The organism is Sulfitobacter sediminivivens (assembly GCF_042611115.2).
Taxonomy (GTDB): Bacteria; Pseudomonadota; Alphaproteobacteria; order Rhodobacterales; family Rhodobacteraceae; genus Sulfitobacter; species Sulfitobacter sediminivivens.
In genome coordinates this window covers 1-224,192 of the sequence record NZ_JBHGAR020000005.1, presented here as the reverse complement: position 1 = coordinate 224,192, position 224,192 = coordinate 1, and the positions used below count along the sequence as shown (strand labels likewise).

Annotated in this window: 227 protein-coding genes, 4 tRNA genes, 1 other RNA gene and 2 pseudogenes (1 of these 234 running past the window's edge); 112 read left to right on the top strand and 122 right to left on the bottom strand. The window is 56.2% G+C overall.

Annotation, left to right across the window (positions count from 1 at the left end):
- Positions 1-1,543, bottom strand: partial view of a DNA gyrase subunit A gene (gene gyrA, locus ACEWL3_RS08215; protein WP_386178796.1) — the 5' portion only. The gene continues 1,214 nt to the left of window position 1, outside the view; the window shows 1,543 of its 2,757 coding nt (coding positions 1-1,543); its start codon is at positions 1,541-1,543; its stop codon lies beyond the left edge, outside the window.
- Positions 1,544-1,734: 191 nt separating this feature from the next.
- Here gyrA and ACEWL3_RS08210 point away from each other — a divergent pair, with 191 nt between their 5' ends.
- A complete protein-coding gene (locus ACEWL3_RS08210) occupies positions 1,735-2,004 on the top strand; it encodes an usg protein (RefSeq protein WP_386178799.1) in 270 nt (89 codons plus the stop codon).
- A gap of 7 nt (positions 2,005-2,011) precedes the next feature.
- Here the strand turns inward: ACEWL3_RS08210 and ACEWL3_RS08205 are convergent, their stop codons facing one another.
- A complete protein-coding gene (locus tag ACEWL3_RS08205) occupies positions 2,012-2,971 on the bottom strand; it encodes a radical SAM protein (protein ID WP_386178801.1) in 960 nt (319 codons plus the stop codon).
- Between the two features lie 163 nt (positions 2,972-3,134).
- Here ACEWL3_RS08205 and zwf point away from each other — a divergent pair, with 163 nt between their 5' ends.
- The 3 genes from zwf to pgi are packed head-to-tail and all read left to right on the top strand — an operon-like array spanning position 3,135 to position 6,867.
- Positions 3,135-4,598 carry a glucose-6-phosphate dehydrogenase gene (gene zwf, locus ACEWL3_RS08200; protein ID WP_386178804.1) on the top strand — a complete coding sequence of 488 codons (1,464 nt, stop codon included), beginning with the start codon at positions 3,135-3,137 and terminating at the stop codon, positions 4,596-4,598.
- A gap of 2 nt (positions 4,599-4,600) precedes the next feature.
- Positions 4,601-5,272, top strand: a complete 672-nt coding sequence (pgl, locus tag ACEWL3_RS08195) for a 6-phosphogluconolactonase (protein ID WP_386179450.1) — start codon at positions 4,601-4,603, stop codon at positions 5,270-5,272.
- 5 nt (positions 5,273-5,277) lie between these two features.
- Positions 5,278-6,867, top strand: a complete 1,590-nt coding sequence (gene pgi / locus ACEWL3_RS08190; protein WP_386178807.1) for a glucose-6-phosphate isomerase — start codon at positions 5,278-5,280, stop codon at positions 6,865-6,867.
- A 27-nt stretch (positions 6,868-6,894) separates the two neighbouring features.
- Here pgi and ACEWL3_RS08185 read toward each other — a convergent pair whose 3' ends face one another.
- From ACEWL3_RS08185 to ACEWL3_RS08175, 3 genes are all read right to left on the bottom strand, one after another.
- The gene (locus tag ACEWL3_RS08185; protein WP_386178811.1) at positions 6,895-8,151 is read right to left on the bottom strand and encodes a cation:proton antiporter; all 1,257 of its coding nucleotides are present in this window, start codon (positions 8,149-8,151) and stop codon (positions 6,895-6,897) included.
- Positions 8,152-8,230: 79 nt separating this feature from the next.
- On the bottom strand, positions 8,231-8,677 hold the full coding sequence (locus ACEWL3_RS08180) for a GNAT family N-acetyltransferase (RefSeq protein ID WP_386178814.1): 447 nt from the start codon (positions 8,675-8,677) through the stop codon (positions 8,231-8,233).
- 18 nt (positions 8,678-8,695) lie between these two features.
- The gene (locus ACEWL3_RS08175; protein ID WP_386178817.1) at positions 8,696-9,175 is read right to left on the bottom strand and encodes an acyl-CoA thioesterase; all 480 of its coding nucleotides are present in this window, start codon (positions 9,173-9,175) and stop codon (positions 8,696-8,698) included.
- An 87-nt stretch (positions 9,176-9,262) separates the two neighbouring features.
- On the opposite strand from ACEWL3_RS08175, the gene ACEWL3_RS08170 reads away from it, so the two are divergent.
- The gene (locus ACEWL3_RS08170; RefSeq protein ID WP_386178820.1) at positions 9,263-10,882 is read left to right on the top strand and encodes a long-chain-fatty-acid--CoA ligase; all 1,620 of its coding nucleotides are present in this window, start codon (positions 9,263-9,265) and stop codon (positions 10,880-10,882) included.
- On the opposite strand, the gene ACEWL3_RS08165 is transcribed toward ACEWL3_RS08170, so the two are convergent.
- A complete protein-coding gene (locus tag ACEWL3_RS08165) occupies positions 10,883-11,137 on the bottom strand; it encodes a zinc ribbon domain-containing protein (RefSeq protein ID WP_386178823.1) in 255 nt (84 codons plus the stop codon).
- A 74-nt stretch (positions 11,138-11,211) separates the two neighbouring features.
- Here ACEWL3_RS08165 and ACEWL3_RS08160 point away from each other — a divergent pair, with 74 nt between their 5' ends.
- Positions 11,212-11,628, top strand: a complete 417-nt coding sequence (locus ACEWL3_RS08160) for a MerR family transcriptional regulator (protein ID WP_386178826.1) — start codon at positions 11,212-11,214, stop codon at positions 11,626-11,628.
- Here the strand turns inward: ACEWL3_RS08160 and ACEWL3_RS08155 are convergent.
- From ACEWL3_RS08155 to ACEWL3_RS08145, 3 genes are all read right to left on the bottom strand, one after another.
- Positions 11,595-11,668 (bottom strand) — tRNA-Gly (locus ACEWL3_RS08155). The genes ACEWL3_RS08160 and ACEWL3_RS08155 overlap by 34 nt on opposite strands.
- A 53-nt stretch (positions 11,669-11,721) precedes the next feature.
- Positions 11,722-12,567: a class I SAM-dependent methyltransferase gene (locus ACEWL3_RS08150; protein WP_386178829.1), complete on the bottom strand. Its 846-nt coding sequence runs from the start codon at positions 12,565-12,567 to the stop codon at positions 11,722-11,724.
- Entirely contained in the window at positions 12,564-14,594 is a 2,031-nt protein-coding gene (locus ACEWL3_RS08145) for an ASKHA domain-containing protein (RefSeq protein WP_386178832.1), read from the bottom strand. The genes ACEWL3_RS08150 and ACEWL3_RS08145 overlap by 4 nt, the downstream gene beginning before the upstream one ends.
- 259 nt (positions 14,595-14,853) lie before the next feature.
- Here ACEWL3_RS08145 and guaB point away from each other — a divergent pair, with 259 nt between their 5' ends.
- The 3 genes from guaB (at position 14,854) to ACEWL3_RS08130 (ending at position 19,926) form a co-directional block, all read left to right on the top strand.
- A complete protein-coding gene (gene guaB, locus ACEWL3_RS08140) occupies positions 14,854-16,302 on the top strand; it encodes an IMP dehydrogenase (RefSeq protein WP_386179453.1) in 1,449 nt (482 codons plus the stop codon).
- 50 nt (positions 16,303-16,352) lie between these two features.
- Positions 16,353-17,513, top strand: coding sequence for an RsmB/NOP family class I SAM-dependent RNA methyltransferase (locus ACEWL3_RS08135; RefSeq protein ID WP_386178835.1), 1,161 nt, complete (start codon positions 16,353-16,355; stop codon positions 17,511-17,513).
- Positions 17,514-17,661: 148 nt separating this feature from the next.
- Positions 17,662-19,926 (top strand): ATP-binding protein, encoded by a 2,265-nt coding sequence (locus tag ACEWL3_RS08130; protein WP_435000715.1) that lies wholly within the window; start codon positions 17,662-17,664, stop codon positions 19,924-19,926.
- 17 nt (positions 19,927-19,943) lie between these two features.
- Here the strand turns inward: ACEWL3_RS08130 and ACEWL3_RS08125 are convergent, their stop codons facing one another.
- Complete coding sequence (locus ACEWL3_RS08125) at positions 19,944-20,537, bottom strand: gamma-glutamyl kinase (RefSeq protein ID WP_386178840.1); 594 nt, start codon at positions 20,535-20,537, stop codon at positions 19,944-19,946.
- A 203-nt stretch (positions 20,538-20,740) separates the two neighbouring features.
- Between ACEWL3_RS08125 and recA the strand changes: the two genes are divergently transcribed.
- The 3 genes from recA (at position 20,741) to ACEWL3_RS08110 (ending at position 24,921) form a co-directional block, all read left to right on the top strand.
- Positions 20,741-21,811, top strand: coding sequence for a recombinase RecA (recA, locus tag ACEWL3_RS08120; RefSeq protein ID WP_386178843.1), 1,071 nt, complete (start codon positions 20,741-20,743; stop codon positions 21,809-21,811).
- A gap of 160 nt (positions 21,812-21,971) precedes the next feature.
- Positions 21,972-24,629, top strand: a complete 2,658-nt coding sequence (gene alaS, locus ACEWL3_RS08115) for an alanine--tRNA ligase (RefSeq protein ID WP_386179456.1) — start codon at positions 21,972-21,974, stop codon at positions 24,627-24,629.
- Between the two features lie 4 nt (positions 24,630-24,633).
- Entirely contained in the window at positions 24,634-24,921 is a 288-nt protein-coding gene (locus tag ACEWL3_RS08110; RefSeq protein WP_386178846.1) for a DUF1330 domain-containing protein, read from the top strand.
- A gap of 76 nt (positions 24,922-24,997) precedes the next feature.
- Here ACEWL3_RS08110 and typA read toward each other — a convergent pair whose 3' ends face one another.
- The 4 genes from typA to ACEWL3_RS08090 form a co-directional block, all read right to left on the bottom strand.
- Positions 24,998-26,815: a translational GTPase TypA gene (gene typA, locus ACEWL3_RS08105; RefSeq protein ID WP_386178849.1), complete on the bottom strand. Its 1,818-nt coding sequence runs from the start codon at positions 26,813-26,815 to the stop codon at positions 24,998-25,000.
- Between the two features lie 69 nt (positions 26,816-26,884).
- Entirely contained in the window at positions 26,885-27,808 is a 924-nt protein-coding gene (locus ACEWL3_RS08100) for a mechanosensitive ion channel family protein (RefSeq protein ID WP_386178852.1), read from the bottom strand.
- A 36-nt stretch (positions 27,809-27,844) separates the two neighbouring features.
- Entirely contained in the window at positions 27,845-28,177 is a 333-nt protein-coding gene (locus ACEWL3_RS08095) for an SMR family transporter (RefSeq protein ID WP_386178856.1), read from the bottom strand.
- A gap of 10 nt (positions 28,178-28,187) precedes the next feature.
- On the bottom strand, positions 28,188-28,646 hold the full coding sequence (locus ACEWL3_RS08090; protein ID WP_386178859.1) for an Lrp/AsnC family transcriptional regulator: 459 nt from the start codon (positions 28,644-28,646) through the stop codon (positions 28,188-28,190).
- A 127-nt stretch (positions 28,647-28,773) separates the two neighbouring features.
- On the opposite strand from ACEWL3_RS08090, the gene ACEWL3_RS08085 reads away from it, so the two are divergent.
- Both ACEWL3_RS08085 and ACEWL3_RS08080 read left to right on the top strand, forming a co-directional pair.
- Positions 28,774-28,980 (top strand): DUF6356 family protein, encoded by a 207-nt coding sequence (locus tag ACEWL3_RS08085; protein ID WP_386178862.1) that lies wholly within the window; start codon positions 28,774-28,776, stop codon positions 28,978-28,980.
- A gap of 2 nt (positions 28,981-28,982) precedes the next feature.
- Complete coding sequence (locus ACEWL3_RS08080) at positions 28,983-29,777, top strand: class II glutamine amidotransferase (protein ID WP_386178865.1); 795 nt, start codon at positions 28,983-28,985, stop codon at positions 29,775-29,777.
- A 56-nt stretch (positions 29,778-29,833) separates the two neighbouring features.
- Here the strand turns inward: ACEWL3_RS08080 and ACEWL3_RS08075 are convergent, their stop codons facing one another.
- The 4 genes from ACEWL3_RS08075 to ACEWL3_RS08060 form a co-directional block, all read right to left on the bottom strand.
- Entirely contained in the window at positions 29,834-31,048 is a 1,215-nt protein-coding gene (locus ACEWL3_RS08075; RefSeq protein WP_386178868.1) for an NADP-dependent isocitrate dehydrogenase, read from the bottom strand.
- Between the two features lie 179 nt (positions 31,049-31,227).
- Positions 31,228-31,809, bottom strand: a complete 582-nt coding sequence (locus ACEWL3_RS08070; RefSeq protein WP_386178871.1) for an HD domain-containing protein — start codon at positions 31,807-31,809, stop codon at positions 31,228-31,230.
- On the bottom strand, positions 31,806-32,048 hold the full coding sequence (locus tag ACEWL3_RS08065; protein WP_386178874.1) for a hypothetical protein: 243 nt from the start codon (positions 32,046-32,048) through the stop codon (positions 31,806-31,808). Before ACEWL3_RS08065 ends, ACEWL3_RS08070 begins: the two co-directional genes overlap by 4 nt.
- On the bottom strand, positions 32,048-32,701 hold the full coding sequence (locus ACEWL3_RS08060; RefSeq protein WP_386178877.1) for an alpha/beta hydrolase: 654 nt from the start codon (positions 32,699-32,701) through the stop codon (positions 32,048-32,050). Before ACEWL3_RS08060 ends, ACEWL3_RS08065 begins: the two co-directional genes overlap by 1 nt.
- Before the next feature lie 173 nt (positions 32,702-32,874).
- On the opposite strand from ACEWL3_RS08060, the gene iscR reads away from it, so the two are divergent.
- From iscR to ACEWL3_RS08010, 10 genes are all read left to right on the top strand, one after another.
- Positions 32,875-33,333 (top strand): Fe-S cluster assembly transcriptional regulator IscR, encoded by a 459-nt coding sequence (gene iscR / locus ACEWL3_RS08055; protein WP_386178882.1) that lies wholly within the window; start codon positions 32,875-32,877, stop codon positions 33,331-33,333.
- Entirely contained in the window at positions 33,330-34,373 is a 1,044-nt protein-coding gene (locus ACEWL3_RS08050; protein ID WP_386178885.1) for a cysteine desulfurase family protein, read from the top strand. The genes iscR and ACEWL3_RS08050 overlap by 4 nt, the downstream gene beginning before the upstream one ends.
- Positions 34,374-34,412: 39 nt before the next feature.
- A complete protein-coding gene (gene sufB, locus ACEWL3_RS08045) occupies positions 34,413-35,936 on the top strand; it encodes a Fe-S cluster assembly protein SufB (RefSeq protein ID WP_386179459.1) in 1,524 nt (507 codons plus the stop codon).
- On the top strand, positions 35,936-36,697 hold the full coding sequence (locus tag ACEWL3_RS08040) for an FkbM family methyltransferase (protein WP_386178888.1): 762 nt from the start codon (positions 35,936-35,938) through the stop codon (positions 36,695-36,697). The genes sufB and ACEWL3_RS08040 overlap by 1 nt, the downstream gene beginning before the upstream one ends.
- Positions 36,698-36,751: 54 nt before the next feature.
- Positions 36,752-37,507, top strand: coding sequence for a Fe-S cluster assembly ATPase SufC (sufC, locus tag ACEWL3_RS08035; protein ID WP_386178891.1), 756 nt, complete (start codon positions 36,752-36,754; stop codon positions 37,505-37,507).
- Positions 37,507-38,787, top strand: a complete 1,281-nt coding sequence (locus ACEWL3_RS08030; protein WP_386178894.1) for a SufB/SufD family protein — start codon at positions 37,507-37,509, stop codon at positions 38,785-38,787. The genes sufC and ACEWL3_RS08030 overlap by 1 nt, the downstream gene beginning before the upstream one ends.
- A complete protein-coding gene (locus ACEWL3_RS08025; RefSeq protein ID WP_386178897.1) occupies positions 38,787-39,275 on the top strand; it encodes a YIP1 family protein in 489 nt (162 codons plus the stop codon). Before ACEWL3_RS08030 ends, ACEWL3_RS08025 begins: the two co-directional genes overlap by 1 nt.
- Positions 39,272-39,862 carry a Yip1 family protein gene (locus tag ACEWL3_RS08020; protein ID WP_386178900.1) on the top strand — a complete coding sequence of 197 codons (591 nt, stop codon included), beginning with the start codon at positions 39,272-39,274 and terminating at the stop codon, positions 39,860-39,862. Before ACEWL3_RS08025 ends, ACEWL3_RS08020 begins: the two co-directional genes overlap by 4 nt.
- On the top strand, positions 39,855-41,075 hold the full coding sequence (locus ACEWL3_RS08015; protein ID WP_386178903.1) for a cysteine desulfurase: 1,221 nt from the start codon (positions 39,855-39,857) through the stop codon (positions 41,073-41,075). The genes ACEWL3_RS08020 and ACEWL3_RS08015 overlap by 8 nt, the downstream gene beginning before the upstream one ends.
- A 63-nt stretch (positions 41,076-41,138) precedes the next feature.
- A tRNA-Arg gene (locus tag ACEWL3_RS08010) sits at positions 41,139-41,215 on the top strand.
- A gap of 137 nt (positions 41,216-41,352) precedes the next feature.
- On the opposite strand, the gene ACEWL3_RS08005 is transcribed toward ACEWL3_RS08010, so the two are convergent.
- Together ACEWL3_RS08005 and ACEWL3_RS08000 are read right to left on the bottom strand one after the other, a co-directional pair.
- A complete protein-coding gene (locus ACEWL3_RS08005) occupies positions 41,353-41,961 on the bottom strand; it encodes a DJ-1/PfpI family protein (RefSeq protein WP_386178906.1) in 609 nt (202 codons plus the stop codon).
- A gap of 22 nt (positions 41,962-41,983) precedes the next feature.
- Positions 41,984-42,232, bottom strand: a complete 249-nt coding sequence (locus ACEWL3_RS08000) for a DUF1272 domain-containing protein (RefSeq protein WP_386178910.1) — start codon at positions 42,230-42,232, stop codon at positions 41,984-41,986.
- Between the two features lie 67 nt (positions 42,233-42,299).
- Here ACEWL3_RS08000 and ACEWL3_RS07995 point away from each other — a divergent pair, with 67 nt between their 5' ends.
- Positions 42,300-43,310: a GlxA family transcriptional regulator gene (locus tag ACEWL3_RS07995; RefSeq protein WP_386178913.1), complete on the top strand. Its 1,011-nt coding sequence runs from the start codon at positions 42,300-42,302 to the stop codon at positions 43,308-43,310.
- Positions 43,311-43,541: 231 nt separating this feature from the next.
- Here the strand turns inward: ACEWL3_RS07995 and mepK are convergent, their stop codons facing one another.
- Entirely contained in the window at positions 43,542-44,087 is a 546-nt protein-coding gene (mepK, locus tag ACEWL3_RS07990) for a peptidoglycan L,D-endopeptidase MepK (protein WP_386179462.1), read from the bottom strand.
- Positions 44,088-44,362: 275 nt separating this feature from the next.
- Here mepK and ACEWL3_RS07985 point away from each other — a divergent pair, with 275 nt between their 5' ends.
- The 4 genes from ACEWL3_RS07985 to ACEWL3_RS07970 are packed head-to-tail and all read left to right on the top strand — an operon-like array spanning position 44,363 to position 48,694.
- On the top strand, positions 44,363-46,045 hold the full coding sequence (locus ACEWL3_RS07985; RefSeq protein WP_435000706.1) for a L,D-transpeptidase family protein: 1,683 nt from the start codon (positions 44,363-44,365) through the stop codon (positions 46,043-46,045).
- Between the two features lie 30 nt (positions 46,046-46,075).
- Positions 46,076-47,167 carry a UDP-3-O-(3-hydroxymyristoyl)glucosamine N-acyltransferase gene (gene lpxD / locus ACEWL3_RS07980; protein WP_386178919.1) on the top strand — a complete coding sequence of 364 codons (1,092 nt, stop codon included), beginning with the start codon at positions 46,076-46,078 and terminating at the stop codon, positions 47,165-47,167.
- A 53-nt stretch (positions 47,168-47,220) separates the two neighbouring features.
- A complete protein-coding gene (locus ACEWL3_RS07975) occupies positions 47,221-47,478 on the top strand; it encodes an acyl carrier protein (RefSeq protein WP_386178922.1) in 258 nt (85 codons plus the stop codon).
- Between the two features lie 4 nt (positions 47,479-47,482).
- Entirely contained in the window at positions 47,483-48,694 is a 1,212-nt protein-coding gene (locus ACEWL3_RS07970; protein ID WP_386178925.1) for a beta-ketoacyl-[acyl-carrier-protein] synthase family protein, read from the top strand.
- A gap of 78 nt (positions 48,695-48,772) precedes the next feature.
- Here the strand turns inward: ACEWL3_RS07970 and ACEWL3_RS07965 are convergent, their stop codons facing one another.
- On the bottom strand, positions 48,773-49,429 hold the full coding sequence (locus ACEWL3_RS07965; RefSeq protein ID WP_386178928.1) for an invasion associated locus B family protein: 657 nt from the start codon (positions 49,427-49,429) through the stop codon (positions 48,773-48,775).
- Positions 49,430-49,883: 454 nt separating this feature from the next.
- Between ACEWL3_RS07965 and ACEWL3_RS07960 the strand changes: the two genes are divergently transcribed.
- Positions 49,884-51,437, top strand: a complete 1,554-nt coding sequence (locus ACEWL3_RS07960) for a helicase HerA-like domain-containing protein (RefSeq protein ID WP_386178931.1) — start codon at positions 49,884-49,886, stop codon at positions 51,435-51,437.
- A 72-nt stretch (positions 51,438-51,509) separates the two neighbouring features.
- On the opposite strand, the gene ACEWL3_RS07955 is transcribed toward ACEWL3_RS07960, so the two are convergent.
- The 6 genes from ACEWL3_RS07955 to ACEWL3_RS07930 all read right to left on the bottom strand — a co-directional run bounded on the left by ACEWL3_RS07955 (position 51,510) and on the right by ACEWL3_RS07930 (position 57,320).
- Complete coding sequence (locus ACEWL3_RS07955; RefSeq protein ID WP_386178934.1) at positions 51,510-52,814, bottom strand: ABC transporter permease subunit; 1,305 nt, start codon at positions 52,812-52,814, stop codon at positions 51,510-51,512.
- Positions 52,811-53,821 carry a branched-chain amino acid ABC transporter permease gene (locus tag ACEWL3_RS07950; protein ID WP_386178937.1) on the bottom strand — a complete coding sequence of 337 codons (1,011 nt, stop codon included), beginning with the start codon at positions 53,819-53,821 and terminating at the stop codon, positions 52,811-52,813. The genes ACEWL3_RS07955 and ACEWL3_RS07950 overlap by 4 nt, the downstream gene beginning before the upstream one ends.
- A gap of 3 nt (positions 53,822-53,824) precedes the next feature.
- Positions 53,825-54,643 (bottom strand): ABC transporter ATP-binding protein, encoded by an 819-nt coding sequence (locus ACEWL3_RS07945; RefSeq protein WP_386178940.1) that lies wholly within the window; start codon positions 54,641-54,643, stop codon positions 53,825-53,827.
- 1 nt (position 54,644) lies between these two features.
- Positions 54,645-55,220, bottom strand: coding sequence for a hypothetical protein (locus tag ACEWL3_RS07940; RefSeq protein WP_386178943.1), 576 nt, complete (start codon positions 55,218-55,220; stop codon positions 54,645-54,647).
- Positions 55,217-55,999 carry an ABC transporter ATP-binding protein gene (locus ACEWL3_RS07935; RefSeq protein ID WP_386179465.1) on the bottom strand — a complete coding sequence of 261 codons (783 nt, stop codon included), beginning with the start codon at positions 55,997-55,999 and terminating at the stop codon, positions 55,217-55,219. The genes ACEWL3_RS07940 and ACEWL3_RS07935 overlap by 4 nt, the downstream gene beginning before the upstream one ends.
- 130 nt (positions 56,000-56,129) lie before the next feature.
- Positions 56,130-57,320: an ABC transporter substrate-binding protein gene (locus ACEWL3_RS07930; RefSeq protein WP_386178946.1), complete on the bottom strand. Its 1,191-nt coding sequence runs from the start codon at positions 57,318-57,320 to the stop codon at positions 56,130-56,132.
- Positions 57,321-57,555: 235 nt separating this feature from the next.
- Here ACEWL3_RS07930 and ACEWL3_RS07925 point away from each other — a divergent pair, with 235 nt between their 5' ends.
- Positions 57,556-58,605 (top strand): PQQ-dependent sugar dehydrogenase, encoded by a 1,050-nt coding sequence (locus tag ACEWL3_RS07925; protein ID WP_386179468.1) that lies wholly within the window; start codon positions 57,556-57,558, stop codon positions 58,603-58,605.
- Positions 58,606-58,615: 10 nt separating this feature from the next.
- Here ACEWL3_RS07925 and ACEWL3_RS07920 read toward each other — a convergent pair whose 3' ends face one another.
- Positions 58,616-59,620, bottom strand: a complete 1,005-nt coding sequence (locus ACEWL3_RS07920) for a GlxA family transcriptional regulator (protein ID WP_386178949.1) — start codon at positions 59,618-59,620, stop codon at positions 58,616-58,618.
- A gap of 192 nt (positions 59,621-59,812) precedes the next feature.
- Here ACEWL3_RS07920 and ACEWL3_RS07915 point away from each other — a divergent pair, with 192 nt between their 5' ends.
- Positions 59,813-61,183 (top strand): class II 3-deoxy-7-phosphoheptulonate synthase, encoded by a 1,371-nt coding sequence (locus ACEWL3_RS07915; RefSeq protein WP_386178952.1) that lies wholly within the window; start codon positions 59,813-59,815, stop codon positions 61,181-61,183.
- Positions 61,184-61,287: 104 nt separating this feature from the next.
- Here the strand turns inward: ACEWL3_RS07915 and ACEWL3_RS07910 are convergent, their stop codons facing one another.
- A complete protein-coding gene (locus ACEWL3_RS07910) occupies positions 61,288-61,992 on the bottom strand; it encodes a PAS domain-containing protein (RefSeq protein ID WP_386178955.1) in 705 nt (234 codons plus the stop codon).
- Between the two features lie 257 nt (positions 61,993-62,249).
- Between ACEWL3_RS07910 and ACEWL3_RS07905 the strand changes: the two genes are divergently transcribed.
- From ACEWL3_RS07905 to ACEWL3_RS07850, 12 genes are all read left to right on the top strand, one after another.
- Entirely contained in the window at positions 62,250-63,140 is an 891-nt protein-coding gene (locus tag ACEWL3_RS07905) for a YicC/YloC family endoribonuclease (RefSeq protein WP_386178958.1), read from the top strand.
- 3 nt (positions 63,141-63,143) lie between these two features.
- Complete coding sequence (gmk, locus tag ACEWL3_RS07900; protein ID WP_386178961.1) at positions 63,144-63,785, top strand: guanylate kinase; 642 nt, start codon at positions 63,144-63,146, stop codon at positions 63,783-63,785.
- Positions 63,782-64,303, top strand: coding sequence for a gamma carbonic anhydrase family protein (locus ACEWL3_RS07895; protein ID WP_386178964.1), 522 nt, complete (start codon positions 63,782-63,784; stop codon positions 64,301-64,303). The genes gmk and ACEWL3_RS07895 overlap by 4 nt, the downstream gene beginning before the upstream one ends.
- 3 nt (positions 64,304-64,306) lie before the next feature.
- Complete coding sequence (locus tag ACEWL3_RS07890) at positions 64,307-65,356, top strand: ATP-binding protein (RefSeq protein WP_386178967.1); 1,050 nt, start codon at positions 64,307-64,309, stop codon at positions 65,354-65,356.
- Positions 65,357-65,509: 153 nt separating this feature from the next.
- Entirely contained in the window at positions 65,510-66,550 is a 1,041-nt protein-coding gene (locus ACEWL3_RS07885) for a substrate-binding domain-containing protein (RefSeq protein ID WP_386178969.1), read from the top strand.
- A 110-nt stretch (positions 66,551-66,660) separates the two neighbouring features.
- Positions 66,661-68,163 carry a phosphate ABC transporter permease subunit PstC gene (gene pstC, locus ACEWL3_RS07880; protein ID WP_386178972.1) on the top strand — a complete coding sequence of 501 codons (1,503 nt, stop codon included), beginning with the start codon at positions 66,661-66,663 and terminating at the stop codon, positions 68,161-68,163.
- Positions 68,160-69,491 carry a phosphate ABC transporter permease PstA gene (gene pstA / locus ACEWL3_RS07875; protein ID WP_386178975.1) on the top strand — a complete coding sequence of 444 codons (1,332 nt, stop codon included), beginning with the start codon at positions 68,160-68,162 and terminating at the stop codon, positions 69,489-69,491. The genes pstC and pstA overlap by 4 nt, the downstream gene beginning before the upstream one ends.
- 9 nt (positions 69,492-69,500) lie before the next feature.
- Positions 69,501-70,298 carry a phosphate ABC transporter ATP-binding protein PstB gene (gene pstB, locus ACEWL3_RS07870; protein WP_386178978.1) on the top strand — a complete coding sequence of 266 codons (798 nt, stop codon included), beginning with the start codon at positions 69,501-69,503 and terminating at the stop codon, positions 70,296-70,298.
- A gap of 4 nt (positions 70,299-70,302) precedes the next feature.
- Positions 70,303-71,010 carry a phosphate signaling complex protein PhoU gene (phoU, locus tag ACEWL3_RS07865; RefSeq protein ID WP_114878675.1) on the top strand — a complete coding sequence of 236 codons (708 nt, stop codon included), beginning with the start codon at positions 70,303-70,305 and terminating at the stop codon, positions 71,008-71,010.
- A gap of 5 nt (positions 71,011-71,015) precedes the next feature.
- A complete protein-coding gene (phoB, locus tag ACEWL3_RS07860; RefSeq protein WP_386178983.1) occupies positions 71,016-71,705 on the top strand; it encodes a phosphate regulon transcriptional regulator PhoB in 690 nt (229 codons plus the stop codon).
- 200 nt (positions 71,706-71,905) lie between these two features.
- The gene (gene aroQ, locus ACEWL3_RS07855) at positions 71,906-72,346 is read left to right on the top strand and encodes a type II 3-dehydroquinate dehydratase (protein ID WP_386178986.1); all 441 of its coding nucleotides are present in this window, start codon (positions 71,906-71,908) and stop codon (positions 72,344-72,346) included.
- The gene (locus tag ACEWL3_RS07850; RefSeq protein ID WP_386178989.1) at positions 72,343-73,098 is read left to right on the top strand and encodes a LuxR family transcriptional regulator; all 756 of its coding nucleotides are present in this window, start codon (positions 72,343-72,345) and stop codon (positions 73,096-73,098) included. Before aroQ ends, ACEWL3_RS07850 begins: the two co-directional genes overlap by 4 nt.
- 279 nt (positions 73,099-73,377) lie before the next feature.
- On the opposite strand, the pseudogene ACEWL3_RS07845 reads toward ACEWL3_RS07850, so the two are convergent.
- The 3 genes and pseudogenes from ACEWL3_RS07845 to rpsB all read right to left on the bottom strand — a co-directional run.
- Positions 73,378-74,169: pseudogene (locus tag ACEWL3_RS07845) on the bottom strand (sulfotransferase domain-containing protein); the annotation flags it as partial.
- A 210-nt stretch (positions 74,170-74,379) separates the two neighbouring features.
- A complete protein-coding gene (gene tsf, locus ACEWL3_RS07840) occupies positions 74,380-75,255 on the bottom strand; it encodes a translation elongation factor Ts (RefSeq protein ID WP_386178992.1) in 876 nt (291 codons plus the stop codon).
- 96 nt (positions 75,256-75,351) lie between these two features.
- Positions 75,352-76,239: a 30S ribosomal protein S2 gene (rpsB, locus tag ACEWL3_RS07835; protein WP_386178995.1), complete on the bottom strand. Its 888-nt coding sequence runs from the start codon at positions 76,237-76,239 to the stop codon at positions 75,352-75,354.
- Positions 76,240-76,514: 275 nt separating this feature from the next.
- On the opposite strand from rpsB, the gene ACEWL3_RS07830 reads away from it, so the two are divergent.
- Positions 76,515-77,081: a PA14 domain-containing protein gene (locus tag ACEWL3_RS07830; protein ID WP_386178998.1), complete on the top strand. Its 567-nt coding sequence runs from the start codon at positions 76,515-76,517 to the stop codon at positions 77,079-77,081.
- A 10-nt stretch (positions 77,082-77,091) separates the two neighbouring features.
- On the opposite strand, the gene olsA is transcribed toward ACEWL3_RS07830, so the two are convergent.
- From olsA to ACEWL3_RS07815, 3 genes are all read right to left on the bottom strand, one after another.
- Positions 77,092-77,925: a lyso-ornithine lipid O-acyltransferase gene (olsA, locus tag ACEWL3_RS07825; RefSeq protein WP_386179001.1), complete on the bottom strand. Its 834-nt coding sequence runs from the start codon at positions 77,923-77,925 to the stop codon at positions 77,092-77,094.
- On the bottom strand, positions 77,922-78,686 hold the full coding sequence (olsB, locus tag ACEWL3_RS07820; RefSeq protein WP_386179004.1) for an L-ornithine N(alpha)-acyltransferase: 765 nt from the start codon (positions 78,684-78,686) through the stop codon (positions 77,922-77,924). The genes olsA and olsB overlap by 4 nt, the downstream gene beginning before the upstream one ends.
- Positions 78,687-78,844: 158 nt before the next feature.
- Positions 78,845-79,033 (bottom strand): DUF3553 domain-containing protein, encoded by a 189-nt coding sequence (locus tag ACEWL3_RS07815; RefSeq protein ID WP_114878685.1) that lies wholly within the window; start codon positions 79,031-79,033, stop codon positions 78,845-78,847.
- 30 nt (positions 79,034-79,063) lie between these two features.
- Between ACEWL3_RS07815 and ACEWL3_RS07810 the strand changes: the two genes are divergently transcribed.
- Complete coding sequence (locus ACEWL3_RS07810) at positions 79,064-79,663, top strand: histidine phosphotransferase family protein (protein WP_386179471.1); 600 nt, start codon at positions 79,064-79,066, stop codon at positions 79,661-79,663.
- A 2-nt stretch (positions 79,664-79,665) separates the two neighbouring features.
- On the opposite strand, the gene ACEWL3_RS07805 is transcribed toward ACEWL3_RS07810, so the two are convergent.
- The 10 genes from ACEWL3_RS07805 to ACEWL3_RS07760 form a co-directional block, all read right to left on the bottom strand.
- Entirely contained in the window at positions 79,666-80,931 is a 1,266-nt protein-coding gene (locus tag ACEWL3_RS07805; protein ID WP_386179008.1) for a glutamate-5-semialdehyde dehydrogenase, read from the bottom strand.
- Positions 80,932-80,948: 17 nt separating this feature from the next.
- Positions 80,949-82,055 carry a glutamate 5-kinase gene (proB, locus tag ACEWL3_RS07800; RefSeq protein WP_386179011.1) on the bottom strand — a complete coding sequence of 369 codons (1,107 nt, stop codon included), beginning with the start codon at positions 82,053-82,055 and terminating at the stop codon, positions 80,949-80,951.
- A complete protein-coding gene (obgE, locus tag ACEWL3_RS07795; RefSeq protein WP_386179014.1) occupies positions 82,043-83,077 on the bottom strand; it encodes a GTPase ObgE in 1,035 nt (344 codons plus the stop codon). Before obgE ends, proB begins: the two co-directional genes overlap by 13 nt.
- A 25-nt stretch (positions 83,078-83,102) precedes the next feature.
- Positions 83,103-83,639 (bottom strand): GNAT family N-acetyltransferase, encoded by a 537-nt coding sequence (locus ACEWL3_RS07790; RefSeq protein WP_386179017.1) that lies wholly within the window; start codon positions 83,637-83,639, stop codon positions 83,103-83,105.
- Between the two features lie 2 nt (positions 83,640-83,641).
- On the bottom strand, positions 83,642-84,244 hold the full coding sequence (locus ACEWL3_RS07785; RefSeq protein WP_386179020.1) for a LysE family translocator: 603 nt from the start codon (positions 84,242-84,244) through the stop codon (positions 83,642-83,644).
- Positions 84,244-84,804 (bottom strand): GNAT family N-acetyltransferase, encoded by a 561-nt coding sequence (locus ACEWL3_RS07780; RefSeq protein ID WP_386179023.1) that lies wholly within the window; start codon positions 84,802-84,804, stop codon positions 84,244-84,246. Before ACEWL3_RS07780 ends, ACEWL3_RS07785 begins: the two co-directional genes overlap by 1 nt.
- Positions 84,805-84,898: 94 nt before the next feature.
- Positions 84,899-85,168, bottom strand: coding sequence for a 50S ribosomal protein L27 (gene rpmA, locus ACEWL3_RS07775; RefSeq protein WP_114878692.1), 270 nt, complete (start codon positions 85,166-85,168; stop codon positions 84,899-84,901).
- 11 nt (positions 85,169-85,179) lie between these two features.
- Positions 85,180-85,959, bottom strand: a complete 780-nt coding sequence (locus ACEWL3_RS07770) for a 50S ribosomal protein L21 (protein ID WP_386179028.1) — start codon at positions 85,957-85,959, stop codon at positions 85,180-85,182.
- 243 nt (positions 85,960-86,202) lie between these two features.
- On the bottom strand, positions 86,203-87,054 hold the full coding sequence (locus ACEWL3_RS07765) for a DUF2059 domain-containing protein (protein WP_386179030.1): 852 nt from the start codon (positions 87,052-87,054) through the stop codon (positions 86,203-86,205).
- Positions 87,055-87,056: 2 nt separating this feature from the next.
- Entirely contained in the window at positions 87,057-87,902 is an 846-nt protein-coding gene (locus ACEWL3_RS07760; RefSeq protein WP_386179032.1) for a DUF2059 domain-containing protein, read from the bottom strand.
- A 146-nt stretch (positions 87,903-88,048) separates the two neighbouring features.
- Between ACEWL3_RS07760 and ACEWL3_RS07755 the strand changes: the two genes are divergently transcribed.
- A tRNA-Ser gene (locus ACEWL3_RS07755) sits at positions 88,049-88,138 on the top strand.
- 22 nt (positions 88,139-88,160) lie between these two features.
- On the opposite strand, the gene ACEWL3_RS07750 is transcribed toward ACEWL3_RS07755, so the two are convergent.
- From ACEWL3_RS07750 to ACEWL3_RS07740, 3 genes are read right to left on the bottom strand one after another with little or no spacing between them, the layout of a single operon-like run.
- Entirely contained in the window at positions 88,161-89,900 is a 1,740-nt protein-coding gene (locus ACEWL3_RS07750; protein WP_386179035.1) for a Mur ligase family protein, read from the bottom strand.
- Positions 89,901-89,927: 27 nt separating this feature from the next.
- Complete coding sequence (cphA, locus tag ACEWL3_RS07745; protein WP_386179038.1) at positions 89,928-92,726, bottom strand: cyanophycin synthetase; 2,799 nt, start codon at positions 92,724-92,726, stop codon at positions 89,928-89,930.
- Between the two features lie 31 nt (positions 92,727-92,757).
- Entirely contained in the window at positions 92,758-93,618 is an 861-nt protein-coding gene (locus ACEWL3_RS07740; RefSeq protein ID WP_435000692.1) for a cyanophycinase, read from the bottom strand.
- Between the two features lie 182 nt (positions 93,619-93,800).
- Between ACEWL3_RS07740 and ACEWL3_RS07735 the strand changes: the two genes are divergently transcribed.
- Positions 93,801-94,970, top strand: coding sequence for a M24 family metallopeptidase (locus ACEWL3_RS07735; protein WP_386179045.1), 1,170 nt, complete (start codon positions 93,801-93,803; stop codon positions 94,968-94,970).
- Positions 94,971-94,980: 10 nt separating this feature from the next.
- A complete protein-coding gene (locus ACEWL3_RS07730) occupies positions 94,981-95,697 on the top strand; it encodes a maleate cis-trans isomerase family protein (protein ID WP_492012007.1) in 717 nt (238 codons plus the stop codon).
- Here ACEWL3_RS07730 and argE read toward each other — a convergent pair.
- On the bottom strand, positions 95,689-96,846 hold the full coding sequence (gene argE, locus ACEWL3_RS07725) for an acetylornithine deacetylase (RefSeq protein WP_386179051.1): 1,158 nt from the start codon (positions 96,844-96,846) through the stop codon (positions 95,689-95,691). The genes ACEWL3_RS07730 and argE overlap by 9 nt on opposite strands.
- Positions 96,847-96,851: 5 nt before the next feature.
- Entirely contained in the window at positions 96,852-98,039 is a 1,188-nt protein-coding gene (locus ACEWL3_RS07720) for a M24 family metallopeptidase (protein WP_386179054.1), read from the bottom strand.
- Positions 98,040-98,275: 236 nt separating this feature from the next.
- On the opposite strand from ACEWL3_RS07720, the gene ACEWL3_RS07715 reads away from it, so the two are divergent.
- The 6 genes from ACEWL3_RS07715 to ACEWL3_RS07690 all read left to right on the top strand — a co-directional run bounded on the left by ACEWL3_RS07715 (position 98,276) and on the right by ACEWL3_RS07690 (position 106,275).
- On the top strand, positions 98,276-99,508 hold the full coding sequence (locus ACEWL3_RS07715) for an aminopeptidase P family protein (RefSeq protein ID WP_386179057.1): 1,233 nt from the start codon (positions 98,276-98,278) through the stop codon (positions 99,506-99,508).
- A gap of 14 nt (positions 99,509-99,522) precedes the next feature.
- Positions 99,523-100,899, top strand: a complete 1,377-nt coding sequence (locus tag ACEWL3_RS07710) for an aminotransferase (protein ID WP_386179060.1) — start codon at positions 99,523-99,525, stop codon at positions 100,897-100,899.
- Positions 100,900-101,029: 130 nt separating this feature from the next.
- A complete protein-coding gene (locus ACEWL3_RS07705) occupies positions 101,030-102,130 on the top strand; it encodes an ABC transporter ATP-binding protein (protein ID WP_386179063.1) in 1,101 nt (366 codons plus the stop codon).
- A 112-nt stretch (positions 102,131-102,242) separates the two neighbouring features.
- Positions 102,243-103,358: an extracellular solute-binding protein gene (locus ACEWL3_RS07700; RefSeq protein WP_386179066.1), complete on the top strand. Its 1,116-nt coding sequence runs from the start codon at positions 102,243-102,245 to the stop codon at positions 103,356-103,358.
- 90 nt (positions 103,359-103,448) lie between these two features.
- On the top strand, positions 103,449-105,092 hold the full coding sequence (locus ACEWL3_RS07695) for an ABC transporter permease (protein WP_386179069.1): 1,644 nt from the start codon (positions 103,449-103,451) through the stop codon (positions 105,090-105,092).
- A 4-nt stretch (positions 105,093-105,096) separates the two neighbouring features.
- A complete protein-coding gene (locus tag ACEWL3_RS07690) occupies positions 105,097-106,275 on the top strand; it encodes an ABC transporter permease (protein ID WP_386179072.1) in 1,179 nt (392 codons plus the stop codon).
- Between the two features lie 494 nt (positions 106,276-106,769).
- Here ACEWL3_RS07690 and ACEWL3_RS07685 read toward each other — a convergent pair whose 3' ends face one another.
- Together ACEWL3_RS07685 and ACEWL3_RS07680 are read right to left on the bottom strand one after the other, a co-directional pair.
- Positions 106,770-107,492 (bottom strand): RlmE family RNA methyltransferase, encoded by a 723-nt coding sequence (locus ACEWL3_RS07685; RefSeq protein ID WP_386179075.1) that lies wholly within the window; start codon positions 107,490-107,492, stop codon positions 106,770-106,772.
- On the bottom strand, positions 107,492-108,613 hold the full coding sequence (locus ACEWL3_RS07680) for a Ppx/GppA phosphatase family protein (RefSeq protein ID WP_114878706.1): 1,122 nt from the start codon (positions 108,611-108,613) through the stop codon (positions 107,492-107,494). Before ACEWL3_RS07680 ends, ACEWL3_RS07685 begins: the two co-directional genes overlap by 1 nt.
- A gap of 271 nt (positions 108,614-108,884) precedes the next feature.
- Between ACEWL3_RS07680 and ACEWL3_RS07675 the strand changes: the two genes are divergently transcribed.
- The 10 genes from ACEWL3_RS07675 (at position 108,885) to ACEWL3_RS07630 (ending at position 116,404) form a co-directional block, all read left to right on the top strand.
- Positions 108,885-109,184, top strand: a complete 300-nt coding sequence (locus tag ACEWL3_RS07675) for a virulence factor (RefSeq protein ID WP_114878707.1) — start codon at positions 108,885-108,887, stop codon at positions 109,182-109,184.
- A gap of 24 nt (positions 109,185-109,208) precedes the next feature.
- A complete protein-coding gene (locus ACEWL3_RS07670; protein ID WP_386179079.1) occupies positions 109,209-110,138 on the top strand; it encodes a methylenetetrahydrofolate reductase in 930 nt (309 codons plus the stop codon).
- Positions 110,139-110,152: 14 nt separating this feature from the next.
- Entirely contained in the window at positions 110,153-111,232 is a 1,080-nt protein-coding gene (locus ACEWL3_RS07665) for a methyltetrahydrofolate cobalamin methyltransferase (protein ID WP_386179082.1), read from the top strand.
- 208 nt (positions 111,233-111,440) lie between these two features.
- The gene (locus ACEWL3_RS07660; protein ID WP_386179085.1) at positions 111,441-111,716 is read left to right on the top strand and encodes an STAS domain-containing protein; all 276 of its coding nucleotides are present in this window, start codon (positions 111,441-111,443) and stop codon (positions 111,714-111,716) included.
- Positions 111,713-112,078: a response regulator gene (locus tag ACEWL3_RS07655; protein WP_386179088.1), complete on the top strand. Its 366-nt coding sequence runs from the start codon at positions 111,713-111,715 to the stop codon at positions 112,076-112,078. The genes ACEWL3_RS07660 and ACEWL3_RS07655 overlap by 4 nt, the downstream gene beginning before the upstream one ends.
- An 11-nt stretch (positions 112,079-112,089) precedes the next feature.
- Positions 112,090-114,297, top strand: coding sequence for a chemotaxis protein CheA (locus ACEWL3_RS07650; RefSeq protein ID WP_386179091.1), 2,208 nt, complete (start codon positions 112,090-112,092; stop codon positions 114,295-114,297).
- Positions 114,294-114,752: a chemotaxis protein CheW gene (locus tag ACEWL3_RS07645; RefSeq protein ID WP_386179094.1), complete on the top strand. Its 459-nt coding sequence runs from the start codon at positions 114,294-114,296 to the stop codon at positions 114,750-114,752. Before ACEWL3_RS07650 ends, ACEWL3_RS07645 begins: the two co-directional genes overlap by 4 nt.
- The gene (locus ACEWL3_RS07640; RefSeq protein ID WP_386179097.1) at positions 114,749-115,591 is read left to right on the top strand and encodes a CheR family methyltransferase; all 843 of its coding nucleotides are present in this window, start codon (positions 114,749-114,751) and stop codon (positions 115,589-115,591) included. The genes ACEWL3_RS07645 and ACEWL3_RS07640 overlap by 4 nt, the downstream gene beginning before the upstream one ends.
- A gap of 40 nt (positions 115,592-115,631) precedes the next feature.
- Entirely contained in the window at positions 115,632-116,018 is a 387-nt protein-coding gene (locus ACEWL3_RS07635; protein WP_386179100.1) for a response regulator, read from the top strand.
- A complete protein-coding gene (locus ACEWL3_RS07630) occupies positions 116,015-116,404 on the top strand; it encodes a DUF8776 family protein (RefSeq protein ID WP_386179103.1) in 390 nt (129 codons plus the stop codon). The genes ACEWL3_RS07635 and ACEWL3_RS07630 overlap by 4 nt, the downstream gene beginning before the upstream one ends.
- A 146-nt stretch (positions 116,405-116,550) precedes the next feature.
- Here ACEWL3_RS07630 and ACEWL3_RS07625 read toward each other — a convergent pair whose 3' ends face one another.
- From ACEWL3_RS07625 to ACEWL3_RS07615, 3 genes are all read right to left on the bottom strand, one after another.
- Entirely contained in the window at positions 116,551-117,030 is a 480-nt protein-coding gene (locus ACEWL3_RS07625) for a chemotaxis protein CheD (RefSeq protein ID WP_386179106.1), read from the bottom strand.
- Positions 117,027-118,079, bottom strand: coding sequence for a chemotaxis-specific protein-glutamate methyltransferase CheB (cheB, locus tag ACEWL3_RS07620; protein ID WP_386179109.1), 1,053 nt, complete (start codon positions 118,077-118,079; stop codon positions 117,027-117,029). The genes ACEWL3_RS07625 and cheB overlap by 4 nt, the downstream gene beginning before the upstream one ends.
- Positions 118,080-118,430: 351 nt before the next feature.
- Positions 118,431-119,189 carry a DeoR/GlpR family DNA-binding transcription regulator gene (locus ACEWL3_RS07615; RefSeq protein ID WP_386179112.1) on the bottom strand — a complete coding sequence of 253 codons (759 nt, stop codon included), beginning with the start codon at positions 119,187-119,189 and terminating at the stop codon, positions 118,431-118,433.
- Positions 119,190-119,474: 285 nt separating this feature from the next.
- Between ACEWL3_RS07615 and glpD the strand changes: the two genes are divergently transcribed.
- The 9 genes from glpD (at position 119,475) to ACEWL3_RS07570 (ending at position 130,066) form a co-directional block, all read left to right on the top strand.
- A complete protein-coding gene (gene glpD / locus ACEWL3_RS07610) occupies positions 119,475-121,076 on the top strand; it encodes a glycerol-3-phosphate dehydrogenase (RefSeq protein ID WP_386179115.1) in 1,602 nt (533 codons plus the stop codon).
- 20 nt (positions 121,077-121,096) lie between these two features.
- Positions 121,097-122,185, top strand: a complete 1,089-nt coding sequence (locus ACEWL3_RS07605) for an ABC transporter ATP-binding protein (protein ID WP_386179118.1) — start codon at positions 121,097-121,099, stop codon at positions 122,183-122,185.
- Between the two features lie 11 nt (positions 122,186-122,196).
- Positions 122,197-123,276, top strand: a complete 1,080-nt coding sequence (locus ACEWL3_RS07600) for an ABC transporter ATP-binding protein (RefSeq protein ID WP_386179121.1) — start codon at positions 122,197-122,199, stop codon at positions 123,274-123,276.
- Positions 123,277-123,329: 53 nt separating this feature from the next.
- Entirely contained in the window at positions 123,330-124,202 is an 873-nt protein-coding gene (locus ACEWL3_RS07595) for a carbohydrate ABC transporter permease (protein WP_386179124.1), read from the top strand.
- Positions 124,202-125,053, top strand: coding sequence for a carbohydrate ABC transporter permease (locus ACEWL3_RS07590; protein ID WP_386179127.1), 852 nt, complete (start codon positions 124,202-124,204; stop codon positions 125,051-125,053). Before ACEWL3_RS07595 ends, ACEWL3_RS07590 begins: the two co-directional genes overlap by 1 nt.
- A 22-nt stretch (positions 125,054-125,075) precedes the next feature.
- On the top strand, positions 125,076-125,348 hold the full coding sequence (locus ACEWL3_RS07585) for a DUF2160 domain-containing protein (RefSeq protein WP_114878724.1): 273 nt from the start codon (positions 125,076-125,078) through the stop codon (positions 125,346-125,348).
- A 67-nt stretch (positions 125,349-125,415) separates the two neighbouring features.
- The gene (locus ACEWL3_RS07580; protein WP_386179132.1) at positions 125,416-127,137 is read left to right on the top strand and encodes an ABC transporter substrate-binding protein; all 1,722 of its coding nucleotides are present in this window, start codon (positions 125,416-125,418) and stop codon (positions 127,135-127,137) included.
- Positions 127,138-127,285: 148 nt separating this feature from the next.
- Complete coding sequence (gene glpK, locus ACEWL3_RS07575; protein ID WP_386179136.1) at positions 127,286-128,773, top strand: glycerol kinase GlpK; 1,488 nt, start codon at positions 127,286-127,288, stop codon at positions 128,771-128,773.
- Positions 128,774-128,923: 150 nt separating this feature from the next.
- The gene (locus ACEWL3_RS07570; RefSeq protein WP_386179139.1) at positions 128,924-130,066 is read left to right on the top strand and encodes an iron-containing alcohol dehydrogenase; all 1,143 of its coding nucleotides are present in this window, start codon (positions 128,924-128,926) and stop codon (positions 130,064-130,066) included.
- A gap of 92 nt (positions 130,067-130,158) precedes the next feature.
- On the opposite strand, the gene ACEWL3_RS07565 is transcribed toward ACEWL3_RS07570, so the two are convergent.
- The 9 genes from ACEWL3_RS07565 to ACEWL3_RS07525 all read right to left on the bottom strand — a co-directional run bounded on the left by ACEWL3_RS07565 (position 130,159) and on the right by ACEWL3_RS07525 (position 139,658).
- A complete protein-coding gene (locus ACEWL3_RS07565; RefSeq protein WP_386179142.1) occupies positions 130,159-131,205 on the bottom strand; it encodes a UDP-glucose--hexose-1-phosphate uridylyltransferase in 1,047 nt (348 codons plus the stop codon).
- Positions 131,206-131,268: 63 nt separating this feature from the next.
- Positions 131,269-132,927, bottom strand: a complete 1,659-nt coding sequence (locus ACEWL3_RS07560; RefSeq protein ID WP_386179145.1) for a Na/Pi cotransporter family protein — start codon at positions 132,925-132,927, stop codon at positions 131,269-131,271.
- Between the two features lie 109 nt (positions 132,928-133,036).
- Positions 133,037-133,867, bottom strand: coding sequence for an inositol monophosphatase family protein (locus ACEWL3_RS07555; protein ID WP_386179147.1), 831 nt, complete (start codon positions 133,865-133,867; stop codon positions 133,037-133,039).
- On the bottom strand, positions 133,864-134,664 hold the full coding sequence (locus ACEWL3_RS07550) for a metallophosphoesterase family protein (RefSeq protein ID WP_386179150.1): 801 nt from the start codon (positions 134,662-134,664) through the stop codon (positions 133,864-133,866). Before ACEWL3_RS07550 ends, ACEWL3_RS07555 begins: the two co-directional genes overlap by 4 nt.
- Positions 134,665-134,710: 46 nt before the next feature.
- Entirely contained in the window at positions 134,711-135,523 is an 813-nt protein-coding gene (locus ACEWL3_RS07545; RefSeq protein WP_386179153.1) for a carbohydrate ABC transporter permease, read from the bottom strand.
- Complete coding sequence (locus tag ACEWL3_RS07540; RefSeq protein WP_114878733.1) at positions 135,520-136,395, bottom strand: carbohydrate ABC transporter permease; 876 nt, start codon at positions 136,393-136,395, stop codon at positions 135,520-135,522. The genes ACEWL3_RS07545 and ACEWL3_RS07540 overlap by 4 nt, the downstream gene beginning before the upstream one ends.
- An 86-nt stretch (positions 136,396-136,481) precedes the next feature.
- Positions 136,482-137,768: an ABC transporter substrate-binding protein gene (locus ACEWL3_RS07535; protein WP_386179156.1), complete on the bottom strand. Its 1,287-nt coding sequence runs from the start codon at positions 137,766-137,768 to the stop codon at positions 136,482-136,484.
- A 49-nt stretch (positions 137,769-137,817) separates the two neighbouring features.
- A complete protein-coding gene (locus ACEWL3_RS07530; RefSeq protein WP_386179159.1) occupies positions 137,818-138,882 on the bottom strand; it encodes an ABC transporter ATP-binding protein in 1,065 nt (354 codons plus the stop codon).
- Positions 138,879-139,658, bottom strand: coding sequence for a DeoR/GlpR family DNA-binding transcription regulator (locus ACEWL3_RS07525; protein ID WP_386179162.1), 780 nt, complete (start codon positions 139,656-139,658; stop codon positions 138,879-138,881). The genes ACEWL3_RS07530 and ACEWL3_RS07525 overlap by 4 nt, the downstream gene beginning before the upstream one ends.
- 714 nt (positions 139,659-140,372) lie before the next feature.
- Here ACEWL3_RS07525 and ACEWL3_RS07520 point away from each other — a divergent pair.
- Both ACEWL3_RS07520 and ACEWL3_RS07515 read left to right on the top strand, forming a co-directional pair.
- Positions 140,373-140,840, top strand: coding sequence for an AAC(3)-I family aminoglycoside N-acetyltransferase (locus ACEWL3_RS07520; RefSeq protein ID WP_386179474.1), 468 nt, complete (start codon positions 140,373-140,375; stop codon positions 140,838-140,840).
- A gap of 357 nt (positions 140,841-141,197) precedes the next feature.
- Positions 141,198-141,668 (top strand): Arm DNA-binding domain-containing protein, encoded by a 471-nt coding sequence (locus tag ACEWL3_RS07515; RefSeq protein ID WP_435000722.1) that lies wholly within the window; start codon positions 141,198-141,200, stop codon positions 141,666-141,668.
- 306 nt (positions 141,669-141,974) lie between these two features.
- Here ACEWL3_RS07515 and ACEWL3_RS07510 read toward each other — a convergent pair whose 3' ends face one another.
- Together ACEWL3_RS07510 and ACEWL3_RS07505 are read right to left on the bottom strand one after the other, a co-directional pair.
- Positions 141,975-142,514: a TlpA family protein disulfide reductase gene (locus ACEWL3_RS07510; protein ID WP_386179164.1), complete on the bottom strand. Its 540-nt coding sequence runs from the start codon at positions 142,512-142,514 to the stop codon at positions 141,975-141,977.
- On the bottom strand, positions 142,514-143,785 hold the full coding sequence (locus ACEWL3_RS07505; RefSeq protein ID WP_386179167.1) for a sialidase family protein: 1,272 nt from the start codon (positions 143,783-143,785) through the stop codon (positions 142,514-142,516). The genes ACEWL3_RS07510 and ACEWL3_RS07505 overlap by 1 nt, the downstream gene beginning before the upstream one ends.
- Positions 143,786-143,962: 177 nt before the next feature.
- Between ACEWL3_RS07505 and ACEWL3_RS07500 the strand changes: the two genes are divergently transcribed.
- Positions 143,963-144,145, top strand: coding sequence for a heavy-metal-associated domain-containing protein (locus ACEWL3_RS07500; protein ID WP_386179170.1), 183 nt, complete (start codon positions 143,963-143,965; stop codon positions 144,143-144,145).
- 72 nt (positions 144,146-144,217) lie between these two features.
- Positions 144,218-144,775, top strand: coding sequence for a ubiquinol-cytochrome c reductase iron-sulfur subunit (petA, locus tag ACEWL3_RS07495; protein WP_386179173.1), 558 nt, complete (start codon positions 144,218-144,220; stop codon positions 144,773-144,775).
- 56 nt (positions 144,776-144,831) lie between these two features.
- Here petA and ACEWL3_RS07490 read toward each other — a convergent pair whose 3' ends face one another.
- Positions 144,832-145,473, bottom strand: a complete 642-nt coding sequence (locus tag ACEWL3_RS07490) for an RNA polymerase sigma factor (protein WP_386179176.1) — start codon at positions 145,471-145,473, stop codon at positions 144,832-144,834.
- A 682-nt stretch (positions 145,474-146,155) separates the two neighbouring features.
- Here ACEWL3_RS07490 and ACEWL3_RS07485 point away from each other — a divergent pair.
- The 11 genes from ACEWL3_RS07485 to ACEWL3_RS07435 all read left to right on the top strand — a co-directional run bounded on the left by ACEWL3_RS07485 (position 146,156) and on the right by ACEWL3_RS07435 (position 154,028).
- Positions 146,156-146,425: a DUF5676 family membrane protein gene (locus ACEWL3_RS07485; protein ID WP_386179179.1), complete on the top strand. Its 270-nt coding sequence runs from the start codon at positions 146,156-146,158 to the stop codon at positions 146,423-146,425.
- Positions 146,422-148,176: a DUF3141 domain-containing protein gene (locus ACEWL3_RS07480; protein WP_386179181.1), complete on the top strand. Its 1,755-nt coding sequence runs from the start codon at positions 146,422-146,424 to the stop codon at positions 148,174-148,176. The genes ACEWL3_RS07485 and ACEWL3_RS07480 overlap by 4 nt, the downstream gene beginning before the upstream one ends.
- An 18-nt stretch (positions 148,177-148,194) precedes the next feature.
- Positions 148,195-148,380, top strand: a complete 186-nt coding sequence (locus ACEWL3_RS07475) for a hypothetical protein (RefSeq protein ID WP_386179184.1) — start codon at positions 148,195-148,197, stop codon at positions 148,378-148,380.
- Positions 148,373-149,011 (top strand): hypothetical protein, encoded by a 639-nt coding sequence (locus tag ACEWL3_RS07470; protein ID WP_386179187.1) that lies wholly within the window; start codon positions 148,373-148,375, stop codon positions 149,009-149,011. The genes ACEWL3_RS07475 and ACEWL3_RS07470 overlap by 8 nt, the downstream gene beginning before the upstream one ends.
- A gap of 190 nt (positions 149,012-149,201) precedes the next feature.
- The gene (locus tag ACEWL3_RS07465) at positions 149,202-149,504 is read left to right on the top strand and encodes an SDR family oxidoreductase (RefSeq protein WP_435000664.1); all 303 of its coding nucleotides are present in this window, start codon (positions 149,202-149,204) and stop codon (positions 149,502-149,504) included.
- A 1-nt stretch (position 149,505) separates the two neighbouring features.
- Positions 149,506-151,704: a copper-transporting P-type ATPase gene (locus ACEWL3_RS07460; protein ID WP_386179190.1), complete on the top strand. Its 2,199-nt coding sequence runs from the start codon at positions 149,506-149,508 to the stop codon at positions 151,702-151,704.
- Positions 151,705-151,719: 15 nt separating this feature from the next.
- Positions 151,720-152,376 carry a hypothetical protein gene (locus tag ACEWL3_RS07455; RefSeq protein WP_386179193.1) on the top strand — a complete coding sequence of 219 codons (657 nt, stop codon included), beginning with the start codon at positions 151,720-151,722 and terminating at the stop codon, positions 152,374-152,376.
- A 7-nt stretch (positions 152,377-152,383) separates the two neighbouring features.
- On the top strand, positions 152,384-152,647 hold the full coding sequence (locus ACEWL3_RS07450; RefSeq protein ID WP_386179196.1) for a DUF2933 domain-containing protein: 264 nt from the start codon (positions 152,384-152,386) through the stop codon (positions 152,645-152,647).
- Positions 152,648-152,872: 225 nt separating this feature from the next.
- Entirely contained in the window at positions 152,873-153,106 is a 234-nt protein-coding gene (locus ACEWL3_RS07445) for a DUF6629 family protein (protein WP_386179199.1), read from the top strand.
- Positions 153,107-153,222: 116 nt separating this feature from the next.
- Entirely contained in the window at positions 153,223-153,405 is a 183-nt protein-coding gene (locus ACEWL3_RS07440; RefSeq protein ID WP_386179201.1) for a hypothetical protein, read from the top strand.
- 11 nt (positions 153,406-153,416) lie between these two features.
- Positions 153,417-154,028 carry an ion channel gene (locus ACEWL3_RS07435; RefSeq protein ID WP_386179204.1) on the top strand — a complete coding sequence of 204 codons (612 nt, stop codon included), beginning with the start codon at positions 153,417-153,419 and terminating at the stop codon, positions 154,026-154,028.
- A 44-nt stretch (positions 154,029-154,072) separates the two neighbouring features.
- Here ACEWL3_RS07435 and ACEWL3_RS07430 read toward each other — a convergent pair.
- From ACEWL3_RS07430 to ACEWL3_RS07355, 16 genes and pseudogenes are all read right to left on the bottom strand, one after another.
- A pseudogene (locus ACEWL3_RS07430) lies at positions 154,073-155,397 on the bottom strand (APC family permease).
- 237 nt (positions 155,398-155,634) lie between these two features.
- A complete protein-coding gene (locus tag ACEWL3_RS07425; RefSeq protein ID WP_386179207.1) occupies positions 155,635-156,075 on the bottom strand; it encodes a c-type cytochrome in 441 nt (146 codons plus the stop codon).
- A gap of 75 nt (positions 156,076-156,150) precedes the next feature.
- Positions 156,151-157,395, bottom strand: a complete 1,245-nt coding sequence (locus tag ACEWL3_RS07420; RefSeq protein ID WP_386179210.1) for an ABC transporter ATP-binding protein — start codon at positions 157,393-157,395, stop codon at positions 156,151-156,153.
- Positions 157,396-157,400: 5 nt separating this feature from the next.
- The gene (locus tag ACEWL3_RS07415) at positions 157,401-157,928 is read right to left on the bottom strand and encodes a cupredoxin domain-containing protein (RefSeq protein WP_386179213.1); all 528 of its coding nucleotides are present in this window, start codon (positions 157,926-157,928) and stop codon (positions 157,401-157,403) included.
- Positions 157,929-158,071: 143 nt separating this feature from the next.
- On the bottom strand, positions 158,072-158,812 hold the full coding sequence (locus ACEWL3_RS07410; protein ID WP_386179215.1) for a copper-binding protein: 741 nt from the start codon (positions 158,810-158,812) through the stop codon (positions 158,072-158,074).
- Between the two features lie 46 nt (positions 158,813-158,858).
- Entirely contained in the window at positions 158,859-160,217 is a 1,359-nt protein-coding gene (locus tag ACEWL3_RS07405; protein WP_386179218.1) for a multicopper oxidase family protein, read from the bottom strand.
- A gap of 12 nt (positions 160,218-160,229) precedes the next feature.
- Positions 160,230-161,693, bottom strand: coding sequence for a TolC family protein (locus ACEWL3_RS07400; protein ID WP_386179221.1), 1,464 nt, complete (start codon positions 161,691-161,693; stop codon positions 160,230-160,232).
- Positions 161,693-161,911 (bottom strand): hypothetical protein, encoded by a 219-nt coding sequence (locus ACEWL3_RS07395; RefSeq protein WP_386179224.1) that lies wholly within the window; start codon positions 161,909-161,911, stop codon positions 161,693-161,695. Before ACEWL3_RS07395 ends, ACEWL3_RS07400 begins: the two co-directional genes overlap by 1 nt.
- Before the next feature lie 85 nt (positions 161,912-161,996).
- Positions 161,997-162,383 (bottom strand): hypothetical protein, encoded by a 387-nt coding sequence (locus tag ACEWL3_RS07390; RefSeq protein WP_386179226.1) that lies wholly within the window; start codon positions 162,381-162,383, stop codon positions 161,997-161,999.
- 348 nt (positions 162,384-162,731) lie between these two features.
- Positions 162,732-163,655 carry a prolipoprotein diacylglyceryl transferase gene (lgt, locus tag ACEWL3_RS07385; RefSeq protein WP_386179229.1) on the bottom strand — a complete coding sequence of 308 codons (924 nt, stop codon included), beginning with the start codon at positions 163,653-163,655 and terminating at the stop codon, positions 162,732-162,734.
- Positions 163,656-163,787: 132 nt separating this feature from the next.
- A complete protein-coding gene (locus ACEWL3_RS07380) occupies positions 163,788-164,252 on the bottom strand; it encodes a hypothetical protein (RefSeq protein ID WP_386179232.1) in 465 nt (154 codons plus the stop codon).
- Positions 164,249-164,440, bottom strand: a complete 192-nt coding sequence (locus ACEWL3_RS07375) for a hypothetical protein (protein ID WP_386179234.1) — start codon at positions 164,438-164,440, stop codon at positions 164,249-164,251. Before ACEWL3_RS07375 ends, ACEWL3_RS07380 begins: the two co-directional genes overlap by 4 nt.
- Positions 164,441-164,569: 129 nt before the next feature.
- Positions 164,570-165,118 (bottom strand): TVP38/TMEM64 family protein, encoded by a 549-nt coding sequence (locus ACEWL3_RS07370; RefSeq protein ID WP_435000657.1) that lies wholly within the window; start codon positions 165,116-165,118, stop codon positions 164,570-164,572.
- Positions 165,119-165,252: 134 nt separating this feature from the next.
- Positions 165,253-165,618, bottom strand: coding sequence for a hypothetical protein (locus ACEWL3_RS07365; protein WP_386179240.1), 366 nt, complete (start codon positions 165,616-165,618; stop codon positions 165,253-165,255).
- Positions 165,619-165,739: 121 nt separating this feature from the next.
- Entirely contained in the window at positions 165,740-166,126 is a 387-nt protein-coding gene (locus ACEWL3_RS07360) for a DUF302 domain-containing protein (protein WP_386179243.1), read from the bottom strand.
- A gap of 192 nt (positions 166,127-166,318) precedes the next feature.
- Positions 166,319-166,876, bottom strand: a complete 558-nt coding sequence (locus tag ACEWL3_RS07355) for an EF-hand domain-containing protein (RefSeq protein WP_386179246.1) — start codon at positions 166,874-166,876, stop codon at positions 166,319-166,321.
- A gap of 169 nt (positions 166,877-167,045) precedes the next feature.
- Between ACEWL3_RS07355 and ACEWL3_RS07350 the strand changes: the two genes are divergently transcribed.
- Genes ACEWL3_RS07350 through ACEWL3_RS07340 form a run of 3 tightly spaced genes read left to right on the top strand, consistent with a single transcriptional unit; the run spans position 167,046 to position 169,479 of the window.
- Positions 167,046-167,768: a response regulator gene (locus tag ACEWL3_RS07350; protein WP_386179249.1), complete on the top strand. Its 723-nt coding sequence runs from the start codon at positions 167,046-167,048 to the stop codon at positions 167,766-167,768.
- Positions 167,768-169,177 (top strand): ATP-binding protein, encoded by a 1,410-nt coding sequence (locus tag ACEWL3_RS07345; protein ID WP_386179252.1) that lies wholly within the window; start codon positions 167,768-167,770, stop codon positions 169,175-169,177. Before ACEWL3_RS07350 ends, ACEWL3_RS07345 begins: the two co-directional genes overlap by 1 nt.
- Entirely contained in the window at positions 169,174-169,479 is a 306-nt protein-coding gene (locus ACEWL3_RS07340; RefSeq protein WP_386179254.1) for an SHOCT domain-containing protein, read from the top strand. The genes ACEWL3_RS07345 and ACEWL3_RS07340 overlap by 4 nt, the downstream gene beginning before the upstream one ends.
- A gap of 1,310 nt (positions 169,480-170,789) precedes the next feature.
- Here the strand turns inward: ACEWL3_RS07340 and ACEWL3_RS07335 are convergent.
- The 12 genes from ACEWL3_RS07335 to ACEWL3_RS07280 all read right to left on the bottom strand — a co-directional run bounded on the left by ACEWL3_RS07335 (position 170,790) and on the right by ACEWL3_RS07280 (position 182,217).
- Positions 170,790-170,960, bottom strand: a complete 171-nt coding sequence (locus tag ACEWL3_RS07335) for a hypothetical protein (protein ID WP_386179257.1) — start codon at positions 170,958-170,960, stop codon at positions 170,790-170,792.
- 418 nt (positions 170,961-171,378) lie between these two features.
- Positions 171,379-171,747 (bottom strand): hypothetical protein, encoded by a 369-nt coding sequence (locus ACEWL3_RS07330; protein ID WP_386179260.1) that lies wholly within the window; start codon positions 171,745-171,747, stop codon positions 171,379-171,381.
- The gene (locus tag ACEWL3_RS07325) at positions 171,714-172,082 is read right to left on the bottom strand and encodes an Arm DNA-binding domain-containing protein (protein ID WP_435000653.1); all 369 of its coding nucleotides are present in this window, start codon (positions 172,080-172,082) and stop codon (positions 171,714-171,716) included. The genes ACEWL3_RS07330 and ACEWL3_RS07325 overlap by 34 nt, the downstream gene beginning before the upstream one ends.
- A 226-nt stretch (positions 172,083-172,308) precedes the next feature.
- A tRNA-Ser gene (locus ACEWL3_RS07320) sits at positions 172,309-172,398 on the bottom strand.
- Positions 172,399-172,471: 73 nt separating this feature from the next.
- Entirely contained in the window at positions 172,472-173,191 is a 720-nt protein-coding gene (locus ACEWL3_RS07315) for an alanyl-tRNA editing protein (RefSeq protein WP_386179265.1), read from the bottom strand.
- On the bottom strand, positions 173,188-175,551 hold the full coding sequence (locus tag ACEWL3_RS07310; protein ID WP_386179268.1) for a DUF3772 domain-containing protein: 2,364 nt from the start codon (positions 175,549-175,551) through the stop codon (positions 173,188-173,190). The genes ACEWL3_RS07315 and ACEWL3_RS07310 overlap by 4 nt, the downstream gene beginning before the upstream one ends.
- Positions 175,548-176,582 (bottom strand): cysteine synthase A, encoded by a 1,035-nt coding sequence (locus tag ACEWL3_RS07305; protein ID WP_386179270.1) that lies wholly within the window; start codon positions 176,580-176,582, stop codon positions 175,548-175,550. The genes ACEWL3_RS07310 and ACEWL3_RS07305 overlap by 4 nt, the downstream gene beginning before the upstream one ends.
- A 51-nt stretch (positions 176,583-176,633) precedes the next feature.
- Positions 176,634-177,743, bottom strand: a complete 1,110-nt coding sequence (locus tag ACEWL3_RS07300; protein ID WP_386179273.1) for an NUDIX domain-containing protein — start codon at positions 177,741-177,743, stop codon at positions 176,634-176,636.
- Between the two features lie 4 nt (positions 177,744-177,747).
- Complete coding sequence (locus ACEWL3_RS07295; RefSeq protein WP_386179276.1) at positions 177,748-178,188, bottom strand: TrgA family protein; 441 nt, start codon at positions 178,186-178,188, stop codon at positions 177,748-177,750.
- Positions 178,189-178,217: 29 nt separating this feature from the next.
- A complete protein-coding gene (locus ACEWL3_RS07290; protein WP_386179279.1) occupies positions 178,218-179,429 on the bottom strand; it encodes a class I SAM-dependent methyltransferase in 1,212 nt (403 codons plus the stop codon).
- A 73-nt stretch (positions 179,430-179,502) separates the two neighbouring features.
- Positions 179,503-180,927, bottom strand: a complete 1,425-nt coding sequence (locus ACEWL3_RS07285; protein ID WP_386179282.1) for a cryptochrome/photolyase family protein — start codon at positions 180,925-180,927, stop codon at positions 179,503-179,505.
- Positions 180,928-180,993: 66 nt separating this feature from the next.
- Positions 180,994-182,217, bottom strand: a complete 1,224-nt coding sequence (locus ACEWL3_RS07280; RefSeq protein WP_386179285.1) for an aminotransferase class V-fold PLP-dependent enzyme — start codon at positions 182,215-182,217, stop codon at positions 180,994-180,996.
- Between the two features lie 559 nt (positions 182,218-182,776).
- Here ACEWL3_RS07280 and ACEWL3_RS07275 point away from each other — a divergent pair.
- Positions 182,777-184,624: a BCCT family transporter gene (locus ACEWL3_RS07275; protein ID WP_386179288.1), complete on the top strand. Its 1,848-nt coding sequence runs from the start codon at positions 182,777-182,779 to the stop codon at positions 184,622-184,624.
- Between the two features lie 115 nt (positions 184,625-184,739).
- On the opposite strand, the gene ACEWL3_RS07270 is transcribed toward ACEWL3_RS07275, so the two are convergent.
- The 9 genes from ACEWL3_RS07270 to ACEWL3_RS07230 all read right to left on the bottom strand — a co-directional run bounded on the left by ACEWL3_RS07270 (position 184,740) and on the right by ACEWL3_RS07230 (position 193,623).
- Positions 184,740-186,401 carry a hypothetical protein gene (locus ACEWL3_RS07270; protein WP_386179291.1) on the bottom strand — a complete coding sequence of 554 codons (1,662 nt, stop codon included), beginning with the start codon at positions 186,399-186,401 and terminating at the stop codon, positions 184,740-184,742.
- Positions 186,402-186,552: 151 nt separating this feature from the next.
- Positions 186,553-188,343, bottom strand: coding sequence for an SLC13 family permease (locus ACEWL3_RS07265; protein WP_386179294.1), 1,791 nt, complete (start codon positions 188,341-188,343; stop codon positions 186,553-186,555).
- A 169-nt stretch (positions 188,344-188,512) separates the two neighbouring features.
- Positions 188,513-188,932, bottom strand: a complete 420-nt coding sequence (locus tag ACEWL3_RS07260; RefSeq protein ID WP_386179296.1) for an HIT family protein — start codon at positions 188,930-188,932, stop codon at positions 188,513-188,515.
- 47 nt (positions 188,933-188,979) lie between these two features.
- Complete coding sequence (locus ACEWL3_RS07255; protein ID WP_386179299.1) at positions 188,980-189,468, bottom strand: hypothetical protein; 489 nt, start codon at positions 189,466-189,468, stop codon at positions 188,980-188,982.
- On the bottom strand, positions 189,461-190,444 hold the full coding sequence (gene acuI, locus ACEWL3_RS07250; RefSeq protein ID WP_386179302.1) for an acryloyl-CoA reductase: 984 nt from the start codon (positions 190,442-190,444) through the stop codon (positions 189,461-189,463). Before acuI ends, ACEWL3_RS07255 begins: the two co-directional genes overlap by 8 nt.
- Before the next feature lie 72 nt (positions 190,445-190,516).
- Positions 190,517-191,620 (bottom strand): dimethylsulfoniopropionate demethylase, encoded by a 1,104-nt coding sequence (locus ACEWL3_RS07245; RefSeq protein WP_386179305.1) that lies wholly within the window; start codon positions 191,618-191,620, stop codon positions 190,517-190,519.
- Positions 191,620-192,129 (bottom strand): DinB family protein, encoded by a 510-nt coding sequence (locus ACEWL3_RS07240; protein WP_386179308.1) that lies wholly within the window; start codon positions 192,127-192,129, stop codon positions 191,620-191,622. The genes ACEWL3_RS07245 and ACEWL3_RS07240 overlap by 1 nt, the downstream gene beginning before the upstream one ends.
- On the bottom strand, positions 192,126-192,833 hold the full coding sequence (locus ACEWL3_RS07235; protein WP_386179310.1) for a DUF1326 domain-containing protein: 708 nt from the start codon (positions 192,831-192,833) through the stop codon (positions 192,126-192,128). The genes ACEWL3_RS07240 and ACEWL3_RS07235 overlap by 4 nt, the downstream gene beginning before the upstream one ends.
- A gap of 1 nt (position 192,834) precedes the next feature.
- Entirely contained in the window at positions 192,835-193,623 is a 789-nt protein-coding gene (locus ACEWL3_RS07230; protein ID WP_386179314.1) for a DUF2182 domain-containing protein, read from the bottom strand.
- A 77-nt stretch (positions 193,624-193,700) separates the two neighbouring features.
- On the opposite strand from ACEWL3_RS07230, the gene ACEWL3_RS07225 reads away from it, so the two are divergent.
- The 9 genes from ACEWL3_RS07225 (at position 193,701) to ACEWL3_RS07185 (ending at position 200,017) form a co-directional block, all read left to right on the top strand.
- Positions 193,701-194,453 (top strand): FadR/GntR family transcriptional regulator, encoded by a 753-nt coding sequence (locus ACEWL3_RS07225; protein WP_386179316.1) that lies wholly within the window; start codon positions 193,701-193,703, stop codon positions 194,451-194,453.
- A gap of 13 nt (positions 194,454-194,466) precedes the next feature.
- Positions 194,467-194,813, top strand: a transfer-messenger RNA (tmRNA) gene (gene ssrA, locus ACEWL3_RS07220).
- A 51-nt stretch (positions 194,814-194,864) separates the two neighbouring features.
- Positions 194,865-195,404, top strand: a complete 540-nt coding sequence (locus ACEWL3_RS07215; protein WP_386179319.1) for a CIA30 family protein — start codon at positions 194,865-194,867, stop codon at positions 195,402-195,404.
- 114 nt (positions 195,405-195,518) lie between these two features.
- Complete coding sequence (locus ACEWL3_RS07210; RefSeq protein WP_386179322.1) at positions 195,519-196,334, top strand: chromate resistance protein ChrB domain-containing protein; 816 nt, start codon at positions 195,519-195,521, stop codon at positions 196,332-196,334.
- Positions 196,331-197,581: a chromate efflux transporter gene (gene chrA, locus ACEWL3_RS07205; protein WP_386179325.1), complete on the top strand. Its 1,251-nt coding sequence runs from the start codon at positions 196,331-196,333 to the stop codon at positions 197,579-197,581. Before ACEWL3_RS07210 ends, chrA begins: the two co-directional genes overlap by 4 nt.
- A gap of 66 nt (positions 197,582-197,647) precedes the next feature.
- Positions 197,648-198,139, top strand: a complete 492-nt coding sequence (locus ACEWL3_RS07200) for an SspB family protein (RefSeq protein ID WP_386179483.1) — start codon at positions 197,648-197,650, stop codon at positions 198,137-198,139.
- 92 nt (positions 198,140-198,231) lie between these two features.
- The gene (gene fumC, locus ACEWL3_RS07195) at positions 198,232-199,623 is read left to right on the top strand and encodes a class II fumarate hydratase (protein ID WP_386179328.1); all 1,392 of its coding nucleotides are present in this window, start codon (positions 198,232-198,234) and stop codon (positions 199,621-199,623) included.
- Entirely contained in the window at positions 199,620-199,796 is a 177-nt protein-coding gene (locus ACEWL3_RS07190; protein ID WP_386179331.1) for a DUF4169 family protein, read from the top strand. The genes fumC and ACEWL3_RS07190 overlap by 4 nt, the downstream gene beginning before the upstream one ends.
- Positions 199,793-200,017 (top strand): ribbon-helix-helix domain-containing protein, encoded by a 225-nt coding sequence (locus ACEWL3_RS07185; protein ID WP_386179333.1) that lies wholly within the window; start codon positions 199,793-199,795, stop codon positions 200,015-200,017. The genes ACEWL3_RS07190 and ACEWL3_RS07185 overlap by 4 nt, the downstream gene beginning before the upstream one ends.
- 283 nt (positions 200,018-200,300) lie before the next feature.
- Here the strand turns inward: ACEWL3_RS07185 and ACEWL3_RS07180 are convergent, their stop codons facing one another.
- The 4 genes from ACEWL3_RS07180 to ACEWL3_RS07165 form a co-directional block, all read right to left on the bottom strand.
- Complete coding sequence (locus ACEWL3_RS07180; RefSeq protein WP_386179336.1) at positions 200,301-201,194, bottom strand: fructose bisphosphate aldolase; 894 nt, start codon at positions 201,192-201,194, stop codon at positions 200,301-200,303.
- A 71-nt stretch (positions 201,195-201,265) separates the two neighbouring features.
- Positions 201,266-202,618, bottom strand: a complete 1,353-nt coding sequence (locus tag ACEWL3_RS07175) for a cytochrome P450 (RefSeq protein ID WP_386179339.1) — start codon at positions 202,616-202,618, stop codon at positions 201,266-201,268.
- On the bottom strand, positions 202,615-203,850 hold the full coding sequence (locus tag ACEWL3_RS07170; protein ID WP_386179342.1) for a hypothetical protein: 1,236 nt from the start codon (positions 203,848-203,850) through the stop codon (positions 202,615-202,617). Before ACEWL3_RS07170 ends, ACEWL3_RS07175 begins: the two co-directional genes overlap by 4 nt.
- 53 nt (positions 203,851-203,903) lie before the next feature.
- A complete protein-coding gene (locus ACEWL3_RS07165) occupies positions 203,904-204,656 on the bottom strand; it encodes a cytochrome c biogenesis CcdA family protein (protein WP_386179345.1) in 753 nt (250 codons plus the stop codon).
- 104 nt (positions 204,657-204,760) lie between these two features.
- Here ACEWL3_RS07165 and ACEWL3_RS07160 point away from each other — a divergent pair, with 104 nt between their 5' ends.
- On the top strand, positions 204,761-204,988 hold the full coding sequence (locus ACEWL3_RS07160; RefSeq protein WP_386179348.1) for a sulfurtransferase TusA family protein: 228 nt from the start codon (positions 204,761-204,763) through the stop codon (positions 204,986-204,988).
- 52 nt (positions 204,989-205,040) lie between these two features.
- On the opposite strand, the gene ACEWL3_RS07155 is transcribed toward ACEWL3_RS07160, so the two are convergent.
- Positions 205,041-207,767, bottom strand: a complete 2,727-nt coding sequence (locus ACEWL3_RS07155; protein ID WP_386179351.1) for an Rne/Rng family ribonuclease — start codon at positions 207,765-207,767, stop codon at positions 205,041-205,043.
- Between the two features lie 565 nt (positions 207,768-208,332).
- On the opposite strand from ACEWL3_RS07155, the gene ACEWL3_RS07150 reads away from it, so the two are divergent.
- Positions 208,333-208,623, top strand: a complete 291-nt coding sequence (locus ACEWL3_RS07150) for a hypothetical protein (protein WP_386179354.1) — start codon at positions 208,333-208,335, stop codon at positions 208,621-208,623.
- 28 nt (positions 208,624-208,651) lie between these two features.
- Here the strand turns inward: ACEWL3_RS07150 and ACEWL3_RS07145 are convergent, their stop codons facing one another.
- The 5 genes from ACEWL3_RS07145 to purC are packed head-to-tail and all read right to left on the bottom strand — an operon-like array spanning position 208,652 to position 213,497.
- Complete coding sequence (locus tag ACEWL3_RS07145) at positions 208,652-209,986, bottom strand: sigma-54-dependent transcriptional regulator (RefSeq protein WP_386179357.1); 1,335 nt, start codon at positions 209,984-209,986, stop codon at positions 208,652-208,654.
- Between the two features lie 4 nt (positions 209,987-209,990).
- Positions 209,991-211,748 (bottom strand): sensor histidine kinase, encoded by a 1,758-nt coding sequence (locus ACEWL3_RS07140; protein WP_386179360.1) that lies wholly within the window; start codon positions 211,746-211,748, stop codon positions 209,991-209,993.
- A 36-nt stretch (positions 211,749-211,784) separates the two neighbouring features.
- On the bottom strand, positions 211,785-212,453 hold the full coding sequence (gene purQ, locus ACEWL3_RS07135; protein WP_386179363.1) for a phosphoribosylformylglycinamidine synthase subunit PurQ: 669 nt from the start codon (positions 212,451-212,453) through the stop codon (positions 211,785-211,787).
- Positions 212,453-212,683 (bottom strand): phosphoribosylformylglycinamidine synthase subunit PurS, encoded by a 231-nt coding sequence (purS, locus tag ACEWL3_RS07130; RefSeq protein WP_386179366.1) that lies wholly within the window; start codon positions 212,681-212,683, stop codon positions 212,453-212,455. The genes purQ and purS overlap by 1 nt, the downstream gene beginning before the upstream one ends.
- Before the next feature lie 52 nt (positions 212,684-212,735).
- Positions 212,736-213,497 (bottom strand): phosphoribosylaminoimidazolesuccinocarboxamide synthase, encoded by a 762-nt coding sequence (gene purC / locus ACEWL3_RS07125; protein WP_114878770.1) that lies wholly within the window; start codon positions 213,495-213,497, stop codon positions 212,736-212,738.
- A gap of 172 nt (positions 213,498-213,669) precedes the next feature.
- Here purC and ACEWL3_RS07120 point away from each other — a divergent pair, with 172 nt between their 5' ends.
- Positions 213,670-213,987: a DUF1476 domain-containing protein gene (locus ACEWL3_RS07120; protein WP_114878771.1), complete on the top strand. Its 318-nt coding sequence runs from the start codon at positions 213,670-213,672 to the stop codon at positions 213,985-213,987.
- Positions 213,988-214,178: 191 nt separating this feature from the next.
- Complete coding sequence (gene bmt, locus ACEWL3_RS07115; protein ID WP_386179370.1) at positions 214,179-215,192, top strand: betaine--homocysteine S-methyltransferase; 1,014 nt, start codon at positions 214,179-214,181, stop codon at positions 215,190-215,192.
- 156 nt (positions 215,193-215,348) lie between these two features.
- On the opposite strand, the gene ACEWL3_RS07110 is transcribed toward bmt, so the two are convergent.
- On the bottom strand, positions 215,349-216,182 hold the full coding sequence (locus ACEWL3_RS07110; protein ID WP_386179373.1) for a class I SAM-dependent methyltransferase: 834 nt from the start codon (positions 216,180-216,182) through the stop codon (positions 215,349-215,351).
- Positions 216,183-216,489: 307 nt separating this feature from the next.
- Between ACEWL3_RS07110 and ACEWL3_RS07105 the strand changes: the two genes are divergently transcribed.
- The gene (locus ACEWL3_RS07105; protein ID WP_386179376.1) at positions 216,490-216,897 is read left to right on the top strand and encodes a GFA family protein; all 408 of its coding nucleotides are present in this window, start codon (positions 216,490-216,492) and stop codon (positions 216,895-216,897) included.
- 25 nt (positions 216,898-216,922) lie between these two features.
- Here the strand turns inward: ACEWL3_RS07105 and ACEWL3_RS07100 are convergent, their stop codons facing one another.
- Entirely contained in the window at positions 216,923-217,999 is a 1,077-nt protein-coding gene (locus tag ACEWL3_RS07100) for a PA0069 family radical SAM protein (RefSeq protein WP_386179378.1), read from the bottom strand.
- A 205-nt stretch (positions 218,000-218,204) separates the two neighbouring features.
- Here ACEWL3_RS07100 and ACEWL3_RS07095 point away from each other — a divergent pair, with 205 nt between their 5' ends.
- The 4 genes from ACEWL3_RS07095 to ACEWL3_RS07080 all read left to right on the top strand — a co-directional run bounded on the left by ACEWL3_RS07095 (position 218,205) and on the right by ACEWL3_RS07080 (position 220,151).
- Positions 218,205-218,906, top strand: coding sequence for a corrinoid protein (locus ACEWL3_RS07095; RefSeq protein WP_114878776.1), 702 nt, complete (start codon positions 218,205-218,207; stop codon positions 218,904-218,906).
- A 93-nt stretch (positions 218,907-218,999) separates the two neighbouring features.
- Positions 219,000-219,215 carry a hypothetical protein gene (locus ACEWL3_RS07090; RefSeq protein WP_386179382.1) on the top strand — a complete coding sequence of 72 codons (216 nt, stop codon included), beginning with the start codon at positions 219,000-219,002 and terminating at the stop codon, positions 219,213-219,215.
- Positions 219,196-219,531, top strand: a complete 336-nt coding sequence (locus tag ACEWL3_RS07085; RefSeq protein WP_386179385.1) for a YbjQ family protein — start codon at positions 219,196-219,198, stop codon at positions 219,529-219,531. Before ACEWL3_RS07090 ends, ACEWL3_RS07085 begins: the two co-directional genes overlap by 20 nt.
- Positions 219,528-220,151, top strand: a complete 624-nt coding sequence (locus ACEWL3_RS07080) for a DUF1638 domain-containing protein (protein ID WP_386179388.1) — start codon at positions 219,528-219,530, stop codon at positions 220,149-220,151. The genes ACEWL3_RS07085 and ACEWL3_RS07080 overlap by 4 nt, the downstream gene beginning before the upstream one ends.
- Before the next feature lie 31 nt (positions 220,152-220,182).
- Here ACEWL3_RS07080 and ACEWL3_RS07075 read toward each other — a convergent pair whose 3' ends face one another.
- Positions 220,183-220,593: a SufE family protein gene (locus ACEWL3_RS07075; RefSeq protein ID WP_386179391.1), complete on the bottom strand. Its 411-nt coding sequence runs from the start codon at positions 220,591-220,593 to the stop codon at positions 220,183-220,185.
- Between the two features lie 131 nt (positions 220,594-220,724).
- Here ACEWL3_RS07075 and ACEWL3_RS07070 point away from each other — a divergent pair, with 131 nt between their 5' ends.
- The gene (locus tag ACEWL3_RS07070; RefSeq protein ID WP_386179394.1) at positions 220,725-221,246 is read left to right on the top strand and encodes a hypothetical protein; all 522 of its coding nucleotides are present in this window, start codon (positions 220,725-220,727) and stop codon (positions 221,244-221,246) included.
- An 18-nt stretch (positions 221,247-221,264) separates the two neighbouring features.
- On the opposite strand, the gene ACEWL3_RS07065 is transcribed toward ACEWL3_RS07070, so the two are convergent.
- From ACEWL3_RS07065 to purM, 4 genes are all read right to left on the bottom strand, one after another.
- Complete coding sequence (locus ACEWL3_RS07065; RefSeq protein ID WP_386179397.1) at positions 221,265-221,615, bottom strand: RidA family protein; 351 nt, start codon at positions 221,613-221,615, stop codon at positions 221,265-221,267.
- Positions 221,616-221,650: 35 nt separating this feature from the next.
- A complete protein-coding gene (rnd, locus tag ACEWL3_RS07060; RefSeq protein WP_386179400.1) occupies positions 221,651-222,808 on the bottom strand; it encodes a ribonuclease D in 1,158 nt (385 codons plus the stop codon).
- 77 nt (positions 222,809-222,885) lie between these two features.
- Entirely contained in the window at positions 222,886-223,482 is a 597-nt protein-coding gene (purN, locus tag ACEWL3_RS07055) for a phosphoribosylglycinamide formyltransferase (protein WP_386179403.1), read from the bottom strand.
- A partial coding sequence (gene purM, locus ACEWL3_RS07050) for a phosphoribosylformylglycinamidine cyclo-ligase (protein WP_435000635.1) occupies positions 223,479-224,192 on the bottom strand: 714 nt, incomplete at its 5' end. The genes purM and purN, both read right to left, overlap by 4 nt.

The following is a 224,192-nucleotide window of genomic DNA, read 5'->3' as shown; positions in this document are numbered from 1 at the left end:
CCTCTTTCAGCTCATCCGCGATGATGCTCATGATCCGTTCACGGCTGCCCAAAATCTCAAGATATTCCTTGATCTTAGAGGCAAGTTCTTCCAGTTCATCGGTAACTTCCTTGACACCGATCTGGGTCAGGCGCTGCAACCGCAGTTCCAAAATGGCGCGGGCCTGGGCTTCGGACAGGTTATAGGTGCCATCGTCATTCGCCGTGTGGGTCGGATCGTCAATCAGCGCGATGTAGGGCAGGATATCGCGCGCAGGCCAGCGCCGGGTCATCAGCTTTTCACGGGCCTCCGCGGCATCCGCAGATGACCGGATGCTGGCGACCACCTCGTCAATGTTGGTCACTGCCACGGCCAGACCACACAAGATATGGCTGCGCTCACGTGCCTTGCGCAGCAGGAACGCGGTGCGGCGCGCCACCACGTCTTCGCGGAAATCAATGAACGCGGTCAGGAACTTGCGCAGCGTCAATGTTTCGGGCCGACCGCCGTTGAGCGCCAGCATATTACAGCCAAAATAGGTCTGCATCTGGGTGAAGCGGAACAATTGGTTCATCACCACTTCGGCCGTTGCATCGCGTTTGAGTTCAATCACCACGCGCACGCCGTTGCGGTCACTTTCGTCCTGAACATGGGCAATGCCGTCGATTTTCTTTTCACGCACCTGTTCAGCGATCTTTTCGATCATCGCGGATTTGTTGACCTGATAGGGTATCTCGTCGATGACGATGGCCCAGCGGTCCTTGCGGATTTCCTCAACCCGCGTTTTGGCACGAATGATCACGCTGCCGCGCCCTTCAAGATAGGCTTTGCGCGCACCGGACCGGCCCAACATGATACCACCCGTCGGAAAGTCGGGGCCTGGGACATATTCGATCAACTGTTCCGTGGTCAAATCTGGGTCTTCGATCAACGCCTGACAGGCATCGATAACTTCACCTAGATTGTGCGGTGGAATGTTGGTGGCCATACCAACCGCAATCCCGCCAGCACCATTCACCAGCATGTTCGGGAAACGCGACGGCAGCACCGATGGTTCGCGCTCCTTGCCATCGTAGTTGTCCATGAAATCGACAGTGTCTTTGTCCAGATCACTGGTCATGTACGACGCGACCTTGTCCAGCCGCGACTCAGTATACCGCATCGCCGCAGCAGAATCGCCGTCCATGGACCCAAAGTTGCCCTGACCATCAATCAGCGGCACCGACATCGAGAAATCCTGCGCCATCCGCACAAGCGCATCGTAAATCGCTGAATCACCGTGCGGGTGATACGAACCCATTACATCGCCAACCGATTTTGCCGATTTACGATATGTTTTGTCGTGGGTAATGCCCTTTTCGTACATCGAATAAATGATCCGACGATGGACCGGCTTCAGACCATCGCGCAGGTCTGGAATGGCACGGCTGACGATGACCGACATGGCATAATCCAGATAGGAAGTGCGCATTTCGTGTTCGATGCTGACCGATGGCCCATCAAAGATGGGGCGTTCAGGCATATTTTCTTCATCGTTTTCAGGGGTATCCGGCGTATCGTTCACGTCATTGGCCTAGCTTTATCACTGCTCTATATCTTGGGGTTTTCTATAGCAGAATGGGCATATGAGGTGCAATGCCTGTGGCCAAAACACACCGAAGTCAGTAACATCACAGTGACAACATATTGTTTTCATTGAAAAGTAAATATTTGCTGGCATTCTGAATGGGGGGATCACAGCTAAGGAGGTTTATTATGCCCCGATCAGAAACCGAATTGATGCTCAAAGGCTATGGGCTTACCACCGCGGAATTCTTCTATCATATGCCTGATTTTACCCATGTGCTGAACAGTTTCGTCTGGCAGGAATACGACATCGCCCCGGATCATCCTGAACTCTTCAAATTTGTCGAATTTTGGCAGTCCGAAATTGAGGGCTCCCTGCATTCGGTGCGGTTCAGCCATCGCAAACTGCTATCCTCTGGGGAATGGCACAATCAGGTTGGCGAATTCACGCTGCACTAGCGACGGATCAGGCCGAACAACTGGCCCCGCCAAGCACACAAAACTTGGCGCAATGCGGGTGGTTCAATGACACGTCACGCTCGGCCTGCTCAAGCGTTTCGCCAAGTTCAAATTCAGGCGAATAGGGCAGCAACGTACACGCCAGCACGACAGGTTTTGCGGCACCCTTGCGTTTGACCACCATACGCGACGATGCACACATGATCGTGCTGGGGGATTTATTCAAGATGTCCCAACAGCCGGTGGTGATTTCCGGCACTTCCACCGTTTCATCCATTTCAGGAAACAACACCGTCATACCAGAGTTTTGCGCGTCAATATCAAACCCATGTTCGGAAAAAAATGCAGAATACCCTTCACGGCTTGATGCATCGCTGTCCCCAAAAACGGACCGGCCGGCTACCGCCATCCGGAACCCATGATCGCGCAACCATTTCATACCGGTCAGGGTCCTTTGAAACGCACCATCCCCCCGTTCGGCATCGTGCAAATCAGCGCGGAAATGATCGACTGATATCCGCAGGGTCATCTTTCCCGGATAGGTCTTTTCAAGCCGCACCAGCCCGTTTTGCATATTTTTCCGCATCATCGGACGCATGGCGTTTGTGAGGATCAAAACCTCGTATCCGCGCGCCAAGGCGGCCTCTGTCATGTCGATCATTTGAGGGTTCATGAACGGTTCACCCCCGGTGAAAGCGATCTCCTTTACCGGCCATTTGCGGTTTTCAATCTGATCCAGATACGCGGCGACCTCGTCGGCGGTGATATAGACCAGTGCATCATTGGTGGGGCTGCTTTCGATATAGCAGTTCACACATTCAATGTTGCACAGCGTCCCGGTGTTAAACCAAAGCGTTTGCGGGTCTTTCAGCGATACGGTCGCGCGGGCCTCGCCTTTGGCGGTCACGTCGGGGTCCTGAAATTTGCCGAAATTTGCTGCTGTATCTGACGCCTGCAAATCTTTCATGGTTGGTCCTTGCCCCGTACCTTATGCTATCGTTGAGTGTGCTACGCTAGAAGTGGTGCGAATAAAAGTGCCGCAAAGGGATGTGCACAGACTTGTGAAGCGCAGAAAATAGGGTATGTTTGCGCTAACAGCGGCCCAATTGGGCGTAACAAGGGTTCTCCACATGGTCTCTCGCGTTATTCCAGTCGATCCATTTGATCTGGTCATTTTTGGCGGCACTGGGGATCTGGCCCGCCGCAAAATCCTGCCGGGATTGTTTCGTCGTTTCTGTGCCGGGCAAATGCCGGCCGATGCAAGAATCGTGGGAGCCGCGCGCACAGACATGGACACTGCAGCGTACCGCGCGATGGTTTCTGACGCGATCAGTGAATTTGGCGGAGAGTTCGCCTGTGAGGGGACAACCCTCGAAAAATTCCTGCAGCAAATTGATTATATATCCATTGACGCACGCGGCGAAAAAGGCTGGGCGGAGCTTCAGGAAAAGATGTCCGGAACGGACAGGGTAGAAGCCTATTATTTCTCAGTTTCGCCTTCGCTATTCGGGGATCTGGCCGAGCGTCTGCAACACTGGGGCATGGCCGATCACGAAAGCCGGATCGTGGTCGAAAAACCCTTTGGTCGCGATCTTGAAACGGCGCGCGCCCTCAACAAGACTTTGGCCACCTATTTTGCAGAAAGCCAGATTTATCGCATTGACCACTATCTTGGCAAAGAGACCGTGCAAAACCTGATGGCAGTGCGGTTCGGCAACATGCTGTTTGAGCCATTATGGAACGCACAATACGTCGATCACATCCAGATCACGGTTGCCGAAACGGTTGGCGTGGGGGGCAGGGGCGAATATTACGACAAGTCAGGCGCGATGCGCGATATGGTTCAGAACCACCTGATGCAACTTTTGTGCCTGATCGCGATGGAACCACCCGCGCGCTTTGATCCTGATGCGGTGCGCGATGAAAAACTCAAGGTCATTCGCGCACTTGATCCCGTTGAACCGCACCATATAGCGCGCGGACAATATCTGGCGGAAGTTGGAAACGAGACTGAAAACCCCGATTATCGCACTGCCGTCAATGACCCGCGCAGCCACACTGAAAGCTTTGTGGCGCTCAAAGCGAAAATCAGCAACTGGCGGTGGGCCGGGACACCTTTCTATCTGCGCACCGGCAAACGGATGTCAGCGCGCAGTTCAGAAATAACCGTGGTGTTCAAGGAAACCCCACACTCGATCTTTGCGGAAGACGCCGGAAGGCACCGCAATGTGTTGTCGATCCGGTTGCAGCCCAACGAGGGCATCACACTGGGCGTGACCATCAAGGAACCGGGCCCCGGTGGCATGCGCCTGATTGACGTGCCGCTTGATATGACCTTTGCGGACGCGTTGGGCGATCAGGACGCAGATCATGTAGATGCCTATGAACGTCTGATCATGGATGTGATCCGTGGCAATCAGACTTTGTTCATGCGCGGCGACGAGGTTGAGGCGGCCTGGGCATGGACCGATCCCTTGATCCAGGGCTGGGAGGCGCGCAATGATGTGCCCAAACCCTATGACAGCGGTTCTGACGGGCCGACGGTGTCAACGGAATTGATGCGGCGGGATGGCCGTGAATGGCGAAAGGTTTAGTCGTGAAAATCATCGAATACGCAGACAGAGAGATGTTGGCGATGAACGTCGCTGATATGTTGGCCAGTGAATTGAAAAATTGCCTGTTGGTCCATGAATTTGCGTCCTTCGCGGTGCCGGGCGGAACAACACCCGGCCCGATCTTTGATTTGCTGTGTGGCACTGACATCGAGTGGGACCGTGTCCATGTCATGTTGACCGATGAACGCTGGGTGCCGCAGGATCACGCCCAATCCAATGCGGGGCTGATCCGGGAGCGTTTGCTGGTGAACGATGCAGCGGCGGCGACATTTGTGCCGTTCTATCAACCGGGGCTGGACCCATCCGAGGGCAGCGCGCAGGTCGCCAAAAGTCTGAAGGACGAGTTGCCCATTTCCGTATTGATGCTTGGCATGGGCGCGGACATGCACACCGCATCGCTGTTTCCGGGGGCCGAAGGTCTGGATGCGGCCCTTGCAGCGAATGCGCCACTGCTCTGCCCGATCATGCCAAAGGGCCATGATATTGCCCGCGTCACACTGCCCGGCCATGTGCTGCAAGGGGCGATGGCCAAACATCTGGTCATATTTGGCACCGACAAGCGCGATGCTTTGGAGAAGGCGCGATCCTTGCCACCAGAACAGGCCCCGATTGCCACAGTTCTGCATGACACAGAGATACATTGGGCGGAGTGAACAACATGGACATCTGGAAAAGTCTGAAAAGCCGCCAGAATGCTGTGGCAGACCGGCCGTTGCTGGCGCTTTTCGAGGAAGACGACCGTGCCTCGGATTTCGTGGTTGAGACAGCGAATATGCGGTTTGACTATGCCAAGACCAATATTGACCGAGACACCCGCGCCGACCTGGTCAAACTGGCGGAACATGCGGGTGTTGCGGCCAAGCGCGACGCGATGTTTGCCGGTGCCGAAATCAACGAGACCGAAGGCCGCGCGGTTCTGCACACCGCCTTGCGCAATCTTGATGGCGGCCCGGTGATGGTGGACGGCCAAGACGTGATGCCCGGTGTCCTTGATACGCTGGCGGCAATGCGCGCCTTTGCCAATAAGATACGCGCAAGCGACACAACAGATGTGGTGAACATCGGGATTGGCGGCTCTGACCTTGGGCCTGCGATGGCCACAGCCGCGCTCAGCCCCTATCACGACGGTCCGCGCTGCCATTTCGTGTCAAACGTCGATGGCGCGCAGATCGCCGATACATTGCGGGGGCTTGATGCAAAAACCACGCTTGTGATCGTCGCTTCCAAAACCTTTACCACCATCGAAACCATGACCAACGCCCGCACCGCCAAAGCATGGATGATCGACCACGGCGGCGATCCCAAGGTCCAGTTTGCAGCGCTCAGCACAGCTGAGGAAAAGACCGCTGATTTTGGTATTGATCCCGATCAGGTCTTTGGTTTCGAAGATTGGGTTGGCGGGCGTTATTCCGTCTGGGGGCCCATTGGCCTGTCGGTGATGATTGCCATTGGTCCCAAAGGCTTTGACGCATTCTTGCGCGGGGCGCAGGCAATGGACACGCATTTCCGCGTCGCCGATCCGCTTGAGAATATGCCAATGATGCTGGCCCTTGTAGGCATCTGGCACAACCAGATCTGCGATTATGCCACCCGCGCCGTGCTGCCCTATGATCAGCGGCTGGCCTATCTGCCCGCGTATCTGCAGCAGCTTGAGATGGAATCAAACGGCAAATCCGTGCAGATCGATGGCACCCCCGTGGATCATCACACCGGTCCTGTCGTCTGGGGTGTTGTTGGCACCAACGGGCAGCACGCGTTTTATCAACTGATCCATCAGGGCACGCGTATCATTCCCTGCGAATTTCTGGTGGCCGCAAATGGGCATGAGCCTGAACTGACCCACCATCATAAACTGCTTGTGGCAAATTGCCTTGCCCAGTCTGAGGCGCTGATGCGGGGCCGGTCCTTTGGCGAGGCCAGCAAGATGATGGCCGCCAAAGGTCTGACCGGGGCCGAGCAGGAGCGTCAGGCCCAACACCGCGTTTTCCCTGGCAATCGCCCGTCAACCACCTTGGTATATCCGCTGCTGGATCCTTACACTTTGGGTCAGATCGTTGCCCTTTATGAACATCGCGTTTTCGTCGAAGGGGTTATTCTTGGCATCAATTCCTATGACCAGTGGGGGGTGGAACTGGGCAAGGAACTGGCCACATCGCTCGGCCCTGTTGTCGAGGGTGTCGAACCGACGACCGGCAAAGACGGCTCTACCGCCAGTCTGGTGGACTATGTTCTCAAACACAGCGGCTGAACGGCTTCGCGCGCAGGTTTTGGTCCTTCACACCAGATCAGGCGCGCGGCCCACGCGGTTGGCCAATGGGGCCACCGTCAGACCCTGAACGATGATCGAAAACACCACCACGATATAGGTGCAGGTCAGGATTACCGGCTTCCATTCGCTTTCGGGCAGGGACAAGGCCAGGGCAACCGAAATACCGCCCTTTAGTCCGCCCCAAGTCATGATCGGCGTTACGCCCTGACTGAACGTGCGAAACGGGCGCAGCAAACTGATCGGAACGGCAACAGCCACCAGACGGGCCAGCAGGGCGATAAAGATCGTCGCGATCCCGGTCAGGATCACATCACCTGAAAACGCGACCGCAAAGACTTCGAACCCGATGAGCAAGAATAAAACGGCATTCAAAATCTCGTCGATTAACTTCCAAAAGCCTTCCACATACTGTCGCGTGATTTCAGACATGCCCTTGGCTGTGCCCACATCACCAATCAGCAAACCCGCACAGACTGCCATAATGGGTGCCGAAACATGCAGCCAGACGGCCAATTCGTACCCCCCAAAGGCCAGCCCCAGCGTCAGCAACACTTCAAGCGAATAATCATCAATCCGCCGCATCACACGGAAGGTGAGCCACCCCAAGACAAGGCCAAGGACCGCGCCGCCAAGCGCCTCTTGGACAAAAAGCAATGCAGCCCCCGCAAGCGGGCTGCTGGTATCAGCACCATGCGCATCGCCCGGGAAAGCCAGACCAACCAGCACCAGAAACACGACATAGCCCACGCCGTCGTTGAACAGGCTTTCGCCCGCGATCTTGGTCTCTAACGTTTTGGGCAGATCGGCCTCGCGCAACACGCCCAGAACGGCAACAGGATCGGTGGGAGAAATCAGTGCGCCAAACACCAGCGCCAGCAACAACGGCATGCCCGTAAGCCATGAAAACCCAAAGCCTACGATTATTGTGGACAGCGCAATACCCAGCGTGGCCATCAAAAACACCGTGATCCATTCCGCACGCAGATCGCTAAGTTTGACGTGCAAAGCCCCGGCAAAAAGCAACAGACCCAACATGCCCTCAAGCAGGGCTTCGGAAAAATCGATGCCCGTCACAATGCCGCGCACGGTGTCCGCGATGTTGAGCGCGGGCCAAACCAGATCCAGCGCCAAAAGCCCGAATGAGGCCAGCAGGGACACCACCAGAATACCAATGGCAGAGGGCAATTTGAGAAACAGATAATTGATCGCCCCAAATCCGCCCGCGAGGACAATCAACAACGAGGTGATTTGCAGAAAATTCATGCTCTGGCTTTCTTGAGGCGGAAGATGGCGAGGCCACCTGAACTGATCTTAGGTAAATCGCGGACGTGCGGCACCAGTGTCACGGCTTCATATCATAGGTGATCCACATGGTGCGGGTCGCCAGTGTGTCATAGACACCGCGCCCCCGGTAGTTGTCATCCGCCGTGATCCATCGCACAACGGCCCATCCTTTTGTCCGCGCAACCTCGGCCACACCATTGATCAACGCCTGCGCCGCGCCGCTGCCACGGGCGTCAGGGTCCACAAAAAGATCATCAAGAAAGCAACTTGTGGCCGCGCGCAGGGGGCTTGCAAAGGGGCGATAATGCGTCAGCCCAATCAATTTACCCTGCGCATCCTGCGCCACCAAACCACTGGTTTCATGGGACGCATCCATCAGCCAGCCAAACACACGGTCGCGCATATCTGCTGTCTGATCAACTTTGTAGAACGTAGCATAGCCTTGATAAAGGATATCCCAAGCGCTGCGATCCTGCGCCGCAACCGGCCTGACTGTCACACTCATTCTGGTCTCCCTTGAAATTCATACGTCGCGCACGGCACCATCAATCGCTTCAAACCGGCTTTGCACTGCAGGGGGTATCGCATAGCGGCCCGACCCATCCGGTTCTAACAGCACCAGCACACAATTAAAGGACGCCCGCAATGTGCCCCCGGACCACAGTTGCTGAAGCAGTGAAAATGAGGTGCTGCGGTAGGCGGTGCAGCCGCAGGTGGTCACGTAATTCTCATCCATCCGCATTTCCTGACGGTAGTGGATGGTCCCGGACCGGATCACAATGCGCGGGTCGCTGGCATCGTCATACTTGGACAATCCCCAATCCTGCACATAACGTATGCGTAACCGTTCAAACCATTCCATATAGACCGCGTTGTTGACGTGGTTCAGCACATCAAGCTCAGAAAACCGCACCTGATCGGCCATCGCCAGCGGCTGCGAAGTGGTAATGCCAAGTGCGCGTTGCTGTTCTGGATCAAGGGGGGTGTGATAGAGCAATGTCATGTCAAATGAGTAGGCCGCGCACGCCACGCTTGCAAGAGCGTCTGGCTTTGGCCAATCTGAGCCATGCACCCCAACGGAGGATCCGCGATGCTTGGCCAGATGATGACGCAACCGCTGCTGATTTCGAGCCTGATGGCCCACGCCGAACGCTATCATGCGGGTGGCGGAATTGTATCGGTAAACACAAGTGGCGATGTGGAAAATACTACATGGGGGCAGGTGGGATCGAATGCCCGCCGGTTGGCCAGCGCTCTGGGCAAACTGGGGCTGAGCGCCCATGCCCGCTGCGGAACCATTGCGTGGAACAATCGCCGACATCTTGAGATCTATTTTGGCGCTCCGGGCGGTGGATTTGTCTGTCATACTATAAACCCGCGGCTTTTTCCCGAACAGCTGGTTTATATTCTGAACCATGCCGAAGATAAGGTGCTGTTCATCGACAAAACCTTTGTGCCGCTTGTGGCTGCTATCCGCGACAAGCTGGCGCATCTGGACCATATTGTGCTGATGGAGGACGAGGCGGGCGATGCCGCCGATGCCTTGCCGGGCATCATTGCCTATGATGATCTGCTGGCAACGGGTGACGTTGATTATCGCTGGCCCGATCTGGATGAAAACTGCGCCTCAAGCCTTTGTTATACATCGGGAACCACCGGCAATCCAAAGGGTGTTCTTTATTCTCATCGCTCAACTGTGCTGCATAGTTTTGGCTCAAACCTTGCTGACAGCATTGGTTTTTCCGCAATGGACGTTGCGTTGATGGTGGTGCCCATGTTCCATGTGAACGCTTGGGGCTCGCCCTATGCCTGCGCGATGGTCGGGGCGCGGCTGGTGTTGCCGGGACCGGGGCTGGATGGTGCGTCGCTTGTTGGGCTGATTGACGACCACAAAGTAACGGTGGCGCTCGGCGTGCCGACGATCTGGCTGGGCCTTTTGGGTGCTGCAAAAGCCGCCAAGAGCAGCCTTGCCAGCCTCAACCGTACAGTTGTGGGCGGATCAGCCTGTCCACCGTCCATGATTGCAGCATTCCGCGACACCTATGATGTCGAAGTGATCCATGCCTGGGGGATGACCGAAATGTCGCCCTTGGGCACCGTGAACCAACCTTTGGCCAAACACCGGGATTTGCCGACCGAGGACAAGCACAAGCTGCGCGAAAATCAGGGCAGGGCGGTCTATGGCGTAGAGCTTGAGATATGGGATAAAGACGGAAAGCCGCTGCCGCAGGATGGCAAGGCGCAAGGCGATCTGATGACCCGGGGGCATTGGATCCTAGACGCGTATTTTCGTTCGACCTCTGAGGAAACGCTGACAAAAGGCTGGTTTGATACCGGCGATGTCGCGACGATGGATGCCGATGGATATATCACCATCAAAGACCGCTCCAAGGATATCATCAAATCCGGGGGCGAATGGATCAGTTCTGTGGAACTCGAAAACATTGCCATCGCCCACCCGGATTTGACCGATGCCGCTGTAATCGGGGCAAAGCACCCCAAATGGGATGAACGCCCGGTGCTGGTGGCGGTCAAGGCCGAGGGTGCGCAGCCCACTGAAGCAGAGGTTTTGGCCATCTTCGAAGGCAAGATCGCCAAATGGCAGTTGCCGGACAAAGTTGTTTTTACTGACGTTTTGCCCCGTAATGCCACGGGTAAAGTTCTCAAACGCAATCTGCGCGATCAGTTCGGCGATGTCTTGATGGGCTGATCAGCCGCGCCAGCGATCCAGCTTGGGGATGCCGCGCGTGAACATCCACGCCATGAATTTGGGCATGCCCGATCTCTGCAATGCCGCAACGCATTCGGCCTGAAATTCATCAACGCTAACGCCGGTATGGCGAAATGCGCCCTGATCATAGCAAAGCGAACAATAGGTCGTGCTGTGGCTGCCATCGGCCTCCGTACCACCGGCCTGCGGATCCTTGGACAGGGGCATTCCGCAGCTTTGACAATTTTTGGCCATTCCAATGCTCCCCTTGTACACATCAATGATATCTTGTATAAACAATGGACCATTGTCAATGCTTTGAGGGTCATATGCGCATCGGAGAACTGTCAAAACGCGCGCAGGTCAGCCGCGACACCATCCGATTCTATGAACGCCACGGATTGATCCAATCCGCAGTCGACCCGGATGCGGCAAACAGCTATCGCATATATCCCGAGGACGTATTGTTGACGCTGGATATCATTCGCGACGCTCAGGCAGCAGGGTTGAGCATCGCCGACATCACTGTTTTCCTAGGGCAATTCATGGCCCAGGACCCCGATGCGATAGACGGACAGGCGTTTCTTGACGCAAAAATCGCCGAAGTCAGGGCCAGATTGGCCTCCGGCACACAGTTTCTCGACATGTTGTTGCAAACCAAGACCGCATTGGCGCGGGCACCCGATGACGAAGCGGCTGATCTTGAGCGAATTGGAGCGGGTAACGAGAATCGAACTCGTAACTAAAGCTTGGGAAGCTGCCGTGATACCTTTTCACCATACCCGCTCTAAGCTCAGCAGATATTGATTTGGCCTGCGAGCGTCAAGACCAACTCAGGTTCAGGGGGCCTTGGCCTGAAAGAAAACGATCTCTGCCGGAACGCGCAGCCCATCTGGTGTTTCAAAGGGCGCATAGCTGTCGAAAAGCCGAGCGCTGATGGCATCCCGATCCGCGTCCGTTCCGTTAAAATGCAAAATGGTGCGCCCGGCAGGGCCCACATTGACAGCAAGTTCTGCAACGTCGCGCCGGGTGCCCTGTGGCGTCAGGTCCAAGGGGCAAACAGCGACCCTGATGTCTTCAAACCCAGCCTGTTCCAGAACGGCGCGTACCCGCTCAGGATCGCGCATTGAAAACGGGCCGGGCGCATCGGGATCAACAGCCGGAGGCGCGCCAAGCACGGCCTTTGCGGCGACGGCGCTGTAGGTAAACCACGGGTTGTTCGCAATCGCGCCCCAACTGGCGCATGACATCCCGGCACCGGGCCGCATTGCCTTGCGCATGTTGAAAAATGCACCAACCGCGTCGGCAAAAAACATCGTGCCAAACCGCGATATCATCTGATCATAAAGGGCCGGTTCAAAGTCGAATTCGGCCGCATCCGCCTCAATGAATGCGACGTTATCCATATCTTGGGCGCGATCCCGTGCACGCGCCAGCATGGTCGGGGATATATCAAGTCCATGAACCCGTCCGGTTGCGCCAACCATTTCGGCGGCCTGCAAGGTGCTGGCACCTGTGCCGCATCCAATATCGAGCACGACCTGACCTTTCATCAGGTTCGCGCGCGCCAGAACACCATCCAAAACCGGTTGCATGAGCCGATCCAGCGCCGCCTGCCACGCCACCCATTTATCCCCGGCATCAGAGCGCCAGAATTCGGCCTGATCTGCGTTTGAACCGCTCATGCTGGCCGCCGCCTGCGTCTGCTGTCGCCGCCACCAGTGTTGAATGTCGCAGTTGGCAGCGTCACGATGCTGTTCAATATCGGAAACGGTTCAACCGCGTTCGGAATGGCAGATGCGTTCACAAAATGCTCCTGAAAGCGTGGCTCAATTGCGGTTTCAACCTTGTGGATCGCGCGCACGGTTTCTTCAATTTCGGCGCGTGCCAGAGTATTCAACAAGGCAATCCGCGCGCCGGTGCCAGCGGCATTGCCCGCCGAGGTGACCTTGTCGAGCGGCGCATCCGGGATCATGCCAAGGATCATCGCGTGTTTGGGCGAAATATGCGCGCCAAAAGCACCGGCCAGCACCACACGGTCCACCTTGTCCACGCCGAATTTGTCCATCAACAGCCGGGCACCCGAATAAAGCGCTGCCTTGGCCATCTGGATTTCGCGAATGTCGCGGTTGGTCACGGTGATTCTGGGGCCACCCGCATCTGTTCCGTCATAGACCAGATAAGAATTGGTGCGCCCGTCTTCGAAAACGTTCGGCGATCCGGTCTGTTCGGACGTGCCGATCAACCCCGGCGCATCGACAATCCCGTGCAGGCGCATTTCGGCCACCATTTCGATGATGCCAGACCCGCAAATACCGGTGACACCGGTGGTGGCAATCGCATCTTGAAAACGATCCTCATCCGACCACAGGTCTGAACCGATGACTTTGAAGCGTGCAATCTTGGTCACGGGGTCAATCTCGACCCGCTCAATGGCACCCGGTGCGGCACGTTGCCCCGACGATATCTGAGCGCCCTCGAATGCAGGGCCGGTGGGCGACGAACACGCCAGCACCTTGTCCTTGTTGCCGAGCAAAATCTCGGCGTTGGTGCCCACATCGACAACCAAAACCAAATCTTCGGATTTGTCTGGTGCTTCGCTCAGCGCGACTGCGGCGGCATCGGCACCTACATGTCCCGCGATGCAGGGCAAGAAATAGACCCGTGCCGAGGGGTGGATGTTGAGCTCCAGATCATCGGCACGCAGGCGCATGGCATTGGATGTCGCCAGCGCAAAAGGGGCCTGTCCCAATTCAAAAGGATCAATGCCCAGAAACAAGTGGTGCATGACCGGATTGCAGACAAAAACCGCGTCCACGATCAGGTCTTTGTCGACACCCGCCTCAGTCGCAATCTGCGAGAAAAGCCCATTCATGCCCTCCCGCACCGCGCGGGTCATTTCATTGGCACCCGACGGGTTCATCATGGAATAGCTGACCCGGCTCATCAGGTCTTCGCCAAAGCGGATCTGCGGGTTCATCACCCCGGACGAGGCGACGACTTCGCCTGTTTGCAGGTCACACAGATGCGCCGCAATGGTGGTAGAGCCCAAATCGACCGCGACGCCGTAAACTGTCCCTTCGTAATAGCCCGGCCAGATGTGCATGATCCGTGGCGGGTTCTCTGCATCGCCCAGATGCAGGGCGACGGTGACCTTCCAATTGCCCTTGCGCAATACCGGTTGCATCACCTGCAGAATGTTAAGATCGGCGTTGACCTTCTCCAGATCCCATTGATCGCGCAGGGCATCGCGCAGCCGTTCCAGATCACCGGAAGGGTCGTGCATGTCCGGCTCTGCCACCTCAACATAAAAGAGCTTGGTTGACGGGTTCAGCACGATCTCACGCGCTTCCGCCCGCTTGCGCACCACCTGCTTGTGCACCTGACTTTCAGGTGGCACGTCGATCACCACATCGCCCTGAACCGTCGCCTGACAGCCTAGACGGCGGCCCTCAATCAGTCCGCGTTTGTCCTTGTAACGTTGTTCAACCGAATTCCATGCCGACAGGGCATCGTCACGCACGGTCACCTTGTGCTTGGAAAACTCACCATAGCTTGGGGTGATCTGACATTTGGAGCAGATCCCGCGACCACCACACACCGAATCCAAATCAACGCCCAGTTGTCGCGCGGCCGTTAGGATCGGGGTCCCGACTGCGAAATGCCCGCGCTTGCCCGATGGGGTGAAAATCACCAGTGGATCGCTGCTCATAGATCTCTGTCCTCAAACACTTTTCGTCACCATAGCGTCAAGCACGGCAGGCGAAAGGCAATGAGCGGCAAATAATGCGTCTGCCGCGCCATCTTTGGTGCTTCTTGTGGACCAACGCCGACTGCCAACTGTTCGCACACGGCTCCGCCACCCGTGACAACGCTGAATTCCCGGCAACAGCCCTTGGCATCCCGTCGCATCCGTGAAATAGCAAACCGCCAAATGAACCCAAATAAAAACCATTACCCAGAGGTGTATGATGGAGATTCGTGAGGCACTGACCTTTGATGATGTATTGCTGGTTCCGGGTGCGTCCTCGGTGCTGCCGTCAACGGCGGATACCCGTACATTTGTCACCCAATCAATTGCGTTGAACATCCCGCTGCTGAGCTCGGCCATGGACACCGTGACCGAAGGACCCATGGCCATTGCCATGGCGCAGGCCGGCGGAATGGGCGTGATACATCGTAATCTGTCAATCGACGAACAAGCCCGCGAGGTGCGCCGGGTCAAGCGATTTGAAAGCGGGATTGTCTATAACCCCATTACTCTGACAGCCGATCAAACGCTGGCCGACGCCAAGGCTTTGCAAGAACGTTACAGCGTCACCGGGTTTCCCGTGGTGGATGGATCTGGCCGTGTTGTAGGCATCGTCACGAACCGCGACATGCGGTTTGCCTCTGATGACCGCACACCCGTTAAGGCGATGATGTCCACAGATAATCTGGCCATTCTGCACGAACCTGCGGACCGGGAAGAGGCTATAAGCCTCATGAAGGCGCGCCGGATTGAAAAACTGTTGATCACCGACAAATCCGGCAAATTGACCGGGTTGTTGACGCTCAAAGACACCGAACAGGCGGTTTTGAACCCCACGGCGTGCAAAGATGCGTTGGGCCGTTTGCGGGTTGCCGCCGCGACAACGGTGGGTGACGCAGGTTTTGAACGCTCTCAGGCGCTGGTCGAAGCGGGCGTGGATATGATTGTGATTGATACCGCGCACGGCCATTCCGAAGGGGTTGCGCGCGCCGTTGAACGCGCCAAAACGCTCAGCAACGAAGTACAGGTCGTCGCAGGCAACGTGGCCACAGGGGCCGCCACGCGTGCGTTGATTGATGCAGGGGCGGATGCCATCAAGGTCGGCATCGGACCCGGTTCCATCTGCACCACGCGGATGGTGGCCGGTGTGGGTGTGCCGCAGTTGACCGCGATCATGGACTGCGCCGAGGCCGCGGGCGATATCCCGGTCATTGCAGATGGCGGCATCAAATTCTCCGGTGACTTCGCCAAAGCAATCGCGGCGGGCGCGTCCTGCGCGATGGTCGGCTCGATGATTGCGGGCACCGACGAATCGCCGGGCGATGTGATTCTGTATCAGGGCCGCAGCTTTAAGAGCTTTCGCGGCATGGGCAGTCTTGGTGCGATGGCCAGCGGATCGGCAGATCGGTATTTTCAAAGTGATGCCGCCAGCGACAAGCTGGTCCCCGAAGGCATCGAAGGGCAGGTCGCCTATAAAGGGAGTGCCGCCGCCGTGGTGCACCAGATGGTCGGCGGGCTGCGGGCGGCGATGGGCTATACCGGTTGTGCCACTGTCGCAGAGATGCGCAAAAACTGCTCCTTTGTGAAAATCACCGGTGCTGGCCTGAAAGAAAGCCACGTGCATGATGTGCAGATCACCCGCGAATCTCCAAACTATCGGGCCGGATAAATGTTTATATTCAGCCACATGCAAGTCATTATTCAAGTGATGCATAAACAATGACACCTGGCGCGCGTGTGGCCGCAGCCATCGAAGTGTTGGACGACATGGCAGGCGGGTTGGCAGCGGAGCAGGCGCTGACACGGTGGGCGCGTCGCAGCCGCTTTGCAGGGTCCAAAGACCGCGCCGCGATCCGGGATCACGTGTTCGATGTTTTGCGCACCCGTAAAACAGCGGCGTATTACGGCGGATCTGATAATGCACGCGCCTTGATGATCGGGCTTCTGCACCACCAGGGTGCTGATATTGCGTCCCTGTTTGATGCGCTAGGTCATGCGCCGAGCCCCTTGAGTGAAGCCGAAGCCGACTTTCCGGACCCACCAACCGATCCGCAAATTCTGTGGAACCTGCCGGATTGGATGATCCCGCTCTTTCAGACCTCACTGGGCAACGATGCCGCCGCCGCAGCCCTTGCATTGCAAAGCCGCGCGCCGATCACGTTGCGGGTCAATCTTGCGAAAACCACCCGTGCAAAGGCTCAGGAAATGCTGCGCGAACAGGGGATTGAAACTACTGATAATCCATTGGCAAACTCGGCCCTGACGGTGACCCAAGGCGCGCGCAAGATACGAAATTCTGCAGCCTATTCAGATGGTTACGTCGAGTTGCAGGATGCCGCCAGCCAAGCTGTCGTGGCGGCGCTAACAAGGGGCGGCAAAGTGCTTGATTATTGCACCGGCGGCGGTGGCAAGGCGCTGGCCCTGGCGATGGATAAAAGCCGACAGGTTTTTGCCCATGATATCGATACCAGCCGCATGGCTGACCTGCCGACCCGGACGGCACGGGCCGCCGCCGGCGTGATTCAGGTTGAGACTGACGATCTGAGCACGCATGCCCCCTATGACGTGGTGCTCTGTGATGCGCCCTGTTCAGGGTCGGGCGCATGGCGCCGTGCAGCCGAAGGGAAATGGACCCTGACGCCGGATCGATTGCAATCTCTTACCCAAATACAAGATGACATTCTGGACAAGGCAGCCACTTTGACAGCCCTATACGGAATTCTGGCCTATGCCACCTGTTCAGTCTTCAAGTCAGAAAACGAAGACCGCGTTGATGCCTTTCTTGCCCGGAACCCGGGATGGCAGACCGTGTTTTCACACCGCTATGCGGTTGATGATCACGGCGATGGCTTTTTCACAGCACACTTGACCCGAGCGTAACGCTGCGCATACTCAACCAAAGCGTGTAAAGTGTGCCTTGGTTAAAGGCTGATTAACCCTTAGTGCGCGTAACTGTTGGTAAGATTCGCGTAGATCGGGGACGGCTTTGCATAAAGAAACCAACCAGGACAATCAGCCGCCGCGCGTCGTGTCCCGATCCTATGGCCGGGTCAGAATCTTAATATTGTTGGCTTTCGTCGTTGGAATATTTGCGATTGTTGCCCCTTACAACGCGGCCACACTGGGTCTCACTGCAAGCGCTGTGGCCTTGTTCACAGCAGCGGTGATCACGCAATTCTTGTCTGGCCTCCGAAACCGCAAGCAAAGCAATGTATTTGATGTGGTCGCGGATTTCATCGAGAAAGACACCGCACCCGGTATTGTGGCAACCGGCGACGGGCGGGTCATTTCGCAAAATGCAGCTGCAAAAGCCCAGTTTAAAGCGGCTAACAGGCAGACACTTGCCAGTGTTCTGGACACCCAGTTTGCCAATCCCGGTGGTATCTTGTTCCGTCTTCAGGCGCGCGCGACGGCAAACGGTGCCGCCCGCGAAGACATCCTCACCCGCAGCGGTCACATACGGTTGTCCGTCCATGAAATGGGGCCAGACGGCTATGTCTGGCGAATCGAACAGATTGCCGAGCGTCAGGCACCGCGCATTTCCGGCGACGGTGTGCAATTGCCGATGCTGATGGCGGGGCGCGGGGACGTTATTTTGTTCATGAATGATGCAGCGCGCCTGCTGATGGGCACGCGGGTCAAATCACTCGACCGGGTCTTTACCGGGCTGCCTGTTGTGCCCGGAGTCCCGATAGAAATTACCACTGCTGAAGGCCCAAAAATGGCGCTTGTTGCTGAGGTTCCGGCGGGGGCTGGGCGCAGGGCGCTTTATCTGCTGCCCGCCCCCGATGGTCAGGACGTCGGAAAGGGCTGGCAGGTTTTTCAAGAATTGCCGGTCCCGATGATCAAGGTGGCCCCCGATGGGGCGGTTTTGTCGTTTAATCGGATGGCTGCCAAGCTGATCGGTGTATCGCTGAGCACCGATGTCCATCTCTCGCAGTTGATGGAGGGTCTGGGCAGGTCCATATCAGATTGGCTGAGCGATACATTGGCAGGCAGGTCCGTTCAGAAGTCCGAATTTTTGCGCCTGTCGCGCACCGATCGCGAAGTTTTTGTGCAGGTCACGCTGAACAGCATTACGGAGGAGGGCAAACAGTCCCTGATCGCCGTCCTGCATGACGCGACCGAATTGAAATCCCTTGAAGCGCAATTTGTGCAGAGCCAGAAGATGCAGGCCATTGGCCAGTTGGCAGGGGGCGTTGCACATGATTTCAATAACCTTCTGACGGCAATTTCGGGCCATTGCGATCTTTTGCTGCTGCGACACGATCAGGGCGATCCGGACTATGGCGATCTTGTCCAGATCAACCAGAACGCCAACCGCGCGGCGGCGCTGGTCGGTCAGTTGCTGGCGTTCTCGCGCAAACAGACATTGCGGCCGGAAACGCTTGATATGCGCGACACGCTTGCGGATCTCACACATCTGCTCAACCGGCTGGTCGGAGAAAAAGTGACCCTGACGCTCAGCCATGACCCGGTCCTCAAACCGATCCGGGCCGACAAGCGGCAGTTGGAACAGGTCTTGATGAACCTCGTCGTCAATGCGCGCGATGCGATGCCTGCGGGTGGCGAGATCAGGATCATCACCGAATGCACCACCCTGACAGAACCATTGGTGCGCGACCGGGTAACTGTCCCTGCGGGGCAATATGTGACTGTTCAGGTCAACGATGATGGTGTCGGTATCCCGCCTGACAAACTGCAAAAAGTGTTTGAGCCGTTTTTTACGACCAAACGCACGGGCGAGGGGACAGGTCTGGGCCTATCAACCGCATATGGGATCGTGAAACAAACTGGCGGTTTCATTTTCGCGGATTCCACACTGGGGATTGGCACCTCCTTTACGCTTTATTTTCAGGTGCTTGACGTGCAGCCACCCGAGGAGAAACCCGTGGTGGTAAAAACACCGCGCAGCGCCCCGAAACATGCTGATGGCGTCATACTGCTTGTCGAAGACGAGGCCCCGGTGCGCGCCTTTGCCAGCCGTGCCTTGCGCCTGCGTGGCTACACTGTTCTGGAGGCCGACTCAGCAGAGGCGGCCTTGAAAACCCTCGAAGATGAAAGCCTGAACATCGACGTCTTTGTCACGGATGTTGTGATGCCGGGCATGGATGGCCCCAGTTGGGTCCGCGAGGCGCTCAAAGACCGACCGGATGTCAGAGTGGTGTTTGTATCGGGTTATGCCGAGGATAGTTTTGGCGAAGAACAGACCAAAATCCCAAATTCAGTGTTCCTGCCCAAACCGTTTTCGTTAAATGATCTTACCGATACGGTTCATCAACAACTTCACTAAGGTTCTGACTTTGGACATCAACCGATGCTGTCATAGAGCGCAAATTCATCCGCGCACTTACGTTTGAACCGCATTTCCACATCGGCTGACAAGTTCAGGTCCATCTGCGGCGAGACATTTTCCTGGGTCAGGGAGAATTTAACGTCCAGCCGCTCTTTCAAAAACGCCTGCAAGCGTGGCTGATCTTCATATCGAAAATAATGGGTAATCCCGGTGCCGTTGGGCTGGCTTTTCATGAAGTTAAGCTGGCTGCCAACATCTGCAAATCCCGGTTTGTCACCCTTCATATAGGCCAGTACAAATTCATCAAAGCTGATCCCAAAGGTGTTGTTTGGCTTGTCTTTCATGAAGGGCCGTTGTCGATAGCGATACCAACTGCCTAACCATGACACCGGTTCGCGCATCACCGCCATCAGCTCAAGCTCAGCATCGCACACTTTGAGAAACATCGGACGAATGAATCGATTATAGCGATACACCGGCGCGTGTTTCAGCATCGGTGGTTCAGAGATCACCATATCGGCACGTGGGGCCAATGCCGTCTCATAGGCAGTCGTCCCGGTTTTTGGCACCGACAAAAAGGCCAGACGTTCTTTAAAAAAAACCAGCACTTAGCGAACACTCCTGCATCAAACGACATCACGTGAGTTTGTAAACTACTTCTTAACCTTGATGGGAAAAAGATAAGGAATGAATTAATTTGGTTGAAATGTTCTCCTTTTGATCTCATAAGGAACATTAGAAGAACAAAAATCGAGTGGCCCATCGGCGATTGTAGCAGGCGGTGCACTGTGACACTAAGGGAATAGGCAAAATGGCAACGGCAGATCTTTTGACAATGGACAGCAAAAAAACCGCGGAAAAGCAAAAGGCGCTTGATAGCGCACTGGCACAGATTGAACGTCAGTTCGGCAAAGGCTCCATCATGAAGCTGGGGGCTGAGGGCGCGATTCAGGATATCACCTCAAGCTCAACCGGATCGCTGGGCCTTGATATCGCGCTTGGCATTGGCGGTCTGCCGATGGGGCGGATCATCGAGATTTACGGACCTGAATCATCAGGTAAAACCACGCTGACCCTGCATTGTATCGCAGAACAGCAAAAGGCCGGTGGCGTCTGCGCATTTGTGGACGCGGAACATGCGCTTGACCCGCAATACGCGAAGAAACTTGGCATCGACATTGACGAGTTGCTGATTTCGCAACCCGACACCGGCGAACAGGCGCTCGAAATCACCGACACGCTGGTGCGGTCTGGTGCCGTCAACATGGTAGTCGTCGATTCCGTGGCGGCCCTGACACCCAAGTCAGAGTTGGAAGGCGACATGGGCGACAGCAGCGTTGGTGTTCAGGCCCGCCTGATGAGTCAGGCCATGCGCAAGCTGACCGGTTCGATCAGCAGGTCCAACTGCATGGTCATCTTCATCAACCAGATCCGTATGAAAATCGGCGTTATGTTCGGTTCTCCCGAGACGACAAGTGGCGGCAATGCGTTGAAATTCTATTCCTCTGTCCGCCTTGATATTCGCCGGATCGGCGCACTCAAGGACCGCGATGAGGTCGTCGGCAATGCAACCCGCGTCAAGGTTGTGAAGAACAAGGTCGCAGCACCCTTCAAGCAGGTTGAGTTTGACATCATGTATGGCGAAGGCATCTCAAAGATGGGCGAATTGCTTGATCTGGGTGTCAAAGTGGGTGTGGTCGATAAATCGGGATCCTGGTTCAGCTATGGCGACGAACGCATCGGGCAGGGCCGTGAAAACGCCAAACAGTTCCTGAAGGACAACGAGGCGATGGCGATGGAGATCGAAGACAAGATCCGTGCCGCGCATGGCCTTGATTTCAACGGCTCCGAGAAAGAAGATATCGACATTCTTGAGGCATAAATCCACTTTGACCGGCTTCAAATTCACCCCGGGGCCAGTTTTGATCAGTACCATTAAAGGGCGTCCCACAAGGGGGCGCCTTTTTCGTGCGGTCAGGCTGTGGACAGCGCGGGGTGCCAAGGGTATTTGAATGCCGATACTTGCCCCGGAAGGCCCAGACATGAAGACCCTTAACGACATCCGATCCACCTTTTTGACCTACTTCGAAAAGCAGGGCCATTCCGTCCAGCCCTCTGGCCCGCTTGTGCCGCGCAATGACCCGACCCTGATGTTTGCCAATTCGGGGATGGTGCAGTTCAAAAACCTGTTCACCGGGCTTGAAACCCGTGACTACAATCGCGCGACGACCGCCCAGAAATGTGTCCGTGCCGGCGGCAAGCACAACGATCTGGACAATGTCGGATACACAGCGCGCCATCACACGTTTTTTGAGATGCTGGGCAACTTCAGTTTTGGCGACTATTTCAAAGCTGAAGCAATTGCTTTTGCCTGGGAGCTGCTGATTGAAGACTTCGGGATCGACCCCACGCGGCTCTTAGTGACGGTGTACCACACGGACGATGAAGCTGCCGACATCTGGAAGAAAGTCGCAAACCTGCCCGATGAGCGGATCATCCGCATTGCCACGGATGACAATTTCTGGCGGATGGGCCCAACCGGCCCCTGCGGACCATGCACTGAAATTTTCTATGACCATGGCGATCATATTCCGGGTGGCCCTCCGGGCAGCCCGGACGAGGACGGGGACCGATTCATCGAGATCTGGAACATCGTTTTCATGCAGAATGAACAATTCGCCGACGGCACGATGCGCCCGCTCGACATGCAATCCATCGACACAGGGATGGGACTGGAACGGATTGGTGCGCTGCTTCAGGGCAAGCATGATAACTACGACACCGACCTGTTCCGCAGCCTGATCGAAGCAAGCGGCCATGCTTTGGGCGTTGATCCGTTTGAAACCGGCAATGTGCATCACCGGGTGATCGCGGATCATCTGCGCTCCACCTCGTTTCTGATTGCGGATGGGGTGATGCCTGCAAATGACGGGCGGGGATATGTGCTGCGCCGGATCATGCGCCGCGCCATGCGGCACGCGCATTTGTTAGGGGCCAAAGATCCGCTGATGTACAAATTGGTGCCTGCACTTGTGCAACAGATGGGGTCCGCCTATCCGGAGCTTGGCAGGGCACAGGCCTTGATCACCGAGACGCTTGAGCTGGAAGAAACACGGTTCAAGACGACGCTGGAACGGGGCCTTAAGCTACTTGAAGACGAGGTCAGCGCCCTGCCTGACGGCGCGGCTCTGCCCGGCGATGCCGCCTTCAAGCTATACGACACATTCGGTTTCCCGCTGGACCTGACGCAGGACGCACTGCGCGAGCAGGGGCGCGGCGTGGACACGGCAGGGTTCGACACCGCCATGGCCGCCCAAAAGGCCAAGGCCCGCGCGGCATGGTCAGGATCGGGTGAGGCGGCGGATGCAACCGTGTGGTTTGATGTCGCCGACAAACACGGCACCACCGATTTTCTGGGGTATGACACCGAAACGGCGGAAGGTCAGATTGCAGCGATCATCCTGGATGGGGCAATCGCCGACAAAGCGTCGAAGGGCGACAGTGTGCAGATTGCCCTGAACCAGTCGCCATTTTATGCCGAATCCGGCGGGCAGGTGGGCGATACCGGCGTGATCAAGACCGAAACCGGAACGGTTAACGTCACAGATACGCGCAAGACCGCAGGCGTCTTTGCCCATATCGGTCAGGTGATTGAGGGCGAGGTTGAACCCGGTCAGGATGCCGTTCTGACCGTTGATCACGCGCGGCGGACCGCCATTCGTGCCAACCACTCGGCGACGCATTTGCTCCACGAGGCCCTGCGCGGCGCATTGGGTGAGCATGTGGCACAGCGCGGATCCCTGAACGCTGCAGACCGCTTGCGCTTTGATTTCAGCCATACAAAGGCGATGCGTGCGGATGAATTGACCAAGGTTGAGCGCGAAGTGAACGCGTATATCCGTCAGAACGCGCCGGTTGAAACCCGCATCATGACCCCGGACGATGCACGTGCGCTGGGGGCGCAGGCGCTCTTTGGTGAAAAATACGGTGATGAAGTACGCGTGGTGTCGATGGGTCAGCAGGCCGGTTCTGGCAAGGGTGCAGACAAAGCCACCTATTCACTGGAATTGTGCGGCGGGACACATGTGCGCCAGACCGGCGATATCGGGGCGTTTGTCCTGCTCGGTGATAGTGCCATCAGCAATGGTGTGCGCCGGATCGAAGCGCTGACCGGTGCCGACGCGATGATCTGGCTGCGCGATCAGCAAGAAGCATTGCAGCGCGTTTCCGAGGCGCTCAAGACATCCGTAACGGACGTGCCGGATCGGGTGCGTGCGTTGATTGAGGAACGCAAATCGCTCAGCAACGAACTTGCGCAACTGCGCCGTGAACTGGCGATGTCTGGTGGCGGTGCCGCGCCGGTTGAGGCGCGCGACATCGGCGGGATCAAATTCATCGCTCAGGTTCTGACGGGCGTGACGGGCAAGGATTTGCCGGCGCTGGTGGATGAACATAAGGCGAAACTGGGCTCAGGCGTGGTGCTGTTGATTGCGGATGCAGGCGGCAAGGCTGCCGTGGCATCCGGTGTTACAGACGATCTGACGGACCGCTTTTCCGCTGTTGATGTTCTCAAGGCGGCGGTGGCTGAACTGGGCGGCAAGGGCGGTGGTGGCCGACCTGACATGGCGCAGGGCGGTGGTCCAAGCGCTGAAAACGCAGAAGCGGCTATTGTCGCTGCTGAAACCATTCTGAAAGGATAGACCAATGGGCGCACTCTGGATTGCACATGTGACCGTCACCGACGAAGAGGCATACAAGAAATACGCCGCCGGGGCGACCGTTGCGATTGCCGATCACGGCGGCGAATTTATCGCCCGTGGCGGTCGGTTTGTTCAGCTTGAAGGCAAGGCACGTCCGCGTAATGTAGTGGCGCGTTTTCCCGATGTCGAAACAGCCGAGAAATGTTATCATTCAGATGCTTATCAGGCGGCTTTAAGCCACGCCCGTGGCGCATCGGAACGTGAATTGATGATCATCGAGACCAACGAGTAGACATTTTTCCCGGTCATCTGGGAAACCAGCCCTTGTAGCAATTGAGGGGGCAAAAGCCCCCTCAACCCAGAATACATCAGCTCGCTTTAGACATCCGCTTGCGCTCGTGCGGATCCAGATAGCGCTTGCGCAACCGGATTGCATTGGGCGTGACTTCGACCAGTTCATCATCATCGACATAGGCAATGGCCTGTTCCAGCGACAAGGTAACGGGTGTGGTCAAACGGACGGCTTCGTCCGTACCAGAGGCCCGCACGTTGGTCAGTTGCTTGCCCTTCAGCGGGTTCACTTCCAGATCATTCTCACGGCTGTGTTCGCCAATGATCATGCCTTGATAGACGTCCGTCTGCGCACCGATGAAGAATTTGCCACGCTCTTCTAGCTTCCAGAGCGCGTAAGATACCGCTGTGCCATTTTCCATTGAGATCAGAACGCCGGCACGGCGGCCCGGAATCGGACCCTTGTGCGGTGCCCAGGTGTGGAAGACCCGGTTCAGAACGCCCGTGCCACGGGTGTCCGTCAGGAATTCGCCGTGATAACCGATCAGCCCACGCGAGGGCACATGGGCGACGATGCGGGTCTTGCCAGCACCGGCTGGCTTCATCTCGACCAACTCACCTTTGCGGGGGCCGGTGATCTTCTCAATCACGGCACCTGAGTATTCGTCATCCACGTCAATTGTGGCTTCTTCGATGGGCTCATGACGCACGCCGTCAATATCACGAAACAGTACCTGCGGGCGCGAGACCGACAGCTCAAACCCTTCGCGGCGCATGTTTTCGATCAACACGCCCATCTGCAATTCGCCGCGGCCAGCAACTTCGAACGCTTCGCCGCCGGGGGTGTCGCTGATCTTGATCGCGACGTTTGATTCCGCTTCTTTCATCAGCCGTTCGCGGATGACCCGCGATTGTACTTTCTTGCCGTCACGGCCTGCCAATGGGCTGTCGTTGATGCCAAAGGTCACTGTGATGGTTGGTGGGTCGATCGGTTGCGCGGGCAGGGCGTCTGTCACCGATTGCGCAACGATACTGTCGGCAACCGTGGCTTTGGACATGCCCGCGATCGACACGATATCGCCCGCTTCGGCCACATCAATGGCCTGCTGGCTGAGACCGCGAAACGCCATGATCTTGGTCACTCGGAAGTTTTCTATCAATTCGCCGTCGCGCGACAGGGCTTTGACCTGCTCACCCGCCTTGAGGCGGCCCGTCTCTACCCGGCCCGTCAGCATCCGACCGATAAACGGATCGGCACCCAATGTGGTGGCCAGCATCGTGAACGGCTTATCAATATCGGCCAGCTGCTTGGGCGCTTTGACATGCTCCACAATCAGGTCGAACAATGCAGACAGATCCTTGCGCGGCCCGTCCAGCTCCATATCGGCCCAGCCATTGCGGCCAGAGGCGTACATGGACGGGAAATCAAGCTGATCATCATCCGCACCCAGGTTCGCAAAGAGGTCAAAACACTCGTCCAGCGCGCGGTCGGGTTCTGCATCTGCCTTGTCGACCTTGTTCAGCACCACGATCGGGCGCAGGCCCAGTGCAAGCGCCTTGGAGGTTACAAATTTGGTCTGTGGCATCGGCCCTTCGGCGGCGTCCACCAGCAGCACAACACCATCGACCATCGACAGGATGCGTTCCACTTCGCCACCGAAATCGGCGTGGCCGGGAGTATCGACGATGTTGATGCGCACGCCCTTCCATTCCACTGAAGTGGGCTTGGCAAAGATGGTAATGCCGCGTTCACGCTCAAGGTCATTACTGTCCATGGCGCGCTCGGTGGTCGCTTGATTGTCCCGGTAGGTACCGGATTGTTTCAGCAGTTCGTCGACCAGCGTTGTCTTGCCGTGGTCAACGTGTGCGATGATTGCGATGTTGCGCATGTCCATGGGATCGGCCTTTTAAAGGGAGTTGCCGCGCCCATACCGTGCGGGTGCAGCAAAGGCCAGTAAAAAAACTTATTCCGCCGCGTCCGCGTCCGGATCCTTGCTTTCTGTGCCGCCACGGGTCAGCGGCAGCGGCTCTTTGAAGGTCAACGTGCGATAGGGGAAGGGGATTTCGATGCCCGCGTCGTCCAGCGCGCGTTTGACGGCGGCCACTACCTTGTCCCGGCTCGACCTGATATCGATGGGCCGCGATCCGGTCCACCATGTGACCTCGAAATTGATCGCGCTGTCGGCAAATTCCTGTGCAAAAATCTCGACATCGCGCACATCGTCGCGCACCGCATCGACGCTGCGCACGGCATTTGCGATAACCTCGCGGGCGGCATCGACATCTTCACTATAAGCGACGCCACAAATGATCGTTGTCCGGCGCACGTCGCGCGCGGTGCGGATCGTGACGGGATTCTTGAAAAACATCGCATTGGGCGCGACTACCAGTTGGCCATCGGTCTGACGCACATGGGTGTCGCGGATGGTGATCTCTTCGACCTGGCCTTCGATGTCCTCGCAATCAATATAATCGTCGATCGAAAAAGGTTCGCGCAGCAACAGCAGAACACCCGCGAGAAAATTCTCGAACACGTCCTTGAACGCAAAACCGATGGCAACACCACCAACACCAAGCGCGGTCAGCGCTTTGCCCGGCGTGATGGTTGGAAAGGCGATAGTGACCGCAATCAACACGCCAAAAAGCCAGATGCCGACCGTGATCAACATCATGATCACATCAACAAGCGCACGCCGCATGCGCGCACGTCTGAGCGACCGGGGCAAAATCCATTTCAGAACCTTAATCAGAGCCCAGATGAAGATGATAAACAGAAGTGCCAGAATCAATTGAGGCAGCAGCGCCCAAAACCCTGTGGCATATCCTTCAAGTTGATTGCGAAGCGGGTCGGGCAGGGACGCCCAAAGTGGTCCAAATATCTCTGACATGGGAAGGCAACGCGCCACGCACAGCACGGTTCCCCCTCAATGCGGTGTGGCGTCAGAAAACAGATGGATCACAGCAATCCCGCAAATGATCAGCGCCAGACCCAGCAACGCAGGCAGATCAAGGCGTTGTCCAAAAACCGCAAATCCGATGATGGCAATCAGAATGATCCCCAGGCCGGACCAAAGCGCATAAACGACACCCACAGGCATCACCTTGAGCGTCATGGACAGCAGATAGAAAGACACCGCATAAGCCAGGACAACCAGAATGGACGGCAAAAGACGGGTAAATTGCTGCGAGGCCTGCAACGCGGTCGTGCCGATGGTTTCTGCCAGAACGGCGAGCGCAAGGATCAGATAAGCGGGCATATGGCCTCTTTCATATTGGCAATTGCGTGGTTTCTTTGATCTCTTCCATGACAAAGCTGGCCGAGACATCTGACAACGGCACCTTGCGGATCAGCGATTGATAAAGTTGGTCATACCCGGCCATGTCCGCAACCCGCGCCCGGATCAGATAGTCCAGATCGCCACTCATCCGAAAGACGCTTAATATCTCCGGCATGTCCTGCGTGGCTTTTTTGAAAGTGTTAAGCCAATCTGGCGCATGGGCGTTTGTACGTATCTGCATGAACACGGTCAGTCCAAGACCCAATTTCGCCGCATCCAGCAAGGTCACGCGCCCCTTGATCACGCCAGATGCCTCAAGCGCACGGATACGCCGCCAACAGGCATTGCGCGACAGATGCACAGCCTCGCCCAGTGTATCAAGCGATTGGCCTGCATCGCGTTGCAGTTCTTTCAGAATACGGCGGTCAATATCATCAATATTCAACATGAAGCGGATTATTGTGGGAAAATATCTCGGAAGCAAGCGATATGCCCGTATCTTTGGGAAATATTCACGGCCACCTTGGCATAGTTTGCCCTCAGCAAGCCAAAACACCCTATGAGGAGAGCAAACCATGATCGCACGTGTATTTCTGGACCACCCCGCAAAAGTCGATGAAACATTTTTTCAGCATATGGCCTTTGCGTTGAAATTCTCCGGTTTGTTGTTCACTGCTGCCGGTGCGGCATTGGTGCATGCTTTCATTCCATGCCTGTGTGAAAAAACCGCCAGTGGCATCATCGCAAAACTTTATGCACGTACGCACAACCGGGGCCAGTAATCATGTGCCGTTGGGCGGCGTGGCAGGGTCGGCCGCTTTACCTGAGTGAAATTCTGACCGCGCCCGACCATTCATTGATCCACCAATCGCGCGAGGCATCAAAGTGCAAAACCGCAATCAATGCGGATGGTTTTGGGCTGGCCTGGTATGGGGACCGCCCGAACCCCGGCCAATACCGCGATGTCTATCCTGCGTGGTCTGACCCAAATTTGAAATCACTGGCAGAACAGGTTCAGGCCCGTCTGTTTCTGGCGCATGTGCGCGCGTCAACCGGCACGGCGACCAGCCGCAACAATTGCCATCCGTTTGTGCAGGGCAATTGGTCGTTCATGCACAACGGTCAGGTTGGCGGGTTCGACGGCTTTCGCCGCCATGCCGAAGCGCTGATTCTGGATGATCTTTATCCCCACCGCAGAGGGGCCACAGACAGCGAGGCCCTGTTTTTGGTGGCCCATGGTTTGGGACTGGATGCGGATCCAAAGGCCGCGTTGGAAAATGCCGTGGCCCAGTTTGAGGCGCTCTCGCGTAAATCCGGACAGGGTCCGCACATCCGGATGACCGCGGCACTGTCTGACGGTGAAACGCTGTTCGCGGTCCGCTATGCGTCGGACCATCTGGCACCGTCGCTATTTTACCAATGGAACGCGGACTGGCAGGGATGGGCCGTGGTGTCAGAACCCTATGACACAGCATTTGGCGATTGGATCGAGGTGCCAAAGGGCAGCTTTTGCCTTTTTACCCCGACGGCATGCGAGGTTTTGCCGTTTCAGCCATCAGTAATGAGTAACGCCGCCTGAACCGGCAGCATCCTTAAAGATGTGACTGGGGCCGCAAATCGCGGCCCCTTATTTTTCTAACCTTTGAGCGCCTTGTTCAGGTTCTCATCCACCTTTTCCAAAAAGCCCATCGTGGTCATCCATTTCTGATCAGGTCCGACCAGCAATGCGAGATCCTTGGTCATATCGCCGCTTTCAACCGTGTCGACGACCACCTTTTCCAGCGTCTCGGCAAAATTGATCAGCGCGGTATTGCCGTCAAGCTTGCCCCGATGCTTCAGGCCACCCGTCCAGGCATAGATCGACGCGATTGAGTTGGTGGAGGTTTCTTCGCCCTTTTGATGCTGACGATAATGACGCGTCACAGTGCCGTGCGCCGCCTCGGCCTCAACCGTTTTCCCATCAGGGGTCATCAGAATGGAGGTCATCAGGCCCAGCGAGCCAAAACCCTGCGCCACTGTGTCAGACTGCACATCGCCATCATAGTTCTTGCAGGCCCATACATAGCCGCCATTCCATTTCATCGCACAGGCGACCATATCGTCGATCAGGCGGTGTTCGTACGTGATGCCCGCCGCCTTGAACTTGTCGGCAAACTCCGCATTAAAGATTTGCTGAAACAGCTCCAGAAAACGACCGTCATATTGCTTGAGGATCGTGTTTTTCGTCGACAGATAAAGCGGCCACTTGAGGTTCAGCGCATAATTCATCGATGCGCGGGCAAAATCGATGATGGACTTATCCAGATTATACATTGCCATGACGACACCGGAATCCGGCGCGTCAAACACCTCATGTTCGATCTCGGTACCGTCTTCGCCGACGAATTTGATAGTCAGCTTGCCCGCACCGGGAAATTTGAAGTCGGTCGCACGGTATTGATCTCCAAAGGCGTGGCGGCCCACAACAATCGGTTTGGTCCAGCCGGGGACAAGACGCGGCACGTTCTTGCAGATGATGGGCTGGCGGAAAATCACACCGCCGAGGATGTTGCGAATGGTGCCGTTGGGCGAACGCCACATCTTCTTGAGGCCAAATTCCTCGACCCGCGCCTCGTCCGGTGTGATGGTCGCACATTTGACACCAACGCCGTATTTTTTGATCGCTTCGGCAGAATCCACGGTGATCTGGTCGTCTGTGTCATCACGCGCCTGAATGCCGAGGTCGTAATATTTCAGATCAACGTCCAGATAGGGCAGGATCAGCTTTTTCTTGATGAAATCCCAGATGATCCGGGTCATTTCATCACCGTCAAGCTCGACAATGGGGTTCTCTACCTTGATCTTGGACATATGTCTCTCCTTGGCTGGCGTGTTGGTCTGGCACTAGCCCAGAATCGCGCGAAGCGAAAGTAGGTATACCAAGGTATACCGTGCGCAGACCTCTTTTGGGTGGACCTAAACCGCCAAAAAGACTGTGACATTGGCCGTTTTTCCTGGACAGATCTGTGCGAACAATCCCTGCCGCTGCTTTACCGACGTTTGTCGAACCACGCCCGGACCCGTCGGCGGGCATAGTCGAAAAGACCCGGCGCCCCGATTTCGATCTTGCGCCCCACCTTGGCCTCGAACTGGTCATAGGTGACGTCATATGTGACCCAAGACCCCCCGCCCGAGGCCAGATTCTGCATCGGGGGCTGGAACCTGTCCAGGGATTTGGCAAATCGGGCTGCCGGGGTTTCAGCGGCCTCGAATTCCTCCCAGATCATGCGAAGGTCGTCGCGCAGATCATCGGGCAAAAGACCGAACAGTCGGTCTGCCGCCTCCTGTTCCTGATTGTATGTCGTGACAGGGTCATGGGTGCCAAAGATCGGATTGTCGCCTGCATCAATCTCGACCAGATCGTGCAGGATCAGCATGCGAATGACCCGGTTGATATCCACTTCCGGTCCGGCCTGATCGGCCAGCACCAGCGCATAGAGCGTTAGATGCCAGGAATGTTCGGCGGAATTTTCATAGCGCGACGTATCGCAAAGCGTTGTGCCCCGCACGATGGACTTGAGCTTGTCTGCCTCGTTCAGAAAGGCAATCTGCTGCTCAAGCCGTGCGGTCATTCCGGTTTCGGCTTTTTGGCCTCGTGATCCAACAGCGTCTTTTTCAAGAACGCACGGCCCTGCAATTCCGCCATTCGGGTGCGGATCGCTGTCAGAAATGCTTCTTCAAGTGTTTGCGACGACGCCCCCAGAACTTCCCCGACCTTCATGAACAAACGATCGTCGCCAATCTTGGCCTGCACAGACAGGCAATCCTCGGCCAGTTTATTGGCCATTTCGATAACTACGGGGTCTGACATTAGCGCGAGGTCTCTGTCAGGCGCCGTTTCACATAGTCCGTCGTGGAGTTGATCAAAGTGTCCATATGAGGCTCTTCAAAGAAATGCCCGGCACCTTCGACTTCCTGATGGGTAATCGTGATGCCTTTTTGCTCGTGTAGTTTGTTAACCAGGTTCACCGTGTCCGCGGGCGGTGCCACGCGGTCAGCGGTGCCATTGATCACAAGACCGGAGGCCGGGCAGGGGGCGAGGAAGCTGAAATCATACATATTCGCGGGTGGCGCCACGGAAATGAACCCGGTGATTTCCGGACGGCGCATTAAAAGCTGCATCCCGATCCATGCACCAAAGCTGAAACCCGCCACCCAGCAGTGTTTCGAATTGTTGTTCATGGACTGTAGATAATCCAGCGCGCTGGCCGCATCTGAAAGCTCGCCAATGCCCTGATCGTATTCACCTTGACTGCGACCAACACCACGGAAGTTAAACCGCAACACGGTGAAGCCCATGTTATAAAAGGCATAATGCAGGTTATAGACAACCTTGTGGTTCATCGTCCCGCCAAACTGCGGATGCGGATGCAACACGATGGCAATCGGCGCATCGCGTTCTTTTTGTGGATGATAGCGGCCTTCGAGGCGGCCTTCGGGTCCGGGAAAAATTACCTCGGGCATGTGCGTCCCTGTTTGGGGGCTCTTATGGTACTGCCGAATAGTTGACTAATTCGCTAAGGCACCTTAGAACGGTTCTAATCTTGGGTCCGCAGAATTTGCGGGGCTTGACCAAGCACTTAGGCATTTCGCGCGCCCGCGTCAATCAACGCAGGCGCAAATGGGGGTAACGAGCGATGAAGCTGTCAACCAAAGGACGTTATGCCATGGTCGCACTGGCCGATATCGCCTTGCAGCCGGGCGATGCGCTGGTGTCTTTGGGTGACATTGCAGAGCGGCAGTCGATTTCATTGCCCTATCTTGAACAGCTTTTTGTGAAACTGCGGCGCGCCGATCTTGTGACATCCGTGCGCGGGCCGGGTGGCGGGTACCGTTTGGGGCGTCCGGCCTCGGAAATCCGCGTCGTTGACGTGTTGGCGGCGGTGGATGAGACATTGGATGCGATGCACAAAGGGGCAGGTGCCTCTGGCGGGTCATCGGGCAGCCGCGCCCAATCCATGACCAACCGTCTCTGGGAGGGGCTGAGCGCGCATGTCTATGTGTTTTTGCACCAGACCCGGTTGTCAGATGTGATCTCGAACGGGCTTGTGCCATGTCCCGCTGTGCCAAATCTATTTGCGGTGGTAGATGAATGACCCGGGTATATCTTGATCACAACGCCACCACGCCATTGCGGGCCGAGGCACGCAGCGCGATGGGGGCGACAATGGATGTGGTGGGCAATCCGTCATCGGTGCATGCCGAAGGACGCGCGGCAAAAGCGCTGATTGAAAAGGCCCGTGCGCAAGTGGCGGCGGCATTGGGGGCCGATGGGGCAGACATCGTTTTCACATCCGGTGCAACCGAAGCAGCAGGCTTGGCATTATCGGGCCGCAGGTTGCACGGTGCCGCGATTGAACATGACGCAGTGCGTGCGTGGACGGTTGAGGATTTGGCTGTAAGCGCCCAGGGACGGGTCGATGTTGATGATCCTGCTACTGCGACCTTGCAATGGGCCAACTCAGAAACCGGCGTGCTGCAAGACCTGCCAACCGGCTTGGCGGTCAGTGACATGACCCAGGGTTTTGGCAAGCTGGCGGTTGATTTTATGGGCTCCGGTGTGCGCATGGCGCTGGTGTCTGCCCACAAGCTAGGGGGGCCCAAAGGAATCGGCGCATTGGTCTTGCGGCGCGGTCAGGACGTGCCTGTGCAGATCAAGGGCGGCGGACAGGAAATGGGCCGCCGCTCTGGCACCGAAAACCTCATCGGGATCGCAGGTTTTGGTGCAGCAGCCGGGGCCGCAGCGCGTGATGTGGTGTCTGGCCGCTGGCAAGAGGTTGCTGTTTTGCGCGATTTGTTGGAAGAGGCCCTTGAGGCTTCGACAAAGGCGACTATTTTTGTAGGGAAAGGTGCGGACCGTCTGCCCAATACCTCCTGCATCCTCACGCCGGGGTGGAAAGGCGAAACGCAGGTGATGCAAATGGATTTGTCTGGCTTTGCCATTTCGGCGGGGTCCGCCTGTTCATCGGGCAAGGTGCGCGCGAGCGCGGTCTTGCGCGCGATGGGATATGATGAAACGGAGGCAGCAAGCGCGATCCGCGTGTCTTTGGGCCTCGATACGAAACGCGATGATGTGCTGCGGTTTGCCGATACCTGGACCGCAAAGTTAAAGAAACACGAGCAGCGAGCCGCGTAAATGCGGCTGGCGGGATAAGGAAACGAGACCTTGGATACTGTGATCACAGACCAGCATGATGACGTCAAAGAAGGCGTGGATCAGGACACCGTAGATGCCGTGCGTGAAGTGGGCGGCAAGTACAAATACGGCTGGGCCACCGACATCGAAATGGAATATGCGCCCAAGGGTCTGTCCCCCGATATCGTCAAACTGATCTCGGAGAAAAATGAAGAACCTGAATGGATGCTGGAATGGCGTCTGGCCGCCTATGATCGTTGGTTGACCAAGAAAGAACCAACTTGGGCGATGGTTGATTATCCTGAGATCAATTTCCAGGATCAGTATTACTATGCGCGCCCTGTCAGCATGATTGATAAACCCAAATCGCTGGACGACGTGGACCCCAAACTTCTCGAAACCTATAAAAAACTGGGTATCCCGTTGAAGGAACAGATGATCTTGGCCGGGGTCGAAGGGGCAGAAGACGCACCAGCAGAAGGCCGCAAGGTCGCTGTGGACGCGGTATTTGATTCTGTATCGGTTGGGACGACGTTTCAGGAAGAGCTGAAGAAAGCCGGGGTCATCTTCTGTTCAATCTCTGAGGCGATCCGCGAGCACCCAGAGTTGGTGCGCAAATATCTGGGGTCTGTTGTCCCGGTGTCAGACAATTTTTATGCAACGCTGAACTCTGCCGTGTTCTCAGACGGATCGTTTGTCTATGTGCCGCCGGGCGTGCGTTGCCCGATGGAACTGAGCACCTATTTCCGCATCAACGCCGAGAACACCGGACAGTTTGAACGCACGCTGATCATCGCCGACAAGGGATCTTACGTCAGCTACCTTGAGGGCTGTACGGCACCCCAGCGCGATGAATCACAACTCCACGCCGCCGTGGTCGAGATTATCATCGAAGAAGATGCCGAAGTGAAATACTCGACTGTTCAGAACTGGTATCCCGGTGATGAAAACGGCAAGGGCGGCATCTATAATTTCGTTACCAAACGCGCCGATTGCCGGGGCGACCGCGCCAAGGTGATGTGGACACAGGTTGAAACCGGGTCTGCGGTGACGTGGAAATACCCAAGCTGCATTCTGCGCGGCGATGACGCGCAGGGCGAGTTCTATTCCATTGCCATCGCCAACAACATGCAGCAGGCCGATACCGGCACCAAGATGATCCATCTGGGCAAGCGCACCAAGTCGCGCATCGTCTCAAAGGGGATTTCGGCGGGCAAGGCGCAAAACACCTATAGGGGGCTGGTCAGCATGCACCCCAAAGCGCGCGAATCGCGCAACTATACCCAATGCGACAGCCTGTTGATCGGCGACAAATGTGGGGCGCACACGGTGCCTTACATCGAGGTCAAGAACAATTCCAGCCGGGTTGAGCACGAGGCGACCACATCCAAAGTCGACGACGATCAGCTGTTCTATTGCCGGTCGCGTGGCATGGACGAGGAAGAAGCCGTGGCACTGGTGGTCAATGGCTTCTGCAAGGACGTGTTGCAGGCGCTGCCGATGGAATTTGCGATGGAAGCACAGGCCCTTGTTGCGATCTCTTTGGAAGGGTCCGTCGGTTAATGAACCGGGTACGCGAAACCGTTGATCTGAATGCGATCCGTTGGGCGATCCGAAAGGGCAAGCCTGTGGTCATTCCCGACATTGATGTCGCGGTATGTCAAATTGATGGGCATACGTTCCGCTTTGCATCGGATCGCATTGCCGATCCGATCCAGCGCAGCAATCGCGGGGGGGCTTTTTACGAAGAACCAGAACTGGCGATGATCAAGGCGCATTTTCCGCAAGGCGGCACTTTTGTCGATATCGGGTCCAACATCGGCAACCACAGCCTTTTTGTCGCAGCGTTCCTGCAGCCTAAGAAAATCATCCCGTTCGAGCCCAATCCACTGGCGTACAAACTGCTGCTGGCGAATGTTGTGTTGAACGAATTCAGCGGAGTTTTCGATCTGCGGCACATTGGTTTTGGCGTGTCGGACGAGAAAGCGGATGGTTTTGGGATGACCAAACGAAAGCGCAATCTTGGCGCTGCGCGGATGCAGGCTGGAGAGGGCGATATCGAAACCATCACAGGCGACGAAGCAATGGCAGATGACACGCCTGATTTCGTAAAGATCGATGTCGAAGGTATGGAAATGCTGGCCCTGCGTGGCTTGCAGGAAACCATCACCCGCTGCGCACCGATGATCCTGATCGAAGTGGATCAAGAGAATTACGCCGCCTTTGATGATTGGGTCGAAAAACACGGCTATGACGTGATCGACACGTTCAAGCGCTATACCACCAACAAAAACTTTCTGTTGCGCAAGCAACAACAGGGCTGATCGGCCCCTACCTCATTAGAACTTTGGCGCAGCGCGCCACCAAGGAGACGAGACATGCTGAGCATCAAGAACCTGAACGTGAAACTGGAAGAAGAAGACAAGCAAATCCTCAAAGGACTTGATCTGGAGGTCGAGGCCGGAAAAGTGCACGCGATCATGGGTCCAAACGGGTCGGGCAAGTCCACGCTCAGCTATGTGTTGGCCGGCAAGGGCGGCTATGAAGTCACCTCGGGAACTGCAACTTTGGAAGGGCACGATCTGCTGGAAATGGAACCCGAAGAACGCGCAGCAGCGGGACTGTTCCTTGCATTCCAGTACCCTGTTGAAATTCCCGGTGTCGGCAACATGACCTTCCTGCGCACAGCCGTGAATGCACAGCGCAAGGCGCGCGGCGAGGATGAAATGTCAGCAGCAGAATTCCTCAAGGTGATCCGTGCCAAGGCCAAGGAGCTCAAGATCGACGCGGATATGCTCAAGCGGCCCGTCAACATGGGGTTTTCGGGCGGCGAGAAAAAACGCAATGAAATTCTGCAGATGGCGATGTTGGAACCCAAGATGTGCATTCTGGACGAAACTGATTCCGGCCTTGACGTTGATGCGATGAAACTGGTGGCGGATGGTGTGAACGCGCTGCGGTCCACCGGTCGCGGCTTTCTGGTGATCACCCACTATCAGCGTCTGCTCGATCACATCAAACCGGATGTGGTTCACATCATGGCAGATGGCCGTATCGTGAAAACCGGCGGGCCGGAATTGGCGATTGAGGTCGAAAATAACGGCTACGCTGATATCCTGGCCGAGGTGGCGTAATGACTGCTGCTGTTGAAAAAACAATACCCCTCGGGGCCGTGATCGACGGGTTGAATATGCCCGCCAAGGGCTGGTCGCGGTCCGCCCGCGAAGATGCGCTGGCGCGTTTGCACACCATGGGCCTGCCGACGCGGCGGGATGAATATTGGAAATACACCCGGCCTGACACCTTGACCCAGGCCACCGCAAACCAGGCAGCTGTGTTTCTCCATGACGAATTGCCCCTTTTTGACGACATCGACCGATTGAAGGTTGTGTTTGTTGATGGCGTATTCGACGCGAATGCCTCGGACGATCTGGCGCTTGAAGGCCTGACAATTGAACGGCTGGCGAAAGCAGACAGTGACCTTCATTGGGCGCGTGATCTCTACGGAACGCTTGAGGCACGCGGGCAATCACCCGTGGCGCGCCCATTGGCCGCGCTCAACACCGCCTTTGCAACCGACGGGGTGTTGATCCACGTGACCGGAAAGCCCAGCAAACCTGTGAGTTTGATTTACGTGCACGGCTCTGAAACCTCGGATGTGATCCTACACCATCTGATCAAGCTGGATGCAGGCACCGAACTGACTCTGCTTGAAAATGGGCCCGCAGCGGCGCGGTTCAACAAGGTGATGGAAGTCGAGATTGCCGACACGGCAAAGTTTCACCACATCCGCGCCCAAGGCCGTGACCATGAACGCCGCGCCGCCACCCATATTTTTGCCCGTTTGGGTGCAGAATCCCTGTTCAAATCCTTCACACTCACGGCAAACGGCGTTCTGACGCGCAATGAATGTGTGATCGAAATGGCTGGTAATGACGCATCGGCGACCGTGGCCGGGGCCTGCGTTGGCGACGGTGATTTCCACCATGACGACACCGTTTTTGTCACCCACGACGCGGTTAATTGCGAAAGCCGTCAGGTGTTCAAAAAGGTGCTGCGCAACGGCGCAACCGGCGTTTTTCAGGGCAAGATCCTTGTCAAAGCCGGGGCGCAGAAGACCGATGGCTATCAGATCAGCCAGGCGCTGCTGCTGGACGGCGACAGCCAATTTCTCGCCAAGCCCGAGCTGGAAATTTATGCCGATGATGTGGCCTGTTCGCACGGCTCAACATCAGGTGCGCTTGACGAGGAAGCGCTGTTTTATTTGCGCGCACGTGGCATCACCAAAGCAGAGGCAACAAATCTGCTGACGCTGTCATTTCTTGCCGAGGCGGTCGAAGAGATTGAGGCGGAATCCCTGCGCGATGAGATCAATGGGCGGCTAGCCTCTTGGCTGGATCGTCGCACTGGCTGATGGCACTGACCCAAGACATTTTTGCCACCTATCGTGGCCCTTCAACCGTGATGCGCCGGTTCCTCAGCCAGGGCCGCAACGAGGTGCGTGCCTTGTTGTTTCTGTTGCTGTCGGGGCTGTTGATATTTGTCGCGGCAAGCCCGTTTCAAGCCAGAGAGGCCCAGCTTGACCCCGAAGGGCCATTGGCCGTGCGCCTGTATTGGAGCGCATTTTTATGGATCTTTATCATGCCCTTGCTGATGTACGCCTTTGCTGCGGCTGTTTGGGTGTTGTCGCGGGTGGCGCGCGCCGGTGTCAGTGGTTTCGACATCCGCCTGACTCTCTTTTGGTCACTTCTGGCGTCGACACCTGTCTTGCTATTGCTGGGTTTGGTCGCGGGGTTGATCGGGCCGGGCATTCAGTTGCAGGTTGTCGGCATTCTATGGCTCTGTGTCTTCGGCTGGTTTTGGATTTCGGGACTTTTAACCGCACAAGGCCGAACGATATGACTGGCGATGAGTTTCTTCCGTTGGTGCAGACCACCCTACGCGCCCCGCGCCTTGCCGCCGCGCAGATCATTGAATGGCAGCTGAGCCGTGATGTGCTTTGGACAGCCCTTGGGCTTGTGGCTGTCTTAAATACTTTTGTCGTTGTCCTGCTGGTCCAGATGGCACAGCCCGACATGCCCTTACCCAGCTATTTTAACTCGCCCCTTGTGCTTTACGTGCTGCTCGCAGGAACAATGGTCGTCTATGTGCACGCAATCTACTGGGCAGGATTGGCAATCGGCGGGCAGGGTTCATTGGGCGACGTACTTGCCCTTGTGGTCTGGCTTCAGGTGCTTCGCGCTGTGGCTCAAATCGGGGTCCTGGTGCTGACTGTTATTGTGCCATCGCTGGCCCTTATTCTCTCACTCGCCATTGCGGTCTGGGGCTTATGGATATTGCTGAACTTCATCACCGCGGCCCTCAGCTTGCCCACGATTGGCCATGCGGCCGCGGTTTTGATCATCGGTGCAGTTGGTCTTGTGCTGGGGCTGGGCATTATGCTGTCACTGATCGGGCTGGCCGCCCAAGGAGTTTTGAGCAATGTATGACATCGATCTGATACGCAGCCAATTTCCAATCCTGTCCCGCGAAGTGAACGGCAAACCGCTGACCTATCTGGATAACGGCGCGTCGGCGCAAAAGCCGCAAGTGGTAATCGATGCGATTACCAACGCCTATTCCAATGAATATTCAAACGTTCACAGAGGCTTGCACTATCTTTCTAATCTGGCAACGGACAAATACGAGGCCGTGCGTGGCACTGTGGCCAAGTTTTTGAACGCCAAGTCAGAGGATGAAATTATCCTTAATTCCGGCACCACCGAGGGGATCAACACAATCGCTTATGGCTGGGCGATGCCGCGCATGCAGGCGGGTGATGAGATTATCCTCAGCGTGATGGAGCATCACGCCAATATCGTGCCCTGGCATTTTCTACGTGAACGGCAAGGCGTCGTGTTGAAATGGGTCGATGTGGATTCCACCGGCGCACTGGACCCGCAGGCGGTCATCGATGCCATTACCCCCAAGACCAAACTGATCGCAATTACCCACCTTTCGAACGTGTTAGGCACCAAAGTTGATGTGAAAACCATCATTGCTGCCGCCCACAAAAAAGATGTGCCGGTATTGGTCGATGGCTCGCAGGCTGCAGTGCATATGCCAGTCGATATTCAGGATCTGGACTGTGATTTCTATGCAATTACCGGTCACAAGCTTTATGGGCCGTCCGGCTCTGGTGCGATCTTTGTCAAATCCGAACGAATGGCTGAAATGCGCCCGTTCATGGGGGGGGGCGATATGATCCGCGAGGTGAGCAAAGAAGCTGTGACCTACAACGACCCGCCCATGAAGTTCGAGGCCGGAACCCCCGGTATCGTGCAAACCATCGGTCTTGGGGTCGCGCTTGATTACATGATGGACCTCGGTATGGCGAATATCGCGGCCCATGAAGATACCCTGCGCGACTATGCGGTGTCGAAACTGGCCGGGCTCAATTGGTTGCAGGTGCAGGGGACGACCCCTGACAAGGCCGCGATCTTTAGCTTTATCCTGGACGGTGCGGCACACGCCCATGACATTTCAACCATCCTTGACAAAAAGGGCGTCGCAGTGCGCGCCGGTCAGCATTGTGCGGCCCCTTTGATGGACCATATGGGGGTCAGCGCCACATGCCGCGCCTCCTTTGGTCTTTATAATACGCAAGCCGAAGTGGATGTGCTGGTCGACGCGCTTGAATTGGCGCATGATCTGTTTGCCTGAAGCGCGCGGGCTGCTGAATTCGGGATTGCAGGGGCAGGGCAGGCTGGCTATACCGCCCCGTGTGGACCCATAGCTCAGCTGGATAGAGCGCTGCCCTCCGAAGGCAGAGGTCGCTGGTTCGAATCCAGCTGGGTTCACCATCTTTCAGACCATCGGTTTTCGCACCAGGACAGAGCACTTCATGTCACCGTGGGCGTGTGACCTCATCAACAGTTGTTCAAGGTCCGGGTTGCGCCCTGTCTGACCGAATTTCTACAGCCGCACGATAGCCGCTCCTTCAGATCAGGCCTGCCAATTGTGCGAAGGGATCTCGGTTTGGGTCCTTGTGCCATTCATACTCGCTGCTCAAAGCCAATCTTTCGGCCATGTCCATTCCGTACAGGTCCGCCATCACAGCCAACGCCATATCCATGCCTGCTGAAACACCCGAAGAGGTAAAGAATTTACCGTCTTTCACCCAGCGGGCTTGTTTTACCCAATCGACGTTCGGTGCAAGATGGACTGTGTTGTTGAAATCAAGCTTGTTGGTTGTTGCTTTGCGGCCATCCAATACGCCCGTCATCCCTAAAACGACAGAACCGGTACACACGGCCATCACCCGTTCTGCGGTCGCCGATACCTGTCTGATCCAGTCCATCAGTTCCTGGTCCTTGGCCGCAGCCAACGCTGAAACGCCACCGGGGATTAACAACAGATCATAGTCATTCTTTTCAGCGATTGTCTTGTCCACAACGATCTTCTGACCATGAACACTCGGCACCGGATCACGGCCTTTGGCGACTGTTATTATGTGCGTCTGTTCCCCAAAACCACCCAGCATTTCTATGGGACCAAAGTAATCAAGCGTTTCAAAACCAGGGAAAACGAGTGCAGCAATGGATTTCATGGTTTCTTCCTTCTCTCTGGCACTACAAATCTGCAGACGCCGCATGTGCTTTTACGAAGCGATCTTTGGACGCCGGGTTCTTGATGAGGTGTCTTGCCGGGCGGATCGGGCGGCGCAGCAACTCTCCGCCACAGTTGGGGCAGATGTTGTCAAAGCGGGTCTCAGCGCAGTCTTTGCAGAACGTGCATTCGAACGAGCAGGTGCGCGCCTCCAAGCTGTCGGGCTTAAGATCAACGTCACAACATTCACAGTTTGGTTTTAAGATCAGCATGGTTCTTTCCTTTGTGTGATGAGTATGAGGGTAGATTAATCATTTCGCGTATGGCATGAATGACAACATGGCCTCTTTTTCTGCCAATCCCGTATTTTCGACATCGGTACAGATGGATGTCGTGTTCGTTGTCTATCCAAACATCGTTCTTCTCGATCTTGTTGGCCCCCTGCAGGTTTTCACCCATGCACGTAAAGACCCCAAATCTGGTCCGGCTTACCACACACATGTGGTGTCCCGTTCAGGCGGGCGCATAGACACCAATACAATCCTGGAAATCGACAGTGACCTGATCGACGTGTGGCTGCGCAAGCCCAAGGACACCTCTATTCATACATTGGTGGTTGTCGGCGGGGATGGTGCACTCTCAGCGGCTCAGGATGTTGTTTTTCTGAGGCAGATCCGGCAATTGGCTGACCGATCCATGCGGGTATGCTCTGTGTGTTCCGGCGCACTTGTTATTGCGGCAGCGGGTTTGCTGGACGGCCGCCGCGCCGTGACTCATTGGGAAGATTGTGAACGACTGGCCAAGGACAACCCGGCAGTCCACGTCGAAATGGACCCCATCTATATCAAGGACGGGAATGTCTGGACATCTGCGGGCATCACCGCCGGCATCGACATGGCACTGGGCATCATCGAAGAAGACCTCGGCAAGCCAGCAGCGATTGAAATGGCCCGTTCGCTGATTACCCCGATGGTGCGTTCTGGAGGGCAGTCACAGTTCAGTCCAGAGCTTGACCGGCAATCCCTTGATGCTGAGGGGCGATTTCAGCATTTGCACGATTGGGTTAAACTGAACCTTTCGCAGCATATTTCGGTGGATGACATGGCTGAGAAATGCGGCATGAGTGCACGAAATTTCTCGCGATTGTACACGGCGACGATGGGCACATCCCCCGCAAAGTCCATTGAGACAATCCGGGTAGATGCAGCGCGCGAAATGTTGGTAACAACCAAATTGGGCATCAAGAGCATCGCATCAAAGTGCGGGTTTGATGACGATGAGCGTATGCGGCGCGCCTTTCTAAGGCAGATCAGAACCTCCCCGTCGCACTACAGAAATCAGTTCCAATAGAAGATCAGGTGAACCTGCCAGACGCCGATGCGGGATGAGACTTTTGACCACTGCTGGACACAGTCCGGAATGGTTCCCAAGTGCAAACAATTTCGGGACAGCGGCCAAAGCCCACTTCACCTCCATAACCGACATGGGGAACTTTACCTCGTAACCTGAACGCAATTTCCGGACACAAAAAAAAAAGCGCCCGAAGGCGCTTGTTTTCAGGCTCGGCATTGAGCGAGGTTCTTAGCCGCCCCAAGACCGCACAACACCACAATCCATGTGGACGAAATTCGAACCGGAGTACCGGCCAACGCCGCCACCGTGGCAGGCAACTGCGGCCTTTGCCATCTGGTGGACGGACCGCGACGACAGGCGCAAATCGGCGGCCTGACCACGCATGTGAAGGGAATTTTTGGCAACGCCACGAGAGCGTGAGCGCAACATCGCGTTCGTTTGTGGGCTGCGATAGCCGGACAGCAACATGTAAGGTTCGTTCACACCCAGCAGATTGTGAGACGCCGCCATGATGTCGACGGTGCGCAAATCAATGGATTTCACCCCATCGGTGCGCCAGTCGCGCATGAAATAGTTCACTTCTTTGACAGCGTCCTTGATGTACTGGCCTTCAATCCAATAGATCATGTCGATGCGTTCACCCGTGCGGCCAGAATACATGCGGATACGACGAATATCACCAGCACCCCGCAGAAAACCTGCTGCATTTGCGAATGTTGGTGCTGCTGTTATTGTGGTTGCCGCGAATGCGCCGAGAAGCGCGCGCCGAGTCATGCCCGAAGAGCTGTTGCTAGTCATGTGTTTCTGTCCCGTCGTCTGCCTAAACGTACCCTTGATGTTACATGGGCACTTCATCTCATCCCCAGATGCAACATGCTTATTACATACGGTGATTCTTGAACCAAGCGCTGAATCGGAATGGTTCAATCGCAAAGCAGATTTAGGCGAATTTTTGCGCAAAATTTGATCAACGGCCCGGAAATGAACGGCTGACGGGTGCTTTTTTCGCATCACGTTGGCCCTTGTTTGGCTGGTAACGTGAAAAGTGAATGGACTTGCCGAATGACATTCCCGAAAAATCAGGAACAAATGGTGTTCATATATTTTTGGGGGAATACGTGAAAAGCGATTCCAAAGTAGTTCGTAGCAGTGCATTTCTAACAGTTTTGATTTTGTCCGCAGTGGTATTTTTCGCGCCCGGACCCGTCACTGCGCAAGTCACCGCGTTTAAGCAGGCGGTGTCAGAGGCCGCCTCGCGGGACAAAGACATCGCTGCGTTTTATCAGTCCAATGGATATAAACCCGTCTGGACCGGGCCCGGTGAAGCGGATCGTGCCCGCCGTGCAGAGTTGATACGCGCCATCGAAAGTGCCGCATCGCATGGATTGCCCGTGGCCCGCTATGATCCCGCCGGGTTGCTCGCGACCCTTCGGGAGGTGCGGTCCCCCCGTGACCGTGGTCTGGCAGAGGTCGAAATGAGCCGGGTTTTTCTGCAATACGCCCGCGATATCCAGACAGGCGTCCTGATCCCGAAACGGATCGACCCCCGGATTGTTCGGGATATTCCATACCGTGATCGCACCGCCTATCTGACGGGGCTGGTCAATGCCAAACCTGCGTCCTTCTTTCGGTCACTTCCGCCCCATAGTCTGGAATACAACGCTCTTTTGAAAGAAAAAATGGCGATGGAACAGCTGCTGTCCCAAGGCGGCTGGGGGCCAGTTGTGCCGGCCAAATCCCTTGAACCCGGCGATCAGGGCAATGCAGTTGTGGCCTTGCGCAACCGGTTGATTGCAATGGATTACATGAGCCGGTCCAACAGCATGACCTATGATCCGGCGCTGACGGACGCTGTGCAACAATTCCAGATTGCCCATGGCCTGAACGCCGATGGAAAAGCCGGTGCTGAGACGATGAAGCAGATCAACATAGGCGTTGAACAGCGTTTGCAATCGGTGATGGTTGCGCTGGAACGTGAGCGCTGGTTCAACACTGAACGGGGCAAACGGCATATTTTGGTGAATATCCCTGATTTCACAGCCAAGATTGTTGACGATGGGGTCGTGACCTTTCGGACCCGGTCGGTTGTTGGGGCAAACACCAGCGACAGACCGACACCTGAGTTTTCCGATGTGATGGAATTCATGGTGGTGAACCCAAGCTGGTATGTGCCGCGCTCCATCGTGACCAAGGAATATCTGCCAGCGCTCAAACGCAATCCGAATGCGGCGGGCCATATTGAAATTACCGACAGCCGGGGACGCAAAGTGAACCGCGGTGCGGTGAATTTCAGCCAATACAGCGCGCGCAATTTCCCATTTTCAATGCGCCAGCCCCCCAGCCGCGGCAATGCCCTTGGGTTGGTGAAATTCATGTTCCCGAACAAGCATAATATCTATTTGCATGACACCCCGTCCAAAAGCCTGTTTGCCCGCGACGTGCGCGCGTTCAGCCACGGTTGTATCCGCCTCGCGGACCCGTTTGATTTCGCCTATGCGCTGCTTGCCGCGCAGACATCCGATCCTGAGGGGGAATTCAAATCAGTGCTGGGAACAGGCCGTGAGCAGCGCATCAATTTGGTGGACCCGGTGCCGGTGCACATCATTTACCGCACGGCAGTTACAAATGCGCGGGGGCACACCGAATACCGTGCGGATGTTTACGGCCGCGATGCGCGAATTTGGGATGCCTTGTCAAAGGCAGGGGTGGCAATGGGCGGCGTTCAGGGGTAATTCTGCCCCGGTAACGCCGGGGATGCCAGAATGACCTATACTGTCAGTGAAATTGCCAAAGCGCTTGGTGCAGAGGCATTTGGGGACACAGACCTTGTGATCGCTCGGGCGGCTGAGCCACAAGACGCCGGGCCGGATGATCTTGCTCTTGCGATGGACCCAAAGTACGCAGATGGCCTTTCCAAGGGGCGGGCGCAGATTGCGATGCTGTGGCCCGATGCAGATTGGCAGGCGCTTGGCCTCAAGGCTGCGATATTTCCATCCCGTCCGCGCTATGCCATGGCTGGGCTTACGCGGATATTGGACAAGGGGCAGGGGTTTGCCCCCGGCATTCACCCCACAGCTGTCATTGATGATGCCGCCCAATTGGGCGCAAACGTCAGCGTTGGCCCCTTGGCCATCATCTCGGCCGGGGCACGTATCGGGGCGGGCAGTGTCATTGGTCCGCATTGTTTTGTCGGGGTCGACACAACCATTGGCGAAAATGCATTTTTGCGCGAGCAGGTCAGCATCGCTGCCCGCGTCACCATCGGTGCCAACTTTATCGCCCAGCCCGGAGCACGGATTGGCGGTGATGGTTTTTCCTTTGTCACAGCAGAGCAAAGTGCTGTTGAAAATGTCCGCACCACCTTGGGGGATCAGGGCGGTGCAAAGGCGCAGCCGTGGACCCGCATTCATTCAGTCGGTGCCGTCACAATTGGCGACGATGTCGAGATTGGCATGGGTTGCACCATCGACAATGGCACCATTCGGGACACCCGCATCGGCGACGGCACCAAGTTCGACAATCAGGTGCAGCTGGGTCACAACGTCATCATCGGGCGCAATTGCCTTTTGTGCGGACAGGCTGGGGTGGCCGGATCGTCGGTGGTGGGCGACAATGTTGTATTGGGCGGACAATCCGGGGTCAGCGACAACATCACCATCGGCGACGGGGTCATCGCAGGTGGTGGCACCAAATTGATGTCAAACGTCCCCGCAGGCCGCACCATGCTGGGCTATCCTGCGACGCAAATGGACAGGCAGGTCGAAAGCTACAAGGCGATGCGCCGTCTGCCACACCTGCTGCGCGATGTCGCAGACCTGAAAAAGGCGGTTTCAAAATCCATCAAGGGTGACTAGATCACAGGTATAGAACCCACCAGAACAATGGACAGATCAAGGTTGGACCCGGCATGAGCATCAAAGATCAGGTGATCGCAATCATCGCGGAACAAGCTGTTCTGGAACCTCAAGACGTCACGCTTGACTCCACATTGGAAAGCCTTGGCATCGACAGTCTGGGGCTGGTTGAAAGCATATTCGCCATTGAAGAAGCTTTTGACATCTCGGTGCCGTTCAACGCCAACAATCCGTCTGACTCCGATTTTGACATTTCAACCGTGTCCAGCATCATTGCGGGCATCGAACGGTTGAAGACCGAACAAGGCTGACGTCATGAAGCGCGTGGTGATCACCGGGGCAGGGACGATCAACGCGCTTGGTCATTCGGTCCCGGCCACGCTTGCCGCGATGCAAGAAGGCGTGTGCGGCATTGGACCTCTGGACTTTCGCGATGTCGACCGTTTGTCGATCCAGATCGGTGGACAGGTGCGTGGGTTCGAGGCCGAGGGGCGCTATAACCGCCAGCAAATCTCGCTTTATGATCGGTTTACGCAATTTACACTGGCCGCCGCAAAGGAAGCGATCGAACAATCCGGCCTAAGATTTCACGGCGAGTTGGCCGCAAGATCAGGCGTGGTGCTGGGCACGGCCGGGGGCGGTGTCTCCACTTGGGACGACAATTACAGAGCCGTGTATGAAGAGGGCAAGAACCGGGTCCATCCCTTTGTGGTACCAAAACTGATGAACAACGCCGCGGCCAGCCACGTCAGCATGGAATGGAACCTCAAAGGCCCGTCATTCACCGTTTCAACCGCCTGTGCATCGTCAAATCACGCGATGGCACAGGCATTTTCGATGGTGCGCTCTGGCATGGCACCGGCAATGGTCACGGGCGGATCTGAATCGATGTTGTGTTTCGGTGGCGTCAAGGCGTGGGAAGGCCTGCGGGTGATGTCACGCGACGCCTGCCGTCCGTTTTCGGCCAACCGCAATGGCATGGTGCAGGGCGAAGGGGCGGGCGTATTTGTTTTCGAGGAATATGAACATGCGAAAAAACGCGGTGCCGATATCTTGTGTGAGGTCGCTGGGTTTGCCATGTCTTCGGATGCCAGCGACATCGTGATGCCCTCCAAGGCGGGTGCCGCTCGGGCAATGATCGGGGCGCTCAGGGATGCGTGCATCAACTTTGATGAGGTCGGCTATATCAACGCGCATGGCACCGGCACGGCGGCCAACGACAAGACCGAATGTGCCGCTGTCGCAGATGTGTTCGGCCCGCATGCGGACCGGTTGATGATCAGCTCAACCAAATCCATGCACGGACATCTGATCGGCGGGACAGGTGCGGTTGAACTGCTGGCCTGCATCATGGCACTGCGCGACGGGGTGATCGCACCGACGATCGGCTATCAGGAACCAGACCCTGAATGCGCCCTTGACGTGGTCCCAAACGAGGCGCGCGAGGTGAAAGTCAAAGTGGCGATCAGCAATGCGTTTGCATTTGGCGGAATGAACGCGGTTCTGGCCTTGCGATCTCTGGGCTGACGCCCCGGCGATGGTACGCAAAGCAAAAGGCCGCCCCAATGTGACGGCCTTTGCATGTTTCAGATCTGGCGCTTTGCATTACTGCTCAATCACAGAGACCTTGTCATAGCTGGCGGTAAAGCCCTCAAGCGACAGTTCCAGTTCAACCTTCTGATCCGGTGCGAGTGCCGGAACAATCGTGATCACCGCCGAATTTCCACGTTTGAAAGACGCCACGTCTTCCTTGGTCAGACCCAAACGCACATAACACCCAACAGGATTGCAAAACGCAAAAGGATAGCGGCGCGATTTGTTCTTATCGACCGATACGGTCAACTGCTGGGGCAGGGAGGTTTCAAGCGGCACAACAACTGTCGCACCAGCCTCGGCCTTGCCGCCCTCTGCCAGACGGAACAGGGATACCTCAGCGACAGGTGATCCTTCACCGTCGTCCAGCAATTGATACATCTGGCAGGGGTCAACCTCTTCCTCGGTCTTGATGCAACGCATTTCCCAGGCGCCGATCACTTCTTTGGTATAGGGCTTGCCCAGTTCCGGGTCCTTGTTGGCATCTTCGCCAAGGCTCAGCTGGTCTTCGATATCAGCCGCAGTACCGCTGGCACCGGTTGCGGGCGTGGCATCTTGTTCTTCGGTTGTTTCAGCAGGGGTTACCGTCGCCGTTTGGGCAAAAGACGCCATTGGCATCATTAGTGCAAGGGCTGCACACAGCGGCAGGGTGGTCAAAAACTTGCTCATATCAGTTCCAGTTCTGTTGCGTTGCGACCCTCTACCATGCCCACAAACCAATGTCAGTGGGGATCAGTCAATTTGCACCCTCGAAAGTGGATTAACGCCGATTGTCCTGCGCCCCGACAAGCCGCCATCCGCAAATGAAAAAGAGGGCGCAAAGCACCCTCTTTCACGTTCTTCTGATCTCCCCATCGGACTGTGCCGACTTATTGAGCGGACGTTACGAAACGATATGTCATCGGTCAACAAAAAAGATGCCCCATTTCGATCACATTTGGCACAACGCTTCAGTCTCAAAAAAAGGCCGTACCCGAAGGCACGGCCAGTCTGACAGGGAGGAAGTGTCCCGACCCGAACGAGGACATGTCGGGCAGGAACAAATAGACTATGGCGTGCAAAGGTTAAGTTTGTATGCTCTGCCGGAACGGATCGGTGCCATGCAGGTACGAGGGGAATTATTGTGACACAAGACATCTTTATCGGCGGTGGCGGGACGGATTACGAAACGCAGCAGTTTCTGAGCATCGGTTATGCAAACCGACATGGGTTGATTGCGGGGGCCACCGGCACCGGCAAGACTGTTACCCTACAGATCCTCGCCGAAGGATTTGCCGCCCAAGGCGTGCCGGTATTTTTGTCTGACGTCAAAGGCGACCTGTCAGGCCTCGCAAAATCCGGCAGTGCAGATCACAAATTGCACACGCCTTTTATGGAACGCGCCCAAAAGATTGGGTTTGAGGATTATGCTTACGGTGCCTTCCCGGTCACGTTCTGGGATCTGTTTGGCACCCAAGGCCACCCGGTGCGCACCACAGTTTCCGAAATGGGACCGTTGTTGCTCGGTCAGCTTCTGGGCCTGAGCGAGGCCCAGGAAGGCATTCTGAACATCGCCTTTCGCGTGGCTGATGAGGATGGGTTGCCTCTGCTTGATCTCAAGGACCTGCAGGCTCTGCTGGTCTGGATCGGTGAAAACGCCAAAGACCTTTCGCTGCGCTATGGCAATGTCTCGACGGCTTCTGTCGGGACAATTCAACGCCGCTTGCTTGTCCTCGAAAACCAGGGGGCGGCCGACCTGTTTGGCGAACCCGCCCTGGCACTCAGCGACCTGATGCGCACCGACATCGACGGGCGTGGGTTCATCAACATCCTGGCCGCCGATCAGCTGATGCAGGCCCCCAAACTCTATGCGACTTTCCTGCTCTGGCTCTTGTCCGAACTCTTTGAAGAACTGCCTGAAGTGGGCGACCCCGAAAAGCCCAAATTGGTGTTCTTCTTTGATGAGGCGCATCTGCTGTTTGAGGATGCGCCCAAGGCGCTTGTTGACAAGGTCGAACAGGTGGCCCGCCTGATCCGCTCCAAAGGCGTGGGGGTCTATTTCATCACCCAAAATCCAGCCGATGTGCCTGATGACATTCTGGGCCAACTGGGCAACCGGGTGCAACACGCCTTGCGCGCCTTTACCGCCAAAGACCAAAAAGAGCTGCGCATGGCCGCCCAGACCTATCGCGAAAACCCACGCTTTGATACCGAAGAGGCCATCAGAGAAGTCGGCGTCGGCGAAGCGGTGACCTCCTTTTTGCAGAAAAAAGGCGTGCCGGGCATTGTTGAACGCACGCTGGTCCGCCCGCCCTCTTCGCAGCTTGGACCCATCGATCCAGCAGAACGCGCAGCGCTGATGGCCACCTCAGCCATGGGCGGCAAATACGAGACCCGCCTTGATCGCGAATCCGCCTTTGAGATGCTGAAAAAGCGCGCGGATGAGGCAGCAAAAGCCGCAGCGGCTGCCGAAGAGGCGGCCCAAAGCGAAGACGCCACACCTTCCTTGCGCGAATTCAACAGCGCCCGGCGCTACGCGGGCAAAGGGGTCGGACGCTCGACCTCCCGCGCGCCCCGGCGCAAAGCTGACGAAGGGTTCGGCGGGGCCATCGCGTCTGTCGTCATCAAAGAGCTTAAGGGCACCACAGGACGCCGCATCGTACGCGGCATTCTGGGTGGATTGTTCAAGGGGCGCTGACCCCCAATTCATTGTTCTTAAAATACACATAAGCAACATCAGCCAAACCCACACCGGATCTGGCTGAAATGCCTACTTCTCAGGGATCAGGCCACGCGGGCTGAACCTGAGCACCAAAAGCAACACCAGCCCCATTGTCAGCAACCGCATGTGCGCCGCACTCTCAATCAGGTGTGCCTTAAGCGCCGATCCGTCTGCCATGCCATAGGTAATCACATTCATCAGCCACAGGCCCATCGGTTCGACCTGAACCCACAGGAACCAGATGAGGAACCCGCCAAGCACAGCACCAAAGTTGTTACCCGATCCGCCGACAATCACCATCACCCAGATCAAGAACGTAAAGCGCAGCGGCTGATAGGTGCCGGGTGTCAACTGTCCATCCATCGTGGTCATCATTGCGCCCGCAATCCCGCAGATCGCAGAGCCCAGAACAAACACCTGCAGATGGCGCGCGGTCACGTCTTTGCCCATCGCTTCGGCGGCCACTTCATTATCGCGAATGGCACGCAGCATGCGGCCCCATGGCGAATGCAATGCCCGTTGACTGAGCCACAGCAGGATCAACAACACCGCAGCAAAAAGCGCGATGTAAAGAACCTTGACCCAAAGCGTTGATCCTTCAACCGGATCAAAGCCCATGCGTGCAGCCGTTTCAACAAAGCTGGCGCTGTTTTGCAGATCAATTTCATAGGGCACTGGGCGCGGCACGCCGATGACGTTCTTAACACCGCGCGTCAGCCAATCTTCGTTCTTGAGCACGGCGATGATGATCTCGGCAATCCCCAGCGTGGCAATCGCCAGATAATCTGACCGCAGCCCAAGCGCTGTCTTGCCAATCAGCCAGGCGGCGGCAGCGGCAAACAACCCACCCACCGGCCAGGCGATCAAGACCGGCAGACCCAGGCCGCCCAAATACCCGGTCGCGGCGGGGTTGATCGCCTCGACACGTTCCACCGCCGGGTCAAGAAACGCCCGAAACACAAAGAAACCCACCACAAGAACGGCGATGACTGAAAGGTTCCGGGTCCAGCCCGGCCGCATCTTCTTCATCATCAGGACCGCTGCGACTACAGTGCCCGCCCCCAATAGCAACGCGCCGACTATCGCAAAACCACCCCCCGACCATGCGCCTTCCGTGCGAGGCATGCCCACCAGCACGGCGGCCAGACCGCCAAGTGCGACAAAGCCCATGATGCCCACGTTGAACAGTCCGGCAAACCCCCATTGCAGGTTGACGCCAAGCGCCATGATCGATGAAATCAGCCCCATTGCGATGATCAGCAGCGCCGAATTCCAACTGCTCGAAAACCCTACATAGAGGATCAGCGCCGCGATGATCGCGAACAACAAAGAGTTTTTTTGGATCTGGCTCATGTGGACTGCCCCTTGAATAGGCCCGTGGGCTTGATCAACAGCACAATCAGCAGAATGACAAAGCTGACCGCGAATTTGTAATCGGTGCTGAGAAGCTGCACCAGACCGCTGGGCTCAAGGCTTTCCGGCATGGCGTAGACCAGCACCTTTTTCCAAGCATAGGTGATGGTAACTTCGGAAAACGCGATCACAAAACCACCCGCAATGGCCCCCAGAGGATTGCCCAACCCGCCCACAATGGCGGCCGCAAAGATCGGCAGCAAAAGCTGGAAATACGTGAAGGGTTTGAACGATTTATCAAGCCCATAAAGCACCCCGGCAATCGTCGCCAGCGTTGCCACGATGATCCAGGTGATCATCACGACGCGTTCAGGGTTGATGCCCGACAGCAGCGCCAGATCCTCGTTGTCGGAATAGGCACGCATGGATTTACCCGAGCGGGTTTTGTTCAGAAACCAGAACAGCAGTGCCACAACCGCAATCGCGGTGATCACGGTGATGGCTTGGGTGGTCTTGATCGACAATCCTTCTTCAAGCCCGGTCAACGTCTTGAAATCACGCGCCGAAATGATGAAGCGTTCACCATCAAGGAAGTTCTGATCATCCGCGCCAATGATAAACCGTGTGATGCCATTGTAGATGAATGTGACACCCAGACTGACGATGACCAAAATCACCGGCTTGGCCTTTTTGTCCCGGTAAAAGCGATAAACCGCGCGGTCCGTCCCCAGCAGCAAACCAATTGCGAACAAGATACCAAAGGGCAGGGCAAGCAGGGCGGTGGGCAGCGGACCAAGGCTGATCCCCCAGCTTTGGAACAGCCAAGTCATCAAGACCGTAGCCATCGCCCCCATCGCCATCGTGTCACCATGGGCAAAGTTGGAAAACCGCAGAATGCCGTAGACAAGCGTGACACCCAGCGCTCCAAGGGCCAGTTGCGATCCATAAGCGATGCCCGGAATGAGAACATAGTTTGCGAGCGCTATGATTGCGTTGAGTAGGTCCATACCTCAGCCCCCCAAAAACGATTTGCGGACTTCGGGGTTGGCCAAAAGTTCCTTGCCGGTCCCTGTGTACCCATTCGCCCCTTGCACCAGAACATAGCCTTTATCAGCAATCTCAAGCGCTTGGCGGGCGTTTTGTTCGACCATCAGGATTGGTATCCCGGTGCGCGCCACCTCGATGATGCGGTCAAAAAGTTCATCCATCACAATCGGGCTGACCCCTGCCGTCGGTTCATCCAGCATCAGCACCTTGGGCTGCGTCATCAGCGCGCGGCCCACGGCGACCTGCTGGCGCTGACCGCCCGACAACTCGCCCGCCGCCTGATAGCGCTTTTCCTTGAGGATCGGGAACAGGTCATAGACCTGCGCCATGGTATCGCTAAAGTCATCGCGACGAATAAAGGCACCCATTTCAAGGTTCTCTTCTACCGTCATCGAGGTAAAAATATTCGAGGTCTGCGGGACAAATCCCATCCCCTTGCCAACGCGGTCTTGCGGCGACAGGTTGGTGATATCTTCGCCGTCCAGCCGTACATGACCTTTACGCATATCAAGCATGCCAAAAACCGCCTTCATGCCGGTCGATTTCCCCGCGCCATTGGGGCCGACGATCACCGCAATCTCGCCCTGATCCACTGCGATGGTACAATCGTGCAGGATATCGGGGCCATTGCCATACCCTGCCGTCATCCCTTCGCCAATCAGGAAGGGACCACCGGGGGCGGCAAAGCTTTCACCGCTCGATCTTGGGATGACACTGCCTTGCCCCTTGGGATTGCCAATCGACAGGTCCTTGTTGCCGCGGTCACTATAAGCGTCGCTCATTTCAGCCTCTTTCATTCGCAGCCGGATCAGGCCGCTGGTAATCATCCGCGCAGGAAATCGGATCCGCGCAGTTGTCATGGAGTAACGCCAAAACGCTCCGCGACAGGGTATCCATGTTGGCAATATCGGTGGTTTCGGGCGCATCAAGGTACAGCATGATCCGCGACGCGCCGACCTCGGCCAACATCACAGCGCTTAAGAACGTGTCCCCCTCAAGGGCGTCTCTTTGGATCGACCGAACCGCGCTGCCGCTGCCATATGTCAGACGATCGTTCTGGAACACCTCAAGCGGGGCGTCGCCATCGGCCGCGATCCATTCAGCGTATGTGGCATAGCGTTCCTCAAGCGTGGCAAGGTCATCGCCAATCTTAAATCCCGGCCATTCTTCGGTAAAACTCAGTGCCAGATTGCCCAGAATAAGCGTTGATCCGTCGCCCGCAGTGTCCCATGCGGCCCCTTCCCAAGCGGTATCGCGATCACACATCCAGACATTTTCAGTCAATTGCGCACAGGCCGCCGCCGCATGGGGCAGGGCGATCGCCGCAGCACCTGCGATGCTCAGGGCACGCAAATTCATGCGCCCACCTTGTCCTTGTTCTTGAGACCGGTACCGAGATAAGCCTCGATCACCTGCTCATTTGCTTTGATCTCTGCCAATGTGCCCTCGGCCAGCACATGGCCCTCGGCCATGCAGATCACCGGATCACACAGGCGCCCGATAAATTCCATGTCGTGTTCGATCACTACAAAGGTATAGCCGCGTTCCTGATTGAGCCGGATGATCGCATCGCCAATGGTATTGAGCAGGGTGCGGTTCACGCCCGCGCCAACCTCATCCAGAAACACGATCTTGGCATCGACCATCATGGTGCGGCCAAGCTCCAGCAATTTCTTCTGCCCGCCCGAAATCTGACCCGCTTTCTGGTCGGCCAGATGTTCCACTGTCAAGAATTCCAACACCTCGTCGGCCTTGGCGCGCAGGGCGCGTTCCTCGTCTGCGATGCGTTTTGTGCCAAACCATGTGTTCCACAAGGTCTCACCGGATTGATTGCCCGGCACCATCATCAGGTTTTCCCGACAGGTCATCGATGAAAATTCATGGGCAATCTGAAAGGTACGCAGCAGACCTTTGTGAAACAATTCATGCGGTGGCAGCCCGGTGATGTTCTCACCATCCATCAGAACACGCCCCGAAGTTGGTGCAAGAACGCCGGCGATCACATTGAAAAGAGTGGTTTTTCCAGCCCCGTTTGGCCCGATCAAGCCTGTGATGGAACCCCGGTCAATCGTCAGCGTTGCGCCATCCACAGCACGAAATCCGCCAAAATGCTTGTGCAGATCGTCGACCACAATCATGTGTTCGTTTTCAAGGCTCATGCGTCCATCCCCGTAGTGTCGGTCCGTTGTCGGCCGATCATTTATTGGTCGTCTTATACATGAATGCAGCCCACATCGCTGCGGGCTGCATTATCTATGCCATCAAGGTTTACTTGAAGCCGATGGTTTCGTTCTTGCCGTCTTTGACTTCGATCATACGGTATGTGCCAGCGGCCTCACCCGGTCCGATCAGTTCAACAGCTGATGCACCGACATAATCAATGTCTGTGCCTGCCTTGAGCAGTTCAAGTGCCTTGCCCAGTTCGCCGGGATAGATCTTTTCGCCTGGTGCGTTGGCAACTTCCAGAATTTTGTCCTTGTAATCAGCAGGATCAACGGAATTTGCAGCTTGCATCGCCAGCAGAAACAGGGCCGCCGCGTCATAGGCTTCTGGCGTGTAAGGTGACGTTGCATCAAATGCGTCGCCCGCCATTTCGATTAAAGTATCGATGCCTTTGCCTTCGGAGCCCGCGATCTGACCGTACGACCCGTTCAGGTCAGGGCCAATTGTTTTGGGCAGGTTTTCACCGATCATGCCGCCGGGCAGACCGAATGTTTCCCAGGCACCTGCATCAAGTGCGGATTTGATGATACCCGCACCACCTTGGTCAAGGTAGCCCGCAACAACCAGCAAATCGCCACCGGCAGAGGCCAGCGCACCCACTTCGGCAGAATAATCCGCTTTGCCGTCTTCGTGCGCGGCGACGATGGTCACTTCGCCACCAACAGCCTTGAATGACGATTCAATCGCATCCGCCAGACCCTTGCCATAGTCATTGTTGGTATAGGTCAGGGCGATGGATTTGACGCCACGCTCCACCAGAATTTCCGCCATCACTTCGCCTTCGCGGGCGTCAGATGGCGAGGTCCGGAAGAACAGGCCGTTGTCTTCCATGGTGGTCAGACCGGGCGATGTGGCGGACGGCGAAATCATCACCATGCCATTCGGGATTGCCACGTTTTGCAGCATTGCACCTGTCACACCGGAACAATCACCGCCGATAATACCGTTGACGCCTTCGGCGATCAGGCGTTCTGCACCGGACACGGCCAGACCGTTATCGATACAACCTGAATCCGCACGGATCGACGTGACCTTGGCACCGTCAAGCAGCATACCGCTGTCGGTGACTTCTTTCATCGCCAGTTCCGCACCCGCAGACATCGGGCCGGTCAGCGATTCAATCGGGCCGGTGAAACCAAATTCAATGCCCAGTTTAACTTCTTTCGCGTGGGCGTCAGCATAAGCATGTGTCGCCAGCAGTGCCGCAGCCGTTGTGGCCATAAGCATCTTTTTCATGAGGATCTCCCTTGTTGGAACATGATGTTCGCCGCAGACGTTAGGCGGTGGTTTCTTAAAAGAAAAGTAGTTTTTGACCGATCCCAACGGGCACCGGCCTCACATCACGACCCTGTTGGTGGATTATTTGCCCAAGTTGCCTACATTTCCTGAAAAGCACATCCAAAACAGGAGAATTTCCATGCATTTGATGAAGAAATTACCCAATTTCCTGCTGATGCTGACAACCTCAGCTATGCTGCCATTCAGCGCAAATGCAGAACTTTCGGTCAGAATTGACCCCGTGGTCACTGGTTTGGATGCACCTTGGGCGATTGCACCGCTGGCAGATGGCGGCGTTTTGGTCACTCAGAAAGGCGGGCAATTGATCTATGACCGGGGCGGACAACGCACCGAGGTCGCAGGGGTGCCAGAGGTCGCACTTGACGGTCAAGGCGGGCTTTTGGATCTGACGCTTGCGCAGGATTTTGACCGGTCGCGTGTGTTGTTTCTGACCTACGCCAAGCCGCAGTCGGGCGGCGGTAGCGGGACCGCATTGGCAAGTGCGCGACTGTCGGACGATGGCACGGAGCTTGAGAATGTGACGCTGCTTTTCGAGATGGCTGCAGGCAGCAGCGGCGGACGTCATTTCGGGTCACGCGTCGTCGAGGCACCGGATGGAACGTTGTTCGTCACCATTGGCGAACGGGGCGACAGACCCGCCGCACAGGACCAGAGCCGCCACAATGGCACCGTGGTGCGCGTGAACCGCGATGGGTCAGTCCCCCAGGACAATCCATTTGTGGGCCGCTCCGGCGTCCAGCCCGAAATCTGGTCATACGGTCATCGCAATCCGCAGGGGGCAGGATTGGACGGGGCAGGGCATCTGTGGGTGTCCGAACACGGGGCCAAGGGCGGAGACGAAGTAAACCGCATCATCAAGGGTGCAAACTATGGCTGGCCGATCATTTCTTACGGGCGGCATTATTCCGGTGCAAAGATTGGTGAAGGTACCGCCAAGGACGGTATGGAACAGCCCGAATTCTATTGGGACCCATCTATCGCACCTTCGGGATTGCTGGTGTATTCCGGTGCGTTGTTTCCTCAATGGGCGGGCGACATCTTTGTTGGGTCACTGAAGTTTGACTACATCAGCCGCCTTTCCGGCGATCCACTGCAAGAGGTGGCGCAGATCAAAACAAAGGAAACAACTCGGGTTCGCGATATCGTCGAAGGGCCAAACGGTGCAATCTGGTTTATCTCGGAACCTCAGGGAATAGTGTACCGGATGACCCCGGCGGAGTAGGGCAAGTGCGTCAGATCGACAACCGCGCCGCATGGGCACCGCGTTCCCGGTAGGGCGTGGTGTCATAATGCGCCCGGTAGCATTTTGAGAAATGCGATGGCGAGGCAAAACCGCAGGCAAGTGCCACGTTGATCACGCTCATGTCCGTCTGCATCAGCAGATTACGCGCCTTTTGCAGGCGCAATTCCATATAGTAACGTTTGGGCGACCGGTTCAGATAGCGCCGGAACAACCGCTCAAGCTGGCGGGTGGACATGCCCACATCACGTGCCAGCACCGACGGGCTGATCGGTTCTTCGATGTTGCTTTCCATCATCTGAATGACCTGGCTCAGTTTTGGATGACGTACACCGATGCGCGTTGGCACCGACAAACGCTGGGTGTCCTGATCGGTGCGGATCGACGAATAGATCAGTTGATCGGCCACAGAATTTGCCATGTCTTCACCCAGATCATCGGCAATTATTTTCAGCATCAGGTCAATCGACGATGTTCCGCCCGCTGTGGTCAATCTGTTACCATCCACAACAAAGACCGATTTAGTCAGCATCACTTCGGGAAATTCTTCGGCAAAGCTGTCCTGGTTCTCCCAATGGATTGTCGCTTTTTTACCGTCCAGCAACCCGGCCTTGGCCAGCGTAAACGCAGCCGTGCACAGCCCCCCGACCATCAGTCCCTTGCGGGCCTCGCGGCGCAGCCACCCAAGCAGCTTTTTGGTGGTCCCGTCCTGAACATCAATACCGCCGCATATCATCACCGTATCATCGCGCGCCAATTCATCCAGATCACCATCAAGCGCGAACACCGCACCTGACGAGCTTGGCATCGTGTTGCCACCTTCACCCAAGATCCGCCATGTGTAGGCCTGTCGTGATGCCATCCGGTTGGCGATCCTCAGACATTCCACAGCCGAGGCAAAGCTCAGCAACGTGAATTCCTCTAACAGCACAAAAACAAACCGGCGTGGTTTGTCGGTGTTCGGCGGTATCCGTGTGGCCGGGCGCGGATCTGACATCGCGACGTCTTTCTTTAATTATTCTTAGGTCATCATGTTCCATTGGCGACAAGACCTGCCGCAAAGCTTGTTCATGTGGGTCAGGTCAGGTCAAGAGGCCGAATTTGGGTTCTGGTCACTTCTGACCTGTTTTTGTATAGGAAAGGCTCACGATAGCGCTGACATTTGCGCAAATGACCGGAGAGATGACAAATGACCAATTGGAGTACAGCAAGCTGGCGCACCAAACCGCGAATCCAGATGCCCGATTATCCTGATCAAGCCGCCTTGAATGCCGTTGAGGCACAGCTGGCACGTTATCCGGTTCTGGTCTTTGCCGGCGAGGCGCGGAAACTGAAAAAACACCTCGGCGCTGTCAGCCGCGGCGAGGCATTCTTGTTGCAGGGCGGCGATTGCGCCGAAAGCTTTGAGCAGTTCAGCTCAGATGCGATCCGCGACACGTTCAAAGTGATACTGCAGATGGCAATGGTGCTGACCTACGGTGCCAAGGTGCCAGTGGTCAAACTGGGCCGGATGGCGGGCCAATTTGCCAAACCACGCAGCGCGCCTACCGAAACCGTGAACGGTGTTGAGCTGCCAAGCTACCGTGGCGACATCATCAATGCGCTGGAATTCACACCAGAGGCGCGCATTCCTGATCCAACCAAGATGTTGCGTGCCTATACTCAGGCCGCCGCGACACTCAACCTGTTGCGCGCCTTTTCAACAGGCGGTTTTGCCGACATGAGCCAGGTGCACGCCTGGACACTGGGCTTTACCGATGCCGATGACGCCGAAAAATACCGTGAGATCGCCACCCGTATTCAGGACACAATTGATTTCATGTCCGCCGCTGGCATTACCGCCAGCACGACCCATGAATTCTCGACTGTGGAATTCTATACCAGCCATGAATCGCTGTTGCTGGAATATGAGCAGGCGTTGACACGACTTGATTCGACCTCCGGCAAATGGCTGGCGGGATCGGGTCACATGATCTGGATCGGGGACCGCACCCGCCAGCCGGATGGCGCGCATGTGGAATTTGCGCGCGGCGTTCAGAACCCCATTGGATTGAAATGCGGGCCAAGCATGGAAGTGGACGACCTCAAAAAGCTGATGGCAACGTTGAACCCCGAAAACGAGGCCGGGCGTCTGACGCTGATCGCGCGGTTCGGGGCCGGATCGGTCGGCGACCATCTGCCACGTCTGATCAAGGCCGTGCAGGAAGAGGGCGCAGATGTTGTGTGGACCTGTGACGCGATGCACGGCAACACCATCAAGTCCTCAAGCGGCTACAAAACGCGGCCATTTGAATCGGTGCTGCGCGAAGTGCGCGAATTCTTTGACGTGCATGCCGCCGAAGGGACAGTGCCCGGCGGTGTCCATTTTGAGATGACCGGCCAGGACGTGACGGAATGCACAGGCGGCGTACGTGCGGTCAGTGATGAGGATCTTTCAGACCGGTATCATACCGCATGCGATCCGCGTCTGAACGCCAGCCAGTCCCTTGAACTGGCATTCCTAGTGGCCGAAGAATTGTCAGCCCGCCGCACATCACAGGCGTCACAGGCCGCTGGCTAAGGCTGATCCGGATTGATCGGGCTCTCTAAGTAACAACGACGCCGCTGGCATTCTGCGCAGCGGCGTTTTGCGTGGTAACAACAACGTGCCATACGTGGCTCAATTTACTTGTCGGATTTGACCAGCCGCAGATACGGCGGTGGCACCTTGCCCTCTTTGCCCTTGAAAGGCGCTTTGGGCGCACGGAACCCCGGCATCTGGTCATGCGGTGCGGGTCGGACCACAGGTCCCACAGGAAGGTCAACACGCGCAACCGTCTGACCAGGCACCAAGGGCCGCACCTCTTGCTCGATCAGATCAAACCGGCGCGGGGCGGTGCCGATGTCGCCACGGCTGACCAGACATCCCAAGGCGCGGCTCACATCGCCAAGGTCACTTTTGAGCGGCAGCAACACCATCCTTGCATCAAGCGTTACGCGCCGGACACCACCGGGTGACGTCAGGCGTAGGCTGGCAGTGGCAGGTGTCTGAAACACATCCTCAAGCCCATCAGCAATCTGGCGGCGGGCATTCGGGGCAAACATCGCGGTCAGCGGCATACCGCGAACCTCCATCCCCATCAACTCGTTCAAATGGCTGCCTGCAATCCGCATCCGCGCAATACCGGGTGCGATACGCTCAAGGATAAAAGCATATTCCAGCGCCGCTTCGATCCCGCGTGGATCGACTTCGGACCGCTTGGGCAACAGATTGCCCCCCCGCAGCGCCTCCCAATAGGCTTCTATCTGCGCGATGATGGCAAACCCGGAATCTGATTGATAATCTGACATAGAGACAACATTTTGCGCGTTCTGGCCATGCTTGTCCATCAGCGTTCACCTTACCTTTGTTTTCGTTTCAGGGCTGCGCGCATTTATCTCAAAATCCTGCCAATACCGCGCCAACATGCGGCACCAGGGCCACAGTCCTTACCAAAGACTTAATAGCGGGCCTTTGATACAATTGGTGACTTTTTCGCGCGTCTGGTTAATCGGTTAATGCGCTCAACCTTTGCTGGCGGGGCTTGCTCCTGACCCTTGTTTGCCCGTATTGGGACGGCATCGCCGAGCCAAAAAGGACCCTCCATATGATCAGGTCGATGACAGGATTTGCATCTGCCAGCAATGCGAACGCGCCGTTCAGTTGGGGTTGGGAAGTCCGTTCCGTGAATGGAAAGGGCCTTGATCTGCGCCTGCGCGTCCCCGACTGGGTTGACGGGCTTGAAGCCGGATTGCGCAAGAAACTTTCCGCCCGCGCGACCCGTGGCAACATCGCCTGCAACCTGCGTCTCGTGCGCGAGGACGGGGCCACGGGCCTGACGGTCAACGCCGACCAACTGGCCGCTGTGCTGAGCGCATTGCACCAGATCGAACAACAGGCGATGGACGCGGGGCTGTCATTGGCCCCCTCCAAGGCCACAGACATCGTGACAATGCGCGGCGTTCTGGAACAATCCGCACCGGGGCAGGACACCGCCGCACTTTGCGCCACGCTGCTGAGCGATTTCGATGCGGTGCTGGCAGATTTTGACGCCATGCGGCAAAGCGAGGGGGCGTTGTTGGCCGACCTGCTGGACACCCAGCTGGCACAGGTGGCCAGCCTGACATCCAAGGCCGCAGCCCTTGGCAAAACCCGCAAAGATGAGATGGCCGCAACCCTGCGCCGCGATTTGGCGCGGGTGATGGACAATGCCGACGGCGCGGATGAGGCACGCATCGCACAGGAACTGGCATTGATCGCCGTGAAATCAGATATCACCGAAGAAATAGACCGGCTTGGTGCCCATGTGTCGGCGGCGCGCGAACTGTTGGGGCAGGGTGGTGCCGTGGGGCGCAAGCTGGATTTCTTGATGCAGGAATTCAACCGTGAGGCGAATACACTGTGTTCCAAGGCGCAGAACAAGGCGCTGACGACCGTTGGGCTGGCGCTGAAGGCGGTGATCGACCAGATGCGCGAACAAGTGCAGAATGTGGAGTAAAAAATGACGGACCGACAGGGATTATTGATCATTCTCAGCTCGCCTTCCGGGGCCGGTAAATCCACTTTGGCACGGGCGCTTCGGACCTGGGATCCGACAATCTCGTTTTCGATTTCGGCCACCACGCGCGCCGCCCGTCCGGGCGAAGAGAATGGGCGCGAATATCATTTTGTGTCCGAACCTGAATTCAAGAGAATGGTTGCAGAGCGTGAATTGCTAGAACATGCCCATGTTTTCGGGAATTTCTACGGGTCACCCAAGGCCCCCGTGCTGGCCGCGATGCAGACCGGAACAGATGTTCTTTTTGACATTGACTGGCAGGGCGCGCAGCAAATCCGCAATTCCACCCAAGGCTTGAATACGCTGACAATCTTCCTTTTGCCCCCCTCAATTTCGGAACTCAGAAACCGGCTTCTGACCCGTGCGCAGGATGATGCCGGGACCGTGGCCCGGCGGATGGAAAAAAGCTGGGACGAGATAAGCCACTGGGATGGCTATGATTTTGTCCTGATCAACGACGATCTTGAGAAAACAGAGGCCCAGCTCAGGTCGATCATCATCGCCAGCCGTCTGCGGCGCAGCCAGCAAACGCACCTGAATGACCATGTGCGCAAATTGCAGGCGGAGTTTGAGGAATTGTCATGACACTTTATGCTTTGGGGACCGATCGCCCGACAGTTGATGATGACGCATGGGTTGCCCCGGACGCCAATCTGATTGGCAAGGTTATGCTTGAAGCGGGCAGTTCCGTCTGGTTCGGCGCAACACTGCGCGGCGACAACGAAGTGATCCATGTGGGCAGGGGCAGTAATGTGCAGGAAAACTGCGTGTTTCATACGGATATGGGGTTTCCGCTGACGATCGGGACCAATTGCACAATCGGGCACAAGGTGATGCTGCACGGCTGTACCATCGGCGATAATTCCCTGATCGGGATGGGTGCCACAGTGCTGAATGGGGCCCGGATTGGCAAGAATTGCCTGATTGGCGCAGGTGCATTGATCACAGAAAACAAAGATATCCCAGATGGATCGCTGGTCATGGGCGCACCGGGCAAGGTGATCCGGCAGCTTGATGATAAGGCAGTTGCGGCATTGACCGTCAGTGCGGAGCATTATGCGCAAAACGCGGCACGCTTTCGGCGCGACCTCAAACCGATCTGAGACATGACACCGGTACCGCATCTGTCCGAATTGTTGGCAGCCTTACCCTTGCCGACACTAGCCATAGACAAGAGCGAACGGATCATTGCCCTCAATCCATCCGCCGAGGCGCTGATCGGGACCAGTGCGCAGGGCCGCCATTTCATCACCGTTCTGCGCCAGCCCCAGTTGGTCGAAGCAGTTGAACAAACTCTGGTCGACCAAACCGCGCGCACGGCCCCCTATCTGGCCGGCGATGCCGGACGCGACACCACCTATGACGTATCTTTGCGGGCAATGGCGGACACCGGCATTGTCATCCTGAGCTTTCAGGATGTGACGCACCTGACCCAAGCCGGCCAAATGCGCCGCGATTTTGTTGCCAACGTCAGCCATGAGCTGCGCACGCCGCTGACCGCCCTGATGGGGTTTATCGAAACATTGGGCGGACCTGCGCGCGATGATCCTGCGGCACGGGATCGCTTTCTTGGCATCATGACCGGCGAGGCAGAGCGGATGAACCGGCTGGTTGGTGATCTCTTGTCGCTCAGCCGGGTTGAGGCCGAGGAACGTGTGCGCCCCACCGCGCAGATCGACGTGGGTAGTGTTATGCAAACCACAATGCGCAATCTCAACCCGCTGGCCGTAGACAACGGTGTGACGCTGAAACCCGATCTGGGATCTGATCCGTTGATCGTGCTTGGCGATGCCGATCAGCTTTTGCAGGTCTTCACCAACCTTGTTGAAAACGCCATCAAATATGGCGGATCTGGTGGAACCGTGGAAATCACCGCCCGGACCCATGCCCACGACACTGCGCTGCGCGCGCCCGCAGTGCGCATCACAGTCGCCGATCAAGGCCCAGGCATTGAACCCTTGCATATCCCGCGCCTGACCGAACGGTTTTACCGCGCCGACAGCCACCGCAGCCGCGCCCTTGGCGGCACCGGACTGGGGTTGGCGATCGTAAAGCATATCCTGAACCGCCACCGTGGACGGCTCAGAATCACCAGTGAATTGGGTAAGGGCGCAGAATTTACCGTCATTTTGCCCCTGGAGAATGTGGGTATCTGACCAACAAAAACCAATTTTTGCCATTTCTCACATCCGTCACAGACCTTGTCATAAAACTGTAACGTCGCTGTCACAAAAGCGCAGTGAGAGCCGCATAAACGGGCCTCAAGATCACCATGGGGGTGATCGTAAAGACTGCTGACAGGAGACATCATGTCCTTCGCAAAAATGACCACATCCGTGCTGGCAATCGCCGCCGTTTCTGCAACCGCTGCTGCGGCCCGTGATCAGGTGCAAGTCGCCGGGTCCTCCACTGTACTGCCTTATGCCTCTATCGTCGCCGAGGCTTTTGGCGAAAATTTTGATTTCCCGACACCCGTTGTTGAATCAGGCGGGTCATCTGCTGGCCTCAAGCGGTTCTGCGAAGGTGTGGGCGAAAACACCATCGACGTGGCCAACGCATCGCGTCAGATTAAGGACAGCGAAGTTGAGGTCTGTGCCGCAAATGGTGTGACCGATATCATCGAGGTTCAGATCGGGTATGACGGGATCGTATTCGCCTCTGACGTCGCCGGAGAGAGCTTTGAGTTCACCCCAACCGACTGGTACAAAGCGCTGAGCGCCGAGGTGGTCGTGGACGGCGCGATTGTCGCCAATCCCTATACGATGTGGAACGAAGTGAACCCCGATTTCCCCGCACAGGCAATCCAAGCCTATGTACCCGGCACCAAGCACGGCACCCGCGAGGTCTTTGAGGAAAAAGTCATTCTGGCTGGCTGCGAAGAAACCGGCGATTTCGAGGCCTTCATGGCTGTGAATGGCGAAGACAAAAAGGCCGCCGAGAAAGCCTGTATTGCGTTGCGCACTGATGGCAAATCGGTGGATATCGACGGTGATTACACAGAAACACTCGCCCGCATTGAAAGCAACAAAGACGGCATCGGCGTTTTTGGCCTCGCGTTTTATGAGAACAATACCGACAAGCTTCAGGTTGCGACCATGTCGGGGGTTGTGCCCTCAACCGACAGCATCTCAACCGGTGAATACCCAGTGTCCCGCCCGCTGTTCTTTTACGTCAAAAAGGCCCACATCGGCGTGATCCCCGGCCTCAAGGAATATGCCGAGTTCTTTGTTGCGGATGAAATTGCCGGCCCGGATGGTCCTTTGGCGGAATATGGTCTGGTTTCTGATCCTGCACTGACAGATACCCAAACCACCGTCGCGGATGAAACCGTGATGGGCGGCGGGTCCTGAGACCCGATTTGATCTGATAAATCAAGGGCCGCAGTTCTGCTGCGGCCCTTGATACTGACGCGACACCCGATACCAAGTTCAAAAAAACCAAAGGCGCGAAAGACAGTGCAATGACAGCCACCATTTTTGGCCTCCCCACACCAATCGCCTTGATCTTTGCCGTTTTGGGCATCGCCATGCTTGGCTATGTTGCGGCCCGCAAACGGGCGATGGCACGGGCAGGGGGCGATGCGCGCAATCTGCATTCCCTGCCAAACTTCTATGGCATGACAGCAGCGATGTTTGCCGCCGTCCCGGCACTTGGCGTCATGGTGATCTGGCTTTTGGCACAACCGACCGTGGTCCAGAACGCGGTTCTGCCGCTGATCCCGGCCAGTGAAATCAGCAGCACCGGCACTCAGAGCCTGATCCTGTCGGATGTGCGCCGGGTTGCGGACGGGTTGGACATCGCCCTGACGCAAGGCGCTTTGACGCCCGCCGAAATCGGCGCAATGGCGGATGATCCATCCTCTTTGCGTGCCACGCTTGGCAATGTGGGTGTGGCACTGGGTTCAGAGGTTCAGCCCTATGTTCTGGCGGCAGCACAGCAATCACGTGCCATCTCTGCGCAGGGGCGACTTTGGATGGTTGTGGTGGTGCTGGTGCTTGCCGTTTTGGGCGCAGGTATCGCGGTGCGCGCCGCTGATCCGGCATTTCGCGCGCGCAATGTGGTCGAGCGTGGCATCATGGTGCTGCTGATTGCTGCGGCGTCACTGGCCATTCTGACCACCGTGGGCATCGTTTTCTCGATGTTGTTTGAATCGATCAACTTTTTCCGCCTGCACGATTGGAAAGACTTCTTTCTTGGCAGCACCTGGGCCCCGAATTTCCGTGGTGACAGCGATCTGTCGATCCTGCCATTGCTCTGGGGTACGCTTTATATTTCAATCATCGCGTTGCTTGTGGCCGTGCCCATCGGCCTTTTTGCCGCGATCTACCTAAGTGAATACGCCAACAGCAAAGTGCGCAGTCTGGCCAAACCGCTGCTCGAAATCCTCGCGGGGATCCCGACAATCGTCTATGGCCTCTTTGCACTGCTGACTGTCGGTCCAGCACTTGTGCGCATCTTTGGGCGGGGTGAGGACGGAATTTTGGGGGTTGAATGGATGTCCGGTGCCACGTCTGTTCTAACCGCCGGGCTGGTCATGGGCATCATGCTGATCCCATTCGTGTCCTCCCTGTCTGACGATATCATCAACGCGGTGCCGCAATCGCTGCGCGACGGGTCCTTTGGACTTGGCGCGACACATTCCGAAACCGTGCGTCAGGTCATCTTGCCGGCGGCCCTGCCGGGCATTGTGGGGGCCATCCTGCTGGCTGCGAGCCGCGCGATTGGCGAGACCATGATCGTGGTGCTGGGGGCAGGGGCCATTGCCCGGATATCAGCCAATCCACTTGAGGCGATGACAACCATCACAACCCGCATCGTCAGCCAGCTGACCGGCGACACCGATTTTGCCAGCCCTGAGACGCTGGTGGCCTTCGCGCTGGGTCTGACGCTCTTTGTGCTGACGCTGGGGCTTAATGTTGTGGCGCTTTATATCGTGCGCAAATACCGGGAGCAGTACGAATGACCGATGTGACCAACACGCATAAATCCCTGCTGGTTCAGGATGCACGCACCCGCAAACGCAACCGGGCAGAGGCGCGGTTCAAGATGTACGGCATCGCTGCGATCGCGGTTGGCCTTTTGATGCTCGCGGTTCTGCTGGTGACAATCATCGGACGCGGGGCAGGTGCGTTTCAACAGACGTTTGTCACACTGCCGGTTGAGCTGACGGCAGAAAAACTCGACAAAAAGGGCAATCGCGATCTGGCTGACATCAAGAAATTATCCACCTTTGGATATGCCCCATTGATGAACGCAGCCCTTGAGGCGAAAGTTACGCAGGCCGGGATCGAAACCACGCTCAAACCCAAGTCGATGGCCGATATCCTGTCAAAAGATGCCGCTGCCCAATTGCGCAATTTTGTTCTGGCCAATCCTGAAATGATCGGTGAGGTCGTTGAATTCAGGTTTCTGACAAACAGCCGTGTTGATGGATACCTCAAAGGCAGGGTGACCCGCGACAGCATCGCAAACGACAAGAATATCAACGCGGAACAGCTTGATCTTGTTGATCAACTGCGCACCGATGGTGCGTTGAAAAAGCAATTCAATCTGGCGTTCATCACCGGGGCCGATGCCTCGGATGCGCGGCCAGAGGCGGCGGGCATGGGCGTATCCATGATTGGGTCGCTCTTTATGATGTTGGTGGTCCTGGTCCTTGCATTGCCAATTGGCGTCGCTGCGTCGATCTACCTTGAGGAATTTGCCCCGAAAAACTGGATCACCGACATCATTGAGGTGAACATCTCAAACCTTGCGGCGGTCCCGTCAATTGTCTTTGGTATCCTTGGTCTGGCCGTGTTCATCAACTACATGCATCTGCCAAACTCGGCCCCTTTGGTCGGCGGTTTGGTGCTGACGCTGATGACCTTGCCGACGATCATCATTTCGACCCGCGCATCGCTCAAATCCGTGCCGCCCTCGATCCGGGATGCGGCACTGGGGGTTGGGGCATCAAGGATGCAATCGGTGTTTCACCACGTCTTGCCCCTTGCCGCGCCCGGCATTCTCACCGGTGCAATTATCGGATTGGCGCAGGCCTTGGGTGAAACAGCGCCGCTGTTGCTGATTGGCATGGTCGGCTTTATCGCGTCAAACGCCCCTGATAGCATTTCATCGGGCTTGCTTGACCCAAACTCCGCCATGCCCGCCCAGATCTATGAATGGGCCAAACGCGCCGACCCGGCCTTTTATGAACGGGCGTGGGGCGGTATCATTATTTTGCTGGTATTCCTGATCACAATGAATGCCATCGCTATCATGCTGCGCCGCCGATTTGAGCGGCGCTGGTAAGGGAAACACATGAAAGACCAACTAATTCCAGAGAATGACGTGACAACCAAACCCGTCAAGATCGCAGCGCGCGACGTGCAAGTCTATTACGGCGACAATCACGCAATCAAGGACGTGAGCGTCGACATAGAGGACAAGACCGTGACCGCTTTCATCGGTCCGTCAGGCTGTGGGAAGTCGACATTTCTGCGCTGTATCAACAGGATGAACGACACAATTGATGTGTGCCGCGTCACGGGTGACATCCGCATTGACGGCGAAGACATCTATGACCGGGCTGTTGATCCGGTGCAATTGCGCGCCAAGGTTGGCATGGTATTTCAAAAACCCAACCCATTCCCCAAATCCATCTATGACAATGTGGCATATGGCCCGCGTATCCACGGACTATCCCGCAATAATAACGACTTGGACGAGATCGTTGAACGGGCGCTCAAACGTGCCGCGATCTGGAACGAGGTGAAAGACCGTTTGCAAGCGCCTGGCACAGGCTTGTCAGGGGGCCAGCAACAACGCCTGTGCATTGCCCGCGCGGTTGCAACCGAACCTGAGGTGTTGCTGATGGACGAACCGTGCTCTGCGCTGGACCCGATTGCGACCGCACAGGTTGAAGAACTGATCGATGAGTTGCGCACGAATTTCTCGGTGGTGATCGTCACCCACTCGATGCAGCAAGCCGCCCGCGTGAGCCAGAAAACCGCGTTTTTCCACCTTGGGCACCTGGTGGAGTTTGGCGACACCGACAAAATCTTTACCTCACCACACGACCCGCGCACAGAATCCTACATTACCGGCCGGATTGGATAATATCATGCAAGATCAACATATTGCGTCTGCCTTTGACCGTGATTTGGAGGCCGTTCAAGCCCAGATCATGAAAATGGGCGGTCTGGTCGAAGACGCCATTCGCCTTGCCGCCCAATCGCTCGAAACCCGCGACGATGAACTTGCAGATAAAGTGCGGGCAGGGGACAAGGCCATTGATGCGCTGGAAGACCTGATCAATGAGCGGGCGGCACGGGTGATTGCGCTGCGGGCACCCACCGCCATTGATTTGCGTCTGATCTTGAGCGTGATCAAGATTAGCGCCAGCCTGGAACGCATTGGAGACTATGCAAAAAACATGGCCAAGCGGACAGGCGTGCTGTCGCAGATCGACCCGGTGAACGACGGTGCGGGTTCGATCAGACGCATGGCGCGCACGGTTGAAGGCATGCTCAAAGACGCGCTGGATGCCTATATCCAACGCGATGCCGAATTGGCGATGGATGTCATTGGACGCGACGAAGATGTGGACCAGATGTATAACGCTTTGTTCCGCGAATTCCTGACTTTCATGATGGAAGATCCACGCAATATCACGGCCTGTATGCACTTGCATTTCATCGCGAAAAACACCGAACGGATGGGTGATCTTGTCACGTCAATCGCAGAACAGGTGGTCTATCTGGTGACCGGGCAGCACCCCGAAGAAGCGCGGCCAAAAGCCGATCAAACCTCAATTCGGCCAAAGGCTTGAGCGATATGTCAATGAGCCAACCCCAGGTCCTGCTGGTCGAAGATGAACCGGCCCAACGCGAGGTTCTGGCCTATAATCTTGAGGCCGAAGGATACATCGTGCACCGCGCCGAGAATGGCGAAGAAGCCATGCTGCTGGTGGCCGAAGCAAGGCCGGATCTTATGATCCTTGATTGGATGATGCCGCTGATGAGCGGCCTTGAAGTCTGTCGCCAGATCAAGACCCGCGAGGAAACCCGCGGCATTCCCGTCATCATGCTGTCCGCCAGATCAGAAGACGTCGATGCCGTTCGCGGACTGGAAACTGGTGCAGATGATTATGTTATCAAACCGTATTCGCTGAAAGAGCTGATGGCGCGCGTGCGCACGCAATTGCGCCGGTCGCGTCCGGCGGCGGCTGGTGCATCGCTCACGTATCAGGACATCACCCTTGATCCTGAACGCCACTGGGTCAGCCGTGGCGCGCATGACCTCAAACTGGGGCCGACCGAATATCGGCTGCTGGTAACGCTGTTGGAAAAACCCGGCCGGGTCTTTAGCCGCGACCAATTGCTCGACCATGTGTGGGGGCGCGATATCTATGTCGATACGCGTACGGTCGACGTGCACATCGCCAGATTGCGTAAAACGCTCACCAAACATGGGGGCAAAGACCCAATTCGCACTGTGCGCGGAGCGGGCTACGCATTAGGGTGATGCAGCAAGTATCTGATTTTGCAGCAACTAGGCATATCATTTATTTACATAATACTGATTATGAGTACTATGGTCATTAGAAAAACCCGCACCGGCAGTACACCCTTACACCCTTCTCAAAACCATCTCAGATCGTCACCCTACTGGACACGCGGACGTTGCACACGTTAACTGCGCAGAAACAAAGTGAGTTCTGACCCATGCCTTCTGTTCTGATCCTCAATGGTCCCAACCTAAACCTGCTGGGCACGCGCCAGCCCGAAGTCTATGGCAAGACCACCTTGGCGGACATCAATGCACTGTGCGAAGCTGCGGCGCAGCGCCTGGGCCTGACAATTGTGTTTGAGCAATCCAACCACGAAGGCATCCTCATCGATCTGATTCATGCCGCCAAAGGCACCCATGGGGCGATTATCCTCAATGCTGGCGCATTGACACATACGTCTATTGCGCTCATGGACGCGATCGCATCCGTTGAACTGCCCGTTGTTGAGGTTCATCTGAGCAATATCCATGCCCGCGAGGAATTTCGGCACACATCCTACATCGCCCCTGTTGCACTGGGTCAAATCTGCGGATTTGGGGCTAAAGGATATGAGATGGCTCTAGACGCGCTGTCAGAGAACATATTTAAATCATGAGCTTACGGGCGTATCTTCATGCCATTGCACGCTGCCCTTCGCTTGAGCAACTTTGGGAAACCCATACGCAACGAATGGCCGAATACGGCTTTGACCGGCTGATTTATGGGTTCACACGGTACCGCACTTCAACATCTTTGGGCGATCCCGAAGATTTTGTTATCCTGACCAACCACAGCCGCGAATACACCGACGAGTTTCTGCATGGCGGTCTGTATTTCCACGCGCCTATGGTACATTGGGCGCTGGCACATGACGGTGCATGCAGTTGGGCAGTTCTGCATGACATGACCCGTGAACGCGCCATGACCCCTGAAGAAGAGCGCGTTGTTGAATTCAATCGGCGCATGGGTGTGCACGCCGGCTATACCGTGAGTTTCAAATCGATCTCCAACCGCTCAAAAGGTGCGATTGCGCTGACCGCGAAACCTGGCATGTCTCAGGGCCAAGTTGATGCGGTTTGGGCCGAGCATGGCAGTGACATTCAATTGATGAACGAAATTGCACATCTCAAGATACTCACCCTACCCTACAGCACGCCCAGCCGTGCCTTGACGCCGCGCCAACGTGAGGCGCTGGAATGGGTTGGCGACGGCAAGACCATGCAGGATATCGCTGTATTGATGGGACTGACTTCGGCCACGGTTGAAAAGCATCTGCGCCTTGCACGGGATGCGTTAGCGGTCGAGACAACAGCCCAGGCCGTGTTAAAGGCGTCATTTGCGAACCAAATGTTTGTGATGGACGTCTGAAACGCAATAAAAATGCGCAAGGTAGGGAATCCCCTACTGGTCATTTGTTTCAAGTTAACGCATAGTAAACCTGTTCCTGCAAAACGGATTTTCCCTAGGAACAACGGCCCGCAAATCCCTGAGATAAAGGGGCTCTTTCAGGTCGCCGCGATCAGCTGGCATATTGTTCGCCTGACTGACCGGACTTTACATACACGCCCGGCTCCTCCCCGAGCATATTGTACCGTATGGGCGATTAGGGCAGGTTCATGAGTTGCCATGGACCTGCCCGACCCTGTTTCACTGGTGCGTGCCACCCTCGCTGCCAAACTCAAGCCAACCGCGGGCCGCCGGATTCAAAGCGCTGTCCATCGCCACATCATAGGCCTTTAATTGGTCCGAGGTCAGTTTGCCTTGCCATTTCCCGCTTGTGCCGCTGTGAAAGAACTCGGAATCAGACTTCATAAATCCTTTGCCACCAGAGGGCGCGTATCGCTCTGCATGGGTTTTCATATTGTCAAACGTTGCAGCGGCCACCAAGGCAGACATCACATCGGGCGGATGTGAGATGCACAGCAGCTGCGCAACCATTGCCATTGTCCCAGCCAGATCCCGGCTCATGTCAGCGTAGTGAAACAAGGACACATTGGGGCGGTCTGCCAGCGCAAGAGCCGCCTAATAATGGTGAAGTATGTGCGCCAGCGGCATTGCATCCATGTCAAAACCTTCGGCCCCGCCATCCAGAAAGCGGCGGAAAATCACCTCGTTGTCCTCGTCCTCTGGATAAAAGAGTTCAAATCCCTTCACAGGGATATTCCGCACGTGTTTGCGGTATGAAAAATGCGCGTCCAGAGGATGGCGATACACCAGCAGATAATGCCCATCCTCGCGGTACGGCACACCGTCCATCGGTGTGTGACTTTTGACACTCCGGCGATGCGGCAACGCTTCAAGCCGGTCTGCGACCTCGTCCATTTCGCGGATGCGAATTTCTATCCAGGGCATTTTCACCGAAAGCTCTGGTTCGACGTCAGGATCGCCCGAAAAGAGCAGCGCCACGATGGTTTGCTTCCATGTGGTGCCGCATTTCGGCGGGGTGACGACCTAGACATCGTTCGCGCGCGCCACGAACTTGTCCCAGCGTCGGTTGTCGGTCAGTGGACCCAAATACAATTTGCGATCTGACATGGTGTTCAATCCTATCAAATAAATTGAACAAGCCTAAGCGCCCGCGGTCGGATCTCAAAATAAAAAACGGGGCGCATTGCAGCACCCCGTTCTAGATATTTTCGTGTGGTACGCTCAGCCTTTGGCGGCTTTGGCCACTTCGGCTGCGAAATCTTCTTTGATGACTTCGATGCCCTCACCCACTTCGAGACGTACAAATCCAGTGATTGTGGCACCTGCTTCTTTGGCCGCATCTTCGACGGTCAGATCAGGATTCACAACAAAGGCCTGGTTCAGCAGCGTCACTTCGGACATGTATTTCTTCATCCGACCGACGATCATCTTTTCGATGACGGCTTCGGGCTTGCCAGATTCGCGTGCGATGTCCATCTGAACTGTTTTCTCTTTTTCGACCACGGATGGGTCAAGATCTGCCTCAGACAAGGACGCCGGGTTCACAGCTGCAATGTGCATTGCAACCTGTTTGCCAAAACCTTCATCGCCGCCGGTCATTGCGACCAGAACACCAATTTTACCCATGCCGGGGGCTGCTGCGTTGTGCACATAGGATACAACTGTGTCGCCTTCGATGGCGGACATGCGCCGTACCGACATGTTCTCACCGATCACGGCAACCGCGTCTGTCACGGTCTGTTCAACGGATTTGCCACCCATGTCCGTCGCTTTCAACGCATCAACATCAGATGCTGAAACTGCAACGTCAGCAATCCCGGCGACCATTTTCTGAAAATCAGAGTTCTTGCCAACAAAATCGGTTTCAGAGTTCACTTCGACCGCGACGCCGCGGCCACCTTCGACTTTGACTGCAACAAGACCTTCGGCGGCAGTACGGCCGGATTTCTTGGCCGCTTTGGCCAATCCTTTGGTGCGCAGCCAATCGACGGCTGCTTCCATATCGCCGTCTGTTTCTGTCAGTGCCTTTTTGGCGTCCATCATGCCTGCGCCGGTGCTGTCGCGCAGCTCTTTGACCATAGATGCTGTGATTGCCATCTTCTGGGTCTCCTGTTTCAAATGAGGTGTTGGGGCAGGTCATCCCTGCCCCACGTTATAAAATCGATGCCGCCGGATGCATCCGGCGGTATCAGATCAGGACTTGGCGTCTGCCACTGTCTCTTTTTTGGATTCAATGTCCAAAACCGCGTCTTTTGACATGACGTCATCGGCCACAGTTTCAGAGGAGGCATTGCCAACTTCGACACCTGTTGATGCTGCTGGTGTTTCTTCAACCAGCGCTTCTTCAGCGGGTGCTTCTTCCATTGCGCCCAGATCAACGCCTGCTGCACCCAGTTGGGCCGACATGCCGTCAAGTGCGGCACGTGCCGCCAGATCGCAGTAAAGGCCAATGGCGCGCGCCGCGTCATCGTTGCCCGGGATCAGGTAATCAACGCCGTCAGGTGAGCAGTTGGTGTCAACCACAGCCACAACCGGGATACCCAGCTTGTTGGCTTCGGCAATGGCCAGTGCTTCTTTTTTCACGTCGATCACAAAGATCAGGTCAGGACGTCCGCCCATTTCGCGGATGCCGCCCAAAGAAGCCTGAAGCTTGCCCTGATCGCGTTCCATACCAAGACGTTCTTTCTTGGTCATACCGGCAAAGCCGACTTCGGACTGTTCGTCGATATGCTTGAGGCGCTGGATCGACTTTGACACCGTCTGCCAGTTGGTCAGCGTGCCACCCAGCCAGCGGTGGTTCATGTAATACTGTGCGCATTTTTCTGCGGCTTCGGCAACGGGCTGTGCTGCCTGACGCTTTGTCCCGACAAAAAGAATGCTGCCGCCCTTGGCGACGGTGTCACGGATGACTTGCAGTGCCTGATCCAGCATTGGAACGGTCTGTGTCAGGTCCATGATGTGAATGCCGTTGCGCGCGCCGTAAATATACGGACCCATACGTGGGTTCCAGCGCTGCGTCTGGTGGCCAAAGTGTACGCCTGCTTCAAGCAGTTGGCGCATGGAGAACTCAGGAAGAGCCATGTCTTTATACCTTTCCGGTTTAGCCTCATCGGGGGTATGACACCATGTGGTACCAACCGGCGGACGTCTTGGGATGTCTCCCCAAGCAAGCCCAACCCCGACTGCGGGTTTAAGTGAGGTGGCGTATAGGGTGCGGCGGAACACTGTGCAAGGGTCGATTTAACCTTTGACAGCACACAGCGACTGGTCTTTGCTGGTTCACGCCAATGTGACGGACGCAACCAATCGTCTTAGCGCAGAGTTATACCAAGAACAAAAACAATGGGGAATATCAGATGAACATCTTTACCACCGCGATCGCGGCATCTTTGTTGGCCGTGGCCGCCTATGCTGAACCGCTGATCTTGACTCCCGCAGATCCACAGCCTGACGCAGGCGACCTGGCACCGGGACTGGCCGTTTCTTACGCCTACAAGAGCGTGCGCACGCTGGACGAGGCAACGGAGGCATTGCAGGACGCCAGCGAAGGGACACCGATCAAGGGATTGTCTTATGAAGACAACAATGAGGGTGATCTCACAATGACATCAAAGTCCGCCCAGAAAGTGGTCGCCGCAATCAGTGGCTTTGTCCGCTTTGATGCGCCGGGCACTTTTGAGGTTGATACCCTCAGCAACGATGGTCTGGTGTTGACGATTGGTGGTCAGGAAGTTGCGTTTTACGATGATGTTCATGCCTGCGAACCCTCGGGCGTGACAGAAGTCGAGGTACCGGAGGCCGGATGGTACGCCCTTGAGGCGACCTATTTCCAACGCAAAGGGTCTGCCTGCCTGACCATGGAATGGAATGTAGACGGGGCATTGGGCCAGGTGCCGGACGCGGCGTTCGCGCACACCAAATAAAGCAGGCGTTTCAGGCCTGATCCAAAAAATCTGAATGGGCCGCCCTGACGGCCCGTTCACAAGCCAGCGCCAGCGACTTGCGATTGGCAAAATCAGCAACTTTCAAAGGCGCATGATAGACAATCGTGACGCTGCCTTGCCGCGCCGGTGCAAGCGTTGCAACAAGATGTGACCCAAAGGTCATATCCCCCCACCACCCGTAAAACCGCGCGTCCATGCCCGGTGGTGCGCGATAGACAACTGTCACTGGCTGTACGGAAATTTCATCCCGTATACTCGGCTCAAAAAACGCCTGAAACAACGTTGTTTTAAACGGCAGCACCTGCAAACCATCCGTGCTTGTCCCTTCCGGAAAGAAAAGCAACTTGTGGCCGGCAAAAAGCCGGGTGTGGAAAACCTCGGTCTGCTCATGTGCCTTGGACGGATTGCGTTCGATGAAAACGGTGCCAGTGGCGCGGGCCAGCCAACCGATGCCCGGCCATCCCGCAACCTCGGATTTTGAGACGAAATAGATGCGCTTGGCAACATTCAACGCGAATATATCAAGCCACGACGTATGGTTTGCCACGACCGCACCGCGCGCAGCCATCGGCGATCCCTCAACATGATGGGAAATACCCAAGATCAAAAACGCCATGCGGCACACGAATTGAGTTATATGGGGCGTCACCGGGCGATTCACCCCGCACACTGGCCGTTCAACCATGCGCACCAGCACCAAAACCGCCAGACCGCCAAACACCAGCACAGCCAGCGCCAGCCCCCGCAGGAAAACCCGTATCCATCCCGTGACGGTTATGCGCGGCAAAACCGGCAGGTCACCACTGTCCCACGTCTGGGTCATTGCGGCGCACCACCATAGATGCGGGCCTGACGGGCACTCATTTGGTTGGTGTCCATGATCAGGCACACATCCACGGTATTAAACGCATGATCCACATAAGCCCCCTCGCCCACACATCCACCAAGGCGCAGATACGCTTTGATCAGGCTCGGAATTTGCATCATCGCGGCACGCCGATCGAGATGAGCTTCGTCAATCAAGTTCATGTTCTGAAAAGATTGATCCAAGGCCCTGACCCGCAGTTCAGGTGGCGCAAGATGACGGTGATGCAAAAGCGACAAGGGCTGCGACAAGGCCGCGATGTCCGTGCCATGAAAACTCGCGACACCGAACAATACTTCAACGCGATGTTGGGCCACATATTGCGCCAGCGCGGCCCAGAGGTGATGCATCGCCATCCCGCCCCGGTAATCAGGGTGCAAACACGACCGACCAAGTTCCAGGATACGCCGACCGGATGCCAGAAGCGGTGCCAGATCGTATTCGCCTTCAGAATAGAACCGTCCAGCTTCGCGGGCTTTCTCTGGGCGCATTAAACGATATACACCGACAACGGAACCGGTGCGCTGATCGTAAAGCAAAAGATGGTCAAAAAACGGGTCCAGCTCGTCTCTTTCCAGCTCTGCATCGTGGTCCACCAGCGCGCCGCCGCCCCCCAGTTCTCGGACAAACACCTGATACCGCAGCCGCTGCGCGGCCCGCAGCTCTTCAGCCGTCTGTGCCAACTTTACGTGAAAATCTGCTGCAACTGCATGGGCCATTGGCCTTTTGCAACCCTCTCGGTGCCTGTTGAAACCTCTTAGGCAATCAACTGTTCAAGTGCAATACGCACATATTTTTCGGAGATGCGTATTTACATGTATAAGTTGTATTGACGACAGAACTGCACGCTATAAGCTTCAAGCACGTTACGTCTTAATCAAGGTGCGTCGTCAAAGACAGGCATCAATCCAACACGAAAGCTGTCAATGACAATTTTACCTTCGTCCCTGAAATTCACCGTCACTTTGCCTGAAACATTGCTTTGGACCTGTCCCACACCCCATTCTGGTCGATCTGGATTTCGGACCAGCATGCCGGGGGTCAAAATCGCATTAAGATCGTCCATTCGGGGTCCTTTCGCGGGGGTGAGCCTGTGATTGTGCAGGACAACATCAACCTGGCCACCCTGATCGGCAGCCGTATTTGTCATGATCTGATATCGCCGATTGGCGCGATCAACAATGGGCTGGAGTTGCTGTCGATGGCTGACAACCCGCCTGCCGGTCCGGAGATGGAGTTGATCGGGACCAGCGTCGATAATGCCAGCGCCCGCATTCGGTTTTTCAGGATCGGTTTTGGGGCCGCCGGGCATCAGATGGTTGGGCGCGCGGAAATTACTTCAATCCTGCGCGATCTGTATCAGGAAAGCCGGCTGACGCTCGAGTGGCTGCCGGAGGAGCCGCAGCCGCGCGCCGCAGTGCGGTTGGTCTTCCTCGCGATCCTGTGTCTTGAGACAGCGATGCCATACGGCGGACGGGCCGAAGTGTCCGAGGCTGAAGGCAAATGGATGCTCAAAGGCACGGCGGACAAGTTGAACGTCGATCCGGCCCTTTGGGCGCTTTTGGCCGAACAATCGCCCGACACGTCACTGCAGCCTTCCCATGTTCAATTTGCGCTTTTGCCCAAAATCGCCGGTGATGACGGCAGACGCATCAGATCATCCTCGAACGGCACCAGCGTCACCATTCAGTTCTGAATTTACGCTCTTATGGTGCCGTCACCGGTCACCAGATATTTGAAACTGGTCAATTGCGCCGCCCCGACCGGCCCACGGGCATGCATCTTGCCAGTGGCAATGCCAATCTCTGCGCCCATGCCAAATTCACCGCCATCGGCAAACTGGGTTGAGGCGTTGTGCATCAGAATTGCGCTGTCCAGTTGGTTCATGAACTGCTGAACGGTTGCGGGATCTTCGGTCAGGATACAATCGGTGTGGTTTGAACCATACTTGCGGATGTGGGCGATCGCATCATTCACATCTGTCACCGTTTTGGCGGCGATGATCATGTCCAGATATTCGCGCCCCCAATCGTCGTCCTGCGCCGGCATGGTGCCGGAAATATGCCCCAGCGACTGATCCACACGCACCTCGACACCGGCATCAATCAGGGCGCGGATCACACCCTGACCAATTGTCTTGGCAACTTTTTCATGGATCAACAGACATTCCGCCGCACCACAGATACCTGTACGCCGGGTCTTGGCATTCATCACAACCTTAAGCGCCTTTTCAGGGTCGGCATCTGCGTCAATGTAGATGTGCACAATGCCTTCGAGATGGGCAAAGACCGGCACCCGTGCCTCGCGCTGGACCAACCCGACAAGCCCCTTGCCCCCACGCGGGACAATCACGTCAATGGTGTCGGTCATGGTCAGCATCGCGCTGACGGCCGCCCGGTCGCGGGTCGGCACCAACTGCACGGCATCTTCGGGCAGATCGGCATCACGCAAGCCTTGCTGCAGACAGGAATGGATCGCGCGGGATGAATGGAACCCTTCGGACCCACCCCGCAGGATCACCGCATTGCCCGCCTTGAGACACAAGGCACCGGCATCCGCAGTTACATTGGGTCGCGATTCATAGATCACGCCGATGACGCCCAGGGGCGTACGCACCCGCTTGATGTGCAGGCCTGAGGGTTGATCCCACTCTTCCAGCACCTCGCCCACCGGATCGGCCTGTTCGGCAACACTGCGCAGTCCATCAACCATACCCTGAATGCGCGCCTCATCCAGCATCAGGCGGTCCATCATGGCGTCCGACAGACCCTTGTCACGGCCAAAGGTCATATCCTTTTCGTTCGCGGCCAGAATATCCACCCGGCTGGCCCAGACGGCATCTGCCGCACCCATCAGCGCGGCGCGCTTGGCCTGCGCGCTGGCGCTGGCAAGTTCGGCAGCGGCCAGTTTGGCGCGCCGCCCGATAGCTGCCATCAGTTCAGGAATGTTATCCATATTTTCCATAATCTTACCCCAGCCCCCTAAACTGCCATATCATCACGGTGGATCAGCGCAGCCCTTCCCGGATAGCCCAATATCGCTTCGATTTCAGCGGATTTATACCCCTTAATCTGCGTCGCCTCTGCCGATGAGTATCTGGTCAGCCCATAGCCGATTGCCCGTCCCGTCTGATCCAGCAATGCCACGCTGTCACCGCGCTCAAAGGGACCTGCGACCGCACTGATCCCCGCAGGCAGCAATGATTTTCCGCGCGCCAAAGCCGCTACAGCACCTGCATCCAGGGTGACGGACCCGCGCGGCTTCATCGCCGCAATCCAGCGTTTGCGCGCCGCTTGCGGATCGGTTTGCGCAGTGAACCATGTGGCATTTGCGCCCTGCTCCAGTGCCGTCAAAGGTCGGATAACCGACCCTTCGGTGATCGCCATGGCACACCCCGCCGCCGTTGCGGTTTTGGCGGCCATCAGCTTGGTTTTCATGCCACCCTTAGACAATCCAGAACCCGCATCGCCGGCCATCGCCTCAATCTCGGCGGTGATGGTGTCGATCTGCGCATACCTGGTCGCGGTGGCATCCTCGGTCGGGTTTGCGCTGTAAAACCCGTCCACATCGGACAGCAGGATCAACTGATCCGCGCCCACCGTGACCGCAATCTGTGCCGCCAGGCGGTCATTGTCACCAAAACGGATTTCATCCGTCGCAACGGTATCGTTTTCGTTCACAATCGGGACCACACCCAGGCTCAGCAATTGTTCCATGGTGGCGCGGCTGTTCAGATAGCGGCGGCGGTCGGCGCTGTCTTCCAAGGTTACCAGCACCTGCGCGGTGGTGATGTTATGCGGGGCCAGAACCTCTTCATAGGCCCGCGCCAGTCTAATCTGCCCCACCGCAGCGGCGGCTTGCGATTGTTCCAGCGCCAATGTCGTCACCGGCAGGCCCAAAACCCCGCGCCCCAACGCGATAGAGCCTGATGAAACCAACACAACGTCATGCCCGAGCGATTTGAGCCAGGCCACATCCTGTGCCAGCCCCACCAACCAATCCGAGCGCAAGGCACCGGTTTTTCGGTCAACCAGCAAGGCCGACCCGATTTTGATCACGACCCGTTTGGCAGCGCTCAGGGTTGCCATGGTGCCGCTTCTTCTACGGGTCGATAGCGCAGGCGGTCCTCGTCAATCTGACCGCGCAGGGCGCGCAGCACCTCTGTGACGCCTTCGCCCGCAACGCCTGACATCATCATGACATCGCCGCCGCTGGCTTTTTTCAACTTCTTCAAAGCACTTGCACGTTCTTCTTCGTCCAACGCATCAACTTTGTTGAGCACCGTGATCCGGGGTTTTTCAGCCAGATCACCTCCGTATTTTTCAAGTTCTGTGATGATTGTCCGATAATCTTCGGCCACGGTTTCTGAGGTGCCATCAACCAGATGCAACAAAACCGCGCACCGCTCCACATGGCCAAGAAACACATCGCCAAGGCCACGCCCTTCGGAAGCTCCTTCAATCAGACCGGGAATGTCAGCAACCACAAATTCGGTGTTGTCCACGCCCACAACGCCCAGATTGGGGTGCAGCGTGGTGAAGGGATAATCGGCAATTTTCGGTCGCGCATTGGAGGTTGCGGCCAGAAACGTCGATTTGCCAGCGTTGGGCAGGCCCAGCAGCCCTACATCCGCAATCAGTTTCAACCGTAACCACAGCGTCCGTTCCACACCGTCCTGACCCGCATTGGCGCGCCGGGGTGCCTGATTTGTTGCCGATTTGAAGTGCAGGTTGCCAAAACCGCCGTTGCCACCGCGTGCCAGTTCGACGCGCTGGCCAAGTTCGGCCATGTCGACCAGCAAGGTTTCCTGATCTTCGTCCATAATCTGGGTACCCACAGGCACCCTCAAAACAATGTCGTCGCCGTCTTTGCCAGTGCGCTGCCGTCCCATACCGGGCTGGCCGTTCTTGGCGAAAAAGTGCTGCTGATAGCGAAAATCGATCAGTGTGTTCAGCCCATCGACCGCTTCGGCCCAGACCGATCCACCGCCGCCCCCATCTCCACCGTCCGGCCCGCCATATTCGATATATTTCTCGCGCCGAAACGACACGCAGCCCCCGCCGCCCGCGCCGGATCGGATATAGACTTTGCACAGGTCGAGGAATTTCATGGCGGTGGCCTTTAAAAAAGGGGGGCTAAAGCTTGCGGCTATAGGTCCAGGTGGGTACGGCAGCATCACGGGCCAGACAATAGGTTTCCGCATCACCCAGATAGACAAAACCCGCATTGGTCAGCACTTTGGCTGACGCGGGGTTGTCGTGGTAGACGGACGCAAACATCGTGTCATTGCCCAGCGGGTTCGTCGTGACAAGGGCCTTCACGGCATCGGACGCCAGATGGGTGTTCCAGAATGCCGGGGCAACCCAATAGCCGACCTCAGTCTGATTGCGATCGAGCCGGGACAGCGAAATAACACCCATCACTTCGGCACCGCCCGATTTAAGCCCATCCATCACCCACACATCTTCATCGCGCGGCTCGTTCAAGGCGCGGGTGATGAAGGCGTCGATGGTGCCGGGGGGCAATGGATGCGGGATGCTCGACGTGGTCATTGCGACACGGGGGTCACTGGCATACATCTCGATCAAACCCAGATCGGATCGCTGCAACGGGCGCAGATCAAAGCGTTCGGTTTCGATCACCGGCTGGTTGGCAATAGGCTGTATTTTCATCGTCATGTTCCTCCTCCGAACAGTACGAAAACAACAGAAGCGACAGTAAGTGCCGCCAGTGTCCACATAAGATAGGGTTCCGCGGCCGTTCCTGCCACGGTACTCGCAATCCGATCACCTGCAAGTGTCCACATGGGATGCAAGATGACCTGACAGGCCAGCAAAACCGAAGCGATGGTAAGTGTCGCAGTAAAGCTTGACGTATTGGGGCCGACAAAGGCAGTAAACCCACCCACAATCATCGCCCACGCCTTGGGGTTCAGCGGGTGCACGATCAACCCGGCGGCAAAACCGGGAACACCGTCTGTGCTGCGTTCCTGGCCCAGCCGCAGGTTTGCCACCTTCCACGCCAGCCAGATGATATAGGCGGCGGAGGCGTATTTCAGCATCTCGAACACCCAAGGCGCGCGGGCGCTGAGTTCCATCAGGCCAAAACCGACGGGCCAGATGACAAGCTGCTTGCCCAACGCGACACCGGCCACAAACGGCAGTGCCGCGCGAAAACCAAAGCGCGCGCCGGTGGCCAGCAACGCCATGTTTGCAGGCCCCGGCGTGCCAATCTGCGAGGCCGCGAAGATCACGAACGAGGTGATGGCAACCGACATTACGCGTGTCCCACCTTGGCAAAATCGCGTGCCAGCAGGCCCATGATCACATCATCATGCCATGTTGCCGCCACCCGCCCTGCTTCGCGTTCGCGGCCCTCTTCAACAAAGCCAACCTTTTTGAAGGCGGCGATGGCACGGTCGTTATAAGAAACGACACGCAAGCTCAAACGCCGCAGGAAAAGCGGGCCGAATGCATAGGCAGCAAGCAACTGCAGCGCCATGGTACCAATGCCCTTGCCGAGGTATTTGGGATCAAGAATACCGATGGCAAGCTCGGCCTTGTAAAGATGCGGGATCACAGAATGTAGCCTGACTGCGCCGACCATGCGGCGTCGATACTCAATGATCCACGCCAGCGGTTCCACCTCTTGTGCGTGCAGCCATGTGGTCGCATGTGCCTTGGTGATCGGTGGCACATTTGCGGGATCGGCACCAAACATGTGATGGATTGCCGGCACATTGCCCAGTTTGAACCGTGCAGCGGCATCCTGTGCACGTGGACCACGCAAATGAACGTGTCCCTCTTTCAGCGTCGGGCGGTTTTGGCTCAATTGCATCGCACCGCTCCTTTCTGAAACAAGTGCATAAAATAAAAAAGGGACCGGCGTTTTCGCCGATCCCTGAATTTTTGAAAACCTTACGGGGTCGGGCTTATTCAGCGGCCTCCGCCACCGGAAGGACCGAAATAAATGTGCGGTTTTTCAGGCCCTTGTGGAATTGGACATTGCCATCCACGGTTGCAAAGATTGTGTGATCTTTGCCCATGCCCACGCCTTCGCCCGGCCAGAACTTGGTGCCGCGCTGACGCACAACGATGTTGCCCGGAATGACAGCTTCGCCACCGTATTTCTTTACACCAAGGCGACGACCAGCTGAGTCGCGCCCGTTACGGGATGAACCGCCTGCTTTTTTATGTGCCATCTGGTCTCTCCTTAGCCTTTAGCCAATTCTTTGGCCTGTGCGATCCAGTCTTCACGACCGACACGACCTTTGAATGACAGTTTCTCTTCAATCGCTTCCACGTCAGCGTCTGTCCACTTTGCAATCTGTGCAAATGTTGTGACGCCTTCGCCGTGCAGCTTTTTCACGATTACCGGACCAACACCAGAAATCTGGCTCAGATCATCGCCACCCTTGGCCGCTTTGGCTTTGGGCGCAGCTTTTGTCTCGGTCTTGGCTTCAGCTTTTTTCTCTGCCTTCGGCTCGGCCTTCTTTGGCGCGGCTTTCTTGGCCTTGGCGGGCTTCGCAGATTTCTCTTCCGCTTCACCAGTTTTCACGCGCTTTTTCATTTCCGCCTGATCGCCACGGTTGAACGTGTAACGCTCGTTTATCGCAGCAACGGCTGCGGCACTGACAGAGCCCGTGCCAATCGCGGCTTCAACACCGGATTTGCCTGCACCGGACGACAAGATATCCGTAATCTTGACCAGTGTCAGCTTTTGGCGGTGGCCTTTGGTGCGCTTAGAAGAGTGTTTCCGACGGCGCTTAACAAAGTTAATTACCTTTTCGCCTTTGATCTGATCGACAACTTCGGCCTGAACGCCGGCGTCTTTGATCATTGGCACACCGATAACCGGCTTGTCGCCGCCCAGCATCAGCACGTCGTTGAATTGAACCTTATCACCGGCATTTGCCGCAATACGTTCGACCCGCAGCATATCGCCAGAGGCCACTTTGTATTGCTTACCGCCAGTCTTGATGACCGCAAACATTGCGTCTTCCTTTACTTTCATCCGCGTTCTGTGGTCCCCGTTATGGGCGTTTTGGATCGGCCCGATTGACCTGATCCACCTCGAACAGCGCGCCCATGGGGCGTCATTAAAAAACATCCCGTTGCAGGCGAACCCGCCGGGATGCGGGCTTATCAGTCGAAGCGCTGCTCAAGTCAAGCAGGTTTCGTCAGATAAACAGCGTTAGTCAATGCTCATATGGGTTTCAGACTGCATGCAAGCCGTTCAAAGCTCTTCTGCGGTCATATTGAGCGCCACAGCGCGCCCCAAGGCATAGGAAATGTCTTCATAGGCCTTGCCAAACCCGTCGAACAGCCCCCGGTTCAGCGCCTGCCCCGCTTTGGTCTGAGAATAGGTCAGATATGCCTGCAGCTCCGCATCGCTGAGCGGGTGATAGGCCAGCAGCAGATACCCAAAAAGCCATGACACCGTATCATCGGTTATCTCGTCTATGTCCTCTGCCACATCGGCCAGAATCTCTTCGTCGCTCATCTGGGTCGCCCGACCTTCGGTCAACCCGCGCAGAAACTGATAGTTCGAATTCATCGCCGACGTGACATTGCGGTTGATCATATCGCCGCTTTCGACAAAGCCCCGGATCAACTCAAGACGCGCGTCATCGGTCCCTTCCAGTGCCATGTACCGCGCGCGGGCCGCTTCCTCTACGTCATCGTCCAGAATGGCGGCGCGTGCGGAATTTTCCAGCGAAACGATTTTGGTGCCCAGCTCTGAGGCAAAGAAATCAATTGTCTGTTCCAATTCTGCCGACAGATCCGGCTCCTGCAATTCAATTTCCAGGGCGCGGCGCACTGTCTCTACCATACGGGCGGTGTCATAAATGGCACCGATCTGAATTTCCCAGCCGGGCCCGCCACGCCCACCCAGCATATCAACATCCAACTCTGTGGCGTGGCTCAACCCTTCTTCGCGCAAAATCTGTGCGGCTTCCGGCAGTTTGAGCACATCAACCAGCACTGTCAGCCGCGCATCGGCCAGCGCAGGCCCTGTCACCAACACCAACAAGGGCCAGAACAACGCAAGACGCAGGTTCCGTGCCGACCAGAAAAGACGCTTCATGCTCACAGATCCTGACTGGGCTGCATGTCCGCCAAACGGTCAGCGACGGCCTCGAACCGGTTTGCCATGATTTCAAATTGCACCGCATTCATCAGCGCATAGACCTCTTGCATGATCGGCTCTTCCAATGCGTCGGCGTAGGTGGCCACCTCATCATCAGAAAACGCCTGATAGGTATAGGCAGACGTGGCCAGCGCGTTTGCCCGGATTGATGTGCGCAATTCGTCTTGCTGATTGCGCATCGCCTCGCGCAGGTCGGGCTCTTCCATGCGCAATTCGATCACACCTGCGGCAGCGGCGGCCAGCAGGAACCTGATCTGAACCTCCTGAATGGCCCTGATCGACGTGTCCTCGGCATTCGAGGCAGAGTTGAGCCTGTTCAGAAGTGCCACGCGCGGGCTGCCAATGCGGACCAGCCCGTCAATGATCTCGGTCCCGCTTTCAGATTTCAGCCCGTCTTCTTCGATCATATGCGACTTGTTCTCGACTTCGACCAGGCGTTTGCCCAGATCGCTGGCATAGAAATCCGCCGCATGGGTCAGTTGCGCATCGCTGAGCGTGTTGCCGAGAATTTCCAGTGCCATGTCATGCATGATGTCGGTCGCAAACACTTCGCGCACCAGACGGGACCATTCAGACCCAAAATCCTCGGCCTGCATCCCCAACATTTGAGGCGCGGAATCTGCCGACAACCGAATGCTTTCCAGCGCCACGTCAAACCCGGTGACTTCCAAAAACGCCTCAAGCCGATCCAGGTCCGCCGCATTTGCCGCCGTACTCAGACTGCTGAGCGCCGCGGACACGACAAGGCAAAGGGCAAGAAAAGAAGAACGATAAAAAACGCGCATTGGGATGTCCTTGAGTATCAGTTTATATGCAAGCTTAGGTCATCTGCGGCCAAGGGCAATGAAAATCCCCGTGTCGTCAGGTGATGGGCAGAACCCCTCTTGCCTGAACGCAAAAACCGCACTAGACGAACGGTCCTGACCCCCGCGGAGAAATGCCGGAGTGGTCGAACGGGGCGGTCTCGAAAACCGTTGAGCCTTCACGGGTTCCCAGGGTTCGAATCCCTGTTTCTCCGCCATTACCCCTTTAGGTGCGTCTTTTCATCGCGCCTTTGCCCTCTGCAGCATTTCGAACACTTCGTCGCGGTCCGAGAGGACCAGCAACAGCGCGACATCGCCGGGCTGCAGTTGATCAAGAATCATACGCGCGCCGATTGCCGGGGTGGCGGCGCGGTCGATCTGGGCAAGGCCACCAGCCTTTGCCGCCGCAGCAATCAGCTCCGGCACGTCACCAGTCTCACGGCCGCGCAAATGGTTGGGCAGTTCGGCCGCGACCATGCTGTCAGGACGAAACATCAGCGCTGCAGTCGTACCTGCGCGGATATCCTCATCGGACCGGTCGCCGGGGTGGCTTTGCATCAAATAGCGGCGCTTTGCGCTGAGCGACGCCAGCGTCCCCGAAATGGCTGAAATGGAGTGAACGTTATGGGCAAAATCGACAAAGACACGTGCGCCATTAAATTCAAATTCATTGCAGCGGCCGGGATTGTCGCGCGCATCAGGCCGAAAGCCCTGCAACCCGGCTGTGATCGCAGCCCAGGGGATACCAAGCGCCACGGACACACAAATGGCGGCCAGAACATTCTGAACATTATATTTTGCCGCACCACCCAGTGTGATCGGCGCGTCCGCGACCACCATTACCGTTGTTGCCGTCGATCCGTCAAAATAGATCAGGTCGCCACCGTCGAGATAGGCACATGGCGTTCCCTTGGCCTTTGCCTGAACAACTTGAGGGGCGTCAGACCTCAGAGAAAACCAGCAAATGGTTTTGTCAACATGTGCAGCTTCGACCACGCTGACAGGGTCATCTGCGTTCAGCACCAGAATGCCATCCGCAGGTAATGTGCGGTGCACCGCAAACTTGGCTTGCGCCAGTTCGGCCACCGTATTCACGCCATATTCACCAAGGTGATCGCGCGCGACATTGGTGACAGCGGCGACGCGGGCGCGCCTGGTGGGCAGGCCGCGCCGCAAAATCCCGCCACGCGCCACTTCAAGACAGGCGATTTCGACGCGGGTGTCGCGCAGCAGCATGCGTGCGCCGCCGGGCCCGGAATAATCACCGCGGTCGAGAATATCATCCCCCACCCGCACCATATCGGTCGATGTCAGCCCCGCCATTTTACCGGCGGCCTGCGCGATGGCGGTGCACAGGCGCGTCGTGGTCGTCTTGCCATTGGTGCCAGTGATAAAAGCGACCGGGATGTCGTGCAGCGCTGTCCAATCCACATCTTCGGGCGTTGGAATTTCCCCGATTGGCCATGTCTGCGCACCGATCCCATGGCCAATCGACACCGCATCGTCATCGCTGAGCACATCGACGTCATGGTCTGCCGCTGCACGGATCAACGCAATCAGAGCCGGGTCAGCCTCTTGCGCCATCACTGATTTCAGATCGGCAATCATCGCGTCAAACGCTTGTGGTGCCATGCCCGAAAGTTCAGCGGCACAGAAATGCCAGGCAGTCTGAGCGACATAAATCGCCGAATAAAGCTGATCCATCGGTGCTGAGAGGGCGAGGTTAACACCACCCTGAAACAGCCGAGTGGCAACCTGTTCATGCGGCCAGCCACAGGCATCCAAAACCCGGCGGGCATGGCGAGCCCAGGCATCGGCGACGACACTGGCATCTCCTTTCACAAACGCGTCAATTACCGCCCCGGGATGGTCCCAAATCATCCCCGGCCCCGTCAGCCGGCGCGCGTTAGAGATGCGGACATGATCCAGCGGGGCCCAGGTGATTGTCAGCGCGTCTTCTAACGCTTCAATGCGGTCCATCACGCGTCCTCCCGGTGCCAATCGGCGTCAATCGGCATCTTCGACTTGGACCTTGGCCAACAACACACCGCGTGCATCACTGACAATGTTCTGATCGCTGTCAAACACCTCTTCAAACGGAGCAGGTGCGGGGACTGGCACCGCAAGGGGTGCGGCATCATCAACCTGAGGTGCATTGAAATAGATGATCTGTTTCCAGCAGCGGGCAGAATTGTCACCAAAGATCACCAGTAGATCACCCTGCCCTGCCATTTCAAGCCCGGCATCTACCGCCTCCGTTTCGTCTGGGATCACGGTGATGGCATCCTCGGCCACGCCGTTGCTGATCAGTTCCCTACGCAACATCTGTGGGATTTCATCATGTCCACGGCGGCGGCGGTTGTCGTCGGCCTTGCAAATGTAGTGGTCAAAATGCCCGGCCAGAATACGCGCCGCGTCGGCCACGTCCTGATCGCGGCGGTCACCAGGCACGGCCAGAACAGCAATGCGCCGCCCCTTGACGTCCATGCGGTCCGCCAGATCCGCCATCGCCCCAAAGGCGGCAGGATTATGGGCATAATCAAGGATCACCTTGAAGGGATGCTCGTCAAAGACGTTCATCCGCCCCGGTGCCTGGAAATAGCTAGTGTCAAAGGTGCGCAACCCATGGCGGATGTTGTCCAGATCGACACCAAAGCAATAGGCCATCGCGGCAGCGAACATGGCGTTTTGCACGTTATGCATCGCCTTGCCTTCAAGCGTAGCGGGGATCAGATGCGACCACAAAACCGGCATGTGCAAACCGTTGTCGTAGATCGTCAGCATGTCGCCGTTCATCGCGCTCTCCAGCACGATCGCCTTGCCGCCTGCCTTGATGTGGTCCTTGACCAGCGAATGACTGGGGTTCGCGGTGACATAAAGGATCGACTTCACATCCGCGTAAGGGGCCATTTTCAGGCAGTTGATGTCGTCCGCGTTCAGTACCGCCACGTCCGTTGCACTTTCGATGACGACGCGTTTGACCACGGCCAGTTCCTCGACCGTGTCGATGCCGCCAAGCCCCAGGTGGTCGGCCGAGACATTGAGACAGGCCGCCACATTGGACCTTTGATAGCCCAGACCACTGCGCACCAGCCCGCCGCGTGCGGTTTCCATGACGGCGAAATCAACCTTGGGATCGCGCAGCACGATTTGGGCAGATTTGGGGCCGGTCATATCGCCCTTGACGCTCAGCTTGCCATCGACATAAACGCCATCGGTTGAGGTCAGGCCAACGATCTTGCCGCTGGCCTTCATGATATGCGCCAGCATCCGCGAGGTCGTGGTCTTGCCATTGGTCCCGGTAATCGCCGCAATGGGAATGCGGCTTTCCTGTCCCAGCGGGAACAACATGTCGATCACCCTGCCAGAGACATCGCGCGGTTGTCCTTCAGATGGGGCCACGTGCATCCGGAACCCCGGTGCGGCGTTCACTTCAACAATCGCGCCACCAATGTCTTTGTACGATTGGGTAATGTCATCGATCAGGAAATCGACGCCGCCCACGTCAAGACCCACGGCCATGATCGCGCGTTCAGCCATATCGCGGTTGTCAGGGTGCACCACATCGGTCAGATCGATCGCAGTGCCACCTGTCGACAGGTTCGCGGTGGAACGCAGGTAAAACACCTCTCCCTTTGGCAGTACACTTTCGACAGTATGACCGGCATCAGCGATCAGGCGCTTTGCCTGATTGTCGATCTCAAGCATGGTCAGCACCTTTTGGTGGCCAATACCACGCCGGGGATCCTGGTTCACGATGTCGACCAATTCGCTGATCGTGCTTTTGCCATCGCCGATCACATGGCCTGGCACCCGCTTGGCGACCGCGACCAGCTTGTTGTTGACCACCAGCATGCGGTGGTCAAACCCGGTGATAAAGCTTTCAACCAGAATGGCGCTGCTTTTGGAATGTTCCTTGGCCTCGGCAAAGCCTGCCTCGACCTCTTCGTCGGTCCGCAGGTTGATTGACACACCGCGCCCGTGGTTTGCATCCAGCGGCTTGAGCACAACGGGATGGCCAATGGTTTTGGCGGCTTCTACTGCCCCACGTGGACTATAGACCATGCGTTGCTGGGGCACAGGCAGGCCCAGATCATTGAGCAGGTTGTGGGTGTCTTCCTTGTCGCAGGAAATCTCAACCGCGATATGCTTGGTCTCAGAGGTGATGGTCGCCTGAATGCGACGTTGAAATTTGCCGTGGCCGAATTGCACAAGGGAGCCTTGGTTCAGGCGTATCCACGGGATGTCACGGTCTTCGGCGGCTTTGACCAGCGATCCGGTTGAGGGGCCAAACTCCTTGCGCTGCGCATGCAGCACAAAGCTGCGCAATTCGTCATCCCAATCGAAATCCGGGTCAAACTTGTAGTCCAGCTGCGCTTTCAGGTCGTCCGGCAGCAGATGCATCAACAACCGCAGGGCCAGATCGCCCGCTGCCAGACCCACATCGCGCTGGCGGTACTGGTAGACCATGTTGTAGTGACCAAGAGCGCCGGTGCCGCGTGTCCGGCCAAAGGTCACATCGGTGCCTGCAACGTTCTGCACCTCAAGCGCGCAATGTTCCAGAACATGGCCCAGCCATGTGCCCTCGTCTTCTCGCAGCCGGCGAATAAACCCGCCCGCCTCACCATAAGAACAGCCGTGTTCGGCAAGTCCCGGCAATGCCGCAATCAACCCGTCAATGAACGTTGTGCCGATCTTGGCCGAGGGCCAGTCTTCCAAAAGTCCTAAATCAATGACATGCCGGATGACCGGAAAACCTGCCCAGACGTTGGGGCCGACAAAAACATTGGTCGAGACTATCTTCACGCGCGTTTCCTCACCGGTTCAGGGCATCCCGTCAATCGGACATGTTTTCATCCGTCGCAGGCAGAGAACAGAATGCCATATGTTTATCCGGCGCATAGGCAATATGGGCCGTCAGGTCATAACGGCACCCCTCGCCCAAAACGTCAAGACGAAGTCCAAGCAGGCTCAGTGCCTCGCCCGGATTTGCAGCCCACATCGACGAATGGGTCAGATGGTTGGCGTCTACCACGGTGACCGTCCCGCTGCCCACAACTTCCAACACATTGTCAGGACCGATAAAGGCAGCAGTATCTTCGTCGATGCCAAGCCCGATCAGAAAGGGGTTAAAGGACGTCGCGGTCAGCAATCGACCCAGCCGATTGCGCTGCGTGAAATGCTGGTCGATGATCACCGCATTCGTCAGACCGATACCGGGGGCCAGGGACACGGTGCCCTCAGCCGGGCTTTCGTTGCCCTGCCCGCCCGCGACCATGTGCTCTGACATGATCGAGGCACCCGCCGAGGTGCCCGCAACCGGGACCCCAGCGGCATTGGCACGTCTGATTTTTTGCACCACCAAGGTCCCGCCTAATATGGCTGACAATCGCAACTGATTGCCGCCCGTCATGAAAATGCCCGTGGCATCATCCAGCATCTTCGAAAACTCAGGATTATCGCAATCCGCGCGGTGGTTGATTGGCAAATACTCGACCTTGCCCGCGCCAAGTTCTGAAAAGATACGGTGATAATCCGGGCCCGTTTCCTCAAGCATCGACGCAGTTGGGATCACGACGATAAACGCATCTATACCGCCCGAAAGCTCGACAAACTTGCGATGGATTTGCATTTCTTTGATGCGGTCCTCACCCCCACCGATGGGAATGATAAACCCGCGTTCATGGGTTTTACTCACAGGTGCAGGGCACATTTTAGGTCGCTGTCCTTTGGTCATAGGCCCGGATCGCAGGTCGCAACCCGGTTTGATTGCGAACCCTATGCCATTCCTTTGTGGAAACTACCACGCCTTCTATTTCATTTGCTGTTTTCGGGCGAACAACCCAAAGTAAGAAACCAGATTACGCAAGGACGCACCTGATGTCGCCAGTCACTTTGCCCGAACGCGGGTTCCCAACTTCAGAATATAGACAACGCATGGCGCGGGCCCAGACGATGATGAAAGCAGCGGGTCTTTCGGCTTTGTTGCTGACCACCGAACCCGAGGTGCGTTATTTCACCGGATACCTGACCCGGTTCTGGGAAAGCCCGACGCGCCCCTGGTTCCTGATTGTGCCAGCGTCCGGCAACCCTGTGGCGGTGATCCCATCCATTGGCGCGGCCCTGATGGGCAAAACCTGGATCACCGATATCCGCACCTGGTCAGCCCCCGATCTGGTCGATGACGGCGTATCCTTGCTGGCAGATACGCTGTTGGAAATATGCGGCGATGGCGGACTGATCGGCGTGCCTTCGGGCCACGAGACCCATGTGCGCATGCCGTATGACGATATAACGCGGCTAAAGGGGCTGGTGTCCAAAAATGACATCACGGACGACGCAGGGATCATGCGCGCCCTTCGGATGGTGAAATCCGAGCTTGAAATTGCCAAAATCCGCCACGCCTGCCATATCGCCGGCCGCGCCTTTGCGCGGGTGGGCGAAATAGCGGGTGCAGGTGATCCGCTTGATCAGGTGTTTCGGCGGTTTCAGGGCCTGTGTCTTGAGGAAGGTGCCGACTGGGTGCCTTATTTGGCGGGCGGGGCCGGGCCAGATGGCTATGCAGATGTGATTTCGCCCGCCACACCTGATCCAATGCTTCCCGGTGATATTCTGATGCTGGATACCGGGCTGGTCTGGGATGGATATTTCTGTGATTTTGATCGCAATTTTGCCATTGGTCCGCCCAGTGATGCCGCAAAGACGGCACAGGCGCGGCTGATGGAGGCCGTTCAGGCCGGGGCCGACGCCGCACGGCCCGGTGCGCGGGCATCCGATATTTTTCATGCCATGGACAAGATCGTGACAGGCGGGGCCGGCGGGTCAGAGGCCGGGCGGTTGGGCCATGGATTGGGCATGCAACTGACCGAATGGCCCTCGTTCATTGCGGGCGATGATACGATTCTTGAAGAAGGGATGGTGCTGACGCTGGAACCCGGCATCGATGTGTCACCGGGCCGCATTCTGGTGCATGAAGAAGATATCGTGATCACCGCGGGCGCACCCGAATTCCTGTCGCCCCGTGCCAGCCCAGACCTGCCCATCTTGTAAGGAGCCGATGATGCCTGCCTTTCCCTATACCCTCGAAGAACCTATCGGCACCCGCGCCACATTGGGCCTTGTCGTCTTGCAATCGGATGAGACCATTGAACACGACTTTCGCCGCCTCTTTGCTGCGCCGGACATCAGTCTTTATGTGACCCGCGTGCCAAGCGGTTTGGATGTCACCCCCGATACCCTCGCCAGCATGTCCGACGCCCTGCCCGCCGCTGCGGGCCTTTTACCGACGGCGCTCAAATACGATGTGGTTAGCTATGGATGCACCTCAGGGACGGCTGTTATTGGCCCGGACAAGATTGCCGAACAGGTCAAAGCGGGCTGTTCGGCGAGCCATGTGACCGAACCGCTCAGCGCGTTGGTGGCCATCTGCAAGGCCAAAGGTATATCGCGCATCGCGTTCCTGTCACCTTACATCGAATCCGTCAGCAAGACGTTGCGCGATGCCCTGAACACCCGCGGCGTCATGACGCCTGTATTCGGGTCCTTTGACGAAGGCGAAGAAACCAAGGTCGCCAAAATCTCGCAGCACTCGCTTTTTGATGCGGCAATGACCCTGGGCGCATCAGACGATGTTGAGGCTGTGTTCATGTCATGCACCAATCTGCGCACGCTTGACGTCATTCCGAAGATCGAAGCGGCCTTGGGCAAGCCCGTGTTCTCCAGCAATCAGGTACTGGCATGGCACATGGCACGTCTGGCCGGGATTGAGTTAGCCTAGCCGCGCGCTCAGCCTTTCGAGCATGTCAACACAAGAAGATAACTGACTGATTTCAATATATTCGTCCGGCTTATGCGCCTGCTCGATGGACCCCGGCCCACAGACCAGTGCTGCCATGCCAAGGCTTTGGAATATCCCCGCCTCAGTGCCGAATGACACCACATCTGTGCCATTTGTGCCGGTGAGTTCCATCACCAGATCACGTGCCTCATTATCTGCCATCGGCTCTAGCCCCACCGTTTCACCGATGGTTTCGGTCACAATATTCGCGCCAGACCAGACCGCCTGCATCTGCGGCAAAAGCACGTCGTCGCAATAGCGCTGCATGGTGGTTTTCACATGCGCCAGATCGCCGGGTTGCACAGGTCGTGTTTCCCAATCCACTGTTGCCAGCCCAGGGATGACGTTGTGGGCAATACCGCCATGCAAGGCCCCCACGTTGATCGTGCTGTAGGGCGGATCAAAGGTACTGTTCTTGGGGGCGCGACCCTGCAAGTCCGCCCGCAAGTCCATCAGCCGGTTGATATAGCGCACCGCATATTCCACGGCATTCACCCCCAGTTCCGGCTGTGACCCGTGCCCCTCGCGCCCGGTGAAGTGGGTGGAATATTCACAACAGCCCTTGTGCCCTTCGATCAGGCGCATGGATGTCGGTTCACCGATGATGGCAAGCGACGGACGGTCATCGCGCGCCGCCAGATGCTGTGCCAGATCAGCAGCGCCAAGGCATCCCGTTTCCTCATCATAGGTAAAGGCAAAATGGACGGGTCGCCGTGTCGCCGACCGTGCAAATGCGGGGGCCAGCGCAATGCAGGCCGCGATAAACCCCTTCATGTCACAGGTGCCCCGCCCATATAGACGTCCCTTATCTGATGTCATCTCGAACGGGTCGCTAGACCAGCGTTGCTCGGTCACCGGAACCACATCGGTATGACCTGCCAGCAAGATGCCCCCTGCCCGCTCTGGCCCCAGCGTGGCATAAAGATTGGCCTTGCCGCCGCTTACATCATGATACCGCGTGACCTTAGCACCGACCGCAATCAGTCGGTCCGCGAGATAATCAATGATCGCAAGATTGCTGTCCGTCGACACCGTGGGAAATGCGATGAGGTCAGACAGGACGTTTATGCTGGTATCAAGATGGTCCACGCGGGTCACTCCTTGACAAAGAGCTTACGCTCAATGCTGCAAAAGGTGCTTGCAGGACCCTCTTCGGTGATCAGAATACTTTCGGTGATCTCAAGGCCCCAATTGTCCATCCAAAGACCTGGCATGAAATGGAATGTCATACCGGGCTGCAGGACTGTCTGATCTTCGGGACGCAATGACATGGTGCGTTCGCCCCAGTCGGGGGGGTAGCTCAGGCCAATGGAGTAACCGCAGCGCGCGCCGCGTTCGATCCCGGCGCGGTCCATCGCATCGCCGAGTGCATTGGCAATGTCGCAGGTCCGGTTGCCCGCCCGTGCTGCTTGCAACCCCGCTTCCAGCCCTTCGACAACGGCCTCTTCCCCGCGTTTGATATGATCGGGTGGCGTGCCAAGAAACACCGTGCGCGACAGCGGCACATGATAGCGCCGATAACAGCCGGCAAGTTCAAAAAACGTGGCCTCACCTGTTTTCATCTCGTCACCATTCCACGTTAAATGCGGTGCGGCGGCGTCTGATCCGCTGGGCATCAGAGGCACAATCGCGGGGTAATCACCCCATATCTCTTCAACGCCACTGATCCCGGCGGCATAAATCTCTGCCGCCAGTTCATTCTTGCGCACCCCCGGTTCGGCCCGGTCCAGTGCAAATCGGATGATCTTGTCCGAAATCCGCGCGGCCTTACGCATGAAATCCAATTCTTCGTGCGATTTGATCGCCCTTTGCCAGTTCACGAGCGCAGTGGCATCTGTGATTTTGGCGTCTGGAAGTGAGGTTAGCAGCGTCGTATAAGCCTTTGCCGAAAAATAGTAATTATCCATTTCAACGCCAATCGTCCCGGATGCCAAACCCCGCGCTGCCAACTTTGCTGCCAGATCCTGCATCGGGTGGCGTTCCGTCGATTGCACATAATCATCGGTATAGAATTCGACATCCGTCTTGCTCAGATCGACCGTGCGCACGGCACCATTGGCGTCCTGCCGTCTGCCCCACCAAAACGGTTGACCTTCCAGCGGGACAATCACCGCCTGATGCACATAGAACGACCAGCCGTCATAGCCGGTAAGCCACGCCTGATTGGATGGGTCAGTGGCGATCAGCACGTTAAGACCCGCTTCGGCCATCGCGCCGCGTGTCTTGACCAATCTGCGTTCGTATTCAGAGGGCGAAAACGGGGTTGGGTTCACGTCACTCATGATCATATGTCCTCTGCGGCCTGCCTCAAACGATCATCCATTCGTAGGCAATTCACAAACGATATTTTGGAGCGTTGACAGAATCTGACCCACCCCTTAACGATTCACGCCATATGACACGCGATGGCGTCGCACCCTCGTCATACCCTTGGCCATCTGGCCATCAATCCTGTACGCCCGGATATTTTTTGTTTGATCGGCCGCTTTTGCGCCCGTCCCGAATTGAGGATACTTGGATGACCGACCACCACGACACCGCCATCACTGACCGGGTCAAGTTTTTTACCAGCCACAACGGCGAAAAAGCCCCTTTGCCGTTCTCAGATACCGAATACCTGCGCCGCCTGACAAAGCTGCGCGAGATTATGGCAGAGCGCGACATCCCCGCAGTATTGCTGACCTCGATGCACAACATCGCCTATTATTCCGGGTTTCTCTATTGTAGCTTTGGCCGGCCCTATGGCTGTGTGGTGACCCAGGACGCCTGCACAACTGTGTCGGCCAACATTGATGCCGGACAGCCGTGGCGCCGGTCGTTTGCCGACAACGTGATTTACACCGATTGGACCCGTAACAATTACTGGCGCGCGGTGGCCAGCCTGATCAAAGGTGCCAAACGGTTGGGGATCGAAGCCGATCACATGACCCTTGCGTCTTGTGATACCCTGAATGACATGCTGGGCGCACCTGAATTGATCGATGTCGCCCCGGCAACGATGGCCGCCCGGATGGTCAAATCCGAAGAAGAAATCGCGTTGATCCGTGAAGGCGCGCGGATTGCCGATCATGGCGGCGACGCCATCCGCGCTGCGATCAAGGCTGGCACCCGCGAAATTGACGTGGCAATGGCAGGCCGCGACGCGATGGAGCTTGAAATCGCCCGCGCCTACCCCAACAGCGAATTGCGCGACAGCTGGGTCTGGTTCCAGTCAGGTCTGAACACCGATGGCGCGCACAACCCCGTCACCACCCGCAAGCTGAAAAAGGGCGATATCCTGAGCCTAAACGCCTTTCCGATGATCTCGGGCTATTACACCGCGTTGGAACGCACCTTGTTCATGGGCGCACCTGACACAGCATCGCTCAAGATGTGGGAAGCAAACGTGGCGGCCCATGAACTGGGCCTTTCGCTGATCCGGCCGGGTGCCACCTGTTCGGGCATCTGCGACGAGATCAACCGCTTCTTTGCCGATCAGGGCCTGTTGCAGTACCGGTCCTTTGGCTATGGCCATTCGTTCGGCATCCTATCGCACTACTACGGGCGCGAGGCCGGGTTGGAACTGCGAGAAGACATTGATACCGTGCTGGAACCGGGCATGGTGGTGTCGATGGAACCGATGATCTGGATCCCCGAAGGCACCCCCGGATCAGGCGGATACCGCGAACACGACATTCTGATCGTGGGCGGCAACCAGACAGAAAACATAACGAAATTTGCCTATGGACCAGAGGCGAATATCATCGATTAAAAAGGCGTACAGGCATGCTGACAAACGACGTATTGGACAAATGGGACCGGGAAAGTTTTTTCCACCCCTCAACTCATCTGGCACAGCATGCCCGTGGTGACAGCGCATCTCGGATCATTGCCGGGGCGCGAGGCAGCCATATCATTGACCGCGATGGCAACCGGATTTTGGACGGGTTTGCAGGGCTATACTGTGTAAACGCAGGGTACGGCCGGCGCGAGATTACCGACGCAATTGCAGCGCAGGCAGCCCAGTTGTCCTATTACCACGCCTATGCGGGCCACAGCACCGAAACGTCCATTACATTGGCGAAGATGGTCATGGACCGTGCGCCAAAACATATGTCAAAGGTCTATTTCGGGCTGGGCGGATCGGACGCCAATGAAACCAACATCAAGCTGATCTGGTACTACAACAACATCCTTGGCCGCCCTGAAAAAAAGAAGATCATCAGCCGGTGGCGCGGGTATCACGGGTCTGGTTTGATGACCGGATCGCTGACCGGACTTGAGCTTTTTCACCGCAAGTTTGATCTGCCCCTGTCCGGCGTGGTCCACACCCAAGCGCCTGATTTTTTTCGCCGCGACGATCTGACCCAGACAGAGGCCGAATTTGTCGCCCAATGTGTTCAGAAGTTAGAGGATCTGATTGCCGCCGAAGGCGCTGACACCATCGCGGCATTTATCGGCGAACCGGTCTTGGGCACAGGCGGCATTGTCCCGCCACCCGATGGATATTGGCAGGCCATACAGGCGGTGCTGGACAAGCACGATATCTTGTTGATCGCGGATGAGGTTGTGACCGGTTTCGGCCGTTTGGGCAGCATGTTCGGGTCCGATCACTATGGAATGAAACCTGATTTCATGACCATCGCCAAGGGCCTCACATCGGCTTATGCGCCGCTGTCGGGGTCGGTTGTGTCTGCGAAAGTCTGGAAAGTTCTGGAGGACGGCACCGATGAAAACGGCCCGCTTGGCCATGGCTGGACCTATTCGGCACACCCGATCGGGGCGGCCGCAGGTGTGGCCAACCTGCGATTGATCGACGATCTGAACCTCATTGAAAACGCCCGCACTGTGGGCGCATACCTCAAGGATGGTCTGGTAAAAGAACTTGGATCGCATCCGAACGTGGGTGACATTCGCGGCGACGGGATGCTCTGTGCACTTGAGTTCGTCAAAGACAGACCCACCCGGGAATTCTTTGCCACCGATCAGAAAGTTGGCCCGCAAATTACCGCATCATTGCTCGCAAAAGGCGTGATCGGTCGTGCCATGCCACAAGGAGATATTCTGGGGTTTGCCCCACCTTTCTGTCTCACCACAATAGAGGCCGATGAAATTATCACCAAGACAACGAGAGCAGTTGTCGAAGTCTTAGGCAAAGAGTGAAAAACGCTTAATTCTTCGGCAAATACAGGAATTTTGGGTAGTCAAACCTGTTGCAAAGAATGTGATCCTGTGTTCTCTTTCACCAAATCTGCCAAAAAAGGCAGGACATTTTCACCTGGGGAGGTGCCGCTTGTCTGAAAAAGCCACTCGCGACGGTTTCGTCGTTTTTGATCGCGTTCAAAAGAGTTACGATGGCGAGAACCTCGTCGTTAAAGACCTTAACCTTTCGATTGGAAAAGGCGAGTTTCTGACAATGCTTGGGCCCTCAGGGTCTGGTAAAACAACCTGTCTGATGATGCTCGCCGGGTTTGAAACGGCGACGCATGGTGACATCCTGCTAGACGGCAAACCCATCAATAACATCTCGCCCCACAAACGCGGTATCGGCATGGTTTTCCAAAACTATGCGCTCTTTCCCCACATGACGATTGCGGAAAACCTGTCCTTCCCTCTGGAAGTGCGCAACATGAGCAAGTCCGATCGCGAAGCGAAAGTGAAACGCGCGCTTGATATGGTGCAAATGGGTGATTTTGGCGGCCGTCGCCCTGCCCAGTTGTCCGGTGGTCAACAACAGCGTGTCGCGCTGAGCCGTGCATTGGTCTTTGAACCTGATCTGGTTCTGATGGACGAACCTTTGGGTGCTCTCGACAAACAACTGCGCGAACATATGCAGTTTGAAATCAAACACATCGCTGACAATCTGGGCATCACCGTTGTTTACGTGACCCACGACCAAACCGAAGCTTTGACCATGTCTGACCGGGTCGCCGTGTTTGAAGATGGCCGCATCCAGCAACTTGCCCCACCAGATGAGCTTTATGAAGAACCACAGAACAGCTTTGTCGCGCAATTTATTGGCGAAAACAACACGTTACAAGGCGTTGTGAAAGAGATTAATGGCGACGTTGCCTTGATCCAACTGGATGATGGCAGCCTGATCGACGCCAAGCCAGTGAACGTCAGCAAGGCGGGTGAACGCACGCAGGTCTCGATCCGTCCTGAACGGGTTGAATTCCAAAAGGAGCGTTTGAAAAAAGGCTCCCATACGCTCAAGGCCGAGGTGCTGGAATTCATTTATATGGGCGATATTTTCCGCACCCGCCTTCGGGTGGCTGGGAACGATAATTTTATCGTCAAAACCCGCAACGCGCCCAATCAGGTGCGTTTGGAACCTGGTACAACCGTTGAAATCGGTTGGCAGGCTGAAGATTGCCGCGCGCTGGACGCATAGGCGCGCGCGTAATGTCGCCGCCCCATCACCGGGCGCGATGAATAAGGGGCGGTGATCAAACCCGACGTTGCTGCCTTAACGAGTTTATCGGGTAAGAACTGGGAGAACCTAAATGAAATTGACCAAAACGCTTATGGCAACCTCTGCACTTACGATTGCGGCAGCAGGTATGTCTTTTGCTGATGGCCACATGGCCAACGAAATGACCATTGTAAGCTGGGGTGGTGCCTATTCAGCGTCACAGCAGAATGCCTATCACGACCCCTATTCCGCAAACACGGGCACCAAGATCATCAATGATGAATCCTCGCCCGAGGCTGTCGCCAAGCTGCGCGCCATGAAAGAAGCTGGAAACGTGACTTGGGATCTTGTCGACGTCGAAGCGGCGGATGCCATTCGTCTGTGCGACGAAGGTCTGGCGATGGAATATGATCCCGATGAACTGTTGGCAGCGGCACCTGATGGCACCTCTGCTTCGGATGATTTTGGCGATATGATTGTCAGCGACTGCTTCATTCCGCAAATCGTCTTCTCGACAACATTCGGCTATCGCACCGACATGGTGCCTGCAGGGACTGAGGCCCCAACAGGGGCGTGCGACGTGTTCGACATGGAAAAATATCCGGGCAAACGCGCACTGAACAAGCAGCCAATCGCGAACATGGAGTGGGCGCTGATTTGTGACGGCGTCGCATATGAAGACGTTTATGACATGCTTGAGACCGACGAGGGCCAGCAAAAGGCGCTCGACAAGCTTGCAACCATCAAGGACGAGACGATCTGGTGGTCAGCCGCCGCCGAACCGATCCAGCTTCTGGCCGATGGCGAAGTCTTCATGGCATCGTCTTATAACGGTCGTCTGTTTTCAGCCATCGTCGAACAAAGTCAGCCGATTGGCATGGCGTGGGATTGGCAGATGTTTGACCTCGATGGTTGGGTCATTCCCGCTGGATTGCCAGACGATCGTCTTGCGCGGGTGAAAGACTATGTCATGTTCGCGACAGACACACAGCGCCTGGCAGATCAGGCAAAGTACATCAGCTATGGTCCGGCACGTATGTCTTCGGCACCGCTGGTTGGCCAACATGCGACCCTCGGTATCGATATGGGCCCGCATATGCCAACCGATCCGGCGAACGCAGAGAACACATTCGTGAACAACTATTCATGGTGGGCAGATTATCGCGACGATCTTGATGCGAAATTCCAGGCATGGTTGACGCAATAAACGTTACTTGGAAGGGGCTGTAATGGCCCCTTCCACCTTCTTTTTTGTTTTTCAATTTTTCTGACTTGAACCAATTCGAACGGGGATGACATGAGCGATACAACCACAAAAGGTCCGGTCCTTGCCGCAGATGGCACCCCGCTTAAGAAATCGCTGAATCGCGCCCTGCGGATGCAGAAACTTCGCGCCCTGGCACTTATCGCGCCCTTGCTGATCTTTGTTCTGGTCACTTTTGTGGCCCCCATTGCCGACATGCTGTTTCGCTCGGTTGAAAACGACATCGTGTCAGAGACGCTGCCGCGCACGACCACCTTGTTGCAAGAATGGGACCCCGAAAGCCCGGTACCGCCGGATGCCTCTGTTTTCAAAGCGTTGTACGAGGACATGTTCATTGCACAAGAGGGCAAGACCCACACGGTACTTGGGGGACGCCTGAACTACGAACTCACCGGAATGTCGTCCTTGTTTCGCAAGTCCGGTCGCAAGGTCGAGGACATGGGCGAAGTCTATCAGGATCAATTTGAGGACCTGAATCCATTCTGGAAAGACGGCGAAAACTGGAATGCCCTCATGGGGTCAGACCAATGGCTTGAAAAGATGGCGGGTTGGGACCCAAAATCAAACGCCAAACAACCGCGTTTCGAATTGCGTGACGGCATAGAAGAAATTCTGCCGGAAACCTCTGCCAAATTCCGTGGATATGCGACTTTCGTCCAAACAGTCGACGAGGACAATCTGGCCAAGAAAGACCCTTGGGCCTTGATCTATTCAGCGCTTTACGACGACCTGACTGCAGATGGTGCCGCATCACTGGGCAATTATGCAGGCCCCGCCGCGACAAAGTTGCAAGAGGCCGCCGCCGCCGCTGAAAGCTTTGAAACGGTTGATTTTGTTGCCGCATTCAAGAAGATCGACAAAGACTGGGTTAATCCCGAAGTCTGGCAGACCATCCACACCTATTCACCAACGATCACCAACGGCTATTTCCTGAATGCCATTGATATGCAAAAATCACCCAGCGGCCCCCAAATGCGCCCAGAAAACGAACAGATATATCTCAAGCTGTTTTGGCGGACGATGGTCATGTCGGTGATGATCACCGGGTCGTGCATCTTGCTTGGGTATCCTGTCGCGTGGATCTTGGCGAACCTGCCCGCGCGCACGGCGAACCTGTTGATGATCCTCGTGCTGCTGCCTTTCTGGACATCGCTGCTGGTGCGCACATCGGCCTGGAAGGTCATGTTGCAGCAGCAAGGTGTGATCAACGACACGCTTGTCTGGCTTGGGATTGTTGGGACAGACGATCGATTGGCGCTGATCAACAACCAGACGGGTACGATCATTGCGATGACCCACATTCTGTTGCCGTTCATGATCCTGCCGCTTTATTCGGTGATGGCCACGATCCCGCAAACCTATCTGCGTGCGGCCAAGTCATTGGGGGCCACCAACTGGACCGCGTTCTGGCGGGTGTATTTCCCGCAATCGGTGCCGGGCATCGGGGCAGGGTCGATCCTCGTGTTCATCCTTGCCATTGGCTATTACATCACACCGGAAATCGTTGGCGGTACGTCGGGTACGTTCATTTCAAACCGGATCGCCTATCACATATCCAGTTCGCTGAACTGGGGTCTGGGGGCGGCGTTGGGTGCGATCCTGCTCGCTGCGGTGATGATGCTTTATTATGCCTATGACAAGATTGTCGGCATCGACAACGTCAAGCTGGGAGGTTGATCAAATGGTTGCTTTGACACCCGTTTCGCGAACACCTGTTAACTTCTACCTGCCCGTGGTTGCTGCTTTTGGCGCATTTGCCGGACTGCTCGTCGGCACGGCGCAAGGCAGCGGTCCTTTGGGGGTGGTCATTGGTGCCGCTTTGATGGCGGGGATTGCCTATGTCCTGACCAAACTGATCCCGAGCGAACGCATCGGGCGCTGGGGTCTTTTTGTGTTGATGGCCCTTGCCGGTGCCTGGGTTGGCGGATTGCCCGGCTTTCTTATTGGGGGAGCGTTTGGCTGGTTCTTTGGCTGGCTCAGCTTTTGGCTCTATGAAGGGCGTTACCGCGCCAAGCTTGCCCCTTACCTCACACCGGGTCAGGTGTTGTGGCACTACGCATTCCGCGTGCTTTGTGGAACGATCTTTATCTTTTTGATCACACCGATCATCGTCGTGATGCCGCTCAGCTTCAATGCGCAGGATTTCTTTACCTTCACACCAGAGATGTTACGCTTTGATCCAGAGGGCTATTCCCTCAAGCATTATCGCGATTTCTTTAACAATCAGGACTGGCAGAATGCGGTGCGCAACTCGATCCGCATTGCCCCTGTCGCCACGCTTTTGTCGGTTGGCTTTGGTACCCTCGCCGCGATCGGGTTGAGCCAGCCGCATGTACCGTTCCGCCGCGCGATCATGGCTGTGCTGATCTCACCGATGATTGTGCCACTGATCATTTCTGCTGCGGGCATGTACTTTTTCTACAGCCGCATTGGCCTTCAGGGGACCTATATCGGGGTGGTTCTGGCGCATGCGGCACTTGGCATTCCGTTCGTGATTATCACCGTGACGGCAACGCTAGTGGGGTTTGACAATTCGCTGACCCGCGCGGCCGCCAATATGGGGGCAAGTCCGGTGCGAACTTTCTTCAAGGTGCAGATGCCGCTGATTTTGCCAGGTGTGATTTCGGGTGGCTTGTTTGCCTTCATCACGTCCTTTGATGAAGTTGTTGTGGTGCTCTTTGTTGGGTCTGCCGGTCAAAAAACGCTGCCATGGCAGATGTTTACCGGCCTGCGTGAACAGATCAGCCCGACCATTCTGGCGGTTGCAACATTGCTGGTCGTAATCTCAATCATGCTGCTGACAACCCTTGAGCTTTTGCGGCGCCGATCAGAAAGGTTGCGTGGGATGTCGCCAACATAAGAAAGCAGCGTTGAGGCGGTATTGGCTTCACTGGCCAGCCGCCAAAGGCCTATTACTGTCTCAATCGCGTCAACAGTCTGCCGCATTCATGATCTAAACTGAGTGTTCACTTGTAAGAGATAAGAACCAAGATCATGTCGCATCTGCACGATCCATCCAATCCGCGCCACGCCCACATGTTTGAGCTTTTGCGCCAAACCCAACAGGCGACGCGCACCATAAAACGGGTCAAGGTCACTGCGGTAAAGAAGTTGGATGCAGAGGTGGCACAACAGATATTAAAAAACGCAGTGCATTCTCTGCGTTCGCCCAGACCCAACATGAAATAGCGTACGCTTATCCGGCCCCGCCTGCATCTGGGCCAGAACACCTGAGACAGCGACTAAGCAAGAGCGCTGCATCAGGAACCGGACCAAACCGGGTCGAGAAAACAGGTGCCAGCAGAAAAACCAGGTTTCTAGGGGTCGTAATAATCCGGCTGTCTGACAATTTACCTACGCAGCCCCTTTGAACCCGGTCGCCACGACAAATTTTTCAGAACTGTCGGATCGGCTCGCTGGCGGTTTGATATTTGCCACTTTTTCAAACCGTTGTTTGAGCAGTTTCTGCAAATCACCTTCGGCCCCGCCCGCAAGAACTTTGGCGATAAATGTTCCGCCTTCTTCCAAGACATCAAAGGCGAAATAGGCTGCCGCCTCGCAAAGGGCGATGATGCGCAAATGGTCGGTCTGTTTGTGCCCCGAGGCCGAGGCCGCCATGTCGGACATCACCACATCTGCCTTGCCGCCCAGCAATTCCTTGACCTTGAGGTCTGCATCATCTTCCATGAAATCAAGCTGGTGCAATTCGCAGCCCGCAATCGGCTCCATTTCCTGGATATCAATGCCCAGAATGGTGCCAACCGCTTTGCCGCCGCGTTCGCCCAGCACATTACAGCGTTTGACCGCAACCTGACACCAGCCACCGGGCGCGCAGCCCAAATCCACAATCCGCGCTCCGGGTACCAGGAACCGGAACTTATCATCCAGTTCCAATATCTTATAGGCCGCGCGACCGCGATACCCTTCGGCTTTGGCGCGTTTGACATAAGGGTCGTTCAACTGCCGCTGCAACCAGCGCGTTGAGCTGAGCTTGCGCCCGCGCGCCGACTTGACCTTGATCTTGAGGTCCCGCTGTCCGCGCCCCGAAGTGTTCTTTCCATCAGGTGTCTTGGTCATCAGTACTTACCTTCTTCCAATACGCCATCGGCGCTCATCTGCGCATATAGCAGCCCTTCGCGCAGACCGCGATCTGCAACTGACAACCGGTCCGTGGGCCAGCACCGCATCAAGGCTTGCAAAATGGCGACCCCCGACATGATCAGCGCCGAGCGGTCCTGCCCGATGCGCGGATCGGCCCGCCTGCCCCCCGGCCCCATCGCGAGATACGAATGGATTACTTTATCTATTTGTTGACTGCTCATGCGCAAGCCGTCCACCTTGGTCCGGTCATAGCGTTTGAGCCCCAGATGGCTGGCCGCAACTGTCGTCACGGTGCCGGAGGTACCGACTATCTGAAACCGTTCTTGGGGCTGCGCGGACTGATAGGGCGTGAACTCCGTCAAATTCTCTTCAAAAAACCAGCTCATCAGGGCGAAACGCGCCGCATCATCTTCGACATCGGAAAACTGATCGCGCAAGGTTGCCACACCCAACGGCACGGAAATCCAATCCACCACCTTGGCCGCGGGGATGTCGGAGAGCGCTTGGGAAAACCCCGAATGCAGCCGCATGATGGATTGGGCGCGATCCGCCTTGGGCACATGCTTGATGTCGATCCAGACGAGTTCGGTCGACCCGCCGCCAATGTCCACGACCAATAGGTTCTCGGTCTTGCGGTTGACCAGCGGCGCGCAGGAAATCACCGCAAGCTGCGCCTCTTCCTCGGGTTTGATGATGTCGAGCCGCAAACCCGTTTCGCGGTGAATGCGCTTCATGAATTCTTCACCGTTCAGCGCCCGACGGCAGGCTTCGGTCGCGACCAACCGCATCCGGCGGACTTTGTTGCGGCGCAGTTTTTGTTGACAAATGCGCAATGCCTGAATGGTACGCGCCATGGATCCGCGCGACAATCGCCCGGTCTTTTCCAGGCCCGATCCCAATTGGACGGACTTGGAAAAACTGTCGACAACATGAAAACCGCTGCCCTTGGGCTGCGCGATCAACATGCGGCAACTATTTGTACCCAGATCGAGGGCCGCATAAAGTTCGGACGATCTGGGCGGAACTGGCGCGGGGCTCAGAGCCGGTATCGTGTCCTTTTCGAGCGCCCCCGCACCTTTGGGACGCTGTGGCGCCATGTGTCGCGCCTTTCATATCGAGTTGGGATCAACGTAATGGTTGCCACGCGCCCGCGCAAGCGTGATCGCGGGTCATGCGGAAGGGCTTGACGGATTTCTCATAATCTTGGTGAAGAATTCGACCTTGCACCGCCCTCGCGATTGGCAAGCCGACGCGGTACACTAAGCTGCAAGTCGCGGAAGCTCCGTGTTCTGTCGAAAACCGCCATCGTCAACTTGTCAGCTTGGACTACAGAAGGCGCAGGGTCATCCACCCGGAGAGGGAATCATCATGCCACAGGTCATCATCGTCTATTGGCGCGATATTCCTGCACAGGTTATCGTCGGCAAAGGCCGTCGCGGCGCAAAACGACAACTGCCTGAGCGTTTTGAGCAGGCAATTGACCGCGCCGCCATGAAAATTGGTGCCGAGGATACCGATGCGTATCTGGCGGAATGGCGCAAGGCAGACCCGGTTGAAGTCGCAGGAGACAGCGATGACGCAGTGGCCGACGCCGAAGCCGCCCGCATTGATGCAGAATTTGACCGCGCCCGGATCAAGGCGCTGATTGACAACGACGGTTGGGCCTGATCGCCCATGTTCAAGGATAACATTATGGCTTTACTGAATTTCCGCCGCAAGGAAGCACCGGCCCCCGTTCTGCCGACCGCAGAGATCGAAGCGTTTTTGCAGGAATACTCGATCGAGGTGATGCCGCGCACCGCCGAGAAGGTTGAGGATTTCCGCACGCTGCTGCCAGATGGGACCCGCATCTATATCGCCCATATCGAAGGCACCCCGATCGAGGACATGGTCGCCACCGCCAAACGCCTGAACACGGACGGATATCGGGTGATGCCGCATTTCCCTGCGCGCATCATCAAGGACAAAGCGACGCTGGCCGATTGGATCGCCCGCTATCAGGGTGAAGCAGACGTCAAACAGGCGCTGCTGCTTGCAGGCGGCGTGACAAGCCCGCATGGCGATTTCAGCGATTCAATGCAATTGATGGAAACCGGCCTGTTTGATCAGGCTGGATTTGAGCGTCTGCATGTCGCGGGCCACCCGGAGGGCAACCGCGACATTGACACCGACGGTACCATGACAGGTGTGACTGCGGCGCTGAAATGGAAGAATGAATTCCAGACCCGGACGGATGCCAAAATGGCCATCGCCACGCAATTTGCATTCGAGGCCAAGCCGATCATCGCATGGGCCGACAGCCTGAAAGAGGCTGGCATCACCCTGCCCGTTCACATCGGTATCGCGGGCCCGGCCAAGCTGCAAACGCTGATCAAATTCGCCATTGCCTGCGGGGTTGGCCCGTCGCTTAAAGTTCTGCAAAAACGGGCCTTGGATGTCACCAAGCTCTTGTTGCCTTATGAACCCGCAGATGTGATCAGTGAACTGGCCCTGCACAAAGCGGCCAACCCTGATTTTAACATCTCTCATGTGCATTTCTTTCCGCTGGGCGGGATCAAGACCAATGCCACATGGGCCATCGAAAACGGTGGCGACGCTGCCCAACCTGCAAACGCCGTCTAAAGGACACATCAATAATGACCCGCACAATTGTCGAATCCAAAACCAAGACCGCCATCATCGGCTTTGATCAGCCCTTCTGTGTGATCGGCGAACGGATCAACCCTACTGGCCGCAAGATTTTGGCCGAGGAGTTGGAGCGCGGCGATTTCAGCCGCGTTGAAGCGGACGCGATTGCGCAGATGGCTGCGGGCGCAAACATTCTGGACGTGAATTCCGGTGCGGTATTCTCAAACAAGATGGCAGAAGACCCCCGCTATGCCGACAACAACTTTGTTGAGCCGATGCTGATGCCCGAAATGATCAAGATCGTGCAATCGGTTGTCGACATCCCGATCTGTATCGACAGCTCAGTGCCGGGCGCGCTTGAAAACGGGCTTAAGGCCTGTGAAGGTCGGCCGCTGTTGAACTCAGTCACCGGCGAAGAAGAGCGGCTGGAACTCGTTTTGCCATTGGTCAAGAAATACAACGTGCCGGTAGTGGCAATTTCCAACGATGACACCGGCATCTCTGAGGACCCTGATGTGCGCTTTGCCGTGGCCAAAAAGATTGTCGAGCGGGCAGCTGATTTTGGCATTCCCGCGCATGACATTGTGGTGGACCCGCTGGTGATGCCCATTGGTGCGATGGCAACAGCCGGTCATCAGGTCTTCACGCTGGTGCGCCGTCTGCGCGAAGAACTGGGTGTGAACACGACCTGCGGCGCGTCTAACATCAGCTTTGGCTTGCCCAACCGCCATGGCATCAACAACGCGTTCCTGCCCATGGCAATGGGTGCAGGCATGACGTCTGCGATCATGAACCCTGTTGGCCTGCCGGTGAATGCGGCCAAGATCGCCGAGAAAAAGGCCGAGATTGCCGCGACGGGGATCATTCTGCCCGAAGACATGGACGACGAAGTCTTTGTGCAACTGTTTGGTATGGGCTCCACCTTGCCGCGTGCCGGCAAGGAAATGGAAGCAATCCGCGCTGCCAACTTTTTGTTTGATCGCGATCCGCACGGCGGTGAATGGATCAAGTTCAACAAGGTCGCCCCCAAAGCAGGCCATGAAGGCCGGGGACGCGCGGGCCGGGTCGGCGGCAGACGGCGCGGCTAAGACATACAATTTTTTTTCTGCAAAGCCCCCAGTGCCGTCGCGCCGGGGGCTTTTTCCTTTTTGTGCGCACGACTTTGGTCGGCGTGTGGTGGAAAATTTTGGGAAGTAACGCGTAATTAACGGAACGCCCTTTAGAACAGGCACAGCCGAAGAAGCAGCGGAGTGCCTGAAATGGACTTGATCACATCCACCCAAATACCAGCCTGCGATGGCTGAAACCTTATCGCTGGAAGGCAAGCTTGACCTGTCTGTTGTCCCGCAATTGCATGATGATCTGATGGCATGTGCAGGCAAGGACGTGACCGTCAGCCTCGCCAAGGTGACCCAATTGGGGGCGCTTTGCGCACAAACGCTGATTGCCGCCGCCAATTCTGCGCGCGCAAGCGGCCATGATTTCAGATTGACCGAAGCAAGCGACCGCGTTCTGGGCCAACTCGCCGCAATGGGCATGACCCCGCAAATGATCATGGAAGGGTCCGAATGACACTCAACATACTTGCCGTTGATGACAGCCGCACCATGCGCGACATGATCCGTCTGGCGCTGCTTCCTGCGGGATTTACGGTGCACACAGCTGACGACGGGATCCATGGTATCGAAGTTCTGGATGGCATAGCGCCGGATGCAATCATCACGGACATCAACATGCCGCGTATGGATGGCTTCGGCTTCATCGGCGCAGTACGCGGACAGGAAAAACATCGCGCCACGCCGATCCTCGTCCTGACCACCGAAGCCGCCCCCGATCTGAAACAACGCGCCCGGCAGGCTGGCGCAACCGGTTGGATCGTCAAGCCCTTCGATCCTGAAAAACTGGTCAAGGCACTTCACATGGTCGCGGGATAAAGGGATCAGCGATGAGCTCTCAGATTGATCCACTCACTGAAATCCGCGCCTCATTCTTTATCGAATGTGACGACCTGATCGAGGCATTGCAGGACGGTCTTCAAACCATTGAGGAAGGCCAAAACGACAGCGAAACGATCAATGTCGTCTTTCGTGCCGTCCATTCAGTGAAAGGTGGCGCGGGGGCCTTTGGGCTCGACGCACTGGTGCGATTTGCACATAGTTTCGAAACGGTTCTGGACCACGTCCGGTCGGGTCACCTGCAAGTTGATCCGAGCACGCTGAAGCTATTTTATCAGGCAGCGGACCACTTGACCGATCTGGTCCTTGCCAGCCGCGACAGCACATCTTTCCCCGTTGCACAGACTGAAACTCTGGTGGCCAAATTGGAGGGCCTTCTGGGTAACGGTGTGACAGCTGAACCCCTGAACGGGGACGCCATCGATTTTCAACCGATGCCCCTGTCGCTTGACCTCAGTCTTGGGGATGACCACACGACCGACCTGCTTTCCGCCGACGACCTTAACGCCATGCCAAAGTCTCCAGATCGAAATTGCTATGTTGTGACGTTCACCCCTTTTCCAGAACTCTTTGAAACCGGTAACGAGCCATTTTCTCTGTTGAGAAACCTGAGCAGTCTGGGCTCTGCAATCATCACCGCAGATGTAAGCAAGATACCCGATTTGCAACTTTTGGTTCCAGAGCTTCCCCATATCACCTGGACGATCTGGCTTGAAACCATTGCCGATGCGTCAGAAATCGCCTCTATATTTGAATTTGTGGAAGGTCTGTGCGGCCTTCAGATTGAGCTCGGCAGTGACCAGAGTTCTGATGAAGATGAAGGGTTTCTTGCATCACCAAAGCCGCAAAACTCCGGCGATTCCGGTGCTGAGACGGCTCAGAATTCAACCGCTCTGGGCACGGAGACGGCTGAGAAACCGAACAATGATCGCCAGTCCAGTATCCCTGCCCCATCAGAAAGGTCCGGTCCCACCACCGCTCCACCCAAATCAGTGGTCCGTGTCGATCTTGATCGTATTGAACGGCTGGTCAATCTGGTGGGCGAGTTGGTCATCAATCAAGCCATCCTGAGCCAGAGCCTAAAGCAATCGGGTCTGCCCCCCTATTCGGAAACGATGAATGGTCTGGAAGAGTTTCAGCGCCTGACCAGAGACATTCAGGACAGTGTCATGATGATACGGGCCCAGCCGGTCAAGCCGTTGTTTCAGCGCATGTCTCGCATCACACGCGAATCCTCAGGTGCCGTGGCGAAAGACGTACGCCTCTATACCCAAGGTGAAGACACTGAAGTGGACAAGACATTAATTGAGCGGCTGGCTGATCCGCTGACACATATGATCAGAAATGCGGTCGATCACGGGCTGGAAACAACGGAGGCACGGATCGCTGCCGGCAAGCCTCCACAAGGCGAAATCAGGCTCAGCGCCGCGCACCGTTCCGGCAGGGTGATCATCGAAATTGCCGATGACGGTGCCGGGATCAACCGATCCAATGTCCTGCAGATCGCTACTGATAAAGGTCTCGTACCCGCAGACTCACAGCTCAGTGAAACAGAGATCGACAACTTATTGTTTCTGCCCGGCTTTTCCACGTCAAGCGTCGTGTCAGAGCTGTCAGGTCGCGGCGTTGGCATGGACGTCGTGCGCACTGCCATTCAGGCCCTTGGCGGTCGGATCACCATACAGTCGGTACCTGGAGCTGGTACGACTTTTTCCATTTCGCTCCCCCTGACCTTGGCCGTGCTTGAGGGCATGGTTGTTGAGGTCGCGGGCGAAACCCTGGTCCTGCCGCTCAATCTAGTCATTGAAACACTGACTGTTACGGCAAAAGATGTTGAAATGGTCCGGCCCGGCACCACTGTCGTGCGCGTACGAGGCACAGTGGTGCCGCTATTTGATCTGGGTCTGGAACTTGGCTACCGCCCCCCGCTGCCTCGCTTTGATGGCGCGGTCATCTTGCTGATCGCGCTTGAGGACGGCAACCGCGCAGCTCTGATCATCGACAATGTTCTCGATCAGCGTCAGGTTGTGATCAAGGGTATTGATGAGAGCTTTTACCGTGCGCCCGGCTTTTCAGCGGCGACGATACTGGGGGACGGGCAGATTGCGCTGATCCTTGACCCTGCGGACATTATTTCCATCGCAGGACAGTACCCCGCGCCGCGCCCGCCAATCCTTGACGCAGGAGCCTTGGCATGAGCGACGCATGCACATCAGCGACAATTGAACTCTTGACGTTTCGGCTCGCAGATCAAGAATATTCCCTCGACATCATGTCAGTCCGAGAAATTCGGGGGTGGACGCGCGCAACGCCCTTGCCCCACGCGCCACATTTCATGAAAGGTGTCATCAACTTGCGCGGCACCGTGCTGCCCGTGATGGATTTGGGCGCACGTCTTGGTCTGCCACCATGTGAAAGAGCCGATCGGAACGTCATTATCGTTGTCAAATTCGAGGACACGATGACCGGGCTTCTGGTTGATGCGGTGTCTGACATCATTGCCCTCACCGCACAAGACCTGCAACCGCCACCCGACATGAACAGCGGCAGTGTACCTAACGTCGTCAGCGCGTTGACGTTGATAGACGACCGCCTGATCCGGGTCCTTGACCTTGCCATTGTCATTGCTCCGTCACAAAGTGCTGCGGCATGACGAAACCGCATGCGGAACTGGACAAGGTAAGTTTCCGGGCGATTGCCGATCTGGCCTATCGCGAAAGTGGCCTGACGTTGGTTGACGAAAAGACCACGATGATCCAATCGCGTCTCAGGCGTCGGTTGCAGGCATTAAAAATGTCCGAGTTCTCCGACTATTGTTCCTTCGTTTGCTCCGAGGGAGGCAGAAGCGAACGCAAGCAACTAATTTCTGCGTTGACGACCAACGTCTCTCATTTCTTTCGAGAGGATCATCATTTCGACGCGCTTTGCGCCAGCGTGCGCGCCTCCTTATCGCTGCTGCGCGCCGGGGGCCGGCTGCGCATTTGGTCTGCGGGATGTTCCAACGGTCAAGAAGCCGTTTCTGCTGCAATCCGCTTGCTAGAAACCTGCCCGGAAATTGCCAGTTACGACCTGCGCATTCTCGCAACCGATATCGATACAGAGGTCGTCAGTTTTGCCAGACGGGGCTGCTATCCCAAAAGGTTCACGACGGGCATTGCGCCGGGAATAATGACTAGGTTCTTTGACCCAGGCCCTGAAATGGACGGCGAGGAAACCTTTGCCACCAAAGACTGCGTGAAAAGACTGATCCGCTTCAATGAACTAAATCTGCTAGATTCCTGGCCAATGCAGGGGCGATTTGATGCGATCTTTTGCCGAAATGTTGTCATCTATTTCGATTTCGAAACACAAACCCGATTATGGCCGCGGTTTAGAGAAGCGTTGACGCCCGATGGTTTGCTTTTCTTGGGCCACTCCGAACGCATCGGTGATCCGGCAGCATTTGGGTTTGAGTGTTCCGGGCCCACGAGCTACCGGCGCAAGGCCGGGTAACCGCCTGAACGCAATCAGAAACACGAAAAGGAACTGAGTTATGGCACTGCGCGATCAAATTAGGATCATGGTGGTGGATGATATGTCAACCAGTCGGGGGTTGATCACGCAAGCTCTCGACGGCTTTGGCGTGCGTAACATCACAACTGCGGAAAATGGCAAACAGGCGTTGCTGGCTCTTGCCAAACATCCTGTTCACCTGGTGATTTCAGACTACAACATGCCAGAAATGGATGGTCTGCACTTGTTGCAACACCTGCGCGGGGCACCAAAGACAAAGGGTGTTGGGTTTGTCCTCATTACTGGAAACGCAGAGCAAAAGATCGTTGATCACGGCAAGAAACTGGGCATGAACAATTTTCTCAAAAAGCCTTTTCAGCCGGACGCTCTGCGCAACTGCATCGAAGCGGTGGTAGGTAGACTTTGACGCCCTCACTGGTCCAGACCGCCAACGCCGAGGCGCTTTCTGATGTGATGATCCGGCTGTCTGATTACCTTGGTACATTGGGGACTCAGGTCCGTGATCTGGAACATGAAATTGGTGAAGAAATATGTGCAAAGACGCCCCAGCTCGCACAGGTCATAACCAACCTGCAAAGCCTTGATTACCTGCGTCAATCGTTGGAAGACCTCGCCAAGTTGGCGCTGTTGTTGGGGCATGCTGAAGGTACTGGCTCGCTCAGCTTCTCCATCGCTGCCGAGATCAGCGCCAAGCTCACGCTCAACGACACAAAGGTCTTGGTCTGTTCGCGAAAGGTCCCGGCAGGCTCTCAGACCAGCAATGATGGATCTGGTGATCTCGATCTGTTTTAGACCATCTCATGAATGTCCTTTGATGTAATCATCTGAGCGGTTCATGCGTTAGCTAGGTCAAACCAATTGTTGACGACCAGCGCACCTCCCCATAACCACAGAATGTCCCCAAAGAAGCGCTGTCCCATGCTCCTTGGATTGCATGGTCAGGACTTTTGGTTCAACGATAAGGCTTGTTTCCCTGACCTCCTTTGGCGAGCGGCCCCGGGCACTGGCCAGAACTGAACTTGCCGGGCCATTGCACCGCCCAAAGATTGTGTGTCGCAAGGGATGTTTTCGCGCTGCAAATAGTCCAGCTTAAACGTGCAATTGGCTGCACCAATGCCGGAAAGCCCGCGCACCATTTGCGCACCTCCAAATACCTTGGCTTGCAGACGACTGCGTTTGGCACCGTAACTGAGCAGGTCATGAACCAAAAGTTCCATCGCCTGCACGCCCGCCCTGTTGCACCGCGCATCGCGCTTTCCGCCGGTGGTAATCAACATGTGGTTCATCCCGCCAACCCCCGCGATCCAGTCCCACAAACAACACGCGACGCAGGACCCCAGCAACGTCGAGATGGTTGCATCGGGATCATCCGTTATGGCATATTCCCCTTTGGTTATGAAAACCGACGTACTGATCATCTGACCAGACGGTGCGGCCGTCGCCCATGCTTTTCAACTGCTGCGTTGATCGCTTGACCAATATGTTCGAGCGGCAGTTGATGATCAACGGCACCGAATTCCCAGGCCGCTCTGGGCATTCCGAAAACCACGCTTGTTGCTTCATTCTGACCGATGGTCTGTGCCCCGGAGCGATGCAGTTGCAGCAACCCTTCGGCCCCGTCACGGCCCAAGCCAGTCAAAATCACGCCAATCACATCATGACCAAATGGTGTCGCCGAGGAAAGAAGCGCATCCACCGACGGGCAATGTGCGGCCCGTTCGTTATTAGGTCGAAGGTACGTGACCCATTTGCCATTTCGGCGGTTGATCTCAGTATGATATCCCTGTTCAGGGGCCAAGACTATCTGCCCTGCACCAAGACACCCACCGTCAGTTGCCAGTCCGACATCCTGATCAAGCTTCCGGTTGAGAAGTTTTGAGAAACTGATCAAAAATGTCGCTGGCATATGCTGAACGATAACAACCGGCGGGCCATCAGGGCTCAAATCCCGCAAGACGACCTCAAGGGCGCTGACACCACCGGTTGAGGCACCGATCAGAATAATGGGCTGCGGCCCGCCATCGGGCGGCTGCAAGGTGGGCACGGCGAAAGATTGAACTTTCCCTGACGGTCGGACACTGCTGCATGCGGCGGAAAAAACCCGCCGCGCCATATCCCGGCTGGTTTTGGCATCTGTGCCACCTGTCGGTTTCAAAATACAGTCAACCGCACCGTTCATCAGGGCAGTGATGGTCGCCTCTGAACCGAATTTGGTTGCTGCTGAAACCATGACGACGGGCAATGGATGGAGCCGCATGAGACGTGACAAGAATTCAAGCCCACTCATGCCCGGCATATGTATGTCCAGAGTGATCACGTCAGGTTTTGTTTCTTTGATGATCTGGCGGGCTTGATTGGCATTTTCCGCTTCACCCACCACGTTGAGCCGTGGATCCCGATCCAGAACGGCCCGCAGCCAGGCACGCATGGCACGTGAATCGTCGACAATTACAACTCGTTTCATCATGAAAAACGGTGACTTTCCAAATCCCAGACGGCACGTGCCTAAAGGTGTGTAAACCCATGTGGCGTCACGGACATTTATGGCTGCAAGTTGTGAAGGGGTTCTTAATCGAAAAAGTCTAGTGGCCGCGCTGCCCCACCAAAAGGCCGCAATATCACACCGAGACATCAAAACCATGAAATCGATATCCCGGTGCGCCGGTTATGCCCGTGCCGGCCTTCAAACTCACGACCACCAGAGCCTGCCTTGCTGCTCGGCAAAGATTTCGATCAGTTGCTCTTCATCAAACGCAAGGTATTTGCGCCATACAACAGGGTTCTCGTACCAACGCGACAAGAACGGTGTCCACAACCCTCATGCAGTTATGACACGGGTGCCCCAGGTGTCGCATCTTGCCGACAATTCACCGGGTAACTTGGCGTCCGTAAAGATCACCGCAACATCAGCAAGAGAGCAGATTGTCAACGGTGCCTTACGCTCAAATTTCAGGTGATCCGCAACAACCATCACCTTGCGCGAACGTTGAATCGCCGTGTTGCTGACAATCACTTCCTGCCCGTCAAAATCAAGCAGGTCACCATCCACATCGATTGCCGAACAGCCAAGGACCGAGTAGTCGAATTTGAATTGTTTGACCATCTCCACCGTCAGCCCACCGACGATGCCACCATCAGCGCGCCGCAGAACACCGCCTGCAAGGATGATTTCACAGCTGTGATTGGCGGCCAGAATGTTTGCGATGTTGAGGTTGTTGGTCACAACTAGAAGGTTCTCGTGGTCCAGCAGTTCGCGCGCGACGGCTTCCGTAGTTGTCCCGATGTTCATAAAAACCGACGCACCGTGCGGTATCGCCTGCGCGCATTTCACACCAATTGCCTTTTTGCCGGCCTCATTAAGGCGGCGGCGTTCCTCATACAGGATATTGACCACACCCGACGGGACAACGGCACCGCCATGGACACGCTCAAGCCGACCACTGTCCGCCAAATCGGACAGATCGCGCCGGATCGTTTGGACAGTGACATCATACAGCCCGGCCAGACCATCGACCGTGACTTTGCCTTCCTTGCGCGCAAGTTCGAGTATCTCTTTCTGTCTGAAATTCGAGACCATCAGCTTCCCCTTGCTACAGCCAAATCCAAACCGCGAACCTGCGGGGCATCTATGTGCCTAAACAATCAGCAGTCCGGACCCAGCGTCAAGTGCCCGATTCGCACGATAGTGCAGGAACTGATCAAATACGTGACTTATCGAACAATAATGCACATTATTTTCAAGGCGTTATGTGATAACGAAAATAAACGAACATTCGTTATTGCCTTACAACGCGGGATGGTGTTGATTGATTTTGCACCGCAAGCTGGGAGGCTGCGGCGGTAATGAATGCGGGGGGCTTCATTGGATAAGCGTGAAAATCAGGAAATTGTCGATCTTTTCGTCATTGGCGGGGGCATCAATGGATGTGGCATTGCCCGTGACGCGGTTGGCCGTGGTCTGAGCGTCGAGCTGGCCGAAATGAATGATCTGGCGTCAGCCACATCTTCCGCCTCTACTAAGCTTTTTCACGGCGGATTGCGATATCTGGAATATTGGGAAGTCCGCCTTGTCCGCGAAGCACTGATTGAGCGAGAGACTTTGCTCAAGGCGATGCCGCACATTTCTTGGCCGATGCGGTTTGTTCTGCCGTATCACATGGACATGCGGTTCGAGGGCGATACCCCAACCTCAAAAGTGCTGAGTATCGTGATGCCGTGGATGAAGGGGCGGCGTCCGTCCTGGCTTATCCGATTTGGTCTGTTCTTGTATGACAATCTGGGAGGGCGCAAAATTCTGAAGGGCACAACATCGCTCAAACTGGCAGGAATGCCAGAAGGTGCACCGTTGCAGGAACGGTTTGAAAAGGCCTACGAATACTCTGACTGCTGGATTGAAGACAGCAGGCTGGTCGTTCTCAATGCACGTGACGCCGAAGCGCGCGGGGCAAAGATCAATGTGCGCACCAAGGTCATTTCCGCAGAACAGGTTAATGGCACCTGGCAAGTCACACTTGAAGAAAACGAAAGCGGCAAACGCCGGATGGTCACGGCACGTATGTTGGTGAATGCGGGCGGTCCTTGGGTCGAGGATATTATTCGCAACACTGTTCGGATCAATTCCACCGAAGGTGTGCGGTTGGTGCGCGGAAGCCATGTCGTGACGCCCAAGCTTTATGAGCACGACAAATGCTATTTCTTTCAGGGCGAAGACGGACGGATCATTTTCACGATCCCCTACGAAACCGATTTCACGTTGATCGGGACCACCGATGCCGACCACGAAGACGTCAATCAAAAACCGGTCTGCACCCCCGAGGAACAAGATTACCTGATCAAGTTTGCATCGAAGTACCTGAAAAAGCCGGTCACAACCGACGATGTCGTCTGGACCTATTCGGGCGTGCGACCGCTTTACAATGATGGCGCGACCTCGGCGACGGCTGCGACCCGCGACTATGTGCTGAAGGTCGATAAATCGGCCGGTGCGCCGATCCTGAATGTGTTCGGTGGAAAGATTACGACCTATCGCAGGCTTGCCGAAACCGCACTGGAGAAGATTGCGCCGTTTTTCCCACAGACCGGGGAACCGTGGACGGCTGGCGTGCCCCTGCCCGGCGGTGATTTTCCGGTGGATGGTGTTGCCGCCCTGATGGAGCGGCTGAAAACGCAGTATCCCTTCCTGAATGCGCGCTGGGTTTCACGTCTGGTCAAAGCCTACGGTCTGGATGCATTTGATGTCCTTGGCGATGCAAAAACCCAAGCTGACCTTGGGCAGGATTTTGGGGCCAATCTGACCGAACGGGAAGTGAACTGGCTTATCCAAAACGAATACGCACGCAGCGCAGATGACATCATCTGGCGGCGGTCCAAGCTGGGCCTCAGGCTCACGAAGAAAGAAATCGACGTGCTGGATGGATGGGTGGCAAAATCGACTGCCAGTCTGCTGCAGCAACACGCAGTGTAATCTGCGAAAAGGAGAGAGAAATGTCACTTGTTCTAGAGGGCGTGACCAAGGTCGTGAACGGCCAGACACATATTCACCGAACCGATCTGGAACTTCAGGCCGGCACCATGAACGTGCTGCTTGGGCCAACGTCATCTGGCAAGACATCGTTGATGCGTTTGATGGCGGGTCTCGATGTGCCCAACCGTGGCAAGGTGATATGGGAAGGCAAGGACGTGACCGGCATGCGCGTTCAGGACCGGGGCGTGGCGATGGTCTATCAGCAATTCATCAATTACCCGTCAATGACGGTGTATGAAAACATTGCCAGTCCGATGCGCCTTTTGGGGCAGTCGAAAGATCAGATTGATGTGGCTGTCAAGAAAGCCGCGGACCTTATGAAACTCTCTGCATTTCTTGATCGCAAACCACTGGAGCTTTCGGGTGGCCAACAACAACGCTGCGCGCTGGCGCGTGCGCTGGTGAAAGACGCCGGTCTGGTTTTGCTGGATGAACCTTTGGCGAACCTGGACTACAAGCTGCGCGAAGAGTTGCGTGCCGAGATCCCGAAGATTTTCGAAGAAGCCGGCTCCATCTTTGTCTACGCCACAACCGAGCCCGAAGAAGCCCTGTTGCTGGGTGGCAATACGGCCACGATGTGGGAAGGCCGGATCACCCAATTTGGAAAGACGCCACTTGTGTACAGACAGCCCGTCAACGCCACGACAGCGCGAGTATTTTCTGATCCGCCGATGAATTTTCTCAAAATTCGGAAATCAGGTGACCGGATCATTTTCGGCGAAGGTCAGGCCGCAGCAGCTTCCGGTGCGCTTGCGGGGTTGGAAGACGGCAGCTATCTCGCCGGGTTCCGTCCAAACCATCTGGAGCTGAAAAAACAGAGCGCGGATGCGTTGGAATTCAGTGCAAAACTGCACGTGACCGAGATCACAGGATCCGAGACATTCATTCACCTCGATCATCAGGGCGAAAGCTGGGTCGGCTTGATCCATGGGGTAAAGGAATTGGAAATTGGCGCGCCTTTGGACATCTATCTGAACCCGGAACATGTTTACATCTTTGCAGAAGACGGCACTTCAGTCGCCCCTGCCTCATATGCAACCGCAGCCTGAGGGACCTCAAAATGGCAAAAATCACCCTCGAAAATCTGGCGCATTCCTATTTTCCAAATCCCACGAGCGAAGATGACTATGCCCTTAAAGAGCTCAACCACGACTGGATTGATGGCGAAGCCTATGCGCTGCTGGGGTCATCCGGGTGCGGTAAGTCCACTCTGTTGAACATCATTTCCGGCCTGCTGCATCCAAGCCAGGGACGTATCCTGTTTAATGACCGCGACGTGACGATGTCCCCAACCACGCAACGCAATATCGCGCAGGTTTTCCAGTTTCCGGTGGTCTATGACACCATGACGGTGCGCGACAATCTGGCATTTCCGCTGCGCAACCGTGGTGCCGATGCCGCCTATGTGCGCGACCGCGTTCAGCAAATTGCGGCAATGATCGGCATGGAGGCCACGCTTGATCGCAAGGCGCGGGGGCTGACGGCGGATGCCAAGCAAAAGATATCTCTGGGCCGTGGCATGGTGCGCGAAGATGTGAATGCGCTGCTTTTTGATGAACCGCTGACCGTCATTGACCCGCACATGAAATGGGAACTGCGCACACAACTGAAATCCCTGCATCATGAATTTGGTCACACGATGATCTACGTGACCCACGATCAGACCGAGGCGTTGACCTTTGCTGACAAGGTGGTCGTGATGTTCGACGGCCGCGTCGTGCAGATGGGAACACCTCAGCAGCTTTTCGAGCAGCCAGAGCATACCTTTGTTGGCTACTTCATCGGCTCGCCCGGCATGAATGTCCTCGAGGCCAAAGTGAACGGCGACAAGGCCGTCGTCGCAGGCACAGAGATTTCGCTGGGCAAGGGGTTTGGGACCCCGACGGGCAAGGTTGAACTTGGTGTGCGGCCGGAATTCACCTCGCTCAGCTCTGGCGACGAAGGACTGCCGGTAAAAATCAGGCGGGTAGAAGATGTCGGCCGCCACAAGATTGTGCGCGCCGATTTCCTTGGGACAGAAATCAACATCCTCGCCCCGGAAAGTGCAAATATTTCCCCCGATATGAACCGCGTTGTTTTCGATATGGCGGGCATCAACGTCTATTCCGACAGCTGGCGCGTCGCGCCAAAGGCGGCCTGATATGACCCTGCCGAACACCCTTTTGCCGCCCACAATGCTCAGAGGAATGCACCATGAATAAGACAGTCAATCAAAAGGCATGGTTTCTCATTCTGCCTGTTCTTTTGCTCGTCGCCTTTTCAGCAGTGATCCCGCTGATGACAGTCGTCAACTACTCGGTGCAGGACACATTCGGCAACAACCAGTTCTTTTGGGCAGGCCTAGACTGGTTCAAAGAGATGATATCGTCGCAACGCATGTGGGATGCATTGGGCCGTCAGATCGTCTTTTCCGCGATCATTCTGGCCATCGAAATACCGCTTGGTATCTTTGTCGCGCTGAACATGCCCAAAAAGGGTGTTTGGGCGTCGTTGTGCCTGGTGCTGATGTCTTTGCCGCTGCTCATTCCATGGAATGTGGTGGGCACGATCTGGCAGATTTTCGGACGTGTCGATATTGGCCTGCTTGGCTACACGCTTGCGGCACTGGGCATCGACTATAACTACACGCAAGACTTCTATGCCGCATGGATCACGGTCATCGTGATGGATGTCTGGCACTGGACATCGCTTGTTGCCCTGTTGGCCTATGCCGGTCTGCAATCCATTCCTGACGCCTATTATCAGGCCGCCAAAATTGATCAGGCCAGCCGTTGGAAGGTGTTCCGCTTTATCGAGTTGCCCAAAATCATGGGTGTTCTGATGATTGCGATCCTGTTGCGGTTCATGGACAGCTTCATGATCTACACCGAGCCTTTCGTGGTGACAGGTGGTGGGCCCGGCAACTCGACCACATTCTTGTCGATTGATCTGGTCAAGATGGCGCTGGGACAGTTTGATCTCGGCCCCGCTGCGGCGTTCTCGATCATGTATTATCTCGTAATCCTGCTCGTTTCTTACGTGTTCTACACAGTGATGACGAACCTCGACAAAAGGGATGGCCACTAATGTCTGATTTTACAGTATCCGCCCCAAAGTCCCGCAGCATCGGGTTCCCCAAGATCAAGGGCAACGCCATCGTCATGGGCCTTTATCTGCTGTTTTTGCTGCTACCAATTTACTGGCTGCTGACAATGAGCCTCAAGACCAACTCGGAGATCCTGAACAGCTTTACATTATGGCCACGCAACCTGACCTTTGACAATTATCTGACAATCCTGACCGATGCGTCATGGTACACAGGCTACCTCAATTCGATGGCCTATGTTGTGATGAACATGGTTATCTCTCTGCTCGTCGCCCTGCCCGCTGCTTATGCCTTTAGCCGGTACACCTTCATGGGGGACAAGCATCTGTTCTTTTGGCTGTTGACCAACCGGATGGCACCCCCTGCGGTATTCGCGCTGCCGTTCTTTCAGCTTTACAGCTCAGTTGGGTTGTTTGATACGCATATCGCCGTGGCCCTGGCACATTGTCTGTTCAACGTGCCTCTGGCGGTGTGGATCCTCGAAGGGTTCATGCGCGGTGTGCCCAAGGAAATTGACGAGACGGCGTATATCGACGGCTATTCGTTTCCCCGGTTTTTCTTGCGGATATTTACGCCGCTCGTGGCCTCGGGAATCGGTGTCACCGCGTTCTTTCTGTTTATGTTCAGCTGGGTTGAATTGCTGTTGAGCCGGACACTGACCAGCGTCGATGCCAAACCGATTGCCGCGACAATGACCCGCACTGTCGGTGCTGCAGGAATTGATTGGGGCGTATTGGCCGCGGCGGGTGTTCTGACAATCCTGCCCGGTGCCTTGGTGATCTACTTTGTCCGCAACTACATCGCCAAGGGTTTTGCCCTGGGCCGCGTGTAAGAAAAGAAAGGGAGAAAACAATATGGAATGGATGGCTTGGACTTGGCCCACCGCCGCTTTCTTCGGCATCATCGCGGCCACGCTGATCACCTTTACGATCCTGGCAATCAAGTATCCCGAAGTACCGCGCAACGGTATCCTTCGGATCGAAACGACGCGGGGTGACAGGTTGTTCATCACGCTATTGGGCTCGGCTTTTATCAATCTGGCCTGGCTCGGACTGCTCGATGCCCCCCAATGGGGTGCGCTGATTGTAAGTCTGTTTTACGCCATAGCGGTTTTCCGCTGGGTTTAATCGAAGGGGTGATCCGGTGTGCAAGAACCGGGCTGCCTATACTGTTCTCAATAAGGGAGGAACACTCATGAACTTGCGACTTAAAGGAACCACTGCGATAGGTCTTGCTGCTTGCATGCTTGCCGCACCTGCGTTCGCTGATATGGAGGCCGCCAAGGCATTCCTTGACAGCGAAATCGGGGATATGTCGACGCTGTCGCGCGCCGAACAGGAAGCTGAACTTCAGTTTTTTGTCGATGCGGCCGCACCCTATGCGGGCATGTCGATCAACGTTGTTTCAGAAACGATCGGGACCCACACGTATGAGTCCACCGTTCTGGCACCTGCATTCGAAGCCATCACCGGCATCAAGGTCACCCATGACCTGATCGGTGAAGGTGACGTTGTTGAAAAGCTGCAGACACAGATGCAGTCGGGCGAAAACATCTATGACGCCTATATCAACGACAGCGATCTAATTGGCACCCACTGGCGCTATCAGCAGGCCCGCAACCTGACCGACTGGATGGCCGGCGACGGTGCGGCTGTCACCAACCCTAACCTCGATCTGGCGGACTTTATCGGTCTGTCGTTCACAACGGGCCCGGATGGCAAAGTCTATCAATTGCCTGACCAGCAATTCGCGAACTTGTATTGGTTCCGCTATGACTGGTTCAACGACGAACAGAACAAGGCCGACTTCAAAGAAAAGTATGGCTACGATCTGGGCGTTCCGGTCAACTGGTCTGCCTATGAGGACATCGCTGAATTCTTTACCGGGCGTGACCTGTCGCGTCTTGGTGTCGAAGGCGAAGTCTTTGGCAATATGGACTACGGCAAGAAAGACCCCTCATTGGGATGGCGCTACACTGATGCGTGGCTTTCCATGGCCGGTGCCGGCGACGTAGGTGAGCCAAACGGCCTGCCGGTTGACGAATGGGGCATCCGGGTTAATGAAAAATCACAGCCCGTGGGTTCCTGTGTTGCCCGTGGTGGTGCCACAAACGGCCCGGCAGCAGTCTATGCTGTGACCAAAGCAATCGAATGGCTGGAAAAGTATTCTCCTCCAGCCGCCGCTGGTATGACATTCTCTGAAGCAGGCCCAATTCCTGCGCAGGGCAATATCGCCCAGCAGATGTTCTGGTACACCGCATTTACCGCAGCAACTGTTGAGCCCGGCTTGCCGGTGATGAACGAAGACGGCACGCCAAAGTGGCGGATGGCACCTTCGCCACACGGCGCTTACTGGACCGAAGGCACCAAGATCGGCTACCAGGATGCCGGTTCCTGGACGCTGATGAAATCGACACCAGTAGATCGTGCACAGGCGGCGTGGCTTTATGCGCAGTTCGTGACGTCCAAAACTGTCGACGTAAAGAAAAGCCATGTTGGCCTGACATTCATTCGTGAATCGACGATCCAGCATGAAAGCTTTACTGAGCGTGCGCCCCGTTTGGGTGGTCTGATCGAATTCTACCGCTCACCAGCGCGGGTTCAGTGGTCGCCAACAGGTACCAACGTTCCTGACTATCCTAAGCTGGCTCAGCTGTGGTGGCAGAACATCGGCGACGCAATGTCGGGTGCCAAGACACCACAAGAAGCACTCGACGCATTGTGCGCAGATCAGGAAAAAGTCCTGATCCGTCTGGAGCGTGCCGGTGTTCAAGGCGACATTGGTCCGGTTATGAACGACGAACAGGATCCGTCCTACTGGCTTGAGCAGCCTGGTTCGCCCAAGGCAAAACTGGAAAACGAAGACGAAGATCCGGTTACGATCTCTTATGACGAGCTGATCAAGTCCTGGCAGTAGGTCTTTCGTTTGGGGCCCGGCGACCGGCCCCAAACACATTGCATAACTGACGAAGCAAATTATCAACTGGACCTGTTCCAGTTGATAAGATCAGCGGCTGCTTTCCAAAGCGGCCGCTGTTTGCAACCAAAGAAACGGGGGATCCAAAATGACCTATGTTCTGGCCATCGACCAAGGCACGACATCAACCCGTGCGATCTTGTTTGACAGCGCGATGACTGCTGTTGCCAGTGCACAAGAACAGTTTCCGCAACATTTCCCTGACTCCGGCTGGGTTGAACATGACCCCCAAGACCTTTGGGCCACAACCACGACCACATGCCGCGGGGCGATCGAACGGGGCGGCATTTCAGCGTCACAGATCACCGCGATCGGGATCACCAATCAGCGCGAAACCGTGGTTGTCTGGGACAAGAAAACCGGCGACCCCATTCACAATGCCATCGTCTGGCAAGACCGCCGCACCGCAGAGCAATGCCGCACCCTGCGCGACGGCGGACATGAAGCGATGATCACCGCCCGGACCGGGCTTTTACTTGATCCCTATTTCTCAAGCACCAAGCTCGCGTGGATTTTGAACAACGTCGAAGGCGCGCGTGCACGCGCTGCCGATGGCGAGTTGTTGTTTGGCACAATCGACAGCTTCCTGATCTGGAAGCTAACTGGCGGTGCGGTTCACGCCACCGATGCCACAAACGCCGCGCGCACGATGCTTTATGACATTCACAAAGGTCGGTGGAGCAGCACGATCTGCAAACTGCTCGACATACCGATGCAAATGTTGCCTGAGGTGAAAGACTGCGCCGCTGATTTCGGGCACACGCAGTCAGGTTTGTTTGGCGCGGAGATACCGATCTATGGCGTCGCCGGGGACCAGCAGGCCGCGACCATCGGGCAGGCCTGCTTTGAGCCGGGCATGTTGAAATCAACCTACGGCACCGGGTGCTTTGCCCTGCTTAATACCGGCGAAACGCCTGTTGTTTCGGAAAACCGGCTGCTGACAACAATTGCATATCAGTTGGACGGAAAGCCTACCTATGCCCTCGAAGGGTCAATCTTTGTCGCCGGTGCAGTGGTGCAATGGTTGCGCGATGGCCTGCAGATCATCAAGGATGCGGCCGAAACCCAAGGACTTGCCGAACAGGCGGACCCGCATCAGAACGTCGTCCTTGTGCCCGCCTTTGTCGGGTTGGGCGCGCCCTATTGGAACCCTGATTGCCGAGGTGCTGTGTTTGGCCTGACCCGCGGGACCGGCCCCGCAGAAATGGCCAAGGCCGCCCTTGAAAGTGTCGGGTATCAGACGCGCGACCTGCTGGAAGCGATGGCGGCAGACTGGCAGGCAACAGGTGTTCAGCCAACGTTGCGGGTGGATGGGGGCATGGCAGCAAGTGACTGGGCCATGCAATTTCTGTCCGACATCATTGCAGCTCCTGTGGACCGCCCCAAGAACCAGGAAACCACCGCACTTGGGGTTGCATGGCTCGCTGGTATGCGCGCCGGTGTATACCCGGATCAACAGACCTTTGCGGCCTCCTGGACACAGGACAAACAGTTCAATCCAACAATGGACGAGACCCAACGAGAGACGAAATACGCATCTTGGAAGAGGGCCGTTCAGGCCACCTTGGGGTTTTAGGGTTGGCATGACCAAAACAACGCTGCGGCACCCTCTGACCAAAAGCGCGTTTGACGATAATATCAGGTCTGCAGGCGCAGGATATGCTCACGGCGAAACATATTGGCAGAAAAGTCTTTTGAATACCGTGCTTTGTGAGGGGTGAGGCAAATGTTTTCATTCAGTGGCCCACAAACAATCCACTTTGGACGCGGTCAAAGCCAACAGACACCCGCATTGGCGGCAGCTTTCGGGAAGGCCATCTTGTTGGTGCATGGGGCCAGTGCGGCGCGGGCACAATGGCTGATTGATGCGTGCAATGACGCTGACCTGATGACAAAAGCGGTAAGTTGTCTGCGCGAGCCATCCTTGCCGGATATTGAACTGGCGCTGGACCAGCTGAAGGGGTTTCAACCTGATGTTGTGATCGCCTTGGGTGGCGGGTCGGTGATCGACTTTGCCAAGGCTCTGACGGCGCTGATCCCCTGCTCCGGTGCCCCGCGCGACTATCTTGAGGTTGTCGGAGATGGGCGGCAATTGGAGCATCCACCAGTTCCGATGATCGCGCTGCCAACAACGGCAGGCACAGGCGCGGAAGTGACAAAAAATGCGGTCATCTCGGTGCCGGATCGTGGCCTCAAAGTCAGCCTTCGTGATCCCCGCATGGTGCCCAACATTGCGATCATTGACGCCAATCTGATGCAGGGCGCGCCAAGACACGTTACTCTTGCCTCAAGTCTGGATGCCGTTACGCAGGTGATCGAACCCTACTTGTCGGTCAAGGCAAACCCGATGACGGACGCCTTGTGCCGGGCCGCAATTCCAACCGGTCTTGGTGTACTGCGCAACCTTGTTGAAACCGATGCGCCTGACGCGTGGGACAGCATGGCTTGGGTCAGCACCTGCGGTGGCCTTGCTCTGGCGAACGCCGGGCTGGGTGCTGTGCACGGTTTTGCGGGGGTAATAGGGGGAAAAACCAATGCGCCGCATGGGGAAATCTGCGGCGCTCTTCTTCCTGCAGTTTTACAGTCACATCAGCGCAAAGCGAAAAAGGAAACGGACGTGCACACCCGTCTGCAATGGGTACTGCAGCAAATCGCGGTCCATTTTGCAAAAGACAAGAACGCAGATCCCGTACTTGAGCTACGGCGCTGGTCTCAGGACTTGGGTCTTCGCGGGCTGCAGGATATGGGTTTGGCTCTGACGGACTTCCCCGAGGTAGCCCAGGCCGCCGCCACCGCATCATCCATGAAAGGCAACCCTTTCCAGCTGTCTCAAAGGGACCTCTTGCAGATATTGAACGCTGCAATATAGACGCACCGCCCGTTTCGCCGACCAATCTTATTGGCGTTCAAGAATTGCGCGAGCTTAACCCCGGTTCCTCATTGGCTCATCGCCGCGGTTCATCACTGCCCTGACGCCAAATAATGGACCTCTGATTGATCGCGAAGGATAGCGGCGGCTTTTTCTGCGGTGAGATCACGCTGCACCTCAGCCAGCATTTCATAGCCCACCATGAATTTTCGGATGCTCGCGGATCTGAGCAAGGGCGGATAGAAATGTGCATGCAATTGCCAGTGCTCCGTATCGCTGGACATCGGCGGTGCCCCGTGCCAGCCCATCGAATATGGAAATTCCGCGCTGAAAAGATTGTCATAGCGCGTACAAAGCCGCTTCAGAATGTCAGCGAGGGCATCACGCTCATCTTCTGAAAGGTCGGTCAGTCGCACAACATGGCGCGTCGGCATTAGCAGTGTTTCAAACGGCCATGTCGCCCAGTAGGGAACAACAGCAATCCAATGCGGGTTCTGGACCACGATCCGTTCGTTCAGCCGCGCCTCTCGCTGCGCATACGACAAAAGCAGGTTGGTGCCTTGATCGGCGAGGAATTTTTTCTGGCACAGATCCTCGGTTCGAATTTCGTTCGGAATGAAATTTGATGCCCAGACCTGACCGTGGGGGTGCGGGTTGGAACAGCCCATGGCGGCCCCTTTGTTTTCGAAAATGGCAACCCATTCAAATTGCGCGCCAAGCTCTGCAGATTGCATGCTCCACACATCAACAATCTTGCAGATCGAAGGGACGGACAGCTCAGGAAGCGTCAGGTCATGACGCTCTGAAAAACAGATGACCCGCGACGTGCCTCTTACGTTTTGGGCCTGAAACAATGCGTCCGCAACAAAATCGACCAGAGGCGTATCCGTCAGCAGCGCCGGATAGTCATTAGGAAAGACATATGGGCCGGCGTAATCGGGGTTTGTCTGACCGGTCGCCCGCGTGTTGCCAGCGCAAAGATAGCAGTTGGGGTCATGCGCAGGTTTGTCTGTTGGTGTCGGGCTTTCCGCCTGTCCTTGCCAGGGCCTGTTGCCGCGATGTGGTGACACAAGAACCCAATCGCTTTTGAGAGGATTGAACCGACGGTGTGGCTGATCAGGGAGCGCGATATTCGTCATGAAAAGCTGCCTTCCATTGATAGCGTCATCGGACCTTTCAGAGTGGCATCAGATCACGCAGGCTCAGTTTGCTGCCAGTCTGCTGCCCAACAGTTCACCACTGTCGCTCAGCACCGGATAGGCGATCATGGCAAAGCTGGTGTTCACCGCCTTCAGCGCCCGCAGCAGATCCAAGTGTATACTGCTGGTTTCGATGGACTCTGACAGGCCCTCTTTCAACCGATAGAGATGCTGCTTTTCCAACCTTTGGGCGACATCGCGTACAATCTCTTTCTGCTCGACCAACATGCGGGCCAGCGACGGATCCTCGTTCATCAGAACAGAGATCGAAAGCTGAACATTGCGATAGACCGTGTCGTGAAACCCGGTCACATCTTTCCAGCCGTCGTTCGAGAACTTGAGGTTCTCCTGGCTCATTGTTTCGGCCAACATGACCATCTTGCGGGAAATCATATCCGCCGCCGATTCCAAGTTCGCCGCAATACCGGCAAGTTCAATGGCCCGCGTTCCGATCTTGTCCTCACTGTCGTTGCCACGAATGCTTGCCAGGTAAATCCGCAATTTGAGGGACCGTTGTGCGACATCCCTGTTTTCTGCCCGGATTGCCGCTGCCGCCATTTCATCAAAACTGCTATAAAGCGGCAAGACGTTGCGAAGCATGGCCTCCACCCGTCCGCCGATATGCACGAGTTCACGCAGGGCACAGGAAAACGCACGCTTGGGATGATCGAGCGCGTCGGGGTCAAGCGCTGTGCCGCGCGCAGCGGCTTCGGCTTCGGCTGAAATGTCCGGAACGATAAGCGACACCGCACGAAAAAGCGGACCGACAAACGGAAGGCAGACAAGCAGCAATGTCGCATTAAAAACCAAATGAAGGTTCAGCGCCTGCTGCGCTGGTTTCGACCCCAGATAGCCCGATAGTTCCGGAACAACCGAGAGCAGATAAAGCAAACCTGCAGCACCGCCGCCCCTTAAGATCAGATTTGCCAATACCGCCCTGCGCACCATCACACCAGACTTTAGCGTCAGCACCAGCGCGATGAAGGACCCGCCCAGATTTGCACCCAACACCATCGCAAAGGCCGCTTCGGCAGGTATGATCCCCTGTCCGGCCATGGTCACGAACAACAGCACCGCCGCGACACTGGAATGCACCAGCCAGGCAAACAATGCTGCCACCAGAAAGGCCGCTGCGGTCTCGTCAGCAAGATAGAGAATGACACTCTGGCTTTGCGCGCTTTCGATCATCGGGCGGCTGGCCGCGCGGATCAGGTCAAGCGACATGAACAAAAGTGCAAGGCCGATGGCAATACGGCCAAATTGGCGGGGGCGACGGCGCGCACTGCGCAGGAAAGTGATCACACCCCCCAACAGAAGGACAGGTGCGACCAAGGAAAGCGACGAATTGAGAAGTTTTGCCACGATAGCAGAGCCGAGGTCAGCCCCCAACAAAATAGTCAGACCGACAATGCCATTGATCGTACCGGCCGACATAAAGCCAGCAATGAGGACAGCCACGGCAGTCGAGCTTTGCAGCAGGATCGCAGCAATGCTGCCGCACCCCGCCGCCGTGAACCGGCTGGTCGTCGACAACTGCAGCCAGCGCCGCAATTGCCCGCCGAATGCGCGCTCAAATCCCGTGCGAACAAGGCGCACAGACCAGATGAGAAGCGCAGCAGCGCTCGCCAGATTGAGTAGAATGAAAAACGTGTTTTCTACCATTCGTTCCTCGCCGTATTAGGATGGCATTTCCGCAGTTCGTCCCGGCAGTGCCCAACCCGGCCACAGGCGACTTGGATTGATCGTATACCAAAAACAAAGCGATGCCACGTCAGAGCAGGCAAGTCGACAACTCCCTGACACGATTTCCAACTTCTCTGCAGCTTGCGGCAATAACGCTGCCCTTGTGCAGGTTCGGCGTATAGTTCTCCCCCCCATCGACCTCTGCCCATCCACCGGCTTCTTGCAAAATCAGAATCCCTGCGGCGTGATCCCAGGGGTTCAACTTTGCAGAGCGAAGGAAATCCGCCTGACCCGATGCCAGCATCCGGTATTCGTGACACGAACAGCGCACATCCTCAATCTGGCACACCGGTTCAAAGGCACGCATGACCCTTGTCCGATCTTGCGCTGCATAGTTGTCCAACGGCAAAAACCCTTTGGCCATGTCAAGCGACCTTTCCGGTCGCGGTGCCACCTTGCGGGGGGGCTTTCCATCGCGCATGAAATGGGCACCCTGACCGCGGATCGCATAAATCCAGTCGTCCAGCACAGGATCATACAGCAGGCCAAAGGTCGTTTCGCCATTTTCAACAACCGCGAGGATTGTTCCGAAGACGGCAAGACCCGCGGCAAAGTTCGCGGTACCGTCAATCGGATCGACAATCACGCTGGTATTTGCGGCCGCCATTGCGTCAAGAAGTTCCGGTCGGTCGGCCACCGTTTCTTCACCAACGAATACCGCCTGCGGCAAAATTTTTGCTGTCGCCGTGGCAATCGCCCGTTCTGCGGCACGATCTGCATCGGTCACAAGATCCTTGATATTTGCCTTGATCTGCACACTGTCTGGCGCGAGGTTCCGAAAATTTGGCATGATTTCGCATTGGCCGGTTTCGCGTACGACGTTGATAAGGTCATCAATCTGTCTTGAGGTGAGCGTCATGTCCGCGTGGGGCCGTCGCGCCCCGCATAGGGAAAATGCTGTGGCGTGACAACATGGCGGCCCGTTTTGTCAATCTCGTGGACAAAATAGAAATCCTGCAGCCCTTTTGGTCGGATCGGCGAGGTACCGAACGGCATGTCTGAAGTGTAGGCACTGGTCGGGCTACCAGCCACGAAACACGCCATCCCATGACTGCAACCCTGATAGGGGCGGTGCACATGGCCAGACAGGATGATTTGTGGAGTGCCGGCCCTTTGAATAATCTCAAGTAACTTGTCACACCCGGCGAGCTGCGCCACCACGTCAAAATCGTGCAGACCGGGTGGCACCGGCGGATGGTGCATGACGATAACCAGCGGCGCTGCGTCGCGCCGCGCGACCTGCTGCTCAATCAATCCAAACGCTTTGGGGTCGATTCTGCCGGTCGGTTCCCCTTCGATACACGTGTCGAGGCCGATCAGCCGCACATCCGGCAACTCGACAGTCCGGTTGGAAATGTCCCATGCGGCAAACTGTTCCGATCCGTCACGGTACTGATAATAGCCCGCCGGGCCGTCATGATTGCCCGGTACGATAAAAACCGGCAAACCGATTGACCCGAACAGATGCTCAAACTGGCGAAATGACGCCGCATCGGCGTCGTCAGTCATGTCGCCTGAGACCACTACAAAATCCAGTATTTCGCTGATCCGTCGCACATCTTGCACAAGATGCTCAAGAATGGCGTCGGCGTCGGCAGACACACCCGCCACCGGGAGTTGACTGAGATGTAGATCGCTCAGATGGGCAAATCGCATGCATGTCTCCGTCATCGGCCACAAAATATTGGACCGAGGCGTTGGTTTACTTGATCCCGGCGCGCATAAAGTTCGCGACGAACTGGCGCTGGAAGATGAGGAAGGCGATGATCAACGGTGCGGTGGTCATCAGTGTCGCCGCGTTCACAAGCGACCACTCAACACCGCTTTCCACCGTGGCGAACACACTGAGACCGACAGTCACCGGGCGCACTTCGGGCGAATTGGTGACAATGAGAGGCCACAGAAAGTTGTTCCAGTGAAAGCTGATCGAAACCAGCCCATAGGCAAGGTAAACAGGTTTGGCCAGCGGGACATAGACGTTCCACAAAACTCGCCACGCCCCTGCCCCTTCAAGCTGTGCTGCTTCGTCAAGCGACTTGGGCACGCTCATGAAGGTCTGGCGCAAGAGAAAAATACCAAAGGCCGAATTCAGATAGGGCAGCGCGATCCCGATGATCGTGTCGGTCAAACCAATCCGGGAAAGCGTCAGATAATTCTCTACAATGAGGATTTCGGGCGAAATCAGAAGCTGCACCATCACAAGGGCAAACGCAAAACCCGCCCATCGAAACCGGTAGCGTACAAAGGCATAGGCCACGAGTGTGCACAAAATGAAATTTGCGACAATGACGATGGTAATCAGGATGAATGTGTTGAGAAAATATAGCGCAAACGGGGCTGCATTCCATGCCTGCACAAAGTTCTCAAGCGTCAGGGGTGCGTTCCATTTAAAATTGGCGGAATATTTCTCTTCGTGAAAGGCTGTCCATACCGAATAGAGAAATGGAAGCCCCCAAAGACCCGCCAGTACAAAGGCCAGTGTTGTCGTAAGTATCCTATTCAATCCCTTGGTCATTGGTAATGCGTCTTTCTATCTAGGACCCAGAACTGGAAGGCCGCGAGGATACCGAGGATCGCCACCATCAGCACGGTCAGCGTTGCGCCATAGGCGAAATCGCGTTGCCGGAAGGTGACCTCGTAGATGTAGTACAACAGCAGCGCGCTTGAATTATCAGGGCCGCCCTTGGTCATAACGATGATGTGGTCAACAAGCCGGAAGGCATTGATCAGGGCATTCACAGCGACAAAGATGGTGGTGGGCCGCAGCAGCGGAAACACCACATCAATGAAAACCCGAACCGGGCCCGCGCCTTCAAGCCGCGCGGCATCCTTGAGGTTGTCAGGCACCGCCTGGAGGGCGGCAAGATAGAAGATCATGAACAGACCTGCCTCTTTCCAGATCGCCACCACCATCATCGATGCCAGTGATGTCTCGGTGCTGCCAAGAAAGTTGATTGTTGGCAGCCCAAAGAAGTTCATGATCTGCGACGCAAGGCCAATGCCCGGCGCGTAAAAGAACAGCCAGATGTTCGCCACCGCCACCAGCGGCAACATCGTGGGCATAAAGAACGACAAGCGCATAAGGCCCGTGGCGGGCAGTTTTGAATTCACCAGCAAGGCCATGCTGATAGACAGAATAATGGCAAGCGGGATGGTCCCAAGCGCGTAAAGGCCACTGTTGGTCAAGACCTGCATCAGCTTGTCATCAGCGATCAGTGCCTCGTAATTCTCGATCCCGACAAACTTTGACGGACGGCGCGAACTCGCGTTGTTCCAAAGCGAATTTATCAAGGCACGCACCGCCGGATAATGGGTAAACGCCACCAGCAGCGAACACGGCAACACCAACAGAATAATCCCGAGGCCCAAAGGCAGACGCTTGTTCATGACTGTCCATTTCTCTTCACGGGTGGGTGGTGCCTTCGCGCACGCACATCAGGGTGCGCGAAGGCTGGAAGCGTTTTGAATACGCCTTAATTGTAGTCGCCCAGAACCGAGTCGGCCCCTTCCTGCGCCTTGGCCAGCGCCTCTTGTGCGGTGCTGCCACCGGTCACAACGCTTTCGATCGCGTCCACAAGATACTGCGTGACCTTCGCACGTTGGAAAGTCGCAAATTCGCGGTAGGCAAAAGGCATCTGGTCAAGCGCCACAAGAGCTTGGGGCAATTCTGCGGAATAGGCCTTCATTTCCGGCGTTTCCCACGTGTCGGCGCGCGGTGCGACATAGCCCGTTGCAATGCTCCAGCGGGCGGCATTTGCGGGTGCGGTCATGAACTTGATAAAGTCCATTGCCGCGACGCGCTCTTCTTCCGTTGTGTCACTGAAGACATAGAAGTTGCCGCCACCAACGGGTGCGCCGGGTCCGTCACCACCGGGCAGGAAACCAACACCCCAATCGAATTCGGCGTTGTCATTGATAAAGGCTAGGTTGCCGGTCGACGTCCAGATCGACGCGGTCTGACCTTCCAGAAAGGCCTTTGGGGTATCGCCCCAGGAAATACCGCCTGGTGCCATCACACCTTCCGCAGAGAGTTGCTGAAGAAATTCAAGTGACGCGACAGCGGCTGGTGTGTTGAGCCGGGCTTCGGTCCCTGTCTCTGTCGACAGAACGTCACCTTTTGAAACAACCAACCCACCGAATAGCCATGCGCCACCAAGGCCAAGTGTCGGGATCCGTGTTCCCCACTGGGTCACGTTGCCGCTAGCATCCTTTACGACCAGCTGCTTGCCCATCTCGATCATCTCATCCCAGGTTTTGGGCGGCGTTTCAGGATCAAGGCCAGCTGCGCGGAAGGCATCCTTGTTGTAATAGAGAACCGGCGTCGAACGCTGGAACGGGATGCCATAGATTTTGCCTTCGAACGTCGCATCAGCCATGAAACCGGGATAAAAGCCATCCATCCACGCCTTGTCTTCCGGCGTATTGGCAATGTCCGAGATTGGCAGGATCACGTCCTCTTCAATAAGCGTGAACAGATCAATGGCCAAAAGAACCGCAACCTGCGGCGGTTCGCCCGCCTGCGCAGCCGTCAGTGCCTTGGTTGTTGTTTCCTCGTAGTTGCCCGCATAGACCGCTTTTACGGTGTGTTCGGGGTTTTGCGCGGCCCATTCATTGGTTAGTTCCTCGATGGTGGCAACCGCAGGTGCGTTCACACCAACCGGGAAATAGAATTCCAGATCAGCAGCCTGCACGCTGCTTGCACCGCCAGCAATCATGGCGCTCATCACCAACGGCATCGCCGAAGTCTGTCTAAAAGTCATCGTCTTCTCCTCCTTGTTTATGAAATGGGATACTCCCGATCCCAGTCGTTCAGCGCGCTATTTCGGCTGCCTTTCCGTCACTCTTCAAAAACACATGGGTCGATGCGCGGTCCCAGCCCACGGTAATTTCCTCACCTTCCTCGGGAACAGACCCACCGGGGTGCGACAGAACCATGCGCGTGCCAGCGATCGTCATCAGATGGATCAGAAAAACCTTGCCCTCGTATTCAACGCTCTGCACACGCGCCTTCACCCGGAATTCGCAATCGTCGCCGGGAAAGGTCAGGCTTTCTGGTCTGATGCCAAACTGGCAGGCTGACACGTCCTGAACCCCGGTAATCTTGAGATTGGATGGAAAGGCCACCTCGGAAGATTCCAGAATATTTGTCGGCGGCGTTCCGATAAACGTGGCCGAAAATGTGTTGGCGGGATGCTCATAAAGGTCTTTCGGTGTTCCTATCTGCGACACCTCCCCCGCGTTCATCAACACGACCCGATCGGACATCGACAATGCCTCGCTCTGATCGTGGGTCACATAGACGATGGTGATACCCAATTTTTTGTTCAGAGACCGTATTTCGCTGCGGATCTCGACCCGCAGTTTGGCGTCGAGGTTGGACAGTGGTTCATCCATCAGCACCAGTGGTCGCCCCGATACCAGCACCCTTGCCAGGGCCACGCGCTGCTGTTGCCCACCCGAAAGCTGCGCCGGCCTGCGGTCCAGGAGAGTTCTGAGCGCCATAAGCTCGGCAACCCGGTCGATCTGCTTTTTCTTCTCGTCTGCCGGAACCTTGCGGATCTTCAGGCCATAAGCGATGTTTTCCTTGATGGTCATATGCGGGAACAGCGCATAATTCTGGAAAACCATGCCAAGGTTCCGCGCGGCGGCGGCCTTGTTGGTCACGTCTTTGCCGTCAATCAAAACCTGTCCGCCGCTCACTTCGTCCAGCCCGCAGATCAACCGCAGCAGGGTGCTTTTCCCGCATCCCGACGGGCCGAGCAGCGTTAGAAAACCACCCGCCTCAATGCCAAAATCAACCTCTTTCAAGACCTCGACAGGTCCCCAGCTTTTGCGCAGTTTCTTCACTTCGATGGAGACACCATTCTCGTTCATGCCAGTAATACCTCAATATCTGCGCTTTTCAGTTGGGCAAGGCTGTGTTCATCGAGGCCCGCGCCTGTGATGATGCAATCCAACTGATCAAAATTGGCCGTGTGGACGAAACCGTTTGTTGAAACCTTTTCGTGATGTGCCACGACAATGTTTCGACGAGATGACGCAATCGCCTCTTTTTGGATCTGGCTGTATACTTCGTCACCGATTGAGATCGACCGACGGGCGATATCGATGCCAGAACAGCACAGGAAAGCGACGTCAAACGACAACGAGCGTAGTGCAGAGATCGCCAGCGAACCGGTAAAGGAATCGTTGGTGCCGCGATATGCCCCTCCGATGAGGTAAAAGCTTTTGATGTCCTGTTCCATCAACTGTGTCGCAATCCCGAGGCAGGTCGTGACATAGTGACACCCCGGTTTGCGATGGGCCTGAACCGCAATCGCCAGTGCGGTTGTCCCTGCATCCAGATACACGACCTCTTCGTCCGACAGCATGTCGATCGCCACTTCCCCGATCCGCTTTTTCTCAAGGTGTCCAACGGTCTTGCGTTCTTCGTTCGAGAGGTCAGCAATGATACTGGAATTGATCATCACGCCACCATGGGTGCGCGTGACAACCCCCTGCTGGCCCAGTTCTTTGAGATCACGCCGGATGGTCACGTCGGACACGCCGAATTCCTCGGACAGATCCTTTACCCCGACAGAGCCGCGTTCTTCGACAATACGTGCGATCTTACGGCGCCTGACGCCTGACAGATCCAGGGCCTCGCTCATTGGACAGACCCGACTGAATGTGGCCGCTTGCTGCTTTCCAAAGCACCCACTCCCCCAAATGCTCTTAAATGATCATACAAAGGTGATCATTTTTGGTCAACTGCGATTTTTTGTGATCGAATTGAGAGCGCTAGGCCCAAGAGCACTAGGCCCAGAGCATGGTCGCTTGCCAACGGCGCTGAAGCGTCCTTGGGCAATCTGCCCTGTTCCTCATCCATGAATATACCAAACGCCAATTGGGTCTTGGCACTTACCCTCAGCAGTTCCGCCGCTTCCCTGGATGGCTCATCGCGTGGCTGGCTGTTTTTGATCGTCAGGTGGGGATGGTCCTTTACGAAGCGCGAAAGCGACATGATCTGCCCAATGCTAAAGGCGACAGTGAGAGGGTTGCGGATCGGACCCCCGTCGCTTCGCCTGAGGCAGGTCATTCCAGCAATCCACGTCATCCTCAGCCACGTTGACCTTGTCGGCTTTGCGGCGGCCTCTGCGTCCTTGATCACGACGTGCTGGTTCAGTCTCAGAACCATCAGATCCGCAATGATCATCAGCAATGTCTTCTTCATCTGGTGGGGGATGGTCGGTGCATTGTTGCCCCCTTCGGTGCTTCACCTGACACTCCTGCCAACCAACCTGTGGCGGCTATGGCACCCGTCGTATTGCGGCGAAACAACGGTGTTATTGTCGCCCCGCCGACAAAAAGGTACAATTGTCCAGATGCAACAACCTGATCAACAGCCTATCATCAGACGGCTTCGGGCCGGTGACGCGGATTTGTTCGGCCCCCTGCTTGACCTGTTCGGGCAGGTGTTTGACGACATCGAAACCTATGGCAATGCCCGGCCGGGACCGGCCTATCGCATGCAGGTCCTGTCACGCGACGAGGTCGTCATGCTTGTCGCGGCAGAGGGCAGAACCGTTGTCGGTGGACTTGTGGCCTACGAGTTGCTGAAATTCGAGCGGGAACGCTCTGAATTCTATATCTATGATCTGGCGGTTGCTCCTGAATACCGCAGACGGGGCATCGCTACCCAACTCATCGAGGCCGTGAAAGCGATCGCCAGGGAGCGCGGCGGATGGATCGTCTTTGTTCAGGCAGATCAAGGTGATGACCCCGCAATTGCGCTGTACACCAAACTCGGCCACCGCGAGGATGTGCTCCACTTTGACATTTCACCCCGGTAGGGTGCCGCTCGACTTTGCTCTTCTCACCAAGGTACCAGGTTGAGCAATCATGCTCAAATGCGGCTCCAACCACCGACCTAACGCCTCGCCTCCGTTGTTGTCTGGCATATCAGACAGGGTTCACCCATCCCGCCGCGTGGTTTGATCTTGCACCACTTTTTCAAGCAAATCTTCACGAAGCAAACTGCTGCAATTCTGACCTTCGGCAAGTATATCCTCAAAGTCGTAAGCTCCCGCAGATACAGCCAGCCATTGTGCATTATCCCCTGCGTCTCTGTTCTAAGGGTTTGCTCGCAAGCCACCGAAATCGACCGCGAATTCGATGCGATTTTTGACAGGGAAGAGGGAAACAGGGGTATGTGGTGGATCGACAGTCAGCCGCATAATTATCTTACGGTGTCTCACTCAGTATCAACGGTCCCATTTATTCCTGATATCTTACACTATTATGGTCAGTCTGCCTTTCAGTCCGTCTCAGGCAGTCTTATCCAATCTTATACGGAATGTGGGGCTGGATGTGGGTCCGCGGAAGCTGAGAAAGAGCATTCGATGGGACCAATCTGTGCTCACTGGCACCAAAGCTCGAAAAACAGGCCCGGAGACAAACCAACAGCAGTGGGTGGCGCAGCTGGTCTTTATCTTAGATCAGGATCCAAAATTGGCACGGAGAAGTTCACCCTGCGCTTTGTCTCTCCAGCAACGGGCAAACGAAGAGATATGGGGTCGGGAACCTATTCGGCGATCGGATTGGCGAATGCCCGTACTGCGGCCATTCGAGCACAGCAACTCATAGCGCAACGCATCGACCCTACACGAGCAAGCAGTTAAGTTACTCAAACAACGGGCGCAGCATCATCTTGGTGGCCAGCTGATATTTGGCACTAAGCGAGACGTTCAGATTAGCGACATGATGCAAGTTTGGGCAAATTGGGTGAAATTCAAGAAAAAACCATCGATCTTAGGACGATAGATAGATTTGGTGTTTTGTTAATCCTGCTAATTTACCCTTAAAGTTTCTTACCAACTGGAAATCTTTGCCCAATGGCAAGTCGGGTAATTTGATCCGCATAGGGCAAGATGGGTGAACACGGTCTTCTGTTGTGGTTCAGGTGCCCAAACACTTCATTTCCGAAGTCAATCTTTGCCGCCCATCTGCGTCTTAAAGAATGCCAATGCGTCAGCGTTGTCCCAGTCCGCCGGTCCTGGTTTACGCCCAATTTCTTGTCCCTGAGGATTGATCAAGAGAGTTGTCGGCATCGCGAATATACCAAGTTTACGCATTGCCGATCCGGTTTCATCAATAAAAATATTGGCCTCATCAAGACCAAGCTCCTGGTAGAGTTCGCGCACATTGTCCAGGCGACCTGCATCCGTTGACAATGCAACAACCTGAAACCTGTCTCCGCCAAGTTCTTGTTGCAGACCTTGCAATTCAGGCAGTTCTTTGCGGCACGGCGGACACCAGGTGGCCCAGACGTTCAGGAGGACGTACTTTCCTTTGAAATCGTCGAGGGTGAGTGGATTTTCAGATGCATCGGTGAATACAATCGTCGGGACAGGTTTGGCTGTGGAATGGATGCCAAAAAGAAACTTTCCACCTTGGGCGGAAGATGTGCCTGCAAGCAGCGCGAAAAAGGTGGCGCAAAGACCGTATCGGCGCATCCATCCGTTCACTATCTTTCTCCTAACCGCGCAAGTATCGTGCGAACAACCGTTCCGCCTTCGGGATGTGTTCTGGCCTTTCTCGAGGGCTCGGTCCACGCAATGAAGACACCGTCGTTGCCGAGAGCCATGCGAGGAAATCCGACCGTTCTCCCAGTTGGGCTTACACCAATAATGCTGGGGTGCGTACATCCGGATTTTGCGTCAACCGCGCAGATCAACACTGTCTCACCCTGCGGGGTCTGTTCCACCCATGTGACCAATGGAGGACCACTTGCTTGCTGAAGAACATCAACCCGCCCGGAAGGAGCGCCATTGTCGATCTCCAGCGGTGCTCCAAAGCTCACACCGTCATCATCTGAAAATGCGACCTTTACCTTTGGCACATCACCCGCTGCTGTAAACCAAGCGACAACTGTCTGGCCACCATTGCTATCGATTGCAGGCCCGTTAATGGGACACCCTTCGATATGCCAGCCATCAACAGCGACAGAAGTTGGTTCCGACCATCCATCCTGGGTTTTGCGAACAATTGAGATGTCGCGGATATCACTTGATGATCGGTCCCGATAGACAGCCAGAACCGTTCCTAGATCCGTGACAACGGCAGATGTCTGACAACAGGTGCAGGTCCGTTCATCAAGCAGTGTATCATCCGCCATGACACCGTCAGCTGCGACAAAGCGTGCACGCAGTTGCATGGCATTGGCGGCATCATCCTGAGACCCATAGGTGTCATAATTGCGGCCATCCAGCCAGATTGCAGTGAATTCACTGCCCTGCCCTGGCAGCAAGGTCACAAACCCATGCTCACGCTGTGATCGGTCGTCATGCGGGATGAATGGCGTGCCCCAGGTTTTCCCTTCGTCTTCCGACAGCGCGATTTTTACATCGTATTGATACGACGCGTCACCGTTGATTTGCAGCCAATGGGCTGCGAGCGTCTCGCCTGACAATGCGATTACAGAGGGGAAGTCTGCCCAGTTTACGAAAAGGTCGTTGCCTTGCACGACAGTCTGTGGCGTCGACCAACCGGACGCATCGGCGATTGCAGTCTTTACCGCGAACCCATTTCCTTCTGGTTCAGTCCAACTCATCAGGACGCGACCGTCTCTTGTGGTCGAAAGGAATGGTTCGCGTGCACCGTCAGCCACGGGAGCAGCGAGTTCTGTTATCGACGAGATAAGCGCCTCTTCTGCGAAGGCTTTCTGAACGTCGGCGAAAAACAAACAGGTAATTGCCAAAAAGCCCTTTGCACTCAGTTTCGCCAGTCTGTTCAGCATAAGCATCACCTCACCTCGCTAGGTTATTAAACAGATCATCGCATCAAAACTACAGCCACGCAAAGGTGCCGCGACAAGCACCCGGTTTTATTTATGAAATCAACCGTTGACCTTCCAGTGCGGGAACCAGCTAGTTTTAAGATCTAGAAGAAAGAAACTGAAAAAACGAAATTTTCATTGCCCGAAATGAGCTGTGGCCATTGCAAATCCGCGATCGAAAACGCGATCAAAGAGGTGGATAGGAATGCGCAAGTGATTTTCGAAATGGCCAACCGGGTCGTCACCGTTAATAGCGATGCAATGGCTGGAACCTTGGTCCCTTCCATGAACGCGGGTGATTATGAGTCAGATGCCCTTTGACACTCAACCTATAGTCGGCACGCCTCTATTGGCTCCCAGTTGCCTGCGCCCCAGCCCTCAGAGGAAGAAATAATGGATGAAACGATACCCAATGAACGCCGGGATTTCCTGTATTTCGCCACCTCAGGTGCAGGTGCAATAGCGGTCAGCGCAGCCGTCTGGCCGCTGATAAACCAAATGAACCCCTCGGCAGACGTTTTAGCACTCTCAACCATCAGGGTGGATATATCTACTTTGAAGGTAGGTAGCCAATTGACAGTAAAATGGCGTGGTAAGCCGGTATTCATCCGATTTAGAACCCCTGAAGAAATCGAGACCGCAAAAGCAGATAACCTTGAAAATTTGCCAGACCAAATTGCAAGAAATCCAAACGTAAAGGATGACGCGCTGGCAACGGATGATAATCGGGCGGTCGCGGGACAAGAGCAGTTTCTAGTCATGATCGGCGTGTGTACGCATTTAGGCTGTGTGCCGATAGGCGACGGCGCGGGAGACTTTGGCGGATGGTTCTGCCCCTGTCATGGGTCGCACTACGATACCGCCGGGCGCATAAGAAAGGGTCCCGCCCCTGAAAACCTCCATATCCCGGAGATGCTGCTGTCTGACGATCTTGTTCTGACGATTGGCTGAACGACATCGTCCGGTCGTGGCTTATTTCCTACGTTCAACAAAGTCACAGCGAAGCCCTATAGTTCACCATTCTCCAGAGAACCGGTGTCTGTACAATCACGTTGGCAGAAACAATCTCGGTACTCCGTCTCGCAACACGCTCCACAATGCTGTTTTAGGGCAACGCCAATCGCGCCCCTTGCGCGGTGCAGGCGTACCCGCAGATTTTCTTGTGAGACACCCATATCTGCTGCGACCAATTTGCGTGGCTCCTCCAGAAAATCAACCCGCCTCAGTATCTCCGCATACTCGGGCCTGAGATCGGGGAGCAAACCGCGAAGGCAATTGCAGATCGTGTCATTCTCTTCCTGCCCGGCACGATCAGTTTCCAAGACCATTCGCTCTTGTGAATAGCGGGTATAATTGCGATTTCGGACTGTTTCTTTGCGGAAATGATCCATCAGAACAGACTTTAGAACCGTGTAAAGCCAACCAAGAGCGCTGCGTTCATCGCGCAGTCGTGTCTCGCTTTGCATCACCCGGATGCAAAAACTATGCAAGACGTCTTCTGCTGTCGCCTTGTCACCCACGCGACGCAGCAGATAGCGCTGAAAGTCGATGTAGTGCGCCTTTAAAGCGAGTTCCAAAGCAGGCGAAACCGGTCGGAAGTCATCAGGCAGGATTGGCACATTCGCCGGTATTTGGCTTGGATCAGACATTTCACGCCTCCTCTTCGGAACGTTAGTCCAAAGTGTGAACCTGGCACCACAACAATAACCTGTGAACCGTCAATTCCTTAACGAGTTGGCGGTATTGGAATGCCTGCTTGGCTTGTCATATAAAAATATGGGCTGGTCCTGTTTCGTGCTACACTGAAATTATGCGTAGCAGTCATTTGCACTCACCATTTTCAAGCTTCACGCGGTATTGCTGTTTCGTGAGAACCATATTTCTGACTGCTGCTCTAATTTTTGGAACAGCTCATTCCGATTTCGATCATCCATCAGAGATTGATAACAATGCCACTGATGTGTTGGTGTATGGCGTGACTGAGACAGCTGGCAATCAATTTGCCTTGCAAGCGTCACACCCTGTATCTTGTCCGTCACAATCCGTCTGTCACAGCCAACAGTTACTAATGTCCAAGATGGAAGCGGCCAGACGGCCCTTGCCTGGAAACTTCTGCCGTCTTTTGCCCGATTTCAGTTTTGGCAAAAGCCGCATGGTTTCGCCAGACGATCCTCCTCCGATTGCTTGACGATCCGGCGTTGGCATAACCTTTTTCAGGTTTTCCTTTCTGCACCTGTAACGGTCTCCCACTGACAACGTCCTGATATTGAACCCGCGGAAACACGCGGCCTGTCGCGGTTGAGCGACGTCAAGCTTCAAGGAGCGATCCAAATGTCAGATTCAAAAACCATCCGTATTTTTCCGATTGGGATGTCGCTTGGCATCCTGTTGGCGCTGAGCTTTGCACTCTGCGTGGTGTTCGGGCTGCTCTTTCCGGGGGCCGCGATGTATCGGGCGTGGTTACCTCTCCTGCCCGGCGTGATCTGGATCAACTGGCCGAGCGCCCTATTGGGTCTGGTCGAGAGCTTTGCCTATGGCTGGTACATCGCGGTGATCTTCGTTCCAGCATGGAACTTCTTTTCAAGGAGGACATCGGAATGAACACCATCACTTCAATTGACAGGCTCATTCCGGCAAATACGGATGCGACCACCTCATCATCCAACAAAAATCCACCCCTGCCTGATCCGGTCGCCTATGGCCGCGATCTGTGGGAACGCTCAGTGCTGTTCATGGACACGCTACGCGAACGCGCCGACAACATGATTGCGCATGAACGCGCCGGGATGCCGCCACTGCTGGATTTCAAATATGAAACGCTGCTGGATGCACGACGGTTCGGCCGCCCAGCCAATTACGCTCTGCTCAGGATCACAGATGTTGAAGGCAACTGCTGGGATGATTGTATCGATCCCACAAAGCCGCCCGTCATCGTCGTGGACCCGCGCGCCGGCCACGGTCCTGGCATTGGCGGCTTCAAGCGCGACAGCGAAGTTGGCATGGCGATGGCCGAAGGGCACCCGATCTATTTCGTCATCTTCTTTCCTGAGCCCGAGCCAGACCAAACCATTGAGGACGTTCTGTTAGCACTACGTCGTTTTGTTAAAGAGGTCTCAGTGCGACACGATGGTGCCGCCCCTGTCCTCTATGGCAATTGCCAAGCCGGTTGGGCCGTTACGCTTCTGGCGGCACATTGCGAAAGCCTCGCAGGGCCCGTGGTTCTTAACGGATCGCCCCTGTCCTATTGGGCAGGCAGAGAGGGCGTGAACCCAATGCGTGTCACTGGCGGATTGCTCGGCGGCGCGTGGCTGGCCCATTTAACCGCTGATCTGGGCGACGGACGTTTTGACGGGGCTTGGCTGGCCCAGAACTTCGAGAGTCTGAAGCCGGGAAAAGCGATCTGGGAGAAATACGCCAACCTGCTCACTCACGTGGATACCGAACGTGACCGCTTTCTCGACTTTGAGCGGTGGTGGAGCGGCTTTTACACGCTGAGCCGCCCGGAAATAATTTCGATTACACAAAACCTGTTCATCGGCAATCAACTGGAAAGTGGCGAAATGCCGATCGGAAATCATTGTGTGGCCGACTTACGCAAAATCAAAAGCCCGATGATCATTTTTGCATCTTACGGAGATAATATCACGCCTCCCGCGCAGGCCCTTGGCTGGATTCCCACAGTCTACAAGAACACCGCCGACCTCAAAGCAGCAGGTCAGCGCATCGTTTACCTGACCAACGCCCATGTCGGACATCTGGGCATCTTCGTGTCGGCCTCGGTCGCTCGCCTCGAGCACCGTGCCATTCTGGAAAGCTCGGGAAAGATCGAAAAGCTAAAACCGGGTCTTTACGAGATGATGATTGAAAATCCGTCGGGTGATCCTGATTGCCACGCACCAAATTATAAAGTCCGGTTCGAGGCTCGAGATGTGAGCGACCTCGATCATCAGGTTCCAGAACAGGCGTTTAATTCAGTACGCCGGGTTTCTGAGATAAACGAAGCGTTCTATTCCGCCTTTATCAGCCCCTTTGTGCGCCTGATCACGACGCCAGCCAGCGCCGATATTTTAAAATGGATACACCCCATGCGCACCAGTCGTCTGATGTTCTCTGAAAGGTTCAATCCTTGGATGTGGCTTGTGCGACAGACGGCAGACAGCATTGCCAGAACACGGACGCCACTTGAACCAGACAACCCGATGATGCAGCGCGAGCAGGCTGCAATTGCTGCAGTCGGAGAAGCCATCGAACGGGCGCGCATCGCGCGTGACGCGACCTACGAACGCACGTTCAGAATGCTTTATGGCAGCAAGGCGCAAAAAGACGACAACGACGCGGATATGGCGGTCTGACGTGAAAGGAAGAAGCAAATGCAATGGATCATTGAAAACTGGCTGCTCGTGCTTGTCGGCGGGGCCCTGATCGGGATGCACCTTTTTGGGCATGGCCACGGACATGGTGGCAAAAAAAGTGGCCACGATTACGCCTCACACGACGATACAAAGAAGTGTGATCGGAAGACCACAAACAGGACAGGGGAAAATACCGATGCCTGAGCAGATTATTCTGACACCATATGCCGGGTCGTCCTCGCTCAAGTTTGCTCTGTTCACCGTCTCAAGCCAATCAAAACGACTTTGGTCCGGGGCGATTGACCGGATCGGCTTGCCCGGCGCGAATTTTCAGCTGAGCGATGTCCGCAGGACTTTTATGCTTGAAGAACCCGGCCATATCGACAGTCACGATAAAGCCCTCACACGCTTGCGTAAAGCCATTGCAAGCCTGCCGGGATCGATGGTTCTGGTCGCTGTCGGACACCGAATTGGACTTGGTGCACCCGAACGCGATCGCCTCAAGGATGTCACACCTGCCCTTTCGGCCCGTCTGCGACGGCTTACCTATTTGGCACCACTACACATGCCGCCCAATCTTGCAGGGGTCGACGTTTTGCAGGCAAGCCGGCCCGATCTGCCGCAAGTGCCCTGTTGCGATACATCGTTTCACCATGATTTGCCAAGGCTGGCACGGATGGCCTTACTGGCAATGCCGGCATTGATGCGTGACCGCAGCAGGGCGCGGGAAAGGCTGCCACTTTTGGATGAGGCAAGCCTCGCGGCTTCACCACAACCTGAACATGCTTGCTGCGCGTCCCGCTCGACAGCAGCCTTTGTGGAGGCATCAAAATGAAAAACACCGTCATTGCTCCTGATCCCGTCCGGGTGCTGGACAGGATTGGCAAAAACGCCTGATCGTCGGCATCGCCAATGAACACAGTCTGGCCTGGTCGGCGGCAATCAATTGCTACGCTGCAAACGCTGATCTTGCGCTGACCAATCTCAGCGAAAAAGCACGGCCTCTCGTTGAGTCTTTTGCAAAATTGGCCGAACTGCTGATGGCCCGAGGCGGCAGCCTGAAAACGCTGAGCTTTTTGGGCGCTGAAAAAGTCGTGGATCACTACAACCTGATGGGTCCGGTCCAGGCGGCTCTTGAGACCTCCGTTCGTTTTCTGGCGCATGAACTGTGGGGGGGGCACCTTCCCGCTGCTGGACAGCGACCACACAACTGCCATCACTGGCGAAATCCTGCATGTCGATGCCGGCTTTCACGTCGAAGGCATGGTTTTTCACTGAACACCGCCCTGCGCCACATGCACAGGGTCGACGACACAAAAGGAACTTAAAATGAATGTAACCAAAGACGGATCTAATAAATCAACAGATGAAACCGAGAATTTCGATACGGTGCCGGAAGGGTTTTCGGGCACGGTCTATACCTGCCCGATGCACGCTCAGGTACGACACCCCGGCCCCGGATCCTGTCCGATTTGCGGCATGGGACTGGAGCCGGAAACCATCAGTCTGAATGACGAAGGCCCGAACCCGGAACTGGTCGATTTCACCCACCGCATGTGGGTCGGTGCCGTTCTGACAGTGCCGCTACTGGTTCTGGCAATGGGTCCGTTCATCGGCATTACATACTTTATGGACTTGTTGGGCAAACGCACCTCCCTGTGGTTTGAGCTTGCGCTTGCCACCCCTGTGATCTTTTGGTCAGGTTGGCCATTTTTTACGCGTGGATATCAGTCGTTCCGCACGATGAATCTTAACATGTTCAGCCTGATTTCGATGGGTGTGGGCGCAGCCTATGCCTTTAGTATCGTTGCGGTAATTGCACCGCAGATGTTTCCAGACGGTTTCCGGGACGAGAATGGCAACGTTGGCGTCTATTTCGAGGCAGCAGCTGTGATTGTTACTTTGGTTTTGTTGGGTCAGGTGATGGAACTGCGGGCCCGCGAAGGCACAGGCAAGGCGATCCGCGCGTTGCTGGACATGGCTGCAAAGACCGCACTGGTGATCCGACCCGGCGGCACCGAAGAAGAAATCGACCTAGATCAGGTACAGTTGGGCGATCATTTGCGCGTACGCCCCGGGGATAAAGTGCCGGTCGATGGTGTGGTTGTCGATGGCCGCTCGTCGGTGGACGAAAGCATGATCTCGGGCGAACCTGTTCCGGTCGAGAAAGTTGCAGGCGAACCCGTCACCGGCGCAACGATCAACGGCACCGGCAGTCTGGTGATTGAAGCCACCCGCATTGGTGCGGATACTATGCTGTCCCAGATCGTACAGATGGTCGCCAACGCGCAGCGCAGCCGCGCACCGATCCAGAAATACGCCGATCAGGTGGCGGGCCTCTTTGTGCCGGCGGTTATCGCCGTCGCGATCATGTCGTTCGCCGTCTGGTCGATCTGGGGGCCTGACCCGGCAATGGCCTACGGGCTGGTGTCGGCAGTCGCCGTCCTGATCATCGCCTGCCCATGTGCGCTTGGTCTGGCAACGCCGATGTCGATCATGACGGCAACGGGGACCGGAGCGCAGATGGGTGTGCTGATCAAGAACGCCGAGGCGCTCGAAAGGTTTGAAAAGATCGACACGCTGATCGTCGACAAGACCGGCACGCTGACCGAAGGCAAACCCAAGCTGGTCGCGGTGCTGCCCGAGGATGGACACGACGCGGCAGAAGTTCTGCGTCTCGCCGCCTCGTTGGAACGCGGGTCCGAACATCCCCTGGCCGAGGCCATCGTGCGCGGGGCCGAAGCGCGCGGCGTGGTTCTTGCGAAAGCAGAAGACTTTGAAGCGGTGACAGGCAAAGGCGTCAAAGGCATTGTCGATGGCAAATCCGTCGCTTTGGGCAATACAGCACTGATCAAGGAATTGGGGTTGGACAGCGGCCCATTGGTCGATACCGCAAATGCGCGGCGCGATGAAGGCGAGACGGTGATGTTCATTGTGTTGGACGGTGCCATCGCCGGGCTCGTCAGCGTGGCCGATCCGATCAAGGAAACCACGCCAGCGGCCCTCAAGTCGCTGCACGAGCTGGGCTTTCGCATCATCATGGCTACCGGCGATAATGAGCGTACGGCCCAGGCCGTTGCCAGCCGTCTTGGCATTGACGAGATCCGCGCTGACGTGTTGCCGGAAGACAAGGCCCGCATCATTCGCGAGTTGCAGGCCGAGGGCAAGAAAGTCGCCATGGCCGGTGACGGCGTTAACGACGCCCCTGCCCTTGCACAGGCCGACGTCGGCATTGCGATGGGCACTGGCGCGGATGTCGCGATCGAAAGTGCCGGATTCACGCTGGTCAAGGGCAACCTCGACGGCATTGTGCGGGCGCGCAAATTGTCCCACGCGACAATGCGCAATATTCGACAAAACCTATTCTTCGCGCTGATCTACAACGCGGCGGGCGTGCCGATTGCGGCTGGTATCCTCTATCCGTTCCTTGGCATTCTGATCGGTCCAATTTTCGCGGCCTTCGCAATGAGCGCATCGTCCCTGTCGGTGGTTCTGAACGCGCTGCGGCTACGGCGGCTCAAGTTCTAAAAAGGAGAAAAAGCCATGACACAATCTAAACGACGTACGACGATGTCGGCCGATCAGCGCAGTGCCAGCAATTGCCTGGTCGGGCCGGTCTTAGCGAAAATTGGCAGAGCGCTGATTGTGGCGCTGGCCCTCGCATTGCCTGCGGCCACCGCCCACGCGCACAGCTTTTCGCTCGCAGTTCTGGCGGGAGGAGAAGATGCGGTGACGCAGCTGAACTCTGCAGTCAAAGGCATATTACTGGCTACCAAAGAGCGGGATGGGCACGCGGACGAAACATCGGACGGGCATCTTGGTGGGCTTGATGTATTTATCGTGCCCTTGCCAACCCATGCTGCTGAGAACATTCGCGGGCTTAAGCGCATATCTCAAACTTCCATCGACATTGTGGTCCTAATCGGCCCCGAAGCGGGCGCAGATCTGGAAAAGGTTGAATTGAATCCGCAATCCATTGTTGTCCGACCCGGCACGATCAATACCAACCCATCAGAGGCCAGCGGAATGTTCGCAAAGCGGTTTGAAACTGAATACGGCACGGTCCCGGATCAGTGGGCAGCCGAAGGTTACAACGCAGCGCGGCGTATCGACTTGGCGGTACGCCCGTTGGGTGGCGTCGATGATCGCCGCGCATTGATCGCGGCACTGGCTGCGACAGAAAAATGGATTGAATGGTAAATGGAACATGAAAAACACATCCCCTCTGATCGGCTGGATGAAAACAGTTCGAAACCTGAACAAGAACCGCAAAAAATCGTTCTGGAAGTCACGATTTGGGATCAGTCTGATCATATCGTTGGGAATAGCTGCCCTGCTTCTGGGTTTTGAGCACCGCGTCCACATTTTTGCCGGGAACGGCTTTCTGGTCTTTCTGCTGTTGGGTTGCGTTGTGATGCATCTGTTCATGCATGGTGGCCACGGCAGACATGGCGGCGGTGACAAATCATGACCGACTATCCCGAATATGGCATTTGGGCCTTGCCGGATCAGATGCCGCGGAAAATGCCGCTAGCGTGGCGCCGGATAACATAGACGGGATGGGTGAGGTTTCCGTGAATTTTGGCCGGATACCGAATTAGGCGTGGGGAAATCAGAGCCTGATTTGACGCGATAGTAACATTAAAGCGCGGGCCCGCTTCTAATATAATCCAAATCCACAAGAAAGGACCATAACATGTGCCTCTCAGCGGAAGTCAGCTTTGCCGCCAGTGTTTTTCTTGTGGCAGGCGGTGCTTTTACGACCTCGAAAGCCACGCAAATCAACATGCTGTACCTGCCTGTTGCCCTTATGCCGCTCTTTGCGGCTATTCAACAATGCATGAAAAGCAATGTCTGGATGGGCGTCAATAGCGGCGATCCGTTTACAGTGTGGTGGGAGGCAAAGGGTTTCATCTTTTCACGTGGTTAATGTGGCCGATCTGGAGTCCCATTTCCGTCTAAGTTCTGGAACCGCCTGATAGCCCGCGCAAGAACCTGTTCCTGCTATTCACAGCTATCGGAATTGCATTTGGATTGCTGCTCTACGTGCCCCACGTAATTAATCCTGATTGGGTCAAGGTCAGCGTCAATCAGGATTCACTGGCTTATGAAGGCACAATGCTGCTGGATTACTTGATACCACGCTGGGTGACATATTTCATCTACCTGTTCCTTATTATCGGACCGCCGTTGAGGTCTCATTACATCCACCTGCGGTTCTTTGGCTGATACTGCCAATAATGACAGAACAGTCAGCCACCGCCAAATCCTCGGCCGCCCCAAATGGCTTATCGAACTCCAACGGACTCCCGCAGGTAGTTGGTGGCAGCATCGGGCAAACATTTGTTATCCGCATAAACTACAGGTTCACATTTTCAGGAGCGTTCAAGTGCGTTTTCAATCGTTCTGGTGACCGTCGCTGTCATATCCGGCAAATGGATGCATCTGACAGTCATGCGTTGGATATCGGGCGGTATGGCGCGGGTGCCGGCACGGCCGTCAATCGCGTAATGATGCCTGTTTTATTGCTGTTTTTGGCCTACTTCGGCGAGATTGTTATCTACGCGGCTGGATTTGGCGTCGGTCATCGCACGCTGAACCTTGGCACCATTTCCAGTGAGGGTGTTGAAACGATGCTCGATTATTTCTATTTTTCCGTTGTGAGCAATACGTCTCTTGGTCTTGGAGACATTTTTCCAAAAGATCATCTTTGCTTTCTATCAGGCGTCGAGGCACTAAACGGTTTCTTGCTGATCGCTTGGCCCGGTGCAATTCTGTTCGCGATGATGAACCGGCTTTGGCATTGGCCGCCCTGCGCTGTTCCAGAGAAAAGAGCCCCGCGAAATCGGTAACGCCCGACACCGGACAGTCGGACGCACCGATTCTTTTGGCATTGCTAATGGTCTTGAATTGGCTGCGGCGCTGTCCAGCGCGTCAGATAAACCCTCTCAAATGCGAAGACAGACCTAATCGCAATGACCGCAAAAAAGACAATGGCGGGATCTGATTGCAGCTTCATAATTGTAAAGGCAACCAGCACGGCAGCGTCAAAAAGCAGCGCCAAGCCAACGATCAGTGTATTTGCGTCAACCTCTTTTCGCATGTAGCACAAAACCCCCCAGTGCACGATCATGTCCATCACGAGGTAAAAGAAAGCCCCCAGTGAGGCGATACGCGTCAGATCGAAAAAGACTGCAAGAGTAGACGCGATAACAACTGTGTAGACCAATGTGTGGCTGCGGATCGGCCCCGACATTCCGAAATGCCGATGTGGTATCATGTTCATTTCCGTTAGCATTGCCAACATCCGCGAAACCGCGAATACGCTCGCCAGAACGCCTGACGCCGTCGCCACAGCCGCAAGAATGACGGTAAAGTAGAAACCTGCATTTCCAAGCGCGGGCGCTGCGGCCTCTGCAAGCGAATAGTCCTTTGCTGCGACGATCTGATCTATCGTCAGGCTCGAACCGACCGCAAAGGCCACTATCAGATAGACGACGACACAGATCGCGATCGAGATCATAATCGTGCGGCCGACATTGCGGTGCGGATCGGTGATCTCTCCGCCGCTATTGGTGATTGTTGTAAAACCCTTGAACGCCAGAATGGCAAGCGCGACTGACGCAACGAAGCCGATTGCATCAAATTCGGCCGATCCCTCACTTGCAGCCGCGAATTGGAACCCGCTGGACCACAAGGCCGCAATCCCGAACATAGCGATACCGCCGATCTTGAGAACAGCCATGATCAAGGACAAAAGTCCGACTGAGCGGCTTCCGGCAATATTGACCACAAAAGCAAAAAGGATGACGCCACGGCCAAAATTGGCACCAGCGGGCCACCGGCAATATCGAACGGACGCAAGACATAGGTGGCGAACGTCCGCGCGACCAGGCTTTCGGCGATCACCATCGACAGCGCCATTAACAGTGCGGCAGCCGCTGCAATAGCACCCGGCCCATAAGTTTTTTGCAGGATCATCGCGATACCACCAGACGATGGCCACGCGTTCGACATCTTGATGTAGCTGTAGGCGCTGAAACTTGTCACGATGGCCCCAGCAATAAATGCCAGCGGAAAGAGTGGTCCGGCCAGTTGCGCAATCTGACCAGTCAGCGCAAAAATTCCTGCACCGATCATCACGCCGGTGCCCATGGCAATCGCACCGCTCAGGCTGATGGAGCCTTTATTCTCAACATCATCGCTGTGCTTATATTCCATTGTTCAAGTTTTCCATTTAGTTTTTTTAGCTGGCCTTAAGACGCTCCGGGTTTAGATAGCCGGCCCGTCGCTTTGGAAGTCTCTCAAGGTTTTTTCAATTGCCTTTCGTTCCAAACCTCCACGCTGACAGCAAAGCAAAAAGGGGGGTATCCAACACGGCGATGAAGCGCGGCATTCATAGACAAAAGAGCCAGACATTGCGGTTGCGGAATTTATCGGAGCAACTGGCAATGGAAGTCACTTGATCCCATTTTCCCTTTGCAGCGCACGCACATACGCCACGATATTCAGTACATCCGCCTGTGTAATACCTTTAACAGGTGGCATGTTCCCAAATCTCCAGTGATGTGAACGCACACCGTTTTTTGCAGCCAAGACAAATGCCATGTCACCGTGATGGTTGGGTTCGTAGATCTTATGGACAAGCGGAGGTCCTGCTCCCTCCCTGCCCTGTGCATTTGTCCCGTGACATGAGGCACAAATGGCATCAAAACCGCGTTTTCCCATCTGTTCCTGTTCTGAAAAGGCAGATGGAACTGCGACCGCGACGATGGCACCTTGAGGTAAAATCGCGGAATTACCCGCCTCGGTCGGTGCGCCGCTGTCATCTGGCTGCGTAACGTACCACGCACCCGCGACCATCGCGATCAAAGCAAAGAAAATTGCTGCCCATTTCATCTTTATTACTCCTTCGTATTCTGCGTGTCGGCGACTGGACATCTGCTCAGATCGCAATGCATCTTAGACTGGTACTCATGCGCGCATGATCCTAAATGTGGGTTCTGAAACCTGAGCTACCTTTGTTGGGAAGCGATATTGTGAGAAAAATCGTGTAATCTCCTGATATCGGATCCGCGTATCTTCCAATGTCTGATAGTAGCGAAACAGCTCTTTCAAAGGTGCCGAAAAGTCTTTGTGTGCAGCCAGTACCGCAACAAGCGCCCCCAAACTGATCCGTCCCTCGATGACGAAATACCCACCCAGAGAATAAAATAGGAATGGTGTCAGTGCGGTCAGGAAATTGTTCAACGCTTTGATGAAGAATTTCAGGCGAAAAATTTGCCGTCTGACGCGCTCCAATTCTCGGAAATTTGCGCCGGTCGGCGCAAGTCGGGAGGGACCGTCAAAGTCCGCGTGCAACTGATCGGAGAGTTGCCTGCCCAACTGCCGCATTTCCTTGATTCTGACCCGCGACAGCACGTTGACGCGGCGCTGGAGCGTTGGGAGCAGGACAAGTTGGATGGGCAAGACAGTCAGTGCCGCTGCACCCAACACCGGATCCTGGATGAACATGAACAGCAGGATCGTTGCGAGCGTACCCCCTTGTAGGATCGGCAAGGTGAGTACATCAGCTGCAAAACCGCCTATGGGTTCGACCTCTTGTGCAAGGATAGGTACAATCTCACTCTGGTCCCGCGAACCGGGATCGTTGCGCCATTGCCGATAGACCAACAGCCGGAAGCGACGCAAGAACCGCTCTGCTACGTAACCCTTGAAGACGTTCAGTGCATATTTGTTGAGCCCGTTCAGCATGATCGCCAACAGGTAGAGACCAGACAGGATCATCAAAAATGCGACCTGATCAATTTCATACCCAAAAAGGTCAAAGGGAAAGCGACCGGAATCCAAGGCGTTGTTCACAATTTGCTTTGGGAGTTCCAAAGTCAGATACAGGATCGGCATGGCCATCAGGCTCAGCATGATCATCAAACCCTGTAGTTTTTTGGAATAACGCAAAACAGAGCTGAACAGTCCTGCATCCAGGCCGCGAATGGATGCACATCCCGCATTGACAGCCCTCGTTCGGCGAAAATATCTGAGCGCTCCGACAATCAGCAGATAGCTGACAACCACGCTCAATACAGCGGGCGCGAGGACGACGATAAGGTGAATGAAGGGATGAACCCAATCAGGCGCAGCTCCGTCGTATTGGTAACCGAACAAGACCGAATAATCATGTACGATCCGATGGTATTCTTCCACGAGGGACAATGCCATCGCTCTCAACCTCGGTTGCCGAATGCCGGGAGGTCATTGACGATGATCAGACCTCTCATCCCGGCCTCAAAATGACCCGGTACAAGGCAGGCAAAGTCCACTGGCCCCGGTGTATCGAAGGCCCAAAGAACCTCGCCCGACTGACCTCGCTGCAAACTTACGGAATTGGGTCCGCTGTGTTCCATATCCGGATTGTCTTGCATCCATTTGCGATGCTCAGATATTTGATGTGGGTTGCCGACGAAAAATTCATGCTCAACCAACCCGACATTTACGATTTTAAAGCGAACCGTCGTTCCTGTTTTGACGTAAAGGCCGCGAGGTTCAAAAATCATGCGGCCTGACTGCGTATCATACAGCCTCACCTCGATTGTGCGTGTTACGTCGTCTGGCCTTCCCGGACGGCCAATCTCCTGCGTATCGGCCTCAGAGTGGTGATTTGTGTCGGGGTTAACGGGCGGCGGTCCATCCGCAGCCCAAAGCGGTTGCACCAAAGTGATGGCCAAAACGATAGCGGATAGTACATACTTCATATTTGCCTCTTTCACTGCTTGGACCTGCTGCATCTTCTGACGCTTGTAATGGCCTCTGGTGTTCGTTGGGGTATCCAGCGGGAAGAAAAATACCCCGCTGGAAAGCCGTGTGTCTTGAGGGGCGAAAAGACCGCCCCACTATGTTATTTTAACGCCGTAACAGTCAGTTTTCCTTTGACGCGGTCGGCCACAAATTCGATATCCTTGCCTTCGCTCAATTGGGCCATGATCAGTTCATCGGCCCGGAACACCATGGTCATAGACGGCATGTCAAGATTGGAGAGCGGTCCGTGCACAATGGTGACTTTGCCCGCCTTGGCATCGATTTTCTTGACCTTGCCTGAGGAGTATTCAACGTCGGCCTGCGCCGCTTTCATGCCCACGGTGATCGGGCCGTGCATACCGGATTCGTAATGGCCGGGGATCAGGCAGGCGAACTCGAACGTGCCTTCATTTGCAAATGTCCAGATGACCTCACCAGATTGGCCTTCGTCGAGACGGATGGAATTTGGATCGTCATGCTCCATGTCATATTCCGCCATCATCGCCTTGTGCACGACGTTTTGCTCGACCGTGTCGATCACGAACTCATGTTCCAGTTCACCGTCATTTTTAACGTTGAAGCGGATGGTTTCGCCCGGCTTAATTTCAAATTCGGCCGGTTCAAAGATCATTTCACCGTCGTCCGTTTCGCGCATAATGACGTCCAGCGTGCGGTCAACATCCTCGGCTGTGCCAGGCTTACCGACAAGCATCATCGCGTCGTGATCCGTAGCGTGATCGTCGGCCTTGGCCTCACCATGGCCGCCGCTGTGGGCACCCGCCGCGAAGACGGGCGCTGCTAGAGCGAGAGAGAAGGCGGTTGTCAAAAGAAGGTTTTTCATTGGTTTTTCCTGTTATTCATTTTGGTGGGTTGGAACGAAGGGCCGGTTAGCCCTTCGAGGTTGGTTTTTCTGTCAGAATGGTTTTTGGACTGTTGTTAGATGCAAATTCAGGCAATTCACCTGTCCATTCATAAGCCTGCTCGCCCGGCGGGTTTTCGTACCAACCGGGATCGGAGTAATCGTCCGCGTCGATGCCGTCCCGCACCTTTACAACCGAAAACATGCCGCCCATTTCGATGGGTCCGTGCGGACCCCAGCCCGTCATCATCGGAATGGTGTTGTCAGGCAACGGCATTTCCATCACGCCCATGTCCGCCATGCCAGCCGTGCCCATCGGCATGTATTCTGGCTGGAATTCGCGGATCTGTCGGGTCAGTGGCTTCTTGTTGACGCCAATGAACGTCGGGACATCGTGGCCCATGGCATTCATCGTATGGTGCGACTTGTGGCAATGGATTGCCCAATCGCCCAGATGGTCGGCGACAAATTCATAGGCGCGCATGGCCCCCACGGGGATGTCGATGCTGACCTCAGGCCATTGCGCGGCCTCTGGAACCCAACCCCCATCCGTACAGGTGACTTTAAAATCATAGCCATGCATGTGAATTGGATGGTTTGTCATTGTCAGATTGCCAACGCGCACGCGCACCTTGTCGCCTTTGTTCACAACCAGCGGGTCGATGTCGGGAAAAATTCGGCTGTTCCAGGTCCAGAGGTTAAAGTCGGCCATGGTCATGATGCGAGGCACGTAAGTTCCCGGATCAATGTCAAACGCGTTCAGCATGATCAGGAAATCCCGATCGACCGGCATGAATGTCGGGTCCTTGGGGTGGACCACAAACATGCCCATCATCCCCATCGCCATCTGCACCATCTCATCGGCGTGGGGGTGGTACATGAAGGTGCCGGATTTGGTCAGGTCAAACTCATAGACATATGTCTTGCCGGGCGGGATGCCGGGATGGCTCAAGCCCCCAACCCCGTCCATGCCGGACGGCAAGATCAATCCATGCCAGTGAATTGTCGTATGTTCTGGAAGCTTGTTGGTGACATAGAACCGAACCCGGTCCCCTTCGACAGCCTCAATCGTGGGGCCCGTTGACTGACCGTTGTAACCCCACAGATGCGCGATCATACCGTCTGCCAGTTCACGTTCCACCGGCTCTGCGACAAGGTGGAATTCCTTCACCCCGTTGTTCATCCGGTGCGGCAAGGTCCAGCCATTCAGCGTGACGACGGGGTTATAATCAGGCCCCGAGGATGGCCTTGGCGTGATTGCCGTCGCAGCGGTGTCCATTTGAGCCGCTTCAGGCAGACCTATGTTTGAGGTCTTGCCCCAGGCTTGTGATGAGACAAGCGCCGCCCCTGCGGCACCCGCCCCGAGCAATTGACGTCTATTTAACATATCGTCTTCCTTTCAATGTCCTGCACCGCCACCAGCGGCCAATGTTGCACCTTCACCACCAGCACCCGCGCTGCCTGCGCCACCGCCATAGATCGCGGCAGTCAGGTCAGCTTGCGCCATGAAGAATTCGCGTTTGGCGTTTGCAGCCTCTAACGATGCACTGAGCTTTTCTCGTACGTCCGTCAGCAGCTCAAAGGTGTTGGTAATCATGCCGTTGTACGACAGCAGACCTTCTTCCTCGACGGTCTGGCGCAGAGGCACCAGAACGTCCCGGTAGTGCCGCGCGATCTTGTAAGACGCGTAGTATGAAGTCTCTGCACCGCGGGCCTCTGACCGTACATTCACGGCCTTTTCAGCCAATACGTTCGCTGCCTGCAGATAGGCCAACTCAGCTTTGCGCATACGCGCCTTACCGGTGTCATAGATCGGAATGGCGAATTCCAACTCCACCTGCGGAGTAGTTTCGGTTTCCGTGGCTCCGGCGTCCGCCTCACGCTCTGTCTCAAATCCAGCGATGATTTCGAGGTCCGTCACCAGACGCGTCTGATCTGTCAGTCCAAAGGCCGCAGCTTGTGCCTCAAGGCCCAGCTTGGCGACCCGCAAATCCAGACGATTGCGCAGGGCCTTGCTTTCGATGTTCGTGATCCGCCCCACAGATCGCGGCAGTGCGGGCAATGCATCGGGCACGAAATAATCCACGTCGGCACCCCAAAGTCCCATCAGCTTCGTGAGGTCCTCTTTCGCTTGATCCGCATTCAGTCGTGCTCTTGCCAATTGCCCGGCAAGCTCAGCGTTAAAGGCCTGCTCGCGCGCCTGCCCCGCTTTGTTAAGCGCGCCGGTTTCGCCAAGCTTGCGTGCCAGTTCAGAGCCGGCATCGGATGTGGCCTTGGCGCGTTTGAGGTAGCTGGCGGCCTCGAATGCAGCGACCGCTTTGATCCACGCCTGCCTCGTTTGATTGGCCAGAGTCAGCGTATCATTCACGGCGTTCAACTGCGCTGTCCGAAAGGTCACGTCTGCCAACGCCACACGTTGTTTGCGTGTCTTGGCATCCAGAATGTTGGTTGCGATCATGCCCTCAATGGCACGGTAGGCACCCAGTTCGGCGGCCCCAATGCCCAGCACACCGATGGACACGACCGGATTTTCCGGTGTCGATTGTTGCCACGCATCTGCGGCAGAAAGCCCAACGTTCGCATAGGACGCTTGCAGGCCCTTGTTGTTGAGCAGGGCAACCTGCACGGCGGTGTCCACAGAAATTGTCTTGCGATGTACCATGCCGCGCACTTCGCGGTTCACTGCCCCGTTTTCGGCCTGAGTCTGGGCAAAGACTGTCCGTTTTCCGATCGCGGCCGCGGTCTGGCTCGACACATTGGCAAAGCCAGCTTTGGGTTCTGTGTAGGCTTCGGGAATTGCAGTCGCGCAGGCACCAAGTACCAGTGGAAAGCCAAACACCAGTGAAAGTTTCGAAACAGCCATCAGTTGCCCTCCGTCTGTTCTTGATTGACCGAACGCCAGTCGCGCGGGCCGGTTGGGCCGCGATAGGTATAGCCCGCCAGAGGGTCCTGATATCTGATCGGCGATACGACCGCCGTGTCGGTAACTGCCTGTTGGGCCGTCACAATTGGCAATGGCGTAGGCGCGTCAGCACATGCGCCAAGTGCGAGGGCCGAAGCCCCTAGGAATAGAATTTTCATTTGAATAGCCTGATTTGTAGATGTCTGAGCTCACATGCCTCGTATGTGAGCAGAGAACCCGCGTTGTTGCGGGCACGCGATCAGATCAGGTCTTGGGGGGGCGCAGAAAACCACCGGGATCGTACGCGACCATTTGCGCATGCAGCACAATCTCATGAACAGGCAAAGTCTGGTCAGAAAATGCAGTAAGTGTCTCTTCGAGCGTGAATGACAGACAAATACTATCGCAGCATTGATTTGCCCCGACCTCGACGTCGGCAGTCGAAACCGACGCAGAACAATGGACATTCAATGCATCAGGTTCGCCATGATCATGAGCAGCATCACTGGTGTCAGCGATGACCACTTGATGTCCATCACCGACACCAGCCTGACCATGCAACGCCATTGGCGGGAAAAAGAGCAAAGCCATCACAAAGGCAAGGTAGATGACAGCCCTGAAAGATCCGGAAATGACATTTTTCGTCTTCATTCCGAACACTTGGGCGAGTTGAAGAGCTGTGTCAATCCATCCAGCGCTGGAAGGTTTCCAACTTTTTTGTGAGGTCGGCACAAAATTGCTCAGGTTGCTGCGCTCATTTACCAGCTTATGCCGACCGAAATGTATTGGGGACGGTACGTGCTTCGTTTCTCGAGGTGAAATGCTGTCGACACAGCTGGCCTCGGTCCGTGTGACCGCAAACATTGTTATGGGCGATTTCGCTGACAGTATGTTCAGCAAGAACGCACCTGAGATCGCGATAACCAGCTGATATGAGGTGTCTGTCCGCTCATCCTCTGGTTTGTCGCCGCCAATGTGGGCGTTCTACAATATGCAAGGTCAGGTAGACACGGGCAAGCCGTCCTCAGAATCATCTCTCGGCCTTCGAAAGGACCACCAGATCAGCCCCAGCCCACCCGCGATCATCGGCAGCGATAGCGTCTGCCCCATTGTTAGCCCGCAGGTCCCGAAATGAAGCGCATGTCCGATAGGGTTGTCTGCGGTCACAAATTGTATGTCTGGCTGCCGGAAGAACTCAACAAAGCCGCGCGTTGGGCCATACCCCACAAGGAATGTTCCGGTCACGGCACCGGGTTTTTTCAGCCAACCGCGGTGCCAGGCAAGGACCAGCAGCAAAGCGCCCAGAAAGAGACCTTCCAGCATCGCTTCGTAAATCTGGGAGGGGTGCCGTCCGCAGAAATCCCCGACGATTGAGCAAGCTTGCGCAGTCTCTCCCGGGAAAATAACGGCCCAGGGTACATCGGTGGGACGCCCCCAAAGTTCATTGTTTGTGACGTTGGCAAGACGCCCGAGCAATAGCGCTGGCGGCGTGGCCATAGCTAGAAGGTCAGCCGTGCTGAGAAGCGGCGCGCGTTGTCGGTTGCAAAACACCAAACCGGCCACGACCACGCCGGCAAAGCCGCCGTGGAACGACATCCCGCCTTGCCAGACCATGAAAGTCTCAAGTGGATTTTGCAGGTAGTATTGCGGCTGATAGAATAAGACAAAGCCCAGACGACCGCCGACAATCACGCCAAGGATGATCCACGTAAGCAGCTCTTCGATCTGGCTGGGGTTAAGCGGAGGCCCAGATCTAAGCCAAAGTGCAGGTCTTTTGACCGCCATGACACATATCCGCCAGCCAATGAGAAAGCCGACGATATATGCGAGGGCATACCAGCGCAGCGCAAAGTTGAAAGTGCCGAAATCAATCGCGAAGAGTTCCGTGCCGATATCTGGAAAGGGGATGGCGGCGCTCAGCATTACTTTTCTTCCTACATATTGGAGTGAAATTGTGAACGGCACTTGCCGCATTGGCGATGACGCAGGAAAGCTATTCAAGGTCGCAGATATCAGCCATCAGGCTGAGCGGGTCACCTTGGTTCCCGAAATCATCTAGAGCGTCCTTTCTCTGGATTGCAGCGTGTCGTTGGATTGAAGCATTTGTTCTGAACCGCGCGCGTTCCAGCCTAGGTCGCAAACCGGATCCCCTGCCGACAGCGTATGAGGCCTCAGGTAATGTCCACGCATGCCATCGGCGGCAATAAGGTCTGCACCCGGCCAATGGTAGCGACACCAGTTTTGCCGGAACGCCTCAAATAGCTCAGGATCCTCGCGGCGCGCAGCGATCGTGCGCGCGAATGTCTGCGACAGGCAATGTGTGAAATGCGTGTGCAGGTCATCACCGTCCCGAAAGACAGGGGTTTCACAGCCCGGTGCGCCGACCGGGCCGAACGGAAAGATCAGCAATCCGCGAATTGACCAACGAAGCCTGCGCGCCGGATCAAGGCTGACAATCCGGGATAACAGAGACGCCAGACCGAGCATGCGGCAATAACGGTCCCATCCTATATCGGTCACTGTCGAATGTGCTGATGCCGTCTCGATTCCATGCGACCGCAGGCTGCGTCGGCGGCAACGGTATAAGTCGCCCATTCTACCATCAGCCAACTGTCAGCATTCGGAAGAAGCGGCAAATCGGCAATCGCCCTCATCTGCACGCTCTCGCGCTTCAGCGTGTCAATGAAGCCGTCAGTATCTTCAGCCAACCAGCGCCGCTGGTCGATTTCAGTGTCCGGTTGGCCAGATGCCGATGGCACCTGCGCCTGAGGTCTCTCCAGAAGAGCCGGCGGATTACCCCCAAACCAAGCGGCATGCGCCCATCTGGTACAGATTGTTCAGTCACCAGAAACCCGCTTTCTGCGCCGATCCCTCACGGCAACGATGACAAGAGGCGTCAGCGTCAACGCACCCAGCCCGACGGCGGCCCACGCGGCGCGGCGCGGCTCTCCGCTGACGGCTTCATTTCCCAAATGTGCCAGAACGAAACTGGCTGGAATGATTCCCGCGAGGGTGGCAACCCCGAAGCGCCAGAAATATAAACGGCTGAGCCCGGCAGCATAGCTGACAACGTCGAATGAGATGAACGGCATCAACCGGCTGGCGAAGACCGTGAACGTCAGAACATTCTGTGATCCGAGCCAACCTGTGTCCAGCGTGCCACCCACCCACCGGGCAAGTACGTCGCGACCCAGAAACCTTGCAAGTCCGAAGGCAATCAGAGCGCCGAACTCAGCGCCAATGACAATATAAATCGTGCCCAAAGTGTGGCCGTATGCGGCACCGGCAGCCAACGCGATAGGGGCGCTTGGAATCGGCGTGGCAACGATCGCGGTGGACATCAGCACAACGATGAGGATCGGTCCCCAAGCGCCGGCGGCCTTCACCTGGTCGGATATGCTCTCGGCATTCAAGTTTCCTATAAAATCCGATAGTGGACCGACGAACAGCGCAGCAGTGAGGACCCCGAGCACACCTACGAGAACAACCTTTGTCGCAATTCCAAACGATAGGACGCGCATCATAGAACATACCTCATGGGAGATACTTTTTTTGGAACCGGCGCGCCAATTCCCCCATTGCAGTGCGGAGTATCCCGGACGATATGTGCCGCAAGCCCGAGCATTGAGGCAAGCCGGTTCAAGAGCAACCTAAAAAGCGCCACGGAGGTGTTGAAAGCGGCGACCCGAAGTCCCAGCCAAAAGGTCGTCATTGACCTGACTGAAACGCCAAAGCCGATGTAGATGCCCGTACTCAATGCGCACGTAATCGCGACAATCTTCACAGAGATTACTTCAGTCACAAACAAGTAAATCGGGACAAACAAAGTGAACAAAGCCACTCCGATGGCGCTTGGATTCAGCTTCCGGAGAATATCTTGGATCATTGTTCTATCACCTTACATATTGTACTACCTCACGTGCTCATCCGATCTGATGTCCGATCCCCCACATACATGGTGCTTCCAGTTGCTGGCGGATCAAACCATGGATGAGAAATTCCACACGTCAGGCTGCGTCTACAGCCGCACGCATCATGTCCCGCTCGCCGCCCGCGATCTTGTGCAATTGGTCATTCGATATGGCCTGCATTGATGCCACTGGATTAATGGCGCTGATTTCGGTTCCGCCGTCGATCTTACGCAATATGACGTTGCAGGGCAGCATCGCGCCCACGCTTGGTTCAATACCGATCACCTTGTAAGCCATTTCCGGGTTGCAGGCACCTAGAATACGGTAAGGCTCCATATCGGCATCGAGCTTCTTTTTCATGGTTTCCTTGACGTCGATAACGGTCAGGATGCCGAAGCCGTTTTCAGCCAGCGCATCCCGGAAGCGCATTTCCGCGTCGTCGATATCTACGTTTTTCAGGATGCGGACATAGGTTAAAGACAATTCAATCTCCCTTCAATCACTTGGGCAAGCGTTTGACAAATGTCACGCTGCCTTGAACGAGCAACACAATCAGCAGCGTTCAGGAAGCACCCATGCGATAACTTATTATGGCCTGGCCCCATCAATAATCATGAGATCGACGTCGACCTGATCGGCCGACGTCGGGACGCTCATTTATCTTTCGATACTGTCTTAGTTGTTCTCGTCATTGTCAGTTTCACCCTGCGAATTCATCATACCGGAGCGCATCTTCTGCATGCGATCCATCTTGTCTGCGGGCGCCATCATTTCTTCGGGCGTCACTGCACCGTCACCGTCTGCATCCAAATGCTGGAACCGGTCGACCATCATTTCTCGAATAGCCGCACTGTGAAGCGTCTCGAATTCAGCGATGGAAAGGCTTCCATTTCCGTCACTGTCATATTCGGTCAGCTTGGCCTGCATCACCTCGCGCATTTCCTCTGGCGTTACGTTGCCATCACCATCAGCGTCCATCATCTTCATCAAGCCGCCGCCCATCGGGCCCATGCCGTCCATCATGTTGCCATGCATGCGGTGCATCATGCCCATCATCCCGGACATGCCATCCATGTGGCCCATCATGTCGGCACCTCCGTTCTGCATCGTCCGCCCTTGGTTGGCCTTTTGCCATGGCTGGCCCTTATGGCCGTGATCGGATGCTGCAAAGGCCGTACTTCCAATTGCGGTTACTGCCAGAACACTTGCTGCGAGCATAATCTTGCGGGTCATTTTTATTTCCTCATGTTTTGTTGCGATACACTTCATATGGCAGTGTTATGTCTCCATGAAATGCCAGTGAAGCAGTCATTTGTATCACTGCGTCGCAATCCAACAGCCTGTTACAGTTCGTGACAAATCTCTTGGGAAAAGTGTCCCTATGTAGGTTAGTAAGGATACTATGACTGAGCAGCCTCATATCCTTGTGGTAGATGACCACCGAGAAATTCGCGACTCCGTCACCCGCTATCTGGAGAAGAATGGCATGCGCGCGACCGCAGCGCGCGATGCCGTCGACATGGATGCAAAACTTGCCCATGGAAAATTCGACCTGATCGTGCTGGATGTCATGATGCCCGGAGAAGACGGGCTGTCGGTCTGCCGCCGCCTGTCGGGCAAAGGTTCTACCCCCATACTGATGCTCACGGCGCTTGGCGAGGAGACGGATCGGATCGTCGGGCTCGAGATCGGCGCTGACGATTACCTCGCTAAGCCGTTCAATCCACGCGAACTGATCGCCAGGATCAAGGCCATCCTGCGCCGGGCGTCCCGGCCAGAATATCATGCGGGCACTTTGTCTGGCCGCCGCATCGCATTCGCGCATTGGATTCTGGATACTGATAGCCAGTTGCTCACACGGGAAAACGGCGAAACAGTTGGTCTGAGCGGAGCCGATTTCAAGCTGCTCATAGCTCTGCTGGAGCGCCCTCGGATCGTGCTCAACCGCGATCAATTGCTCGACCTCACGGCAGGCCGAGCATCTGCGATTTTTGACCGGACGATTGACAATCAAATCAGCAGGTTGCGCCGCAAGATCGAACCCGAACCGTCGCGGCCGCGTATTATCACAACTGTCCGCGGTGGGGGCTATTGTCTGGCGACCGATGTGAAAGAGCTGAGCTGATGCCTCGAATTTTCGACAGCCTGCGCGCGCAGCTGGTCCTTTTAATCATTGCGGCACTGGCCATAGCGCAGGCGGTCAGTCTTTGGCTGTTTGTAGACGAACGTAGCCTTGCCGTGCGGGCTGCACTCGGGTTTGAGGCTGCAGGTCGCGCCGCCAATGTGGCGCGTTTAATAGAGGAGGCACCCATCGACCTGCACCCTGCAATTCTGCGGGCTGCCAATTCTCCGCTTGTCCGGTTCGATCTGTCGGATGCGTCAGCTGTCGATCATGACACGCATGCGGACAGCGGTGAGGTTGAATCAAGGGTGCGCGGTCTGCTTGGTCAATCGGGCCACCGTGAAATCCGTGTGGAACTGCACGAGGTCGAACACGGTATAATGCCCATGCCGCATCTTACACCGGAAATTAACGAGATGCATCTGGCGATGATGCGCCGAGGACTGTCAACAATCGAGATGCAGCTCTCAATTGCCTTGAGCGATGGGCAGTGGCTGAACGTCGGTACACGGTTTGAGCGCCCGCCCCTACAATGGCCATGGGTTTCCTTCGTTAGTTTTGGCATGACTGCTGCTATCATCCTGGTGGTGGCGTGTTGGTTTTTGCTCACTCGGTTGACCGGTCCGCTTCTTCGGGTCTCACAAAGTGCCGATCGGCTTGGGCGCGGCGAAGATGTAGAAACCCTGCCGCTGATTGGCCCTGGAGAAGTACGCAGTCTAACCCGCGCGTTCAACCGGATGCAGAACAGGCTCACCCGGTTTATAGCGGACCGAACGCAGCTTATGGCAGCCTTGGGCCATGATCTGCGCTCACCTTTAACGGCACTGCGGGTGCGTGCCGAAATGGTCGAGGACGACGAGACACGTGATAGCTTGGTCACCTCCATAGAAGAAATGCAGGAGATGGTGGACACTACCCTTGCCTTTGCGCGGGGCATGGCGAGTGCAGAACGCTATGAGACTGTGGATCTGGGCGCGTATCTCGCACGCCTCCAATCGGACATGATCGACAGCTTCATGCTGAAGGAAAACGGCGCGGTTCCTGTGCGTCTGCGACCCCATTCGCTGCGACGTGCCCTGCGCAATATCATTGAGAATGCGCAGCGATATGGGAAAACAGCTAAAGTGACCTTTGGACAGGATTCCGATTATGCATTTGTTACTGTATCCGACAACGGCCCCGGCATTCCAGACGCCGAACTGGAGCAGGTATTCGAGCCGTTCTTCCGACTTGAAAAGTCCCGCTCGCGCGAAACCGGTGGTACAGGGCTTGGCCTGTCGATCGCGCGCACGATCATCCGTGCCCACGGTGGCGATGTAAGCCTGTCGAACCGCAAGACTGGCGGCCTTCAAGCAACCTTGACGCTACCGCTCGAAGTCCAATCTCAGATAGATGGAAGGAAACAAATTTGAAGTACCATTGGCTAGTCACTGCATCTAGTCTCGTCTGGTCCCTCGCAGGACCGGCACAGGCAGATAGCAACCAGGGCTTCGGCCACATGTGGGATGGCGGTTACGGCATGTTCGGCGGCCTGATGATGGTGGTTTTCTGGGGGCTGATTATTGGATTAATCGTGCTGGCGGTTCGAAGTTTTTTGGGCCGTTCTGACTCACCCGCAAGCCAAAGCGCCATGGATATTCTCAAAGAGCGTTACGCCCGAGGGGAGATCGACGACGAGGAATTTGAACGTCGGAAGGCAAAGATCGAAGGATGAGAGGGGATGGTCCATCCCGGATTTGCGGAAATGTGAATCTGCATTGCCGCACAATGCTTGACCTTCCAGCAGCGGAAGGTAGCAGGACAGTCAATGTACATTCGTCGAGCATGGTAAACGATGGTGGAAATGGGACCGGTCTGGCACATGCCGTAACATGACCTCCACAACCAGAGAGAGAAGCAGGAACGGTTCAATCTTGAAATATGATCAGGAGAGAAAGAGATGAAGCGTCGATCCTTTCTCAGAGGCGGTCTGGCGGTAGTATCGGCGCTTGCCGACGGAACCGCAGCTGCGCACCAACCGAAAACTCTGCAGGCCTAAAATCTTCCAGAAGACATGCTTCCCCAGATCGTACCGATTGGCCCTGGCCTGCTTCCTAACGAAGCTCATGTCACCCCAGACGCATTCGCGCTCTAATGGACCCAACCGGGATATCTGGCCATCCGCTACGTTGTCGGCATCGGGCGACCCGGACTGTATGAAGCTGGCGAATTCTATGTCGGTGCCAGAAAAGAATGGCCCAGTTGGACCCCCACGCCGGACATGTTGCGCCGTAAGCCTAATTTTTATGGCAGGTGGAAAGATGGTATGGCCAGGGCGGCTAAGTAAAGCACAGCCAGCACACGAGACATCGACCGCACCGGAAACTCTCCCCGATGAGCCTCCCCTCTCATTGATACTGCGTATCAACTGCCGGGCAGTGAATGAACGCGTACTTCACTGAGACTCGCGCGCGAAGTACGCGGTCGCCTTTTTTAGAATGGTGCGTTCCTCGGTCATCTAAGAACCAAAGCTAATCCTTGCCATGGGTGCGACAGCCGCCGAAAGTTTGACCGGAAAGGTGATCAGATCCTATCGCGGCGGGGGCAGATCGAATTTTCAACTTTGGGCATGCCGGTCATGATCACTATTCACCCGTCTTATATCCTGCGCCTGCATGATACACGCCGAATTACCGAAGCAACTGCGTGGTTTCAAAGGGATCTACGAGATGCAGTTCGGCTTTTCTGTGGAGAACGTCATTAATTAGCTCTTGCAAGCGATGACTTCAGATATGCTAAACCCCTGATCTTTCTCGGCATCGTCTTCAGCCTCTGCTCGAGTTAAGCGCCGTTTGGGGGCGTCAGAAAAAGCTTCAACAGCTGCCTTTGGTATTTTCCGTGGCAAGTATCTCGGGACAGACCGTGATTGTGGCCCGCCGGTGCCCTCCAACACCGACAGGCCAAGCAAGGGCTGGAAACGCTGCCCCGCTCATTTGGTCACAGCGATCTGCAATCATGCGGTAAGATGATGTTGGCGTTAACGCATCAGCCAACAAATGGAAGCGTTATGAGCACCACCCATGCGATGACAAATACTGCTGTCAAGAAGGAATGCTCTCTCTCAAGCCGTTCGCTAAGCAGGATTTCAGGCTGCGCGCTGAAAGAGAGCACATCGGGTGCTTGCCGATCGTCGGCAGCGGTCAGTGTCTTTGTCATCTGCATACCATATTCCAATCAATGCACCCGGATCACAATTCCTGGTTTCAAAAAGACCGTGCAGAAATACACTGCACGGCCAAAACTCGTTATGACACAACCGCTTCCTGACAGAGCGTTGTCAGATCGCGGCCTTAAATCAGCTAGGCTCGTCTGATGTCATCTTTTCTAGCGCGCCCGACGCTTGCCTTGGAATTAGTTAAATTTATTTTCTTTTCTCTCGCAATTGAACCTACATAGGGTGATGGGTTTACCCTCTTAAAGGGAAACAATTTTTCTAAATGATACCTATTGTTCACCAAAGCAAACAACGGGTTTGATCGGCGGCAGAGTTGCACAGGTAGACCATCTCTGCGCCTCAATTGACTAACATTCTGCCCAAATAAGAACCAATTTTACCATCATACCCAAGATTTTTTCAATGAGGGTGCTCTGATGCCAACGGCTTACGAAGACCAGTTTTATACAATCGACCCCCGGCTCTCCGCCTGCGGTCGGGACCTCCGTCACCTTTCAGAGCGTCGAGTTCATTGACAACGACGACAACGGTCTCATTCAGCCGAATGTCGGCGAAACTTATAATGGTGTTCAGATCACCAGTGTTTGGCAGGGCGATACATTGACGATCAACGTGCCCGGCGTCGGGGACGTGACGTACACCGGGGTCACATTTTATCTGGCCAGTGGCCCGGCGGTGGGCCAACCGCTTAGCCGTTTCGTGCTTTTCCGTCCAAATGGGCGCAAGGCACATCATCACTTCGGGCTGATCAATGCTGTCAATCGGCATCCGACCAATCTTGGGAAAGGCATAGTCGCGCAATGTGTTGATCTACTGCTTGCCTTGCTTGGCTTTTTCCACGTAGGCATCCGGTCAATGTGAACCTGCTGCGCCACTTCCTCAAAAGTAGGCACCTCCTGGCGGACATTGAAACGCGGGTTCAAACCTTGTTTGGCCATGCGGCGATATTCCAGCGCCCGGTCCCGCGCTTGGTTCAGCGTGACAACATCAGCGCCGCCCAACCATAGTCCGTGCGCAACTGCCCGCCCTTCCTGTTCTTTTGGCCTTTGACCACCACCCGCACGATCCAACGGCGCGCCAGATGGATAAACTACCAGATACAAGCCGCCACCATCACTGTGACGCGCAGCGCCTAGGTTCTCGACCAGTCTCTTTGTGAGCTTACCAGGTAAGGCCAATCAAAAAACACCACACCCCATACCCCTCAAGGAACGAGTAAAGGCATCACCGAAACAAACTCAAGAAAATCGATAATGGAACCTAAAGGTACAAAAATACTATAAAATTAGCGCTCAAGGCGGTCCACTCAAACCGATAACAATGGTTTAATGGCGGATCGACAGGGATTCGAACCCTGGAGACGGTCTCCCGCCTACACACTTTCCAGGCGTGCGCCTTCGACCACTCGGCCACCGATCCGTGAGCGGGGGTTTAGCGTGGGGCGGGGCCAACTTGCAAGAGGGAAATCGGCACAAGACCTGTGACTGTCATGTCAGCTGTCGAGGTGAACATAAACGCGTCGGTTCAGCCTGCCTTTTTTCTCAATCTTGCCCAACCTCAATGCCCCGATCTCGCCTGTGCGCGCCACATGCGTACCGCCGCAGGGTTGCAGATCAATGCGGTCTTGATCTTCTCCGATACGGATCAACCTGATGTCGCCTGCATCCTTTGGCGGCTGCACAGCCATCGTCTTGACCAGATGCGGTGCCTCCGCGAGGGCGGCTGCGGTGATCCAGTCTTCGCTGACGCGTGCGTCCACTGACACCAGATCATTCAGGTCGCCCTCAATCGCGTCGCGGTCCTGTGGCGCGTCCGGCATGTCAAAATCCAATCGTCCGTGGGTTGCGGAAATCTGCCCCCCCGTCACGCCAAACGGGATCACGACAGACAACAAATGCAGCGCCGTATGGACCCGCATGTGTTTGTAGCGCCGGTCCCAATCAAGCACCTGAACCACATGCGCCCCGACAGGGGGAAGGCTGACCGGCTCGGACGGGACCAGAACAATAGTATCGCCCTCCCCTTTGACGGCGGTGGCAATGACAAGGCGCTTGCCATCCCATTCGATCCATCCGGAATCGCCGGGTTGCCCACCGCCGGTTGGGTAAAAAACCGTCGCATCCAACACCAGACCGCCTTCTGCGGTATGTCCCGCAACCTGCGCCGGGGCATCGCGCAGATAGGCATCATCACGAAACAGCATCTGGGTCATGTGGCGGTCTTGCCTTTTGGTGTTTTTGTCGCTTTGAGCGGCCCTGCCCCGGTCAGCGCCTCCGGGTTGCGTATCCACAGATCACGCTGCGCAAAGGGTATCTCGATCTTTTCTGCAGCAAATCGTTCGGCGATGGCGTGATTCACGTCATTTTTGACAATCATCATCCAGTTCACATCCCTCAGCATCATCCGAACCTCAAACTCCAATGCGTCTGCACCAAAATTCATGAACACAATGTTCGGCGGCGGAGTGCTCAATACCATTGGCTGAGCTTCGGCAATTTCCCGAAGGATCCTGTCGACCCGCCGAGTGTCTGTGCCGTAAGCCACACCAACTGATACGATGACCCGTCCCACTGTGTTGCCACGGGTATAATTTGTGACGGTCCCACTGACCAAATCCGCGTTCGGCACGATCACATCCGTGCGGTCAAAGGTCTCGATCCGGGTGGACCGGACAGAAATGTCGCGCACATAGCCCATCTGGCCACCGACCTCGATCCAGTCCCCTTGTGAGATCGGGCGTTCGATCAACAAGATAATGCCAGATACGAAGTTGCTGACAATGTTCTGCAAACCAAAACCAATGCCGACCGACAATGCACCAGCGACAATGGCAAGCGATGACAGATCAATGCCCGCACCGGTGATGGCAGCCAATGCCGCAAGAAAAATACCGACATAGCCCAGACCCGAAACAATCGCATTCTGTCCGCCGATATCTATCTTGGTCTTCGGCAAGACGTTGCTGCGCAACATGCTTTGAATGAGCCGTGTCAGGACGTAGCCCACAACAAAGATTATTGCGAATTTCAGGAAATCGGTGGGCGAAATCCGGCTTTCACCAACAGCGAACCCACGGCCAACAGCCGTCCACAATTCAGAAAGGTCCGTGGGGCGCGCACCCCAAAGCAGCGCCAGAACGGGCAACGCCAGAAGCAACAAGACCATGCCAAAAACGACCGACATCAGCGCATCACGTGCCTGAATGCCCTGCCCTGTAATTGCGCCATAAACATCGGTCAAGAACCGTTGCAGCGTCATCAACAGGCCAAAAATTACAATTGACATGACATAGGGTTGCAGCATTGCCTCAGCGACACCGAGATAGCCAAAGCCGATCAGAATGGGTGTCAGACAGGACACCACGATGGCCCCGATCCCAATGCTCCGGACCACTTTTGTATGTGTTGACACACGCGCTTCCGCCCCGATTTGTTCTGGCTCAGATGGCTCCGTGTACCCCTTCAGGATGACGCCAAGCTGATACAGGGCGAAACAGATGATCAGATAGGTGATGAAGGCAATGACCGGGACTGTGCTGGGTGCCGGGTCAGACCCCTCAAGTATCTGGGTCAGGACCACATCAATGATGATCGCGACGGTGATCACACTGACATAGGACCGTGCCTTTTTGCGCGCCAATTGGCTGAGCAGCAGCAGCGCCTCATCATCAGCTTTAGAAAAAACCCGTTCAGCAACCCAGCGAAACCCCAGCATCAACCCGCCAATGATTGGCACCAGCATGAGTACCTCATTGCCACGCTGCCCCAGAATCCCTGTGACACCGATGGACAGGGCAACGCTCGACAGGCCAATCAAAGGAATGAGAATACGCAGCAGCGAAACCAGAAACCGCCAAATCCCGAAACCACGCGCGCCAAACCGCTCAAGCCGCCCCACAATCTTGGTAGCCCAGCTACGGCCGCGCACAATCAGCACCAGACCGATGACCATCGACAATACGACAATCAGGCCATTCTCACGTAATTTATCCCACCTTTCAGCGCCGTCTTTTTGATCATTCTGCGCCCATATCTCAACGGTTGCCCGCCGCAGGTCGGCCCATGCCTGCGGCCAATGCACCGGATTAAGCGGCGTCGGAGAAATCGTCAAAAGCTTGTTGGTCTGCCGGTCGCGCAGCAGCTGATCGATTTGCCGCACCAGCCCATCTGCCTCTAGAAACGACGCCTCAGCCTTCTGAACCGGGGCAAGTAACGCATTGAGCTGTGCAGTCAGGTCTTCGCGTTTGGCCGCAATGCTTGGGTCTTCTGGGACTGCATTTTCGCCTTCCGGCGGCGTTCCCAAGGCAGCTATCTGCTCACGAAGGGTCGCAATCCGGCCCGCATTTGCGTTTCGTGCGGCATCAAATTCAGCGCGGTATTCGGCGATCCTCTCGCGTATGGCTTCGAATGTCTCATCGCTCAGTGAGTCGTTCAGGATCGATTCCTCGGCACGCAGGGCCAGGACATTGTAGCGCTCAAGATCTTCGCTCAGATCATTCTGGGCAAATGTCGCCGTAACAAGCGTGACGACAAACCCAATCGCCAGCACACTTTGGATCAGCAGGTTTTTCATACGTCTTCAAACACGCCGGGGATCGAGGCTGGCGCGCGATCCAGCCAACCGGGGGTCGGCAGGCCCTTTTCACTCAGGAATTCAGGGTTGAACAATTTCGACTGATACCGTGTGCCAAAGTCACACAGGATGGTGACGATCGTATGTCCCGGCCCCATATCGCGGGCCATCCGCATGGCGCCGGCAACGTTGATGCCCGATGATGCCCCCAGACACAGCCCCTCGTGTTCCAGCAAATCAAAGACCACCGGCAGCGCCTCGGCATCGGACACATTATAGCTGAAATCCGGTTTCAATCCTTCGAGGTTCTTGGTGATGCGGACCTGCCCGATGCCTTCGGCAATTGACCCACCTTCGCTCGCAAGTTCGCCGGTCGTGTAATAGCTGTAAAGTGCTGCACCATCAGGATCAGCCAGCGCGATTTTTACCCCTTTGGGCTGCAGCGCCATTGCAACGCCCGCCAATGTCCCACCTGACCCGACGGCACAGCAAAATCCGTCGACCTTGCCGTCGGTTTGTTCCCAGATCTCTGGCCCTGTGGTTTCGATATGGGCCTGACGGTTGGCCACATTGTCAAATTGGTTGGCCCAGATCACGCCCTCGTTGGTGGTGCGTGCCAATTCTTTGGCAAGCCGTTCTGAATAGCGTACAAAATTGTTGGGGTTCCGGTAAGGGGCGGCGGGCACCTGCACCAATTCTGCGCCCGCCAACCGCAACATGTCTTTCTTTTCCTGCGATTGGGTTTCTGGGATCACGATGACCGTTTTGAACCCCATCGACGCACCAACCAGCGCAAGGCCGATGCCGGTGTTTCCGGCTGTCCCTTCAACGATCGTACCGCCGGGCTTCAGCGTGCCCTTTGCAACGGCGTCACGTATAATGAACAGAGCGGCGCGGTCCTTGACGGACTGGCCGGGGTTCATGAATTCGGCTTTGCCATATATTTCACACCCTGTTTCCTCACTGGCCTTTCTCAACCGGATCAATGGTGTGTTTCCGATGGCCTGCGCCAGATCATTCGCGACGTGCATGGATGCCCCCAAATCAAGTTGCCTTTGGTGTATCCGCAGCCCCAGTTAACCTCAAGCCTTCAACCTTAACCTCGCGCGGTTGTGGGCCAGCCAGTAAGCGGCCAAAACCAGCGGTGCATTGCCCGCGCCATAGCCGGATACCAATGCCATCAGCGCCTCGAAACTGAGGAAATGCGAACGGATGTCTTCGCCCTCACTATCGAGGCCACCTGTGCCCTGTTCCACATCCGGCAAATCGGCCAGGCCTACGAAAATATAATGAAACTCGGTTGAATTGCCCGGCGACGCATAGACCTCAGCCACCTTTTCAAGCGAACGCACATTCAGCCCGGCCTCTTCCTGCGCTTCGCGCACCACGGCCTCTTCTGGTGTTTCACCAGGGTCAATGTGGCCCGCAATCGGCTCCAACTGCCAAACCGAGGCATCGCCGCGCGCAAGCGGTCCCATGCGTATCTGTTCCACCAGCAGCACCCGGTCCCGGACCGGATCATAAGGCAACATGATCCCGGCATCCGCCCCCAAAAAAACCGCACGATCCAGTGGTTCGGTCATTTTGCCGTCAAACCGTTCGTGACGCAGCAGAATGTCATCCAAGGCAAAGAAATGCGCATAGCTGCGTCGGCGATCCATCACCTCAACCCTGCCGTGCATCGTCCTTTCCCCATGCAGCGAGCGTGCTGCATTTACCTTTGATCCTGCGCGTCTACGGATCATCGGGAACATTCCCGCCACTTCATCGCGGGTCTTAACGCCCATATACCCCATGACCTCGACCGCGGCGTGGCAAGAAAGGGCGGCCCATTTGGCCTCCCACGTGCTCAATAGCCATGGACCATCTGGCGTCCACATGCCCGGCTGCGGCACATAAACCTCGGCTTCCTGCCCATCTGACAGCTGGACCTGCACTAAATCATAGGCAAAACTGCCCTCGTAAAAGTCCAGTCGCGCGATGTCATCATCACTTAGCCCACGGACCAACAGCCCCTCAGCCCTGTCTCCGATGGAGGGTGAAATCATCGGAAACGGCCCCTCGGCCACCGAGGACACCAGAAAATCCGGCAGGTGTGCAGGCGTCACATCAAGCATTCCTGCCCCGCGTCCCATCACAATTTCCAACAAGGGCACATGCCGCAGCGTGCCATAAAAAAACAGGTTTTTCATCCGGTTAGCGCCAGCGGTTGCCGGCATATTCGGTCACAAGACCGCTGACCACTGCCCCAACGAGTAAAAATAGCCCGATCGGTACGGTTGCGATCATCAGGCCAAACTCTGCTCCGATTTGAAAGATGGCGACCATCGCCTCCATCGCGTTGTCATAGCGGTTTTTCATCGCAAGGCGCACCATCTCGTTGCAGGCCTGCACGCCGATCCCCCAAAGCATCATGACAAACACCCCAGTCAATCCGTTGTTGATTGCTGCGGTGGTGCCGCGTCCCACCCGCCGACCCATGACAATCCAGCCCGCTAAAAGGCCTATGATGATGTTCAGTGGTACGAAATAGCCAAAATCAGTGCTTTCCGGCATCAAGGGCATAATCATCCCGGACACGATGAACGCAACGATTGCCAGACATATGGCGGCCACCAAACGCGCGGCTGTGGGCATGGCAAGGCTCCTCTTACGGTCATTCGACCCTAAATGGGTCGCCTCACCGTAATCTGCGTTACATCACAATTTCCACTGTCAAATGTCGCTGCGCAAGAAGTGAGGTAAAAATTCCACATACGACGGAACCGGTCGTCAAAGCCCATTGCGGTGATCTGGTCCCATTTCGCATTGAAGGTTTCGTGCCAGCGGCGCAGCGTGATGTCATAGCTTTTGCCAAATTCGATCGACCTATCAACAACAAGACCCGCCTTTTCCACCTGTTCACGCAGCACCTTTGGGCTGGGCAGCATGCCTCCCGGAAAGATGTATTTTTGGATAAAGTCCACACCGCGTTTGTAAACATCCCAGCGCCGGTGATCGACGGTGATGATCTGTAGCGTCGCGGCCTTGCCCGGTTTCAGGCGCTCTCGGACGGTATCAAAGTACGTTGGCCAATATTTTTCCCCTACGGCTTCAAACATCTCGATGCTGGCAATGCCATCATAGGTCCCCTGTTCGTCACGGTAATCTTGCAGCTTGAAATCAACAAGGCTCGAAAGCCCTGCATTTTCAATACGTTCCCTGGCATAGTTAAACTGCTCCTGACTGATGGTCAGTCCCGTCACCCGCAACCCGCGTTCCTTGGCAGCATATTCGGCAAACCCGCCCCAACCGCAGCCGATTTCAAGCACGTGATCACCCGGCCCGACGCCCATCTGATCCACCATCGAAGCATATTTGGCGGTCTGCGCTGCTTCCAAAGATTGCTGCGCGCCATCCTCAAAAAGCGCCGAGGAATAGGTCATCGTGTCGTCAAGCCAGAGGCTATAAAAGTCGTTGCCCAGATCATAGTGATAGCTGATGTTCTTGCGTGCCTGCGTCTTGTGATTGCGTTGCAGCCAGAACCGGAACTGTTCAAACACCCGCACAAGAGCCATACCGGGAAACCCGTCATAAATGTCCTCGTTGTCCGCATGCACCAGGTCCATAAAGGCCTGCAAATCGGGTGTGGACCACCATTCATCAAGGTAGGCATCGCAAAAGCCAAGGTCGCCCTCACGGATCAGACGCGCAAACAGGTCGTTGTTATGGATCCGCAATTCGGCAACCGGCCCCGGTTTCGCGCCATCCGCGCGAAACGTACGGCCATCGGGCAGGACAAAGTCGACCCGCCCATGCTGCATGTTGCGCGCCATCGCGTAGACCCGCGTGAAATAGCGCGGCAGGTCTGCCTGTCCTTCGGTGCTGGTTAGATACACGCCCACATCCCCTTGGTGTTCATTTTCATGCGAGGCGATGCAACTTTATCGCCCCCTGCAATATTAACAAATATTAAAATCCGCGGTCCTCATAAGCGGCGAGTGCCCGCTTGCGGCCGGCGTCCAGCGTCATGATTGGGTCTGGATAGGGATCATCCGGCGACAGGTTCCAACTGCGCGGGATCGCATCAAAAAAAGCCAGAGCATCTTTGTGCGGGTCGGCGCGCCCTTCGGCAATCCAGCGGCTGACGTAATCGCGGTGCTTGTCAAATTTATCAAGCTGGGTATCGGGGTTAAAAACCCTGAAATAGGGCGACGCATCCGGCCCGGACCCTGCCACCCATTGCCAGCCCATCGCATTGCTGGCCGGATCCCAATCAATCAGACATTGTTCAAACCAGTGTTGCCCCACTTTCCAGTGGGTCATCAGATGTTTCGTCAGATAGCTTGCGACGATCATCCGCGCGCGATTGTGCATGCGGCCCGTCACGTAAAGCTCGCGCATCGCGGCGTCGACAAACCTGATCCCGGTGCGCCCCTGTTTCCAGGCAACCACATGGGCGCTGTCGGCGTCGGTTTTCCAGGGGAACGCATCCCATTCCTCGCGCCAGTTCCCATCCAGCATCCGGGGCGTATGGTGCATCAGGTGATAGGCAAATTCACGCCACACCAGTTCCTTGAGGTATTTTTCGGCACCCCGTTTGCCTTCTTGCATGGCTCTGTGGCCTGCGTGCCAGCATTGATGCGGACTGATTTCACCCAGCGAAAGGTTCTCGGACAGGGCCGAGGTGCCATCAACGCCGGGAATGTCGCGATTGTCGCCATAGCCATCCACGACGTCGGCAATGAAGTGACCCAGCCTGCCTTGGGCGGATTGTTCACCAACAAGGGCAAAGGGGCGCACAACTTCGGCCCCTCGGTTCATCGCCGCACCCATTTGCCAATCGTCCAGCGTATCACTTTCTGGCCAATCCTGCGGCGGGCGGATGTCGCGTGGCGTGGGACGTGGCGTATCCACCCCAACATTTTTTACCGCATTCCAAAACGGTGTATAGACCCGATAAAACCCGCCTGTTTTGGTTTCAACGGTCCAGGGCTCAAACATCAGATGGCCACCAAACGACCGCGCCTCGACCCCTTCGGCCTTGAACGCTTCTTTAATAGAGGTGTCGCGGGCCACCGCCTCAGGATCATAAAGCCGTGACCAATAGATCGAGGTCGCACCAGTTTGTGCCACAAGCGCGCGCAGAGCCTTCAGCGCTCTGCCCTCGCGGCGCAGGATCAGGCGGCTGCCCTTGTCGGCAAGTGTTTTGCTCAGCGCTTGCAACCCCAGCCCAAGCCGCCACTTCGGGGCTGCCTCAAGCGTTTCGACCAAACCATCGTAAATGAACACCGGGATCACCGGACGCCCGGTCTCGCACGCCGCAGTCAGCGCTGCATGATCGCTCAGCCGCAAATCCCGCCGGAACCACAAAATGATCGGTTTTGTGTCATCCATTGCCGTTGACCCCTTTTCCCTTTTACTACGATCTAGGGCAGACGTGGATCATTCAAGGCATTGGTTTCACAAAACTTCATCCAAAGCAGTCAGAAGCTGATCGACCTCGGCGCGGGTTGTATAATGGGTGAAACTGAGGCGCAAAACCCCTTTGGCCGCATCGACGCCCATCGCGCTCAGCGCGCGGCCTGCGTAAAAATCTCCACCCCCCGCCATAATTCCATGTTTCACCAGCGCTTTGGCCACGTCTGCACCAGAACGGTTGAGCGCAAGGGCAACTGTTGGCGCACGGTCCGTTGCCTCAGAGGGGCCAATCAGGCGCACTGAATTGCGTGATTTCACCCCGTCGAGCAGCGGTTGCAGCAACTCGGTCTCATGGGCGCGCATCAGATGATGGACGGCAGCGCCACGTGCCGCCGGGCCTGCATCGCCGCCGACATGATGGGCATAGGCCGCGTCAATGTAATCCGCCATCCCCGCGCAGGCGGCAATCTGCGCATGGTCGGGTCCGGCAGGCGTAAAGCGCTTGTAAAGCGAACCACCGTTAAAAACATGGCCCTGATTTGGCAAGAGTTCCCCCAGTGCGCGCCGGATGACCATCAACCCCTGATGTGGCCCATAGGTTTTATAGGCCGAAAAAAGGTAAATATCCGGCCCCAGCGCACCCACGTCGACAAAGCCATGCGGCGCATAAGAGACGCCGTCAACGCAGACAAATGCACCGGCCGCATGGGAAAGGGCGGTGATCTCTGTCACCGGATTCACCTGCCCCACGACGTTTGAGCAATGCGGAAAACACACCAGACGCACCTTTTCATCCAGCAGATTTTCAAGGTCTTCGGTGTCCAGATGCCCGGTGTCGGGGTCTATGCACCATTCCCTGATCTCAATGCCCTGCTCCGCCAACCGACGCCATGGACCAGTGTTGGCCTCGTGATCCTGATTGGTGACGACAATCGCCTCACCCGGTTCCAACATCTGGCCAAACGCCTGTGCCAGAACATAGATGTTTTGCGTGGTCGAGGGCCCAAAGCTCAGCTCATCCCCACTAACGCCCAAAATCGCCGACATGCGGGCACGTGCCTCGTCCATTTCCTGTCCCCCCATCACACTGGGTTCATAGGGCCCGTAGGGCTGGACCTTGCGTTGGGTGTAAAACCGGAACAGCCGATCAATAACCGGCTTACAGGTATAAGACCCACCAGCGTTTTCAAAAAACGCCAGGCCCTTGAGTGAAGGTTCGGCAAATGCGGGAAATTGGGCGCGCACCCATGCGGTATCTAATGTCATGCGACCAACTTAGGACAAAGGTTCAGATGCGCAAGCGCCGGGGCATTTGATTTTGACATGGCAGCCCAATTGCTCGGCAGGTTGCAACGAAGTGGTGTCAGCGGCGACAGCGTCGATCAGGTCGTCTTGAAGCGGGCCAATTTTGAACGGCCCTGACAGATGATCGCACATGCGGTACCAACCCGGATTTGCGAAGCCGCAAACTTGGTCAGGATAGCGCCGTCGCTGCCCCACTCACCTGTGTCAAAGCCTCATCACTCGGGTCTTCCTGTTCTTGAAAAAACTGCGTTGCCGCATCTTAAATAGACATACGGAAAACATCCTCGACCCTTGCAGAATCCGATGCGAGATCGTCGTTTGAGGTCGGTTTTGCACCCGTGATGTCGTTTGCCACCCAAACTGACCTGATGAAAAGTTTACCCTGACACCACTTTGGACACGACGATCCACCAAGAGTTCTGTGCGCATCGGGGTGTTTATTTTTTGTGCAAAAACGTGCTACGATCACAACATCTGGTTGCAAAGAACGACCAGACCACAAAACAGGGACTTAAATAAAATGTCAGTTAAACCTCCATTCACGGAGCTCGACATCAATACGCAAGATGGCGGCTTCTATCATGGCTACAGCCTTCCGATCGCGCTCATATCCAAGATCAGCATGGTCTTGCTGGTGCTTTGGGCGCTGGTCTTCCCGCTGAATGCGGGTGAAATGCTTTCTGCAGTGAACACATCGCTGCTCTTGAGCTTTAATACGTTCTATATCCTCGCGGTTGGAATGTTCGCGTTTTTCCTTTTTATCGTCGCGATTCTCCCATCCACCGGCAAACGGGTATTGGGCGTGCCGGGTCAAAAGCCCGAGTTCAGCAACTTCTCGTGGTTCTCGATGATGTTCGGTGCCGGTTTGGGTGTCGGTTTGATGACATTCGCTACCGCCGAACCCCTCGGCCTTTGGGGATCGAACCCCGTTCTGTTGTCCTCTGACATGGCCCCAAACAGTGAGGACGCGCTGCAATCTGCGTACCGCTACACCTTTGCGCACTACGGCTTTCATGCCTGGGCGATCTATGTGGTGACGGGCCTTAGCCTTGCCTATTACGCTTATACACGTGGCATGCCGCTGACGATTCGGTCGGCGCTGACGCCTCTGATTGGCAAATTTGCCAATGGGTTTTTTGGTCACGTGATCGACGTACTGGGTGTTGTTGCCACAATCCTTGGTGTTTCGGTGACCATCGGTTTCGGTGTGAGCCAACTGGTTGACGGCGTCTATGCAATCACCGGCGCAGGCTGGCTGATGGACACAACGGGTGACGCACCAACCGCCACCAAAACAGGTCTGATTGTGGCGCTTGCCTGTATCATGGCGCTGTCGATCTTGTCGGCGGTTTCTGGTGTGGGACGCGGGGTCAAGTGGCTTTCGAACATCAACCTGGTGTTGTCGCTGATCCTGCTTTTGACGTTTGTGATCTTTGGCTCGTTCCTTTTCGCAATGACAACTTATGCAACTGCACTGGTTGATTACATCCTCAATTTCTTCTCACTCAGCTTTTCTGCCTATAACCCGATTGATGCCGCTGACTTTGCCGCCAACGCTCCTGCTGCCGTAAGTGCACTTGGGGCCGAGGACATCGCAGCGGTCTATTCCGGGGCGACAAACCCATGGGGCAGCCTTGCAGGCTTTACCGACGGGTTGCCGGAAGCCGCAAAATCCTTGCCAGAGGCCGACATCGCCGCTGCCTATGCAGCCGGTACAGAGGGCCGTCTGTTCGGATGGCAAGCAGGCTGGACCACGTTCTATTGGGCATGGTGGATCGCGTTCTCGCCTTTTGTGGGCTTGTTCCTTGCGCGCATCTCCAAAGGTCGTTCGGTACGTGAATTCGTGCTCGGCGCGGTCATTGCACCGGCGCTGGTGTGTTTCGCATGGATGACAATCCTGGGCGGCACTGCGATTGATCTGTCCTTGAACAGCGAAGAAGCCAAGGCCGCCATCGTTGGCGCATCGAACTCGGCGAAACTCTTTGTGACGCTGGAACAGATGATCTCGGGTGGATTGCTTCAGGCACTGATCATCATGTGCGTGGTGCTGATCATGACGTTCCTTGTGACTTCGGCTGACTCTGGCATCCTGGTGATGAACACCATCATGTCCGGTGGCGCAGAAGAAACGGGCGTCAAACACCGCATCATCTGGGGTGTGATCCTGACGCTGGTGATCGGGACATTGTTGCTGGCTGGCGGTGGTGGTCTTTCGGCCCTGCAGAACGCCATGATCATCGGTGCCCTGCCCTTTACCATCGTGATGGTGGGGATGGTCATCTCACTGATCAAGGCGATGTATAACGACGGTCGTCGTGACCGTGCGGGTCAAGCTGAAGGTTTAGCAAGCGCACAACCTGCTGAGTAAGCGTTACCCCAACAAAAGAAGGCGGCGTCCGGGCAATCGGGTGCCGCTTTTTATTTGAGGGTTGAAGGTCCTGAACTATGCAACCCAATACCCGCCTGACATTGAAAGGCCGCCGTTACTCCGCCGCCTGCGCGCAGAAACAGGACGCGCCCACCCGGCGGTCTGCACGGCTTTCTGCCAGCGCCAGACGCTGCGCAATCAGCCGGCCTTCGAGAGTATCCTTGCCGCCCTTAGCCATCAGACAGTCGTTCAATCCGCGCAGGCTCCACACATTGTCGGGGTGGGTTTGCGCACGGCTCAACGTGCCGCCCAAACCCAGATCTTCGCGGTAGACCGCTTCGGCCTCATCAACCCGCCCCTGTTCAAGCAGCAACGCACCCAAGGCATGACGGGTGGGCTGCATCCAGCCCCACGGCTCGTCATAGGGCAGCGCATCCTCAAGCGCCACAGCATCGCGCAGACGGGCGAACGCCACATCAAAGTTTTGCTTTCGATACTCGATTTCGCCATCCAGCATCGCCTCAGCCACCGCAAGCTGGTCAAGACACAGCACATTGTGCATGCGCCGCGCCTCTGGCATGCGGTCGCGGGCAGCCAGAAACAGTTGCTTTTCGGTCTCGGCCTCATCCACATTGCCGCGCGCGGCATGTGCTACGCCTTTTGCATAATGCAGCGTCGCGGTGAGGTTGGCATAAAGCTCACCGTCCTCGGGCATCGGCTCATCAATGATCTGTTTCCATCGGCCAAACCGGATCAGCACATGAACCCAGATCGCCATATAGCTTTCAAAGAAGTCTGCGAACGGGGGCGACGGAACACGCAGCAATTCTTCCGGCGTCACCTCGACAAGCTCCCGTGCGGCCTTCCAGGCTGGCTCGAACTGACCAAGGAACATCGCTCCGTAAACGGCGAAATGATAGTTGTGGATGCGATACCCGGTATAAAGTGTATAGACACCCCGGCGCTCCAACGCCTTCCTGTCGACCGTTATCGCCTCCCAATTCCAATGAAAGACATCGCGGTAGTGCCCACACTGAATGTCGATATGCGATGCCATGTGAATAAGGTGCCCGGCGTCCGGCACCAAAACCCGCAGGGCATCGCCAGCCTTGAGCGCTTTTTCCGGAAACGGCGACATTTCCATCAGATGCACATAAAGATGCAGAATGCCCGGATGAACCATTGCCTCTGGCATGTCGTTCAGCGCCTTTTCCAAGACCGCCTGCGCCTCAAGTGTGCCTGCATTTTTCGCAGGATTGCCGGTGGTTTGATCCCACATTTTCCAAGGCGTCCGGTTCATGAGCGCTTCGGCAAATATCGCCCTCAGATCAAGGTCTTCGGGATAGGCCTCGTGAACATCCCGCATCTTCGCTGCAAAATCGTCGTTCCAGCCGCGCATGACCTCTATTTTCTCCGGCTCCCGCTTTGGAAAGCGGGCTGGCAATGCGTGGATCAACGCGCGTTCCCATGCGCTGACCGTATCGACCAAAGCCACGGCAGCCTGCGTGGCGTCAAAGGCTGCTGCCAGCGACTCCTGGCGCATCGCCGCATCGCGGCGTTCCCACGGCATGTTGTAATTTGGACCAATGGCATAGGCGACACCCCAATGCGCCATGGCACAGCCGGGATCGGCGCTGATCGCATTCTGAAAACAAGTGACCGCTTCGTCGTGAAAGTAGGCATAGCACCACACCAGCCCCCGATTGAACCAAAGCTGCGCTTCGGGCGAATGTGTTGTCACCTTTCGCCCATAAACGTCGACATCATAATATTCCATTGGATTTCCCCCCGCTCTTGGCGAACAAAGTAGCCCAAGTCGCGCAAATTGTCATGACGCGGAAATGGATGTTCGCTCGCAGGTCAGGATTGGTCTTCTGGCGTTTTCTCAGGCAATCGCCGGGATCGCCATTCGATCCAACACGGCCCTTCTATTGGACACCCTCAAGCGGCCAGATAAAGGGAATGAGGGTCGACGCCAAAAGCCCCACGCTCAGGCTCAGCGGGATGCCGACCCGCATGAAATCGGTAAAGCGATAGCCGCCCGGACCATAGATCATGGTGTTGGTTTGGTATCCGATGGGCGTCGCGAAACTAGCAGACGCCGCAACCATTACCGCAACGATCAAGGGTCGCGCATCTATTCCAAGTGCTTCGGCAAGACTGATCGCCAACGGGGTGATGACCACAGCCACCGAGTTGTTGGAAACCATCTCGGTCAGGATCGAGGTCAGAAGATAAAGCGACCAGATGATCAGAAATGGCGGCATCGACTGCAAGTATGGCACCGCTGCATTGACCACCAGTCCCACGGCACCAGAGGATTCGAGCCCAACCCCAACGGCGAGCATCGAAAAGATAAGCACCAGAAGGCGGCCGTCGACGAATGAAAATGCCTCGTCTGCGTCGATGCAGCGGGTGAGAAACACGAAGGCGACTGCAATCACTGCCAGAAACAGGATCGGTGCCACCGCGAAAGCGGCCAACGCAACGATGCCAATCAATGCTGCGGTGGCCAGTGGCGCATGGCTGCGTCGATAGGCACGGACCAGTGGTTGGTTGATGTTCACCAGACCGGCATCATCAGCGAGGCGGTTTATGTCCTCCGGTGCCCCCTCAAGAAGCACCGTATCCCCGACCTGGAGAACGAACTGGTCAAGCTGACCGCTGATATTCCGGTTCCGCCGATGCACTGCCAGCGGATACACACCGTATCGGCGGCGCAACTGCGATTGGCCAATTGACCTGCCCACCAGCGTGGCCCCCGGCGTGATCAGCACCTCGACAGTTGTGCTCCTGCGCGAACTCAGCGTGTCGACCAGTCGCACTTTGGGGTCCGCCTGCAGACCCAGCAATTCTGCCATAGGGGTGCGCAACACCACACGGTCGCCGGCATGAAGCGTGACCCCCTTCAGATCGCGGCGCAACGAGACGTCGCCTCGCAGCACGTCGACCAGCCTCACTCCTTCGCGCTGAAACGCCTCAATCTCGGTGACATTTGCGCCGATCAGCGTGCTGTCATCGGGGATCGCGACCTCGGTAAAGAACTTTTTCTTCTCATGGTCAGACAATAGTGTTGCCATGCTTTCGCGGTCAGGCAACAGCCGTGGTGCGACAAACCGCAGATAGATCATGCCCCAACCGACAAGAAACACCGCCAGCGGTGTAACCTCGAAAATCGAGAAAGGCTGAAGACCGTGCGCGCGCGCCACGCCGTCAACCAGCAGGTTGGTCGAGGTGCCTATCAGCGTCAGAGTACCCCCAAGGATGGACGCGTAAGAAAGCGGGATCAACAGCTTGCTGGCGGAAACCTTGAGCTTGCGGGCAAGCTGCACAAAGACCGGGATCAGCACCAGCACGACCGGCGTGTTGTTCATGAATGCCGACGCCACCACGGTAAAAGCCAGCAACATGGCAATAGCAATCCCCGGACTGGTGATGGCGCGGGCCTCGACCAGCCGGGTAAACAATTCCAGGGTACCCGTGCGCACCAGCCCTCCGGCAATGATAAACATCGCCCCGATGGTCCAGGGCGCAGGGTTGGAAAGCGCGGTCAACGCATCTTCATACGAAAGTACGTTGAAAATCAACATCGAGGCCACGCCTGCGATCGCCACAACCTCTGTTGGCCAGCGTTCTGAAACAAAGAGTGCGAACATGAGGCAAAGGATCGCAAGTGCCACCACAGCATCGGAGAGGCCAAAGAAAGACAGGTCAATCATTGCTACAGCCCCCAATTTTTATCTAATGGCCGATCCATAATTTTCATTTGATCGCCGCACCATACGGGATAGCTGCACTGCACAGACGATATTTCAAGCCCGGCTTCCTAAAATATCGAGCTGATGATCTGGGTCGTCCCTTGGGAAGCATCTCCGGCAGATCAGATGTTCAGCCCATGGCTTTTGCAATCGCCTCGGCATGCCCCTTGATGGCATCCATATCACCCATCGTGCCGGCGGGTCGCATCCGTTGCCCATCGTGCCTGGGCAGGATGTGAAAATGGAGGTGAAACACCTCTTGGCCGCCTGCGGCCTCGTTGAACTGTTGCAAGGTGATCCCATCCGCGCCGAACGCGGTCATACAGGCATTGGCGACCTTGTTCACCGTCGCCATACAGGCCGCCAATTGTGCCGGAGTCGCATCCAGCATATTGCGGCAAGGCGTTTTGGGGATCACCAGACAATGGCCATCGCTGCGCGGCATGATGTCCATGAAGCAATAGGTATCATCATTCTCATAGACCTTGAAACTGGGGATTTCCCCCCGCAAAATCTTGGCAAAGATGTTGTCATTGTCATAGGTGCTCATGAGGGCCTCCACTGTTGTGTCGTGGTCGTCTTACGAGGTTCAAGGCATCATGGCAATTTGCGACACGCGGCGCGCAGCAAAGCGGTTGAATAGAATCGGTGCGCCGGGATCAATTGTTTTACGCCAAATCCCAGCTTGCCCGATTTGGACGCCATCACGGCCGATCCAAAAAGCAGCCGGGTGCCCCCATCTGCAAGCGGTTCAACGGCCAGATACGACCGCGTGCTACCCCTGAGGTCGCAGAGCAGAATTTGATCTGTTGTACGTGCCTCTACCGTCCAGGCGGCAAAACGATCCGCGCCACCTGATGCCAACGCCGCAACGTCTCGGTCATGGATCCGGCGGCGCAGCGCCACGGTCAGGACCGCCCGTTCAAGACCAAATAGCCATGTGGTGTAGAACGCCGAAATGAATGCAGGCAACGTCACATCGTCGTGCAACCTTGTCTCAAAACAATCGGTGTAATGCCCCGCCTGCCCCACATAGCGTTGCAAAAGCGCATCTTGCGGCACAGTGCAGGGCGCTACATCAGGCATTTACATCAACAACCACGCGGCCTTTGACCTGGCCTTTCAGGATGTCAGCGCCCAGTTTGGGCAGGTCGCTTAATGTGGCGGGCTGTACCATCGCCTCAAGCTTGTCCATCGGCAGATCCTTTGCAATTCTGGCCCAGGCGCGGACCCGGTTTTCATAGGGCTGCAAAACACTGTCGATGCCAAGCAGGTTCACACCGCGCAGCAGGAACGGGATCACTGTCGCAGGCAACCCTGCACCACCAGCCAGCCCCACAGCAGCAACAGAGGCACCGTATTGCATCTGCCCCAAGACCCGCGCCAGCATCGCACCGCCCACGGCATCAACACAACCACCCCATGTTTCCCCTTCAAGCGGGCGCTTCACGGTTTCGGCCAGGTCCTCGCGTGGCACGATCTGGGTGGCCCCCAGTGAGGTCAGATAATCGGCTGTCTCGGGCCGCCCCGTCACCCCTGCCACCTCGTGGCCCAGATTGGCCAAAATCGCGGTGGCAACAGACCCCACACCGCCTGCAGCACCGCAGACCAGCACCGGACCGCTTTTGATCCCGTGATCCTCCAGCGCCATCACCGCCAGCATTGCGGTAAAACCTGCCGTGCCAACAGCCATCGCCTGACGGGTATCAAGGCCGTCTGGCAGGGGAACCAACCAATCGGCTTTGACCCGCGCCTTTTGGCTGTATCCACCCCAATGGGCCTCACCGACGCGCCACCCGGTCAGCACAACCTTGTCACCCGGTTTATAGCGATCATCATCAGACGCCTCGACGGTGCCCGCAAAATCAATGCCCGGCACATGCGGATAATTGCGCACCAGACCGCCGCCCGGCCCAATGCACAGCCCATCCTTGTAGTTCACAGTCGAATATTCAACCGCAATGGTCACGTCTCCATGCGGCAATTGATCCATGCTGATCTCTGTTACGCCCGCATGTGTCTTGCCCTCATCGTCCTTGTTCACCACCAAAGCCTTGAACATATCATCTCCTTTTTGCGGTTTCGCCCCGCTTCATTGTTCCAAAAATACACAAATCTGAAGTCGCAAGGTGCGTCAGAGCCAGAATTTGTCCCGCACAACCGCGTCCCGAACACCGCCGGGTGTATGCACCTCAAGTTTTGTGCCGGCATCCCAATGGGTCATCCGCACCATCCCGATCGCCACATTCACATCAAAGTCCGGGGACCACGCCGCCGAACTGACCTGACCCACAGGCTTGCCATCTGCCAAAACCGGCCAGGCCCGATCACAACCCGGCACTTTGCCACCTGCGATTTCAATCGGCCTGATCTGCTGGTTCGGCCCTTCCTTGGCCACGCGCAACAGCGCATCGCGGCCAATACAGCCAATCGCCGTCTGGGTGTCACAAAACCGACCCAAGCCGCATTCGTGCGGGGTATTGTCGTCCGTCATGTCATTGCCATAGCTCAGCAATCCGGCCTCGATCCGTTCGATCAGATTGGGACACCCGGCGCGCACATCCAGATCCTTGCCCGCCTCAAACAGCGCATGCCAAAGCGGCATGCCAATATCGCTGCCCTCAACATAGATCTCAAATCCGCCTTGCTTTGAGTAGCCAGACCGCGCCACAACCATCAAGCGGCCCTGAAAGTCAAACATGCCAAAACGAAAGAATTTAATGTCGCGTACCGCATCGCCAAACACCCGTGCCATCAGGTCATCGGCTTTGGGACCCTGCACGCCCAAGGGGCTGACATCGGGCTCATCGACCATCACATCCAGCCGATAGCCGTTGGCAATGCCTTTGACCCAGAGCATCAGATCGCTGTCTGCAATGGATATCCACCACCGATCCTCAGCGAGCTTTACCGCGACCGGATCATTCAGCATTCCGCCTGTTTCATCGACAATCGGCACATAAAAACACCGCCCCGGCAACATGCCACGCAGATCACGAGGGGTCAGCATCTGCATCAGCTTGGCCGCATCCGGACCGCGCAGCTCGACCTGACGCTCACAGGCGACATCCCACACCTGAACGGCATTCTTGAGGTGATGATAGTCAAATTCAACACTCTCGAACACCGTGGGCAACAACATGTGGTTATAGGTTGTATAGGCTTTGATGCCTGCCGCCTCAACGCCATCGGAGAAAGGTGTCCGGCGCAGGCGGCGGGACGGGGAAATGAGCGCCATTACATATCCTCTGGCATAAAAACGAGGTCAGTGACCGGGGCATCACGCCCGGTTGCCGTCAGCATGGCGTGGACCTGGCCGCGGTGGTGGGTCTGGTGGTTGAAAAATTGCATGATACACATCGCAAGCGGCAGCGAATAATCCTGTTTCATCGCGCCTGAATACCAGGACAGATCGCCGTGCAGGTGCACTGCTTTGACCCGCTCTGCCCAGAGCCTGATCAAACCATCTGTGCGAAAACGCTCAGCGCTCCAGGTGCCGATGGTTGGAAACATCTTGTGGCCATCAGCAGGTTCGCATTGAGGGGCGGCCGCTGTGGGATCAAATCGATTGAGCCACAGCATGTCCCCCCACAGCAAGTGGTTGATCGTGCCCATTATCGACCCAAAGAACGCCCCGCGGTCCAACATCAGTTCTTCCTCAGGCATCAGTTTAAGAATGCCCATCAACTGATTGTTTTGCCAGGTATTGTACCGCGCCATCGTACGAATATAGGCCGGCTCGATCATGGATTGGGGCCTTTCCAGTCAATCGGGCAAATCTCTGCCGACAATCCGTCAAACGCCCAGACGCGGCCATAATCGCGCACCCGGCTTTTGAGGCCCTTGGCGGCGATGATATCGGGGCCCATCCAGTATTTGGAATTGCTGACCATCACCGGATGATCGGGGCTTTTGCCTGCAATCATCTCAATCTCACCTTGAATTTTGCGGCCAATCGCGATGGAACGCTTGTTGCCTTCTCGGGTGATCTCAACCGGGGCGCGTTCGGCACCAATAATCTCTGATACCAGCATGGTGAAAAGGCCGGTCGTGCCACCTGCCGCACCGCTGAATATCTGCAGGATACCGTTGTAGGCTTTACCACTGGCGCGCTCATCGACATATGCCGCGACCTTCCAGTTGCCCTCGCCCATGCGGCCGGGAATATCGACCAGCAGGCCGACGTTCAGCCCGCTCAGGTCCTCCCCTTCGTAATGGCCCTCATCAATCGCAATGGCCATCCAGGCATGACAATGCCCCTCGGTCGGGGGATGCGCACCGAGCGACACCACGCAGGGGCAAAATACAGTGCACGAGCAGTTCAGGAAAAGCTCGCCCTTGATCGCCCATTCTGTCGGGGCCGATTGGCGCCGCTTCGGGTTCGGCATGCGCTGGTCGATGCGCTGTGAAATTGGCAGCCGATCCGCGTCGGGTCTTTTCTTTGGTGGCATCTTATCCTCCTGAAATAAGGGGCCAGCCCGCTACGACGCACGCGCCGAGGATCAGGATCACACCCATTGGTTTTGTTACATGATGGCCAATCTGCGGCAGTTTTTCCACCACCATAAAGAGCGTGGCCAAACCCATCCAGGCAAGGTTCATCACCCCGCCCGCAAATCCCAGCGCCATAAAACCCCAGCAGCACAAAGCGCAATAGATGCCAAGGCCGAGGCCCATGCGCAAGCCGCCCGCAAATCCTGTGCGCCAGTTTCCGATGAAATACATCATCGGGGAATGGCAAACGCCGTGGCAAATCTCTTTGGTGCGGGTGAATTGAAAGAAGCCGACCGCCAGCAACAATGTCGCAGCAGTCCACCGCGAACGCGCGATGCCCAGCATGTCAATCACCCCAGCAAACAGCAGTGCCAATTGTACCGCGGCGATCAGGGCCGCAAAGCACAGCCAGATTGAGAAATACCCAAGCAACACGCCCAGCCATCCGGCGCGCGTGCCATTGGCACTGATCATCAGATCCTCGTAGCTGCGCAACGTGGGCACCATCGTCGGCAGCATCATCGCCGCCATCATCGCGCCCCACATCACAAACAGAGGTCCGAAATTTGCCATCGGCATGTACATCGGCATGCGCGGGTCCATGGCGCGCATCGCCTCACCCATATCACCGGGACGCCCCAGCAGATCGACGTCCATCTGCATGGCCATGGCGTACATCATCCACCACGCCGCGAGCACCAGTCCAAAAAAGGCCAGCCAAAGGGAAGATCGCAGAACTGGGTTCATGAAACTGTCCGATTCAACACACTTGTGAATTTAATGTCAGACAATTAAACTTCGGGCAAACATTAAATGTAAGACATATGAAAATTGATCCCACCAATTCCGCCGATTTATCGGCACAGATTGCCAGCGCCATCCGTGATGCCATTGTCGAAGGGCGTCTGATTGTTGATGAACGCCTGCCCTCCGAGGCAGAGCTGGCCGAACAATTCAAAGTGTCCCGCCCCACTGTGCGCGAGGCGCTTAAACGGCTTGCGGCCCAATCACTGATCCGCACTCAGCGGGGGGCCACGGGCGGCGCATTTGTGGCCCGGCTCAGCTTTGAGGCGGCACAGGCCCAGCAGATCACCACCTCAACGCTGCTCATCTCGATGAACGCGGTCAGTTTCGCTACCGCCTGCGAGGCCCGTTATACCTTAGAGCGGGCTTGCGCGTCGATGTCGGCGGCCCGGCGTACCGCCGATCATCTGGCAACCATGCGCGCCGAAATCCACCGGCAATCGCAACCCGGCCTGACGGATGAGGCGTTTTGTGCCTCAGACGTGGCGTTTCACCGCGCGCTGGTGGACGGTGCGGGCAATCCGGTGCTGAGCTACCAATTGGCCGGGGCGGTTGAGGGCATGCAGCCGTTGATGAACATGATCACCTTTACCGCCCGCGACCGCGCTCGGATCATTGCACTGCACACGGATATTGCCGACGCAATTGAGGCGCAAGACGGTGAGGCCAGCGCCCATTGCCTTGAAGCGCTTGAGCGAGAGACGCAAACGCTGGCGCAAAACGTGTTTGCCAGACGTGCGGCCAGCGCTGCGGCACCCGCCCCATTGTCTTGAACGCCACAAGCGGCCCCTTGAAACTTTGCCGGTTCTGCCCCATATTCATTTTGTCCTTCGGGACTATGGACATAAACGCGCATGTAATAAGCGGTTCGGACCCGGGGGCGGTACCCGGCGACTCCACCAATATCCTTTATTTGGGGATCATGGGGTCGAAATAGGATCGACGAACGTCTAAAGATGTTGCTTTGTTTCGGCTGACTGCCACCGTTATCGGCGTAAAAAGTACAATTGCAAATAACAATAGTGCTCCAGTTGCGATGGCCGCGTAAGCGGTCCTAACGACTGAAAATTAAGTCCTTGGGTTTAGCGACCTAAGGCGGGGTTCGCAGGTACCTGGCAACAGAAACCTGCACTTTCAAACCTTTCCTTGATCTCTGTGCACCCTAGGTTTGGGGGATGATACGATTGTCGATCCCTCTTCTGTTGGCCTCCACTCTGTCGATTGGCGCGCCTGTTACCGCAAAGGACACTGCTTTGAACCTCAAACCTGACTGGGAATTCGTGGCCGATACCGTGATGGGCGGTGTGTCGACCGGGCAGATCAATGCACAAAACGTTGCGGGCCGGTACGCCACCCGGCTGACCGGCACCGTCTCGCTCGATAACAACGGCGGCTTTGTTCAAATGGCGTTTGACCTTTTGCCGGATGGGACCGGCTTTGATGCCTCTGACCACACCGGGCTAGAAATAGAGGTATTTGGCAATGGTAAGGCCTATGATCTGCGTCTGCGAACGGACGCCCTGACCCGGCCCTGGCAGTCGTTCCGCACGGAATTTGTCGCATCACCCGAATGGACAACCCTGCGCATTCCGTTCAGCGATATCACCCCGCACAAGACCGACGCCACCTTTGACCCCGCTGAAGTGCGCCGCATTGGCATCGTTGCCATCGGTAGGGAATTTGAGGCCGACGTGGCCGTCGCCGCGATCCGTTTCTACCGCTGAGGCTTGACTTAAGCGCCGATTCACCGATGCTGGTGCTATGGGGATCACCGCGAACGCCCCGTGAGGCGACAGCCAGAGGTTCGCATGTTTCCAACACTTTAAAGGATGCATGCCATGGCTGCCCCAAATGAAATCACTGTTCCCCAATTGTTGCGCCTGATCGGCACCCCCGATGCGCCGGTCATCGTCGATATCTCAATTGATCCCGATTTTGACGCAGACCCGTTTCTGATCCCCGGATCGTTTCGCCACCCGCACAAGGATTTGCCAGGCTTAAAGGCGCGCCTGAAAGGGCGGCCTTGTGTCGTTATCTGTCAAAAGGGCATCAAGCTGAGCCAGGGAATGGTGGCGTGGTTGCGCGCCGATGGGGTGCGGGCGGAGTATCTGTCGGGGGGCAAGTATGGTTGGGGCGATCACGCTGGCGCGCCGCGCGTTCCCGCCGCCGCCCTACCCGACCCGGTTGAGGGTGCGACCCTTTGGGTGACCCGGCACCGCCCCAAGATTGACCGCATCGCCTGTCCCTGGTTGATCCGGCGCTTTGTCGATCCCGATGCGCGGTTCCTGTTTGTGTCCCCCGCCGAGGTCATGGGCGTCGCAGACCGCTATGGCGCGACACCCTTTGATGTCGAGGATGTGTTTTGGTCGCATCGTGGCCCAAAGTGCACATTTGATACGATGCTGGATGAATTTGCCCTGCACACAGAGGCGCTGGACAGGTTGGCAAGCGTCGTGCGCGCCGCCGATACCGATACCCATGACACGTCCCCGCAAGCGGCGGGTTTGCTGGCCCTGTCGGTTGGCCTGTCGCGCCAGTACCGCGATGATCTGGAACAGCTTGAGGCCGGTATGGTGCTTTATGATGCGCTGTACCGCTGGGCGCGTGATGGGGCCGATGAACGGCACGACTGGCCTGCGGATCGCAAATCATGAGCGTACCAAGCTGGCCGGACATGGCGCGGGTCTATGGCCGCATTGGTCTTTTGTCATTTGGCGGACCCGCCGCGCAAATCGCCTTGATGCACCGTGAATTGGTGGAAGAACGACCCTGGCTCAGCGAGGCCGCGTATCTGCGCGCGCTAAGCCTGTGCATGCTGTTGCCTGGACCAGAGGCGATGCAGCTTGCCACCTATGCGGGCTGGCGCATGCGCGGCGTGCCGGGAGGGCTGCTGGCGGGCCTGCTGTTCGTGGTACCCGGTGCCTTGGTCATCGCGGTTCTAGCACTGGGATATGCCTATTTTGGGGAACTGCCACTGGTTCAAGCGGCGTTTCTGGGCATCAAGGCAGCCGTCATTGTCGTGGTCTTTCAGGCGCTGCGCAAAGTTGCGAAAAAGGCATTGCATGGCACCCAAGGCTGGACCTTGGCGGTCCTGTCATTCCTGGCACTTTTTGTCGTTGGCCTGCCCTTTCCCCTGATCATCCTGACAGCGGCCCTTTGGGGCATGTTTTACCACAACGCCGCACCGCCAGAAGTGGACACCCTACCCCTCCAGGCAGGCCATGCACCGCGCACCATTACCATCTGGGGTGCCCTCTGGGCCGCACCTTTGGTGGCGCTCTGGGCCATGGGCAACGACTTCTTGCTGCAACTGGGCTTGTTCTTTTCCAAACTGGCAATTGTGACCTTTGGCGGGGCCTACGCCGTCTTGGCCTATATGACGCAGACCGTGGTGCAAGATTATGGCTGGATCAGCACGGATCAGATGATCGACGCGCTTGGTCTGGCAGAAACCACGCCGGGGCCATTGATCCTTGTCACCGAATTTGTCGCTTTGCTGGCCGGGTTTGCGCAATCAGGTGTGATGGGCGCGATTGCGGCAGGGCTTGTAGCGCTTTGGGTGACATTCACCCCCTGCTTTTTATGGATTTTCCTTGCTGGTCCTTATCTGGAACGCATCTCAGCCCAGCCGCGACTTGCAGGGGCCTTGCGCGCCATCACCGCAGCCGTCGTCGGGGTTATCGCAAACCTGTCGGTCTGGTTTGCGCTGCATGTTATATTTGACCGAGTGACCCCTGAGGTGTGGCTGGCCCTGCCCGGCCCGGAGCTGAGCAGTTTTAATGCCTTGGCCGCCGTTTTTACGCTTGCCGCGGCCCTGTTGATGCTGGTTGGAAAACGCGGGTTTGTGACCACCATGGCAGTTCTGGCTGTCGCTGCCCTTGGGATTGCGATGGTCACGTAAAGCCCCCTTTCCCTCGGCCACAAATGTCGTATGCTGATCATGCTCTATGCCAACCTGGAGATGAACATGGGCCGCGACATCGACTATGGCAACCTGATGCACGAAGCCATGCGGGGTTTGATCCGCAAGGTTCTGCTTGACGTTGCCGAGCGGGGCCTGCCGGGAAATCATCACTTTTTCATCACCTTTGACACCACCCATCCGGATGCGGAACTCGCCGATTGGCTTTCTGATCGCTATCCTGGGGAAATGACCGTGGTCATGCAACATTGGTACGACAAGCTTGAGATCACCGAGGACGGGTTTTCAGTCACCCTCAATTTCGGCGATGCGCCAGAGCCGCTGTATATCCCATATGATGCAATCCGCACTTTTGTGGATCCGTCGGTGGAATTTGGTCTGCGCTTTGAAGAACAAGACAACACTGAAACCGACGCACCCGAAAAAGCATCCGACAAGGCCACCGAGCTGAAGCAGGTCCATGAACATGAGCTTGAAGTCGAAGAAGAGCCGGTCAAGGACGCTCAGATCGTGTCGCTTGATTCCTTTCGCAAATGATTTGGGCTGCATGAGCACCATCGGCTGATTGCGCAGGCTGGCGCGGGGCGCTACACCGCTTTTGACACATTTGCCAGACGAGGAGCCACATAATGGCCGATACCCGCACAGAAACTGACAGCTTTGGCCCTCTTGAGGTTCCTTCCGACAAATATTGGGGCGCGCAGACGCAACGCTCCATCATGAATTTCCCGATCGGATGGGAACGACAGCCGATCGCAATCGTGCGCGCGCTGGGGGTGATCAAGAAAGCCTGCGCCGAAGTCAATCTGGGGTTCGGCGATCTTGACGCCGATCTGGCCGCCGCCATCCAGGCCGCCGCGCAAGAAGTGATCGACGGCAAATTCGACGATAACTTTCCGCTTGTGGTCTGGCAGACCGGGTCTGGCACCCAATCGAACATGAACGCCAACGAGGTGATCTCGAACCGCGCGATTGAGATGATGGGCGGCACGATGGGCTCAAAAACACCCGTGCACCCCAATGATCACTGCAACATGGGTCAATCATCAAACGACACATTCCCCACTGCGATGCATGTGGCTATCGGCATGGTGGCGCGTGACACGCTGTTGCCGGGCCTGCGCAAGTTGCACAGCGCATTGGCAGCAAAATCCGACGAATTCAAAGACATCATCAAAATCGGCCGCACCCATACCCAAGACGCAACACCGCTGACATTGGGTCAGGAATTTGGCGGCTATGCGCATCAGGTCGCCAAGGGTATTGCACGGGTCGAGGCCTGTTTGCCGGATATTTACGAACTGGCCCAAGGTGGCACTGCCGTGGGTACCGGGTTGAACACCCGCAAAGGCTTTGCCGAAAAAGTCGCGCATGAAATTGCCGCGATCACTGGCCTGCCCTTTATTACAGCCCCCAACAAATTCGAGGCGCTGGCCGCCCATGACGCCATGGTGATGTTTTCAGGTGCCTTGAAAACTGTCGCCGCATCCTTGTTCAAAATCGCCAACGACATGCGTTTGCTGGGCTCAGGCCCGCGTTCTGGTCTGGGCGAATTGATCTTGCCCGAGAATGAACCGGGATCCTCGATCATGCCGGGCAAAGTGAACCCCACCCAAGCTGAGGCACTGACCATGGTCTGTGCGCATGTGATGGGCAATGATGCCGCCGTGGGCTTTGCAGGATCTCAGGGTCATTTTGAACTCAACGTCTATAACCCGATGATGAGCTATAATGTGATTCAGTCGATGCAATTGCTTGGTGACGCCGCCAGCAGTTTTACCGACAACATGGTTGTGGGCACGCAGGCCAACATCGAACGGATCGACAAACTGATGAAAGAAAGCCTGATGCTGGTGACGGCGCTAGCCCCCACCATCGGCTATGATAACGCCACCAAGGTCGCCAAGACCGCGCATAAGAACGGCACGACGCTCAAAGAAGAAGCAATTGCTTTGGGCTTTGTCGATGCGGAAACTTTTGAACGGGTCGTGCGGCCCGAAAACATGATAGGACCAAAATGAACACGTCGATCAACTTGAACAAAGTCAAAAAAGAACGCAACCGTGCCTCACGCAAGGCCCGCGCTGATGAAAATGCCGTGGGTTTTGGCCAGACTAAAGCGCAAAAAGAAGCGTTGAAAGCCCGCGCGGAACTGATCGCGCGCAACCTTGAGGCGCACAAACGCGAAACATGAGTGCACGGCCCGTCAAACATTCAGTGACACTGCGAGGCCATCGCACCTCGGTGTCGCTGGAGGACGAATTCTGGAAGGAATTCCGCGCGATCGCTGCTGAAAAAGACATGCCAATCAATGTGTTGGTGGCCGAGATTGATGTGGCGCGCGGTGTTGATATGGGGCTGGCTTCTGCGATAAGGCTCTATGTGCTGCAGTCGTTAAAGGATCGTTTACATTGATGTGGATAGGGTCTGGGCATGACGATTTCAGCCCCTTTTTCTCCTGACGCATGGATGATCCATGTTTTCAGTGCGAAGGCGGCATTGTTCGCAGAAAGCTGCGAGACATTGAAAATACGTTGGCAGAAACGCTTTTGAAACTGGACTTGCACGTCGCGGATATCATGCCATCGAAAACGCTGGGCAAATGATGATTTTTTGCAATCAAGAACCGTTACGCGTTATTCTATTGACGATTTTTTCAAAAAAATCGGATCGGAATTTTCGAAAATTCCGTTGCCCTTCAAGCCACCGACGCCGCATAGATCTTGTTTATATTTGCCCCAAGTGCTGCGTTGAATTCCGCATCGGTCATTGACACATTCAACCCTTCGGTCAAGGCACGTGAAAAACTCGCGATCATGCTGCTGTTCTGGCTGAGTTTGGCTGAAGCTTCATCCGTCGAATAGCCACCCGACAACGCCACAACCCGCAGGACATTCGCGTGCTGGGCCACTTTATCATACTGCCCCGGAACATCCGGAATGGTGAGCTTGAGCATCACCATTTCACCCTCAGGCAATTGATCAAGATGCTTCAAAAGGGCATCGCGCAGCAGATCTTCTGCCGCCGCTTTGGTCTTTGAATGGATGTTTACCTCAGGTTCGAGAATCGGCACCAAGCCCGCCTTGCAAACCTGTTTTGCTACTTCAAATTGTTGCGCGACAACTGCGTCAATGCCGCCTGCGTCAGCCTCGTGGATGACCGAACGTTCCTTGGTCCCAAAAATCCCTGCCGCAACCGCACGCGCCAACAAGCTATCCAGCTCTGGCATCGGTTTGAGAAGCTGCACGCCATCAGCGGTCTCTTCCAACCCCTTGTCGATCTTCAAAAATGGCACGACGCCTCGGTCTTCCCACAACAGCTGCGCAACCGGTTTGCCGTTGATGGTATCGTCCATCGTGCGTTCAAACAGGATCGCACCGATCACCTTGGCGCTGGTAAAATCATTCGCAAGAATGATCCGCGCCCGCATGTCGTGCATCGCCTGGAACATTTCGGCATCGCCCGAATAGTCACTTGGCTGCACACCATAAAGGCCAAGCGCCTTGGGGGTGGAACCGCCCGATTGATCCAAGGCCGCAATAAATCCCTTACCGCTTTCAATCTGCGTTTTTTGTGCATTGTTGATCGCCATGAAACACTCACCTTCGTCTACTGATTCCGTTAAACGTAATGTTAATCCAAAGGGGGCTGCGATGATAGAACCTACCGCCGCTCCAGTCTCAGCCATATACCGCTGGCCGAGCGCACGGTCAGATGTGCCACCGGGACCGGCACGCACCCCGGCACTGCGGCAACGCGAAAATCGCGCAAGATCCGCGACAGGATCAATGGCCCCTCAACCATCGCAAACCCCGCGCCTGTGCACACACGCGGGCCCGCAGAGAACGGAATAAAAGCCTCACGCGCACATTTTTGACCATTCTCACTGTGCCAGCGGGTCGGATCAAATCCATCCGGGTTATCCCAAAGCCGCTCATGACGGTGCAGGTGCCATGGGCTGAGCACAAGCTGCGCGCCCGGTCTCACTTCCCGGTCGCGAAAACGTTCAGGACAGGTGTTTTCGCGCACCATCATCGGCACCGGTGGATAAAGCCGAAGTGCCTCACGAAACACATCCCGGCTGAGCTTAAGCTTCGACATCACGGCAAAATCGCAGGTCTTCAATGCCAAGGCTTCCTCTGCCAGCTTGTCCTGCCAATCGGGATGGGTCGCCATCAGATACAGCGTCCACGCCAATGCCGACGCGCTGGTCTCATGCCCGGCCAGAAAAAATATCGCAACCTGATCGACCATTTCATCGGAGCCGAATCGATGCCCTGTCACTGGGTCGGCGGTGGTCATGATCTTGGTCGCCAGATCGTCCGGGGCGGTGCCCGCCTCTATTTCGGCCATGCGGATTGTGGTCAGTTCAGTGATCAGGCTGCGAATTAGCGCAGCACTGTTGCGTGTGCCTTTACGGAAGAGCCGCGGCATCCAGCGCGGCAACGGGATAAAGGCCGCAAGGTTCAACAATGGCTGCGATCGCTGATAGGTTTTGAATGCGTCAAAAACCGCACGGGCCAGATGATGGTCAATCGGGATTGAAAAGAGCGTGCGAAAGATCACATCTGCCGCCGCATGGCTGGTTTCAACCTCAACTTCGATCACCTGACCAACCTGAGCCTCAAGCCGTGTCGCAGTCGCTTCTGCGGCATCCCACATCGCCGGAAACACCTCGCGCAGGCGGCCCCCCTCAAACGCGGGGTCAATGATGCGGCGTTGGCGTTTCCATGTCTCACCATTGGTCAGGAAAACCGATTTGCCCAGCAAAGGCCGCAACCCTTCGCTGATCCTGTCCGACTTGGGGAAATCATCGGGACGGTCCTTGAGCACGGTCTTGATCAGCTCGGGTCGGTTGATCAGATAGCTGCGAAAGAACGGCGTCCTGAATTCAGCCATCCACGCCCGATAAAGCCGCGCCGGCTGGGCCGACAGGATGTCAGCACGGAACAATCTGGCATACCGCCAGAGCGACACTTTGTTCGGGCGGCTGGCGGGCTTGGGTGGCACTCTCATGCAGCAACAGACGTGTATTTACTGACCGCATGGTCAATGCGCGACTTGGAGGGCGCGCGGGCACCATAGCGCGCAGCAAGGGTCATCGGCCCAGCTGTGATCTGAAAATAATCATAGTCGCCCGGTTGATCAAAGGCGCACAGATACTGAAAATGCAGGCGAAAAAACCGCCACCTCAGGTCTTTCCACCTTTGAGGGCTGAGGGTTTGCGAAAATGCGGCGGAAAAAACCAAGGGCCATTTTTTGTCAGGGGGTGCCACGCCCGACACCGACACCGGGTCACACAGGGCAAAGGCACAGCCGTCGCCGGGGGCGGTCACATCAACCCACGTCACTTCATTACGTGCAGAAAGATACTGTAAATCCGCCCGCAGCCGATGGGCATCTGGCAAGAAAGATACCATCGGCACCACCTGTCCCAGTGACAGAAATGACAGTGCAGGGCCATTGCCGGGCACGCCGCCCGTGCGGATCAGATCGGCCAAAATCGACACGCCAAGATGTGCGCCAGATGAATGGCCCACGATCAACACTTCATCCACATCCTCTGCCAAGGCCGCTGCGATGCTATCGGAAAACGTGGCAATTCGCGTTTCCAATTTGGGTGGAATCGCCCCTTTTGACGATGCGGAATAGGAATAATCATGCATCAGGTAATAGGCAAAAAACCTGCCATCTTTCTTTTTGAACCAACGCAGCAGGCCATAAGAGCACGCCCCGCCGATCAGAAGCGCGAGGATATAGGCAAGGACACCGATGAAAGGGTCAAGAAGAGCAGACATTCCGAAAGCCATCAGACAGCCCAGCACCGCCGCAAGCACCAATTGAACCAGCAACATCCCCACCGGGTAAAGCGCCGCAATCACCGGTCCCTTGCGCAGTTTCATCAGCCGCCAAAGCGCGCCTGAGGCGATATAAACCCAAGCGGTGCGCAAAAGCTGCAGATAGGTGGCTGGGATGGAGGTGTTCATGCTCTCGCGCACAATGTCGGACCAGACCAGAACTTCGACCTTCGCATCCACTTCAATGCCGTCGATCAACCCTTTGACCTGCCAGCCATAGTTATCACTTTTTGCATTGGGTTTGAGCGCAATATCATAGCCCGAAATCGCCGACTGCGCGGCCCCTTCCTTGCGATAGAGCTCGCGGTAGCGGCGGGGGTGAATGGGATCATAGCCGGGAATGTAAAACACCCGGCGACGTGTCACCTGACCTATAGTGTGATTGCCCATGTCTGCCCTCTTGTCCCGCAGCTTACCTGCGTTTTTGGGCAAGAGTAAGACGTTTAGCCCAAGGTGGCGAGGCTTGGAAAAGTCTCAAGCAACCAGAAAGATAAAGTCGTAAAGGCCCCTGTCAACAGCGCCAGTCCAACCGCCACCAGCAGCACGCCCATCGCGCGCTCAATCAGCTTCATATGTTTCTTGATGCGGTTCATCACGCCCATCGCGCGGGTGATAAACATCGCGGCCAGCAGGAAAGGAATACCCAGACCAGCGGCATAAATCCCCAAAAGCAAAGTGCCACGTACCACGGATGCCTCAGTTGCCGCCAAGGATAATATCGCACCCAGTTGCGGGCCGATGCAGGGCGTCCAGCCAAAGGCAAAAGCCAGCCCAAGGATATAGGCCCCAAAGCTGGATCCGCCCTTGTCGCCGGCATCCAGACGCGCCTCCTGATCCAGAAACGGGATGCGAATTACGCCCAGAAAATGCAGACCAAAAATGATCACAACGACCCCGGATATCTTGGCAAAAAGCACCTGATTTTGCAGGAAAAACGCCCCAAAGACGGATGCCGTGAAGCCAAGGATCAAAAAGACCGTGCTTAGCCCGAGAACAAAGAACACTGCCGCCACCGTCGCGCGCCGCCGTGCAGCCGCAACATTGGACATATCGCCCAGGGACACCCCGCTCATATAGGCCAGATAGGGTGGCACGATGGGCAAAACGCAGGGCGATAGAAAACTGATCACGCCCGCGACCAACGCTATCATCATGGCAGGGATTAACCCGGCGTCGATCAATTCTATTCCAAACATGCCCTACCCTTAGCGGGGATCACCGGTGGCGTCACGCCCCGTTACAACTCTGTTCGGTCACAAGCCTGTGGACGGGATGTAACATCTGCCCTATCTCACTTGTTATGAAGATACATGACCTTGATGCGACCGGGCTGCTCTGCCCCCTGCCCGTTTTGAAACTGCGCAAGCGGCTGGCCGCTTTGACACCGGGCGATTGCATACAGGTCCGCGCGGATGATCCGGCCGCAATTATCGACGTACCGCACTTTTGTGCCGAAGCCGGGCATCACCTGATCGAGACATCAACCGAAGGTGCGGCCCAGATCTATCTGGTGCGTAAAGGCGGTTAACGCAAAAGGCAGGCCTCTCAGCCTGCCTTTCTTGTCAGTATCATTCAGAACCTCAACCGCCGAGCGACCACCACCCCTTGCGCTTGGGCTTTTTGGCGACGGGCTTTTCCGGCTCTGATGCGGGTTCGGCGGCCACAGGTTCGGGTGCCGGTTCCGGCTTTGGCTCAGGCGCTGGCTCGACCTTTGCCACAGGCTCAGGTGCCTGCTCTGCAGCCGTTTCCGTCTTTGGTTTCGGCTTGGCACGGCTGCGTGTCGACTTTGGCTTGGGCTTTTCCTCGCCTGCATCCTCTGGTGTGGCCTCATCTGGCTTGGCTTCGGCTTTTTCCGCCTTCGGCTTTGTGGTGCGTGTGCGTGTCGATTTTGCCTTGGGCTTTGGCGCATCTTCGGCTTTGGCGGTTTCCTCAACAGCCTCTGACGTCTTGGCATCCGTATCAAAAGTGCCTTCGGCTTCGACCTTGGCTTTGGATTTGCTGGAACTGCTGCGCGACCTGCTGCGGCTGGTTGGCTTTGGCTTTTCCGCTGGTTTGTCACCATCAGCAGCCTCTGCCATCGCATCATTGGGCGCAGACGCGTCTTCTGACTGAGCCAAGTCAGACCGATCACCGTCCGGCGACCCATCACTGGCGTCGCCATTCAGAGTATCACCATTCTGATGGTCACCAGTGCCCGGCTTTTTGCGGCTGCGACGCCGACGGCGGCGGCGCTTCGGCTTGCCTTCGCCGTCATCTTTGCCATTCTCATCATTATGGATGTGACCATTGCTTGGCGTACTGCTGCCCGGTCCTTCTGGCGCTTCGTCATCACCGTTGGACGTCTCAGCCTCATCCTCGTCAATCTGATCCATCAAAGATGTATCAACCGACACCACATGCGCCGATGCCGGGGCCACGACCCGCGTCGCGGTCTTGAACTTTTCAAGCGAGAAGTCAGGGCTGATCAACATTGGATCGCCTTCAATCCGGACCGACAGACCATAACGCGCCTCGATATGGGCGATATGTTCGCGTTTTTGGTTCATCAGGAAGTTGGCGATGCCCACCGGCGCACGCACCAGCACTTCACGTGACCGGCGACGGGTGCCTTCTTCTTCGATCTGGCGCAGAATCGCGAGCGCGAGGTTGTCATCAGACCGGATCAATCCGGTGCCGTGACAGGCCTGACAGGGCTGCGTTGTTGCCTCGATCATTCCGGGGCGCAGACGCTGACGCGACATTTCCATCAGGCCAAAGCCTGAAATCCGGCCCACCTGAATGCGCGCGCGGTCGGTCTTGAGCTTGTCTTTCATCATCTTTTCGACGGACGCGTTGTTCTTGCGCTCGTCCATGTCGATAAAGTCGATGACGATCAAACCGGCAAGGTCACGCAACCGCAATTGGCGCGCCACTTCTGCGGCGGCCTCCAGGTTGGTCTTGAGCGCGGTTTGCTCAATCGAGCCTTCCTTGGTTGCCCGGCCAGAGTTGACGTCAACCGCCACCAACGCTTCGGTCACACCGATCACAATGTAACCGCCCGACGGCAATTGCACCGTGGGGTTGAACATGCCCGAAAGATAGGTTTCCACCTGATAGCGTGCAAACAGCGGCAGGTTCTCTGAATAGAGTTTCACGTTTTTGGCATGACTCGGCATGATCATTTTCATGAAGTCTTTGGCGATGCGATAGCCACGCTCACCTTCGACAAACACCTCGTCAATGTCGCGGTTATAAAGATCGCGGATCGACCGTTTGATCAGATCGCCCTCTTCATAGATCTTTGCAGGAGCGATGGATTTCAGTGTCAGTTCGCGGATCTGTTCCCACAGACGTTGCAGATATTCATAGTCGCGCTTGATCTCGGCCTTGGTGCGTTTCGCACCGGCCGTGCGCACGATCAGGCCTGCGCCCCGTGGCACTTCGATCTCATTGGCGATTTCTTTCAGCTTCTTGCGGTCCGCAGCATTGGTGATCTTGCGGCTGATGCCACCCCCCCGCGCCGTATTGGGCATCAGGACGCAATAGCGACCGGCCAAAGACAGATATGTCGTCAGGGCGGCACCCTTATTGCCGCGTTCTTCCTTGACCACCTGGACCAGCAGAATCTGGCGAACTTTAACGACTTCCTGAATCTTATAGCGCTTGGGCCGTGGCTTGCGTGCCGGGCGAATATCCTCGCTGTCGTCCTCATCGGCGACAGATTCGATGCTCTCATCCTTTTCAGACGCATCCGGGCTGTCACTCGCGGTATCACCATCGTCATCCGAGTCGTCTTCTTCACCAACTGCGGGGGTCTCTACAGGCGTCTCTGAAACCCGCTCCATCGGCGAGGAGGCCACGTTTTCATCGACTTCGACTTCTTCGTCATCCGTCAAATCAACGGTTTCCATGCCCTCAATCTCGGTTGAGGTTGTCGCATCATCGCTGATGGTGTCCGCAGCCTTGGGCTTGGAGCGGCTGCGTGACCGTGAACGCGACGCGCGTTTGGGTTTTTCATCTTCTGCCGCTTGTTGCTCGGCATAGGCGCGCTCTTCTTCGAGCAGCGCCTGACGGTCGGCTACGGGGATCTGGTAATAGTCAGGATGAATTTCCGAGAACGCCAGAAACCCATGACGGTTTCCACCATAGTCCACGAACGCTGCCTGAAGCGACGGTTCGACCCGCGTTACCTTGGCTAGATAGATGTTCCCGGCGAGCTGGCGTTTGTTTTCAGATTCAAAGTCAAATTCCTCAACTTTGTTTCCGTCCACCACAACCACGCGCGTTTCTTCGGCGTGGGTGGCATCGATAAGCATTTTTTTAGGCATAAGTCCAATTTGCACAATGCCCGCGAAACGACAGGCCCAGGGGGGCCTTTGGTTTGCAGGGTGTGACTTGTCAGGGCGAATTTGGACACGGACAGGACGGGGCCGAAAACGGCCTCTGATCGTCTGCTCTTGGCTTCTGCGCGCGTCATCGCGTTTCTTCTCCGACATGAAGTCAACGCAATGTCACTTCATATCCATTAATTTACTGTTTCTCTTCAGAGCCTTAACTCATCAAAGCATCAGCGGTTCTCCGGCCATTTCTGGCCCAATCGGTCTGCATTGCGTCCCTAACGTGGACTGCAAATGCAGCGAAACTTTCAAGAGATACATCCGACGCGCAAAAGCGTCATTGTCTCTATCATCCTAGTTAAAGTGTTTGCAGGTCAAATGACAATGGGCAATCTCGGCTCAATTTGGGCAATGCGTATTTTATATCTGCATCGCTTGACAAAAACACCGATGCTGGGAACATTCGCCACTCCCGGATCGGCCTGCCCCTTCTGGATCATCTGCCAACTTTGCCGGGGCACATGTTGCGGCAGCCAAGACCCAAAGGAACCACTTCATGCGATATTTACTGCGCCCTGCCCTATGCCTGTCTCTGCTGGCTGTTGCCGCCTGTGACGAAGTTGCCGTCGCGGGCGATTCTGTCGCACTGGCTGAAGTGCGCGGTCAAAAATCATGTGTTGCGGCGGTTGCCAAGGAAACGGGCAATAAATCTGCAGCGATCAATACAACAATCCCGGTCATTGAGACGGGCCGCTATATCGTGGACGTCCCGAACGCGCGAAGCTGGACATGTGTAACGGACGCCAATGGCAAAGCAACACAGATTGTGGAGCAGCAAACCGGCTGATCCGGCCCGTTTGTGACACGTGACGCGATCAGAGGTAATCTGACCGCTGCAAGCCATATTTGGCCATCTTTTCGTTCAATGTCCGGCGCGGCAGGCACAACTCATCCATGACGCTGGCAATTGACCCTTTGTGGCGGCGCATGGTGTTGTCGATCAGCATCCTTTCAAACGCTTCGACATATTCCTTGAGCGGTTTACCCTCGGTTGTCATCACTGGCTGCATTTCATCGTGATCAGACATCAGCAAGGACGCGATGGTGCCCGACCCTCGTCGCGATTGCAGCACGGCGCGTTCCGCCACATTGATCAACTGACGCACGTTGCCGGGCCACGGGGCCTGCAACAATTGCGCGGCCTCTTGCGCGGACACCTGCGGCGCGTCACAGCCGTACTCATCGGCGAACTGATCGCTCAGCCGCGTGAACAATGTCAGAATGTCCTCTCCGCGCTGGCGCAGCGGCGGCACAGTGATCCGCAAAGCCGCCAGCCGGTAAAAGAGATCGCTGCGCAAGGCATCCTCTGACGTGCGCCCGGCTTCCTGCAGGTTCGAGATGGCAACAATCCGGGTTTCGGCCGGTGTGCCCTGTTCATTGATGACGCTAAGCAACCGCGCCTGCAATGTCTCTGACAATGCCTCAATGTCTTCCAACACCAAGGTGCCGCCGCGTGCTTCTTCGATGGCGGGCAATTGCGCGTCTTCGGGTTGCATCGGGCCAAACAGACGCTTTGACAGCGCGTCTTCTTCCAAGGCTCCACAGCTGACCAGCACAAATTTCTTGCCGGCGCGCGACCCCACCGCATGCAGCGCATGGGCGACCAGTGTCTTGCCGGTGCCGGTTTCACCGTCGATCAAAACGTGGCCATCGGCCTGACCAAGATCAAGGATATCCTCGCGCAACCGCTCCATCACCGGGCTTTGGCCAATCAGCTTCTTCATCAACTGACCGCCATCAGAAAGTTCACGACGCAGCGCCCGGTTGTCCATCACCAAACGCCGGGCATTGGTCGCCTTTTTCGCCAGTTCGCTCATCCGGTCCGGATTGAACGGCTTTTCCAGAAAATCGAACGCACCGACGCGCATCGCCTCAACCGCCATTGGCACATCGCCATGTCCGGTGATCATGATCACCGGCAAAGCACTGTCCGATCCCATCAGCTTTTTCAGGAACTGCATGCCATCCATGCCCGGCATCTTGATGTCCGAGATCACAATGCCCGGATAATCGGGGCCAAGATTCTTCAGCGCATCCTCTGCACTTGCGAAAGTTTCAGTATCATATCCAGACAGCGCCAGCCATTGGCTGATCGACTGGCGCATGTCCTGTTCGTCGTCGACGATCGCGATTTTCATTGCTTGTGCCATGTGCTTACTCCGCCGCCTCTACATTTGTCTCAGCGCCCAGAATGGGCAGTTGCATTTCAAAGACCGCACCGCCTGTTTGGCCATTGCGCGCAGTCAGCCGTCCGCCAAGGTCGTTCACGATACCGGACGAAATGGCAAGCCCCAGACCCACACCGTCGCCCGGCTGCTTGGTCGTGTAAAACGGCTCAAACAGCGCATCGAGGTCCTCAATACCGGGGCCATTGTCGCGCACCGTTAGTGTGGCCGTTTCCCCCGCCGACAGAATGATATCCACCTGCGGGTTACGTTCTGACTTGGTGGCATCCAGCGCATTCCGCAAGAGGTTCACCATCACTTGCTCAATGCGCATACGGTCGCCCATCACCTGAACCGGGGTCTCGGGCAGAATACGGCTGATCTGAACGTGGCGCTGGCGCAATTGCGGTTCCATCATCGACAGGCTGGAAGCCAGCGCAGCCCCCATATCCACAGGGCTGAACGCCTCTTGACCCTTGCGGGCATAGGATTTGAGCTGCCGGGTGATCGCCCCCATCCGTTCAATCAGATCATCGATGCGCCCAAAGGATGACAGCGCCTCTTCGGGACGGTTTCGCCGCAGCAACAGACGCGCACCTGCCAGATAGGTTTTCATTGCCGCAAGGGGCTGGTTAAGCTCGTGACTGACAGCCGCAGACATCTCGCCCAAAGCGGCCAATTTGCTGGATTGTTCAAGGGTTTGTTCGGCGACGGCAAGCGTTTCCTGCACCCGTTTGCGTTCGGCAATTTCTCGCTGTAGTGCGGCATTCAATGCGCGAAGTTTGGCCGACTCCCGTTGGAAGATCGCCAGCCGTCCCGCTGTCCGGCGGCTCAGGAAATAAAAGGTCAGCGCCAGCAGAATCGCAAACCCCATCACTTCAAGGGCCAACACGCCGTTCACCCGTTCGCGCACCGACGCGAAAGTCGTATAGCTGGTCATCCGCCAGCCCCGAAACGGGATCTTGTTCTCAAGCCGCATGACTGCCTCGCCCTGCAGATAGGCATCAGGCGGCAAAGCCGTCCAATCGGCGGTGGCCTTGATCGCGCGTTCAATGGCACTTTGCGGGGTGTGACTGGCCAAAGCCTCTGGCTCGGTCAGCCCACGCCATTTGGGCGCGGTCGCCAGAATGATCTCGCCCGAACTGTCCATCACGATGACCGCGTCCGAAATGCCCGCCCATGCGCGCTCAAATTTCTGCAGATCGACCTCAACAGCGATTACGCCCAAAGTTGTGCCCCCGTCCTGGATGCGGCGCGAATAGACAAAGCGATATCCGCCGGTTTCGCGCTTGATGGTGCTGAAAATGGTCGCGTTGGACCGGATTGCGTCTACGAAATAGGGCTCTGAGCGATGCGCGGACCCCAAATGATTGCGATCCGTGGCCGCCACGGTGCGCCCGTCAATGTCATAAAGCATCAGGGATGCGGCCCCAATCTCATCGACAAAAGAAATAAGACGCTGTGTGGACAAAGAATAATTGGCCAGATCCAATGCGTTGATCAGCGTTGGGTCACGCGCCAGAAGCTGAGGCACAATCGCGTTTTGGCGCAGCTCAGCCAGCAAATTTCCGCTATAAAGTGCGATGCGCAGCTCAGCCCGACTGCGCGTGCTTTCGGTAAACCGGTTGGTCAGCAGCTTGTTGGTGATCGAGATCGTCACAACCGCAAACGCCATCAGCACTGCAATTGCAAACCTGATCCGCCATGAAACGGCCAGACTGGTATTTTGTTCGGGGGCATCGCTCATGGGCGTAATCTACGCGGATGCCAAGGCGCACTCAAGTCACGCCGTGATCAGCGCCCCGGCCAATGCGCGAAAGAGCGCCGTCCCATCGGTACCGCCGTGCCCTGCATCCGCTGCCCGTTCGGGGTGGGGCATCATACCCAACACGCGCCGGTTCTGGGACAGGATGCCGGCAATATCAGCCTGTGCTCCGTTGGGATTGTCCATATAGCTGAACGCAACTCGGTCCTCGCCCTGCAGCTCTGCAATGGTATCAGCATCGGCAAAGTAATTTCCATCGTGGTGCGCAATGGGAATGTTGATCACATCGCCCGCATTATACCCTTTGGTATAGTCGCTGCTCGATGTTTCAACCTTCAGCCCCACGGTTTTGCAAATATATTTCAACCCGGCGTTGCGCAGCAAAGCGCCCGGCAACAATCCGGTCTCTGTCAAGACCTGAAAGCCGTTGCACACACCAAATACATACCCGCCCCGCCCTGCATGGGCCGCCACCGATTTGCAGATCGGTGAATTGGCCGCGATGGCCCCGCAGCGCAGATAGTCGCCATAGGAAAAGCCGCCCGGGATCCCCACAATATCAACACCCTGTGGCAATTCGCTGTCTTTGTGCCAGACCATCGTCACCCGCGCACCAGCGGCCTTGAACGCCACCGCCAGATCACGGTCACAATTCGATCCGGGAAAAACAACAACCGCAGCATGCATCAGCCCATCTCCACCGAATAGGATTCGATCACCGTATTGGCGAGCAGCTTTTCACACATCGCCGTCACTTCCGCCTCAGAGGTCCCCTCTGCCAGATCAAGCTCAATCACTTTACCCTGACGCACACCGTTCACGCCATCAAAGCCCATGGCCCCAAGCGCATGGCGCACCGCTTCGCCCTGCGGGTCCAATACGCCATTCTTCAACATCACATGCACACGTGCTTTCACGCTATGTCCCCCAGCTTCTTTTCGCCAAAAATACTCAAAATCGACATCGGCCTCAGTTAATCAAAGTCGGCTTTGTGATCGGTGTCGACGTCTTGGGCATCACGCCCAGCCTTTTGGCCACTTCGGTATAGGCATCCGTCAACGAGCCCAGATCACGGCGAAACACATCCTTGTCCAGCTTTTGACCCGTTTCGATATCCCACAACCGGCAACTGTCCGGACTGATCTCATCCGCGACGATCAGCCGCTGAAAATCACCGTCATAAACGCGACCAATCTCGATCTTGAAATCCACCAGACGTATGCCCACCGCCATCATCACGCCGGACAGAAAATCGTTTACCCGCAGCGCCAGTGACAGGATATCTTCCATGTCCTGCTGGCTGGCCCAGCCAAAGGCCGCGATATGTTCTTCTGTCACCAAAGGATCGCCAAGCGCGTCGTCCTTGTAGCAATATTCAACAATCGGGCGCGGCAATTGCGTGCCTTCCTCAATGCCAAGCCGCGTGGACATGGTGCCGGCGGCATAATTGCGCACGATCACCTCAAGCGGCACGATCTCGACCTGGCGGACAAGTTGTTCGCGCATGTTCAGGCGTTTGATGAAATGCGTGGGCACGCCGATCTGATTGAGGCCGGTCATGAAATATTCGGACAGACGGTTGTTCAACACGCCTTTGCCCTCAATCACGTCCTTTTTCTGCGCATTAAAGGCGGTCGCATCATCTTTGAAATACTGCACAATGGTACCCGGTTCGGGGCCTTCATACAGAATCTTTGCTTTACCTTCGTAGATCTTTTTGCGCCGGGCCATTGGCATCCCTTCCGTCTTTTGGCCGGGAGGGTATCCCCCGCCGCTTAGGGGCCTCATAGTACACCCCCCGATACGCTGCAAGGTTTTGCCGCCATCTTGGGTGCCTCTTGCGCAAACACGATCAAAGCCGCATATCATAAGCCAACGCATCGCCAAAAACCGGAGACATACGATGAGCACCTTTAACGACCGCGAAAATGCCTTTGAAAACAAATTCGCGCATGACGCCGACATGCAGTTCAAGGCCGAAGCCCGCCGCAACAAGCTGTTGGGTCTATGGGCCGCGGAACTGTTGGGGAAATCCGGCGAAGCGGCTGCCGAATACGCCCGCGAGGTGATCAAATCCGATTTCGAAGAAGCTGGTGATGAAGACGTATACCGCAAGGTGTCTGGCGATCTGGGCGATAAGGCCGATGAAGCAACGATCCGCGCCAAGATGGTGTCGCTGATGGCAGAGGCCAAAGCGCAGATCATGACGGAAATACAGTAAATCAGCGGCTTATACGCCGACTACTATCTAGAAACACGCGCCGTGCATTAAAATGTACGGCGCTTTTTCTTGTCATGTTGCGCCCCGCGCTGAACCTTCACCAAATTCATAATCAAGATGAAGATTATGAGATTGCCCTAAGATTGGCGTCGTGAGATCAGGATAAACTGTTTTTGCGCGGAGTTTGCAGCATGTCCAATGCCTTTACCGATCTTTTGGCCGAAAAAGGCACGCTTCTCGCGGATGGTGCGACCGGCACGAACCTGTTCAACATGGGGCTGATGTCCGGTGACGCGCCCGAAATGTGGAACACCGATGAGCCAAAGAAAATCATCGCTCTCTACAAAGGTGCCGTAGACGCGGGCAGTGATTTATTCTTGACCAACAGTTTTGGCGCAAATGCATCGCGCCTCAAACTGCACGGCGCACAAAAGCGCGTGCATGAACTGTCCAGGGTCGCCGCCGAACTGGGCCGCGAGGTCGCCGACAAAGCCGGCCGCAAAGTCATTGTCGCAGGATCGGTTGGCCCCACAGGCGAGATTATGGAGCCCGTCGGAACCCTCAGCCATGCCGTTGCCGTCGAGATGTTCCACGAAACCGCCGATGGCCTCAAAGCCGGTGGTGCGGACATCGGCTGGTTAGAGACGATCAGCGCGCCAGAGGAATACAAAGCCGCCGCCGAAGGCTTCGCGCTTGCCGGTCTGGACTGGGTTGGCACCATGAGCTTTGACACTGCCGGGCGCACAATGATGGGCCTGACTTCCGAGGCGATGGTGGACATGGTGCATGGCCTCGACAACACGCCACAGGCCTACGGTGCCAATTGCGGCACGGGCGCATCGGACCTGTTGCGCACGGTGCTTGGTTTTACCGCCAAAGGCGGCCATCTGCCGATCATCGCCAAGGGCAACGCGGGCATCCCCAAATACCATGAAGGTCACATTCATTATGATGGCACGCCCGAACTGATGGCGGAATATGCTGTTATGGCCCGCAATTGCGGTGCAACGATCATTGGCGGCTGTTGCGGCACCATGCCAGAACACTTGGTCGCGATGCGCACCGCACTAGACACAAGGCCCAAAGGGGCCGCACCCGAATTGGAAGAAATTGTTGCCGCACTTGGTGCATTTTCATCCGCAAGTGATGGGACGGACGGCAAAGGCCCGGTTCGCGCAGAACGTCGCGGGCGGCGTCGCGGGTAAGAAGTGTCCCGCAAATGAGTTGAATAAATTCTCGAATGTCTGGTTTGAGCCCTCTTCGACTGATGCTGCAAGCTGCCCGGATGTCCGCTGTTCTATGCATCCATGTTAATCTGACCGTCCTCATTACACCGAGAGCGCGACGCTATATCCTAAAGTCTATACTCCCTTGACCGCAATCATTTCGATAGGTGAGATGCGCCCCGCAGCCAAATTTGCCACCATATTTGGGATTTTTTCTGCGGTCGCCTGCCGCATGAGAACATGCAAACCCAATGGGGGCGGTCCTCCAGCGGCTCCGCTTGCGGCCTTCATTTTCTTAAAGAAATCCATAGCAAATTCGCGGCGGTTATTTTCCTCGACGACTACAAAACCATTAGTTTCGAGTGCCATTCGATAGTCTTTAGGCTCAGAAACCCAGCTTGTTTCAGAGGTTGTTGCCCAGGGCACAGGATAAATAAGCTCTTCTTCGTTGTCCTTCATGATATCGTAGATACCAAACTTCGCACCGGATTTCAGAACACGGGACACCTCAGCGATCAGCGCATGCTTATCTTCTATGTTCATGCCGACATGCATCATGAATGCGCCGTCAAAACTCGCATCTTCAAAAGGAAGCGACAGTGCACTACCTTGCTGCAATCTGATGCTATCGGACAAGCCGACCCAACCGCAAAGTTGCTGCCCAACCTCTACGTATTCAGAAGTCAGATCAATTCCAGCCATCTTTGCTCCGTAAGTCTTTGCAGCGAAACGCGCCGAACCTCCCAAGCCGCAACCGATATCGAGTATGCTTTGGGACGGCGATATCTTTAACTGGTCCAGAAAATGAATGCTCGCTGCCCGCCCACCAATGTGAAATTCATCTACTGGGCCAAGATCTTCAACACTGGCATTTTCAGGTTTAATGCCCTGTTTTTCAAGGCCAGCCTGAATCGCGGTTAGCAGATCGCCGTGGCGATAGTGGATGGAAATTTTCTCATCGTTATTCATGACAATCAACTTTTTCCAGTTTGTGAATTTCGACCCTACCACGTTTTACTTAATCGCCTAAGCGGCCATTGGCACAGCCGCAGCGAAGGTCGGAAAAGTCCGCGCTGCTGACACCAAATACTACCTCAAAACAATCATAACTGCGCTAGCTCGCCTCTCGACGCCAGAACCAATCACACCGCTTGGATGACGCTGTTGTCCCAAAACCCAATCGTTCAACCGCCACTTCCTCGCACTCACCAACATTAAAAAGTGATGCCACCTCAGCTTTCTTTCGGTAGTCTTTTATCAACTCAGGGAGCAAAAGATGCAACAACTCGTCCGACATGCACAATGCCTTTGCGGCTCTTTGACCGCTGAGACGCGGGGCGAACCGTGGCGGGTAATGACCTGTTCCTGTCGTGATTGCAGACGCAAATCAGGGTCAGCTTTTTCCGTATCAACCTATTGGGAGCAAGACACGGTGACGATTACCGGCGATGTTCAAACCTGGCAGCGACCGTGCCAGGATGGCCGTGCGCTGACATACTTCCTTTGCCCGGCCTGTGGCGTATCGCTTTATTGGAAAGCCGATTTCGCAGGGGGTCGGATCGGGATCGGTGCCGGAAACTTTGACGATTGCAGTTTTGCGGTGCCACAAAAGGCCTTTTGGACAGAAGGCAGGCCAGACTGGGTGTATAACATTGGCCAAATCCCGGCCTTGGAACGCCAGTAACCACATATCACCAGAACATTCCGCGTCAAAACAACGACATCTGCGCCGTCACTTCCCTGGGCGCACGAAACAGATCGCAACGCATCGGTGGTGCCTTGGTACCCAGCCCAAGTCGTTTGACAGCTACCTTAAACCGCTGCGCCACCATATCTGCATAGGGGCCAGTCCCCCGCATTCGGCGATGCCATGTGGCGTCGTATGCCTTGCCCCCATGCATTTCGCGCAGCCGAGACATGATCCGCTCTGCCCGGTCCGGGTAATGTGTCGCCAGCCAGTCCTGCACCAGCGGCGACACTTCTCGCGGCAGACGCAGCATGATCCAACTGGCGTGGCGCGCGCCGGCATCCCGGCCTAGTTGCAGTATCGTCTCCATTTCCGGATCGGTAAGCGCCGGGATCATCGGCGAGGCCATGATCCGCACCGGGATGCCTGCGCTTGCAAGCGTGCGGATCATTTTTAGCCGCCGCTGCGGGCTGGGTGCGCGCGGTTCCATCAACCGGCTCAGCTTGGCGTCTAGCGTGGTCACAGAGATGCCAACCCTCACCAAACCGCGCTTTGCCATGTCGGCCAAAATATCAATGTCACGCTCAATCAGGCTGCCTTTGGTGACAATCGCCACAGGATGCCCCGTGTCTGACAGCACCTGCAAACACGCGCGCATGATCTCGTGTTTTTTTTCAATGGGTTGGTACGGGTCCGTGTTGGTCCCGATTGCGATGGGGGCAACTTTGTACGACTTGGCCGCAAGCTCGCGCCTCAGCACTAGGGGGGCCTCGGGCCGGGCGATCAGACGTGTTTCAAAATCCAACCCCGGTGACAGGCCAAGATAGGCGTGACTTGGCCGTGCAAAGCAATAAACGCATCCGTGTTCGCAGCCGCGGTACGGATTGATGGACCGATCGAACGGCAGATCCGGCGACGTGTTATAGCTGATCACACTGCGCGGCACCTCGATTGCCGTCTGGGTTCGCAGCACCGGCAGCACCTCATCACGCGCCCATCCATCATCTACCGCCTCATGGGTATGCCGCTCAAAACGGCCCACCTGGTTGCTGCCAGCGGCACGGCCCAGAATTTTGAAACGCTGGTCTTCTCTATCCATGACAATTATCTAGAACAAAACCAGAACACACGCAATCGAAAGCTGCTAATCCCTTGTCGCCTCGCCCCTTTCCAAGGTAGCAAATTGATCAGCCACGTCGCACAACATGCGGCCTATGTCGCAAAATGTGCACCCTCACGCGGCGTTACGTGACAAAAGGGCGCAAGTGCCATGCACCTGCAATGCCCAGCAGAAGGAAAGACCCATGTCCGACGACGACGAAATCATCCTGTCCGAACTCGACGACGAAGAACTTGTTCAACAGATGTTTGACGACCTTTACGATGGCCTCAAGGAAGAGATTGAGGAAGGCGTGAACATCTTGCTGGAGCGCAAGTGGGAACCCTACGACGTGCTGACCAAGGCGCTTGTCGGCGGGATGACCATTGTTGGCGCAGATTTCCGCGACGGTATTCTTTTTGTGCCCGAAGTGTTGCTGGCCGCAAACGCGATGAAGGGTGGTATGGCCATTCTGAAACCATTGCTGGCCGAAACCGGTGCGCCGCGCGTGGGCAAGATGGTCATTGGCACCGTCAAAGGCGACATCCACGACATCGGCAAGAACCTTGTCGGCATGATGATGGAAGGTGCGGGCTTCGAAGTTGTCGACCTGGGCATCAACAATGCCGTTGAAAAGTATCTTGAGGCGATGGAGACCGAAGGACCGGACATCCTTGGCATGTCCGCCCTGCTGACCACCACAATGCCCTACATGAAGGTCGTGATCGACACGATGATCGAACAGGGCATTCGCGATGACTACATCGTGCTGGTCGGTGGCGCGCCCCTGAACGAAGAGTTTGGCAAGGCAATTGGCGCAGACGCCTACTGCCGGGACGCCGCCGTGGCCGTTGAAACCGCCAAGGAATGGATGGCACGCAAGCACAACAGCGCAAAATCTGCCTGAGCGCGCTGAAACTGCGAGATTGAAGGCCCGGCGGCAACGCGGGGCCTTTTCTTTTGCCGCCGGCACCCCCACATTTAAACGAGGAGGATTGCAATGCCACTTGATAAACTTGTTCTGATCATCGTTTGCGTGCTGGCTGCCGCCGCTGCCACGGTTTGGCTGGGCGCATTGCTTTTGGCTGCGGTGAACCTGCCTTTTGCGGGCATCGCCCTGCTCCCTGCCGCCTTGGTCGGGTATATCGTGTTTCGCGTAATCGCTGAACGCGTGGGTAACAAACAAGATGACCGCTATGACGAAATGGACCACTGATATGCTGATTGCCACGACCGACACGATCACCGGGCGCGAGATTGCCGAGACCATCGGTTTGGTGCGCGGTGCCACCGTGCGGGCCAAACATCTGGGCACCGATATCGTTGCGGGTCTGAAGCAACTGGTCGGTGGTGAATTGACGGGCTACTCAAGTCTGCTCGCGGGTGCGCGCGAACAAGCCATTGACCGGATGATCGCCGACGCCATGTCCAAAGGCGCGGATGCAATTGTCGGCATGCGCATGCAAACCTCTGCCATCGCCAAGGGATCGTCCGAGATTGTGGCCTACGGCACTGCCGTGCGCCTGAAATGACCCGCACGGATCAACCGGCAGCGCCGGGTGCCAAAAATCCGGGACAGATCCTCCTGATCGCCTGCGGTGCATTGGCCCGCGAGATCCTCGCACTCAACAAAGCTAATGGCTGGGACCACCTGCATTTGCACTGCCTGCCCGCCAACCTGCACCATTTCCCCGAAAAAATCGTCCCAGCCGTCGAAAAGATGGTGACCGAACGGCGCGCTGAGTTTGACGACATCTTTGTGGTCTATGCCGATTGCGGCACCGGAGGACTGCTTGAGGTCGCTTGCGACAGGCTGGGCGTAAAGATGATTGCGGGCCCCCATTGCTACAGCTTTTTTGAAGGCAATGACGCCTTTGCCGCATTGGATGAAATGACCGCCTTTTACCTCACAGATTTTTCCGTGCGCCAGTTTGACGCCTTTATCGTCAAACCACTTGGCCTCGATCGTCATCCGGAATTGCGTGATATGTATTTCGGAAACTACGAAAAAGTCGTGTATCAGGCGCAATTGGACGACCCTGAACTGGCCGCCAAAGCCCAAAAATGTGCCGATGTCCTTGGTCTGCCGCTTGAACGTCGTTTTACCGGCTACGGCGATCTGCAATCGGCCCTCGGAAACCTGAAATCCTAGGGCTACTTAGCCGTCTTGCCCCGGTCCCGCATCAGCCCACTTGAGCTGCCGTTTCCCTGATCCGCTCAATCATCGCACGCAGCCCGTTTGACCGTTGCGCCGAAAGATGATCGTTCAACCCCAAGCGCCCCATCTCTGCACGCGCATCCACGGCCAGCACCTCGGATGCGGACAGCCCGTTGTAAAGCGTGCGCAGCACCGCGATCAGACCCGATACGATCATCGCATCGCTGGCCCCGTCAAAATGCAGCTTGCCGTCGTCAAACTGCGCATGCAGCCAAACCTGACTGGCACATCCGTTTACTTTGGTCGCAGGCACCCGTAACGCCTCGGCAAGCGGTTCCATCGCCTTGCCCTGATCAATCACATGGCGATAACGATCTTCCCAGTCGTCCAGAAATTCAAAATCTTCGACAAGCTCTTCAAAGGCGGGTGTGGCCATCTCAAAACAGTCCTTTGGGGTTAGTGATATGAAGACCAGAGGTAGGAGCAGCGCAAGCAAAGGTCCACCCCCTTCCCAAGGCGCATGTGATAGGGTAGTCAAAAGGCAGATAAATTTCCACGGGCGGACCCATGCGCAAGACCCTTCCAATCATTTTGATATCAACGCTGACACTGACCGCCTGCGGGGCCGTGCGCGAAAGTCGGATCAACCCGTTCAACTGGTTTGGCCAATCGCGGTCCGAAGCTGTACAGACACAGAAAAACACCAACCCCCTGATACCTGAACGCAGCGGTGGCCTGTTTGCGGGTCTGCGTGCCCAGGATGCGGAATATCTGGGCCGCCCGTTTGAACAGGTCACAGCCCTGACCATTGAACGCATTCCGGGTGGGGCGATCATCCGCGCCACGGGCCTGGCGGCGCGTCAGGGGTATTATGCAGTGCAGCTGACACCAGCCAACGAAGATGAACTGCCCGTTGACGGTGTTTTGACATATCGCCTTGAAGGGGTCCGCCCCAGCGAGAACACACCTGTTGGCACCACGCCCACCCGCGAAGTGATCGCGGCGCGCCGCATCACCGATCAGGACCTGAGCGGGGTGCGCAGCATCCGTGTTGAAGGTCAGTTGAATGCATTGGTCAGCCGCCGCTAGGCGACTGACCCAGCCGCATTAGGCCTTTGCCGCTGTCACGATAATCTCAACCGTGTATTCGGGCGTGGCAAGTTTTGCCTCGCCGCAGGCGCGTGCGGGCACGTGGCCCTGTGCCGCCCAGGCATCCCATACGCCGTTCATTTCAGCAAAATCATTCATGTCCGCCAGCCAGATGACCGCCTGCAGGATGCGTGTCTTGTCTGACCCGACCTCGGCCAATAGCCCGTCGATCTTATCCAGACAATCCTGGGTCTGTTGGGCCACACTGGCACCCGCGGTGCCGACCTGACCCGCCAGGTAAATCGTATCGCCATGCACCACGATCTGGCTCATGCGTTGGTTGGAATGGTGGCGCTCAATACTAGCCATTTCGGAAACTCCCATATATCTCAAATTATTGCAGGTTATACTTCAACCACTTTTACGTCATTTCCATGCGCGGTCAGCGCAATCTTGCCCTCGCAGAGGCGCAGCGCGTCATTGCCAAAGACCTCAAGCCGCCAGCCTTTCATTGCAGGCACATCACGCAATCCTGCGGCGATCCCGTCAAGATCGGCCGCAGGTGCAATCAGCTTGGCGGCCACCCCCGCAGATTCGGTTTTAGCCTTCAAAAGGACACGCAGCAGATCGGCAAGCGCCGGATTGACCTGCAGCATTTCGCGGCTGCGGTCCGGCTGTGGCATGTCGGCCGGTTTGCACGCCAAACCCGCCTTGATCCCGCTTAGAATACCATCCGCAATCTCGCCCTTGCGCGCATCGCGCAGCAACAGGCGCGAACGGCTTAACTCTTCCATCGTGCCGGGCTTCAGACTGGCCAATTCCACCAGCGCATCGTCCTTGTACACCCGGTTGCGCGGCACATTTCGGGTCTGCGCATATTCCTCACGAAACGCGGCCAGCTCGCGCACGATGGCCAGAAACTTGGCCGAATTGGTGCGTGTCTTCACCCGCTTCCATGCCTCGCGCGGCACGCTGATGTAGGTGTCGGGATTGGTCAAGATTTCCAGTTCTTCGGCAACCCATCGGCCACGCCCGCTTTTATCGAGCTCGGCGGCAAGAAATTCGTAGACCTGGCGCAGATGCGTGACATCAGCCAGGGCATAGGTCTTTTGTGCGTCACTCAAGGGACGCCGAGACCAATCGGTAAAGCGTGATGTCTTGTCGACGCCTTCGCGTGCGATTTTGCGCACAAGCGTTTCATAGCCCACCTGTTCGCCAAACCCACAGACCATCGCTGCAACCTGCGTGTCAAACAACGGCTCCGGGAATACTTTTGCATCCACAAAGAAAATCTCAAGGTCCTGACGCGCGGCGTGAAACACCTTGACCACCGATGTATCGCGAAACAGGTCATAGAGCGGCTCAAGCGAAATGCCATCCGCCAGCGGATCGACCAGCACGGCACCGCTGTCATCCTCGCCCGGCATCGCCAGTTGCACCAGACAGAGCTTGGAATAATAGGTCCGTTCACGCAGGAATTCGGTATCGACGGTGACATAAGGATGCGCTGCAGCCTGCGTACAAAAAGCGGCAAGATCGGCAGTAGTTGTGATGGTTTTCATGTACAAACTTTACAATAGACGGGGTCAATATGGTGCAATCGGATCAGGCGTATAGGAATGGTTGCGTTTTGACCAGATCACCCCTGCAAGAATAGCGGGCTGCGGTCACCTGCTGCAAATCGGCGCAGCACCTGAGGGTAAAGCCGATGCTCCTGTACCAGAATACGGGCTGCCAGTGTGTCAGGTGTGTCCCGGTCCTCAATCGCAATGCTGGCTTGGCCAAGGATCGGACCATCATCCAGGGCGGCCGTCACCTCGTGCACCGTACACCCATGGGCCGTATCACCCGCTTCCAGCGCGCGGGCATGGGTGTTGAGCCCTTTGTATTTCGGCAAAAGAGAGGGGTGGATGTTGATCATCCGCCCTGCCCAGGCATCGGTGAATCCTTGCGTCAGTTTACGCATGAAACCCGCCAGACAAATGATGTCGGGGGCATGGGGGGCAAGCGCTTGGGTCAGTGCCGCCTCAAATGCCGCACGATCAGCGCCGTAAGGGCGATGATCCACCACTATCGTTGGAATATTCTGGGTTTTTGCCCATGCGATGCCGCCAGCCGCAGGATTGTTGGACACCACCACGCAAGGCCGCGCCGGGTGATCGCCGATCATATCCTCAACCAGCACCCGCATGTTTGAGCCACCCCCAGAGACAAAAATCGCGACCCGTTTGATCAAAGCAGCGCGCCTGAGTAGGCCACACCGGTGCCGCTCGTGATCCGCCCTATTTCAATCGCATCATGTCCATCCGTGGCAAAGGCCGCCTTGGCCGCATCAACCTGCCCCGCAGGAACCACCGCAATCATGCCAATACCTGCGTTAAAGGTCTTGAGCAGTTCGGTCTCAGCCATGCCGCCCGTCTGCGCCAGCCATTTGAACACCGGCGGCAATGGCCATGCACACAGATCGATTTCCGCCGCCATCCCATCGGGCAACACCCGAGGCAGGTTTTCCGTCAACCCGCCACCAGTGATATGCGCCAATGCGTTGACGCAATCCGTGCGCAGTGCCGCCACCGCACCTTTGACATAAAGCCGCGTAGGTGTCAGCAGGGCTGCGCCCAGAGTGCCCTCGCCAAAGGGGCTCGGGTCATCCCAGCCCAGACCGCTCAGTTCCACAATCCTGCGCACGAGGCTATAGCCGTTGGAATGCACCCCGTCGCTTGGCAGGCCCAGCAACACATCACCCTCAGCCACGGCACGCGGCAATTCGGTGCCCCGTTCCATCGCGCCCACGGCAAATCCCGCCAAATCAAAGTCGCCCCCGTGATACATCCCCGGCATTTCCGCCGTTTCGCCGCCAATCAACGCGCAGCCAGATTGCGCACATCCTTCTGCGATCCCGTCGATGATGCGCGCGGCCTGATCCAGTTCAAGTTTGCCCGTTGC

What these genes read in the sequence shown, in the direction of transcription:
- ACEWL3_RS07790 (WP_386179017.1), bottom strand. Translation starts at nt 83,639, where the DNA reads ATGAAAATACAGCCTATTGCCAACCAGCCGGTGATCGAAACCGAACGC.
- gmk (WP_386178961.1), top strand. Translation starts at nt 63,144, where the DNA reads ATGACGGACCGACAGGGATTATTGATCATTCTCAGCTCGCCTTCCGGG.
- ACEWL3_RS07930 (WP_386178946.1), bottom strand. Translation starts at nt 57,320, where the DNA reads ATGAAAAAGATGCTTATGGCCACAACGGCTGCGGCACTGCTGGCGACA.
- petA (WP_386179173.1), top strand. Translation starts at nt 144,218, where the DNA reads ATGGATGAAACGATACCCAATGAACGCCGGGATTTCCTGTATTTCGCC.
- ACEWL3_RS08095 (WP_386178856.1), bottom strand. Translation starts at nt 28,177, where the DNA reads ATGCCCGCTTATCTGATCCTTGCGCTCGCCGTTCTGGCAGAAACCATC.
- ACEWL3_RS07490 (WP_386179176.1), bottom strand. Translation starts at nt 145,473, where the DNA reads ATGTCTGATCCAAGCCAAATACCGGCGAATGTGCCAATCCTGCCTGAT.
- typA (WP_386178849.1), bottom strand. Translation starts at nt 26,815, where the DNA reads ATGGACATGCGCAACATCGCAATCATCGCACACGTTGACCACGGCAAG.
- mepK (WP_386179462.1), bottom strand. Translation starts at nt 44,087, where the DNA reads ATGACTCGGCGCGCGCTTCTCGGCGCATTCGCGGCAACCACAATAACA.
- ACEWL3_RS07520 (WP_386179474.1), top strand. Translation starts at nt 140,373, where the DNA reads ATGCAACAACCTGATCAACAGCCTATCATCAGACGGCTTCGGGCCGGT.
- ACEWL3_RS07985 (WP_435000706.1), top strand. Translation starts at nt 44,363, where the DNA reads ATGGACTTGCCGAATGACATTCCCGAAAAATCAGGAACAAATGGTGTT.
- ACEWL3_RS07580 (WP_386179132.1), top strand. Translation starts at nt 125,416, where the DNA reads ATGAACTTGCGACTTAAAGGAACCACTGCGATAGGTCTTGCTGCTTGC.
- ACEWL3_RS08160 (WP_386178826.1), top strand. Translation starts at nt 11,212, where the DNA reads ATGCGCATCGGAGAACTGTCAAAACGCGCGCAGGTCAGCCGCGACACC.
- ACEWL3_RS07690 (WP_386179072.1), top strand. Translation starts at nt 105,097, where the DNA reads ATGGTTGCTTTGACACCCGTTTCGCGAACACCTGTTAACTTCTACCTG.
- ACEWL3_RS07405 (WP_386179218.1), bottom strand. Translation starts at nt 160,217, where the DNA reads ATGTTAAATAGACGTCAATTGCTCGGGGCGGGTGCCGCAGGGGCGGCG.
- ACEWL3_RS07605 (WP_386179118.1), top strand. Translation starts at nt 121,097, where the DNA reads ATGTCACTTGTTCTAGAGGGCGTGACCAAGGTCGTGAACGGCCAGACA.
- ACEWL3_RS07400 (WP_386179221.1), bottom strand. Translation starts at nt 161,693, where the DNA reads ATGGCTGTTTCGAAACTTTCACTGGTGTTTGGCTTTCCACTGGTACTT.
- ACEWL3_RS07485 (WP_386179179.1), top strand. Translation starts at nt 146,156, where the DNA reads ATGTCAGATTCAAAAACCATCCGTATTTTTCCGATTGGGATGTCGCTT.
- ACEWL3_RS07730 (WP_492012007.1), top strand. Translation starts at nt 94,981, where the DNA reads ATGCCTGCCTTTCCCTATACCCTCGAAGAACCTATCGGCACCCGCGCC.
- proB (WP_386179011.1), bottom strand. Translation starts at nt 82,055, where the DNA reads ATGGCAACCCTGAGCGCTGCCAAACGGGTCGTGATCAAAATCGGGTCG.
- olsB (WP_386179004.1), bottom strand. Translation starts at nt 78,686, where the DNA reads ATGGCCCATGCAGTTGCAGCAGATTTTCACGTAAAGTTGGCACAGACG.
- ACEWL3_RS07300 (WP_386179273.1), bottom strand. Translation starts at nt 177,743, where the DNA reads ATGAAAAACCTGTTTTTTTATGGCACGCTGCGGCATGTGCCCTTGTTG.
- aroQ (WP_386178986.1), top strand. Translation starts at nt 71,906, where the DNA reads ATGCCTTCTGTTCTGATCCTCAATGGTCCCAACCTAAACCTGCTGGGC.
- ACEWL3_RS08100 (WP_386178852.1), bottom strand. Translation starts at nt 27,808, where the DNA reads ATGTCAGAGATATTTGGACCACTTTGGGCGTCCCTGCCCGACCCGCTT.
- ACEWL3_RS07765 (WP_386179030.1), bottom strand. Translation starts at nt 87,054, where the DNA reads ATGAAGCGTCTTTTCTGGTCGGCACGGAACCTGCGTCTTGCGTTGTTC.
- ACEWL3_RS07245 (WP_386179305.1), bottom strand. Translation starts at nt 191,620, where the DNA reads ATGGCGCTCATTTCCCCGTCCCGCCGCCTGCGCCGGACACCTTTCTCC.
- ACEWL3_RS07965 (WP_386178928.1), bottom strand. Translation starts at nt 49,429, where the DNA reads ATGAGCAAGTTTTTGACCACCCTGCCGCTGTGTGCAGCCCTTGCACTA.
- ACEWL3_RS07175 (WP_386179339.1), bottom strand. Translation starts at nt 202,618, where the DNA reads ATGAGAGTGCCACCCAAGCCCGCCAGCCGCCCGAACAAAGTGTCGCTC.
- cheB (WP_386179109.1), bottom strand. Translation starts at nt 118,079, where the DNA reads ATGATGAAACGAGTTGTAATTGTCGACGATTCACGTGCCATGCGTGCC.
- ACEWL3_RS08000 (WP_386178910.1), bottom strand. Translation starts at nt 42,232, where the DNA reads ATGCTGATCTTAAAACCAAACTGTGAATGTTGTGACGTTGATCTTAAG.
- ACEWL3_RS07895 (WP_386178964.1), top strand. Translation starts at nt 63,782, where the DNA reads ATGACACTTTATGCTTTGGGGACCGATCGCCCGACAGTTGATGATGAC.
- ACEWL3_RS07685 (WP_386179075.1), bottom strand. Translation starts at nt 107,492, where the DNA reads ATGACCAAGACACCTGATGGAAAGAACACTTCGGGGCGCGGACAGCGG.
- ACEWL3_RS07085 (WP_386179385.1), top strand. Translation starts at nt 219,196, where the DNA reads ATGACGAAATGGACCACTGATATGCTGATTGCCACGACCGACACGATC.
- ACEWL3_RS08165 (WP_386178823.1), bottom strand. Translation starts at nt 11,137, where the DNA reads ATGGCCAAAAATTGTCAAAGCTGCGGAATGCCCCTGTCCAAGGATCCG.
- olsA (WP_386179001.1), bottom strand. Translation starts at nt 77,925, where the DNA reads ATGACCCAGACGTGGGACAGTGGTGACCTGCCGGTTTTGCCGCGCATA.
- ACEWL3_RS07350 (WP_386179249.1), top strand. Translation starts at nt 167,046, where the DNA reads ATGACTGAGCAGCCTCATATCCTTGTGGTAGATGACCACCGAGAAATT.
- ACEWL3_RS08090 (WP_386178859.1), bottom strand. Translation starts at nt 28,646, where the DNA reads ATGTTGAATATTGATGATATTGACCGCCGTATTCTGAAAGAACTGCAA.
- ACEWL3_RS07110 (WP_386179373.1), bottom strand. Translation starts at nt 216,182, where the DNA reads ATGAATAACGATGAGAAAATTTCCATCCACTATCGCCACGGCGATCTG.
- ACEWL3_RS08135 (WP_386178835.1), top strand. Translation starts at nt 16,353, where the DNA reads ATGACACCTGGCGCGCGTGTGGCCGCAGCCATCGAAGTGTTGGACGAC.
- ACEWL3_RS07120 (WP_114878771.1), top strand. Translation starts at nt 213,670, where the DNA reads ATGAGCACCTTTAACGACCGCGAAAATGCCTTTGAAAACAAATTCGCG.
- ACEWL3_RS07925 (WP_386179468.1), top strand. Translation starts at nt 57,556, where the DNA reads ATGCTGCCATTCAGCGCAAATGCAGAACTTTCGGTCAGAATTGACCCC.
- ACEWL3_RS07590 (WP_386179127.1), top strand. Translation starts at nt 124,202, where the DNA reads ATGTCTGATTTTACAGTATCCGCCCCAAAGTCCCGCAGCATCGGGTTC.
- ACEWL3_RS07720 (WP_386179054.1), bottom strand. Translation starts at nt 98,039, where the DNA reads ATGAGTGACGTGAACCCAACCCCGTTTTCGCCCTCTGAATACGAACGC.
- ACEWL3_RS08040 (WP_386178888.1), top strand. Translation starts at nt 35,936, where the DNA reads ATGAACCGGGTACGCGAAACCGTTGATCTGAATGCGATCCGTTGGGCG.
- rpsB (WP_386178995.1), bottom strand. Translation starts at nt 76,239, where the DNA reads ATGGCTCTTCCTGAGTTCTCCATGCGCCAACTGCTTGAAGCAGGCGTA.
- ACEWL3_RS07275 (WP_386179288.1), top strand. Translation starts at nt 182,777, where the DNA reads ATGTCAGTTAAACCTCCATTCACGGAGCTCGACATCAATACGCAAGAT.
- ACEWL3_RS07750 (WP_386179035.1), bottom strand. Translation starts at nt 89,900, where the DNA reads ATGGACCGCATTGAAGCGTTAGAAGACGCGCTGACAATCACCTGGGCC.
- pstA (WP_386178975.1), top strand. Translation starts at nt 68,160, where the DNA reads ATGACCGATGTGACCAACACGCATAAATCCCTGCTGGTTCAGGATGCA.
- ACEWL3_RS07450 (WP_386179196.1), top strand. Translation starts at nt 152,384, where the DNA reads ATGAAAAACACATCCCCTCTGATCGGCTGGATGAAAACAGTTCGAAAC.
- ACEWL3_RS07945 (WP_386178940.1), bottom strand. Translation starts at nt 54,643, where the DNA reads ATGAGCGACGCTTATAGTGACCGCGGCAACAAGGACCTGTCGATTGGC.
- ACEWL3_RS07910 (WP_386178955.1), bottom strand. Translation starts at nt 61,992, where the DNA reads ATGGACAAGCATGGCCAGAACGCGCAAAATGTTGTCTCTATGTCAGAT.
- lgt (WP_386179229.1), bottom strand. Translation starts at nt 163,655, where the DNA reads ATGCTGAGCGCCGCCATCCCCTTTCCAGATATCGGCACGGAACTCTTC.
- ACEWL3_RS07235 (WP_386179310.1), bottom strand. Translation starts at nt 192,833, where the DNA reads ATGCCACCAAAGAAAAGACCCGACGCGGATCGGCTGCCAATTTCACAG.
- ACEWL3_RS07200 (WP_386179483.1), top strand. Translation starts at nt 197,648, where the DNA reads ATGGGCCGCGACATCGACTATGGCAACCTGATGCACGAAGCCATGCGG.
- ACEWL3_RS07885 (WP_386178969.1), top strand. Translation starts at nt 65,510, where the DNA reads ATGTCCTTCGCAAAAATGACCACATCCGTGCTGGCAATCGCCGCCGTT.
- pgi (WP_386178807.1), top strand. Translation starts at nt 5,278, where the DNA reads ATGGACATCTGGAAAAGTCTGAAAAGCCGCCAGAATGCTGTGGCAGAC.
- rpmA (WP_114878692.1), bottom strand. Translation starts at nt 85,168, where the DNA reads ATGGCACATAAAAAAGCAGGCGGTTCATCCCGTAACGGGCGCGACTCA.
- ACEWL3_RS07585 (WP_114878724.1), top strand. Translation starts at nt 125,076, where the DNA reads ATGGAATGGATGGCTTGGACTTGGCCCACCGCCGCTTTCTTCGGCATC.
- ACEWL3_RS07505 (WP_386179167.1), bottom strand. Translation starts at nt 143,785, where the DNA reads ATGCTGAACAGACTGGCGAAACTGAGTGCAAAGGGCTTTTTGGCAATT.
- ACEWL3_RS07145 (WP_386179357.1), bottom strand. Translation starts at nt 209,986, where the DNA reads ATGGCACAAGCAATGAAAATCGCGATCGTCGACGACGAACAGGACATG.
- ACEWL3_RS07710 (WP_386179060.1), top strand. Translation starts at nt 99,523, where the DNA reads ATGCTGACAAACGACGTATTGGACAAATGGGACCGGGAAAGTTTTTTC.
- ACEWL3_RS07950 (WP_386178937.1), bottom strand. Translation starts at nt 53,821, where the DNA reads ATGGACCTACTCAACGCAATCATAGCGCTCGCAAACTATGTTCTCATT.
- ACEWL3_RS07315 (WP_386179265.1), bottom strand. Translation starts at nt 173,191, where the DNA reads ATGACCCAGATGCTGTTTCGTGATGATGCCTATCTGCGCGATGCCCCG.
- ACEWL3_RS07540 (WP_114878733.1), bottom strand. Translation starts at nt 136,395, where the DNA reads ATGAACAAGCGTCTGCCTTTGGGCCTCGGGATTATTCTGTTGGTGTTG.
- ACEWL3_RS07805 (WP_386179008.1), bottom strand. Translation starts at nt 80,931, where the DNA reads ATGGAAAATATGGATAACATTCCTGAACTGATGGCAGCTATCGGGCGG.
- ACEWL3_RS07550 (WP_386179150.1), bottom strand. Translation starts at nt 134,664, where the DNA reads ATGCGATTTGCCCATCTGAGCGATCTACATCTCAGTCAACTCCCGGTG.
- ACEWL3_RS08020 (WP_386178900.1), top strand. Translation starts at nt 39,272, where the DNA reads ATGACTGGCGATGAGTTTCTTCCGTTGGTGCAGACCACCCTACGCGCC.
- ACEWL3_RS07105 (WP_386179376.1), top strand. Translation starts at nt 216,490, where the DNA reads ATGCAACAACTCGTCCGACATGCACAATGCCTTTGCGGCTCTTTGACC.
- ACEWL3_RS07660 (WP_386179085.1), top strand. Translation starts at nt 111,441, where the DNA reads ATGGCTGAAACCTTATCGCTGGAAGGCAAGCTTGACCTGTCTGTTGTC.
- ACEWL3_RS08070 (WP_386178871.1), bottom strand. Translation starts at nt 31,809, where the DNA reads ATGACCGCACGGCTTGAGCAGCAGATTGCCTTTCTGAACGAGGCAGAC.
- ACEWL3_RS07365 (WP_386179240.1), bottom strand. Translation starts at nt 165,618, where the DNA reads ATGATCCAAGATATTCTCCGGAAGCTGAATCCAAGCGCCATCGGAGTG.
- purQ (WP_386179363.1), bottom strand. Translation starts at nt 212,453, where the DNA reads ATGCATGCTGCGGTTGTTGTTTTTCCCGGATCGAATTGTGACCGTGAT.
- ACEWL3_RS07310 (WP_386179268.1), bottom strand. Translation starts at nt 175,551, where the DNA reads ATGAAAAACCTGCTGATCCAAAGTGTGCTGGCGATTGGGTTTGTCGTC.
- chrA (WP_386179325.1), top strand. Translation starts at nt 196,331, where the DNA reads ATGAGCGTACCAAGCTGGCCGGACATGGCGCGGGTCTATGGCCGCATT.
- ACEWL3_RS08080 (WP_386178865.1), top strand. Translation starts at nt 28,983, where the DNA reads ATGTGCCGTTGGGCGGCGTGGCAGGGTCGGCCGCTTTACCTGAGTGAA.
- ACEWL3_RS07555 (WP_386179147.1), bottom strand. Translation starts at nt 133,867, where the DNA reads ATGACGCTCACCTCAAGACAGATTGATGACCTTATCAACGTCGTACGC.
- ACEWL3_RS07335 (WP_386179257.1), bottom strand. Translation starts at nt 170,960, where the DNA reads ATGACAAAGACACTGACCGCTGCCGACGATCGGCAAGCACCCGATGTG.
- ACEWL3_RS08015 (WP_386178903.1), top strand. Translation starts at nt 39,855, where the DNA reads ATGTATGACATCGATCTGATACGCAGCCAATTTCCAATCCTGTCCCGC.
- ACEWL3_RS07445 (WP_386179199.1), top strand. Translation starts at nt 152,873, where the DNA reads ATGTGCCTCTCAGCGGAAGTCAGCTTTGCCGCCAGTGTTTTTCTTGTG.
- ACEWL3_RS07170 (WP_386179342.1), bottom strand. Translation starts at nt 203,850, where the DNA reads ATGGGCAATCACACTATAGGTCAGGTGACACGTCGCCGGGTGTTTTAC.
- ACEWL3_RS07240 (WP_386179308.1), bottom strand. Translation starts at nt 192,129, where the DNA reads ATGATCGAGCCGGCCTATATTCGTACGATGGCGCGGTACAATACCTGG.
- ACEWL3_RS07355 (WP_386179246.1), bottom strand. Translation starts at nt 166,876, where the DNA reads ATGACCCGCAAGATTATGCTCGCAGCAAGTGTTCTGGCAGTAACCGCA.
- ACEWL3_RS07255 (WP_386179299.1), bottom strand. Translation starts at nt 189,468, where the DNA reads ATGCCTGATGTAGCGCCCTGCACTGTGCCGCAAGATGCGCTTTTGCAA.
- ACEWL3_RS07390 (WP_386179226.1), bottom strand. Translation starts at nt 162,383, where the DNA reads ATGAAGACGAAAAATGTCATTTCCGGATCTTTCAGGGCTGTCATCTAC.
- ACEWL3_RS07070 (WP_386179394.1), top strand. Translation starts at nt 220,725, where the DNA reads ATGCGCAAGACCCTTCCAATCATTTTGATATCAACGCTGACACTGACC.
- ACEWL3_RS07695 (WP_386179069.1), top strand. Translation starts at nt 103,449, where the DNA reads ATGAGCGATACAACCACAAAAGGTCCGGTCCTTGCCGCAGATGGCACC.
- ACEWL3_RS07415 (WP_386179213.1), bottom strand. Translation starts at nt 157,928, where the DNA reads ATGAAGTATGTACTATCCGCTATCGTTTTGGCCATCACTTTGGTGCAA.
- ACEWL3_RS07970 (WP_386178925.1), top strand. Translation starts at nt 47,483, where the DNA reads ATGAAGCGCGTGGTGATCACCGGGGCAGGGACGATCAACGCGCTTGGT.
- ACEWL3_RS07570 (WP_386179139.1), top strand. Translation starts at nt 128,924, where the DNA reads ATGTTTTCATTCAGTGGCCCACAAACAATCCACTTTGGACGCGGTCAA.
- ACEWL3_RS07640 (WP_386179097.1), top strand. Translation starts at nt 114,749, where the DNA reads ATGACGAAACCGCATGCGGAACTGGACAAGGTAAGTTTCCGGGCGATT.
- ACEWL3_RS07460 (WP_386179190.1), top strand. Translation starts at nt 149,506, where the DNA reads ATGAATGTAACCAAAGACGGATCTAATAAATCAACAGATGAAACCGAG.
- ACEWL3_RS07150 (WP_386179354.1), top strand. Translation starts at nt 208,333, where the DNA reads ATGCGATATTTACTGCGCCCTGCCCTATGCCTGTCTCTGCTGGCTGTT.
- ACEWL3_RS07095 (WP_114878776.1), top strand. Translation starts at nt 218,205, where the DNA reads ATGTCCGACGACGACGAAATCATCCTGTCCGAACTCGACGACGAAGAA.
- alaS (WP_386179456.1), top strand. Translation starts at nt 21,972, where the DNA reads ATGAAGACCCTTAACGACATCCGATCCACCTTTTTGACCTACTTCGAA.
- ACEWL3_RS08050 (WP_386178885.1), top strand. Translation starts at nt 33,330, where the DNA reads ATGACCCGGGTATATCTTGATCACAACGCCACCACGCCATTGCGGGCC.
- ACEWL3_RS08065 (WP_386178874.1), bottom strand. Translation starts at nt 32,048, where the DNA reads ATGTCAGACCCCGTAGTTATCGAAATGGCCAATAAACTGGCCGAGGAT.
- ACEWL3_RS08005 (WP_386178906.1), bottom strand. Translation starts at nt 41,961, where the DNA reads ATGAAATCCATTGCTGCACTCGTTTTCCCTGGTTTTGAAACGCTTGAT.
- ACEWL3_RS08170 (WP_386178820.1), top strand. Translation starts at nt 9,263, where the DNA reads ATGCTTGGCCAGATGATGACGCAACCGCTGCTGATTTCGAGCCTGATG.
- ACEWL3_RS07425 (WP_386179207.1), bottom strand. Translation starts at nt 156,075, where the DNA reads ATGAAATGGGCAGCAATTTTCTTTGCTTTGATCGCGATGGTCGCGGGT.
- ACEWL3_RS07565 (WP_386179142.1), bottom strand. Translation starts at nt 131,205, where the DNA reads ATGACGAATATCGCGCTCCCTGATCAGCCACACCGTCGGTTCAATCCT.
- ACEWL3_RS07190 (WP_386179331.1), top strand. Translation starts at nt 199,620, where the DNA reads ATGAACACGTCGATCAACTTGAACAAAGTCAAAAAAGAACGCAACCGT.
- ACEWL3_RS07975 (WP_386178922.1), top strand. Translation starts at nt 47,221, where the DNA reads ATGAGCATCAAAGATCAGGTGATCGCAATCATCGCGGAACAAGCTGTT.
- ACEWL3_RS07915 (WP_386178952.1), top strand. Translation starts at nt 59,813, where the DNA reads ATGACCAATTGGAGTACAGCAAGCTGGCGCACCAAACCGCGAATCCAG.
- ACEWL3_RS08025 (WP_386178897.1), top strand. Translation starts at nt 38,787, where the DNA reads ATGGCACTGACCCAAGACATTTTTGCCACCTATCGTGGCCCTTCAACC.
- ACEWL3_RS08210 (WP_386178799.1), top strand. Translation starts at nt 1,735, where the DNA reads ATGCCCCGATCAGAAACCGAATTGATGCTCAAAGGCTATGGGCTTACC.
- ACEWL3_RS07785 (WP_386179020.1), bottom strand. Translation starts at nt 84,244, where the DNA reads ATGTCGGTTGCCATCACCTCGTTCGTGATCTTCGCGGCCTCGCAGATT.
- ACEWL3_RS08205 (WP_386178801.1), bottom strand. Translation starts at nt 2,971, where the DNA reads ATGAAAGATTTGCAGGCGTCAGATACAGCAGCAAATTTCGGCAAATTT.
- glpK (WP_386179136.1), top strand. Translation starts at nt 127,286, where the DNA reads ATGACCTATGTTCTGGCCATCGACCAAGGCACGACATCAACCCGTGCG.
- ACEWL3_RS07225 (WP_386179316.1), top strand. Translation starts at nt 193,701, where the DNA reads ATGAAAATTGATCCCACCAATTCCGCCGATTTATCGGCACAGATTGCC.
- ACEWL3_RS07065 (WP_386179397.1), bottom strand. Translation starts at nt 221,615, where the DNA reads ATGGCTAGTATTGAGCGCCACCATTCCAACCAACGCATGAGCCAGATC.
- ACEWL3_RS07850 (WP_386178989.1), top strand. Translation starts at nt 72,343, where the DNA reads ATGAGCTTACGGGCGTATCTTCATGCCATTGCACGCTGCCCTTCGCTT.
- ACEWL3_RS07090 (WP_386179382.1), top strand. Translation starts at nt 219,000, where the DNA reads ATGCCACTTGATAAACTTGTTCTGATCATCGTTTGCGTGCTGGCTGCC.
- ACEWL3_RS07140 (WP_386179360.1), bottom strand. Translation starts at nt 211,748, where the DNA reads ATGAGCGATGCCCCCGAACAAAATACCAGTCTGGCCGTTTCATGGCGG.
- ACEWL3_RS07670 (WP_386179079.1), top strand. Translation starts at nt 109,209, where the DNA reads ATGGCTTTACTGAATTTCCGCCGCAAGGAAGCACCGGCCCCCGTTCTG.
- ACEWL3_RS07280 (WP_386179285.1), bottom strand. Translation starts at nt 182,217, where the DNA reads ATGACATTAGATACCGCATGGGTGCGCGCCCAATTTCCCGCATTTGCC.
- ACEWL3_RS07715 (WP_386179057.1), top strand. Translation starts at nt 98,276, where the DNA reads ATGACCGACCACCACGACACCGCCATCACTGACCGGGTCAAGTTTTTT.
- ACEWL3_RS07470 (WP_386179187.1), top strand. Translation starts at nt 148,373, where the DNA reads ATGCCTGAGCAGATTATTCTGACACCATATGCCGGGTCGTCCTCGCTC.
- ACEWL3_RS07530 (WP_386179159.1), bottom strand. Translation starts at nt 138,882, where the DNA reads ATGAACGAGAATGGTGTCTCCATCGAAGTGAAGAAACTGCGCAAAAGC.
- ACEWL3_RS08145 (WP_386178832.1), bottom strand. Translation starts at nt 14,594, where the DNA reads ATGAGCAGCGATCCACTGGTGATTTTCACCCCATCGGGCAAGCGCGGG.
- ACEWL3_RS07345 (WP_386179252.1), top strand. Translation starts at nt 167,768, where the DNA reads ATGCCTCGAATTTTCGACAGCCTGCGCGCGCAGCTGGTCCTTTTAATC.
- ACEWL3_RS07260 (WP_386179296.1), bottom strand. Translation starts at nt 188,932, where the DNA reads ATGAGCACCTATGACAATGACAACATCTTTGCCAAGATTTTGCGGGGG.
- pstC (WP_386178972.1), top strand. Translation starts at nt 66,661, where the DNA reads ATGACAGCCACCATTTTTGGCCTCCCCACACCAATCGCCTTGATCTTT.
- ACEWL3_RS07600 (WP_386179121.1), top strand. Translation starts at nt 122,197, where the DNA reads ATGGCAAAAATCACCCTCGAAAATCTGGCGCATTCCTATTTTCCAAAT.
- ACEWL3_RS07525 (WP_386179162.1), bottom strand. Translation starts at nt 139,658, where the DNA reads ATGAGCGAGGCCCTGGATCTGTCAGGCGTCAGGCGCCGTAAGATCGCA.
- ACEWL3_RS07435 (WP_386179204.1), top strand. Translation starts at nt 153,417, where the DNA reads ATGACAGAACAGTCAGCCACCGCCAAATCCTCGGCCGCCCCAAATGGC.
- ACEWL3_RS07455 (WP_386179193.1), top strand. Translation starts at nt 151,720, where the DNA reads ATGACACAATCTAAACGACGTACGACGATGTCGGCCGATCAGCGCAGT.
- ACEWL3_RS07515 (WP_435000722.1), top strand. Translation starts at nt 141,198, where the DNA reads ATGTGGTGGATCGACAGTCAGCCGCATAATTATCTTACGGTGTCTCAC.
- ACEWL3_RS07285 (WP_386179282.1), bottom strand. Translation starts at nt 180,927, where the DNA reads ATGGATGACACAAAACCGATCATTTTGTGGTTCCGGCGGGATTTGCGG.
- ACEWL3_RS07830 (WP_386178998.1), top strand. Translation starts at nt 76,515, where the DNA reads ATGAACATCTTTACCACCGCGATCGCGGCATCTTTGTTGGCCGTGGCC.
- ACEWL3_RS07265 (WP_386179294.1), bottom strand. Translation starts at nt 188,343, where the DNA reads ATGATTGACCTGTCTTTCTTTGGCCTCTCCGATGCTGTGGTGGCACTT.
- phoB (WP_386178983.1), top strand. Translation starts at nt 71,016, where the DNA reads ATGTCAATGAGCCAACCCCAGGTCCTGCTGGTCGAAGATGAACCGGCC.
- ACEWL3_RS07645 (WP_386179094.1), top strand. Translation starts at nt 114,294, where the DNA reads ATGAGCGACGCATGCACATCAGCGACAATTGAACTCTTGACGTTTCGG.
- ACEWL3_RS07075 (WP_386179391.1), bottom strand. Translation starts at nt 220,593, where the DNA reads ATGGCCACACCCGCCTTTGAAGAGCTTGTCGAAGATTTTGAATTTCTG.
- ACEWL3_RS07155 (WP_386179351.1), bottom strand. Translation starts at nt 207,767, where the DNA reads ATGCCTAAAAAAATGCTTATCGATGCCACCCACGCCGAAGAAACGCGC.
- ACEWL3_RS07635 (WP_386179100.1), top strand. Translation starts at nt 115,632, where the DNA reads ATGGCACTGCGCGATCAAATTAGGATCATGGTGGTGGATGATATGTCA.
- ACEWL3_RS08085 (WP_386178862.1), top strand. Translation starts at nt 28,774, where the DNA reads ATGATCGCACGTGTATTTCTGGACCACCCCGCAAAAGTCGATGAAACA.
- ACEWL3_RS07675 (WP_114878707.1), top strand. Translation starts at nt 108,885, where the DNA reads ATGCCACAGGTCATCATCGTCTATTGGCGCGATATTCCTGCACAGGTT.
- ACEWL3_RS08185 (WP_386178811.1), bottom strand. Translation starts at nt 8,151, where the DNA reads ATGAATTTTCTGCAAATCACCTCGTTGTTGATTGTCCTCGCGGGCGGA.
- ACEWL3_RS07420 (WP_386179210.1), bottom strand. Translation starts at nt 157,395, where the DNA reads ATGGCATTGTCCCTCGTGGAAGAATACCATCGGATCGTACATGATTAT.
- ACEWL3_RS07475 (WP_386179184.1), top strand. Translation starts at nt 148,195, where the DNA reads ATGCAATGGATCATTGAAAACTGGCTGCTCGTGCTTGTCGGCGGGGCC.
- ACEWL3_RS07905 (WP_386178958.1), top strand. Translation starts at nt 62,250, where the DNA reads ATGATCAGGTCGATGACAGGATTTGCATCTGCCAGCAATGCGAACGCG.
- ACEWL3_RS07625 (WP_386179106.1), bottom strand. Translation starts at nt 117,030, where the DNA reads ATGATCAGTACGTCGGTTTTCATAACCAAAGGGGAATATGCCATAACG.
- guaB (WP_386179453.1), top strand. Translation starts at nt 14,854, where the DNA reads ATGGAGATTCGTGAGGCACTGACCTTTGATGATGTATTGCTGGTTCCG.
- ACEWL3_RS07185 (WP_386179333.1), top strand. Translation starts at nt 199,793, where the DNA reads ATGAGTGCACGGCCCGTCAAACATTCAGTGACACTGCGAGGCCATCGC.
- ACEWL3_RS07650 (WP_386179091.1), top strand. Translation starts at nt 112,090, where the DNA reads ATGAGCTCTCAGATTGATCCACTCACTGAAATCCGCGCCTCATTCTTT.
- sufC (WP_386178891.1), top strand. Translation starts at nt 36,752, where the DNA reads ATGCTGAGCATCAAGAACCTGAACGTGAAACTGGAAGAAGAAGACAAG.
- iscR (WP_386178882.1), top strand. Translation starts at nt 32,875, where the DNA reads ATGAAGCTGTCAACCAAAGGACGTTATGCCATGGTCGCACTGGCCGAT.
- ACEWL3_RS07665 (WP_386179082.1), top strand. Translation starts at nt 110,153, where the DNA reads ATGACCCGCACAATTGTCGAATCCAAAACCAAGACCGCCATCATCGGC.
- phoU (WP_114878675.1), top strand. Translation starts at nt 70,303, where the DNA reads ATGCAAGATCAACATATTGCGTCTGCCTTTGACCGTGATTTGGAGGCC.
- ACEWL3_RS07735 (WP_386179045.1), top strand. Translation starts at nt 93,801, where the DNA reads ATGTCGCCAGTCACTTTGCCCGAACGCGGGTTCCCAACTTCAGAATAT.
- obgE (WP_386179014.1), bottom strand. Translation starts at nt 83,077, where the DNA reads ATGAAATTCCTCGACCTGTGCAAAGTCTATATCCGATCCGGCGCGGGC.
- ACEWL3_RS08075 (WP_386178868.1), bottom strand. Translation starts at nt 31,048, where the DNA reads ATGTCCAAGATCAAGGTAGAGAACCCCATTGTCGAGCTTGACGGTGAT.
- ACEWL3_RS07995 (WP_386178913.1), top strand. Translation starts at nt 42,300, where the DNA reads ATGGCCTCTTTTTCTGCCAATCCCGTATTTTCGACATCGGTACAGATG.
- ACEWL3_RS08060 (WP_386178877.1), bottom strand. Translation starts at nt 32,701, where the DNA reads ATGCCCGAGGTAATTTTTCCCGGACCCGAAGGCCGCCTCGAAGGCCGC.
- ACEWL3_RS07560 (WP_386179145.1), bottom strand. Translation starts at nt 132,927, where the DNA reads ATGGTAGAAAACACGTTTTTCATTCTACTCAATCTGGCGAGCGCTGCT.
- ACEWL3_RS07305 (WP_386179270.1), bottom strand. Translation starts at nt 176,582, where the DNA reads ATGCACGTCGCGAATGATCTGGCGCAGGCCATCGGAAACACACCATTG.
- ACEWL3_RS07330 (WP_386179260.1), bottom strand. Translation starts at nt 171,747, where the DNA reads ATGCCGATTGACAGCATTGATCAGCCCGAAGTGATGATGTGCCTTGCG.
- ACEWL3_RS07780 (WP_386179023.1), bottom strand. Translation starts at nt 84,804, where the DNA reads ATGCAATTGAGCCAAAACCGCCCGACGCTGAAAGAGGGACACGTTCAT.
- ACEWL3_RS08175 (WP_386178817.1), bottom strand. Translation starts at nt 9,175, where the DNA reads ATGACATTGCTCTATCACACCCCCCTTGATCCAGAACAGCAACGCGCA.
- ACEWL3_RS08150 (WP_386178829.1), bottom strand. Translation starts at nt 12,567, where the DNA reads ATGAGCGGTTCAAACGCAGATCAGGCCGAATTCTGGCGCTCTGATGCC.
- ACEWL3_RS08030 (WP_386178894.1), top strand. Translation starts at nt 37,507, where the DNA reads ATGACTGCTGCTGTTGAAAAAACAATACCCCTCGGGGCCGTGATCGAC.
- lpxD (WP_386178919.1), top strand. Translation starts at nt 46,076, where the DNA reads ATGACCTATACTGTCAGTGAAATTGCCAAAGCGCTTGGTGCAGAGGCA.
- zwf (WP_386178804.1), top strand. Translation starts at nt 3,135, where the DNA reads ATGGTCTCTCGCGTTATTCCAGTCGATCCATTTGATCTGGTCATTTTT.
- bmt (WP_386179370.1), top strand. Translation starts at nt 214,179, where the DNA reads ATGTCCAATGCCTTTACCGATCTTTTGGCCGAAAAAGGCACGCTTCTC.
- ACEWL3_RS07890 (WP_386178967.1), top strand. Translation starts at nt 64,307, where the DNA reads ATGACACCGGTACCGCATCTGTCCGAATTGTTGGCAGCCTTACCCTTG.
- ACEWL3_RS07270 (WP_386179291.1), bottom strand. Translation starts at nt 186,401, where the DNA reads ATGGAATATTATGATGTCGACGTTTATGGGCGAAAGGTGACAACACAT.
- ACEWL3_RS07180 (WP_386179336.1), bottom strand. Translation starts at nt 201,194, where the DNA reads ATGGCGATCAACAATGCACAAAAAACGCAGATTGAAAGCGGTAAGGGA.
- fumC (WP_386179328.1), top strand. Translation starts at nt 198,232, where the DNA reads ATGGCCGATACCCGCACAGAAACTGACAGCTTTGGCCCTCTTGAGGTT.
- ACEWL3_RS07940 (WP_386178943.1), bottom strand. Translation starts at nt 55,220, where the DNA reads ATGAATTTGCGTGCCCTGAGCATCGCAGGTGCTGCGGCGATCGCCCTG.
- ACEWL3_RS07955 (WP_386178934.1), bottom strand. Translation starts at nt 52,814, where the DNA reads ATGAGCCAGATCCAAAAAAACTCTTTGTTGTTCGCGATCATCGCGGCG.
- ACEWL3_RS07100 (WP_386179378.1), bottom strand. Translation starts at nt 217,999, where the DNA reads ATGGATAGAGAAGACCAGCGTTTCAAAATTCTGGGCCGTGCCGCTGGC.
- ACEWL3_RS07770 (WP_386179028.1), bottom strand. Translation starts at nt 85,959, where the DNA reads ATGTTTGCGGTCATCAAGACTGGCGGTAAGCAATACAAAGTGGCCTCT.
- tsf (WP_386178992.1), bottom strand. Translation starts at nt 75,255, where the DNA reads ATGGCAATCACAGCATCTATGGTCAAAGAGCTGCGCGACAGCACCGGC.
- ACEWL3_RS07680 (WP_114878706.1), bottom strand. Translation starts at nt 108,613, where the DNA reads ATGGCGCCACAGCGTCCCAAAGGTGCGGGGGCGCTCGAAAAGGACACG.
- acuI (WP_386179302.1), bottom strand. Translation starts at nt 190,444, where the DNA reads ATGTTCAAGGCTTTGGTGGTGAACAAGGACGATGAGGGCAAGACACAT.
- ACEWL3_RS07760 (WP_386179032.1), bottom strand. Translation starts at nt 87,902, where the DNA reads ATGCGCGTTTTTTATCGTTCTTCTTTTCTTGCCCTTTGCCTTGTCGTG.
- ACEWL3_RS07160 (WP_386179348.1), top strand. Translation starts at nt 204,761, where the DNA reads ATGAAGATACATGACCTTGATGCGACCGGGCTGCTCTGCCCCCTGCCC.
- ACEWL3_RS07700 (WP_386179066.1), top strand. Translation starts at nt 102,243, where the DNA reads ATGAAATTGACCAAAACGCTTATGGCAACCTCTGCACTTACGATTGCG.
- recA (WP_386178843.1), top strand. Translation starts at nt 20,741, where the DNA reads ATGGCAACGGCAGATCTTTTGACAATGGACAGCAAAAAAACCGCGGAA.
- ACEWL3_RS08110 (WP_386178846.1), top strand. Translation starts at nt 24,634, where the DNA reads ATGGGCGCACTCTGGATTGCACATGTGACCGTCACCGACGAAGAGGCA.
- rnd (WP_386179400.1), bottom strand. Translation starts at nt 222,808, where the DNA reads ATGAAAACCATCACAACTACTGCCGATCTTGCCGCTTTTTGTACGCAG.
- ACEWL3_RS07655 (WP_386179088.1), top strand. Translation starts at nt 111,713, where the DNA reads ATGACACTCAACATACTTGCCGTTGATGACAGCCGCACCATGCGCGAC.
- ACEWL3_RS07210 (WP_386179322.1), top strand. Translation starts at nt 195,519, where the DNA reads ATGGCTGCCCCAAATGAAATCACTGTTCCCCAATTGTTGCGCCTGATC.
- ACEWL3_RS08180 (WP_386178814.1), bottom strand. Translation starts at nt 8,677, where the DNA reads ATGAGTGTGACAGTCAGGCCGGTTGCGGCGCAGGATCGCAGCGCTTGG.
- ACEWL3_RS07815 (WP_114878685.1), bottom strand. Translation starts at nt 79,033, where the DNA reads ATGGACGATCTTAATGCGATTTTGACCCCCGGCATGCTGGTCCGAAAT.
- ACEWL3_RS07410 (WP_386179215.1), bottom strand. Translation starts at nt 158,812, where the DNA reads ATGAAAAACCTTCTTTTGACAACCGCCTTCTCTCTCGCTCTAGCAGCG.
- ACEWL3_RS07080 (WP_386179388.1), top strand. Translation starts at nt 219,528, where the DNA reads ATGACCCGCACGGATCAACCGGCAGCGCCGGGTGCCAAAAATCCGGGA.
- ACEWL3_RS07545 (WP_386179153.1), bottom strand. Translation starts at nt 135,523, where the DNA reads ATGACCAAGGGATTGAATAGGATACTTACGACAACACTGGCCTTTGTA.
- ACEWL3_RS07595 (WP_386179124.1), top strand. Translation starts at nt 123,330, where the DNA reads ATGAATAAGACAGTCAATCAAAAGGCATGGTTTCTCATTCTGCCTGTT.
- ACEWL3_RS07395 (WP_386179224.1), bottom strand. Translation starts at nt 161,911, where the DNA reads ATGAAAATTCTATTCCTAGGGGCTTCGGCCCTCGCACTTGGCGCATGT.
- ACEWL3_RS07920 (WP_386178949.1), bottom strand. Translation starts at nt 59,620, where the DNA reads ATGTCAGATCCGCGCCCGGCCACACGGATACCGCCGAACACCGACAAA.
- ACEWL3_RS07935 (WP_386179465.1), bottom strand. Translation starts at nt 55,999, where the DNA reads ATGATTGTGGTCGACGATCTGCACAAGCATTTTGGCGGATTTCGTGCT.
- ACEWL3_RS07295 (WP_386179276.1), bottom strand. Translation starts at nt 178,188, where the DNA reads ATGCCCACAGCCGCGCGTTTGGTGGCCGCCATATGTCTGGCAATCGTT.
- purC (WP_114878770.1), bottom strand. Translation starts at nt 213,497, where the DNA reads ATGGCCCGGCGCAAAAAGATCTACGAAGGTAAAGCAAAGATTCTGTAT.
- ACEWL3_RS07615 (WP_386179112.1), bottom strand. Translation starts at nt 119,189, where the DNA reads ATGGTCTCGAATTTCAGACAGAAAGAGATACTCGAACTTGCGCGCAAG.
- ACEWL3_RS07535 (WP_386179156.1), bottom strand. Translation starts at nt 137,768, where the DNA reads ATGACTTTTAGACAGACTTCGGCGATGCCGTTGGTGATGAGCGCCATG.
- ACEWL3_RS07165 (WP_386179345.1), bottom strand. Translation starts at nt 204,656, where the DNA reads ATGTTTGGAATAGAATTGATCGACGCCGGGTTAATCCCTGCCATGATG.
- ACEWL3_RS07230 (WP_386179314.1), bottom strand. Translation starts at nt 193,623, where the DNA reads ATGAACCCAGTTCTGCGATCTTCCCTTTGGCTGGCCTTTTTTGGACTG.
- ACEWL3_RS07480 (WP_386179181.1), top strand. Translation starts at nt 146,422, where the DNA reads ATGAACACCATCACTTCAATTGACAGGCTCATTCCGGCAAATACGGAT.
- pstB (WP_386178978.1), top strand. Translation starts at nt 69,501, where the DNA reads ATGAAAGACCAACTAATTCCAGAGAATGACGTGACAACCAAACCCGTC.